General features: G+C 60.4%; 180 protein-coding genes and 9 tRNA genes (1 of these 189 only partly in view). 147 read left to right on the top strand and 42 right to left on the bottom strand.

Annotation, left to right across the window (positions count from 1 at the left end; all coding sequences use genetic code 11):
* A protein-coding gene (locus AAAX34_RS01910) for a hydratase (RefSeq protein ID WP_349109798.1) crosses the window boundary here: on the top strand, nt 1-803 show its 3' portion. It extends 1,498 nt beyond the left edge of the window; 803 of the gene's 2,301 nt are visible here — the last part of the coding sequence; the start codon falls outside the window, past its left edge; the stop codon is at nt 801-803.
* A gap of 407 nt (nt 804-1,210) precedes the next feature.
* Here AAAX34_RS01910 and AAAX34_RS01905 read toward each other — a convergent pair whose 3' ends face one another.
* Together AAAX34_RS01905 and AAAX34_RS01900 are read right to left on the bottom strand one after the other, a co-directional pair.
* Entirely contained in the window at nt 1,211-1,858 is a 648-nt protein-coding gene (locus tag AAAX34_RS01905; protein WP_349109797.1) for a hypothetical protein, read from the bottom strand.
* A gap of 742 nt (nt 1,859-2,600) precedes the next feature.
* Entirely contained in the window at nt 2,601-3,269 is a 669-nt protein-coding gene (locus tag AAAX34_RS01900; RefSeq protein ID WP_195521132.1) for a hypothetical protein, read from the bottom strand.
* 467 nt (nt 3,270-3,736) lie between these two features.
* On the opposite strand from AAAX34_RS01900, the gene clpB reads away from it, so the two are divergent.
* Nucleotides 3,737-6,364, top strand: coding sequence for an ATP-dependent chaperone ClpB (gene clpB, locus AAAX34_RS01895; protein WP_138375308.1), 2,628 nt, complete (start codon nt 3,737-3,739; stop codon nt 6,362-6,364).
* Nucleotides 6,365-6,496: 132 nt separating this feature from the next.
* On the top strand, nt 6,497-6,700 hold the full coding sequence (locus AAAX34_RS01890) for a hypothetical protein (RefSeq protein ID WP_240125870.1): 204 nt from the start codon (nt 6,497-6,499) through the stop codon (nt 6,698-6,700).
* Nucleotides 6,701-6,832: 132 nt separating this feature from the next.
* On the opposite strand, the gene AAAX34_RS01885 is transcribed toward AAAX34_RS01890, so the two are convergent.
* From AAAX34_RS01885 to AAAX34_RS01875, 3 genes are all read right to left on the bottom strand, one after another.
* On the bottom strand, nt 6,833-8,329 hold the full coding sequence (locus AAAX34_RS01885) for a hypothetical protein (RefSeq protein ID WP_349109796.1): 1,497 nt from the start codon (nt 8,327-8,329) through the stop codon (nt 6,833-6,835).
* A gap of 240 nt (nt 8,330-8,569) precedes the next feature.
* A complete protein-coding gene (locus AAAX34_RS01880; protein WP_349109795.1) occupies nt 8,570-9,577 on the bottom strand; it encodes a DUF5692 family protein in 1,008 nt (335 codons plus the stop codon).
* 63 nt (nt 9,578-9,640) lie between these two features.
* Nucleotides 9,641-10,303 carry a TetR/AcrR family transcriptional regulator gene (locus AAAX34_RS01875; protein WP_349109794.1) on the bottom strand — a complete coding sequence of 221 codons (663 nt, stop codon included), beginning with the start codon at nt 10,301-10,303 and terminating at the stop codon, nt 9,641-9,643.
* A gap of 189 nt (nt 10,304-10,492) precedes the next feature.
* On the opposite strand from AAAX34_RS01875, the gene AAAX34_RS01870 reads away from it, so the two are divergent.
* The 7 genes from AAAX34_RS01870 to AAAX34_RS01840 all read left to right on the top strand — a co-directional run bounded on the left by AAAX34_RS01870 (nt 10,493) and on the right by AAAX34_RS01840 (nt 17,794).
* On the top strand, nt 10,493-13,270 hold the full coding sequence (locus tag AAAX34_RS01870) for an FAD-dependent oxidoreductase (RefSeq protein ID WP_349109793.1): 2,778 nt from the start codon (nt 10,493-10,495) through the stop codon (nt 13,268-13,270).
* Between the two features lie 6 nt (nt 13,271-13,276).
* Nucleotides 13,277-13,795, top strand: coding sequence for a hydrogenase maturation nickel metallochaperone HypA (locus AAAX34_RS01865; RefSeq protein ID WP_349109792.1), 519 nt, complete (start codon nt 13,277-13,279; stop codon nt 13,793-13,795).
* A gap of 337 nt (nt 13,796-14,132) precedes the next feature.
* Complete coding sequence (locus AAAX34_RS01860) at nt 14,133-15,122, top strand: PTS sugar transporter subunit IIB (RefSeq protein ID WP_006235196.1); 990 nt, start codon at nt 14,133-14,135, stop codon at nt 15,120-15,122.
* Nucleotides 15,123-15,140: 18 nt separating this feature from the next.
* A complete protein-coding gene (locus tag AAAX34_RS01855; protein WP_148332484.1) occupies nt 15,141-15,959 on the top strand; it encodes a PTS mannose/fructose/sorbose transporter subunit IIC in 819 nt (272 codons plus the stop codon).
* A 16-nt stretch (nt 15,960-15,975) separates the two neighbouring features.
* Nucleotides 15,976-16,896, top strand: a complete 921-nt coding sequence (locus AAAX34_RS01850) for a PTS system mannose/fructose/sorbose family transporter subunit IID (RefSeq protein ID WP_138340871.1) — start codon at nt 15,976-15,978, stop codon at nt 16,894-16,896.
* 120 nt (nt 16,897-17,016) lie between these two features.
* The gene (locus AAAX34_RS01845) at nt 17,017-17,415 is read left to right on the top strand and encodes a DUF956 family protein (RefSeq protein ID WP_006235193.1); all 399 of its coding nucleotides are present in this window, start codon (nt 17,017-17,019) and stop codon (nt 17,413-17,415) included.
* A gap of 303 nt (nt 17,416-17,718) precedes the next feature.
* Nucleotides 17,719-17,794: transfer RNA gene (locus AAAX34_RS01840), tRNA-Arg, on the top strand.
* Between the two features lie 281 nt (nt 17,795-18,075).
* Here the strand turns inward: AAAX34_RS01840 and pknB are convergent.
* The 7 genes from pknB to AAAX34_RS01805 form a co-directional block, all read right to left on the bottom strand.
* Complete coding sequence (pknB, locus tag AAAX34_RS01835; protein WP_349109791.1) at nt 18,076-20,037, bottom strand: Stk1 family PASTA domain-containing Ser/Thr kinase; 1,962 nt, start codon at nt 20,035-20,037, stop codon at nt 18,076-18,078.
* A 132-nt stretch (nt 20,038-20,169) separates the two neighbouring features.
* On the bottom strand, nt 20,170-23,040 hold the full coding sequence (locus AAAX34_RS01830) for an FtsW/RodA/SpoVE family cell cycle protein (protein ID WP_349109790.1): 2,871 nt from the start codon (nt 23,038-23,040) through the stop codon (nt 20,170-20,172).
* Nucleotides 23,041-23,056: 16 nt separating this feature from the next.
* On the bottom strand, nt 23,057-24,970 hold the full coding sequence (locus tag AAAX34_RS01825; protein WP_349109789.1) for a Stp1/IreP family PP2C-type Ser/Thr phosphatase: 1,914 nt from the start codon (nt 24,968-24,970) through the stop codon (nt 23,057-23,059).
* Nucleotides 24,967-25,383, bottom strand: coding sequence for an FHA domain-containing protein (locus AAAX34_RS01820; protein ID WP_006235180.1), 417 nt, complete (start codon nt 25,381-25,383; stop codon nt 24,967-24,969). Before AAAX34_RS01820 ends, AAAX34_RS01825 begins: the two co-directional genes overlap by 4 nt.
* A 6-nt stretch (nt 25,384-25,389) precedes the next feature.
* On the bottom strand, nt 25,390-26,403 hold the full coding sequence (locus tag AAAX34_RS01815; protein WP_035136732.1) for an FhaA domain-containing protein: 1,014 nt from the start codon (nt 26,401-26,403) through the stop codon (nt 25,390-25,392).
* The gene (locus tag AAAX34_RS01810; RefSeq protein ID WP_161115184.1) at nt 26,400-28,253 is read right to left on the bottom strand and encodes a serine/threonine-protein kinase; all 1,854 of its coding nucleotides are present in this window, start codon (nt 28,251-28,253) and stop codon (nt 26,400-26,402) included. Before AAAX34_RS01810 ends, AAAX34_RS01815 begins: the two co-directional genes overlap by 4 nt.
* 144 nt (nt 28,254-28,397) lie before the next feature.
* Nucleotides 28,398-29,114, bottom strand: coding sequence for a hypothetical protein (locus tag AAAX34_RS01805; RefSeq protein WP_035136733.1), 717 nt, complete (start codon nt 29,112-29,114; stop codon nt 28,398-28,400).
* Nucleotides 29,115-29,230: 116 nt separating this feature from the next.
* Here AAAX34_RS01805 and dnaX point away from each other — a divergent pair, with 116 nt between their 5' ends.
* Nucleotides 29,231-31,708, top strand: coding sequence for a DNA polymerase III subunit gamma/tau (gene dnaX / locus AAAX34_RS01800; RefSeq protein WP_349109788.1), 2,478 nt, complete (start codon nt 29,231-29,233; stop codon nt 31,706-31,708).
* 21 nt (nt 31,709-31,729) lie between these two features.
* Here dnaX and AAAX34_RS01795 read toward each other — a convergent pair whose 3' ends face one another.
* Entirely contained in the window at nt 31,730-32,203 is a 474-nt protein-coding gene (locus AAAX34_RS01795; protein WP_349109787.1) for a hypothetical protein, read from the bottom strand.
* A gap of 340 nt (nt 32,204-32,543) precedes the next feature.
* Here AAAX34_RS01795 and AAAX34_RS01790 point away from each other — a divergent pair, with 340 nt between their 5' ends.
* The 6 genes from AAAX34_RS01790 (at nt 32,544) to nifJ (ending at nt 41,398) form a co-directional block, all read left to right on the top strand.
* Nucleotides 32,544-32,864: a YbaB/EbfC family nucleoid-associated protein gene (locus AAAX34_RS01790; RefSeq protein ID WP_006235174.1), complete on the top strand. Its 321-nt coding sequence runs from the start codon at nt 32,544-32,546 to the stop codon at nt 32,862-32,864.
* Nucleotides 32,865-32,877: 13 nt separating this feature from the next.
* The gene (gene recR / locus AAAX34_RS01785; protein WP_349109786.1) at nt 32,878-33,474 is read left to right on the top strand and encodes a recombination mediator RecR; all 597 of its coding nucleotides are present in this window, start codon (nt 32,878-32,880) and stop codon (nt 33,472-33,474) included.
* Between the two features lie 245 nt (nt 33,475-33,719).
* Entirely contained in the window at nt 33,720-34,625 is a 906-nt protein-coding gene (locus AAAX34_RS01780) for a hypothetical protein (RefSeq protein ID WP_349109785.1), read from the top strand.
* Complete coding sequence (locus AAAX34_RS01775) at nt 34,625-36,466, top strand: hypothetical protein (protein ID WP_349109784.1); 1,842 nt, start codon at nt 34,625-34,627, stop codon at nt 36,464-36,466. Before AAAX34_RS01780 ends, AAAX34_RS01775 begins: the two co-directional genes overlap by 1 nt.
* Nucleotides 36,467-36,469: 3 nt before the next feature.
* Nucleotides 36,470-37,408, top strand: coding sequence for an FHA domain-containing protein (locus AAAX34_RS01770; protein WP_349109783.1), 939 nt, complete (start codon nt 36,470-36,472; stop codon nt 37,406-37,408).
* A gap of 450 nt (nt 37,409-37,858) precedes the next feature.
* Nucleotides 37,859-41,398: a pyruvate:ferredoxin (flavodoxin) oxidoreductase gene (gene nifJ, locus AAAX34_RS01765; RefSeq protein WP_138340895.1), complete on the top strand. Its 3,540-nt coding sequence runs from the start codon at nt 37,859-37,861 to the stop codon at nt 41,396-41,398.
* A gap of 277 nt (nt 41,399-41,675) precedes the next feature.
* Here nifJ and AAAX34_RS01760 read toward each other — a convergent pair whose 3' ends face one another.
* Both AAAX34_RS01760 and AAAX34_RS01755 read right to left on the bottom strand, forming a co-directional pair.
* Nucleotides 41,676-43,037, bottom strand: coding sequence for an ATP-binding protein (locus tag AAAX34_RS01760; RefSeq protein WP_161160074.1), 1,362 nt, complete (start codon nt 43,035-43,037; stop codon nt 41,676-41,678).
* A gap of 41 nt (nt 43,038-43,078) precedes the next feature.
* Nucleotides 43,079-43,294 (bottom strand): hypothetical protein, encoded by a 216-nt coding sequence (locus tag AAAX34_RS01755; RefSeq protein WP_161160075.1) that lies wholly within the window; start codon nt 43,292-43,294, stop codon nt 43,079-43,081.
* 435 nt (nt 43,295-43,729) lie between these two features.
* Here AAAX34_RS01755 and arcC point away from each other — a divergent pair, with 435 nt between their 5' ends.
* Entirely contained in the window at nt 43,730-44,692 is a 963-nt protein-coding gene (gene arcC / locus AAAX34_RS01750) for a carbamate kinase (protein WP_006235166.1), read from the top strand.
* A gap of 188 nt (nt 44,693-44,880) precedes the next feature.
* Here the strand turns inward: arcC and AAAX34_RS01745 are convergent, their stop codons facing one another.
* Nucleotides 44,881-45,882 (bottom strand): C39 family peptidase, encoded by a 1,002-nt coding sequence (locus tag AAAX34_RS01745; protein WP_349109782.1) that lies wholly within the window; start codon nt 45,880-45,882, stop codon nt 44,881-44,883.
* 354 nt (nt 45,883-46,236) lie between these two features.
* On the opposite strand from AAAX34_RS01745, the gene AAAX34_RS01740 reads away from it, so the two are divergent.
* The 27 genes from AAAX34_RS01740 to AAAX34_RS01610 all read left to right on the top strand — a co-directional run bounded on the left by AAAX34_RS01740 (nt 46,237) and on the right by AAAX34_RS01610 (nt 77,142).
* A complete protein-coding gene (locus tag AAAX34_RS01740; protein WP_196033960.1) occupies nt 46,237-47,688 on the top strand; it encodes an APC family permease in 1,452 nt (483 codons plus the stop codon).
* A gap of 131 nt (nt 47,689-47,819) precedes the next feature.
* On the top strand, nt 47,820-49,097 hold the full coding sequence (locus tag AAAX34_RS01735; protein WP_117633809.1) for an amidohydrolase family protein: 1,278 nt from the start codon (nt 47,820-47,822) through the stop codon (nt 49,095-49,097).
* A gap of 112 nt (nt 49,098-49,209) precedes the next feature.
* Nucleotides 49,210-50,601 carry a histidine kinase gene (locus AAAX34_RS01730; RefSeq protein ID WP_349109823.1) on the top strand — a complete coding sequence of 464 codons (1,392 nt, stop codon included), beginning with the start codon at nt 49,210-49,212 and terminating at the stop codon, nt 50,599-50,601.
* 38 nt (nt 50,602-50,639) lie between these two features.
* Complete coding sequence (locus tag AAAX34_RS01725; RefSeq protein WP_349109781.1) at nt 50,640-51,374, top strand: response regulator; 735 nt, start codon at nt 50,640-50,642, stop codon at nt 51,372-51,374.
* A gap of 92 nt (nt 51,375-51,466) precedes the next feature.
* Nucleotides 51,467-52,411, top strand: a complete 945-nt coding sequence (locus AAAX34_RS01720) for a zinc dependent phospholipase C family protein (protein WP_349109780.1) — start codon at nt 51,467-51,469, stop codon at nt 52,409-52,411.
* Nucleotides 52,412-52,512: 101 nt separating this feature from the next.
* Nucleotides 52,513-53,772 carry an MFS transporter gene (locus tag AAAX34_RS01715; protein WP_349109779.1) on the top strand — a complete coding sequence of 420 codons (1,260 nt, stop codon included), beginning with the start codon at nt 52,513-52,515 and terminating at the stop codon, nt 53,770-53,772.
* Between the two features lie 171 nt (nt 53,773-53,943).
* Complete coding sequence (locus AAAX34_RS01710) at nt 53,944-55,131, top strand: glycosyltransferase (protein WP_055285281.1); 1,188 nt, start codon at nt 53,944-53,946, stop codon at nt 55,129-55,131.
* Complete coding sequence (locus AAAX34_RS01705) at nt 55,128-56,471, top strand: histidine kinase (RefSeq protein ID WP_055310084.1); 1,344 nt, start codon at nt 55,128-55,130, stop codon at nt 56,469-56,471. The genes AAAX34_RS01710 and AAAX34_RS01705 overlap by 4 nt, the downstream gene beginning before the upstream one ends.
* Nucleotides 56,472-56,543: 72 nt before the next feature.
* The gene (locus AAAX34_RS01700) at nt 56,544-57,260 is read left to right on the top strand and encodes a response regulator (RefSeq protein ID WP_006235156.1); all 717 of its coding nucleotides are present in this window, start codon (nt 56,544-56,546) and stop codon (nt 57,258-57,260) included.
* A 96-nt stretch (nt 57,261-57,356) separates the two neighbouring features.
* Nucleotides 57,357-57,824, top strand: a complete 468-nt coding sequence (locus AAAX34_RS01695; RefSeq protein WP_022094114.1) for a YfcE family phosphodiesterase — start codon at nt 57,357-57,359, stop codon at nt 57,822-57,824.
* Nucleotides 57,825-58,232: 408 nt separating this feature from the next.
* Nucleotides 58,233-58,310, top strand: a tRNA-Asp gene (locus AAAX34_RS01690).
* 360 nt (nt 58,311-58,670) lie between these two features.
* Complete coding sequence (locus tag AAAX34_RS01685; RefSeq protein WP_022094514.1) at nt 58,671-59,156, top strand: Rrf2 family transcriptional regulator; 486 nt, start codon at nt 58,671-58,673, stop codon at nt 59,154-59,156.
* A 21-nt stretch (nt 59,157-59,177) separates the two neighbouring features.
* Nucleotides 59,178-60,083, top strand: a complete 906-nt coding sequence (locus AAAX34_RS01680) for an adenine glycosylase (protein WP_349109778.1) — start codon at nt 59,178-59,180, stop codon at nt 60,081-60,083.
* 112 nt (nt 60,084-60,195) lie between these two features.
* On the top strand, nt 60,196-60,735 hold the full coding sequence (rbr, locus tag AAAX34_RS01675) for a rubrerythrin (RefSeq protein ID WP_349109777.1): 540 nt from the start codon (nt 60,196-60,198) through the stop codon (nt 60,733-60,735).
* Nucleotides 60,736-61,016: 281 nt separating this feature from the next.
* Nucleotides 61,017-61,649, top strand: a complete 633-nt coding sequence (locus AAAX34_RS01670; protein ID WP_349109776.1) for a hypothetical protein — start codon at nt 61,017-61,019, stop codon at nt 61,647-61,649.
* A 438-nt stretch (nt 61,650-62,087) separates the two neighbouring features.
* Nucleotides 62,088-62,510, top strand: coding sequence for a hypothetical protein (locus tag AAAX34_RS01665; protein WP_349109775.1), 423 nt, complete (start codon nt 62,088-62,090; stop codon nt 62,508-62,510).
* Nucleotides 62,511-62,633: 123 nt separating this feature from the next.
* Nucleotides 62,634-63,164 (top strand): DUF6036 family nucleotidyltransferase, encoded by a 531-nt coding sequence (locus AAAX34_RS01660; protein WP_349109774.1) that lies wholly within the window; start codon nt 62,634-62,636, stop codon nt 63,162-63,164.
* Nucleotides 63,161-63,724 (top strand): hypothetical protein, encoded by a 564-nt coding sequence (locus AAAX34_RS01655; protein ID WP_349109773.1) that lies wholly within the window; start codon nt 63,161-63,163, stop codon nt 63,722-63,724. Before AAAX34_RS01660 ends, AAAX34_RS01655 begins: the two co-directional genes overlap by 4 nt.
* A 51-nt stretch (nt 63,725-63,775) precedes the next feature.
* Nucleotides 63,776-65,131, top strand: coding sequence for a DNA recombination protein RmuC (gene rmuC / locus AAAX34_RS01650; protein ID WP_349109772.1), 1,356 nt, complete (start codon nt 63,776-63,778; stop codon nt 65,129-65,131).
* 125 nt (nt 65,132-65,256) lie between these two features.
* Nucleotides 65,257-67,059, top strand: coding sequence for an ABC transporter ATP-binding protein (locus AAAX34_RS01645; RefSeq protein WP_349109771.1), 1,803 nt, complete (start codon nt 65,257-65,259; stop codon nt 67,057-67,059).
* A 63-nt stretch (nt 67,060-67,122) separates the two neighbouring features.
* Entirely contained in the window at nt 67,123-67,788 is a 666-nt protein-coding gene (gene nth, locus AAAX34_RS01640; protein WP_225094159.1) for an endonuclease III, read from the top strand.
* 118 nt (nt 67,789-67,906) lie between these two features.
* Nucleotides 67,907-68,953, top strand: coding sequence for a zinc ribbon domain-containing protein (locus tag AAAX34_RS01635; protein ID WP_349109770.1), 1,047 nt, complete (start codon nt 67,907-67,909; stop codon nt 68,951-68,953).
* A 208-nt stretch (nt 68,954-69,161) separates the two neighbouring features.
* The gene (locus tag AAAX34_RS01630) at nt 69,162-70,628 is read left to right on the top strand and encodes a hypothetical protein (RefSeq protein WP_349109769.1); all 1,467 of its coding nucleotides are present in this window, start codon (nt 69,162-69,164) and stop codon (nt 70,626-70,628) included.
* A 222-nt stretch (nt 70,629-70,850) separates the two neighbouring features.
* Entirely contained in the window at nt 70,851-74,483 is a 3,633-nt protein-coding gene (gene mfd / locus AAAX34_RS01625) for a transcription-repair coupling factor (RefSeq protein ID WP_349109768.1), read from the top strand.
* A 56-nt stretch (nt 74,484-74,539) separates the two neighbouring features.
* Entirely contained in the window at nt 74,540-75,403 is an 864-nt protein-coding gene (locus AAAX34_RS01620; RefSeq protein WP_349109767.1) for a phosphatase PAP2 family protein, read from the top strand.
* A gap of 45 nt (nt 75,404-75,448) precedes the next feature.
* A complete protein-coding gene (locus AAAX34_RS01615; protein WP_349109766.1) occupies nt 75,449-76,474 on the top strand; it encodes an aminotransferase class V-fold PLP-dependent enzyme in 1,026 nt (341 codons plus the stop codon).
* 77 nt (nt 76,475-76,551) lie between these two features.
* Nucleotides 76,552-77,142, top strand: a complete 591-nt coding sequence (locus AAAX34_RS01610) for a GNAT family N-acetyltransferase (RefSeq protein WP_196026338.1) — start codon at nt 76,552-76,554, stop codon at nt 77,140-77,142.
* Between the two features lie 21 nt (nt 77,143-77,163).
* Here the strand turns inward: AAAX34_RS01610 and AAAX34_RS01605 are convergent, their stop codons facing one another.
* Nucleotides 77,164-77,886 carry a GntR family transcriptional regulator gene (locus tag AAAX34_RS01605; RefSeq protein WP_349109765.1) on the bottom strand — a complete coding sequence of 241 codons (723 nt, stop codon included), beginning with the start codon at nt 77,884-77,886 and terminating at the stop codon, nt 77,164-77,166.
* A gap of 205 nt (nt 77,887-78,091) precedes the next feature.
* Between AAAX34_RS01605 and AAAX34_RS01600 the strand changes: the two genes are divergently transcribed.
* The 13 genes from AAAX34_RS01600 (at nt 78,092) to AAAX34_RS01540 (ending at nt 92,578) form a co-directional block, all read left to right on the top strand.
* Nucleotides 78,092-79,084, top strand: a complete 993-nt coding sequence (locus AAAX34_RS01600; RefSeq protein WP_006235139.1) for an SIS domain-containing protein — start codon at nt 78,092-78,094, stop codon at nt 79,082-79,084.
* A gap of 397 nt (nt 79,085-79,481) precedes the next feature.
* Nucleotides 79,482-80,564, top strand: coding sequence for a DMT family transporter (locus AAAX34_RS01595; protein WP_196026340.1), 1,083 nt, complete (start codon nt 79,482-79,484; stop codon nt 80,562-80,564).
* Between the two features lie 182 nt (nt 80,565-80,746).
* Nucleotides 80,747-81,670, top strand: coding sequence for a PTS mannose/fructose/sorbose transporter subunit IIAB (locus AAAX34_RS01590; RefSeq protein WP_052043996.1), 924 nt, complete (start codon nt 80,747-80,749; stop codon nt 81,668-81,670).
* Between the two features lie 36 nt (nt 81,671-81,706).
* The gene (locus AAAX34_RS01585) at nt 81,707-82,501 is read left to right on the top strand and encodes a PTS sugar transporter subunit IIC (protein ID WP_022095161.1); all 795 of its coding nucleotides are present in this window, start codon (nt 81,707-81,709) and stop codon (nt 82,499-82,501) included.
* Between the two features lie 13 nt (nt 82,502-82,514).
* On the top strand, nt 82,515-83,348 hold the full coding sequence (locus AAAX34_RS01580; RefSeq protein ID WP_035136780.1) for a PTS system mannose/fructose/sorbose family transporter subunit IID: 834 nt from the start codon (nt 82,515-82,517) through the stop codon (nt 83,346-83,348).
* Between the two features lie 199 nt (nt 83,349-83,547).
* Nucleotides 83,548-84,531, top strand: a complete 984-nt coding sequence (locus tag AAAX34_RS01575; protein WP_230317570.1) for an SIS domain-containing protein — start codon at nt 83,548-83,550, stop codon at nt 84,529-84,531.
* A gap of 159 nt (nt 84,532-84,690) precedes the next feature.
* The gene (locus AAAX34_RS01570) at nt 84,691-85,320 is read left to right on the top strand and encodes an HAD family phosphatase (RefSeq protein ID WP_349109764.1); all 630 of its coding nucleotides are present in this window, start codon (nt 84,691-84,693) and stop codon (nt 85,318-85,320) included.
* Between the two features lie 355 nt (nt 85,321-85,675).
* Nucleotides 85,676-86,683 carry a YitT family protein gene (locus AAAX34_RS01565; protein WP_349109763.1) on the top strand — a complete coding sequence of 336 codons (1,008 nt, stop codon included), beginning with the start codon at nt 85,676-85,678 and terminating at the stop codon, nt 86,681-86,683.
* Between the two features lie 220 nt (nt 86,684-86,903).
* The gene (locus AAAX34_RS01560; RefSeq protein ID WP_349109762.1) at nt 86,904-87,623 is read left to right on the top strand and encodes a GntR family transcriptional regulator; all 720 of its coding nucleotides are present in this window, start codon (nt 86,904-86,906) and stop codon (nt 87,621-87,623) included.
* Nucleotides 87,624-87,995: 372 nt separating this feature from the next.
* Nucleotides 87,996-89,975 carry an ATP-dependent DNA helicase RecQ gene (locus AAAX34_RS01555; RefSeq protein WP_349109761.1) on the top strand — a complete coding sequence of 660 codons (1,980 nt, stop codon included), beginning with the start codon at nt 87,996-87,998 and terminating at the stop codon, nt 89,973-89,975.
* Between the two features lie 2 nt (nt 89,976-89,977).
* Complete coding sequence (locus tag AAAX34_RS01550) at nt 89,978-90,733, top strand: GntR family transcriptional regulator (RefSeq protein WP_349109760.1); 756 nt, start codon at nt 89,978-89,980, stop codon at nt 90,731-90,733.
* Between the two features lie 144 nt (nt 90,734-90,877).
* Nucleotides 90,878-91,846: an SIS domain-containing protein gene (locus tag AAAX34_RS01545; RefSeq protein WP_349109759.1), complete on the top strand. Its 969-nt coding sequence runs from the start codon at nt 90,878-90,880 to the stop codon at nt 91,844-91,846.
* An 84-nt stretch (nt 91,847-91,930) separates the two neighbouring features.
* Nucleotides 91,931-92,578 (top strand): cyclase family protein, encoded by a 648-nt coding sequence (locus AAAX34_RS01540; RefSeq protein WP_035137154.1) that lies wholly within the window; start codon nt 91,931-91,933, stop codon nt 92,576-92,578.
* Nucleotides 92,579-92,724: 146 nt separating this feature from the next.
* On the opposite strand, the gene AAAX34_RS01535 is transcribed toward AAAX34_RS01540, so the two are convergent.
* The gene (locus tag AAAX34_RS01535; protein WP_349109758.1) at nt 92,725-93,702 is read right to left on the bottom strand and encodes an L-lactate dehydrogenase; all 978 of its coding nucleotides are present in this window, start codon (nt 93,700-93,702) and stop codon (nt 92,725-92,727) included.
* A 210-nt stretch (nt 93,703-93,912) separates the two neighbouring features.
* Between AAAX34_RS01535 and metA the strand changes: the two genes are divergently transcribed.
* Nucleotides 93,913-94,839 carry a homoserine O-succinyltransferase gene (gene metA / locus AAAX34_RS01530; protein ID WP_117746724.1) on the top strand — a complete coding sequence of 309 codons (927 nt, stop codon included), beginning with the start codon at nt 93,913-93,915 and terminating at the stop codon, nt 94,837-94,839.
* Nucleotides 94,840-94,881: 42 nt separating this feature from the next.
* Here the strand turns inward: metA and AAAX34_RS01525 are convergent, their stop codons facing one another.
* From AAAX34_RS01525 to AAAX34_RS01515, 3 genes are all read right to left on the bottom strand, one after another.
* On the bottom strand, nt 94,882-95,478 hold the full coding sequence (locus AAAX34_RS01525; protein WP_349109757.1) for a 5-formyltetrahydrofolate cyclo-ligase: 597 nt from the start codon (nt 95,476-95,478) through the stop codon (nt 94,882-94,884).
* Nucleotides 95,479-95,599: 121 nt separating this feature from the next.
* Entirely contained in the window at nt 95,600-95,929 is a 330-nt protein-coding gene (locus AAAX34_RS01520) for a type II toxin-antitoxin system HicB family antitoxin (RefSeq protein WP_022094981.1), read from the bottom strand.
* A 411-nt stretch (nt 95,930-96,340) separates the two neighbouring features.
* Entirely contained in the window at nt 96,341-99,376 is a 3,036-nt protein-coding gene (locus AAAX34_RS01515; RefSeq protein ID WP_349109756.1) for an insulinase family protein, read from the bottom strand.
* A 654-nt stretch (nt 99,377-100,030) separates the two neighbouring features.
* On the opposite strand from AAAX34_RS01515, the gene AAAX34_RS01510 reads away from it, so the two are divergent.
* On the top strand, nt 100,031-101,497 hold the full coding sequence (locus AAAX34_RS01510) for an ATP-binding protein (RefSeq protein WP_349109755.1): 1,467 nt from the start codon (nt 100,031-100,033) through the stop codon (nt 101,495-101,497).
* Nucleotides 101,498-101,597: 100 nt separating this feature from the next.
* Here the strand turns inward: AAAX34_RS01510 and AAAX34_RS01505 are convergent, their stop codons facing one another.
* Nucleotides 101,598-102,089 (bottom strand): hypothetical protein, encoded by a 492-nt coding sequence (locus AAAX34_RS01505; protein WP_161115736.1) that lies wholly within the window; start codon nt 102,087-102,089, stop codon nt 101,598-101,600.
* Between the two features lie 125 nt (nt 102,090-102,214).
* Nucleotides 102,215-103,477, bottom strand: a complete 1,263-nt coding sequence (dcm, locus tag AAAX34_RS01500) for a DNA (cytosine-5-)-methyltransferase (RefSeq protein WP_161115735.1) — start codon at nt 103,475-103,477, stop codon at nt 102,215-102,217.
* A 165-nt stretch (nt 103,478-103,642) separates the two neighbouring features.
* Between dcm and AAAX34_RS01495 the strand changes: the two genes are divergently transcribed.
* Nucleotides 103,643-105,148 (top strand): Sau3AI family type II restriction endonuclease, encoded by a 1,506-nt coding sequence (locus AAAX34_RS01495; RefSeq protein WP_349109754.1) that lies wholly within the window; start codon nt 103,643-103,645, stop codon nt 105,146-105,148.
* Nucleotides 105,149-105,204: 56 nt separating this feature from the next.
* Here the strand turns inward: AAAX34_RS01495 and AAAX34_RS01490 are convergent, their stop codons facing one another.
* Together AAAX34_RS01490 and AAAX34_RS01485 are read right to left on the bottom strand one after the other, a co-directional pair.
* Nucleotides 105,205-105,891 (bottom strand): DUF5710 domain-containing protein, encoded by a 687-nt coding sequence (locus tag AAAX34_RS01490; protein ID WP_161115733.1) that lies wholly within the window; start codon nt 105,889-105,891, stop codon nt 105,205-105,207.
* Nucleotides 105,892-106,184: 293 nt separating this feature from the next.
* Nucleotides 106,185-106,259 (bottom strand) — tRNA-Val (locus tag AAAX34_RS01485).
* 289 nt (nt 106,260-106,548) lie between these two features.
* Here AAAX34_RS01485 and AAAX34_RS01480 point away from each other — a divergent pair.
* The 3 genes from AAAX34_RS01480 (at nt 106,549) to glmM (ending at nt 111,448) form a co-directional block, all read left to right on the top strand.
* Nucleotides 106,549-107,571, top strand: a complete 1,023-nt coding sequence (locus tag AAAX34_RS01480; RefSeq protein WP_349109753.1) for an EamA family transporter — start codon at nt 106,549-106,551, stop codon at nt 107,569-107,571.
* A 149-nt stretch (nt 107,572-107,720) separates the two neighbouring features.
* Nucleotides 107,721-110,033 (top strand): DUF4012 domain-containing protein, encoded by a 2,313-nt coding sequence (locus AAAX34_RS01475; RefSeq protein WP_161115732.1) that lies wholly within the window; start codon nt 107,721-107,723, stop codon nt 110,031-110,033.
* 83 nt (nt 110,034-110,116) lie between these two features.
* On the top strand, nt 110,117-111,448 hold the full coding sequence (gene glmM, locus AAAX34_RS01470) for a phosphoglucosamine mutase (RefSeq protein ID WP_161115731.1): 1,332 nt from the start codon (nt 110,117-110,119) through the stop codon (nt 111,446-111,448).
* Between the two features lie 97 nt (nt 111,449-111,545).
* On the opposite strand, the gene AAAX34_RS01465 is transcribed toward glmM, so the two are convergent.
* Nucleotides 111,546-113,129 carry a carboxypeptidase M32 gene (locus tag AAAX34_RS01465; RefSeq protein ID WP_161115730.1) on the bottom strand — a complete coding sequence of 528 codons (1,584 nt, stop codon included), beginning with the start codon at nt 113,127-113,129 and terminating at the stop codon, nt 111,546-111,548.
* Nucleotides 113,130-113,632: 503 nt separating this feature from the next.
* Here AAAX34_RS01465 and pheS point away from each other — a divergent pair.
* The 6 genes from pheS (at nt 113,633) to AAAX34_RS01435 (ending at nt 121,237) form a co-directional block, all read left to right on the top strand.
* A complete protein-coding gene (gene pheS, locus AAAX34_RS01460; protein WP_118226143.1) occupies nt 113,633-114,709 on the top strand; it encodes a phenylalanine--tRNA ligase subunit alpha in 1,077 nt (358 codons plus the stop codon).
* Between the two features lie 183 nt (nt 114,710-114,892).
* On the top strand, nt 114,893-117,346 hold the full coding sequence (gene pheT, locus AAAX34_RS01455) for a phenylalanine--tRNA ligase subunit beta (protein ID WP_161115729.1): 2,454 nt from the start codon (nt 114,893-114,895) through the stop codon (nt 117,344-117,346).
* 246 nt (nt 117,347-117,592) lie between these two features.
* The gene (gene cbiM, locus AAAX34_RS01450) at nt 117,593-118,678 is read left to right on the top strand and encodes a cobalt transporter CbiM (protein ID WP_161115728.1); all 1,086 of its coding nucleotides are present in this window, start codon (nt 117,593-117,595) and stop codon (nt 118,676-118,678) included.
* Entirely contained in the window at nt 118,656-119,492 is an 837-nt protein-coding gene (locus tag AAAX34_RS01445) for an energy-coupling factor transporter transmembrane component T (RefSeq protein WP_349109752.1), read from the top strand. Before cbiM ends, AAAX34_RS01445 begins: the two co-directional genes overlap by 23 nt.
* A 46-nt stretch (nt 119,493-119,538) precedes the next feature.
* Nucleotides 119,539-120,309: an ABC transporter ATP-binding protein gene (locus AAAX34_RS01440; RefSeq protein ID WP_349109751.1), complete on the top strand. Its 771-nt coding sequence runs from the start codon at nt 119,539-119,541 to the stop codon at nt 120,307-120,309.
* A gap of 79 nt (nt 120,310-120,388) precedes the next feature.
* Nucleotides 120,389-121,237 carry a hypothetical protein gene (locus AAAX34_RS01435; RefSeq protein ID WP_349109750.1) on the top strand — a complete coding sequence of 283 codons (849 nt, stop codon included), beginning with the start codon at nt 120,389-120,391 and terminating at the stop codon, nt 121,235-121,237.
* Here AAAX34_RS01435 and AAAX34_RS01430 read toward each other — a convergent pair.
* Complete coding sequence (locus tag AAAX34_RS01430) at nt 121,234-121,971, bottom strand: hypothetical protein (protein ID WP_349109749.1); 738 nt, start codon at nt 121,969-121,971, stop codon at nt 121,234-121,236. The two genes, AAAX34_RS01435 and AAAX34_RS01430, sit on opposite strands and share 4 nt — an antisense overlap.
* 759 nt (nt 121,972-122,730) lie before the next feature.
* Nucleotides 122,731-124,191: a pyruvate kinase gene (pyk, locus tag AAAX34_RS01425; protein WP_035136807.1), complete on the bottom strand. Its 1,461-nt coding sequence runs from the start codon at nt 124,189-124,191 to the stop codon at nt 122,731-122,733.
* Between the two features lie 441 nt (nt 124,192-124,632).
* On the opposite strand from pyk, the gene AAAX34_RS01420 reads away from it, so the two are divergent.
* From AAAX34_RS01420 to proC, 26 genes are all read left to right on the top strand, one after another.
* The gene (locus tag AAAX34_RS01420) at nt 124,633-127,314 is read left to right on the top strand and encodes a cation-translocating P-type ATPase (RefSeq protein WP_161115723.1); all 2,682 of its coding nucleotides are present in this window, start codon (nt 124,633-124,635) and stop codon (nt 127,312-127,314) included.
* Nucleotides 127,315-127,554: 240 nt separating this feature from the next.
* On the top strand, nt 127,555-128,739 hold the full coding sequence (gene rsgA / locus AAAX34_RS01415; protein WP_349109748.1) for a ribosome small subunit-dependent GTPase A: 1,185 nt from the start codon (nt 127,555-127,557) through the stop codon (nt 128,737-128,739).
* Nucleotides 128,740-128,991: 252 nt separating this feature from the next.
* Nucleotides 128,992-129,651: a Flp pilus assembly protein CpaB gene (cpaB, locus tag AAAX34_RS01410; RefSeq protein ID WP_227790272.1), complete on the top strand. Its 660-nt coding sequence runs from the start codon at nt 128,992-128,994 to the stop codon at nt 129,649-129,651.
* Nucleotides 129,651-131,300, top strand: coding sequence for a P-loop NTPase (locus tag AAAX34_RS01405; RefSeq protein WP_349109747.1), 1,650 nt, complete (start codon nt 129,651-129,653; stop codon nt 131,298-131,300). The genes cpaB and AAAX34_RS01405 overlap by 1 nt, the downstream gene beginning before the upstream one ends.
* Nucleotides 131,297-132,625, top strand: a complete 1,329-nt coding sequence (locus AAAX34_RS01400) for a CpaF family protein (RefSeq protein ID WP_022094028.1) — start codon at nt 131,297-131,299, stop codon at nt 132,623-132,625. The genes AAAX34_RS01405 and AAAX34_RS01400 overlap by 4 nt, the downstream gene beginning before the upstream one ends.
* Nucleotides 132,598-133,524 carry a type II secretion system F family protein gene (locus AAAX34_RS01395; RefSeq protein ID WP_022094027.1) on the top strand — a complete coding sequence of 309 codons (927 nt, stop codon included), beginning with the start codon at nt 132,598-132,600 and terminating at the stop codon, nt 133,522-133,524. Before AAAX34_RS01400 ends, AAAX34_RS01395 begins: the two co-directional genes overlap by 28 nt.
* The gene (locus AAAX34_RS01390; protein ID WP_271737916.1) at nt 133,521-134,162 is read left to right on the top strand and encodes a type II secretion system F family protein; all 642 of its coding nucleotides are present in this window, start codon (nt 133,521-133,523) and stop codon (nt 134,160-134,162) included. Before AAAX34_RS01395 ends, AAAX34_RS01390 begins: the two co-directional genes overlap by 4 nt.
* A gap of 10 nt (nt 134,163-134,172) precedes the next feature.
* Entirely contained in the window at nt 134,173-134,406 is a 234-nt protein-coding gene (locus AAAX34_RS01385; RefSeq protein WP_118288839.1) for a hypothetical protein, read from the top strand.
* Nucleotides 134,370-134,933: a hypothetical protein gene (locus AAAX34_RS01380; protein WP_346973633.1), complete on the top strand. Its 564-nt coding sequence runs from the start codon at nt 134,370-134,372 to the stop codon at nt 134,931-134,933. The genes AAAX34_RS01385 and AAAX34_RS01380 overlap by 37 nt, the downstream gene beginning before the upstream one ends.
* 1 nt (nt 134,934) lies before the next feature.
* Complete coding sequence (locus AAAX34_RS01375) at nt 134,935-135,153, top strand: hypothetical protein (RefSeq protein ID WP_055285909.1); 219 nt, start codon at nt 134,935-134,937, stop codon at nt 135,151-135,153.
* Nucleotides 135,089-135,625, top strand: a complete 537-nt coding sequence (locus tag AAAX34_RS01370) for a TadE family protein (RefSeq protein WP_195521636.1) — start codon at nt 135,089-135,091, stop codon at nt 135,623-135,625. Before AAAX34_RS01375 ends, AAAX34_RS01370 begins: the two co-directional genes overlap by 65 nt.
* Nucleotides 135,626-135,689: 64 nt before the next feature.
* Entirely contained in the window at nt 135,690-137,750 is a 2,061-nt protein-coding gene (locus tag AAAX34_RS01365; RefSeq protein ID WP_349109746.1) for a hypothetical protein, read from the top strand.
* Nucleotides 137,750-138,226: a hypothetical protein gene (locus tag AAAX34_RS01360; protein WP_138374418.1), complete on the top strand. Its 477-nt coding sequence runs from the start codon at nt 137,750-137,752 to the stop codon at nt 138,224-138,226. The genes AAAX34_RS01365 and AAAX34_RS01360 overlap by 1 nt, the downstream gene beginning before the upstream one ends.
* Nucleotides 138,202-138,582 carry a DUF192 domain-containing protein gene (locus AAAX34_RS01355; RefSeq protein ID WP_138374419.1) on the top strand — a complete coding sequence of 127 codons (381 nt, stop codon included), beginning with the start codon at nt 138,202-138,204 and terminating at the stop codon, nt 138,580-138,582. The genes AAAX34_RS01360 and AAAX34_RS01355 overlap by 25 nt, the downstream gene beginning before the upstream one ends.
* Nucleotides 138,583-138,640: 58 nt before the next feature.
* Nucleotides 138,641-138,907, top strand: coding sequence for a hypothetical protein (locus tag AAAX34_RS01350; protein ID WP_195362141.1), 267 nt, complete (start codon nt 138,641-138,643; stop codon nt 138,905-138,907).
* Nucleotides 138,907-139,191: a ribbon-helix-helix domain-containing protein gene (locus AAAX34_RS01345; protein ID WP_035137167.1), complete on the top strand. Its 285-nt coding sequence runs from the start codon at nt 138,907-138,909 to the stop codon at nt 139,189-139,191. Before AAAX34_RS01350 ends, AAAX34_RS01345 begins: the two co-directional genes overlap by 1 nt.
* Nucleotides 139,192-139,314: 123 nt before the next feature.
* A tRNA-Phe gene (locus tag AAAX34_RS01340) sits at nt 139,315-139,387 on the top strand.
* 422 nt (nt 139,388-139,809) lie between these two features.
* A complete protein-coding gene (locus tag AAAX34_RS01335) occupies nt 139,810-140,871 on the top strand; it encodes a cellulase family glycosylhydrolase (protein WP_349109745.1) in 1,062 nt (353 codons plus the stop codon).
* A 6-nt stretch (nt 140,872-140,877) separates the two neighbouring features.
* Nucleotides 140,878-141,756: a 16S rRNA (cytidine(1402)-2'-O)-methyltransferase gene (gene rsmI / locus AAAX34_RS01330; protein ID WP_271759020.1), complete on the top strand. Its 879-nt coding sequence runs from the start codon at nt 140,878-140,880 to the stop codon at nt 141,754-141,756.
* A gap of 69 nt (nt 141,757-141,825) precedes the next feature.
* Nucleotides 141,826-143,427 (top strand): methionine--tRNA ligase, encoded by a 1,602-nt coding sequence (metG, locus tag AAAX34_RS01325; RefSeq protein WP_055285920.1) that lies wholly within the window; start codon nt 141,826-141,828, stop codon nt 143,425-143,427.
* Nucleotides 143,428-143,534: 107 nt separating this feature from the next.
* Nucleotides 143,535-144,395, top strand: a complete 861-nt coding sequence (gene rsmA / locus AAAX34_RS01320) for a 16S rRNA (adenine(1518)-N(6)/adenine(1519)-N(6))-dimethyltransferase RsmA (RefSeq protein WP_196031706.1) — start codon at nt 143,535-143,537, stop codon at nt 144,393-144,395.
* Complete coding sequence (locus AAAX34_RS01315; protein WP_349109744.1) at nt 144,385-145,302, top strand: TatD family hydrolase; 918 nt, start codon at nt 144,385-144,387, stop codon at nt 145,300-145,302. The genes rsmA and AAAX34_RS01315 overlap by 11 nt, the downstream gene beginning before the upstream one ends.
* A 43-nt stretch (nt 145,303-145,345) precedes the next feature.
* Nucleotides 145,346-145,432, top strand: a tRNA-Leu gene (locus AAAX34_RS01310).
* Between the two features lie 288 nt (nt 145,433-145,720).
* Nucleotides 145,721-146,659, top strand: a complete 939-nt coding sequence (locus AAAX34_RS01305; protein ID WP_022094529.1) for an SPFH domain-containing protein — start codon at nt 145,721-145,723, stop codon at nt 146,657-146,659.
* Between the two features lie 6 nt (nt 146,660-146,665).
* A complete protein-coding gene (rlmH, locus tag AAAX34_RS01300) occupies nt 146,666-147,136 on the top strand; it encodes a 23S rRNA (pseudouridine(1915)-N(3))-methyltransferase RlmH (RefSeq protein WP_035136824.1) in 471 nt (156 codons plus the stop codon).
* Between the two features lie 73 nt (nt 147,137-147,209).
* Complete coding sequence (gene proC, locus AAAX34_RS01295) at nt 147,210-147,980, top strand: pyrroline-5-carboxylate reductase (RefSeq protein ID WP_260699093.1); 771 nt, start codon at nt 147,210-147,212, stop codon at nt 147,978-147,980.
* A 159-nt stretch (nt 147,981-148,139) separates the two neighbouring features.
* Here the strand turns inward: proC and AAAX34_RS01290 are convergent, their stop codons facing one another.
* Nucleotides 148,140-148,313, bottom strand: coding sequence for a DUF6724 family protein (locus AAAX34_RS01290; RefSeq protein ID WP_006235069.1), 174 nt, complete (start codon nt 148,311-148,313; stop codon nt 148,140-148,142).
* A gap of 111 nt (nt 148,314-148,424) precedes the next feature.
* Between AAAX34_RS01290 and serS the strand changes: the two genes are divergently transcribed.
* The 7 genes from serS to AAAX34_RS01255 all read left to right on the top strand — a co-directional run bounded on the left by serS (nt 148,425) and on the right by AAAX34_RS01255 (nt 154,246).
* The gene (serS, locus tag AAAX34_RS01285; protein ID WP_022094532.1) at nt 148,425-149,708 is read left to right on the top strand and encodes a serine--tRNA ligase; all 1,284 of its coding nucleotides are present in this window, start codon (nt 148,425-148,427) and stop codon (nt 149,706-149,708) included.
* A 173-nt stretch (nt 149,709-149,881) separates the two neighbouring features.
* Nucleotides 149,882-150,259 carry a hypothetical protein gene (locus AAAX34_RS01280; RefSeq protein WP_022094533.1) on the top strand — a complete coding sequence of 126 codons (378 nt, stop codon included), beginning with the start codon at nt 149,882-149,884 and terminating at the stop codon, nt 150,257-150,259.
* A 77-nt stretch (nt 150,260-150,336) separates the two neighbouring features.
* Nucleotides 150,337-150,413: transfer RNA gene (locus AAAX34_RS01275), tRNA-Arg, on the top strand.
* 353 nt (nt 150,414-150,766) lie between these two features.
* Nucleotides 150,767-150,843 (top strand) — tRNA-Arg (locus AAAX34_RS01270).
* A gap of 347 nt (nt 150,844-151,190) precedes the next feature.
* A tRNA-Arg gene (locus AAAX34_RS01265) sits at nt 151,191-151,267 on the top strand.
* A 354-nt stretch (nt 151,268-151,621) separates the two neighbouring features.
* On the top strand, nt 151,622-154,063 hold the full coding sequence (locus AAAX34_RS01260; protein WP_147579408.1) for a hypothetical protein: 2,442 nt from the start codon (nt 151,622-151,624) through the stop codon (nt 154,061-154,063).
* Nucleotides 154,064-154,155: 92 nt separating this feature from the next.
* Nucleotides 154,156-154,246, top strand: a tRNA-Ser gene (locus AAAX34_RS01255).
* 132 nt (nt 154,247-154,378) lie between these two features.
* On the opposite strand, the gene AAAX34_RS01250 is transcribed toward AAAX34_RS01255, so the two are convergent.
* A complete protein-coding gene (locus tag AAAX34_RS01250) occupies nt 154,379-155,719 on the bottom strand; it encodes a D-alanyl-D-alanine carboxypeptidase family protein (RefSeq protein WP_349109743.1) in 1,341 nt (446 codons plus the stop codon).
* A gap of 197 nt (nt 155,720-155,916) precedes the next feature.
* Between AAAX34_RS01250 and AAAX34_RS01245 the strand changes: the two genes are divergently transcribed.
* The 19 genes from AAAX34_RS01245 to larD all read left to right on the top strand — a co-directional run bounded on the left by AAAX34_RS01245 (nt 155,917) and on the right by larD (nt 182,858).
* Entirely contained in the window at nt 155,917-156,612 is a 696-nt protein-coding gene (locus AAAX34_RS01245) for a response regulator transcription factor (RefSeq protein ID WP_099432635.1), read from the top strand.
* A 25-nt stretch (nt 156,613-156,637) separates the two neighbouring features.
* The gene (locus AAAX34_RS01240) at nt 156,638-157,876 is read left to right on the top strand and encodes an ATP-binding protein (protein ID WP_349109742.1); all 1,239 of its coding nucleotides are present in this window, start codon (nt 156,638-156,640) and stop codon (nt 157,874-157,876) included.
* Between the two features lie 103 nt (nt 157,877-157,979).
* On the top strand, nt 157,980-158,855 hold the full coding sequence (pstB, locus tag AAAX34_RS01235; RefSeq protein ID WP_230317495.1) for a phosphate ABC transporter ATP-binding protein PstB: 876 nt from the start codon (nt 157,980-157,982) through the stop codon (nt 158,853-158,855).
* 87 nt (nt 158,856-158,942) lie between these two features.
* The gene (locus tag AAAX34_RS01230; protein WP_349109741.1) at nt 158,943-159,671 is read left to right on the top strand and encodes a response regulator transcription factor; all 729 of its coding nucleotides are present in this window, start codon (nt 158,943-158,945) and stop codon (nt 159,669-159,671) included.
* A 3-nt stretch (nt 159,672-159,674) separates the two neighbouring features.
* Nucleotides 159,675-161,099, top strand: coding sequence for an ATP-binding protein (locus tag AAAX34_RS01225; protein ID WP_349109740.1), 1,425 nt, complete (start codon nt 159,675-159,677; stop codon nt 161,097-161,099).
* Nucleotides 161,100-161,294: 195 nt separating this feature from the next.
* Nucleotides 161,295-161,951 carry a Wzz/FepE/Etk N-terminal domain-containing protein gene (locus AAAX34_RS01220; protein ID WP_117745655.1) on the top strand — a complete coding sequence of 219 codons (657 nt, stop codon included), beginning with the start codon at nt 161,295-161,297 and terminating at the stop codon, nt 161,949-161,951.
* Between the two features lie 2 nt (nt 161,952-161,953).
* Nucleotides 161,954-162,691 (top strand): CpsD/CapB family tyrosine-protein kinase, encoded by a 738-nt coding sequence (locus AAAX34_RS01215; protein ID WP_055309657.1) that lies wholly within the window; start codon nt 161,954-161,956, stop codon nt 162,689-162,691.
* 17 nt (nt 162,692-162,708) lie between these two features.
* On the top strand, nt 162,709-163,359 hold the full coding sequence (locus AAAX34_RS01210) for a CpsB/CapC family capsule biosynthesis tyrosine phosphatase (protein WP_022094060.1): 651 nt from the start codon (nt 162,709-162,711) through the stop codon (nt 163,357-163,359).
* Between the two features lie 39 nt (nt 163,360-163,398).
* The gene (locus tag AAAX34_RS01205; protein WP_349109739.1) at nt 163,399-163,899 is read left to right on the top strand and encodes a GNAT family N-acetyltransferase; all 501 of its coding nucleotides are present in this window, start codon (nt 163,399-163,401) and stop codon (nt 163,897-163,899) included.
* A gap of 202 nt (nt 163,900-164,101) precedes the next feature.
* Complete coding sequence (htpG, locus tag AAAX34_RS01200) at nt 164,102-166,126, top strand: molecular chaperone HtpG (protein ID WP_349109738.1); 2,025 nt, start codon at nt 164,102-164,104, stop codon at nt 166,124-166,126.
* A gap of 441 nt (nt 166,127-166,567) precedes the next feature.
* Complete coding sequence (locus tag AAAX34_RS01195) at nt 166,568-169,384, top strand: YhgE/Pip domain-containing protein (RefSeq protein WP_349109737.1); 2,817 nt, start codon at nt 166,568-166,570, stop codon at nt 169,382-169,384.
* A complete protein-coding gene (locus AAAX34_RS01190) occupies nt 169,385-171,574 on the top strand; it encodes a YhgE/Pip domain-containing protein (protein WP_349109736.1) in 2,190 nt (729 codons plus the stop codon).
* Nucleotides 171,575-171,913: 339 nt separating this feature from the next.
* The gene (locus AAAX34_RS01185) at nt 171,914-172,897 is read left to right on the top strand and encodes a DMT family transporter (protein WP_349109735.1); all 984 of its coding nucleotides are present in this window, start codon (nt 171,914-171,916) and stop codon (nt 172,895-172,897) included.
* A gap of 115 nt (nt 172,898-173,012) precedes the next feature.
* The gene (locus tag AAAX34_RS01180; protein ID WP_349109734.1) at nt 173,013-174,308 is read left to right on the top strand and encodes a M20 family metallopeptidase; all 1,296 of its coding nucleotides are present in this window, start codon (nt 173,013-173,015) and stop codon (nt 174,306-174,308) included.
* A 123-nt stretch (nt 174,309-174,431) separates the two neighbouring features.
* A complete protein-coding gene (locus tag AAAX34_RS01175; protein WP_349099927.1) occupies nt 174,432-175,736 on the top strand; it encodes an MFS transporter in 1,305 nt (434 codons plus the stop codon).
* Between the two features lie 304 nt (nt 175,737-176,040).
* Nucleotides 176,041-177,354, top strand: coding sequence for a histidine--tRNA ligase (gene hisS / locus AAAX34_RS01170; RefSeq protein ID WP_117640032.1), 1,314 nt, complete (start codon nt 176,041-176,043; stop codon nt 177,352-177,354).
* A gap of 338 nt (nt 177,355-177,692) precedes the next feature.
* Nucleotides 177,693-180,425: a phosphoenolpyruvate carboxylase gene (locus AAAX34_RS01165; protein ID WP_349109822.1), complete on the top strand. Its 2,733-nt coding sequence runs from the start codon at nt 177,693-177,695 to the stop codon at nt 180,423-180,425.
* A 374-nt stretch (nt 180,426-180,799) separates the two neighbouring features.
* Nucleotides 180,800-182,077, top strand: a complete 1,278-nt coding sequence (larA, locus tag AAAX34_RS01160) for a nickel-dependent lactate racemase (protein ID WP_195234153.1) — start codon at nt 180,800-180,802, stop codon at nt 182,075-182,077.
* 49 nt (nt 182,078-182,126) lie between these two features.
* The gene (gene larD, locus AAAX34_RS01155; RefSeq protein ID WP_152067525.1) at nt 182,127-182,858 is read left to right on the top strand and encodes a D/L-lactic acid transporter LarD; all 732 of its coding nucleotides are present in this window, start codon (nt 182,127-182,129) and stop codon (nt 182,856-182,858) included.
* A gap of 319 nt (nt 182,859-183,177) precedes the next feature.
* Here the strand turns inward: larD and AAAX34_RS01150 are convergent, their stop codons facing one another.
* From AAAX34_RS01150 to serB, 4 genes are all read right to left on the bottom strand, one after another.
* Nucleotides 183,178-183,717: a TetR/AcrR family transcriptional regulator gene (locus AAAX34_RS01150; RefSeq protein WP_349109733.1), complete on the bottom strand. Its 540-nt coding sequence runs from the start codon at nt 183,715-183,717 to the stop codon at nt 183,178-183,180.
* Between the two features lie 2 nt (nt 183,718-183,719).
* A complete protein-coding gene (locus tag AAAX34_RS01145; RefSeq protein WP_349109732.1) occupies nt 183,720-184,631 on the bottom strand; it encodes a LarC family nickel insertion protein in 912 nt (303 codons plus the stop codon).
* 10 nt (nt 184,632-184,641) lie between these two features.
* A complete protein-coding gene (gene larB, locus AAAX34_RS01140) occupies nt 184,642-185,424 on the bottom strand; it encodes a nickel pincer cofactor biosynthesis protein LarB (protein ID WP_349109731.1) in 783 nt (260 codons plus the stop codon).
* A gap of 116 nt (nt 185,425-185,540) precedes the next feature.
* The gene (serB, locus tag AAAX34_RS01135) at nt 185,541-186,176 is read right to left on the bottom strand and encodes a phosphoserine phosphatase SerB (protein WP_260699187.1); all 636 of its coding nucleotides are present in this window, start codon (nt 186,174-186,176) and stop codon (nt 185,541-185,543) included.
* A gap of 256 nt (nt 186,177-186,432) precedes the next feature.
* Between serB and aspS the strand changes: the two genes are divergently transcribed.
* The 18 genes from aspS to AAAX34_RS01045 all read left to right on the top strand — a co-directional run bounded on the left by aspS (nt 186,433) and on the right by AAAX34_RS01045 (nt 209,648).
* Complete coding sequence (aspS, locus tag AAAX34_RS01130; RefSeq protein ID WP_006234779.1) at nt 186,433-188,220, top strand: aspartate--tRNA ligase; 1,788 nt, start codon at nt 186,433-186,435, stop codon at nt 188,218-188,220.
* A gap of 356 nt (nt 188,221-188,576) precedes the next feature.
* Nucleotides 188,577-188,825, top strand: coding sequence for an HPr family phosphocarrier protein (locus AAAX34_RS01125; RefSeq protein ID WP_349109730.1), 249 nt, complete (start codon nt 188,577-188,579; stop codon nt 188,823-188,825).
* Between the two features lie 188 nt (nt 188,826-189,013).
* A complete protein-coding gene (locus AAAX34_RS01120; protein ID WP_040358815.1) occupies nt 189,014-189,256 on the top strand; it encodes a FeoA family protein in 243 nt (80 codons plus the stop codon).
* 40 nt (nt 189,257-189,296) lie between these two features.
* On the top strand, nt 189,297-189,518 hold the full coding sequence (locus tag AAAX34_RS01115; RefSeq protein ID WP_349073847.1) for a FeoA family protein: 222 nt from the start codon (nt 189,297-189,299) through the stop codon (nt 189,516-189,518).
* A 123-nt stretch (nt 189,519-189,641) separates the two neighbouring features.
* On the top strand, nt 189,642-191,969 hold the full coding sequence (locus AAAX34_RS01110; RefSeq protein WP_349109729.1) for a ferrous iron transporter B: 2,328 nt from the start codon (nt 189,642-189,644) through the stop codon (nt 191,967-191,969).
* Between the two features lie 175 nt (nt 191,970-192,144).
* On the top strand, nt 192,145-192,345 hold the full coding sequence (locus tag AAAX34_RS01105; RefSeq protein ID WP_006234772.1) for a hypothetical protein: 201 nt from the start codon (nt 192,145-192,147) through the stop codon (nt 192,343-192,345).
* A 144-nt stretch (nt 192,346-192,489) separates the two neighbouring features.
* On the top strand, nt 192,490-193,569 hold the full coding sequence (locus AAAX34_RS01100; protein ID WP_055309672.1) for a substrate-binding domain-containing protein: 1,080 nt from the start codon (nt 192,490-192,492) through the stop codon (nt 193,567-193,569).
* A 472-nt stretch (nt 193,570-194,041) separates the two neighbouring features.
* A complete protein-coding gene (gene uxaC, locus AAAX34_RS01095; protein ID WP_349109728.1) occupies nt 194,042-195,457 on the top strand; it encodes a glucuronate isomerase in 1,416 nt (471 codons plus the stop codon).
* Nucleotides 195,458-195,552: 95 nt separating this feature from the next.
* Nucleotides 195,553-197,067, top strand: a complete 1,515-nt coding sequence (locus tag AAAX34_RS01090; RefSeq protein ID WP_055309674.1) for a tagaturonate reductase — start codon at nt 195,553-195,555, stop codon at nt 197,065-197,067.
* 81 nt (nt 197,068-197,148) lie between these two features.
* Nucleotides 197,149-198,633, top strand: a complete 1,485-nt coding sequence (locus AAAX34_RS01085; RefSeq protein ID WP_349109727.1) for an altronate dehydratase family protein — start codon at nt 197,149-197,151, stop codon at nt 198,631-198,633.
* A 355-nt stretch (nt 198,634-198,988) separates the two neighbouring features.
* Nucleotides 198,989-200,548 (top strand): MFS transporter, encoded by a 1,560-nt coding sequence (locus AAAX34_RS01080; protein ID WP_215693149.1) that lies wholly within the window; start codon nt 198,989-198,991, stop codon nt 200,546-200,548.
* Nucleotides 200,549-200,663: 115 nt separating this feature from the next.
* On the top strand, nt 200,664-202,259 hold the full coding sequence (locus tag AAAX34_RS01075) for a glycoside hydrolase family 28 protein (RefSeq protein ID WP_349109726.1): 1,596 nt from the start codon (nt 200,664-200,666) through the stop codon (nt 202,257-202,259).
* A 104-nt stretch (nt 202,260-202,363) separates the two neighbouring features.
* Nucleotides 202,364-203,173 carry an alpha/beta hydrolase gene (locus AAAX34_RS01070; RefSeq protein ID WP_196022533.1) on the top strand — a complete coding sequence of 270 codons (810 nt, stop codon included), beginning with the start codon at nt 202,364-202,366 and terminating at the stop codon, nt 203,171-203,173.
* Nucleotides 203,170-205,359: a pectinesterase family protein gene (locus tag AAAX34_RS01065; RefSeq protein ID WP_349109725.1), complete on the top strand. Its 2,190-nt coding sequence runs from the start codon at nt 203,170-203,172 to the stop codon at nt 205,357-205,359. Before AAAX34_RS01070 ends, AAAX34_RS01065 begins: the two co-directional genes overlap by 4 nt.
* Nucleotides 205,360-205,406: 47 nt before the next feature.
* On the top strand, nt 205,407-206,075 hold the full coding sequence (locus tag AAAX34_RS01060) for an SGNH/GDSL hydrolase family protein (protein ID WP_349109724.1): 669 nt from the start codon (nt 205,407-205,409) through the stop codon (nt 206,073-206,075).
* A 107-nt stretch (nt 206,076-206,182) separates the two neighbouring features.
* Nucleotides 206,183-207,421: a glycoside hydrolase family 88 protein gene (locus tag AAAX34_RS01055; RefSeq protein WP_229026351.1), complete on the top strand. Its 1,239-nt coding sequence runs from the start codon at nt 206,183-206,185 to the stop codon at nt 207,419-207,421.
* 1 nt (nt 207,422) lies between these two features.
* Complete coding sequence (locus tag AAAX34_RS01050; RefSeq protein WP_195239593.1) at nt 207,423-208,328, top strand: sugar phosphate isomerase/epimerase family protein; 906 nt, start codon at nt 207,423-207,425, stop codon at nt 208,326-208,328.
* A gap of 102 nt (nt 208,329-208,430) precedes the next feature.
* Nucleotides 208,431-209,648 carry an FAD-dependent oxidoreductase gene (locus AAAX34_RS01045; RefSeq protein WP_349109723.1) on the top strand — a complete coding sequence of 406 codons (1,218 nt, stop codon included), beginning with the start codon at nt 208,431-208,433 and terminating at the stop codon, nt 209,646-209,648.
* A gap of 97 nt (nt 209,649-209,745) precedes the next feature.
* On the opposite strand, the gene AAAX34_RS01040 is transcribed toward AAAX34_RS01045, so the two are convergent.
* The gene (locus AAAX34_RS01040; protein ID WP_349109722.1) at nt 209,746-210,450 is read right to left on the bottom strand and encodes a response regulator transcription factor; all 705 of its coding nucleotides are present in this window, start codon (nt 210,448-210,450) and stop codon (nt 209,746-209,748) included.
* The gene (locus AAAX34_RS01035) at nt 210,443-213,178 is read right to left on the bottom strand and encodes a sensor histidine kinase KdpD (protein ID WP_349109721.1); all 2,736 of its coding nucleotides are present in this window, start codon (nt 213,176-213,178) and stop codon (nt 210,443-210,445) included. Before AAAX34_RS01035 ends, AAAX34_RS01040 begins: the two co-directional genes overlap by 8 nt.
* 334 nt (nt 213,179-213,512) lie before the next feature.
* On the opposite strand from AAAX34_RS01035, the gene kdpA reads away from it, so the two are divergent.
* From kdpA to AAAX34_RS01015, 4 genes are all read left to right on the top strand, one after another.
* Nucleotides 213,513-215,336, top strand: a complete 1,824-nt coding sequence (gene kdpA / locus AAAX34_RS01030; RefSeq protein ID WP_349109720.1) for a potassium-transporting ATPase subunit KdpA — start codon at nt 213,513-213,515, stop codon at nt 215,334-215,336.
* A gap of 16 nt (nt 215,337-215,352) precedes the next feature.
* On the top strand, nt 215,353-217,407 hold the full coding sequence (kdpB, locus tag AAAX34_RS01025; protein WP_349109719.1) for a potassium-transporting ATPase subunit KdpB: 2,055 nt from the start codon (nt 215,353-215,355) through the stop codon (nt 217,405-217,407).
* Between the two features lie 12 nt (nt 217,408-217,419).
* The gene (gene kdpC, locus AAAX34_RS01020) at nt 217,420-218,010 is read left to right on the top strand and encodes a potassium-transporting ATPase subunit KdpC (RefSeq protein ID WP_349109718.1); all 591 of its coding nucleotides are present in this window, start codon (nt 217,420-217,422) and stop codon (nt 218,008-218,010) included.
* A 245-nt stretch (nt 218,011-218,255) separates the two neighbouring features.
* Nucleotides 218,256-220,205: an NAD(P)/FAD-dependent oxidoreductase gene (locus AAAX34_RS01015; RefSeq protein WP_349109717.1), complete on the top strand. Its 1,950-nt coding sequence runs from the start codon at nt 218,256-218,258 to the stop codon at nt 220,203-220,205.
* Nucleotides 220,206-220,325: 120 nt separating this feature from the next.
* Here the strand turns inward: AAAX34_RS01015 and AAAX34_RS01010 are convergent, their stop codons facing one another.
* The 3 genes from AAAX34_RS01010 to AAAX34_RS01000 all read right to left on the bottom strand — a co-directional run bounded on the left by AAAX34_RS01010 (nt 220,326) and on the right by AAAX34_RS01000 (nt 222,770).
* Nucleotides 220,326-220,967 carry an RpiB/LacA/LacB family sugar-phosphate isomerase gene (locus tag AAAX34_RS01010; RefSeq protein ID WP_195240527.1) on the bottom strand — a complete coding sequence of 214 codons (642 nt, stop codon included), beginning with the start codon at nt 220,965-220,967 and terminating at the stop codon, nt 220,326-220,328.
* 140 nt (nt 220,968-221,107) lie between these two features.
* Nucleotides 221,108-221,917: a gluconate 5-dehydrogenase gene (locus AAAX34_RS01005; RefSeq protein WP_195240525.1), complete on the bottom strand. Its 810-nt coding sequence runs from the start codon at nt 221,915-221,917 to the stop codon at nt 221,108-221,110.
* A gap of 160 nt (nt 221,918-222,077) precedes the next feature.
* Nucleotides 222,078-222,770 (bottom strand): FadR/GntR family transcriptional regulator, encoded by a 693-nt coding sequence (locus AAAX34_RS01000; protein WP_349109716.1) that lies wholly within the window; start codon nt 222,768-222,770, stop codon nt 222,078-222,080.
* 234 nt (nt 222,771-223,004) lie between these two features.
* Here AAAX34_RS01000 and AAAX34_RS00995 point away from each other — a divergent pair, with 234 nt between their 5' ends.
* Nucleotides 223,005-224,366 (top strand): gluconate:H+ symporter, encoded by a 1,362-nt coding sequence (locus AAAX34_RS00995; RefSeq protein WP_349109715.1) that lies wholly within the window; start codon nt 223,005-223,007, stop codon nt 224,364-224,366.
* A 108-nt stretch (nt 224,367-224,474) separates the two neighbouring features.
* Nucleotides 224,475-226,253, top strand: coding sequence for a dihydroxy-acid dehydratase (gene ilvD / locus AAAX34_RS00990; protein WP_229026424.1), 1,779 nt, complete (start codon nt 224,475-224,477; stop codon nt 226,251-226,253).
* Between the two features lie 248 nt (nt 226,254-226,501).
* Here ilvD and AAAX34_RS00985 read toward each other — a convergent pair whose 3' ends face one another.
* Together AAAX34_RS00985 and AAAX34_RS00980 are read right to left on the bottom strand one after the other, a co-directional pair.
* Nucleotides 226,502-227,593 (bottom strand): ATP-binding protein, encoded by a 1,092-nt coding sequence (locus tag AAAX34_RS00985; protein ID WP_195240519.1) that lies wholly within the window; start codon nt 227,591-227,593, stop codon nt 226,502-226,504.
* 113 nt (nt 227,594-227,706) lie between these two features.
* The gene (locus tag AAAX34_RS00980; protein WP_349109714.1) at nt 227,707-228,387 is read right to left on the bottom strand and encodes a DUF6198 family protein; all 681 of its coding nucleotides are present in this window, start codon (nt 228,385-228,387) and stop codon (nt 227,707-227,709) included.
* A 487-nt stretch (nt 228,388-228,874) separates the two neighbouring features.
* Between AAAX34_RS00980 and AAAX34_RS00975 the strand changes: the two genes are divergently transcribed.
* On the top strand, nt 228,875-229,567 hold the full coding sequence (locus AAAX34_RS00975) for a GntR family transcriptional regulator (RefSeq protein ID WP_195240517.1): 693 nt from the start codon (nt 228,875-228,877) through the stop codon (nt 229,565-229,567).
* A 391-nt stretch (nt 229,568-229,958) separates the two neighbouring features.
* On the opposite strand, the gene eda is transcribed toward AAAX34_RS00975, so the two are convergent.
* On the bottom strand, nt 229,959-230,600 hold the full coding sequence (gene eda / locus AAAX34_RS00970; protein WP_006234738.1) for a bifunctional 4-hydroxy-2-oxoglutarate aldolase/2-dehydro-3-deoxy-phosphogluconate aldolase: 642 nt from the start codon (nt 230,598-230,600) through the stop codon (nt 229,959-229,961).
* Nucleotides 230,601-230,686: the final 86 nt, after the last annotated feature.

The following is a 230,686-nucleotide window of genomic DNA, read 5'->3' as shown; positions in this document are numbered from 1 at the left end:
CCTTTGACGACGCGCCGTACAAAAAGCGCGTGTACTGGGGCTTTGGCAAGGCGGAGCCTGCCGACGAGCTGGTCGAGGGCCCCAACATCAAGCCGTGGCCCGCGATGGAGCCTCTCGGCGACGATATCCTGCTCAAGGTGTGCTCCAAGATCATGGACCCGGTCACCACGACCGACGAGCTCATTCCCTCGGGCGAGACGAGCTCCTTCCGTTCCAACCCGCTGGGCCTGGCCGAGTTTACGCTGAGCCGTCGCGACCCGGCCTACGTGGGTCGCTCCAAGGAGGTCGACGCCGTGGAGAAACGCCGCGTGGCCGGCGAGGCTGCAGGCGACCTGGCGGTACTCGATGCCGAGCTTGCCGGCGTGTTTGAGGCACTGGCCGGCGCCGGTGTCGCGGCCGATGCCAAGGCGACCGAGTACGGCTCCATGCTCTACGCCAAGAAGCCCGGCGACGGTTCTGCCCGCGAGCAGGCCGCGAGCTGCCAGCGCGTAATTGGCGGTCTGGCAAACATCGTCCACGAGTACGCCACCAAGCGCTATCGCTCCAACGTGATGAACTGGGGCATGGTGCCCTTCCAGATGGAGGCAGAGCCCAACTTTGAGGTGGGCGATTACGTCTTTGTGCCGGGTATCCGCGCCGCGCTCGATGGCGACCTAAAGGACATCGCCGCCTACGTGGTGCGTGCCGACGGTGCGGTCGAGCAGATTGAGCTCTACATTGCCGATATGACGGCAGAGGAGCGTGCCATCGTCAAGGCCGGCTGCCTGATCAACTACAACAAGTTCAAGGCCGCTGCCGAGTAACGTTGCTGTACGCCCCGGACACACCTTTCCCTCGTGCTCACGCGCTTCGCGAGGGTCGCCCGAGGGAAAGGTGTGTCCGGGGCTACCGCGACGTTCTCGTTGGGTCTTGGGGGACGCTAATAAATAGACTTGCTTGATGCCGCCTCTGTTATCGGGGCGGCTTCTTTTTGTCGAAAACCACCACAAAGGGGACAGGCACCTTTGTGGTGGTTCCGTTTGTCTCGATTTGTAACATCTTGGCCGCTAAAAGTGGGCCTGGTGTTACAGATTTAGATTTTCGATTCGGGTGTCTTCTGTTTGTCTCGATCTGTAACATCTAGGATTGAAAAGGGCCGCTAGATGTTACAGATCGAGACAGTGGAACATCGGAACCGAAACCACCACAAAGGTGCCTGCCTGGCGGGTCCTTATTTCGATGGGGCCCAGGTTATTTCATCGTCAAATAGCCAAGTGCGTGCTGAGCCACTGTCGCGCGCTGTCTGTGGATCGGGCTCGCAAGTTTGTTCGTAGGCATCCTCGGTACACCGATCCATAAAATCGACGACTGCCGTCTGGTCGCCTTCCATGACGTAGATCACGTTGCCATCCGAGATATAGACCCCCGGTCCTTCATTGTCCACGCAGCCGGGGTCGTATGAGACGTTGCACAATTTGCTCCCGTTTGCCGCATCGAGCTCAAGGGTCGAATGATACCCGCCAACCATTTGGCCATTCTTGGCTCGATATATTGCGGCGCCGTACCATCGCTTAAACGTCTTGCCTTTGAGTAAACTGGTTGCCTTGCCGATAAGCTGCTCATCTTGGGTATAGCGCGTGGCTCCAAGTTCGATTCGGGGATAGTTACTGACCCCAAGCGCTGCGGGCGTACCGTCGAAATCGACGGTGATCGAATCGGGTTTGACGATATCGGTGAGGATTTCGATGGGGTAGCTTACGGTTTCAACCGCCGCCTGCGTTGCCGAGGCAGGGAGAAATGCGAGATAGATAATGCCCACGCCGACTGCGGTAATTGCAAACGCTAAGACGAGCAGGCCGATATAGGTGGAGCGTTTCACGGCGGGTACCTCGCAAACAGTATGCATTCATTAAGATAAGTGATACCAGCTTACGACAATATTCAAAAGAAAGCGATCGGTCGAAATGACGGGGCGAAAAGGCCCTATTGGGCTTCGATTTGACCTCTAATAGGAATATTTGCCCCACTCATTCTGGGCGAGAGGTCAATAATTCAGTCCACGAGTCTTGAGCGATACTATTCTCACTAAACTCACTATTTTCACAGTAAGCACTATAAATACGATAGGGAGGACGACGAGAACATTGTGACGTGCGATAGCTAAGCCGTTTAAGCCGGACTCTGACCTTGAATCTCCGCCTCTATCTGTGCGAACGGGCTATTGTCGGTTCTCGATTCCATCGCTGCGTTTTCGTTGGGTCTTGAGGGGCGCTAATAAATAGACTCGCTTGATGCCGCCTCTGTTAATGGGGCGGTTTCTTTTTGTCGAAAACCACCACAAAGGGGACAGGCACCTTTGTGGTGGTCCGCGGTTTGTCTCGTTCTGTAACAGGTAGACCCTTATTTGCCGAGTAGTTGTTACAGATCTAGATAAACGGGCACCGCTGAACAATTCATCTCGATCCGTAACATCTGGACCCAAAAACGGCCGCTAGATGTTATGGATTGAGATGGTGAACGCCGGGGCCGAAGATCACCACAAAGGCTCCTGTCCCCTTTGTGGTGGTGGGGGGCGAGCTCGATGTTGCCGTGCTCGTTGAACGACATTCTAATGAGCGTCCCTACAGGATTTCATCCGGGCTGGCGGGTTTGGTTGTTTTGGGGATGCCGAGTTTGGATGACGCGAAATCGTCAACATTGTCCTTAATTCCGTCTTTGGTGTAGACAGTGACCATATAGGTGCTGTGTCCGAATTCGCCCTTGTCGCGTGTTGCCCAGGCATCCCAGTAGGCGGCCCCGTTTCGCCCTTTGATTTTTCCGACACGGCGGAGTTCTGTTCGCTTTAATTTCCGGTTGCTATAGATGGTTCGACCGGCTTCCGCGGTGAGCCCGCACTGTCCAAGCAGCTTGTCGAGGACTTGGTTCATGTGGCGCTCATCGGTGTTTGGCGCGTAGTCGTAGGCGAGGGTGATGGAGTCGAGTGGCTGGTCGTCGATCAGATAGTTTAGCGCCTGAGGTTCAAGGCAGAAATAGGGGGAGCATCCGTCGACCTTGCCGAGCAACGGTAACTTGGACTGCCAACTTCCGGTGGGAATTGCATATTCGTAGAACACGCCACGGCAGACAAAGGAGAGCGAGGTGGCACGCGAGCCGGCGTCGACCATTCCGCATAAATCGAAGGGCGAGGCGATGCCAAGGGAAAAAGGCGTGATGGCGATAAGGAAGAGCATCACGATGGGTACGGCGAGAATGGCGATGACGTTGCGACCGGTGGAATGAGGCGGCTTCATATGCGCTCCTCGAGACAAAGAGCCGGCAAGCTCGATGACAAATGAATAATCTCAGCTAACAATTCAATTTTAATCTCATAACGTGTGACAGCTGGCCGTCGAAACCGAGAATCACCGCAAAGGTGCCTGCCCCCTTTGCGGTGATTCTCGGTTTGTCTCGATCTGTAACAGTTAGACCCTAATTTGCCGATTAGATGTTACAGATTGAGACAAACGGGCGCTGTTGATCATTTCATCTTGATTTGTAACATCTGGAGCCATAAACAGTCGCTAGATGTTACAGATTGAGATAGTAAGGGGACGAGGCCGCAATGGGTGAGCGTGCCTACCCCTACCTCTCAATCACTCAGAAAATCTTATATATAGAGACTTAGATTTGTGTATAAGATCGTACAAACCTGGCAACAATACTTCTCGAACAACGTGAAGCCGCCCCGTAGGGCGGCCGCCCCAAGAGAGGTGATTCCATGAGAATCGATAAGCTAGCAATGACGTCGCGCGAGGCACTGCAGACCGCCATGAGCACGGCTGCTGACGCGCAGGCCGGCGCGGTGGAGCCGATTCACCTGCTGTCTGCCCTGCTCGGTGCCGGCGAGCGCAATATCTCCGTGATCATCGAGCGCATCGGTGCCGACCCGGCCCAGCTCGCACGCTCCACGCAGGATGCCATCGACCATGCGCCTAAGGTTTCGGGCGAGGGCCAGCAGATGGGTCTTTCCAATGAGCTCGTCCGCGTCATCGAGAAGGCCGAGAAGAAGGCCACCAAGATGGGCGACAGCTTTGTGGTGACCGAGCATCTGCTGATGGCACTTGCCGAGGACAAGGGTGAGGCCGGCCGCGTTCTGCGCGACGCCGGCGTGACCAAGGAGCGCATCGAGCAAGTCTACGAGGAACTGCGTGGCGATGACCGCGTGACGTCTGCCGAGGACAAGACTCAGTTTGAGGCGCTGGAGCAGTACGGCCGCAATATCTGCGACCTTGCCCGTGCCGGCAAGCTCGACCCGGTCATCGGCCGTACCGACGAGATCCGTCGTACCATCCAGGTCCTGTCCCGTCGCACCAAGAACAACCCCGTGCTCATCGGCGAGCCGGGCGTCGGCAAGACGGCCATCGTCGAGGGTATCGCCCAGCGTATCGTGGCCGGCGACGTTCCGAGCACCCTGCGTGACCGCGACCTCATCGAGCTTGACATGAGCGCGCTGGTCGCCGGTGCCAAGTACCGCGGCGAGTTCGAGGACCGCTTGAAGGCCGTGCTCAAGGAGGTACAGAAATCCGAGGGCAAGGTCATCCTGTTCATCGATGAGCTTCATACCATCGTGGGCGCGGGTGCCACCGAGGGCTCCATGGACGCCGGTAACATCCTCAAGCCTGCGCTCGCCCGTGGCGACCTGCATGCGATCGGCGCGACCACGCTCGACGAGTACCGCAAGTACATCGAGAAGGACGCGGCGCTCGCCCGTCGTTTCCAGACCGTGATGGTCAGCGAGCCTACCGTCGAGGACACCATCTCGATCCTGCGTGGTCTCAAGGAGAAGTACGAGATCTTCCACGGCGTGCACATCACCGATAGCGCGCTCGTGGCCGCCGCCGACCTCTCCGATCGCTATATCGCCGACCGTTTCCTTCCCGACAAGGCCATCGACCTGGTCGATGAGGCGGCAAGCCGCCTGCGCATGGAGCTCGACAGCATGCCGGTCGAGATCGACGCCACCACGCGCCAGCTCACCCAGCTGCAGATCGAGGAGCAGGCGCTCATGAAGGAGACCGACGACGCCTCCAAGGAGCGTCTGGAGGCCCTGCGCCAGGAGATCGCCGAGGTCCAGGAAAAGCTCAACGTGCAAAAGGCCGGCTGGCTCAACCAGAAGAACGCCATCGACCACGTGCAGGAGCTTAAGGGCCAGCTCGACGAGGCCAAGAGCGAAGAGGAGCGCGCAACGCGCAATGGCGATCTGGGCCGTGCGTCCGAGCTGCGCTATTCCGTGATCCCGGGTCTGCAGCAGCAGATTCAGGATTCCGAGGCTGCACTCGAGGCGCAAAAGCAGCAGGACGGCGAGGGCCTCAACGAACAGGTGACCTCCGATGAGATCGCAGAGGTCGTGAGCGCCTGGACCGGTGTGCCCGTCTCCAAGATGATGCAGGGCGAGCTCGACAAGCTGAAGGGCTTGGAGGGTGAGCTGCATAAGCGCGTCATCGGCCAGGACGAGGCCGTCTCCGCCGTCGCCGCAGCTGTGCGCCGCAGCCGTGCGGGCCTCTCCGATCCGGACAAGCCCATTGGCAGCTTCTTCTTCCTGGGCCCCACCGGCGTGGGCAAGACCGAGCTCGCCAAGGCTCTAGCCGAGTGCCTGTTCGATGACGAGCGCGCACTCGTGCGTATCGACATGTCCGAGTACATGGAGAAGTTCAGCGTCCAGCGTCTGATCGGTGCGCCCCCGGGATACGTGGGATACGACGAGGGCGGCCAGCTCACCGAGGCCGTGCGCCGTCGTCCGTATTCCGTGATCTTGCTCGACGAGATGGAGAAGGCTCACCCGGATGTCTTCAACGTGCTGCTGCAGGTGCTTGACGACGGCCGTCTGACCGACGGTCAGGGTCGCCAGGTATCCTTCAAGAACACGATCATCATCATGACGTCTAACGTGGGCTCCAAGGCTATCGCTGAGCTTTCCGGCAAGGACGAGGAGGAGATGCGCCATCAGGTCGACGCGGCCATGGCTCAGACCTTCCGCCCCGAGTTTCTCAACCGTATCGACGATATCGTGGTGTTCCATCCGCTCGGCATGGCGCAGATCGAGAAGATCGTCGACATCCAGCTCGCCGACGTCCGCGCGCGTCTGGCCAAGGAGCGCATGACGCTTGCCATCACCCCGGCGGCCAAGCAGATGCTCGCCGTGGGCGGCTTGGACCCGGTCTTTGGCGCCCGTCCGCTCAAGCGTCTGGTTCAGCGCGAGGTCGTGGATGCCATCGCCGCCGCTATCATCGATGGCACGGTGCGTGAGGGCGATCAGGTGACGGTCGATGTCGACAAGGACGGCGGCTTTACCGTCGTGTGCGACAACACGCCGGCGGCCACCTACGAGGTCCCCGACGCCGAGTAGGTTTTGGGCCATGCCTTAAAATCTGCCTTTTGAGCCGAACGCCAAGGGCGGCGGATCCGATTGGGTCCGCCGCCCTTTTTCGTGCGACAATCGATGGTGTTGAACATGAGCACATGGCAAGGAGCTATGCAGATGAAAGACGAGAACAAGACGAACGCACCGGCGGCTGAGGCGGCGCCCGTCGCGCCGGTCGCACCGAAGGCTTCTCCCAAACCCGCGCCCAAGCCGCGCGACCCCTATATCCGCGCCGAGAACGAGGACGATGACGGTTACGATCCCTACAGCGATCGCCGCCCCGAGCGCGAGCCGCTGTTCGAAGCCGACCCCTGGCGCTAAGTACCACCCAAAAGGCCACGAATAAGTTGCGGTGAAATAGGGACTGTTTTGCGGTTTGACCAGCAAAAACAGTCCCTATTTCACCGCAACTGCGTTGGGGATGTGGGTGTTGGGCGGCTGTCTTCGGGCTGGCTAGTCCTGGGCTTTGATGCTCGGCAGCAGGATCTGCGCGAGGTAGTCGGTCTCGAGTTTGGTCGCGGTGTCTGCCTTGCCGTCTTTGCCGACCAACACGTTCTTGATCTGGCTATAGGTGTAGCGGTTGCCGGTCGTAAGCTCGACAAGCTCAATGGCCGTGTCCATGGGGTAGGTCGACACGGGGTCTTGCGTGCGCCCGTTGATGGTCTGGGGCACCACATACGGATAGACGGGGCCGCTGGCGTAGACGGTGTAGCCGTTGCCAAGGTTTGCCGCACCCAAAACCGTATCGCCCTCATCGGGCGTAAAGCTCTCGCCGTCGCGCACCGTGACGAGCGTCACGAGCGGTGTGTTGGTGTCGCCGTCCAGATAAATGCACAGCGTGTCGCCGTTTTGCCAGGTTGCGACCTTGCCATACCACTCAACCGGAATATCGAGCTGGTAGAGGTCGGTTGCCTTGTGGCGAGCGTCAGCATCACGGGATGCCTGTGCCTTTTGCGCGCTCACGGCATTGACGGCGGCGTCGCGCCGCGCGGTTGCCGCCTGCTGAAGTATCTTGGCGGCCGCGGCGGAGCTCGCACCTCCTTCCTCGGCATACTTGGCGGCGGCATCGATCTGGTCGTCAGTCACCGTGTCGGCCGAAGGCACCTTGAGCTTAAAGGCGGCCTGGGCACTTAAATCCTGTCCATCGCTCTTAACGGTGACCTGCGTCTTGGTGGTCGGGACGGTATAGACGGTGCCGTCGGCCGCGATGGGGGAGGCGGCGATGGAGAGCGTGTAATCGCCGGGCAGCAGTTTGATGCCGCGGCCGTGCTCGTCAACATAGAGTGTTTCGCTCACGGAGGAGCCATCAGCGTCCTGACCGCTCACCTGTACGGGAATCTTGGAGCCGGTGGAACAGTCGAGGCCCGCGGCATGCACGCCAATCTGCACTGACATCATCGTGTGGGCATTGGCGGCGGCAGCGGCAGCCTGCTCTTGCTGATATCCGTTCCAGGCAGCATAGCCTGCACCGCCGGCGACGAGCGCGACGGCCACGACACCGGCGACCATCAGATTGCGGCGCTTGGGCGACATCTTGCGATGGCGAACCTCGGCTTCGTGTGCCGAGGGGACGGACGGCAGGGGAATATCGCCCATGGCGATGGTCTCGTCCACGGCTGGTGCGGAACCCAGGCCAGGAAGCTCGCGAGTCAGCGAATCCTCGGCCGGCAAGCTGTCGAGCAAGACGGTTTCCTCGCCCGTGTCGGATTCGGGCTGATTGCCGGCCTCGCTTTCGGTGTCTTCGTGACCTGCCTCATCTTCGGAAGGCTCAACGTCGTCTGCATCCTGATCATCGGACTGCGCCTCGGCTTCCGGCTCATCCTGCACATCAACGCCCGAATCGTCAAACGCAATCTCATCGAGTGAAATCCGGTCTAAGCTCTCCAAGGCCTCAGCGCAAGCTTCTGCATCTTGGGCCGCATCCTCTTGGCCCATCGTCTCATCATTCATACATCCCCCAAGCTCAATATCGGGACAACAATGTACCCAAAAACAGAGTCATATAGAGCTGTCAGGCGATCGGAAATCTGATTTTATCTGTGCGAGAGGTTTTGAATATGTGCGTGGATGCGCGCAACAACAAAAAGCCCCCGGAAAGCGGACAATCGCTTTCCGGGGGCATGCAATACGTTGCATTGCGCGGAGTCGGCCAGGCGGCTTCACATTCAAGCGGAGTTTGCGTCGGGCGCGTTACTCGGCGTGTGCGTAATCAACCTTGGCGCGGCGAGCAGTAGCCTTCTCCCAATCGCTGGTGCCCTCAAAGACATCCTGCTTGTAGGGATTGCGGCCGAGCTTCTTGGCGCGGTAGGCGATGTAGATGATCGCGGCGACGTTGGCGACCAGTGCGGCGATCGAGACCGCGGTAGCGGCGCCGGGGTCGAGCGTGGAGTGGGTCACAAAGATGGACTCCTCCTGGAAGTACGGGAACACCTGGGCAAACATGCACCAAATAGCCAGCGTAAAGGCGCGGTTCTTGATCCAGCCGCCCTTGTTCCAGATAAAGGCGGCGACGGTGGGCGCCAGCAGCAGCGCAAAGCCGCAGAACCAGGAGTGGGTGGGCAGGCAGTTGTAGGTGTAGCAGAAGTTCCAGATATCGTAGGCGATGATGTAGACCCAGGTCATATCGGGCCACAGCATGTCGGTCTTGTCCTCGGAGGCGTAGACGCTCCACCAACCGGTCATGCAGAAGATGTTGATGATACCGGCGATGCCGTTAAACACGTTGTTCCAGCCGGCCAGCTGCGTAGCACCTTCGGAGGTGACCCAGGTGGACTCGCCCAGGACAAAGAAGTGATAGGCGCTCTCAAAGTCGGACACGACGGCAATCATGATGTTGATGGCGACGATCACAAACGGCCATGCGCGGAACCAATGCGCCTTGCCGATCTTTCCCCACTGGTACTTAATGGCAATGAAGCCCCAGCAACCGGCGAGCGCCGCGTATACCTTGGCGTAGTGGAACCAGCTGTTCTGGTACACATGGGTGGGGTTGGCGAGCGCCCACTCGGCACCCTGCGAAACGCCCACGGCGATGGCGACGCAGTAGATGGTCATGGCCAGCGGAGCCACGCCAAAGATGATTGCCGCGCCCAGCTTGGTGCGGCGGCCGACCTCGTTGAGCACGATCAGGCCGATAAAGACCATGGCCCAGCCGGCCCAGTGGATAAGGGTATCGCTACCCCAAACATCGAACAGCATGCTGCTCTCCTTTCACACGCCCGCGGCCCCTCTTCTGATCGCGGGCAGTTTGGCCAAATGTCGTCAGTTCTGGGGCTTGCGCTCCGGATACTTGGCGGTATAGCCCTCGATGTGGAGTGTCGAGGCGATGATTTCCTTGACCGTCTCGTCGGGCACATCCGGGTGCGTGCGGATATACATCAACAACCCCATGATGAGGGTGTAGAACGTTTCGTAGACATGGTCGATGCGCAGCTCGTGGTGGGCGACAAAATCCACCACGGTGGTGTCGCAGATATACTGCGCCACACGCTGGACCACGTTGTGCAAAAAGCCGCCGTAGAGCGCGCCGCTGTTGGAGGTCAGAGTGTGCGGCAGTTCGTGGCCGCTGGCGACCAGGCGCTTAAAGAGCGGGGCGACGGTGTCGAGCGCGCCCTCGATATCACCGACGGTGCGGTTGGCATTCCACTGCTCGAGCTCGGAGATAAAACCGTCGATTGCCTCGTCCATGACGGCGGTGACGGCGGCGTCCATGTCGGCGAAGTAGTGGTAGAACAATGAACGCGTGCAGCCGGCTCGCTTGGTCACGGCCGATACCGATAGGTGGGACACGCCCAGCTCGGAGCTTACGGTGCGCACGGCATCGAGGATCTCACGACGGCGTTCGTCGCCCGTCAGGCGCTTTGCCGCGCTATCGGATGCGGAGACGGCATCGACCACAGAGGTACCTGCTGTGTTGTTGCCCATGTTTTGCCGCCTTTCATCCTCTTTTGCCTGACCGTTCGCCTAACAGTCTTGAATATTGTTGACGGTTCGTCAATACTATTTTTGACACAATGTCAACAATGGCGGGTGAACGGCATGGGGGCATGCCCGGCCTGCAAAAAAAGAGGGGTGCCGCGGTCCCGCCGGGCTGTGGCAAGAGAAGGGACAACCATGATTCTCAACGGACCGGGGATTAGCTACACCGAGCCCGACATCGGTTCGGAGTTCGTGCCGCCGCTGCCGGAGCATCCGCGCGAGGCCATCGTCAAGCTGTGCGAGCACTGCACCAACCGTCTGCTGCATCGCGATGAGCTGCTGGGCTACGAGTACTGGTCGTTTGCCGAGGCTGCAACCGACGAGCAGGCCGAAGTGCTCTGCAAGATGAAGATGCGCCGTCCCTATACGCTGCCTGAGATGGTCAAGCTCACCGGCATGCCCGAAGCCGATATCGAGAAGATGCTCGACGACATGAGCTACACGGGTCTGCTCGAGTACAACTGGGAAAACCCCGAGCGCGCCAAGCAGTGGGTGCTGCCCATGCTGGTGCCGGGTTCCGCCGAGTTCCTCAACATGCGCGTGAGCCAGCTCGAGGAGCACCCGGTCTATGCCAAGTTCTTTGAGCAGGCGTCCAAGGGACCGCTGTCCAAGGCCACGCCGATGGTGCCGCCCGGTGGTGCCGGCATCGGCATGCATGTCATTCCGGTCGAGAAGGCTATCGATGCCGCGAGCACGTCGGTGCCGATCGAGCATATCGAGCATTGGCTCGACAAATATGATGGCAAATATGCCGCTAGCACCTGCAGCTGCCGCGCGAGCCGTCGCGTGATGGGTGAGGGCTGCGCCGACGACCCGGCCGATTGGTGCATCGCCGTGGGCGATATGGCCGACTACGTGGTCGAGACCGACCGTGGCCACTATGTGACGCGCGAAGAGGTCTACGACATCTTGCGCCAGGCCGAGGACAACGGCTTTGTGCACCAGATTACCAACATTGACGGCGAGAACAAGATCTTCGCTATCTGCAACTGCAACGTCAACGTGTGCTACGCCCTGCGCACCTCTCAGCTGTTCAACACGCCCAACCTGTCGCGCTCGGCCTATGTCGCCAAGGTCGAGAAGGACAAGTGCGTTGCCTGCGGTCGCTGCGTTGAGGTGTGCCCGGCCGGCGCCGCCAAGCTCGGCCAGAAGCTCTGCAGCAAAAAGGCCGGCGGACAGGTGCCCGAGTATCCGCGCCAGGAGCTGCCCGACGCCACCAAATGGGATCACACCAAGTGGTCGCCCAACTACCGCAACGACAACCGTATCGAGACGCATGAGTCCGGCACCGCTCCCTGCAAGACGGCCTGCCCCGCGCACGTTGCCGTTCAGGGCTATTTGAAGCTCGCGGCTCAGGGTCGCTATGACGAGGCTCTGGCGCTCATCAAGCGCGAGAACCCGCTGCCCGCTATCTGCGGCCGTGTGTGCAACCGCCGCTGCGAGAATGCCTGCACCCGCGGCCGTGTGGACGCCGCCGTGGCTATCGACGAGGTCAAGAAGTTTATCGCCCAGCGCGATCTGGACGCCGCGACCCGCTATGTCCCACCTGTGGTGACCCCGACGCGTGCCGGCGGCTTCGATCAGAAGATTGCCATTATCGGTGCCGGTCCGGCCGGCCTGTCCTGTGCCTTCTATCTGGTCGAGAAGGGCTACAAGCCCGTCGTATTCGAGAAGAACGAGCACCCGGGCGGCATGCTCACCTACGGCATTCCCAGCTTTAAGCTGCAGAAGGATGTTATCGAGGCCGAGGTCGAGATCATTCGCCTGATGGGTGCCGAGTTCCGCTATGGCGTTGAGGTCGGTCGCGATGTGACGCTCGACGAGCTGCGCGCGCAGGGCTTTAAGGCCTTCTACGTTGCCATTGGCTGCCAGGGCGGCCGCCTTGCCGGTATTCCGGGTGAGGATGCCGAGGACGTGACCGTGGCCGTCGACTTTTTGCGCGAGGTCAACAGTGGCAAGATCGACGCGCTGCCCGGCCGCACCATTGTGGTGGGCGGCGGCAACGTGGCTATCGATGTCGCGCGCAACGCCTGCCGTCTGGGTTCCGAGCACGTTGAGATGTTCTGCCTGGAGAGCGAGGCCCAGATGCCCGCCAGCGAGGAAGAACGTCGCGAGGCCGTTGAGGACGGCGCTCGCATCAGCTGCGGCTGGGGCCCCAAGGAGATTCACCTGGACGAGGCCGGTCGTGTGTGCGGTATCACCTTCAAGCGCTGCACGTGTGTCTTTGACGACGAGGGCCGTTTTGCGCCCGAGTACGACGAGAACGATCTGCGCCGTGTCGATGCCGACCGTGTCGTCATGTCGATTGGCCAGTCCATTGTGTGGGGCGACCTGCTGGCTGGCTCCAAGGTGGAGCTCGGCCGCGGCCAGGGTGCCCTTGCCGATCCCCAGACCTACCAGACCGCCGAGCCAGACATCTTTGTGGGCGGCGACGTCTACACCGGCCCCAGCTTTGCCATCGACGCTATCGCCGCCGGCCACGAGGCCGCGGTGTCTATCCATCGCTTTGTGCAGCCGGGCTCCACGCTCACCATCGGCCGCAATCAGCGCCGCTACACCGCGCTCGACCGCGACGACGTTGTGCTCGAGAGCTACGACAACGCGAGCCGCGAGGTTGCGCATGTGGACCGCGAACGCGAGAAGGCTGCGCCGTTTAGCGAGTATGTTGAGACCTTTACCGAGGAGCAGGTGCGCGCCGAGACCGCCCGCTGCCTGGGCTGCGGCGCCTCGATCGTCGACCCCAACAAGTGCATCGGCTGTGGCCTGTGCACCACCAAGTGCGCGTTCGATGCCATCCACCTGGATCGAGATCGCCCCGAGTGCTCCACGATGGTCAAATACGAGCAAAAGCTCCCGAGCCTCGGCAAGTATGCGCTCAAGCGTGCGATTAAAATTAAGCTCGGTCGTAAATAGGTAACCATGGCGGGTAAGGGGACGGCGCAGACTAGATTTCGCCGTCCCCTTGCTTTGAGTGTGCATCGAATCAACCTCTGCAGAAAGGGTTTCGACTTGCATGAATTAGGGATTGTGTATCACATTATTCGCGATGTTGAGAACGTGGCGCGTGCCAATGGCGTGCGTCGCGTTTCGAGCGTCACGCTGCTGCTGGGCGAGGTCTCGGGCGTCGTCCCCGATCTACTACTCGACGCTTGGCGCTGGGCGGCGGATAAAAAGCCTATCACGCAGGGCGCGGAGCTTATCGTGGAGCCTGTCGAGGCCGTGACGCATTGCGAGGCGTGCGGCCGCGACTACGCGACGGTCGAGCACGGCAAGACTTGCCCCCATTGCGGCAGCGGTGAAACATACCTGCTGCAGGGCCAGGAGGTCATGATCAAACAGATCGAGACCCCCGACGAGGACCCGGCAGACGCTGCTCCTGACGGCCTCTCCGACGCCCCCGACGCCGTCGACGCCGCCAACCCTCTCCACATCGCCTAACATCTAATGACTACATGGACTAGAGTTCTAAACATATTTGCTTCGGTTAGTCAAGTCATGTCTGTTTAAACAAAATGGTGGCACGCAGACGCACTGGGATCCACCTAAAAGCGGTCTTAACGAACAGTGCACCTTTATATGTCTTTGAAAGCAATCAGCAAATCACGTTTTAGCAGGCAATAAGCTGTAAACCGGCAACGTAATCAATTTGTAACAAACTTAGACGTTTAAACAAATAATCCAACCTTTTGCGGATTTAGCTATAATTCCACAAACCAAACAGCTATACTCCTTTCATGTCGTGTAGGAAATACGTAGACAAAAAGGAGGTTATGTGATGGTAAGTATTGTTCTTGCTAGCCACGGGGACTTGGCAGCTGGAATCAAGCAGACGGGCTCGATGGTCTTTGGCGATCAGCCGTCTGTTGCCGTGGTCTCGCTCGAGCCGAGCATGGGCCCCGACGACTTCCGTGCCAAGGTCGAGGAAGCAATCGCTTCCTTCGAAGACCAGGAGCAGGTGCTCTTCCTCGTTGATCTGTGGGGCGGCACGCCGTTCAACCAGATCAGCGGGCTCATCGAGGGCCACGATTCCTGGGCTATCGTCACCGGTGTCAACCTGCCTATGCTCATCGAGGCATATTCGCAGCGCTTTGACGCAAAGAACACTGCACATGCGATCGCAAAACATCTCGTGACTGAGGCTAAGGCTGGCGTGCGCGTCAAGCCCGAGTCTCTGGAGCCCGAGGAGAAGAAGCCGGCTGCGGCCGCCGCTGCTCCTGCAGGCGCCATCCCTCCGGGAACGGTCATCGGCGATGGGCACATCAAGATCGCCCACGTCCGTATCGACACCCGTCTGCTTCATGGCCAGGTGGCCACCACGTGGACCAAGCAGATCAACCCCAACCGCATCATCGTGGTTTCCGACGGCGTTGCTCACGACGAGCTCCGCAAGACCATGATCGAGCAGGCTGCCCCTCCGGGAGTCCATGCCAACGTCGTGCCCATCAAGAAGATGGCCGAGGTCGTCAAGGACACGCGCTTTGGTGACACCAAGGCCATGCTGCTCTTTGAGAACCCGCAGGATCTGCTCAAGGCCATCGAGGCCGGCGTCGACATCAAGGAAGTCAACATCGGTTCCATGGCTCACTCCAAGGGCAAGGTCGTCGTCACCAACGCCGTCGCTATGGGCGATGACGACGTTAAGACTCTCGAGGCCCTCAAGGCCAAGGGCGTCAAGTTCGAGGTCCGCAAGGTTCCTTCGGATTCCTCTGAGGATCTCGACGCCATGTTGAAGAAAGCTAAGGCCGAACTGGCCGCTCAAGCATAGTAAAGGAGGGTCCGATACATGTCTGCAATCACTATTCTGCTTGTTGCGATTGTCGCGTTGCTTGCCGGTATGGAAGGCATTCTGGATGAGTTCCAGTTCCATCAGCCGCTCGTGGCATGCACGCTTATCGGTCTCGTAACCGGTCACCTTCAGGAGGGCATCCTCCTGGGCGGTTCGCTCCAGATGATGGCCCTTGGCTGGGCTAACGTCGGCGCCGCTGTCGCGCCTGACGCCGCTCTGGCCTCGGTCGCTTCTTCGATCATCATGGTGCTCGCCCTCAACGGTGGCGCCACCGATTCGGCCAAGGCCGTTACCGCCGCCATCGCCGTCGCCGTCCCGCTGTCGGTCGCTGGTCTGTTCCTGACCATGATCTGCCGTACCATTGCTACCGCTATCGCTCACGCCATGGACGGTTGCGCCGAGAAGGGCGACTTCTCCGGCATCGAGCGCTGGCAGTATGCTGCCATCCTCATGCAGGGCCTTCGTATCGCCATCCCGGCAGTGCTTCTGTGCGTCATCCCGGCCGAGGCCGTTACCAACGCGCTTAACGCTATGCCCGACTGGCTGTCCGGCGGCATGGCTGTCGGCGGCGGCATGGTCGCTTCCGTCGGTTACGCCATGGTCATCAACATGATGGCCACCAAGGAGACCTGGCCGTTCTTCGTCCTCGGCTTTGTCCTTGCTGCCATCCCTCAGCTCACGCTGATCGCCCTTGGTCTCATCGGCATCTCCCTTGCCCTCATCTACCTTGGCCTTAAGGATCTGGCCAAGCAGGGTGGCGGCATGGGCGGCGGCTCCGGTGACCCGCTCGGCGACATTCTGAACGATTACGAGTAGGAGGGGAGTGATACATATGGCAGAGAACAAGATTCAGCTCACCAAGGCTGACCGCAAGAAGGTTTGCTTCCGTCATCAGTTCCTTCAGGGCTCGTGGAACTACGAGCGTATGCAGAACGGCGGCTGGTGCTTCGCAATGATCCCTGCGATCAAGAAGCTCTACACCAGCAAGGATGACCAGATTGCCGCTCTTAAGCGCCACCTGGAGTTCTATAACACCCACCCCTATGTTTCCGCCCCCGTCATTGGCGTTACCCTCGCCCTCGAGGAGGAGCGCGCCAACGGTGCTCCGATCGATGACGTCGCCATCCAGGGCGTCAAGGTCGGTATGATGGGCCCGCTCGCCGGCGTCGGTGATCCCGTCTTCTGGTTCACCCTTCGCCCGATTCTGGGCGCTCTGGGCGCTTCCCTGGCCCTGTCCGGCAGCATCGCCGGTCCGTTGCTGTTCTTCTTCGCGTGGAACATCATCCGTTACGCCTTCCTGTGGTACACGCAGGAGTTTGGCTACAAGGTCGGCTCCTCCATCGCCAAGGACCTCTCCGGTGGTCTGATGGGCAAGGTCACCGAGGGCGCTTCCATCCTGGGTATGTTCATCATCGGCGCCCTGGTCGAGCGCTGGGTGTCCATTTCCTTCACCCCGATCGTCTCCACGGTCAAGCAGTCTGCTGGCGCCTTTATCGACTGGGCTAGCCTGCCCTCCGGTTCCGAGGGTATCAAGGAAGCGCTGACGATGTACAACTCCGTCGGTGCTACCGCCCTTGATCAGATGAAGGTCACCACGCTTCAGGCCAACCTCGATCAGCTCATCCCCGGCCTTGCCGCCGTGTGCCTGACCCTGCTGGTCTGCAAGCTCCTCAAGAAGAAGGTCAGCCCGATCGTCATCATCCTGGCTCTCTTCGCCGTCGGCATCATCGGTCGCTTCTGCGGCTTCATGTAAGCACGCTTCGGCTTAAGACCGAGAATTGCTAGGCAAGGGCTTTTGAGCCATTGAAACGGACCGCACCCGGTGGGTACACTGGATGCGGTCCGATTGTTTTATTTGGAGGGCGAGGCGCGCATGGCGCAATCTCAGAACAGCACGGTCGATCTGGCAACGCCGGCAACCTGCCTGATGGGGCTTACCAGCCACGGTAACGTGATGGTGGGCAATAAGGCGTTCGAGTATTACAACGAGCGCAATCCCGAGGATTATATTCAAATCCCGTGGGACGAGGTCGACTATATTGCCGCCGAGGTTTTACGCGGCACCAAGAAGATCACGCGTTTTGCCATCTTCACCAAGGACAACGGTCACTTTACGTTCTCGACGCGCGATGACAAAGAGACGTTGCGCGCGGTTCGCAAGTACGTCGACGAGGATAAGCTCGTGCGTTCGCCCGACTTTATCGATGTGACGGCCAAGGGCGCCAAGAGCATCCCCTCCGTTATCAAAAACCTCTTCCACAAAGGCAACTAGTCATTAAAGAGCGCCCCCCAAAGTGGGACGCAGTTTCCCATGGGGCTCGATTGGGAAAGTGCATCCCAGTTCGAGCGCCGATTCCGGGATGTAGTTTCCGGAACGGGGTCGTTTGGGAAACCGTGTCCCGTTTCGAGCCGAAATTCTGGGACACAGTTTCCAGCGAGGTCCCATTGGGAAAGTTTGACCCAGAATTTGCCTGGATAGTGGGACACACTTTCCGGAGGGCTGTTCCACCGCAACTTCGAAGAGTGGCTATACGCTGTATTACAACGGCGTAAATCTGCTACACTAGTACAACATGCCTCCGTAGCTCAGGGGATAGAGCACCGCTCTCCTAAAGCGGGTGTCGACGGTTCGAATCCGCCCGGGGGCACCAGAAGATTATGACGGCGTCGCGAGAGCGGCGCCGTTTCTGGTTTGTGGGAGCTGTCGGCGGATTCGGACCGTCGACACCCGCGTCACCAATTTCCCCGCGGGGGAGTTTTCGAATCCGCCCGGGGGCACCAGAGGAATATCGAGCCCGGTACCGCTACGGTGCCGGGCTCTTCTGGTTCAATGCCATGTCAAAAACGAAGCGCCCGCTTGCTGGGGGAGCAAGCGGGCGCCTGTGAGCGAATATGTTTGCGGCGAGAGCCGTGATGAGCGGTGGGGTGGCGACTAGTTGGTCGTACCGGAATCGTCACCCGTGCCCGAGCCAGAGCCCGAACCCGAGCCAGAAAGTGCGACCGTCAGCGTGATCGTGCTGTCGGTGGACTGCTTGCCGGTGGGGGAGACGCCCGTAACGGTGGCATCCTCGTTACCGCTCACGGGATTGCCGTTCTGGTCGCAGAAGCCGATGTTATAGAAACCGGCGTTGTTGAGCGCGGTAACAGCGGCGGAAATGCTCTTACCGTACAGGTTGCCCGGGACGGCGGCCTTGCCGGACTTCTTGGCAATGACGACGGTAATCGTGGCGCCGGGCTTCTGCTTGCCGCTGGGGTTCCAGCTGATCACGGTGCCCTCGGTAACCGAGTCGTTCTCCTGGTAGCTCACGTCGACGCCAAAGCCTGCCATATCGAGGGCGTTGCGCGCCTGGGCCTCGGTCATGTCGGTCAGATCGGGGACGGACGTGGTATCCGGGCCGCCCGAGACTTTGTACGAGATGGTCGTGCCCTTCGCGACTTCCTTACCGGCTTCGGTGCTCTGCTCAAAGACCTGGCCCTCATCGGCCTCGTTGGCCTCCTCGGAGACGTTGCCCTTCAGGCCAACGCTTGCCAGCGCGGCTTCTGCCTGGTCCTTAGTCAGGCCGACAAGCCGGGGAACCTCAACCTTCTCGGAGGGCTTGGGGCCCTTGGAGATTACCAGGTTCACCTTGGTGCCCTTGGCCTTCTTGGTGTTGCCGTTGGGCGTCTGCTCGGCGACCTTGCCCTCGTCGACATCGTCGTTGTAGCTTTGGTCGATGGTGCCGACCTCGAGGCCGGCTTCCTTGATCAGCTCGACGGCAGTCTGCTGGTCCTTGCCCAGTACATCGGGAACGGTGACCTGCTCGCCGCCAAAGAGTCCTGTGGCAAAGGCCACCACGATGCCGATGACGGCAACCGCTGCCACCACGGCGGCGATGATCTTGTTCTTGTTGGATTTGGGCTCTTCGACCTCGTAGGAGCCGGTGGAGCCCGAAACCGAGCTACGGACGGTATTCTGGCCGCTCACGCCCGAGACGGGACGCACCATGGCGCGCGTCTGATCGGAAAGCTCGCGAGTCTTGGTGGCGCCCAACTCACCGGGGGCACCGATGATGCGCGTGGGCTCCGAGACGTTGACGGCACGGCCCGACAGGTAGCTGTTGAGCACCTGACGCAGCTCGTCGGCGGTCTGGAAGCGGTTTGCGGGGTCCTTCTCCATGCACTTGAGGATGATGCGCTCAAGGTCGGCGTCGACACCGGAGTTGATCTGGCTCGGCGGAATAGGCAGCTCGTTGACCTGCTTGAGTGCGACCGAGATAGCGTCGTCACCGTCAAAGGGCACGCGGCCGGTGGCGCACTCGTACATCACGACGCCCAGCGAGTAGATATCCGAGGTGGGGCCGAGGTCCTGACCACGGGTCTGCTCGGGGCTGACGTAGTGGGCGGTTCCCAGCACGTTGTTGTCTTGCGTGAGGTGGCTGTTCTTGGCGCGCGCGATGCCAAAGTCCATCACCTTGATGTTGCCGTCGGGCAGCACCATGATGTTCTGCGGCTTAATGTCGCGGTGGATGATCTCGTGCTTGTGGGCGACCGAAAGCGCGGAGCTGATCTGCGAGCCGATCTGGGCGACCTTCTTGGGGTCGAGGGCGCCGTGGCTCTTGATGCCGCTCTTAAGGTCGGTGCCGCGCAGGTACTCCATGACGATGTAATAGGTGTCGCCGTCCTTGCCCCAATCGTAGACGCCCACGATATAGGGGGAGGAGAGACCGGCTGCTGCCTGGGCCTCCTGCTTAAAGCGTGCGGCGAAGGTTGCGTCGCCAGCATACTGCGGCAGCATGATCTTGACGGCTACCGTGCGGTCGAGGACCTGGTCCTGTGCACGGTAGACGGTCGCCATGCCGCCTGTTCCCACCTTATCCTTGAGGAGGTATCTTCCCCCGAGGACCCTCTGTTCCATTCCTGCTCCTAACATAACTATTCGCTCAACGATGTGTGTAGTACCTACGATGTGGCCGCTGGGGCCGTGTGGCGCGTTGCCGCTAACTCTTCGGCCGCGGCGCGCCTCTGGTGTCCGATTCGATCATGGGCATCACGCTCCCTGTGCGGCAAGCGCCGCGGTCAGGACGATACCGGCAATCTTGGCGGCCTTGACGTCATGCTTGTCGAAATCCTCCAAGGCCACCGAGATGGCGACCGTGGGTGAATCGTAAGGTGCAAAGCCAACGAACATCGAGTTGACGTTGGTGCCGCCGGTCTCGGCCGAGCCGGTCTTGCCGGCGACCTTGACGCCGGGGATCTGGGCATCGGTGCCGGTGCCGGATTGGACGACGGCAAGCATGGCCTGCTTGACCTGGTCGGCCGTGGCGGAGCTGACGGCCTGACCCAGCGAGCGGGACTGCGTGGTCTTGACCACGGTTCCGTCCGGGGCGAGTACCTGGGCTACAAAGTACGGGTCCATGACCACACCACTGTTAGCGATGGCGGCGGCAATCACGGCGTTTTGCATGACGGTGGTCTGCGGGCCGGGCGTGTGGTCCATGCCGACAGGCTGGCCGGCGCCGGCCCAGGCGGTCTCCCACTCGGTCATGAGCGACGGGTCGGCCATGATGGAGGCCGCGGAGGTCAGGTCCTGGCCGAGCTTTTGGCCGTAGCCAAAGGCGTTGGCAAACTGCACGAGCGTGTTTGCGCCAACTTCGTTTGCCACCTGGCCAAAGACGACGTTGGAGGACACGGCAAAGGCCTGCTGCAGGCTGATGGTACCGTAGCTCTCGTTGGCATAGTTGGTGACCGGTGCGTTGCCGATGTCCATGGAGCCGGGCGCCTGGTAGGTGCTGGTAAGGCTGGCGGTACCGGTCTCGAGTGCCGCGGAAAGCGTAACGACCTTAAACGTTGAGCCCGGCGTGTACAGCGCGTCCATGGCGCGATTGTACATGGAGCCGTCCTCGCCGCCGCCCGTCTGCAGCAGGGCATCGATGTTGGTGTTGTCGTAGGTGGGCGAGCTGGCACATGCGAGCACCGCGCCGGTACGCGGGTCGATGACCACTACAGCGCCCTTAAAGCCCTTGAGTGCCTGCTCGGCCGCCGTCTGGATACGCGAGTCGATGGTGAGCTTGGCGGTGTTGCCCGGCTGGGTCTGGCCCGCGAGCGACGCGATGGCGTTGTTCCAGCTGGAGTAGTCCTTAGAACCGGTGAGCGTGTCGTTCATGACGCTCTCGATGGCGGTGGTGCCATACTGCTGGCTCACGTAGCCAACCACGTGCGCTGCCAGGTTACCGTTGGGGTAGGAGCGTACGTAGGTGCCGTCCTCCTGCTGCAGCGACTCGGCCAGCGTCACGCCGTCGGACGTGATGATGGAACCGCGCTGGATGTACTTGGAGCGGGCGATGGTGTGGTTGTTGGTCGGCATGTCCTGATAGTCCTTGGCCTTGATGACCTGGACATAGGTGAGGTTGCCGATAAGGATGGCGAACAGCGCCGTAAAGGCGAGCACCGCACGGGTTAGACGGTTGGCGAGCGCAACGCGGCCGAGCACACCGGATTCAGGCGTGTCGAGCAGGCGACGGCGCATACGCGAGCCGATGGAATGGCTGCCGCTGCCGTAGGAAGACGAGGTGGCAAAGCGCGTGCCCGTCGGGGCGGCGGCAGATGCGACCTGATCATCGGTGATGGCGGTCATGGTGCCGGTGCCGGTAAGCTCGGCCTCGCGTCCGGTCGCCTCGTCACCGGCGCGCAGCAGGAGCGCGACGATGATAAAGCTCGCCAGCAGCGAGGAGCCGCCCTGGCTCATAAAGGGCAGGGTGACGCCGGTCAGCGGGATCAGGCGGGTTACGCCGCCAACGATCAAGAAGGCCTGGAAGCTGATGGCGGCCGTAAGGCCTGTGGCACTAAAGGCGGCGAGGTCGGATTTAGCGCGGGCAGCCGTGGTGAGGCCACGCACGGCAAAGAGCATAAACAGGATGAGCACGGCGCCGCCGCCCAAAAGGCCCATCTCCTCGCCGATAGCCGAGAAGATAAAGTCGGACTCGACGACAGGGATGTTGTTGGCCATGCCGTTGCCGATGCCAACACCGACCAGACCGCCATCGGCAAGCGAGAAGAGCGACTGGACGATCTGGTAGCCCTGGCCCTGGGCGTCCTTAAACGGATCGAGCCAAACCTGGAAACGCACCTGAACGTGAGACAGGAACTTGTAGGCGCCCACGGCTCCAACGGCTAAGAGCGCAAGGCCGATAACGACATACGAAAAGCGCCCCGTGGCAACGTAGAGCATCAGCAAGAAGATGGTGTAGAACAGCACGGCCGAACCCAGGTCGCGTTCGAAGACGACGACGAGCAGGCACACACCCCACACGGCAAACAGCGGCAGCAGCAGTCGCAGGCGAGGGATCTTAAAGCCCAGAATCTTGCGGTTGGAGATGGAGAGCAGCTCGCGGTTCTCGGCCAGGTAGCCGGCCAGGAACAGGACGATAAAGACCTTGGCGAACTCGCCGGGCTGGATGGTAAAGCCCGCGATGCGAATCCACAGCTTGGAGCCCGAGATCGTGGTGCCGATAAAGATAGGCAGCATCAGCAGAATGATGCCGATGATGCCAAAGGTGTACTTGTAGCGCATGACCACGTCGAGGTTTTTGACTAGTGCAAGCGTTCCCACCATGAGCGCCACCGAGACAAACAGGATGATGAGCTGTGAGATGGCGAGAGCGGGGGCGAGACGCGTCACGAACGTGATGCCGATGCCCGAAAGTATAAATACGATGGGCAGGATGGCGGGGTCGGCACCGGGCGCCAAGATGCGCACGGCAATGTGGGCCGCGGCAAAGGCGGCAAAGAGGCCGATCGGTACGGCGAGCGTCTCAAAGGAGATGGCAGCGCCCGCGGTGAGGACGTACATCGCATACAGCAGGATGACGGGGAACGCCGAGGCGATGAGCAAGAGCAGCTCGGTGTTGCGGCGACTCATAAGCGGCACTCCCTTTCTAATTCTTATCGGAGGCTTCGGCCTCGGCGGACTGTTCGGCGGTTTTCTCGGAATCTGATTCGGAGGTTGATCCCTGATTGGTGTTGTCGCGAATCGTTTGCGCGTCGATCACCTGGCGGGTCTGCTCCTCGTCGATCTGGTGGCGGTACTTGGATATCGTGTCCTGCGCATCGTCGACACTTGTTTGCGGAATGCCCGCCTTGAGGCGGTTTTGCGTGTCTTCGGGCAGGTCGGATAGCTTGATGCTGGTTTCGCTTTCGAGCCAGTGGAGCTTGAGTCCGAGCGGCTTGCCGGGCAGGCCGCGCCAGACGGCGACATTGCCCTGGTAGGTACCCAGGTAGTACGAGCCGGTGACACCCGTGTAGGCCCAGATGCCAGCTGCCAGCACAAAGACGAGGGCCAGAATGGCGGCGATAGTAATGTTGCGGCGACGCACGCGCTGCGCCTCGCGCATAACGCCATCGTCAACCAGGTCAACGACTACTACGGTCACGTTGTCGTGGCCGCCGGCAGCAAGCGCCGCGTCCACTAGGTTGTCGACGCAGATTTGCGCGGTTGAGGACTGCGTGGCGATGTTCTCGATATCGCTATCGGGAATCATGCTCGAAAGGCCGTCGGAGCACAGGATCAGGCGGTCGCCTTCCTCGATATGCAGGGTGAAGTGGTCGGCATACATGGCGGGGTCCGAGCCCAGTGCGCGGGTGATGACCGAACGGTTGGGGTGGACGCGAGCCTCGTCTGCCGTGATCTCGCCGGCGTCCACGAGCTCCTCCACGTAGGAGTGGTCGCGGGTCACGCGGATGAGCGTGCCCTCGTGGAGCAGATAGGCGCGAGAGTCGCCCACGTGGGCGATGGCGAGCGTGTCGTTTTCGATATAGGCGCAAGTGGCTGTGCAGCCCATGCCGGGCTTGCCCAGGCCGTTCAAGGCGGCCTCGATTACGGCGGCGTTAGCGGCCTCGACGGCTGCGGCCAAGCGTGCTGCGTCGGCGGACTGTGGGGCCGTTTTGGCAATAGTCTCGACGGCGATAGAAGAGGCTACCTCGCCGGCGGCGTGACCGCCCATGCCGTCGCATACGCAAAAGAGCGGCGACTGCACCAGGTAGGAGTCCTCATTGTGCGGGCGCACGCAGCCAACGTCGGAGCGGGCGCCCCACATGAGTTGCGTGGTGGTGCCGGCATCATAGGTCGAGTCGGTCTCGATGCGCTCCTCGGTCAGGGGCTCAAAGCTCATGGTCGAGCCGGGGTCTTTGAGCTTGGCCTCAACGGCGGCAACGTCGATCTCGGCTGTGTCACCGGGAGAGACGGTGTCGGTCTCGGCGTTTGATTCGGAATTGTCGGTGTCCGGGGAGTCGGGCTCCTCGGACACGTGGGCGGTCGACTCGTCGTCTTGCGGGCTGACGTCTATAGGCTCGGGCGTCGAAAAGTGCGACGGCGCGGGTGTGCTTTGCGACTGGGCGGCGGGCTCGGCCACGGCATCGGACTCGCTTGCGGGCGCAGGGCCGTCCTCGGGGGATGGCCCTGCCTCGGGCGCCGGCGTAGACGCGGGCGCAACCTCGGATGCCGGGGCTATGGGAAACGCCGGCGCGGCGGGCTCGGGTGCCGCAAACACCGCAGCGCTCTCGTTGATTGCCGCGGCGACGGGCTCTGCAAAGTGAGCCGGCGCCGGGGTTGCTTCGGGCGCTGTGGGCTGTTCCGCAGCATGTGCGCCGATGGGCGCCGCTACGGCATCCTCTTCGTCCTCGTTATCGGCGAGATCCGAAATATCATGCGTGACATGCGAAAGAGGCAGGGAGAACACGGTGTCCTCGGGCTCCACGGGTGCGGAGCCCGCCGGAGCGGCGTGGGCCGGCGCAGCTGTAGTGGCGGCCGGTGCCTCGGTCATAGTTGCGGACTTGTTCTCCTCGTCGATCATCGACGGTTCACCTTCATGACCACGTCGCCAATCTGGACTTCGTCGCCCTCGCGCAGCGTTGCGGGCTCCACGAGCTGGCGGCCGTTGACGAGCGTGCCGTTAAGCGAGTTGAGGTCCTCGATGATGAGCGCCGGGCCCTGCAGCGAAAAGCGCGCATGCGAGGCCGAGACAAACGGCTCGTTGATGCAGATGTCCGAAGACGGCGAGCGGCCGACGATGACGGGGCCGAGCATGTCTACGTGGATGCCGCGGATGCCGCGCGGACCTTTGTCCACATCAATCGTCCAGATAGCCGAGTCGCGGCGCTGCCCGCGCACAAGTCCCACGCCGGTCTTCATGACGGCGAACAGGAAGATATAGAGCAGGGCGACCAAGACGATGCGGCCTGCAAAAAGGACGATATCGATGTTCATAAGCGACTATCCCCTAAATTCAAAGGTACTCAGGCCAAACGTCAGCAGATCGCCGTTGCGCAGCGGGCAGCGCGTAATGCGGCGGTTGTTGACGAGCGTGCCGTTGGTGGAATTGAGGTCCTCGATCGACCAATCCGAGCCCGTAAAGGTGAGCTGGGCGTGGCGGCGCGACACGTTGGGGTCGCGCAGGGCAATGTCGGAAACTGAGCGCTCGCGACCGATGGTCACCTGTGCGGAGGTGATGCTATGGCTCTCGCCGCTCACGACGTCGACGAGCTGGGCGAGCGGGCGCTGCGGGGCGCGAGTGCTCGCCATGTTGGAGGCGATGCCGGCTGCGGCGCCTAGGCCCACGGCGGCACCGGTCGCGGCGGCTCCGCCCATGCCGGCAAGCGCGTCGCGCGAGACGGTCTGCGGCACTGGGATGGGTGCGGCGGCGGGGTCGGGGACGCTAGGCGCGAAGGGGTCTGCCACGGCAAGCGGGTCGGGAGCGGCGGCGCGAGGCGTCGGCTGCTGCTGGGGCATGGCGGCGGGGCGCTGCTGCTGCGGGGCGGCAAACTGCTGCTGGCCGGCGCGCGGGGCGCTGGCGGCACGGCTTGCCGCGGAGTTGTTCTGGCCCAGGCCGTTCTGATAGGCGCGCTCTTCTTCGTACAGGCGGCCGAGCGTGGGGGCATCGACGTTCTCGGCAAAGACCGAGAACTTGCCGGCGCGCAGCTGCGGATCGATCATAAAGCGCACGAGGGGCTCGCCGACAAAGACATAGCGGCGCTTTTCGGCCTGCGCCTTCACAAACTCGCGGACCTCGCGCGAAAGCTCGGGGTAGAACGGGGCGAGCATGGGATCGTCGTCGGCGGCGATAAGGATGGTATAGAGTGCCGGCGCCGTGTTGACGCCGTTGATCACCAGAGTCTGATCCTCCATGTCGCGAGCGGCCTGCTTGGCAAGCTTCTTAAAGGAGAACGGGGCACGGGTGGCACCGAAGATGCCGGCCACGTGGTCCTCGAAGATGTTCAGGAAGTTCACGAAAGATCACTCTCCGTATAGGTTCTTTGGTATCCGAGCAAATATAGGCATATCCCAACGATTATAGAGGATAGGGTTCCCGCAACCGCCGCCTTGGCGACGACCGCGGCTGCAAGGCTGGCAATTTCCATATGGTGTGCAAGACAGGACGCCGCTGCGCAGCCGATGCCGGTGACAGCGATTGCGGCGATTGCGGCAAGGTTTGAGCCCTGATTGGCACGCTTGGCATGGGCATTGAGCAGCGCAGATGACGCCGCGGCAGTTGCCGCGACCAGCACAAAGGCAGCCCAAAGGAGCGGGTCTCCCAGCGCTGCGGCAACGTTACCGAGCCCCAGCACGCCTCCGGCTGAAAGCGCGACCGTGGCCAGACGGGCAAAAAGCGCGCCCATGCCCGTTGCCGCGGCGGCGCTTGCCGGGCCGAGCCAAAATGACGCGACGCCGGCGGCGACCCCAGCTGCCAGGAAGGTATTGCCGGTCAGACAGCCAAGCGCGAGTGCACAGGTGAGCGTGGCGCTCGCGGCAGCCTCGGTGCGACCCCAGGCGATCCACCAACCGGACATGGCGGCGGCAAAGATCACCGCGACGGGCAGCATCGACAGGATGCCCTGTGCCTGCATGGTGGCGTTGGCCATGAGCACCAAAAAGCCCACAGCCGAGATGGCCGAGCCAATCTGGGGGGCCAGGCCAGCCGCCACTCCGATCGCGATGGCCGCAATGACCAGGCCGGGAAGCGCCGCGACCCCGGCCGTTTGCATCAGCAAAAAGCTAAAGGTGCCGCACGTTAGCGCCGAGATAGTGCGCATGGTGTAGTCGCGCGCATGGCTCCAGCGCGTGCCCGCCCAGCCGAGTGCGGGGTCGACCTCGATGGCGTCGTCCTCGTAGTGCGACGGCTCGATATCGTCGAGCTCCTGCTCGTCATCCGAAAGTTCGCCAACCATTTGCTCCAGGCTGCGACGGCCTTCGCGCACGCTGCCCAGACCGGCAAGGAGCTGGTCGCAAAATGTCTCGACGCTGCTGGGGCGGTCCTGCGGCATGGGGGAGAGCGCGCTCATGAGCGCGGCCTCGGCTCCCGGGGGAAAGTGTGGTATCAGCTCGCTGGGATAGGTGGCGCCGCCGATGATGCGGTCGAGCGAGTCGGCGGGCGTTGCCGCCATAAAGGGAGCGCTGCCGCACAGGCCCTCATAGATTACACAGGCGAGGGCAAAGACATCGGCGCGCTCATCGACCGTGCCGGTCTCGATATCGAGCTGCTCGGGCGGCATGTAGCCGATGGTGCCGCCGCGCGAGCCGCCAAAGCCACCGGCGGACGACAGTCGCGCCATGCCAAAGTCGGTGAGCTTTACATTGCCCGAGTGGTCGATGAGCACGTTGGCGGGCTTAATGTCCAGGTGGAGTACGCCATTACTATGGGCGAAGGTGAGCGCCTGGCCTAGGGCATCGGCAATGGCCGCGGCCTCGTCAAAGGTAAGTGAGTGACCGTCCACGCGGTGCAAAAACTCGGCCAGCGACATGCCATCGACATATTCCATAACTAGGTAGGCATAGGCTGTGTCGTGCGTAAAGTCGATGACCTGCACGATGTTGGGATGTTGAAGCATGGCGGCAGTGTGCGCCTCGCGCAGGACATCCATGATGTCGCTGGCGGGCATGCCGACACCGTTAATAAGGGGGATGCGCTTAATGGCGACGCGGCGGCGCAGGTGCGTGTCGCGGCAGATCTCGATGGAGCCAAAACCGCCGGTCGCAAGTGTCTCGAGCGGCTGGTACCGCTTGAGCAGCTCGCGAGAGCTGGTGCCCTCCAAAGGAACGTCCGGCGAGAACCGGGCGGTATGTTGCGAGAAAAGCGGCATGGCCAACCCTCGTGCGTTTAAAGTTCGTTTGCGAGCGGCGGGCGCGGGGCCGAGCCGTTCGCGGTGGCATAGATGCTGCTAGTGTAGCACGCTCGGGTGCATGGGGAGGATAGCGGGATGCGAGGCTGCCCGTCTGGCTTGGCCTTAGCGCTTCTTCTTGTTCTTCTTCTGCTTGCGCTGCTTGCCCTTGTTGTCCTGGGGCTTGTCGCCCTGCTTGGCCTCGGCGGCGGCCTTCTCGGCCTTCATTTTCTTCTTCTTGGTCTCGATGCGGAGTTTTTTGTTGATGCGGGCCTTGAGGAAGGGACCGAACTGCTCGGCATCGCCACGGACGAAGGTGTCCTTGGGGATCGTCACGCCCTGGTCGGCGAACATGGCCACAAAGATGCGCTCGCCGTCGAGTACGTGGTCGAGCTTGTCAAACGGGAAGAACTGCGACTTGCCGCTCTTGCCCCAAACCATCAGGCCGTCCTCGTTGGCGGCGACGCGGCGATAGCGGCCACCCATGGACTCGTCGGCCTCGACGGCGTCGATAAAGTCGCGGGCGAGCGTGTGGTGCAGGTTCTTGCTCCACCAGGCCAAAAAGGCGCCGAACACGATCAACACGACGCCGAACTTGATCCAGCTGCCGCCGGCCACCAGCATGCCGATGCCGATGAGCGCGGCAACTGCCGCGGCGACATACAGCGAGCCGCGACGCCTGGGCGAGGCGACCAGGCGGGCGAAGTCGGTGACCAGGTCGTTTTCGTACTGGTACTCGTTGAGGTACAGGATGCCGTCATCGGCTGCGGCCTGCTCCTCGAGCGCGACCTCGACCTGGTCGGCTGCTTCGGAGGGAACGAGGTTGCTCTCTGCGTCTGCCATGCTCTTTGGACTCCTATCGCGGCGGGCTCGCCGTACGGGTTATTATGGAATGCAGTATGCCGTGCGACCGCATGGCCGCCGCGGCAACAAGACTCAGTATACCCGGGGGAGCACCCATGGAATCGTTGTACCGAAAGTATCGCCCGCTCACCTTTGACTCCGTGGTGGGCCAGCAGCATATCGTCTCGACGCTCGAGCACGCCATCACCGAGGGGCGCCTGTCCCACGCCTACCTGTTCTGCGGACCGCGCGGCACGGGCAAGACCACCATGGCGCGCATTCTGGCCAAGGCGCTGCTGTGCCGCAATGCCGAGGCGGCGCGCGCCGAGGGTGCAAGCGGCTGCATGCCCGACGGTACTTGCGAGGAGTGCGAGCTCATTGCCGAGGGTAACCACCCCGATGTCTACGAGCTCGATGCCGCAAGCCGTACCGGCGTGGACAACGTGCGCGAGGAGATCATCAACTCCGTCAACTTTGCCCCAGTGCGCGGCAAGTACAAGATTTATATCATCGACGAGGTCCACATGCTCACGACGGCGGCGTTCAACGCGCTGCTCAAGACGCTTGAGGAGCCGCCGGCACACGTGATCTTTGTGCTGTGCACCACCGACCCGCAAAAGATTCTGGAGACCATTCTCTCACGCTGCCAGCGCTTCGATTTCCACCGCATCGGCAACGAGGATATCGAGCATCGCCTGTCTTACGTGTGCGAGCAGGAGGGCTTCGATTACGACGACGAGGCACTCGCCATTGTGGCGCGCCATGCCAAGGGCGGTATGCGCGACGCGCTTTCCACGCTGGAGCAGCTGAGCGTCTTTGGCAACGGTTCTGTGCATGCGGACGACGCCCGCTCGCTTTTGGGCGAGGTTTCGGACCAGATTCTGGGCGAGTTTTCCCGCGCCATTGCCGATCGCGATGTTGCCGAGCTCTATGGACTGATCCGTGCGCAGGTCGAGGAGGGCAATGACCTGCTGGAGCTGACGCGCGACCTGGTGGCGCATGTGCGCGACGTGTACGTTGCCTGCGTTGCCGGTGCCCGTGCCGAGCTGTTTGAGGGCGGCTCCGAGCAGGCCGAGGCGCTTGCTGCCGAGGCCGCTGCCTTTGGCGAGCATCCTGCCGACCGCCTGGCCCGCGTGCTGACGGTGCTCGACGATGCCGCACTGGAGATGAGGGGCGCGAGCGACGTGCGCCTGGTGCTCGAGATTGCCTGCACGCGTCTGGCGCGTCCCGAGGCCGATTTAACGATTGAGGCATTGGCCGAGCGCGTGGCACGCCTGGAGGCCATGATTGCCAACGGCGCCGTGCCGGCGAGCGTGGCTGCTGCTCAGGCCGCCGCGCCTGCAGCATCCGTACCCGCTGCTGCCCAACAGCCGACGCTCATTTCGGGCGCTCGTGCTGCCGCTCCGGCGGCATCCGCTGCCCCCGCTGCTACGTCCGCGCGCCAGGGCGGTATGCCTTGGGACCGCGGCGCTGCTGTTCCGGCTGCCCAGCCTGCGACCAAGTCCGCGGCTCCTGCGCCGGCGCCCAGACCTGTAACGTCTGCACCTCAGCCCGTTGCGGCTCCGGCTTCCGCGCCTGCTGCATCGACCGTGTCGGTGTCCAAGCCCAACAACGCCGCCCAGGTTGCCGCCGCCGGTGCTGCCGAGACCCCCGCGGTTGAGGACGCCGGCGAGCTCCAGCGCAAATGGGCCGAGGTCGTCGAGCGCGTCAAGGCTCGTCAGGCCTCCTACGCAGGGCTTTTGCTCAACGCCCGCGCCACGGCCGACGACGGCTCCAAGCTCACGGTCTCGTTCCCCGCGGGTTCGACTTTTGCCATCAAGATGCTCGGTCGCGCCGATACGCAGTCGGTGGTCCTGCCGACGGTCTGCGCGGTCTTCGGTCGTCGTACCGTCGACTATGTCCTGGATGGGGGTGGCACGCCGGCTCCTCAACATGAGGAGCATTCTCCATCTGCACGGGCTGCGGTATCTGCGGACCCGCAACCCGTGTCCTCGGTGCCCCCTGCATCCTCGAGCGCCAGCGCGACGCAGCCAAAAGCGGCGCCGGTAGCGGCACCGACCCCGTCGGCGCCTGAACCCGCTGCGCCCAAACCGGCTGCTCCGATCCCCGCGCCCAAGTCCGCTGCCGCGCCTGCGCCCAAGTCATCCGACCTGGCCAAGGCCCCTTGGCTGCGCTCCGACAACCCTGCCGGTGCTCCTGCCACGGGCAAGCTCCCGACCGAGCCCGCGCCCCGAGCGCCCGAGCGCGCGTCCGTCCCCATGGCTCAGCCGCCTGCGCAGGCTGCGCCATGGGAATCCGAGCAGGTGCCCTACGACGATGCTATGGTCGGTGGTTTTGCTGCCGATGCCGGCGGGGACAATCTGCCCCCGTTCGACGTGCCGGGTGCGGCGTCCGCGACCAAGGCCGCTGCTGTGGCACCCGCAGCCTCTGCAAACGACGACGTCCCCGCCGCTCCCTGGGAATCCAATCCCGGTGCGGGCAGCCCCTTCGGCCATCAGGGTGCAGCCCCGAGCATCCCGCAGACCGAGGACGAGGCCAAAGCCCTCATCCGCAGCGTCTTCGGCCAGTCCACCATCTTCAAACCGGTGGAGTAACCGTGCGGGCGGGTATGCTGCTCAAGAAGAGATCTCTTTGCCCGGGCGCATCTGTATTTCGGACATGTGCAACGCGGTGCCGCGTATCTCGCATTCGAGCAGACAGGTACGTGACGGTCGGCCTAGGATGCTGAGGTCGATACGATACGTCGCATGGCTGTCCGTGTGCTCGACTTGCTCGGCGTTGACGGTTGCTCCGATTGTCAAGAAAGCGCCTAGTTCGGCATCGACAATCTTGGAGTCCTTTATCTTGACCTTGAACTCTTGGTAGAGGGACGGGCTGTTGTAGTAAATGGTTCGAGTTCCGTCGGTGCACTCATCGGTCGCTTCCCATTTGACGACGGGCTGGTCCGAGCTGGCTATCAGTAGTTCTGCTCCAAAGGCTATAGCATGGGTGATGATAACCAGCAATGCCCAGCCGACAAAGAGATAGAGAACCACATATGCAACGGGGTGTTTTGAGCGGATGTTTTGGAGCGCGTCGGGGGCATTCATGGGGCACCTCCAAATTGCTATCTATTGCAATCAAATTATACCCCGCCGTCATGAGCGCCGCCTCGAGCAGTGGCTCGGCATTTAGCCATTTAGTGGTACGCATTAAATGCCGGATTCCGGCTCTACAAGATTTAGCTTTCAATATTATGCAGATGCGAATTATTCAACTTTGCATAATCTATGGGTGCGGCTTGCACTCCAGGACATGTATATCGACTGAGGTAACACGTCCGCCCCGCTCTCTCGCAGCGCGCCGTGGTACGATTTTTGAGTTTGAAAGTCCCGCCGTGCTCCGGCTGCCCTTGCAGCTTGTCGCGCGGCCGCACGTAAAGGAGCCATCATGGCCGGTATGAACATGCAGCAGATGATGAAGCAGGCTCGCAAGATGCAGGAGCAGCTTGCCGCCGCGCAGGAGAACCTCAAGTCCCAGACCGTCGACGCCTCTGCCGGCGGCGGCATGGTCAAGGTGACCGTTAACGGCGAGATGGAGCTCGTCAACCTCACCATCGATCCCGATGCCCTCGATCCCGAGGACGTCGATATGCTGCAGGATATGATCATGGCTGCCGTCAACGAGGCCGTCCGCGGCGTCAACGAGCTCGCCAACAAGCAGATGGGCGCCATCACCGGCGGCCTCAACATCCCGGGCATGCCGTTCTAAGACACGCATATATATGAGTGCGAATCACAGTCTGCAAAAACTGCTCGATGAGCTGGGCCGTCTGCCGGGCATTGGTCCCAAGTCGGCCCAGCGCATCGCCTATTACCTGCTCGAGGCCGATGCCGAGGAGGCCCGCCGCCTGGCCGAGGCCATCCTGGAGGTCAAGCAGGAGGTCCACTTTTGCAGCCGTTGCTTTAACTACGCCACGGCCGACGAGTGCTCCATCTGCCAGGACCCGATGCGCGATACCACTCGCATTTGCGTGGTGGGCGAGCCGCGCGACGTCCAGGCAATCGAGCGCACGGGCAGCTACCATGGCCTGTACCATGTGCTGGGCGGCGTGATCAGCCCCATGGACAAGATTGGTCCCGAGCAGTTGCACATTCGCGAGCTGCTGGCGCGCCTGGGCCACGAGGATATCCATGAGGTCATCATCGCCACCAACCCCAACATCGAGGGCGAGACCACGGCGAGCTACCTGGCCCGCACTATCAAGCCGCTGGGCGTCGAGGTGTCGCGTCTGGCGAGCGGCCTGCCCGTGGGCGGCGACCTGGAGTATGCCGACGAGCTTACACTTGGCCGCGCTATCGAGGACCGCCGCGCGATCTAGGCGGCGAGCCTGCTCCTGCCGTATGTTTTCCTCGCGACGCACGGGGTAGTCATAATTTCCCCGTGCGACTGTGAGTTTGTTGTGCAACAAAGATGCTTCGTATCCGCTTATCGCATGGATGCTTCCGCTCGTATCCTTAATTTGCCCATTCGTTGCGCAACCTTTTGGGTTCGCTGATACACTCAAATATGGATTCGAATGAATGCGCCGCGTCTGAGCGGCGTGTTTTTGTTGGAGGAGAACGCATGCGGCCCGGTGGCACTCAGATAAAGCGCGGCGCCGCGGTGCGCATGCGACGCCGACTGGGCTTGGCACCGCGGGCGTACGCACTGCTGTCGTGCTCGCTGGTGCTGGTCATAGCTGGCGTTTCTGCCTATGGCATGACCGTGCCGTCCATGATGCAGGCGCATGCCGCACGCGAGCCGCGCGTTGGGCATGAGGTCAAAAGTGATCTGGGCACCACGACTGGATATGCTTGGGCAAGTGTGGTCGCGCATATTGTTTTTGGCACCGACGATGCGGGCGGCGCCGAGGCCCCGGACAACGAAGTCACGCTTGCCAATGGCAAAACCATCGTGCTCACCAACACCAAGATCATCGATCGGTTGTCCAACAATAGCGTGGCGGCAACGGTGAATAAGGTCGAGCAGCAGAAGGAGCAGGACGCCCAGCAGTCCGGAAAGCCCGGTAGCTCGGATACTTCTGGCTCTGGCTCGGATTCATCGAGTTCGGGCGGCGGCTCTGGGGCGGGTTCCTCTACCGGAGGGTCTGGAAACGGCGGCTCGACGGGCGGCAACACTGACAACGATGCAAACTCCGGTGGCCTTTCCGCTGCTGAGGAAGAGAGCATTCACAGTTGGCTTGTGACCAAGTACAACATGCTCGACGGCTATGTTTCTCGTGCCAATGACGTGGTCTCGACCTATAACTCTACGGGAGATCCCAGGCCGTGCGACAGCCTGGTCGGGGAGATGTTTGTCATTCGAGCCGAGTTCGGTCGTCAGACATTCTCGCCCCGGTCAAAGTGGTATCAGCAGTATGCCAATCTGTGGGGCTGTTATACCAACCTATGTCAATGGGTCGGCCATTACGGCGATGATGACGTCGCACTCGGTAACTTCAACAATAACGTGGCGGCGCTTGCCCTATGATGACCGATCTTGCATCCACCACACCACAATCGCTCGGTCGCGATCCCATGGTCGGCCTGCGCCTGGCGCGTGTCGACGGGTTTGAGCCGGCCATTGCGCTCGGTCAGGACGAACTGCCTGCCTATCTGCGTCGTTTTACGATGCTGTTTGCCGACGATGCCACCATGCGCCGTGGCGGTATCGGCCGCGTGACGCGTGCCGTCAACGCCCAAGGCGAGGCCGTGGCACTCAAGCAGCTCATCTTGCCGACGCGCGATGAGTTTGACGACGATGCCGCTCACGAGGCGCTGGTCGCCAAGTTCAAGGCGGCGTTTCGCGAGGAATACGAATGCCATCGCGCCCTTTCGGGCCTTAAGGGCTTTCCCCGCCTCTATGGCTGGGGCGAGGTCGACGGTGTGCCTGCAATTGTCATGGAATGGGTCGAGGGCGAGACGCTTGCCCGCTTGCGTTCGCGACTTGCCGTGGACGATGCCGGACGCCTGTCGCCGCTTGTGGCGGCGCGTCTGGGTCGCGACCTGTTCGATCTGCTCTGCCGTATGAGCCTGGTGGGCGAGGGCTTTGTCCATCGCGATATCTCGCCCGCTAATATTATGGTGCGCACGGCGCGCCTGCCGCTTGACCGGCAGCTTGCCGAGGGCACCTTTGACCTGTGCCTGATCGACTTTGGCTCGTCGCTGGCGCTCGAGCCTGCGTCGGCCGTGGCCGGTACCGGCGGCAAGGCGTCGTTTACGGAGCGTTATGCCACGCTGCGTCGCGCGACGGTTGCCTATGCCCCGCCCGAGATGCTCACCGACGATATTCCCGACCTGCGCGCTTTGCGTATGTCGCCGGCGATTGACGTCTATGCCGCGGCAAGCACGGTTTACGAGCTCATTGCCGGCGTCGCGCCATACGAAGCCGCGCCGGGCACTTCGGGCACCTCGGGTTCGCGCAAAAAGACGCGCGACATCGCGAGCCCCTATCGTCTCAAGATGGACACGCGACCCGACTATCCCATCGGTGTCCATGCGCCCGGTTGTGATTTGACTCAGCTGCTTCGCCGTGAGCCCGATGTGGCGCTCGCCGCGGCCGAGCAGGCCCAGCAGCTAGGGCTTGAGCCGGATTCCGAAGAGCTACGCGATGCGCTGGCGTTTGTCGATGCCCAGCTGTTCGACGTGGTGATGGCCTGTCTGTCCAGCCATCAAAAAGATCGTCCCGAGCCGGCGGCGGTCGAGGCGGCGCTCTCGGCGTTTTGTGACCACTATGCGCAAAATGTCGGTCGTTCGCTCCGCGGCGAGCCGCTCACGCCGTGCCCCATGGATGCGTCCGGCCGCGCGGTTCGTCGCACGCTGATGGTCGGCGCGACGGTCGTCTGTGGCGTGGTTTGGGCTGTGGTCGTGGTTTCGGCCGCGCTGCTGGCGTCGGGCACTCGCGTGACGGCGACTTTGGGATCGCTCGTGTGGTCTTGGTCGCTACCAGGTATTATTGCCGCACTGGCGTTGGCGCTGCCAGGCATAGCCGGCGTTACCGCGGGGGCGCTTGCGCGCGATCGGCGCTCGGGGTTCCTGCAGGGTGTGCTTGCGCTTTCTGCTTGCGAGGTTCCGGTGCTGGTTGTGGCTGCATGTAGCGTATTTTCCCAACGCGCCGTGATGGGCGGCCTTGTTGCCGCTCTGGTTGCAACCTATACGCTTACGTGGTTTTTGCTTGCGATGGGCTTTGCCTTTGAACTTCCCGCTTCGGCACCGCGACGCGCAAAAGCCCAGATGGCGACTCCGCTTGCCGGTGGAGCCGCAGCTGCCCGTACTTTTGGCGTACCTGTCGAAGTATCGTCCGATTCTATTTCTACGACCAAGGAGGCCTAGGTCATGGCATCTCAAGTTGAGCTCACCCCATGCGGGGCCATGTTTGACATCTTTAAGCGCGCGGCGCATCTGAGCCATATCGAGCTGTGCGGCCTGGTGCTTTCGTCCCGTCCGCTCGCCGACGGCCGCAGCCCGCAGAGCCGAGCCGCCGATCGCTCTTGGGTTTCCCGCTTTATCGTTCGCGCGCCGGTCGGCACGCTTCAGCAGCGCTACTTTGCCGAATACGGTACCTCGGCTGCGCGTATTATGTCACAACTGGCCCTGCGCCAGCGCAATCCCATGGACTTCACGGCTGTGATCAATATGGCGTGCGGTTCTGCAGGTGAACCGATGGTACGCGCGCTCGAAGAGTGCCACCAGGACACGAATCTCTATCGCAACGCGCTCGATCGCCTGTCCCAGGCGGCGGAACTCATGCCCGCCGAGCGCGCCGAGGCCGTGCTGGTGCTGTTTGTCGCTGTCGGTTGTTCGGCGGATGTGCGGTCCTCGGTGAACTATGCCATCGACTACGCGCACGCGACCTGTGGCGGAGGAACATCCACGCCGCGTTCGCTTGGCATGTCGATGACCGCGGGCGAACGCGAACCCGCCCCGGCGCACCCCTTGGGCTTGCTGCGCGTACAAAACAGTTTTGTCGTGAGCGCCCCGCGCTGGATTCAGCCGAGTGAGCAGGGTGTTGAGATTGGCGCGCTGGCCACTGGTGAGGGCGATATTACCGACGTCGGCGACGATGTCTCGGCCCGCCATGCCCATATCTGGTGCGATGCTCAAAATATCTGGCACGTCGAGGACTTGTCGTCCACCAACGGAACCGTGGTGGTAAACGGGGCCACGCGCGTCTGCATTCAGGTCGAGCCCGGCCGTTCCGCCCAACTCAATCCCGGCGACGAGCTCAAGCTCGGCGAATCCACTACCTACGCCATCCTCTTCGGTGCTCTCTAGCCGGCGGATAGGGACGTTCCTTTTCTCTGCCGGCTGGGGACACTCCTTGGCGCGCCAGAGCCGGTCGCCCGGGGATGGAGGGGCCATTTTGGCCCTTGGCGGTCACCCGAGGTAAACCTTTACCGCCCGCCTATATTTGCCGAAATTACACTTGACGGCGGGGTACAATAAACCCGCATGCGGATTTCCGTTGCGGGCGCTTCCCATCGCCGGGGCGTGCCCGGGAGCATCCGGCATGCGGCCTTTGCGGCGCTCGGTCATGTGCAAGACGGGCGGTCGGGTCTGTGGGGCGCATCAGCTGTCCCTCGCCTCGGCATGTCTTCTCTCCACGCCACGTACCTGCTGCTGAGCCTGCCTGCCAGATGATTGGAAGCAACAGCGTAAATCCCATCACGCCAACATCCCGGCGATCGCCGGGGCCTGTATACCTATATGAGAGGAGAGGGGTATATGGCGCGTAAGTTTAAGTCTATGGACGGCAACGAGGCGGCCGCATATGTTTCGTATGCGTACACCGAGGTAGCGGGAATCTATCCCATTACGCCGTCCAGCCCGATGGCCGACCATGTCGACCAGTGGGCGGCCCAGGGTCGCAAGAACATCTTCGGCACCCCGGTCAAGGTCGTCGAGATGGAGTCCGAGGCAGGTGCAGCCGGTACCGTTCACGGTTCGCTGGGCGCCGGTGCTCTGACCACCACCTACACGGCTTCTCAGGGTCTGCTCCTGATGATTCCGAACATGTACAAGATCGCGGGCGAGCAGCTCCCGGGCGTCTTCCACGTCTCCGCGCGTTGCGTCGCTTCCCACGCCCTGAACATTTTTGGCGATCACTCCGACGTCATGGCTTGTCGTCAGACCGGCTTCGCCATGCTCGCCGAGGGCAACGTCCAGGAGGTCATGGACCTCTCGCCGGTGGCTCACCTTGCCGCCATCGAGGGTAAGACCCCGTTCCTTAACTTCTTCGACGGCTTCCGCACCAGCCACGAGATCCAGAAGGTCGCCATGTGGGACTACAAGGATCTGGCCGAGATGTGCGACATGGACGCCGTCCAGGCTTTCCGCGACCACGCGCTCAACCCTGAGCACCCGCACACCCGCGGTAGCCACGAGAACGGCGATATCTTCTTCCAGAACCGTGAGGCCTGCAACAAGGTCTACGACGAGCTTCCCGCCGTCGTCGAGGGCTACATGAAGAAGATCAACGAGAAGCTCGGCACCGATTACGGCCTGTTCAACTACTACGGCGCTCCCGATGCCGATCGCGTCGTCGTGTGCATGGGCTCCTTCTGCGACGTGCTCGAGGAAGTCATCGACTACCTCAACGCTCACGGCGAGAAGGTCGGCCTGGTCAAGGTTCGTCTGTTCCGTCCGTTCTCCATCAAGCACTTCGTCGACGTTCTCCCCGAGACCGTCCAGAAGATCGCCGTCATGGACCGTACCAAGGAGCCGGGTTCCATCGGCGAGCCGCTCTACCAGGACGTCGTCTCCGCTCTCTACGAGGCCGGCAAGACGGGCATCAAGGTCGTCGGCGGCCGTTATGGCCTGGGCAGCAAGGACACGCCTCCCGCGTCCGCGTTCGCTGTCTTCGAGGAGCTCAAGAAGGACGAGCCCAAGCGCGAGTTCACCATCGGCATTGTCGACGACGTGACCAACCTGAGCCTGCCCGAGGCCGAGGATGCGCCCAACACCGCAGCCCCCGGCACCATCGAGTGCAAGTTCTGGGGTCTGGGTGGCGACGGTACCGTCGGCGCCAACAAGAACTCGATCAAGATCATCGGCGATCACACCGACAAGTACGTTCAGGCCTACTTCCAGTACGACTCCAAGAAGACCGGCGGCGTCACCGTTTCGCACCTGCGCTTTGGTGATTCCCCGATCCGTTCGCCGTACTACGTGACCAAGGCCGACTTTGTCGCCTGCCACAACCCCAGCTACATCGTCAAGGGCTTCAAGATGGTCCGCGACGTCAAGCCGGGTGGCACCTTCCTGGTCAACTGCCAGTGGAGCGACGAGGAGTTCGCCGAGCACATGCCCGCCGTGGCCAAGCGCTACATCGCGAACAACAACGTCAACGTCTACCTGATCGACGCTATCGACCTGGCCGCCAAGGTCGGCATGGGCAAGCGCACCAACACGGTGCTCCAGTCCGCCTTCTTCGCGCTGGCCAAGGTCCTGCCCGCCGAGGACGCCCTGCAGTACATGAAGGACGCGGCTACCAAGTCCTACATGAAGAAGGGCCAGGCCATCGTCGACGCCAACCACAAGGCCATCGATGCCGGCGCTACCGCTTTCCGTAAGTTCGAGGTTCCGGCCGACTGGGCTACCGCCGAGGATGCCGCTCCCGTCGAGCTCTCCGAGGAGACCAAGTCCGCTATCGCCCAGCAGGTCAAGAACCTGCTCGAGCCCATCGATCGCATGGACGGCGACAGCCTGCCTGTTTCCGCCTTCGTCGATTGCGCTGACGGCCAGTTTGAGCTGGGCGCCTCCGCATACGAGAAGCGCGGCGTCGCCGTGGTCGTTCCCCACTGGGACGAGACCAAGTGCATCCAGTGCAACCAGTGCGCCTATGTGTGCCCGCATGCCACCATCCGTCCGTTCGCGATGACCGAGGACGAGGCTGCCGCCGCGCCCGAGGCTACCCGCACGCTCGACGCCATGGGCCCCAAGGCCAAGGGCATGAAGTTCACCATGGCCGTGTCCCCGCTCGACTGCATGGGTTGCACCAACTGCGTCAAGGTCTGCCCCAAGGGCGCCCTCGAGATGGTTCCCACCGAGCAGGAGATGGACCAGCAGCCCGTTTGGGACTATATGGTCGAGAACGTCTCCGAGAAGAAGGAGCTCATCGCGGCCAACGTCAAGGGCAGCCAGTTTAAGCAGCCCTACCTGGAGTTCTCCGGCTCCTGCGCCGGCTGCGCCGAGACCGCCTATGCACGTCTGGTGACCCAGGTTGCCGGCGACCGCATGTTCATCTCCAACGCCACCGGCTGCTCCTCCATTTGGGGCAACCCCGCTGCCACCGCTCCTTACTGCAAGGACAAGGACGGTCACGGCCCGGCGTGGAACAACTCCCTGTTCGAGGACAATGCCGAGCACGGTCTGGGCATGGCCGTCGGTTACGAGGCCGTCCAGAAGAAGCTGATCGCCGCTACCCAGGACATCATCGCTGCCGATGGTCCGTCCGATGAGCTCAAGGCTGCCGGCCAGGCTTGGATCGACTCCGTCAACGACGCCGAGGCCTCCAAGACCGCTGCTGCTGCCTACGTTGCCGAGCTCGAGAAGTGCGGCTGCGACGCTTCCAAGGCGATTCTCGCCGACAAGGCTTACCTCACCAAGAAGTCCTTCTGGATCTTCGGCGGCGACGGCTGGGCCTACGACATCGGCTTCGGTGGCCTGGACCACGTCCTGGCTTCCGGCCACAACGTCAACGTCTTCGTCTTCGACACTGAGGTCTACTCCAACACCGGCGGTCAGGCCTCCAAGGCCTCGAACCTGGGCCAGGTCGCTCAGTTCGCCGCTGCCGGTAAGGTGACCAAGAAGAAGTCCCTGGCCGAGATCGCCATGAGCTACGGCTACGTCTACGTGGCGCAGGTCGCCATGGGCGCCAACCCGGCTCAGACCCTCAAGGCCATTCACGAGGCCGAGGCCTACGACGGCCCGTCCCTCATCATCGGCTACAGCCCCTGCGAGATGCACTCCATCAAGAAGGGTGGCATGCAGAACTGCCAGGCCGAGATGAAGAAGGCTGTCGAGTGCGGTTACTGGAACCTCTTCCGCTTCAACCCTGAGGCTGCTGCCGGCAAGAAGTTCTCGCTCGATTCTAAGGAGCCCGCGGGCGGTTATCAGGAGTTCCTGATGAACGAGGCCCGTTACGCTTCGCTGACGCGTTCCTTCCCCGAGCGCGCCGAGGAGCTCTTCAAGGAGAACGAGCAGGCCGCCATGGACCGCTATCAGCATCTGCTGAAGCTCAAGACGGTGTACAACGAGGCCTAGGTCTCCCACCGCAGGATCTGAGGGCTGACCTTCGCGGACGTCCTCGGACATGAAAGAACCCCCGCTGCGCACTACGTGCGGCGGGGGTTCTTTCGTCCTGCGGAGTGTCCGCGAAGGTCAGCCCTCAGATCCTGCTACGACTACGTCCTCGGATTGTGGGGCTGCATGAGGGACGTGGTTGTGGGGGGCTTTTGTCCCCGTCGCTGTTTCGCGGCGCGGCCGCGAAACCACGCGTTACTTTGGTTATGGAGGGGGCTTGGTTGTTGGTTCAGATGATCTAGAGAGATATGGGTGCAAATGAGAAATCGTTGTTGGGGTCGTCCTTTTCCATAAACTCATCGAGGCAGAATGTCATATAGATTGGAACGTACAGGATCTTGCCCTCTTCGCTAAGGTTTTCGTGGCTCAGCACAACGGCCTCGGGAATCTTGTACTCGCCCACACTCATCAGGCGATCGAGGGCCGCATGTGCTCGAACTTTCTTGCCCGATTTGACTTCGATTGGGACAACATGTCCTCGGGCGCCTTCGATTACAAAGTCGACTTCACCGACCTCACGTGTTTGGTAGTACCACGTATCTGCTCCGAGGGCAACAAGCTCCTGCGCGACCACGTTTTCATAGAGACCGCCGAGGTTGGGGGTTTTCATATCTAGATATACAGCGCGTGCCGTGCTACCGGGATATCGCGATGCGAGCATTCCTGTATCGGACTCGTATAGTTTGAAGGCGGCTGCCTTCTCTGTCCTCTTAAGAGGACTTCGGGCCTCCGTCACCTGGGGGACCATCAATCCAACGCCTGCGTTCACCAGCCATAGGAAATCCTGCTCGTATTTTTGAAGACGAGCTCCCTCGCCTAGAGACGAGACGATAAAGCGATGGGACTCCGCCTCAAGCTGAACGGGAATTTGCTCGAAAATGGAGCGAACGTTAAACGCTCGAGTCGATGCATATTTAGAGATATCGCTTTTGTACTGATCGACTAGCTGAATTTGAAGCTCACGCGTTCTCACGAGCGAATAGCCCGAATCGATATAGTTCTGAACGACCTCTGGCATGCCGCCGCAAACGATATAGGCTCTAAAGTTTTTGAGCATCGCCTCATGAATATAGTTTTCGACGGGACGTCTCTCGACAAGGCAGCTGCGAATGTCTGCAAGCACATTCTCGCTGATGCTGTTTGCCCAACAGAACTCTTCAAAATCCATCGGTCGCATAACAATGTGCTCGACATACCCCACCGGAAAAGAAGAGATCCCCTTAAACTCAGTCCCAAGCATAGACCCCGAGAAGACATAGCTAAAGCGTCCGTCCTCGACCAGCGCCTTCATAAGTGTAACGATCTGCGGATACTCCTGAATCTCATCGACGAAGATAAGCGTGTCTCCTTCAACAAGCGGTGCATCCGCAAGAAGGGCCACACGGTTGATGAAGTCAATGGAGTTCTTAGCGCCAACAAGTACGTCTCTTGCCTCGGCATCGAGTAGCAGATTGACCTCATAATACGAAGCGTAGTTGCTCTTTCCAAACGCGCGAATTGCATAGCTCTTGCCAATCTGACGCGCGCCAGTAACAAGCAACGCTTTATTGGATTTGTTCTTCCAGCTCAAAAGCCTGTCAGTGACCTTACGGCGTAGCATTAAAACCCCTCAATGACAAAAATTGGCAAATAGATTTGACCCTAATCATACAAAAATTGGCAGATAGATTTGACCCAAATCATACAAAAATTGGCAAATAGCAAAGCTCGCTTAGGCCTCAAAGCCAGCGAGCCAGCACGGTACTTTGCGAAAAGGCTGGCGGCGCCGTTGTTGAGGGTGGCCAGGTTGGCAGTGGCGCCGTTAGCGTTCTCGGCTGCTTGGGCGCGCAGGAGCGAAAGGGCGTCGGCAGCGTTCATGCAGAAGCCGACGGTAAAGTTCCATACTGCGAACTCGCAGTCGCTTGCCGCGGGGTGAAGCGCGATCGGCTATCCCTTATGTTGGATGAAAGGCCCCATGTTTTTGCAGGGATGCATACTCGTCAAATTAATGTATAGAATCGCGTATAGTGCGAGTAAGATATTGCGCTGTCCGTTTTGTGTTTAGCAAAGATATAGTTTGCATAATCTGGTCTAATCCCTGCTCTATTTAAATAAAGTTGCACGTAAATGGCGTAGATATGCTTGAGCTGGGGTTCTGTACGCTGAGCGGATAAAAACGACCGTTCACCGTTCCGCTATTTTCAAAATGAATAAAATGAGCGATAAAGAGAATATAAACCTTAATAAACTCGCGTATCGCACGGACGCGGGTTATTAATGGGTTGTAGGCCTTTTACAGAAAGGATTCCAGCAATGTCTAAGCCTCTTGGCAAGCCCGATCGTATTGTCGTCGCCCTTGGCGGCAACGCCCTCGGCAACAACCCCGTCGAGCAGATCGAGGCCGTGAGCAACACCGCCCACGCTCTCCTCGGTCTCATCGAGCAGGGCAACGAGATCATCATCACCCACGGCAACGGCCCGCAGGTCGGCATGATCCAGAACGCCTTCGCCGCTGCCCACGACGCCATCGGCACCCCCGAGATGCCGCTGCCCGAGTGCGGCGCCATGTCCCAGGGCTACATTGGTTATCACCTGCAGCAGGGCATCGGCCGCGAGATGCACAAGCGCTATAAGCGTTGGCACGCCGCCACCGTCGTCACCCAGATCGAGTGCGACCCCGACGACCCCGCGTTCAAGAACCCGACCAAGCCGATCGGCCCCTTCTACACCGAGGAGCAGGCCAAGGAGTTCATGGCCGAGGATCCCTCAAAGGTCTTCGTCGAGGATTCCGGCCGCGGCTGGCGTCGCGTCGTCGCTTCCCCCGATCCCAAGAAGATCGTCGAGGCCGACTCCATCCTCAACCTGCTCGACAACGAGTTCATCGTCATCGCCTGCGGCGGCGGCGGCATTCCCGTCGTCCGCGACTACGAGAACAAGGGCTGCTACAAGGGCGTTCCCGCCGTCATCGACAAGGACCTGGGCGGCGAGCTGCTGGCCGAGGACTGCGACGCCGACGTTCTGTTCCTGCTGACCGCCGTTGAGCATGTCGCCATCAACTTCGGCAAGCCCAACCAGGAGGAGCTCGAGGACCTCACCGCCGACGAGGCCGAGCGCCTGGCCGACGAGGGCCAGTTCGGCAAGGGTTCCATGGAGCCCAAGGTTCGCGCTGCCATCAAGTTCGCCCGTTCCCGCAAGGGCCGCACCTGCATCATCGGCGCTCTGGACAAGGCCGCCGAGACCATGGCCGGCCTCTCCGGTACCCGCATCCACGAGTAGTCTCTACTCTGTTGCCTCTCTCGTGGGCGCCAGGCAAAGCGCCCACAAACTAGCCTCTCTTCATGAGCCCCGCAGTCCGCTCCGGCTGCGGGGCTTTTGCTATTCACCTAGTCATTGGGGACGTTCTTAAACGACTAGTCAAACAAGAGCGTCCCCAATGACCACTCATTTAAGTCTGTCCCCAATGACTAGTAGTAGGCCCACATGGCTTCGACTTCGTTGAGGACCTCTACGACGCCCCAGCGGCGGGCGCTGCGGCTGGCCGAGTTGGGGTCGTAGACGCCAATCTGGTTGGCATCGTCGATGCCGTAGAGCACGATGTAGTGGCCTACGTTGGTAAACGTACCGGGGCGCACTGCGGCGATGACGGGCGCACCCGAGCGAAGTGCTTGGGTAATCGATTCGCGATCGTTATAGAGCTGTGTTCCGTTGAGCCCCAGCTGCCACGCACCGCCTGTCATAAACGACCACTCGGTGGCACCAGTGGGGGCGTAGTTGCCGGCTTCGGCCAGTGCGCATATATCGACCGGCGTCTTATCGGTGTGGCCGGTCTTAAAGATATAGACCATGGTGAGGCAAGTGGGACCGCAGGCGTTTTCGCGAATAGTGCCACCGGCATAGGGCAGCTCCGACCATGCGGGGTCAATTTGGTAGATGTGGGGCATGGCGCCGGCCTGCCATTGCGAGCGTGGGGTCGAGAACGCAAAGGAGTAACCGGGCGCGACGGGAGCTTTAAGCAGCTTGTCCTCGGCAGTGGGCTCAAGACCGGCTGATCCGTGGGAGATGCAGGATCCCAAAAACACAAAGACGAGGCAGGCGGCGATGGAGCAAAGCGCAAGGCGTAGGCGGCGGGCCGGAAGCGCGTGGCTTGTGATGTGCGACGCGGGGTGAGGGGCGGAATTGCCGCGATCGCGTTGAGGTCGCGAAAAGGAGCGCTTAACGTAGTAGTCGGTCTTACGGCGATCGTAGCGGCGTGGCTGCGATGTGTCGGTCTGACGTTGGCGTGTGCTCGTACTCACGCGGTCTGACTGCTGCACGGTACGGCTTTGCTGCCGCGAAGAAGCCCCGGGCTGCTCTTGGGGGCGCTGCGGGTTGTCGTTGTCGGAGGTGCTTCTGGGCGTTGGCGTGGTGCGGCCGGCAAGGCGCACGCTTTGTGGCCGTTGGTCGCCGTCATTGTATCCGTATGCCATTCGAATCACCTTGTCTCATATGTAACTTGTCTATCCTACATAAAAAGATGCACGACACATGGGTATGTGCGCCAAAAGCCTGACAAATGGTATGAACGTTGCCGCGCCGCGCGCCAAGCGTCACGGCAACAGGTCTTCAAAAGCAGACAAGATGAAAACGTCCAAGACGAATGACGTCTCCCGCCGTTCGTCCCAAAAACGGTGCCGCTCGTTTTGCAGTTCTGCCTTCGGTCGAGCTGCGAGCGGCGCTGCTGCGCCAAGGCCGTATCTTAAAGCCATGGAATAAAAGCGCGCGGCAAAACGGACCGCGCAAGGGGTGACGCCAAGGGCGTCAAATAGGAAAGGAGGGGAACAATGGCGGACAAGAACGCAGAAGTTGCAGTCGAGGATAACGGCGGCATGAAGAAAACGCTCTCGCTCTGGAACTTCTTCACCATCGGCTTTGGTGCCATCATCGGTACCGGTTGGGTTCTGCAGGTCGGCGACTGGATGGTCGTGGGCGGCGGTCCCGTTCCCGCTATGATCGCATTCCTCTTGGGTGCAATCTTCCTCGTGCCCGTCGGAGCTGTTTTCGGTGAGCTCACGGCTGCTATCCCCATCTCGGGCGGCATCGTCGAGTATGTCGATCGTAGCTTTGGCCGTACGCTGAGCTACATCACCGGATGGCTTTTGGCCCTGGGCAACGGTATCCTGTGTCCGTGGGAGGCCATCGCCATCTCGACCCTCGTGTCCGAGATGTTCGGCAGCCTGCCCGGTCTTGAGTGGCTGCGTGCCGTCAAGCTCTACACCATCCTGGGGGCCGACGTTTACCTGTTCCCGACGCTGATCGCGCTCGGCTTTGCAGTCTACGTCATCTTCCTCAACTTCCGCGGCGCCAGCTCGGCCGCCAAGCTCCAGGCCTTCCTGACCAAGGCTCTGCTCTGCGGCATGCTGCTCGCCATGGGCGTCTCGCTGTTCACCGGCTCGCCGGACAACGCCATGCCCGTGTTCTCCCAGGTCACCGGCGCTGGCGGCGGCAAGGCCGCTACCGAGAGCTCCAGCCTGTTCGCCGGCATCGTGTCGGTCCTGGTTCTGACCCCGTTCTTCTACGCTGGCTTCGACACCATTCCTCAGCAGGCTGAGGAAGCAGCCGAGGGCCTCAACTGGAACAAGTTCGGCAAGATCATCTCCCTGGCTCTGCTGGCCGCCGGCGGCTTCTACATGGTCTGCATCTACTCGTTCGGCACCATCCTCGACTGGCATGAGTTCGTTAAGAGCCCGGTTCCCGCGCTTGCCTGCCTCAAGGGCATCAACATGCTTCTGTACCTGGCCATGCTCGTCATCGCTACGCTTGGACCCATGGGCCCGATGAACTCCTTCTACGGCGCCACGAGCCGCATCATGCTCGCCATGGGCCGCAAGGGCCAGCTGCCCGAGCAGTTCGCCGAGGTCGACCCCAAGTCCGGCGCTCCCAAGCTTGCCTGCGTCGTTCTGGGCGTCATCACCGTCGTCGGTCCGTTCCTGGGCAAGAACATGCTCATCCCTCTGACCAACGTGTCGGCTCTCGCCTTCATCTTCTCCTGCGGTATGGTCGCCCTCGCTTGCCTGCGCATGCGCTTCACCGAGCCCGACCTGCCTCGTCCCTACGAGGTGCCCGGCGGCAAGTTTGGCATCGGCCTCGCTATCGCTGCCTGCGCCATCATCATCGGCCTGCTCGTGATTCCGTTCTCTCCCGCCTCCCTCAACATGGTGGAGTGGAGCATCGTGATCGGCTGGCTGGCCGTCGGCCTGGCTCTCATGGCCTTCACCAATTCCCGCAAAAAGTAACGCCGAGCCGGGGCGGATCAGGTGCGCGGGACCCTCTCTTCCGCGCACCGAACCCGGCGCCACTTGGGTAGCTTTGTGAGGCCTTAACCCAACTCGGCCTCGCCCACTATATGGATCCATAAGGAGGAACCATGTCCACTAAGTATGCAATCGTTGGCGGCAAGCTCATCGACGGTACCGGTGCCGAGCCGGTCGAGAACTCCCTCGTTCTCGTCGACGACAACGGCAAGATCGAGTACGCCGGCGCCATGCAGGACCTTCCCGAGGGCGTTGAGGTCATCGACGCCGCCGGCAAGACCGTCCTTCCCGGCCTGATCGACACCCACCTGCACTTCTCGGGCAACTTGACCGACGATGACACCGACTGGGTCATGCAGCCGCTCCTCGAGAAGCAGGCCGTCGCCGTCAAGCAGGCCTACGACTGCCTCACCCACGGCCTCACCACCGTCTGCGAGATCGGCCGCTTTGGTATCCAGATCCGTGACTGCATCGACAAGGGCGTCTTCAAGGGCCCGCGCGTTCTGGCCACCGGCCTTGGCTTCTGCCGCGTTGCCGGCCACGGCGACTCCCACCACTGCAGCCAGGAGCTCAACAAGGAATCGCACCCCTGGGGCGATCAGGTCGACGGTCCTTGGGATCTGCGCAAGGCCGTCCGTCGTCGCCTGCGCGAGAACCCCGATGCCATCAAGATCTGGGCTACCGGTGGCGGCATCTGGCGCTGGGACTCCGGCCGCGACCAGCACTACTGCTCCGAGGAGATTCAGGCCGTGGTCGAAGAGGCCAAGATGGTCGGCATCCCCGTGTGGAGCCACTGCTACAACAACCACGCCGCTGCCTACGATTCCGTTCGCTTTGGCTGCGAGCAGCTGATTCACGGCTTTGATATCGATGAGCGCACCATGGACCTCATGGCCGAGCAGGGCACCTTCTTCACCCCGACGATCGCCTTCCTGCCCACCTGGTACGCCACCTATCCGCCCGTCTACGTCCCCGAGCTGCACGACAAGTACGAGGGCACCCTGGTCGAGAAGGAGCTGCAGCGCAACTACGACTGCCTGCGCGAGGCCAAGAAGCGCGGCGTCGTCATGACGATCGGCTCCGACTCCTTCTCCTTCGTCACCCCGTACGGCACCTGCTCCATCGAGGAGATGTACGAGTTCGTCGACAAGATCGGCTTCACCCCGGTCGAGACCATCACCTGTGCCACCCTCAACGGTGCCAAGATGTGCCACATCGAGGACGAGACCGGTTCCATCGAGGCCGGCAAGTGCGCCGACCTGCTGGTCGTCAACGGTGACGTCGCCGCCGACATCCACGTGCTCAACACCGACAACATGGACGTCATCATGAAGGACGGCTGGATTGTCGAGGCTGGCACCTTCGGCGAGGCAAACAAGTACAGCGCCTAAGCTACCGTTCATCGATGGCTTGATGTAAAACACAGTATTTGATTGCATAATGCAATGGAGAGGGTCGCTTGCGGCCCTCTTTATTGCTATGGGGCGCGTCAGTAAGAAGGAGATGACGGTGGATCTCAATAGGCTGATTCTGGGCAAGAGCTACAACTCTACCAAGGTCTTTCGTACCGCTCAGCATGTGGTTCAAGCCATCTTGCTCGGTATTGTTGTTCCGCTGCTTATCCTGCTGCTCATCTGGGATCTAACCGATAATCCCAATCCCGTTCCGGCCGTTGTCGTCATTGCCGGCTTGGTCATGCTGTGCTTCTTCTTCTCGTACGTCTTTGTCGTTCCCGACGACCTCACATCGAGCGCAACCGACCGCACGCTCGCCATCGCTTCAAAAATATTCGCCTACACGTCGCGCGGCCTTACGCCCGAAGCTGCCCTGGGCGCCTCTAAGATCATCCTGTCCGAAACTATCGCCTCTGCCATCTGCTTTACCGACGGCAAGCAGGTGTTGGCAAGCTGGGGCGAGGACTCGGCAAAATGCCCCGCGGGCACCCCGGTGGTACTGCGGACTACGCTCAACGTGATCAACAGCGGTGAGCAAATCGTGTTCTCGCGCGATGCCTCGACCGAGACGGGTGGCTACTTTCCGCGCCTGCGCGCCGGTATTGTCGCACCGCTTACCGTGCGCGGGCATTGCGTGGGCACGCTCGAGCTGTATTATCCCCGTCTGAGCAGCATCGATATGCGCCAGACGGCGCTTGCCTCGGGCTTTGCCGACCTCATTTCCACGCAGCTTGCGAGCTTTGAGCTTGAGCGCCAGGACGAGCTTACGGCCCGCGTGGAGCTGCGTGCCTTGCAATCGCAGGTCGATCCTCATTTTCTGTTTAACACCATCAGCACCATCGTGTCGCTCGTACGTACCGAGCCGGACAAGGCAAGGTCGCTGCTGATCGACTTTTCCAATTACTACCGTCAGACGCTTTCTGATTCCGATACCCTCACAACGCTCGAGCACGAGGTGGAACAGGGCACTCGCTATATCAATCTTATGCAGGCTCGTTATGGCGACGGCCGTCTGCGCGTCTCGGTCGATATCGACTTTGAGGTGCGCGATTGCATGGTGCCGCCGTTTATCTTGCAGCCGTTGCTCGAAAACTGCATCAAGCACGCGCAGCGCGAGACCGAGCCGCTTTCTATTCATGTTAGGGCTTTCGAGACCGATGACGGTTTGGAGATCATCGTCGAGGACGATGGCATCGGTATGAGCGAAGAAGTCTGCGCGCATCTGTTTGAGCAACATCGCCTGGAGGAGCCCGAGAGCATTACCGCCGACGGTTCCATCAAACGAGGCTGCGGCTTGGCGCTCTTTAACGTACTTCAGCGCATCCATTTCTTTTACGGAGAAGATTCCGGCATGCGCGTGAAGTCCCAGGAGGGCGTGGGAACGCAGGTCATCGTCGAGCTGAACGGCGAGCCGCATGAGCCGGCGCCGTTGACGGCGTAGCACGCGGTTGGATTGAGAGAAAAAGAGGGGAAGCACATATGTCCGAAGGCTGGAACATCTTGGTGGTTGATGACGAGCCTCCCATTAGGGCTGAGCTACGCTATCTGTTGGAAAAGGATGCGCGTGTGGGTCAGATTGCCGAGGCGGGCAATGTCACCGAAGCCGTGGAGTCGATTCTGTCGAACAAGCCCGACGTGCTGTTTTTAGACATTACCATGCCCGGTCGCTCGGGAATTGAGCTTGCCGAGACGCTGCAGAACCTAAAGACGCCGCCGGTGGTTGTGTTTGTGACGGCGTTTGCCGAGTATGCGGCCGATGCCTATAACCTCGATGCGGTCGACTATGTCGTCAAGCCGGTCGAGGACGCACGCCTGTCAAAGGCACTCGACAAGATCGAGACAGCCTTGGGTGCCCGTCGTGTTATCCATGCTCCGCGCCAGCCTTTGCGTCTGACGGTGGACCGCGGGGGAAAAAAGGTTTTCATTCCCGCCGCAGACGTCTGCTACTTTGAGGCGCGCGCCGATTTTTGCAACGCCATCTGCGCCGAGGGAACATACCTGATCAATGAGTCGATCTCTTCGCTCGAGCGTCGGCTGGACTCCGAGGGCTTTATTCGCGTTCATCGCAGCTACCTGGTCAATTTGGAAGACGTGCACAATGTTGAGATTGGCTCCACGGGGTTGATGGAGCTCAGGCTCGACCGCGTGAACTCGACGGTGCCGGTGTCCCGTCGTCGTGCCGCCGAGATTAAAGCACACTTGGGGCTTGCGTAGACGGTCTGCATGCCGTCGTTTACCATCGCAGGTTTGGCATGGGCGCGCGGTGGGCATAATGGGTGGCATCGAATGAAATCGAAAGGATCATTATGCCCGCGCTTATCACCCATCATCTGTTTGGCGAGGAAAGCATCGACCGTCTTCCACAGGGCGTCATCACGTCCGATGAAGAGCGCATTGCCTTTATCTTGGGCAACCAAGGCCCCGACCCGTTCTTCTTTCACATTCTGACACCGCGTGTTCCCGACTGCACGCTGCTGGCGCAGGTCATGCATCGGTCGCGCATGTCTCGCCAGTTCGCGTGCCTACGCGACGGCGTGTCGCATCTGCTGCCGCGCGACGCCAGCTTGGGTCGCGCCTTTGCGCTGGGCCTGCTGTCTCATTACGTGCTCGACCGCAACGCTCATCCCTTTGTCTATGAGCAGCAGTTTGGCATTGTCGAGTCCGATTCAGAGCTTGAGGATTCGAGCAGTCAGGTCCATGCCGTGATCGAGAGCGACCTGGATGTGCTGATGCTGCAGCTTAAACGCGATGGCGCTACGGTTGACGATTACCCGCCGGCGGGCGAGATCGTCACCACTGATCGCATCAATCGCGTGGCCGGCGTGCTGATGAGCTATGTTGCCGGACGCGTGTACGGCATTGACATTCCGGCGGGGGAGTACGGTGCTGCCGTTGCCAATATGCAGCGACTTTACCGCGCGATTGAGCCGGCCGGCTCCGCAAAGACGCGCGCGATCTCGCTGGTTGAGGGCTTGGTGCACGATTACTCGCTGCTCGACGGCCTTGCTCATCGCGTGACGACGGAGTTGCCCGAGCGCACCGGTAACCTGGGCCATCTGACATGGAAGAATCCCTTTACCGACGAGGTCTCGAACGAGAGTTTCCCCGAGGTCTTTGATCGCGCGCTGGGCGATTACGAGTGCACGGTCGCACGTTTTATCGAGACCGGTGACATGGATGCCGTGACCAGTCACGTCAACTACAGCGGTCGCGTGCTCAATGCCGATGAGGAGTTCGACCGCGAGGAATAGGGCCCGTGCGTGCCCCTTTGCCGAATCCTTACCGGCGGTTCTGGACAATTGGGGTACGATGAACTAACTGCATATCGGGCGAATACGAAGGGTCCCTGTCCATGAAATACACCAAGCTCGAGCGTAACTGGGTTATGTATGATGTGGGCAATTCGGCCCTCGTGCTGCTCAATACCTCGGTGGTGCCCATTTACTTTAACGCCATCAATACCGGCGCTTCCTCGGCCGACCTGGTGGTCGCCTGGGGCAATGCACAGACGATCGCCTCGCTGGTCATCGCCATGCTCATGCCCATTCTGGGCGCACTTGCCGACTACGCTGGCAACAAAATCAAGTTCTTCTTGGGCTTTTTCCTCACGGGCCTGGTTCTTTGCCTGGCGCAGGCTATCCCAATGTCCGCCATGGCATTTTTGACCGTGTACGTGCTGTGCACCATCGGCCTTAACTCTTCTATGACGTTCTACGACGCCATGCTGCCCGACGTTACCACCGACGAGCGCATGGACGCCGTGTCCAGCTCGGGTTATGCCTGGGGCTACATCGGTTCCACCGTGCCGTTCGTCATCTGCCTGGCGCTCATCATGGGTGGCCCCGCTCTTGGCGTCCCCACCATGCTGGCAACGCGTCTGTCTTTTATCATCACTGGTGCCTGGTGGCTCATCTTTACCCTGCCGCTCATTCACACCTATAAGCAAAAGTATGGTCGCGAGCGCGGTCCCGAGGACACCATCGGCCACATCGTTGGCGGTGTGTTCTCCGAGGTCGGACACACCATGCGCGAGATCGCCCACAACAAGACCGTGCTGGTCTACATGATTGCGTTCTTCTTCTATATCGATGGCGTCCACACGGTCATTTCCATGGCTACCAGCTACGGCTCGGCTTTGGGCATCGATTCGACCCAGCTGGTACTGGCGCTGCTCGTTACGCAGTTCGTGGCCTTTCCGTCCGCCATCATCTACGGCAAGCTCGCCGGACGCGTGGGCACGCTCAACATGATCCTGGTGGCGGTCGCCGCCTACATGGGCATTGTGCTGTTCGCCGCGTTCTTCCTAAAGACCGCCTTTGAGTTCTGGGTGCTTGCCATTATGGTCGGCCTGTTCCAGGGCGGCGTGCAGGCGCTCAGCCGTAGCTACTTTGGTCGCATTATCCCCAAGGAAAAGTCCAACGAGTACTACGGCTTCTTTGACATCTTTGGTCGTTATGCAAGCGTCATGGGTACCTTCCTAGTGTCGGTCGTTACCTCGCTGACCGGCAACCCGCCGCTGGGCGTCCTTTCTATTGGCGTGCTGCTGATCGTTGGCTTTATGCTGCTGGTTCGCCTGTCCCGCATGACTCGGGCAGCAGAGCATGCCGCATAGGAGCGAGCGGCTATTGTGCCTGTCCACGGTACTCTTTTGGGGTTATCCGCAATAAACATTGCGACTTGCGAGCAATGATTTGCCCAAGTGGGTATGATGGAATCAGCTAGGTCGCGGGGCGTCGCCTGTGTTTGGCGGCGTCCCGTTTTTGTGTTGCAGGGAGGGTAAGGCATGAACGCCACAGTCGTGATTCCAACGTATTGGGCGGGCGATGACGCTTGCGCAAACGCCCCTGGCACCTATGACCATTCGACGCGACTCAACGCCGACAATCCCGAACTCGACCGCTGCCTGGCCTCGCTTGAGCAGGTACGTGACATCCCGCGCATCATCCTTTTGGTGGTCTGTCCCGTTTCTGCCACAGCCGATGTGTCGCTGCGCGTGCACGAGATTGTCGACGCGCATCCCACGCTCAAGGTCACCGTTGTCACCAACACCCAGGCCTCGCGCATCGCAGACCGGGTTGCTCAGATCGCGCCCAAGGGTTCGGGCGAGTGCGTGAGCCTGCGAGGCTACGGTGCCATCCGCAATATGGGGCTAGCCTGCGCCGCTGTGCTGGGGCATGACGCGGTTATCTTCTTGGATGACGATGAGACTGTCATCGACGCCGACTTTATGAAGCGCGCGACCTATGCGTTGGGGCAGCAGACGCGTCAGGGCTTGCCGATCTTGGTCAAGAGCGGCTATTTCTACGATCGCGACGGCTCGCCGCTGGCTCCCACGGACAAGGCGGGCATCTGCCATCGTTGGTGGACCAAGCGCATCGAGTTCAACCGTTGGATGAAAAAGGCGCTTTCGGGCACCCGCATCTCGCGCTCCAACTACGTGTGCGGCGGCCTGATGGCCCTGCACGCCCGCGCCTTTACGCGTGTGGCCTTTGACCCGTTTATCACCCGCGGCGAGGACTTGGATTACCTCTTTAACATGCGCATGTTTGGCTACGACGTGTGGTTCGATAACGAGTGGACCGTGCGCCATCTGCCTCCGGAGTCCGAAAAGCGCTCACCGCGCTTTATGCAGGATGTATACCGTTGGTACTACGAGCGGGCCAAGTTGACATTCGCCGCGCATCAAAAGGAGCTCATTCCCGTTACGGCGGCATCGCTCATGCCCTACCCGGGCCCGTGGATTTCGCGCGAGCTCGACGACCGCGTGCGCAAGACCGCTATGGTCCGCAGCGTGTTTACCCGCGAGCATGAGGGCTACCTGCGCATCTGGCGCCATGGTATCGACGAGGCAAAGGCCTATGCGCGCCAAAACGCTGCAAGCTACCTGCGTTTCCAGAGCTTTTGGCCCAAGATCATGGACGGGCTTTGGCGTGACGCACAACTGATCAGTATCCTGGAGGGGGCCGAATGATCGACCGCCGCGCCCAGCGCGATAGTTCAATATCAATCTTTCGCATCATTGCCGTTGCCTGCGCCATTTGTGTGCTGGTGTACTTTATTTTTGCCTTGGTGACCGGTATCGAGCCGATCGCCACGGTGATTGCCTGCGCGCTGCTGTGCATCTTTCTGTGCATCTTTATCTTTTTGACGCTCAATCCCGATTCGGTGCGCTCCCAGTACACCGAGGAGACGCTCTCGGTGGCCTCGGCCATGCTCGAGGACATTAAGGGCGGTCTGACGCAGGAGTCGGCGCGTTTGGTGTGCCGGCGCATTTTGCCCGAGACGCGCGCCATGACGGTGGCCATCACCGACGAGGGCAACGTGTTGGCCTGCGCAGGCGAGTTTGAGGAAAAACTACTGCCAGATTCTCCCATCCACACGCTTGCCACACGCTACGTTATCGAACATGGCATCGTGCAGTCGTTCAACCGTATGGTGGATGTCGTGGGCTCGGATGGCTCGCACAACCAAGTCCCCGCCGGCATTATCGCCCCCATCAAGGTGGGCGATCGTACCGTCGGCACGCTCAAGTTCTACTACAAGACCCCGCGCGCCGTCGACCGTACCCAGTACGCGCTTGCCTCGGGCTTTGCCGAGATCTTGTCCACGCAGCTCGCCATCCACGAGCTCGAGGTGCAAAAGGAACTCACGGCGCGCGCCGAGGTGCGTGCGCTGCAGGCGCAGATTAACCCGCACTTCCTGTTCAACACGCTGAACACCATTGCATCGTTTACGCGCACCGACCCGCTGCGGGCCCGCGAACTGCTTCGTGAGTTCTCATCGTTCTATCGTGCCACGCTCGACAACTCGGGATCGCTTATTCCGGTCTCGCGCGAGGTCGCACAGACCAAGCGCTACCTTACCTTTGAGAAGGCCCGCTTTGGCGAGGACCGCGTGCTTGCGACGTTCGATGTGTCCGAGGACGTGGAAGATACGCTGGTGCCGGCGTTCGTGATCCAGCCGATTGTCGAGAACGCCGTGCGTCATGGTATGGGCGATGACGACGCCCTGAGGATCGACGTGACCGTTCACCAAGACGGCGAGGATGCAATCTTGATTGCCGTGGCCGATAATGGCGTGGGCATGGATGAGGGTACCGCCGCCAGACTGTTTGACGAGCGCTCTGCCCGTCCCGACGCCAGCTCTCCCCAGGGTGGCGGCGCCGGTGTGGCCATGCACAATATTTCGGAGCGCATCCATCGCTTTTATGGGCCGCACTCCTATACGCGTGTCGAATCGGCGCCGGGCAAGGGCACCAAAGTGCTCCTTCATCTTGATTTGTCAGAGAGCATCTTCGACATTCAAGAGTAAAATAAAAGGCTACGGGCTCAACGTCATGCGACGGATGCCCGGCGTAGTTAGTTGACGAAAGGTTTTATCCCTATGCTGCGTGCGATGATTGTGGATGATGAGGCGCCGGCTCGCTCGGAGCTTCGCTTCCTGCTCGAGCAAACGGGCAAGATCGGCACGATCACGGAGGCGTCGAGCGTCCGCTCCGCCATCGAGATGCTTATGGAAAGTCGCGTGGATGTCGTGTTTCTCGATATCTCGATGCCCGGTGCCTCGGGCCTGCAACTTGCCGAGGCGCTGCATAAGCTCAAAAATCCGCCGGCGATCGTGTTTGTGACTGCGTATAGCGACCATGCGGTCGAGGCATTCGACGTGGATGCCGTCGATTATCTGATGAAGCCGGTCGAGGAAGCTCGCTTGGATCGCGCGATCGAGAAGGTCATGCAGCGCGCCAAGCCGGTCACGGACAGCAAGGTGACCATCGAGCGTATCCCGGTGGAAAAGGGCGGCCGCAAGGTGCTCATTCCCGTGGACGACATTCGCTTTATCATGGCCAAGGACGATTACTCCTGCATCTATACCGTCGATGATCGCTTTTTGTCGACGACCTCGCTGGCGCAGTTTGAGGCCAAGCTCTGCGACTTTGGCTTCTTCCGTGTTCACCGTCGCTATATCGTCAACTTGGCGTGCGTCACGGACGTCGAGACGGTGCCCTCGGGCGCCATCCAGCTGGGCATTACGGGCGTCGACGAACGCGTGCCGGTTTCGCGCCGCCGCGTCGTGCCGCTCAAGAAGGCCCTGAGTCTCTAGCACACTGGCCCCGCAGCCCTGTAGACCCATCGTCTGCGGAGCCGTGGGGCCTTTTTTGTATGTATCTGCCGAATCGTTTTTTGCGGAAGGGATCCCATGAACAGTGCAAGCGCCAAGCGCATCGACATCATCTCGGACACCCACGGCTATCTTTCGCCTGCGCTCCTGGATGAGCTTGAAGGCGCAGACCTGATTATCCACGCCGGCGACCTCACGTCAGAGATGGACTACGAGCACCTATGCACCATCGCCCCCGTGCGGGCCGTACTGGGCAACAACGATTACTACCGCGACTACGGTCCCGATGTAGACCGTCTTGCGCTCTTTACCTACGAAGGCCTCAAATTCGCCGTAGCCCACTACCGCGAAGACCTTCCGGTGGGATCCGTAGACGTAGCCATCAACGGCCACACCCACGTAACCAAAGAAGCCCAAGTGGGCCGCTGCTTGGTCCTCAACCCAGGCAGCGCCAGCTACCCCAGAGGCACCCGAGGCCCCACCATGGCCAGAATGCTAGTAAAAGACGGCAAGATCATAAGCACCAAATTTATTGATCTAGAGTAACCACAACAAAAACGGGGGATGCAAATGCGTCCCCCGTTTCCATTTGAGCCAAAGGCAGAGCTTCAACAAAAACAATCAGACCAACCCCGCCGAGGAGCACGCGGGCTAGCCGCGCAGCGGCGCACGCCCGCAAAACTGGTTGAATAATGTGACGGCAGGGAGGGCTTCCGGGGCTGAGGGCGGGGGTTAAGTTTGTCGCGAGTTCCGCACGCAAAGGAAAGCACTTAATGTGCTTTCCGTCTTGCGCAGGACTGTAGAGCAGCAAACTTAACCCCCGCCCTCAGCCCCGGAAGCCCTCCCGGATGGCCCCAAAAAATTTTTCAAAAAAGTTGTTGCGCGCCGGACAGACTTCTGTGTATACTAATCCCCGCAGCGCACGCGAGCGGAAACAAACGCGAACGACTGCCTGGGGAGTTAGCTCAGTTTGGTTAGAGCGCCGGCCTGTCACGTCGGAGGTCGCGGGTTCGAGCCCCGTACTTCCCGCCAACGCAATTAAAGCCACGTCTTCGGACGTGGCTTTTTGCGTTTGATGCACTTTGTTTCGATAGAACGATCGCCCTAGTGCATCTTCGCCCAGAATCCCCGCGCCTTCGGGAACGCGAGTAAAATCTAATAAGTATATCTGTCTGAACAACAGCTTTGTTGCGCAACACCTGTTCTACGAGACAGGGGGGTTAGGTTATACTAAATTGCACTGTGCGCCGCATCTGATGCATTTCGCTCCAAGCGCGGCACTCAGTGGATATCCGATTTACCATTTGGATGTCCTGGCGGTCATTTAGCGTCTCGACACAAGCTCGGCCCCGGAGGTCGTTCGAGCTGTTCGTATTCCTTGAAAGGGGAAAAATGGACATATCGAGGAAGACTGATTACGCCCTTCGTATGCTGGCGATGCTTGCCGAGGATCCGGAGTGTTTGCTTTCTGTTCGCACCGCTGCCGAAGAGGTCAATGTCCCGTATTCGTTTGCCCGCTCGATTCAGCACGGTTTGGTCCAGGCCGGTATTGTGGAGAGCCTGCGTGGCGTCCACGGTGGCATGCGTCTCAAGGTTAGTCCGGACGACGTCACTATCCGCCAGGTCGTCGAGGCCGTTCAGGGTCCTATGGTTATGAACGATTGCACCGCGCCCGATGGTGACTGTGCGCGCATGGGCGCGTGCTGCTATCATCCCCTGTGGGCCGGAGCTCAGGCGTTGATGCGCGACTACCTCGATTCCGTTTCGCTCGGCGACATCGTCGCTCATCGCCAGTTCCCGGCCGTCGATCCCAAGTTCGCCGACCGCGAAGCGTTTCCCGAGTACGCCACCTGCGCGTGTGCTTACCGGGAGGAATAGCGCCGCATAAGGAGCATAGCCATGATTCAGGACCCCTTTCGTTCGATGATTCGTTCGGAAGGGGTCCTGCGTTATCGCGACCTTCCGTGGCGCCGCACACGCGATCCGTACATCATTTGGCTTTCTGAGGTCATGCTGCAGCAAACGCAGGTGCCGCGTGTGGAGGCGCGCATGCCGGTGTGGCTCGATCGTTTTCCGACTGTGCAGGCGCTTGCCCAGGCCGCGCCTTCCGATGTTTTGGACGCTTGGCAGGGCATGGGCTACAACCGACGCGCTCTGGCGCTTCATGGGGCCGCTCAACGGGTCGTAGAGGATTGGGGCGGGGAGTTTCCGCGCGAGACGCGTGACCTGGTCGCCCTGCCTGGTATTGGCCCGGCAACGGCGCAGGGTATCCGGTCGTTTGCGTTTGATCTTCCAGGTGTGTATCTGGAGACCAACGTGCGCACGGTCTTTCTACATCATTTCTTTCCCGATGTACCGGCTGTTCCCGATCGCGAGCTGGTGCCGCTGATTCAGGCCGCCTGTCCGGCGGCTCCCGGCGCGACGGCGGATGAGATTGCGCCCTTTGCCGTGCCTCAAGACGATGTCGACACACCGCGCGCGTGGTATTACGCGTTGCTAGATTACGGTGCATATCTAAAAAAGACGTTGCCCAATCCGTCCAGGCGCTCGGCGGGCTATAGTCGTCAGTCCAAGTTTGAGGGCTCGCGTCGCCAAAAGCGCGCGCATATCGTGCGTATGTTGCTGGCAGCGCGCGATGGCCAGCCGGCGGGGATTACGGTTGATGAAGCTGTTGCAGGCGTTAACGAGACGGAGACGGCAGCCGGCCGAGAGTCGGTCGATCACGATCTTGTCGCAGACATTTTGGCCGACTTGGAGCGCGAGGGCTTTTGCCGCTCCGAGGGTGACCGATGGCTAAGCGTGTAGCCAACCCGAATCTGAAGAAGAGGATTGTAAGGTTTAAATTCTCGGCTTGAGGGCATCCTAAAGACAAGGCCGCTCGAAGCCTACGGGCGGCATGTTGAAGGGAAGTACACCTATGGATTTTGAGAACTCTCAAACCAAGAAGAACCTCGAGACCGCTTTTGCCGGTGAGTCCCAGGCGCATACCAAGTATCGCTACTACGCATCTAAGGCCAAGAAGGATGGCTACGTTCAGATCTCGAATATCTTTGCCGAGACGGCGGGCAACGAGTCCGAGCACGCCAAGCTGTGGTTTAAGTATCTGCACGACGGCGCCGTTCCCGACACTCTGGACAACTTGCGTGATGCCGCTGCGGGCGAGAACTACGAGTGGACCACGATGTACGACGAGTTCGCCAAGACCGCCGAGGAGGAGGGCTTTACCGAGATCGCCGAGAAGTTCCGTGGCGTCGGTGCCGTGGAGAAGGCTCACGAGGAGCGCTACAACAAGCTTGTCGAGCGCATTGAGTCGGGTGAGGTGTTTGAGCGCGAGGGCGTGAAGGTATGGAAGTGCCTGAACTGCGGGCACCTGCATGTGGGCACCGAGGCGCCCGAGGTGTGCCCGGTTTGTAACCACCCGAAGGCGTACTTTGAGGAGCAGGTGGTGAACTACTAGCGCCGATACGAACGTGGACTGCGGGGCGCAGGGCGGGGAAATACCTTTCCCTCTCGCTCACGGCTCCGCAGGGTCGCGCGAGGCAAAGGTATTTCCCCGCCCTGCGCCCCGGCGTTGGGTCGTCGCTTGCTCGTTACTGAAAAGCTGATATTAAAGTTTGTGTGCCGCCCCTTATGGGGCGGCACGTTTTTATGTGGGGACTGGTTGGGACGGCACCGTTCATGGGTGGGGTACACTGGATAGCGACTTTTAGTTTATCTACTACCTGATGGTGTGTTTTTATGGGTAAGAAGTCTCGGGCTCGGGTTGCTGCGGCGGGGACTCGCAAGGATCCTGGTCGTCGGGTCCCTGAGGGCAAAAAGGCCGATCGTGCCGAGAAGGACAAGAAGGTCGGCGCACATGCTCATCCTGAGTGGGCGCCTCATTTGAATACGGCGAGCGAAGACCTGACTGCCAAACTGTTTACGATGGTCGAGGTCATCTTGGGCGTGGTGCCTGTTGTAGTCATTGGTCTGTTCCTGGCCTCTAAGGATGCCACGAGTGTGGATAAGCTCACCGATGTCTTTTCTCAAGACCCCTCGATGGTGGTTGCGTTTATCTCTGCGTGCCTACAGCCGTTTGTGGCGTACATGCTGTACATGATTTATCGCAAGTACTGCGAGGGCGATGCGGGCTTTGCCGCCGGCAACCTGATCGGCCTCTTGTGCTCTGAGATTTTGCTGCTCAATGTTCCCGGCGTCATCGGCATGGGCATCTTGTTGTGGCGTGTCTGGCGCAACGTCGCCCCGCACTTTGAGAGCTGGTTGTTTGAGCGTCGCTTTGCGGGCGTGGTGGCCGATATTGCGGGCTCGCTCGTGATTCTAGCCTTGGCGTTTCTGTGCGCCACCGCTGCCCGCGGTCTCGCGGGCATGTAGTCGGTCCTCACCGACCACGGGGCGCAGGGCGGGGAGACACCTTTCCCTCTCGCTCACGGCTCCGCAGGTCGCGCGAGGCAAAGGTGTCTCCCCGCCCTGTGCTCCGGCTTCGGGCCGTCGCGTGCTCGCTACTGAAAAACTGATAAGAAGTTAGCATGCCGCCCCTTTTGGGGCGGCACGTTTTTGTATGGGGTCCCGGTCTCCACAATTTCCGTCAAGCTTTTGGTTAGATTTTGGTCAGTTGGCGTAAGGGTGGAAGGCCAAAAGATTGCTGGCGAAAAAAGCTCAGAGAAAGTGCTGGTAGGGGAGTTGTTGAGCTTTTCGACAGCTTTTGAGCAAAAGAAACTTTGTGGCTATTGCCGGCGATTGCGTTGTCGCGGTCATGGCGGTGCGGGATGCTGGTCGTAAGCGTCGAATGCTCCGATTTTGGAGGCCAGCATGGACCTGTTTCTTGAGACCCCGCAGCAACAAGCCGAGCGCATGTTGCGCCAACAGCAACGACTCATGGAGATGCAAATGCAAGGGGCGGCCGTTCAACCTCCTGCACAAAACGCCGCACCTGCGGTATCGTCTGTGGGCGAGGTAGACCCAGGAGCATATTCCGTACAACAAGATTCATATGCGCAGGAGCTTGCGTTCGACAAGCGCCGCACGCGTCACCGCCGCGTGGGCCAGCGCCTGCGCACGTTAGCGATGATTGTGCTGATCCCGTTGGGACTCGCGGCAATCTTCTTGGCCTCATATGCCTTCACGTGCATTCTCAACGGTGCCTCGCCCAGCGAAGTGCTCCAACATCTGTCGGCCCTCGGCCAGCGCCTAGGCGATGTCATAACAACTATCCGCGCCGGCTGGGAGAGTTAGCGTTTGTCACATTAGGACTTCTAGGGTGTAGGGATTATCGCCACGAGTAGAATTCTTGCATCCTGTGGGTCCTGTCGTGCAACTGAATAGTATTATTAAAGATAAATAATAATAGGATTTGCTATGTATAAGCAGGATTTAGAGCAGACTCTTTTGGGCATTGACGAAGAGGCGGAGCTGGAAATAGGTCCAAGAGACGACAGGCCGAGCGTTGTATTGGTGGGAGGAAGCGCCTTCATGCTAAACGATGTGACGAATCGGTCGGTTACACATGACATTGATGTGTTTGAGGCAGACAGGTGCCTCCGCGAGATCATAGCTCGATACCCCGAGGTAAATGGTATGGCGGTGGCGTATTGTAATCAGATGTCATTCAATTACGAAGATCGTTTGATTCCCTTGGATATTGGCGCGCGTTTTATCAGGTACTTTACGCCATCCTTGGAGGACCTGGCGGTAATGAAGCTCTATGCCTACCGTCCGAACGACATCGTCGATCTTCATAGTCAGGCATTCGTCGACCGACTTGATTGGGGGCTGCTCGAACGGCTTATATTCGACGAGGGAGAAGCGCTGGCGTCGTCGCCTTCGGAGCGAAGCTATCAAGAGATGGTCTGTGCATACAGGCAATACAAAAAGGAGGTGCTCGGTTGAATCTGACCTTTGAGGGATTCTTAAAAGGCTATTGCCGAGAGCTATCCGGGCAGCAGTCGCTGAGTTTTAGAAAACTGGTTGAGCGGGCGACGACGGTTGCACCGCGCGTGGCGGAGCCTCTGTTTTTGCTCGCTTTGGCGCAGGGAAAAGCTGAATACGTTCTGGGTTTATCTGAGGGCTCGTGGATGGAAGAGAGCTATCGAGGTGTTTTGTTTCTGTATGGCCAAGCGGGTAGCCTGGCATCTCTATGCACCGAGGATAAGCTCCCCAATCGTTATGCCAACGTTTGGCACGCGTATAGAGGGGTGAAAGAAAAGCCAGCGGCCGACAGAAGGGTGAACGCCCTGATGAGAAAGAGAACACTGGAAGCATTGGAGGAATCGGGTGTAACGCGCTATGGCATCTGCCGTGCTCTGCACCTGAATAAAGGAAACGTATACGCATACTTGGCCGGCGATGACTCAAAGGTGAGCAGGGAGACGGCGCGCCGCATTATGGAATATGCGGAGGAGAGGGGCACCCAAGAAGGGGCCGGGCGCGCGGTGCGTGTGGCGGGGTAAGATTAATCGCGGTTTTGATTGATAATCGATTGGGTTTGTTGGGCGGAGTCTATGTCTGCTATTGATATTGCGCTTGTTGTGATTGCCTTGGTAGCGGTGGGAGTTGCTGTGGTTTGCGCCCTGCAGCTTAAAGGCCTTCGTGCCGAGTTGCGAGAGCGTGGCGGCAACGACGCGGAGGCGCTCGCGGCGCTCGAGCAGGCCAACAGCGCGCTCGATGCCCTCAACGTCGCGCTGGCAGAAACCCGCCGCACGGCAAATGCCATCGCGCAGCAGCAGACAACCGATGCGGCCGTGGGGCAGCAGCGCTACCTGACCATTGCGCGCGAGTTCTCGCAGGCCGGCGACCGTATGGATGACCTGCGCCGTGAGACGGCTCAACAGCTTGGCGCCAACCGCGAGGGCATCGAGCACCGCCTGGACAAGGTGCGCGAGACGGTCGATGCCCAGCTGGGCGCCATCCGCAAGGATAACAACGTTCAGCTCGACCAGATGCGCGCGACGGTGGACGAGAAGCTTTCCCGTACGCTCAACGATCGTCTGTCCGCATCGTTTAAGCAAGTGAGCGACCAGCTCGAGGCCGTGTACAAGGGGCTGGGCGACATGCAATCCATCGCCACCGGCGTGGGTGACCTTAAGCGCGTGCTGGGCAATGTGAAGGCGCGTGGCATTTTGGGCGAGGTGCAGCTGGGCGCAATCCTGGCGGACATCCTTACGCCCGACCAGTATCTGGAAAACGTCGCCACCAAGCCTGGTGCCTCGGAGCGCGTTGAGTTTGCCGTCAAGCTGCCGGTAGACGAGGGCGATCCCGTGCTGCTGCCGATCGACTCCAAATTCCCGGGCGATGCATATGAGCATCTGCTCGACGCCCAGGAGTCGGGCGACGCGGAGACCGTCGCCGCTGCGCGCAAGACGCTCGATGCGATGGTGAAGCGCGAGGCCAAGGACATTTGCGAGAAGTACCTGAGCGTGCCCGCGACGACCAACTTTGGCATTCTGTTCGTGCCGTTTGAGGGCCTGTACGCCGAGGTCGTCAGCCGCCCCGGGCTTATCGAGACCCTGGGCCGCGACTATCACGTCAACGTTGCCGGCCCCAGCACCATGGCGGCCATCCTCAACAGTCTGCAGATGAGCTACCAGACGTTTAAGTTGCAAAAACGCACCGATGACGTGCTGCGCGTACTTTCTGCCGTCAAGGCCGAACTGCCACGCTATCAGGCGGCGCTGCGCCGCGCCCAGCAGCAGATCGAGACCGCGGGTAAAACGGTCGAGGGCATTATCACCACACGCACCAACGTTATGGAGCGCAAGCTCAAGGACATCGACGCGCTGGAAGACGCGCGGGAGGCCGACGAGATTTTGGGCTTGGAGTCCGCGGGCTTACTCGCGGGCCAGGAAGACGAGAACTAGTCGCAACGGACGGCGGGGCGCCGGCGTAAAAGCGGGGCGCGGGCGCTTTTCGCGTCGTGCGTGCCTGAAGTGCGCTTTAGTGTGCAACAATGGCGTTTCGTCCTATCAGATGCGAAAGGAAGCCCATGTCTCAGAGAAGCACCAGTCCGCTCAAACGCTCCACCGTGCGCCGCACGCTGCAGCGTTTTTGGGACGTCACGCGCACACAGCCGTTGATCGTCTTTCTCTCGGTGTTCTCGTCGGCGGGCTACATCTTTTTGCTTACGTTTGCCAACACCTACGTGATGGCCCTTATCGTCGACCGCGTCCAGGCCGGCCCCGTGGCGGGCGACCAGGTGCTTGAGGTCTTTGGTCCCTACATTCTGGCGCTCGTGCTCGTTAACCTGGTAGGCCAGATCCTCTCCAAGCTGCAGGACTACACCGTCTACAAGCTCGAGATTGCGGGCAACTATCACCTGGCGCGCCTGTGCTTTGACACGCTCTCCAATCAATCCATGACATTCCACACCAGTCGCTTTGGCGGATCGCTTGTGAGCCAGACGAGTCGTTTTATGAGCGGCTACACGGGTCTGGTGGACGTGACGGTGTATTCGCTCATTCCCACTATCACCTCGGTTGTCTGCACGGTGGCGGCGCTCGCCCCGGTGGTGCCGACGTTTACCGTGATCCTGGTGGGCATCATGGTCGTCTACATTGCGTTTGTCTGGCTTATGTACAAGCGCATCATGCCGCTTTCGGCCGCGACGTCCGCCGCGCAGAACAAGCTGTCGGGTGTGCTGTCCGACGCGGTCACGAACATCCTGGCCGTCAAGACCTGCGGGCGCGAGGACTTTGAGCACGACCTATTCGATACCGCCGACCGCGCCGCGCGCGATGCCGAAACGGTTTCGATGCACGCCATGATGCAGCGCAACTTTACGACCTCGGGCCTTATCGTCATCACCATGGCTGTGGTGAGCGTGTTCGTGGCGGGCGGCAACGCATGGTTTGGCATCTCGGCCGGCGCGCTCGTCATGATCTTTACCTATACGTACAACCTCACCATGCGTCTGAACTACGTGAGCTCCATGATGCAGCGCATCAACCGCGCGCTGGGCGACGCCGCCGAGATGACGCGCGTGCTGGACGAGCCGCGTCTGGTGGCAGACGACGAGAATGCCCCCGAGCTCAAGGTGCGCGAGGGCGCGATTGATTTTGAGCACTTGAGCTTTGCATACCGTGACGCCGCGGCGGGCGAGAGCGTGTTCAACGACCTGACGCTCCATGTGGCGGCGGGCCAGCGCGTGGGCCTGGTGGGCAAATCGGGCTCGGGCAAGACGACGCTCACCAAGCTGTTGCTGCGCCTGGACGACGTGCAGGGCGGGCGCGTGCTCGTGGACGGCCAGGACGTCTCGCGCTGCACGCAGCAGAGCCTGCGCCGCCAGGTTGCCTACGTGCCGCAGGAGGCGCTGCTGTTCCACCGCTCTATTCGCGAAAATATCGCCTACGGTCGTCCCGACGCTACCGACGAGCAGATTCGCGATGCCGCGCGCCTGGCAAATGCCCTGGAGTTTATCGATCGTCTGCCCCATGGCTTTGACACCATGGTGGGCGAGCGCGGCGTTAAGCTTTCGGGCGGCCAACGCCAGCGCGTGGCCATCGCCCGTGCCATTCTCACTGACGCGCCGATTCTGGTGCTCGACGAGGCGACGTCTGCCCTGGACAGCGAGTCCGAGGCGCTGGTGCAGGAGGCGTTCGAGAACCTGATGCGCGGCCGCACCTCCATTGTGGTGGCGCATCGCCTGTCCACCGTGGCGGCGCTCGACCGCATCGTGGTGCTGGCGGACGGCGAGATTGTCGAGGACGGTACGCATGCGCAGCTCGTTGAGGCAGGCGGCGAGTACGCAAGCCTGTGGGGCCGCCAGACCGGCGCATTTTTGGAGGCTTAAAGCCCCCGTACGTGGGACAATCGTTTCCGTGAAGTTTTGTTTCTGCCGAGCCGAGGAGTCGTTATGCCACGCGAGACCAATGCCGCCAAACGCGAGCGCGCCATCGAGGTGTGCGAGCGCCTTAACCGTCGCTATGGCCCGGTCGAGTGCTTCTTGGACCACGAGAATCCCTTTAGGCTGCTCATCGCGGTACTGCTCTCGGCGCAGACGACCGACGCGCAGGTCAACAAGGTGACGCCCCAACTGTTTGCCCAGTGGCCAACGCCCGAGGCCATGGCCGGGGCAAGTGTGACCGACGTGGCGGACACCATTAAGTCACTCGGCTTTTATAAGAGTAAGGCCAAGCATGCCGTGGAGGCCGCGCAGATGATCGTTGCCGACTACGGCGGCGAGGTACCGGCCGACATGAAGGAGCTTGTAAAGCTGCCGGGCGTGGGGCGCAAGACAGCGAACATCGTGCTCAACGTGGGGTACGGCATCGTGGAAGGCATCGCGGTGGATACGCACGTCAACCGCATCGCGCACCGCCTGATGCTGAGTCCCAAGACGCACGCCAAAGAGCCGCTCAAGACCGAGCAAGATCTGCTCAAGATTTTGCCGCACGAGTATTGGGAGTCGGTCAACCACCAGTGGATTACCTTTGGCCGCGAGATCTGCGACGCCCGCAAACCTAAGTGCGACGAGTGCCCACTGGCAGACCTTTGCCCCAGCGTGCGCGTGACGGGGTAGGGCCCGGCACGTTTTGCCGGCGTCCGAAGGCTTTGGCCAATGTTGCGCAACACATTTGGGTCGCGAGGGCTCAATATGATGACGGCAAATGCCGTTTGTTGTAAGGGGATGCCCGAATATGTTTTGCACCAAGTGTGGCTCCGAGATGCCCGACGGAACCGATTTTTGCACGAACTGCGGGGCGCGCATGGGCGCTGCCTCTCCGGCGGCCGCGCCTGCTGAGCCCGCATCGATGCCGGCGGCAGGGATGCCTCCCGTGCAGAAGAAGTCACATAAGCGCGCGGTGATTGTCAGCATGTGCGTGGTGGGCGTGCTCGTTGCCGGCGGTGCCGCTCTGGCGCTGACCGGCGTGCTGGGGCCGCTTGGGCAGGGCAATTCATCGCAGATTACGGTACTTGGGTCCGACGAGGGTTCTGCCGAGCACAAGGACAAGGGAAGCGCCAAGGAGAAGCCTGCCGCCGACGAGGATGAGGCGGAAGAGCCCGCGCAGACGGGCAGCAGCGTAAAGGTCGACCTCAATGACCAGGCAACCTATGCCGCCGCGAACCTGTTCCTGTCGAACTTTACGGAGGAGCACTTCGATCGGGACTGGTATCAGACGGGCGGCTTCGATTCGACTGACGGACTTTCTGATGACGGGAAATACAAGCTGGTTAAGTTCATCTGGTGCCATTTTATTGACAACGCGCCGTATCGAATCGAGAAAGGCGACTATGACAACGGTAATAGCCAGCGTGTGGCGACTGAAGTGATCAATAGGGAACTCAATCGCTTGACGGGTCTGACGCTTTCCGATGCCGATATGACTTATGACAGAACGCCGGAGGGGCAGGCGATTCCTGATTCGGCCGAAGCGCATGGTGGGTATTTGTATCTGAAACAGGAATATGGCCAGGGAAATTACAACCCACCGTGTGCCATCGTTACGGGCGCGACTGACCTTGGCGACAACATCTACGAGCTCACCTATGAGGTCTACAGTGCTGGCGGCATGTTACTTCCTTCCGACATCCCCGAGGGCACCTACGGCCTGCCAAAGGACCAGTTCATCGCCGCAATTCAAGCGGACGCATCCAGGGGCCGTACCGAGACTTGCACGGTCCGCGTCGCGCAGGGTGACGGCGCTCCGATCTTCACACTGCTTAAAATGGGCGTCTACGACTAGACTCGGCGTATAGCTCACTCTGATAGCGCCAGACGGCTTGCCCGTCTGGCGTTTTTTGCGGGGCTGGGCATGCGCTTGAGCTGGAGTATTTGTCGCCTCCTGCCGCCTCATGCAAAAATGTGTTGCTAATTTAGAAGCCTATTCAAGCGCGCCGAAGTCGTGCGTGCTGGCGTAGCATGAGCAAAAAAATCAAGCAATGGAGGACAACGTGGCAACATTGAAGACGCGAGAGCTCGAAGATTATTTTGAACGCATCGTACGCACGCGCGAAGGTGACCTACCTGGTCGTCGCAAAGGCGACGAATACTTGTCTCAAACCCATGCGCTCTACCACGGAGATCCTGCGCCCTGGGCTTTAACGTCAAAGATATTCGATAAGGATATGACGGCGCTTCTTAAGGAGGCGGCCGAGCGCATGTACGTCATTATGGACAAGGTGACGCGGGCGTTTTGTTCCGATGCCTCCGTGCGTGCATGGTTCCGCATGGATTCGGCTTTTGCGGAGTTGTGCGCTATGGACGCCGGCTATGACTGTCAGATTCCCCTTGCGCGTGTCGATATCTTTCTTGACGAGGACTCCGGTTCGTATACGTTTTGCGAGCTCAATACCGACGGCAGCGCCGGAATGGTGGTGACCGATGCGGTCTGTCAGGCGGTGCGAATGACGCCTTCCTTTGAGGAGTTTGCATCCGACCACCCAGGCTTTCGGCAGTACGATTTGTGCGGTAGCTGGATAGACGCATTGTTTGAGACCTATGCAGAGTGGAAGCTGGCCCATCCTCGCCGCACCGAGGATAGTGCACGATCGGACGACGGGGCCCGCGTTGACGAGGGGCTCTATGCACCGCAATCAAAGATATATCCCGCTTCGGTGGCAATCGTCGACTATTCGGAAAGCATCGACTTGGAAGATGCGGCTCATTTTGTCGACCTTATGAGGCGACGGGGTGTAGCCGCACGCTTTGCGGATGTGCGCGACCTGCGGATTGGCGAAGGCGAAAGCGGTGCTAGGTGCCTGTGCGATGCCGCTGGTCCTATTGATTGCGTCTGGCGGCGCGCGGTGACCGGCGAGCTGTGGGATAAGCCGTGCGACGGACGCTCGGCCTTAATCGAGGCTGCCCAAGAAGGGCTTGCATGCATCGTCGGTGGTTTTAGAACGTGGCCGTGTGCGACTAAGACCGTATTTGCGTTTTTGTGGTCTCGGGCCGGGCAGTCCTTGTTGAGCCCGGAGGAGCAGTCGTTTGTCCGGGAGCATGTGCCCTATACCGAGATTTTGGACGAAAGCACCCAGTTGTCGAGATTTGCCGAAAAGGACCGATGGATTGTCAAGCCGTGCGGCGGCTACAACGCGGTTGGCGTTGTTGCCGGCTTGGATGCCACGGAACGGGAATGGTCCCAGGTGCTTGCTCGCGCTGCTGCCGCTGGGGCGATTGTACAGGAGTATGCTCAGCAGTATCAGACTCCCTGCTTGCGCGGAACGCTTGTCGATGGGCCGCATCGAGGAGAGGCGCCCAAAGGACTCGTGGATGATCTTGGTTTTGCACCCGCATCTAATATGGAAGGCCTGTACCTGTATCGCGGCCGTTTTGCGGGCGTGTACACACGCGTCGGCTTTGCCAACACCATAGGCGAGTGGACGAGCCGCTTGAACGTTGCGAGCTTTTTTGAGGAATAGCCGTTTCTTGGGGAGCCTTCCGTGGTTGCGGCGTTCGACGTGACGGGGAGATTTTGGCGAAGCCGGCGAGTCCAGTTCTATCTGGCGTTTTTGTTGCGGGGCTGGGCGTACGCTTGAGTTGGAGTCCTCTCCATGCGCTACCATGACAGGCAACGAATTTGACGAACGACCCGCCGAGCTTGCCTCGGCGGGCTTTTGGCGTTGCGATGCCGGAGGAACAGCATGCTCATTCACCGTATAGCCGCGCAGCTCTACACTGCCGAGGCCTTGCAGACCGTCGAGGCCGGGCTCGATTCTGGCGAGGACGTGACGCTGGCCGTGTCTCAGTCGGGCCGAACGCTTATGGCCGCCGCCCAGTTTGCGCGTCGTCCGCGCCCCACGGTCTACATCGTGAGTGGTGAGGATGCGGCCGATCGCGCCGCACGCAGTCTGGCCGCCTATGTGGGCCTGGCGCACGTGTGCCGCTTTCCCGAGCGCAAGGACTACCCCTGGCGCGAGCAGGCGCCCGACGACGCTGTGGTGGCCCAGCGCTGCGAGGCGCTCGGGCGCATCGTGCGCGGGGACAACTGCATCATGGTCGCCTCGGCCCGCGCACTGCTGCGCTGCGTGCCGCCGGTCGAGAGCCGCTACTGGGAGTCCACTACTTTTGCGGTGGGCGAGGAGATTCCTTTTGACGAGGTGCCGCAGCGTCTGGTGGGCATGGGCTACACCAATGCCGGCGCCGCCGACGCGCCCGGCCTGTTCCGTGTGCACGGCGACACCGTCGAGGTGTTTCCCGCACAGGAAAAGGCGCCCGTGCGCATTGAGTTCTTTGGCGACGAGATCGACCGCATCCGCCGCATGGTGAGTTCAACGGGCCAGACCATCGGCAACGAGGACAGCATCGAGATCTTCCCCTGTCGCGAGCTGGCGCTTACCGACGAGGCCGTCCACAACATGCATGTGGCGCTCTATCGCGCCAGCCAGGACGACAGCAAGTTGGCGGCGCTGCTCGAGATGGTGGATGCGCGCATCGTCACGCCCGAGCTCGACCGCTTTTTGCCGGTGATGTACGGCCAGACCGTGAGTCCGCTGTCGCACGTGAGCGGCAAGGCGCTCGTGGTGCTGTCCGAGCCGCGCTCGCTGTTCGACGATTGCCTGCGCGCCTACGAGGATATCGAGGCACGTGCCGGCGAGGCGGGGGTCGACCGTCTGGACGGCCTGTACGTGCGTGCCCAGCAACTCGACTTTGGTTCCCAGCAACGCCTGAACTATGTGAGCCTCATCCGTGCCGGCGGTGCGGTGACGGCAGAGCTCAAGATTGAGCAGCCGGCCATTGCGGGCTCGGACAATCGCTTTATGACGCGCATCCAGGAAGTCGTGGGCAAGCGCTATGCCTGCGTGTTTGCCATCCCCGACCGCGGTGCGCGCGAGTCGATGGAGCTCACCTTTGGCGACGAGGGCATTACCTTTGAGGAATCGCTGACGGCCGCGCCCGAAAACGCAGGCGTCATTGGCGAGCGCGTGCGCGTGGCGGCGGCGGATTCCGCCGACCGTGCCGCACGCCAGGAGGCCCATGCTTCCATTCGCGAGCGCCGCGCCGACGCACTCAACGCCCGCTCGCTCGAGGCGGGTGCCGCCCAAGCTGCCGCCGGTGCTGCCGTGCCCACCATCTCGCGCGGGCGCGTGACTTTTGTCGATGCCGCCCTACCGCAGGGCGTAGTGGTGCCCGATGCCAACCTGGCCGTGTTCTCGATCGCCGACCTCAACGCCCGCATGGACGCCAACCGCGCGCGCAACCGCCGCAAGGTTGACATTACGCAGATCACGTTCCCGTTTAAGCCGGGCGACTACGTGGTGCACGCCACTCACGGCATCGCGCTCTTTAGCGAGATTGCGCGCCAGGAAGTGGGCGGCAAGGAGCGCGACTACTTTTTGCTGGAATATGCCGACGGCGACAAGCTCTACGTGCCGCTCGAGCAGGTCGACCGTATCACGCGATACGTCGGTCCCGACGGTGATAAACCGCGCTTGACCAGGCTCAACACCGCCGACTGGACGCGGGCCACCAACAAGGCGCGCAAGAATGCCAAAAAGCTGGCGTTTGACCTGGTCGACCTGTATACGCGCCGCTCGTCGATTACCGGTATCGCCTGTCCGCCCGACACGCCCGAGCAGATCGAGATGGAGGAGAGCTTCCCCTACGACGAGACGCGCGACCAGCTGGAGGCTATCGCCGACATCAAGGCCGACATGGAGGCGCCCAAGCCCATGGACCGCCTGCTGTGCGGCGACGTGGGTTTCGGCAAGACCGAGGTCGCCCTGCGCGCGGCCTTTAAGTGCGTGGACTCCGGCCGCCAGGTCATGGTGCTCTGTCCCACGACCATTCTGGCCCAACAGCACTACGAGACATTCTTTGAGCGCTTTGCCCCGTTTGGCCTGGAGGTCGAGGTGCTCAGCCGCTTTCGCACCCCGGCGCAGCAAAAGCGCGCGCTCAAGGCGTTTGCCGAGGGCACGATTGATGTGCTCATCGGCACGCACCGCTTGCTTTCTGCCGATGTAAACCCCAAGAACCTGGGCATGGTGATCATCGACGAAGAGCAGCGCTTTGGTGTGCAGCACAAGGAGCAGCTCAAAAACCTGCGCGAGCAAATCGACGTGCTCACGCTCTCGGCAACGCCCATCCCGCGTACCATGCAGATGGCCACGAGCGGCGTGCGCGACATGAGCCTGATCACCACGCCGCCGACCGGGCGTCGTCCCGTGATCGTGCACGTGGGGGAGTACGACCCCGACGTGGTGAGTGCGGCGATTCGCCTGGAGGTGGGCCGCGGCGGTCAGGTGTATTACGTGTCCAACCGCGTCAAGACCATCGATGATGCCGTGGCGCGCGTGCACGAGGCCGCGCCCGAGGCGCGCGTGGGTGTGGCACACGGCAAGATGAGCCCGCGCGAGGTCGAGGACGTGATGATCGAGTTTGCGACCAAAAAGATCGACGTGCTTATCGCCACGACCATCGTGGAGAGCGGTATCGACAACGCAACGGCCAACACGCTCATCATCGAGGACTCGCAGCGCCTGGGCCTGGCGCAGCTCTACCAGCTCAAGGGCCGCGTGGGCCGCTCGGCCACGCAGGCATACGCGTACTTTATGTTCCCCGGCGAGCTGCCGCTTACCGAGGAGGCAACGGCGCGCCTGACCGCGCTTTCCGAGTTCCAGGACCTGGGCAGCGGCATGCGCATTGCCATGCGCGACTTGGAGATTCGCGGCGCCGGCTCGCTTATGGGCGCCGAGCAGCACGGCAACCTGTCGAGTGTGGGCTTTGACCTGTTTACGCAGATGCTGGGACAGGCCGTGGCCGAGGCGCGCGGCGACGACGATGCCGGCGTGGAGGCGGCGAGCGTGGGCATCAACCTGCCGGCCGACTACTTCTTGTCCGAGGAGTACATGCCGGCGGTGGACCAGCGCGTGCTCGTGTACCGCAAGCTCGCGGCGGCTGAGGACCTGGAGAGTATCGACGAGGTGCAGGAGGAGACCGAGGCTGCGCATGGCGAGCTGCCGTTGGCGGGACTCAACCTGTTCAACCGCGCTCGCATTCGTATTCGCGGCGAGCGCCTGGGGCTCGAGAGTGTCACGCTCAGCGGTGGACGCATTACCTTCCTGGGGGTTGACGTGCCCAAGAAGGTGGCCTTTGAGCTTAAGACCCGCTATGGCGCGGTGAACTTTCCCAAGAGCCGCAAACTGTCGGTGCCCTACAAGGCGGGCGCCGGCGCGGGCAGCGGCCTGGGTCGCGGTCTCGACGCCAACGACGGCACCGGCCCCGTGGCCGCGGCACTCATGCTGCTGCAGCAGTTGGGTGCTAGCGACGACGACTAACGGGTCGACGCTGCAAACGCCTCATTTGGGCAATCTGGTTCCATCGAAAGGAAAGCATGTTCGGATACATCTATAAGAAAGATGTCGCCATTATCGCGGCCGTCCTGTGCCTTTGTCTGCTCACGGGCTCGTTTTTCGATTATCAGATCTCGAGCGCGCTGTTCAACATCGGCAGCATGTACGGTCGCTTTGTCGAGGCGGCCGGTGAGCTGCCGTTCGAGCTGACGGCGAGCATCGCGGGCGTTATGCTCGTGCGCTCGGCACGCCCCGATTCCAAGGCGAGCAAGTGGCTCGCTGCGCTGGGCGTTTTGATCAACGTGGGTCTGGTCGGCTACGAGATTATCGGATCGCTGCGCGTCGGCGGCAAGCTTATTGCGTTTCAGCTGGTTCTGACGTTTGCGCTGGTCATCGCAGCCAACTTCATCGCCTATCGCCTTACGCGCACGACCGAGCCCGACGAGCTTACGCGCTGGGCGTTGATGGTGCTTGCCGTGTGGGTCGCTCAGGCCATCATCCTCAACGTCATTGTTAAGCCGTTGTGGTCGCGCCCACGCATGCGCGTGATCGAGGTCACGCCGGGGCTCAATTTTCAGCCGTGGTGGGTGATCGGCAACCCCGACAAGTGGGCCTATATCGCCGCCGGCGTGATCAGGGACGGGTTCAAGTCGTTTGCGAGCGGACACACGGCGCATGCGGCGATCGGCCTTATGCTCGCTGGGCTTCCCGCGGCAGCCTTTAAGGAAAAACCTTCGCGTCGCCGCGTGATCTTTTGGGCGGCGGTTGTTGTTGCGGCGTTCGTCGCCTTTGGGCGCATCGTGATCGGCGCGCACTTTTTGAGTGACGTGAGCTGCGGTTTTGCCCTGGTACTGGCACTTGAGTGCCTTGCCGCACGCATTGCCTATCCCAACGGCGTACAATAGCTCCGTTTGAGTCATCTGGCCGATACCCGGTAAGAGAGGATTGCCATGCTCGCGTTCAACAACGATTATTCCCACGGCGCACATCCGGCAGTGCTGCAGGCGCTCGTCGACACCAATATGGAGCCGCAGCCCGGCTACGGTACCGATGCGCACACCGAGCGTGCCAAGCAGCTTATCCGCGAGGCCTGTCAGGCCCCCGATGCCGACGTGTTTTTTCTGGTGGGCGGCACGCAGGCCAACGCGACGGTGATCGACATGTTGCTCGCGCCGTACGAAGGCGTCGTTGCTGCTGAGACTGGCCACGTCGCCTGCCACGAGGCGGGGGCCATCGAGTTTGGCGGCCACAAGGTGCTCACCATCCCCGGCTACGAGGGCAAGATGCACGCCGAGGACCTCGAGAGCTATATCCAGGTGTTCTACGAAAACGAGAGCTACGAGCACACGGTGTTCCCGGGTGCCGTGTACGTGAGCCTATCGACCGAGTATGGCACGCTGTACTCCAAGGCCGAGCTCGCGGCGATTCACGCAGTGTGCCAGAAGCGCGAGATTCCGCTGTTTGTGGATGGCGCCCGCCTGGCCTATGCGCTGGCGGCCGATGAGTGCGACATTACCCTGCCCGAGCTGGCGCAGCTATGCGACGTGTTCTACATCGGCGGCACCAAGTGCGGCGCGCTTTGCGGCGAGGCCGTGGTGTTTTGCGGCATGCACGCTCCGGCGCATCCCATTCCGCGCATTAAGCAGCACGGTGCGTTGCTGGCCAAGGGCCGCCTGACGGGCGTGCAGTTTGAGGCGCTCTTTACCGACGGCCTGTATTTTGAGATTGGTCGCCAGGCGATCGAAACCGCGCAGGCGCTTCGTCGCGTGCTGCACGAGCGCGGCTACCAGTTCTTCTTGGAGACGCCGACCAACCAGCAGTTCGTGATTCTGCCCAACGAGGACATGGCCCGCATTCGCGAGCACGCGGCGATCGAGTACTGGGAAAAGTACGACGATACCCACACGGTGGTGCGCTTTTGCACCAGCTGGGCCACGACGCAGGAGGATATCGACGCGTTGGCGGCTGTCCTGTAGCCTGATGTAATGACGAGGGGCCGCCTTGCGCTAGGTTTGGCGCAAGGCGGCCTTTGTTTTTGAGGGAGAAGGGTTGTATGACCGAGATGTCCGAGCCGACGATTCGCCTGGCGACGCCCGAAGACGCGCCGGTGTTGCTTGCCATCTATGAGCCGTATGTGCGCCAGACGGCGATTACCTGCGAATACGAGGTGCCGAGCGTTGAGGAGTTCGCCGGGCGTATTGAGCGTACGCTCAAGCGCTATCCGTATTTGGTGATGGAGTTGGACGGGCGTCCGGTAGGCTATGCCTACGTGAGTTCGCTTAACAGCCGCGAGGCATACGACTGGTCGGTCGAGACGTCGATCTACCTGGCACGCGATGTGCGCCATGGCGGGCTGGGTCGCAAGCTGCACGATGCGCTCAAGCAGTGCCTGATCGCGATGGGCATCACCAACATGTGCGCGCTCATCGCCGTGCCGCACGACAAGGACGACGAGTATCTAACGCACAATAGCCAGGACTTCCATGCCCATATGGGATATCGCTTGGTGGGCGCCTTCGATCGCTGTGCCCAAAAGTTCGGCCGCTGGTACGACATGTGCTGGATGGAGTTGGTCCTAGCCGAGCGCACACCCAACCAACCCAAACCAACCTGGTTCCCCGACCTCCCCAAACCTACCATTTAGGGACAGGTTTATTTTGGCAGGTTAGCCGATTGGCTCGGTGTATTTGGCGCGGTCGGTGCGTTGGATGCGCTTAGAGACATGGAGCGGTCGGCCGTCGGTGTCGTAGACGTAGTCGGTGATCAGGATCAGCGCCTGCCCGCGCTCGACGTTGAGCAAAAACGCCTCGTTTTGCGAGGCATAGCACACCTCAAAGGTCTTATGTCCCTGTGCCGGCGCGCGATGGAATTCTTGACGCAGCGTGGCGTAGAGCGAACCGTTGATATCGCGATCGATGAGCGACCCAAAGCTTGGCGGCAGATAGGTGGTCTCCAGGCACAGTGGCGCATCGTCCAGATAACGCAGACGGACAAGTTTGACGAGCTTACTGCCCACGGCGGCATCAAAGAACTTAGCTATGCTGCCGCCCGCCTTGGTAAAGCCCGAGTCCACCGTGCGTGTGGTGGGCTTCATGCCCTGGCCCTCGACCTGCTTGGTATAGCTCGAAAACACCAGATTGTTCTCGTGGAGCGCGGGCGTGTCGGCCACAAAGGCGCCACGCCCGCGCTCGGTGCGCACCAGGCCCTCATCAATGAGCACCTTAAGGGCGTGGCGCACGGTGCTGCGCGACAGCCCCGATTCGTCCATGAGTTCCATCTCGGACGGCAGCTTGTCTTCGCGCGCGTAGACGCCGGCGGCGATGCGGTCACGCAGCATGCCCGCCAAGCGCTCGTATTGGGCCAGTTTCTTTTTAGACGAAGCTTTCATGCGATCAACCTGTATCTAACTTGTATGCGAGTCTAATCAAGCATGTATTCAATACAACAACAAAACTGCTGGTAACGAGAAGTCGAAAACCTTACCAGCAGAATTTCTAAGTCAAATATAGCATACAACTAGTCGACATAACCAAAACATGTATGTAACTTGTATGCCATCGAGAGCATCAAACGAGAAGAAAGGCTGATGCACGATGACTACTCAGGAACAGGTTAAGGATGTCGTCTCCCAGGTTTTGGCTGACAAGGCAGACAAGGGCGGCATCAAGCGCGTCGTGTGGATTGGCGCCGGCGGATCCAACGGCGGCAACTATCCTGCCCAGTACTTTATGGAGCACGAGGCCACGCAGGTCGTGAGCTCCAGCTACACCAGCAACGAGTTCGTGCACGCAACCCCCGCCTACGTTAACGAGAACACCCTGGCCGTCGTCGTGTCCATGCGCGGCACCAAGGAGACCATCGTCGCCGCCCAGGTCGCCAAGGACCACGGCGCCAGCACCATCGCCATCTATGTTGACGAGTCCGGCCTCACCGAGGTCTGCGACTACAAGATCCAGTACGACAGCTTGGCCGTCGACGAGTCCTGCATGGGCCGCACCAACTCCGCCGTCGTGACCATGATCGCCATGGAGCTTACGCAGCAGACCGAGGGCTATGCCGAGTACGAGACCGCTATGGCCGCGTTCGACTTGGTCGACCCCATCTATCGCAAGGCCGTCGAGTACACCCGTCCGCTTGCTGCCAAGTGGGCCGAGCAGAACGCCGACAAGCCCTGCATCAACGTCATGGCTCAGGGTCCGCTCTTTGGTGCCGCCTACGTCTTTAGCATCTGCAACGTGCAGGAGATGCTGCAGATTGACTCCTGCACCATCAACACCTGCGACTTCTTCCACGGTCCCTTCGAGATCCTGGACAAGCGTACCTCGCTGTTCCAGCTCATCAGCGTCGGCCGCAGCCGCTGCAACGACGAGCGCGGCATCCGCTTCGTCAACCAGTACGGTGGCGAGCGCGTCTATCAGCTTGACGCCAAGGAGCTCGGCCTCAACGACATCAAGGACAGCGTGAGCGAGTACTTCAACCACCTGATCTTTGCCCCGATCCTCAACAACGTGTATATGCGTGCACTCTCTGCCGTTACTCACAAGGACTACATGACGCGCCGCTACATGTGGAAGCTTGATTATTAGTTACGGCGTTTTACCAAACGCCGTAACGGCTCGACGCTGCAAACCCACCTGAGCGGCAATCTGCCTTTCAGCTTCAGCGGCATGACCAGAAGGTCAATGCCGCTTCGCTTCAAGGCACCTTGCTCGCTCAGGTGGGTTTTCGCTGGCGTTGCCAAAGCATCGGCGTCGCCTTGGCCCAGATGCGGCACTTGGAGACGTTCGGCACTTGGGGACAGTCCTAGTCATTGGGGACAGGTTACTTTGCACCAAGTTGGCGCATATGAACCTGACCCCTTTGCACCAATGGGTTGTAGCGGTAGAGCAGATTTTTCCGCTCGCCGATTTGTGTCTTGAAAAATGTATATAACGACTATAACGTAGTGTGAAACATATTGGAAACAATACCGAGGAGGCTGCGTTGAAGAAAAGCAATCTGGGCTATGTGCTGGTGCTGATCGCCGCGCTTATGTGGGGCAGCATCGGAATCTTTGTAAACGGCATTGCGGCCATGGGCGTTTCGTCCCAGAGCATGGCGGCCTTTCGCTTGTTGGTCGGAGCGCTTATCTTGGCGCCGGTTCTGATGTTTATGGGCTGCCGTCCGGGTGAGGGGTCTACCGTGGCTCAGGGTCCGCTGGCCCTGTTCAAGGCAAGCCCTAAAGAGCTTGTTCCCTGCGCACTTGTCGGTATCGTCGGTTTGGCCGCCGCTAACACCTGCTATTACGAGTGCATGGGCGAGGTGGGCATGTCCACGGCCTCGGTGCTGCTCTACACCTCGCCGGTGTTTGGCGTCGCGCTCGGCCGCGTGCTTTATCGCGAGGACGTGACCCCTAACAAGCTCGTTGCCATTGTCTTTAACATCGTTGGCTGCGTGCTTGCGGTGACCAATGGCGACCTTTCCGGTTTTCATTTTTCGGTTTGGGGCGTCACGTCGGGCGTGATTGCAGGCCTTTGTGGTGCGTCGCTCGCGGTGTTTAGCCGAATAGCAACCAAGACGGTCCACCCGCTGGCTGTCACGTTTTGGGGCTTTGTTTTTGGCGGTGCGGTTATGGCAGCTATCGCGGCTCCGTGGCCGGATGTCACCGCGGCAATGTCGCCACAGCTGCTGCTGTTGTTCCTTGGCTTTGGACTCATCCCCACAGCCGTGGCCTACATCTTATATATGCAGGGTCTGTCCATGGGGCTCGAGACGTCGAAAGTTCCCGTCGTAATGTCATTCGAGACGGTCGTCACCGTACTGGTGGGCATTGGTGTCTATGCCGAGCCCGCCGGCGCGATCAAGGTCCTGGGCATTGTGCTGGTGCTCGCGTCCATCCTGATTATGAACACCGACTTCTCCAGGCTGCGCAACAGTGTGTTTGTCGGTCATGTCGTTGAGAGCATGACCTTTAAGCCCAATGCGTGGTGGACGGAGAAATCGCAGGACATGGATCTGTTTAAGGAACGCACCGGCATCGCGCTGGAGCCCACCGTGCAGGAAAGCCCCTGGTACTTCGTGCGATAGGGGATTGCGCGCAGGGTCTGACCTGGGGTTATCCAGCTAGCGCCGGCCTACCCAGCCCAACGTTTCAAGTACGTTAAACCCGTCAACGGTCGATTTTCACCCGCGAACGGTCTTTATACTAATTAGCAATATCCGCAACGTATAAGACGTTATAATGACCGTAACGAAAAGGAGGAGGCAAGATGAATCAGATCATTCTCGCATCTCATGGCGGCCTGGCCGCAGGCGCCAAAGACACGCTCGAGATGGTTCTCGGCGACGTGTCGAACGTCCACGTCGTGTCGCTTGCTCGTGACGACAAGGAGCCCATCACCAATAAGGTGGACGCCATGATCGCCACGTTCAACGCGGACGACACCGTCTATGTGCTGACCGATATGCTCGGCAGCTCGGTCAACAACAGCATGGTCGAGCTTTCCAAGAATGGCACGAAGTTCACGGTTGTCAGCGGTTTCAACATCCCGCTGGCGCTCACGCTCGCTATGAGCCCCGTCCCCGTCGAGGGCGCCGAGCTCGCGGCCCTCATCAACGAGGCCCGCAACGGTCTGACCAACCCCAATGCACCGGCCCAGCCCGCCGCGGCTCCCGCCAAGAAGGCCAAGGCGTCCCGTCACAGCTCCGGTCCCGCCAAGATCGTCCTCGCGCGTCTTGACTACCGTCTGCTGCACGGCCAGGTCGTCTTTACCTGGACCACCAAGGTTCAGGCCGAGCGCATCATCGTCGTCGACAACGCTGCCGCCAACGATGACATCAAGAAGGGCGCTCTTAAGCTGGCCAAGCCCCAGGGCGTGCGTCTGAACGTCTTCACCGTCGAGCGTGCCCTCGCCAAGATGGACAAGCTCAACACCCTCGGCGAGCGCGTCATGTTCGTCTTTGGCAACACGGCCGAGATGCTGCAGTTCTGCCAGGGCTACAAGCTCGACGCCATCAACCTGGGCGCCACCGCCAACCACGATGGTGCCGATCAGGTCGGCGGCAAGGACAGCTCCGTCTTCCTCGACGCCACCCAGAAGGCCGACGTCAACCAGCTGCTCGACATGGGCATCAAGCTCTATGTTCAGCAGACCCCTACGTATCAGAGCGTCGACATCGACGCCAAGCTGTAATCAACCAGGCTTTTGCCTGACTGAAAGGAGAAGGGTATGAATACGTTCATCAGTGCGGTGCTCGTCGGCCTCGTCGGCGTGTTCTGCATGTGGGACTCCCGCCTGCTCGGTCGTCTTAACTTCGAGCAGCCCCTCGTTGGCGCTACGCTCGTCGGTCTGCTGCTGGGCGATGTGCCCACCGGCCTTGCCGTCGGTGCCGCCGTCGAGCTCGTGTCCATGGGCCTGGTGCAGGTCGGCGCCGCCGTTCCGCCCGATATGGTCCTGGGCGGCATCGTGGCCGCTGCCTTTGCGTGCCTGACCGATGCTTCCGCCGAGACCGCCATGACGATCGCCATCCCGGTCGCCGTCCTGGGTCAGCTCCTCGGCATCGTGTTCCGTTCCATCATCGCCGCCCTCACCCATGTGGCAGATAGCGCGATCGATAACGGAAAGTTCAAGACCGCCTACCGTATGCACATCTGCGCCGGCTCCGGTCTGTACGCCATCATGTACTTCCTGCCGATCTTCCTCGCCGTCTTTGTTGGCACCGACCTGGTTCAGGCCATCGTCAACATGGTTCCCGAGTGGCTGTCCACTGGTCTTAACGTTTCGACCAAGATCATGACTGCCTACGGCTTGGCCCTGCTGCTCACCATGATGATCAAGAAGGGTATGACTCCGTTCCTGTTCATCGGTTTCCTGCTCGCCGCTTACCTCAACCTGTCCGTCATCGCGGTCGCTCTGATCGGTGTGTGCCTGGCTGTCGTCTTCATGGGCTTCAAGTTCAACGGTTCCCATGCAGCCGCCGGTGTCGATTCCGACTACGATCCGCTCGAAGACGACGAAGACTAAGGAGGAACACACTATGGCAACCGCAACCAAGGACGTGTCCCTGAACAAGAAGGTCAGCCAGTTCTTCTGGCGCTCCTGGGCCATCCAGGCCTCTTGGAACTACGAGCGTCAGATGAACATGGGCTTCCTCTACGGCATGGTTCCCACGCTCGATCGCCTCTATCCGGATGAGTCCGACCCCAAGCAGCTCGCTGCTAAGAAAGAGGCTTACCACCGTCACATGGCGTTCTACAACTGCACCCCGCAGACGAGCGCTTTCATCCTGGGCCTCTCCGCCTCCATGGAGGAGGAGTACGCCAAGGATCCCGAGAACTTCGATCCCGATTCGATCAACGCGGTCAAGACCTCCCTCATGGGTCCGCTTTCCGGCATCGGTGACTCCTTCTTCCAGGGCACCATCCGCGTTATCGCCTTTGGCCTGGGCGTTCAGCTGGCTCAGCAGGGCTCCATCATGGGCCCGATCCTGGCCATGCTCATCTCCATCGTCCCCTCTGTGCTGATCACTTGGTTCGCAGCCAAGATGGGCTATCAGGGCGGCCACGAGTACCTGAGCAAGCTTCAGGGCGGCGACCTCATGGAGAAGCTCATGTATGTCTGCGGCATCGTGGGTCTTATGTCCGTGGGTGGCATGATCGCTACGCTGATCGGCGCCACCACCCCGCTGCAGTTCGCTGAGGGCACCGTCGTTATCCAGGACATCCTGGACGGCATGATGCCCCAGATGATCTCCCTTGGCCTCACCGGCCTTATGTACTGGCTCATCAAGAAGAACGTCAACACCGGTTGGCTTCTCGTGATCGCCATCGTGGGCGGCATCGCCCTCTCCGCGGCCGGCATCCTGGCCTAGTCGCGACCAAGCGTCTAACCGCTTTCCCCCGGGGGCCTGCCTGGCATCCCATACCCCAGGCAGGCTTCCATTCCCAAAATGCGACAATGGGACAGTCCCCTTGTCGCATCCTCAACGGGCCGGCGACTCGGTCCAAACCACGGTAACCCTGCGAGCGCCCGGCAATGTGGCGCCGCAAAAATCGAAAGGAATGTGTCAGATGTACGAGATCGACCTTAACCTCCCTAAGCAGATCGTCGCTGACGTCCTGTCCAACCACGAGATCCACAGCGTCGCCTTCGTCGGCTGCGGTGCTTCCATGTCCGACCTTTACCCCGCCAAGTACTTCCTGGCCAACAACACGGACAAGCTGAACGTTCAGATCTTCACCGCTAACGAGTTCAACTACGACACGCCTTCCTGGGTCAACGAGCACACCTTCGTGATCACCTGCTCCCTCGGTGGCTCCACGCCCGAGACCGTCGAGGCCAACAAGACCGCCAAGAAGCACAACTGCCCGGTCGTCTCCCTCACCAACAAGGCTGGCTCCGCTCTGACCGTCGACGCTGACTACGTCATCGTTCACGGCTTCCACGCCAACTTCGCTGCCAAGTGCGAGAAGCCCGGCTACGCCATCGCTCTTGCTGTCGAGATCCTTCAGCAGACCGAGGGCTATGACCACTACGAGGACATGATCACCGGCCTCACCAACGTCTTCGAGCTCTGTGAGAACGCCGCTCAGCACTGCAAGAAGCTCGCCAAGAAGTTCGCCGAGGACTTCAAGGACGACAAGATGATTTACTTCATGGCTTCCGGTGCCTCCGAGAAGATGGCTTATTCTCACGCTGCCTTCCTGTTCACCGAGATGCAGTGGATCGACGCCGCTGCCTACAACACCGGCGAGTACTTCCACGGCCCGTTCGAGGTTTCCACCGAGGGTAAGCCCTACGTCTTCTTCATGTCCGATGGCGCTACCCGTCCGATGGATGCCCGCGCCCTCACCTTCCTTGAGCGCATGGGCGCCAAGGTCGCTCTGATCGACTCCAAGGACTACGGCCTGGCTGACGCCGTGCCCGCGAGCGTCGTCACCTACTTCAACCCGCTGCTGCACCTCGCCGTTATGCGCGAGTATGGCAACCAGATCGCCGAGGCCCGTCAGCACCCGCTGACCATGCGTCGCTACATGTGGAAGCTTTCCTACTAATCACAAGTAAGTAGACCTTACGGGTTGATTGAGAGGGGATGGGGTTTGCGCCCCGTCCCCTTTTTTGCTCTGGGAAGGGCGTGTCTGTCGCGTCGCAAATCCCAGATAAAACCTACCAAAATAAACCTGTCCCTTTTTGGCAGGTGGGAGGAGATGCGTATGATCAAGGCAGTGCTGTTTGACATGGACGGCGTGCTGGTCGATACCGAGTGGTTCTACAACCGTCGTCGCGTGGCGTTTATGGAGGAGAAGGGGTTCCACTTTGACGAGATCCCCGATCTTTCGGGGTCTAACGAGCCGGCCATTTGGAAGGCGCTGGTGCCCGACGATGTTGAGCTGCGCGAGCGCCTGCGCGTGGAGTATAAGCAGGTCTACAGCCCGGACCACCCCGTTCCGTATGCCGAGCTGCTCAACGAGCAGACGGAGCCGGTGATGCGCGAGCTGCACGAGCGTGGCGTGAAGTGTGCCATCGCGAGCTCGTCCTATCGCGAACTGATCGACGAGCTGGTGGAGATTGCCGGCATCGCCGACGTGCTGGACTACACCATCAGCGGCCACGAGTGCAGTGCGTTTAAGCCAGACCCCGAGATCTACCTGCGTGCCATGGAGACGCTGGGGGTGGAGCCTGCCGAGTGCCTGGTTATCGAGGATTCGCCTTTAGGCATCGAGGCCGGCAAACGCTCCGGCGCCCGCGTCCTGGCGCTGCGTCCGCACGAGGGCGTCAACCTCGATCAATCGCGAGCCGATGCCGTTATTGATAATCTGACCGACATTTTGGCCGCTTTGTAGTGTCAATCCGCCGCGAGAAGCACGGGTTCAAACGTTTTTTGCGGTGGATTGGCTTAATTAGTCATCTATTTTGATCCGTTTGGCTTCGATTCGGACTAAGTGAGTAGACTTTTTGGTGTAGGACGAGCACAAAGTGCATCTGCTCTAGTAAAACCGCAGGTCACAGGGGTGGCGGTTTTGGGTGTGCTCGGCAGATCGTAAAAAGTCTACTCACTTATAATTTGGGCCTTTGGTCGTGGGGGTTGTTGGTCCCGCTTTGGTTGTCGAGGGAGGGTGAATTGAAGCGCCCCCGCACGCTCCATGCTACAATCGCGGGCATGCCCCACAACCACATCTGCCTTCGAAAGGAGCCTACGTGGCGAACGCCATCGATCAGCTCACGGACCGCGTGCTCATGCTCGGCCGTCTCACCATCGTTCGCCGCGCTATTACCGCCGTGGCGGTCACAATTTCCGCCGTTCTCCAGACATTCCTGATCCAGGCGTTCATTCAGCCCGCCGACCTGCTTCCGAGCGGTCTTACCGGCGTCGCGGTCCTGCTCGATCGCGTTACCTCGCTTGGCGGCGTTCACATCGACATCTCTCTCGGCATGCTTGCGCTCAACATCCCCGTGGCGCTCCTATGCTGGAGTGGCATTAGCAAGCGCTTCGTCATCTTCTCGATGATGCAGGTCGTGCTCTCGTCGCTGTTCCTCAACGTCTTTCACTTCGCTCCGTTTTTGGGCGACAAGATCATGCTCATCATTTTTGGCGGCGTGGTCTCGGGTCTGGGCGCTGCCATCGCGCTTAAATCCGGCGCATCCACCGGCGGCACCGACTTTATCGCGCTGTGGGTTTCCAACCACACGGGCAAGACCATCTGGGGCGTCATCTTTGGTTTCAACTGCTTTATCCTGGCGATCTTTGGTTTTATGTTTGGCTGGGACAAGGCGGCGTATTCCATCGTGTTCCAGTTTATTTCGACCAAGACCATCGACAGTTTCTATCGTCGTTACGACCGCGTGACGCTGCAGATCACGACGCGCAAGGCAGACGAGGTCATGACCGCCTATGTTGACCATTTTCAGCACGGCATTAGCTGCGCCGAGGTCATTGGCGGATACAGCCGCGAAAAGATGTATCTGCTGCACGCCGTTGTCTCGACCTACGAGAGCCAGGACATTATCAAGTTGGTGTGCGACATTGATCCCGGCGCCGTGATCAATGTGTTCCACACGCTCAACTTTGTGGGCGGCTGGTGGGGCGGTCATGTCGACGAGCCCATGCCCACGGCCGTACCCGATCCCGACAAGCCCGCACGCATGGCCAGCAGGCAGGCGCGCCTCAGCGAGCAGGACAGCCTGCAGCAGGACGACGGCAGGTAGGGTTTTGGCATTTTGCCGGCCTGGCGCAATCCTGTCCGCTTGAGCCTCCCGAAAGCCTCGCTGCTTTCGGGAGGCTCTCGTTTGCCCAGATAAAACCTGCCAAAATGAAGCTGTCGCTTTTTGGTAGGGAGGGTGTATCGTTTTATCAATATGAGGTAACATGAAACTAGACGTTATATACGTATTAGTTATTTCAATATTTCGATAAGAGTGATTAGATATGCCTGCGCCCAAAAATGCACCGCTTTACCAGCAGATTTACGACGAAATCAAGGATGCGATCGAGAAAGGTGTTTATGCACCCAAGGAGCGTATTCCGTCCGAGCTTGAGCTAGCCGAGCAGTACGACGTGAGCCGCATTACGGTGCGCCGCGCCGTCGAGGAGCTGTGCTCCGATGGCTACCTGGTTAAGCAGCAGGGCCGTGGCACCTTTGTCTCCACGCCGCACATCAACCGCCAGTTCCACGCTTCGACGCTGCAGACGTTTACCGCGCTGTGTGCCGATAATGGCATGAAGGCGGGCGCGCATGTGGTCGATCGCCAGATTGTGCCGGCACGTCAAAACGAGATGGAGTTCTTTGGCCTGCAGAAGGACGCGCTGCTGTTGCACATCAAGCGCGTGCGTACGGCCGACGGCGAGCCCATCTTTGAGGAGAACATCTTTGTGCCGTTTGACGCCTACCGTGAGCTGTTGACGGCCGATCTTGAGGACAAGTCGATTTTCGCCGAGGTCGAGCGTGTTGGCGGAACGCCGATTGCATCGGTTGGCTACCGCACGGTCGAGGCTGTTCGCGCCAATGCCGAGCAGGCGGCCGAGTTGGGCATTGCTCCGCACGATCCGCTGCTCAACCTGCGTGCCAGCTTTACCGGCCCCAATGGCGAGCCGGTCCTGATGGGTAAGCAGTACTACGTGGGTAGCCGCTACGTTATGGTCATGTAGGGTTGGTTCCGCCGTTCTGACGAACGGCGGACCGGCCGACGCTGCAAGCCCGCCAGAGCGGCAATCTGCCTTTCAGCTTCGGCGGCATGACCAGAAGGTCAATGCCGCCTCGTTTCAAGGCACCTTGCTCGCTCTGGCGGGCTTTCGCTGACATTGCCAAAACATCGGCGTTGCCGGGCCGGCACTTGGGGACGTTCCTTTTCTGCCGGCACCTTGGGACACTCCTTAGTCATTGGGGACGTTCTTAAACGACTAGTCATTCGAGAACGTCCCCAATGACTACCTGCAGAATGAGCGTGGCTGACAGCGGTGCGGCACCGGTCCGCGTGGCGGCGTATAATCGGCGGCAGATGATTCTGACGTTAGGAAACCATGACCGATAGCATGCAGCAGATGGCGCTCGACACGCTCGGCGCCTATTTTGGCTACACCTCGTTTCGCCCGGGACAGGATCGCATGGTGGATGCGATCCTTGCCGGCCGCGATGCGCTCGGCGTTATGCCCACAGGCGCCGGCAAGTCCATTTGCTACCAGGTGCCTGCGCTCATGCTGCCCGGCATCACCTTTGTGGTGAGTCCGCTGCTGTCGCTTATGGAGGACCAGACCCGCGCGCTGCTCGCGGCGGGCGCGAGGCCCAGTTATCTCAACTCCAGTCTTACCCCGGCTCAGCAAAATACCGTGCTCAAGCGCGCTCGTGAGGGCCGCTACCAGCTTATGTACGTGGCGCCCGAACGCCTGCTCGAGCCGCGCTTTTTGGCTTTTGCGCAGGAAGCCGCGACCGAAGGCGGCATCGGCGTTCCGCTCGTGGCCATTGACGAGGCCCACTGTGTAAGCCAATGGGGCCAGGATTTCCGTCCCGCCTACTTGCAGATTCGCGAGTTTATCGATTCGCTGCCGCGGCGCCCGATCGTGGCGGCGTTTACCGCCACGGCGACCGAGCGCGTGCGCGCGGACATTCAGCAGATGCTCGGCCTGCAAAATCCCGCGACGGTAGTGACGGGCTTCGATCGCAAGAACCTCTACTTTGGTTGCGAGGAGATGGGCGACAAGGCCAAGACTGCCTGGGTGCGCGACTACGTGATCGCGCATTCGAGCGAGAGCGGCATCGTGTATTGCTCGACCCGCAAGACGGTTGACGCGCTGGCCGCGGAGCTTGCCGAGGCACTGGGCCCCAGCGGCATTCGCGTTGGCCGCTACCATGCCGGCATGGGCAACGACGCCCGTCGCCAGAGCCAGCGTGCCTTTATCGACGACGACATTCAGGTGATGGTTGCCACCAACGCCTTTGGAATGGGCATCGATAAGCCCAACGTGCGCTACGTCATCCACAACAACGTGCCCGAGAGCATCGAGGCATACTACCAAGAGGCGGGCCGCGCTGGCCGCGATGGCGATCCGGCCAGCTGTTACTTGCTGTGGAACGGCAACGATTTTCGCATGCGCCGCTTTTTGATCGACCGCGGCGATGCTGCCGATGAGGCACTCGACGAAGAGCAGCGCGCGTGGGCGCTCCAGAACCGTTATCGCCTGCTCAGCCAGATGGAGGGCTACTGCAATACCACCGGCTGCCTGCGCGAATACATGCTGCGCTACTTTGGCGACGAAGCCGCGGCCGAGCATGCGGTTGTGGCTGCTGCGGGCGGCACCGCAGACGACGCCGAGGGCTGCGGCAGCTGCAGCAATTGCCTCACGCAGTTCGAGGTCGAGGACGTCACCGATATGGCCCGCGCCGCCGTGCGCTATGTGGCTACGCGTCCCATGCGCTTTGGCAAGTCGCTGATCGCCGATGTGCTCCACGGCGGCAACACCGAGCGCATTCGCCAGATGCATCTGGACGAGGACCGCGGCTACGGTGAGCTGTCGAGCGAATCGGTCGGGCGCATCAAGGACATCATCGGCCAGCTGTGCGGCCGCGGCTATCTGGCCACCTCGCAGGGGCAATACCCGGTCGTGGGGCTGGGCCCGCGTGCCACCGAGGTCGAGGATGAGGCGTTTGCCTTTACCGTTAAGCGTCGCGCGTCCAAGCGCAAGGCCTCGGCCCGCGCTCGCCGTGCGGTGGATCTGCTGCGCGAGGAGGCCGAGCTGGATCAACGCCCGCGCGTGGGCGATGATGCCGAGCTGTTCGAGCGCCTGCGTGCCCTCCGCAAGGAGATCTCTGCGGAGCTGGAGATGGCGCCGTATATGGTCTTTTCCGACAAGGCCCTGCGCGGCCTGTGCCGCCAACGCCCGCAGACGCGCGACGAGCTGATCCAGGTCAACGGCATTGGCGAGAAAAAGGCCGACGCCTTTGGCGAGCAGTTTATGGCGGCAATTGAAGAGTTTGAGTCCGAGCATGCGCGGGATGGAGCGTAACGATGGTAGCCGATAGCAAGACCGACCGTACTGACGTGTCCGCCGTACCGCTGTACCAGCAGGTCATGGACGACCTAAAGGGCGAGATCGCGCGCGGTGTGTACCCTGCCGGCTCGCGCATCCCCGCCGAGATGGAGCTCGCGAAGTCCTATGGCGTGGGGCGCATCACCGTGCGCCGTGCCATCGAGGAGCTGTCGCGTGCGGGGTATCTCAACCGCCAGCAGGGGAGGGGTACCTTTGTGTGCGCTCCCAAGCTCAAGCGCAAGATTGTCCAGAAGGGTGACGTCCAGAGCTTTACTGAGGGTTGTGCTGCCAACGACATGGTGCCGGGTGCGCGTCTGGTGTCGCGCACGGTGGTCGCGGCGACGCACGAGGATGCGGCGTTCTTTGGTGTGGAGCCCGGCTGCGAGCTTATCGTGGTCGAGCGCGTGCGCACGGCCGACGGCATCCCCGTCATGCTTGAGAACAACGCCTTTGTGCTCGCAGACCATCCCTACCTGCGGACGCTTGCCGACAAGGACCTCACCGATAACTCAATCTTTGCGCTCGTTGCCGAGCATTCGGGCCGTGCGCCGCTCAAGTCCGACCCCTGCACCGTGGAGATTGCGCTTGCCGATGCTCAGACGGCCCCGCTGCTGGAGGTGCCGGTCGGTGAGCCGCTCTTCTATATGGAGGCGTACTTTACCGACGCTGGCGGGCGCCCTCTACTGCTCGGCCGCCAAAAGATCGTGGGCTCGCGCTACGTCTTCGACATCTAACGTCCACAGATAGAACAACATAGAACAACTTTGGTGAAATGACTTCACGGGCGTTGCCGTGCGTGTTATAAATAGGACAACATAGAACGACAGCAGGTACGAGCCGTCGTCGCTCAAAGCCGCCCCACAAGGAGGAACATCACCATGAACGCACATGATCTGGTTCAGGAAATCATCGAGCGCAAGGGCAAGATCGAGAACGTCTTTTGGATCGCCTGCGGCGGTTCGATGATCGACCTGATGCCGGCCAACGAGCTGCTCAAGCGCGAGGCAACCACGTTTACCTCGACGGTCTACACGGCGCGCGAGTTTTGCCTGATGGCTCCCAAGAGTCTTGGCGAGAAGTCGCTCGTCATCGCCTGCAGCCACAGCGGCAACACGCAGGAGGTCGTCGACGGCTGCGAGATGGCGCTGGCAGCCGGCGCCGAGGTCGTGGCCATGACCGACTGCGAAGGCTCCAAGATCGATAACGGAAAGTGGACTACCTGGGTCTATCCGTGGGGCGAGGACGTGCCGCAGGCCGAGGTGCCGCAGGGCATCGGCGCTCTGATCGCTGCCGAACTGCTCGACCAGCAGGAGGGTTACGAGGCACTCGCCGACATGTACGCCGGCCTTAAGCAGATGGATGCCCTGCTGCCCGCTGCCCGCGAGAAGGTCAACGCCGAGCTGGGCGATCGCTTTGCCGAGCTCTGCCAGCAGCACAAGTTCTTCTATATCCTGGGATCCGGCCCCAACTTTAGCCAGACCTACGCTATGGCCATCTGCTCGCTCATGGAGATGCAGTGGCAGCACTGCTGCTACATCCACTCCGGCGAGTACTTTCACGGCCCCTTCGAGGCCACCGAGCCCGGCGTGTTCTACTTTGTGCAGCTCGGATCGGGCGAGTGCCGCCCCATGGAGGAGCGCGCGCTGGCGTTCCTCAACACGCATACCGATACGGTAATGGTGCTCGATGCACTCGAGTACGGCGTGGGCGAGGTGCCCGCCAGCGTGCGTTCGTACCTGGAGCCGATCTTCTTCTACAACATGAGCTGCGAGCTGCGCGCCGCCCGCGGCAAGGTGTTCGACCACAGCCCCGAGATTCGTCGCTACATGGGCATCGAGCAGTACTAGGTACCGGGAATAACCTCTCACGACGGGGCTTCCGCCAAGTGCGGGCCCCGTTTTGCTTTGCCAAGAAAGAAATGGGGATTGAACATGCGCGTGCTTGATTTGACTCACACTATTAGGGAAGACATGCCGGTATTTCCCGGAGCCGATACACCCAAGCTGCTGCCGTCGAGCACCTACGAGCACGACGGATTTAAAGAGACGCTCATGCAGATGTACGCCCATACGGGGACGCATATGGATTCACCGGCGCATCTGTTTGCCGACCGCACGACACTCGATGCGTTTCCGGCAAGCCAGTTTATAGGCAGGGCATTGGTTGTCGATTGCCGCATGCTCGCCGAGGGTGAGGCCATTACTGTGGAGCAGCTCCATCCCTATGGCGATAAGGTGACCCAAGCCGAGTTTTTGCTGTTCAACTTGGGTTGGGATAAGCGCTGGGGAACCGAGGCGTACTTTGGCGACTATCCTTGCGTGGACGACGAGGTGTTGGACCTGATCATCGATGGCGGCTACAAGGGCGTCGGCTTTGATGTAATTGGACTCGACCCCATCGCGGACGAAAACCTGACGCGCCACAAGAAGTTGTTCCGCGCATGCGATATCGTTAACATCGAGAATCTTAAGGACTTGGACTGTTGCGGCGACGATCTGTTCTGGTTTAGCTGCGCACCGCTCAAAATTGAGGATTGCGACGGCTCGCCCATTCGCGCAATCGCGTGGTTTGAGGATTAAAGCGCCCTGTTCCATCTGTCGAAAAAACATTCACCTTCGATTCGCAAGCGTGTCGTTTGAGTCAAAAAGCGGGCCGCGCCGGGGATTTCCGACGCAGCCCGCTTGGTATTGCGCTTAGATTCACGAGGTGTCGCGGCAACCGACGCTTACTTGGCGTCGTATGCCTCGGCATCCCACCAGTCGAGTTGGGCGATGTTGTCGCGAATGTGCTGGCAGCTCTTGTGGAAGCCCTCGAGTTCGTGCTCGGAAAGGTCGAGTGTGTAGACCTCCTCGACGCCCTCGGCACCGATCACGCACGGCAGGGAGGTAAAGATACCCTCCTCGCCATACTGGCCGGTCATAAGCGTAGAGGCCGAAAGCACGGCGTGCTCGTTGTGCAGCACGGCGGCGCAGACGCGCGCGGCGGAGTTGGCGACGGCGTACTCGGTGCACTGCTTGCCGGCGTAGGTCACATAGCCGCCCTTGCGCGCGAGTTCCTCGATCTCCATGTGGTCGAAGGCATACTTGTCGGGGTTCTCGGCCTGAAGCTCGTTGAGGTTTTTGCCGGCGATGGTTGCGGCCTTAAAGGCGGCCAGCTGGCTAAAGCCGTGCTCGCCGATCATGTAGGCGTCGATGGACTTGGGGCTCACGCCGACCTTCTTGGAGATCTCGGTGCGCAGGCGGGCGGAGTCCAGGCCGCAGCCCGAGCCGATGATCTTCTTGGGATCGTAGCCGGTCAGGTGCCACAGCTCGGTGCACACGACGTCGCAGGGGTTGGAGATGCTCACGAAGATGCCGTCAAAGCCGGCGTCGACGATGCGCTTGGCAAAGGTGCGGGCGGCGTCGGTGGTAAAGAACAGCTCGCCGTCGCGGTTGCCGGCGGCCAGCGCGACCTTGCCGGCGGCGTTGACGATGACGTCGCAGCAGGCAAGCTCCTCGTAGTGGTCGTAGCAGTTGACGATCTTGGTGTTGTACGGGACAAACGAAAGGGAGTCGCGCAGGTCCTGGACCTCGGACGTCACCTTGGCCTCGTTGATATCGCACAGGTACAGCTCATCGGCAATGCCCTGCATGAGCAGACTGTTGGCAACATGTGCTCCTACGTGGCCCTGGCCGACCACACCGATCTTACGCGTTTGGTACATATATGTATCCTTTCGGCCGAGTTTTTCGCGTCGAACCATTGTAGCGTCCTGCTGCCACTTTGCTAGGCTAAAGCGCCATAGATTTTTGGGCATGCCTTAATCTCTACTTTTGGAGTGATTTGGGCCGCTGACGGCATCGCCGGGCGATGTACTCGCGCGGATGGGGCCGGTCGTTGTACCATAACTGCAACTGACTCGTAAGGAGCATTCATGCCCATTCGCATCCCCGACGCCCTCCCTGCCGCCGCGCAGCTCGAGAGCGAGAACATCTTTGTCATGACCGAGTACCGCGCGTTGCACCAGGACATCCGTCCGCTGCGCGTGCTCATCCTCAACCTCATGCCCACCAAAATCGCTACCGAGACGCAGATCATGCGCAAGCTCTCCAACACGCCGCTGCAGGTGGAGGTGGACCTGCTGCGCACGAAAACGCACGAGGCCACGCACGTGAGCGCCGGCCACCTGGAGACGTTCTACCGCACGTTCGACGACATCCGCGACATCCACTACGACGGCCTGATCATCACGGGCGCGCCGGTGGAGCAGATGCCGTTCGAGGAGGTCGACTACTGGCCCGAGCTCTGCCAGATCATGGATTGGTCCACCACGCACGTGCACTCTACGCTGCACATTTGTTGGGGCGCGCAGGCCGGCCTGTACCATCATTACGGCATCCAGAAGTACGACCTGCCGGCAAAGGCGAGCGGCGTGTTCGAGCATTATCTGGTGAAGCCGCAAAGCCCGCTGGTCCGCGGCTTTGACGACCGCTTCTATGCCGTACATTCGCGCAACACCGACGTGCGCCGCGAGGACGTGGAGGCCGAGCCGCAGCTTGAGGTCGTGGCCGTGTCCGACGAGGTGGGCCTGTACATCGTCAAGTCGACCGACAGCCGTCGCTTCTTTGTCTTTGGTCACCCCGAGTACGATACCGACACGCTGCGCCTGGAGTACGAGCGCGACGTGAAGCGCGGCCTCAACCCTCAGGTGCCGGCGCATTACTTCCCGGGCGACGACCCCTCCGCCGATCCGCGCAACGTCTGGCGCAGCCAAGCTCAGCTGTTCTACACCAACTGGCTCAACTACTACGTCTACCAGACCACGCCCTACGACCTGGCCCGCGCCGGCGAGGAGCACTAGGCTGCGATGGTACTGCTGTAGCCGTGGCTGATATGGCGGCGATTAGGCGCTGATGATGTGGGGTAGCGGCAGGTCGTGAGCGTCGGTGGGAACGCGGTCGACACGCTGCTCGTCAAAGGCGATGCCGATGATTTGGCATGCGGGCGAGAGCATGGGCAGGTAGCGGTCGTAGCAACCGCCGCCGTAGCCCAGGCGCGCGCCGGTTTGGTCGAAGGCCACGAGCGGCACGACGATCATGTTGAGAGCTTCGGCAGGCACGATAGGGAAGTGGTTGCTGTCGATGTCCGTGGCCGCAAAGGCCCGCGTAGGGTGGGCGATAAACGGGGCCGCGGACGCATCGTCGACAGCAACTGCCCGCATGCACATGCGCTGGCCACAAGCTGTGGCTTCGGCTGCCGAGAGCATGCACGGATAGGCCACGCGCCAGTCGCGTTTGGCGGCCGCCGCGGCAAACGCGGCAGGATTGACTTCGGAACCCATCGCGGCATAGACGGCAACGATGCGCGGCGCCGCGGCATCCAAGCGGCCCAGCAGCTCAACCAGCCGCGCACAGATATCAGCAGACTTCGCCGCCCGCAAGTCCAAATCAAGAGCATCGCGCTGGGCAATCATTGCCCGCCGCAACTCAGCCTTGTCCATCCCAACCTCCTCTAGCAAACCTGCCAAAAAGTGACAGGCTTATTTTGGCTGGTTTTATCTGGGCAAACGTCGAAGCCGCCACAAAGGCGCCCTGTGTGGCGGCTTCGACTCGACGTTGGCTTCACAGCGCCGCAGCGATCGCTTCAGTCACAAACTTATTGAGTGACTCACCCTTCTTTGCCGCTGCCAGCGCTGCTTGCTTGTGGAGCTCAGAGCCCGTTCTTACGTTGAACGAGCCCTTAAAAGCCCGCTCGGGTTCCTTGCCCTTCTCGGCGCAAAACTCAAGGTAATCGTCGACGGCGTCGTGGAAGCATTGCTCCACTTCTTCAGCCGTGGAGCCTTCAAATACGATTGCGTCCCTAATGCCGGCGACCATACCTGTTAGCACATGCTGTTCGGCATCGAACTCGACCGGGGCGAAATAACCCTTGTATGCCAAAACGTTACTCATGACTACCTCCGACATCTTGCAGAAAGCGAACGATGTTTCGAATGGTCCCCGCTGTCAATTCGTCAGATGGATGAGGCGCGTGCATTACGAACATCCTGCCATCTGATGGCCTGTAGAAGCGAACGCGCGATCCGGACGTCTTGCCTTTGCTGTCCATTTCAAAGCCATATGAAGCCATAACTTTAAGAAAGTCAGCAAATCTATACGTTGAAGGACAGCTAAGCAGCTGGGCGATGAGTTTATCGGATCGAGTCATCCCGCCTCACATTCTGCAACTATATTCTAGTTGCAATTTCAGTTCGATGCAAGCACCTCTACTATAGAACATGTGTGCGTATAGAACAAGTGTTCGAACTACCACGAAGGGCGCCTGTGAACTGCGCCCTTCGTGGTAGTTTTGCTTGCCGTGCCTTAGCCCAGCAGGTCGATGACGTTGAAGCCGGCGTTGCTCTTGGCGATGACGTCGCGGCCGCCAAAGACGCAGGTGGGTGACTCGGCTGCGATGCGCGTTACGTCGGCGCCGAGCGAGCGAAGCTCACCGGGCGTGGCGGCGAGCATCTGGGCGCGGCGCTCCTCGCGCGCATGCGGATCGAGCCCGGCCAGGTAGGTCGTGTTGCGGCGCTTGGTGAGCGCGTACGGCTTCACCGGCGCGTCCATGCCGCTCACGCAGCTCACGATAAAGCCCTCAAAGGCGGCCTCGTCGGGATCAAAGCTGCCGAGCCATTCGCCCGCGCGCGCCACGCGCTCAATCGAGGGGTCGATTGCCGGGTCGCGGTAGGTGTAGAACGCCGCCTGACGCTCGCCGGCCGCGCGGAATCCGCAGCCGTACGCGCCGCCCTTAACGCGGATCTCGTTCCACAGATAGCCGTAGGAGAGCGCGTTGGCGGCAACCGCCCAGGCGCCCGTCACGTCGATGCCCAAGCGACGCGGGTCGCACGCGCTTGCCGCAAAACAGATGTCGCTGGGGATGACAAAGGCCTCGTGGCGGTCGCACGGCGTCGGCACCACGAGCGCGTTGCGGCCGGCATCGGCGCCGTCGCCAGCGCCCAGCTCCAGGTCGCCCGCGGCGGCCCAGTATGCGTTAAAGTCCTCGTCGCTGCCGGTAAAGCTCGCCAGGCAGCCATCGGCCACAAAGATGCGGCCTGCCAGCTCGGCAAGCTTGGTACGCAACCCGTTCACGCGCTCGTCAAAGTGGTCGAGCAGGTCGCGCAGGAACAGATAGAAGTCCACGCCCGAAAGCTGCTCGCGCACCACGGCCGAAGGCGAGCTGTAGCTCATCGCGCGACCGAGCGCCGCCGAGTGGCCGTTGTTGATAAAGCCCTGCTCAAGCCCAATGCGAATCTGTGTGAGCACGTCGCGCACGCGGTCGGCGTCGGCATCTGCCAAAAGCGTGCTCGACCATACCTCGCGCGGCAGACTCGCCAGCGCATCGATCTTCTCGGACAGGGCGCCGGCGCTCACCAGCAGGTAGGGGCGCACGCCGTCCACTTCTGGCTGCGTCATGACCTCGGTCGTAAAGCTCAAAAAGCCGAGCTTGCCAGCGAGCAAGTTGTCGAGTTCCTCGGCCGAGTGCTCGCGCGTGGGCAGCTGCTTAAGCAGGCGGCAGAGCAGTGTCACATAGGGCAGGTCCTCAAACGCGACGCAGTTCAGGTCGAAATACTGCATGGCGTAGGCCAGACGGTTGGTGGGGATGCCGTGGCGCAGGCAGGGGATGGGCACGGTCGTGTCCACGATCAGTGGCGGCTCGGGGCGCGCCTCGCCAATGTCGGACACGCGCAGGCGCGGCAGCGTGGCCTTGGCCTCGGGTGTGTCTTCCGCCTCCTGCGCGGCACGCAGCGCGGCCGTGCGCTCGACCACGTCGGTCAGCTCGGCATCGGTCATGGCATCGCGCTTGGCTGCCAGCTCGGCGGCCTCGGCACCCTCCGAACCCTCGGCGGCGTCCACCGGCACCAGCTCGACCAGTGCCATGTGGTCGTTTTCCAGCACCAGCTCGCGCAGCAGGTCCTCAAAATAGCTGCCGTCCAGCTCGCTACGCAGCTCCTCGTACACCGGGCCGTACTTGAGCGCCAGCGTCGCGGCGTCGTCATCGTAGAGCCAGGTGCTCAGCGCGTCGCACGCAATGGCCACGCCGTCGGCGATGCCATAGTCGCGCTGGCGCAGGTCGTACTCGTTGCTGCTGATGATGGCTTCCAGACGCTCGCGCGGAACTCCGTGCTCGCACAGGTCGCGGCAGGCGTCCTGGAACACGCGACGCAGCTCGCGCGCCACACCGGGCTGTGCGTTTTGCAGCATGATGAGCTCGTAGGGCTGCAGGCTCTCGGCCGCGGTGTAGCTCACCACGTTGCCGCCCAGGCCGGCGGCCAGAATGGCCTTCTTAACCGGCGCTTCGTTGGAGCCCAGCAGCGCCTCGAACAGGATATCCGCCGCGATCGTGCGCTTGCGGTCGAGCGCGCTGCCCAGCACAAGGCCCAGGCCCACCAGGGCGTTCTCGGGTGTGGTGGCCATCTCGATGCGCTTGTACTCGCAGGTCACGGGCGCCTGCGCGTCCAACGGATTGGGCGCCAGCGTGGACGGGTCCTCGCCGGCGGCAACGGCAGCGTCCATGCGGCGGCTCGCGGCACTCGGCTGCGACAGATAGCGCTCGTCCAAAAAGGCCAGTGCGCGGTCCACGTCCAGGTCGCCGTAGAGCGTGATGTAGGAGTTGGAGGGATTGTAGTGTCGCGCGTGCGTGTCCAGGAACTGCTCGTAGGTGAGCGCGGGAATCGCGCGCGGGTCGCCGCCGCTCTCGTGCGCATAGGCGGTGTCGGGATAGAGCGCGGCGTTGACGGCATCGTCCAGCACGCTCATGGGATCGGACAGCGCGCCCTTCATCTCGTTGAACACCACGCCGTTATAACGCAGCGTGCCCTCGTGCAGGCTCGCGGCGCTGCTGTCGCCGTCGCCCTCCGGCAGGTCCAGTTCGTAGTGCCAGCCCTCCTGCTCAAAAATGGTGGGCTTGGTATAGATGGCCGGGTTGAACACCGCGTCCAGGTACACGTCCATCAGGTTGTACAGATCCTGCTCGTTGGTGGTGGCAACGGGGTAGATGGTCTTGTCGGGGTAGGTCATGGCGTTGAGGAACGTCTGCATGGAGCTCTTGATCAGGTCGACAAACGGCTCCTTGACGGGAAACTTGGCCGATCCGCACAGCACCGAGTGCTCAAGAATATGGAACACGCCGGTGGAATCGGCCGGCGGCGTCTTAAAGCCAATGGCAAAGGCCTTGTTTTCGTCGTCGCACGCCAGGTACAGCAGACGAGCGCCCGAGGCAGTGTGTCGCAGCACGTAAGCGTCCGAGTCGAGCTCGGGCACGGTCTCGCGGCGCTCGACGGCAAAGCCGTGGCAGGTAGTGCCGGGCACCAGCAGTGCAGCGGCTGCGGCGCGCGGGTCGGTTGAGGTGGTGGGCATATGCAGTCTCCTTTGACGCCCCAGCGGGGGCGAATCGAGTCGAATCCTCGAGAGTATACCCATATGGGGCCGCGACCCTGCGGCGAACTGGAGACGATGCCAGCGGATTGGGCGAAGGGCTCGCGTGCCCGCCGCACGAGCGTGGAAAATTGGACACTCGCCAAACGAGAGTGGATATTCGGACGGACGAGCGAGGATTTCCGGATACCTATCGAACGAGAGTGGATATTTGGACGGAATTTGCCGCAAAAGCCCCAAAAACCGTCCAAATATCCACTCTCGATATCCGACCGTCCGAAAATCCTCGCTCGTCCATCACTCGCGTATCTCTCGTCCCTCATTCGTCTCTAATATGAGAGATGACAGGAAGATGAGAGAAAAATATGAGAGATGACAGGAAGATGAGAGAAAAATATGAGAGATAACTGAGCAGCAAAGAGACAGGCAATCATGGTATTGTCTCAATACCAATTGTTCTACCAGCAAAAATATGTATAAATGAAGCAAATGGTAGACATTCCATCTCTCATCTATCTCTCTATCTCTAAGCCGAGAGATAGAGAGATAGATGAGAGATAATTTCGAGAGATAACTGAGAGACGAGGGAAATCTATCCGCGGCATTCTCCGCAGGACCGAGCGAAAGGACGTGCAGATGAACGAAAACGAGCTGACCGGTCTGCTTGAGTCTTTAAGGCGTATGGGCTCGGATGATCTTAACGTCGAAGTGAAGGAGAGCGCCACGACGCTTTCCCGCGACGTATGGGAAACGGTGAGCGCATTCGCGAACACTGCCGGCGGAATCATCGTGCTCGGAGTGAGTGAGCGCGCAGGTTTTGTCCCGGTTGAGAACTTCGAGACCGAGAAAGTGCTCAACCAATTTGTGTCAGGCATGGGTGATGCGGGCGGTCGAGGAAAGCTGGCCAATCCGCCTAAATACACGATCGAGCGAGTGGAGCTTCAGGGCACCGTGGTTCTGGTCATCACGATTGAGGAGCTCGACCCGTCGAGCAAGCCTTGCTATGTCATAGAGCGGGGCGCTCAAGGTGGCAGCTACAAACGCATCGATGACAAAGATGTCCCGCTTTCGTCGACCGAGGTTTTGGCACTGTCGTCATATGAACGGACGAGTCCTAGCGATCGCGATGCGGTGCCCGGCACGAGTGTGGGCGATCTCGACGAGTCGCTGGTCGACCGCACGATAGAGCGTGCCTATTCGTTGACGCCTCGAGCGATGCGCGGTGCGGCGGACAAGAAGACAAAGATGGAGCGTCTGAATTTCCTCGACTTCCAGGGCAATGTTACCAAGGCCGGCCTCCTTGCCGCGGGCGTTTACCCTCAGCAGTTCTATCCCAAGCTCTTCATTGATGTGGCTGTCCACGTGGGAGCTCAAAAGGGAGCTGCGGGGTCGCTGAGGTTCATGGACCGCACAATCTGTGAGGGAACGTTGGGCGAGATGATCTCGTATGCCGTCGCAGCTGTCGCCAAAAACCTGCGCCGCATCTCGACCGTCCAAGGCATCTCGCGTATCGACTCGCTGGAGATTCCCGAGGAGGTTCTGCGCGAGGCAATCGCCAACGCCGTAATCCATCGAGAATACGGGGATCGGTTCTGTGGACAATCGATTGCCGTCGACGTCTTTGACGATCGTGTCGAGGTGACGAATCCTGGCGGCCTTTACGGGGGAAAGACTCGCGAGAACTTGTTTGACGGCAGCTCCCGATGCCGTAACGCGACGCTTGTGAAGCTCATGTCGATTGTCCCGCTGCCGGATGGCGCAGGTTCGCCGGCTGAGGGCAATGGCTCGGGCATCCCGATGATGATCGATGCTATGCGCGCGCATGGTCTGGCCGAGCCCCTGTTCTGCCCCGGATTCGATCGGTTCAAGGTCGTACTTTACCGTTCAAAGATCGAGCCGGTCGATCATGGCGGGGGCTTAATTGTGACGGCACTCAAACACTACGGCGAGCTGGGGACGCGCGAGCTGGCAGAGCGCACAGGGCTCACAATTTCCCAGGTTAGGTCGCGCGTCAACGCGCTCATTGCTCAAGGCGAGCTTGAGCCCACGGCGCCGGCGACGAGCCGCAACCGCAAGTATCGACTGTCGGAGCGCGTGGGATAGATGCGTTAGTGGACGAGGCGACCCAATAATCGACCCTCGATTGGCGTCCATTAAGGTAAAGCGGTTTTTGCCCAGTCGACGGTGATGCTAAAGACTCGGCTTACGCCGGCATGGCCCCGAACCCGTCTATCAAGAACAGCCTAAGAACCAGCTTGATGACATTTCCCGGTTTGACTTCTGCCGCGTCAAAGACGTGGCACTCGGCGAGCTCGCTGCAGTATGCATAGATGTCGCGGATAAGGTCCGCGCCCGAGAGCGTAAACATGTAGCCTGCGTCCGAAAGCGCATTGGGCGCGGCAGGCAACTTGGCCATGTGGCAGAACGTTTGCAGGTCGGGCGCCATAACGTTCTGGTAGTCGAGGTGGCCGTTGGCATCCTGCGCGGCAAGCTCCAATTGGCGCGCAAAATCCAGCGCCGCCGCTAACACAAAGCTCGGCGTAGGCGCATTGACGTCCTGAGTGGTCGCCACAAGCCTGCCCGCCGCCTGCGTGACAAGCCAAGCGACCTCGCGCTGGCAACGCACGGCCTTGCGCGTAACCGGCTTGATGGACGAAGAAGAAACGCTCCCCTTAGGCGGATTCGAAGCAGCCACAAGACCCTCCCATGAACAATCCGGCCCAACAAGCCCGGATGAAACACGTGCTGCATCAGTATACAGGGGAGTGGAGTGGAAAAACGGAGCCGACAGCGTGAACTGCCGGCTCCGGATTGCTTGCCTTAGAGGCCGTACACTTCGACCATAGCTTCGCCAATGCGATGGGGCACGCCGGTGACGAGTGCGTTGCCCATGCAGAAGGCTCGATGGCCGTCAGTCATGCCCGTATCGGTCCAGCCTTTCGGGAATCCCTGAAGCTGATCGAGCTCGTCGGGAACGAGACGGCGGAAACGGCCATCGGGACATTCGATGACGTGCTTGAAGCGGCTCGCTCCTGTGCCGCCTTCTCCTGTGAGGATGGTGCGGCTCGGCTTGTCGGTGGCATCCGGGAAGCTCATGGCTCCCTCGGAATACGTGTACGTAAAGCCTGTCTTTTTGTTAGTGCGCTCTTCGCGCTTGCTGCCCTTAAGGTAGCGCCAGTCGGGAAGCTTTTCGTCGGAGATGTAAAACTGCTCCGGGACATCAGCCTCGTCGACAAGCACGTCGCCAAGCACGTGACGCTCACTGTGATAGTCCTCGGCAAAGTCGCAGGTCAGAACATGACAGCCCTGCATGACGCCAGCATTCTTGAATTGAGAGGTCTTTTGGCCGACGCCAAAACGAGTTGAGTTCTCGTAGGGGTCGGGTAAAACGTCAAGCTCGGACATCTCGTCGGGATAGATGGCGGGGAAGGCTTTAGCCATGACGCCGTTGTGCATGCGATCAACGAGATCAACCTTGCCAGCGCCCTTTTCGCAGAAGATATAAACACGTTTGCGACGCTGGGGGAAACCGTATTCGGCAGAGTTGACCACGCGCCATTCGACCGTGTAGTCGAGGTCGGCAAGACAGCTTAGGATGATGGCGAAGTCGCGACCGCGTTGAGACGCGGGCGACTTGAGCAAGCGGTCAACGTTCTCAAAGAGACCGAACTTGGGCTTTTTCATTTCGAGGAAATGATAGATGTCCCACCAGAGGACACCCTTCTTGCCCTCGATGCCGTGTGCCTGATTGAGGGGACGCGCGACAGAGTAGTCCTGGCAAGGGAAGCCACCAACGACCATTTGCACGTCGGGGATTTTAATTTCGCCGGCTTCAGCCTGCTCCAGGACCTTATTGATATCTTCGTTGACAACGGAATCTTCGCCAAAGCGGTCCATGTAACAACGTGCCGCAAACTGACGCGCCTTGGTTCCGGGCGGTTCCCACTGGTTGGCCCAAATGGTGCGGAAGGGGCCGGCTGGTTTCATATAGAAATTGGGATAACGAGGGTCGGCATAGCCTTCGAGGCCCAGACGAAATCCGCCGACGCCAGCAAAAAGCTCGGCAATTTTGACCTCTGACATGTTATTCCAATCGATATAACGAACGTTTATAAACTCAACAACGATAACCGATCTGGGAAAAAAGATCAACCCTTGATTTTATCACTCTGAGAATGCTCATCATTGGTGTGCAAGTTTGTGTAATGGACTACCATGGAAAACTGATTGCGAGTTTCGGAGGTACCCATGTCCAAGAAGCACCTCGATTTCAAGCGTATGCTTGACGATACTGATTTTTCTGACCCCTCAAGCATCGAGCGGTATGCTGCCAATCTCGACGGGATGACGTTTCGCGATATTCTTGAGCTTGGCATTGCGCCGGAGGGGGAGAGCGCGCCCAAGGACTTTGGCTCCAAACAGTACAAGGGCGGTATGGGGACCCTGATCGAGGAGCGTTACTTTGGCTACAAGGCCAACAGCGACGACCGGCCGGACTTTCCCGAGGCGGGTGTCGAGCTCAAGGCAACGTGTTTTGACGTACTTAAAGACGGTCGTAAATCTGCCGGTGAACGTCTTGTCCTGACCATGATTCCTTACGACCGTCCCGTTTCGCTCGACTATGACAATTCGCACCTCAAGACCAAGCTCAGCAATATCCTGTTGATTTACTACGGCCGCGATCGTTCCATCGATAAATACGATCAACGCATTGAGCGTGCGGTCATGGTTCGTCTGCCCGAAGAGGATATGAAGATCATCCGCGCTGACTACGAGAAAATCATTTCGTACATTCAGGATGGTCGCGCAGACGAGCTGTCGGAGGGCATGACCACCTACTTGGGCGCCTGCACAAAGGGCGCAACCGAAGCGACAATGTGGGTCGACCAGTACTACGAGTACTTCAATACCGATACGGGCGAGATCGAACGCCGTCGCGCGAAGCGTCGCGCCTTTTCTCTCAAACGCTCGTACATGGACTATGTGCTTCACGCCTATGTTCTCGGCGCCCCGCGTATCGGCGAGAGCATCGTTCGAGGCGACGACGAGTCCATTGATTTCGAAAGTTACGTAACTGGACTTATCGAGCAACACTATGGCGAAACTGATCACCAGATTGCGGAGCAATACGGGTTGGAGTACACGGGCAATAAAGCGCAGTGGACAACGCTCGTCTATCGTATGCTCGGAATCAAAAACAATGCTGCCGAGGAATTCGTCAAGGCAGGCATTTCCGTCCGAACCGTTCGAGTTAACAACAGGGGGCACATCGAACAGGCTATGTCGTTCCCACCGTTTGAGTTCAAGCGTTTGATTGAAGAAGACTGGGAGACGTCGCCTCTTCATGCGTGCCTTGAGACCAATCGCTTTTTCTTCGTTGTGTTCCGTGAGGACCACGATGGCGTGCTGCGTCTCGACCGTTGTTTGTTCTGGGCGATGGGAGAAAACGAAATCGAAGGTCCTGCGAAAGCTTGTTGGGATGAGACGCGAAAGGTGATACGTGAGGGCGTTGAGCTCAATCCGTATCGGGATGCGAGCGGAAAGCTCAAAGTGACTAACAATCTGCCCGGTATGGCGGACAACCCAATTGTTCACGTTCGCCCGCATACGTCAAAAGCGGCTTACAGGTTTGCCGATGGAACAGAGATCGGTGACATCGCAAGGAATGCTTACGAACTGCCCGACGGGCGCTGGATGACGAAGCAATCGTTCTGGTTCAACAAGGGCTACCTGGAGCACATTCTGGGGCTGTAGCGTTTTAGGATTGTTTAACGATCGAGCTCCTGCTCCTCAATGCCTCGATGTCATCTCTACAAATAAATCCCCTCACCGAGTTGCTTGTGGAACTCGGCGTGATGGTCGCGTGCCCAGGTAAAGAGCGCCTGGTCAAAGTCGGTACGCGTGGCCGGGACGCCAAAGACGCCGGCAACTTCGACGCGTATAAACTCCAGTGCCGGCAGCTTGTTGATGGCAGTGAGGGCAAACGGGGACGAGGGCTCCTCGAACAGATAGCGGCTGCCTTGCAGCGCGTCGCAACTGGTGCACGTGTTGCCGAGCGACGGGGCTTTGGAGGCTCGCGCGCCTACGGGCTTGTAGCCGCAGCGCTTATGAAGGTAGTCGCGGATCTCGCCCGGTACGCAGCCAAGAGCGGGCACGATGGCGAGTGCGTTGGCGTTGGCCGTGTCGATGGCAATGTACCCGGCTTCGTTGGGCGCGTGCGCGATGGCGATGCTCTCGTCGTTATCGGTTCGATAGGGAATGCCGAAGGCCGCGACCGAGGTCTCTTTGTGACACTTCCAGCACTCGCGCTTGCCCAGTACTAGATATATATACGGCGCTGAGGGGTCGGATCGGTCAACACCGGGCAGCCACTCGGCAAAGGGCTCGGGGTTGACGCCGCTGGGTACATACCAGATCTTCTTGGTCCGGTCCCATTTGGCGCCCAGCGCCTTGGCTTCTTCTTTGTGCGAAAAGGGGACATCGAGCTCGGTGCGCATGGCGGCTCCTTGGTGCTGCAGGTGCAAGTGGCTCAAGGATACCGCAGGGCGCAGACATCGCGGCGTTTTGCTGAGAAGTTGCGGCTCGGATGGGTTCGAGACGTGTTGGTCTCGGCCTCGGTGACTATTGGGGCGGTTTTGATTGACTGCGGAGTCAGCCGGGAGAGGCACTTGGGTCGCTGACGCGGTTTTGTGTATGGGCAGGGTGGTTGCTTGGGCGGTTGGAGCAGCCAGCGGATTTGGCGGCATAAAACAAAACAGCCCAGAGACATAGTCTCTGAGCTGCGAACATTTGGTGGGCGTTAGAAGATTTGAACTTCTGACCTCTTCCGTGTCAGGGAAGCGCTCTCCCCCTGAGCTAAACGCCCGATCAAGGGTGCGCAAGCGCGCAAGGGATAATATAACGGAGCCTGAACTCGGTGGCAAGAACATTTTTAAAAATCGCTTACATTGTGGAATTCGGGGGCTTTGTCGCATCCATTTCAAAAGAGCCTGCTGCCGCGATTTGGCTGTCGCATAATGCAAGGCCATTGCGGTATCGAGCTATGGAAAGACGCCTGCGGAATTGTCCTACCGATAAACGGACAAGCCTCCAGCTGGTGACTTCGCCGTGGTAAGGTAAGCCGAATTGTTTCCAGGCTGTTTCGGGGGAGTGGAATGAGCAAAGAGTGTGTCGAGCAGGTCGAAGGCGCAGGGGCTTCGGTGCCGATGACCGATATATCGAACATTGATGTGCCCGAGGGCACCGACGAGCTCAGCCGCAACACCCGTCGCGCATGGCGCGACCGCCTGAACAGCGCTTCGACGCGCAAGATGATCACGGGCGTCTTGGCTACGCTGGTGGGCGGTTCGTTTTGGGGCTTCTCGGGCACCAGCGCGAGTTTTTTGTTCGATACCTACCATGTCGATACGCTGTGGCTTATGAGCGTGCGTCAGATTCTCGCCGGCCTGCTCTTTATGGCTGTGGTTGTCACGCGCGATCGCGCACGCCTGGTCAAGCTTTGGACGACGCCCGCTGATCGCAAGCAGCTGCTGCTCTTTACCGCTTTTGGCCTGCTGTTCAACCAGTTTTGCTATCTTTCGGCCGTGCGCCTGACGAACGCCGGAACCGCGACGGTGCTCCAGTGCCTGCAGCTCGTTATCATCATGGGCTACGCCTGCGTGACCGATCGCCGCATGCCGCGTACTCGCGAAGTCATCGGCATTGGCCTGGCTCTGGGTGGAACCTTTTTAATCGCCACCGGCGGCGACCCCACCAGCCTGAATATCTCGCCGCTTGGCCTGGCAGCAGGTCTTATGTGTGCGGTCAGCGCCGCGTGTATGGCGGTGATTCCCGCCAAGATCATGCCCGAATACGGCAGCCCCATCGTCACGGGCTCGGCAATGCTCACGGCGGGCGTGGTCTCGTGCGTCTTCGTGCAGCCCTGGGCGCATATGCCGGCGCTCGACGCTGCCGGCATCGAGGCGCTCGCGGTGTTCGTGGTTATCGGCTCGTTTTTTGCTTACATGCTTTATATGCAGGGCGTTAAGGACATCGGCTCGGTGCGCGCGAGCCTCATCGGAACTGTGGAGCCGGTTTCGGCGACCATCACCAGCGCCGTTATGCTGGGGACGGTGTTTTTGCCGACCGACCTTATCGGCTTTGTCATGATCATCGTGATGATGTTCCTCACGGTGTAGCTAGCGCCGCCGCCAAGACAGAAAAGGTGTTGTGCCGCATTTTCGCCAATTGATGTCCGTGTCTGGAGTTTAGCTGTCGATGCTCAAAATGCCATAAACTAGTAACGTTATGGACTTTTTCATTGCGACTCAATTGCGAGGATTTCTTTATGGCTGGTAATCACTTTAAGGGCAGCGATAGCGGCCGCCCTGCAGTTCCGCCGCGTCCGAACGGGGCTGGTAAGGCCGGCACGCCGGGCGGCGCTGGACAGGGCGGTTCCGGTAAGCGCGTGTCCCCGGGCGAGACGGCGATGTTTACCGCTCTGTACGAGCAGTCTCAAAAGGCAAAAAAGACCGGCCGTGCAAGAGGAAATGTCTTTGCGGACGGTGCAACCTCCACGTCGCAGCCGAGCGGGGCTCCTTCAGTACCCGCGAACAACGCGGGTGCTGCCAACGCCGCGAATGGCGCCGGCAACGTTAATGCCGGCAAGGCCGCCAACAATACTCCCTCTGCCGGTGGCGCGGGGCTTACGGGTAACCTTGGCACGATTTACACCGGCGCCTCCGAGACTGGCACGTTCGCCCGCCTGGATGATAGCGGTGCCGAGTTTGCGGGCTCGGGTTCCAAGGAAGATTATTACGATTTTGGTTTGAACTACGGTAGCGACGCTTCGTCGAGTTCGACCTCTGACGGTCTGGTCCGTCATCGCCATCGCAAGGGCGAGCGCAAAAAGTGTCACACCGGCGCCATTATTGCCGCTGTAGTCGCGGTGCTTCTCGTTGTGCTTGGCGCAAGCGGCTTTATGCTGCTTAACTCGGCAAAGACCGTAAAGAGCGAAGCGAAGGAGGCTGTCGAGATCGTCGGTGGCCTTAAGGACAAGGTCACGTCGGGCGATTTTTCGACGCTGCCTGACGACGCGAAGAAGATCGATGAGCTCTGTAACAGCATGAAGGCGGAGACCTCGAGCCCGCTGTGGGCGGCGGCTTCGTTTATCCCGGTGTATGGCAGCGATATCAATGCGGCCCGCACCATGATTGACGCCCTGTCCGATGTCTCGAGCAATGCGCTGGTTCCCATGGCCGACAACCTCTCGCAGGCTACGCCCGGCAAGCTGTTCCAGGACGGCATGATTAACGTGTCCGCGCTGCAGGCGGTCGCCGATTCGCTTTCCAGCAGCTCGAAGGTGTTCAAGAGCGCCAACGAGAAGGTCCAGGGCATTGGCGATACTCATATTTCCCAGGTGACCGAGCTGGTCGATAAGGCCAAGGACGGCTTTGCCACCCTCAACGGTGCGGTTGACGCGGCGGAGAAGGTCGCCCCCGTCCTTCCCCAGATGCTCGGCGCCAACGGCCAGACGCGCAACTACCTTATGTACGCCATGAACAACGTCGAGATTCGTGCCTGCGGCGGCTTTGGCGGTTCGCAGGGCCTGATTTCGGTCACCGACGGTCAGATGTCGATTGGCGAGTTTGTTCCCCGCATTGGACTCAGCGAGGATGAGGCGGTCGAGAGCGTCGACGAAGAGGATGAGGCGCTGTTCGGCAACCACAGCAACCTGTACAACTCGGGCAATACCTATTCGCCTGATTGGCCCCGCAACTCGCAGCGTGTCGCCGCGCTGTGGAAGTCCCAGTATGGACAGGACGTTGATGGCGTCATCGGTATCGACCCGGTGTTCCTGCAGTATCTGCTGGGCCTGGTCGGTAACGTGTCACTGCCCGACGGAACGGTTGTCGACGGCACCAACGCCGCAAAGGTCCTCATGCATGATGTGTACTGGAACTATCCGGTCGAGGAGTCGGACGGCATCTTTGCATCCGTCGCCAGCGCTGCCTTCGACAAGGTCCTTGGCGGTATCGGCGATGTCGATGTTACGAAGCTTGTCAGCGCCGTTGAGCGCGGTGCCGAAGAGGGCCGCCTGATCGCGTGGATGAGAAACGATGATGAGCAGAATGCCATCAAAGAGACAGGCATTGACGCTTCGCTGCCCGATCCGGATGATCCGAGTGCCGATCCCGTTGCCGGCGTTTACTTTAACAACCTGAGCTTCTCCAAGCTCGACTGGTATCTGAACGCCGACACTCAGATTGGTCAGGGCATCAAGAACGGTGACGGCACGTGCTCCTATCGCATCACCGTTACCCTGACGAACATCATGACGCAGGAGGAGGCTGGCAAGCTGCCCGACTACGTTGCGGCGAGCGCACCCGATGCCGCGCGTGACGACGAGCGTCTGAATGTCTCGTTGTTTGCCCCGACGGGTGGCAACATCAGTGACCTTACGGTTGAGGGTACCCAGTTTGGTCTTGGTGCCGCTACGTGGCATGGAATCCCCTTCTATTCGGGCACCGTTGACCTGCATGCTGGCGAGACGACGACGATCACGTATACGCTGACCACGTCGGCCGAGGCGGGGGACAAGCCGCTTACGCTGCGTCAGACCCCTACATGCCAGGCGGCTCGCGACAGCGCGTCGGCGTAGGGTTTTTCTGGTAGCGCAGATAATCGAGTACCATTTTGGGGCGGACAGGCAATCTGTCCGCCCCTATTTTGTAAGGAGAGCGCATGAAGTACTTTGGCACCGACGGCTTTCGCGGTGAGGCCAACGTTGGGCTGACGGTAGAGCACGCTTATAAGATTGGCCGTTTTGTGGGCTGGTATTACGGCGCCAACCGCAGTGCTAAGGCGCGCGTCATCGTGGGCAAGGACACACGTCGCTCGAGTTATATGTTCGAGGCGGCGCTGGTGAGCGGTCTGGTCGCGAGCGGTGCGGACGCCTATATGCTGCACGTGATCCCGACGCCGGGCGTGGCGCATCAGACCGTGGAGGGCTGCTTCGATTGCGGCATCATGATCAGCGCGAGCCACAACCCGTTTTGCGATAACGGCATTAAGCTCGTCAATAGCGACGGTTTTAAGATGGACGAGGACGTACTGGAGCTCATCGAGGATTACATCGATGGCAAGAGCGAAGTTCCGTTGGCCACGGGCAACCACATCGGTGCCACGGTGGACTACATGCAGGGCCGCAACCGCTACATTGCTTCGCTCATTGCAAGTGCGAACTTTTCGCTGCAGGGCGTCAAAATCGGTATCGACTGCGCCAACGGCTCGGCTTCCTCGGTGGCCAAGCCGGTGTTTGACGCGCTCGGTGCCGACGTGCGCGTGATCAATGCCGCGCCCGATGGCTTTAACATCAACGTCGACTGCGGCTCCACGCATATGGAGCGTCTGCAGCGCCATGTGGTGGAGCAGGGCCTGGACGTGGGCTTTGCCTACGACGGCGATGCCGACCGCTGCCTGGCCGTGGACGAGCGCGGGCGCGTGGTCGACGGCGACCAGATCCTGTACGTGTGCGGCGTGTATCTGAACAAGCACGGGCGCCTCTCGGGCGGTACCGTGGTACCGACGATCGCCAGCAACTTTGGTCTGGTCAAGTCGCTGGAGCTTGCCGGACTGAGCGCCGTGACCAGCGGTGTGGGCGACCGTCACGTGTATGCCAAGATGCGCGAGGGCGGCTACAGCCTGGGCGGCGAGCAGACGGGCCATACGATCTTTGGCGATATCGAGCGCACGGGCGACGGCATTATGACTTCGCTGCGCGTGATGGAAGTGATTCGTGCCGAGCGCGAGACGCTCTCGCAGCTCACGGCTCCGTGCAAGTTGCTGCCGCAGGCGCAGGTGGCCGTGCGCGTGGCGGACAAGGACGCCGCGCTCGAGAACATGGGCGTGCAGAACGCCATCGCCGAGGCCGAGGCTGCGCTGGCAGGCGAGGGCCGCGTGCTCGTGCGCAAGAGCGGAACCGAGTCGGTTATCCGCGTGCTGGCCGAGGCGCCCGACCAAGCATCCGCCGATGCCGCCATGAAGCGCATTGCCGCCGCGCTGGAAGCTCTGTAAGGTAGTCATTGGGGACGTTCTTAAACGACTAGGTGGAAAGGGGACGCTGCGGATTGGTTCCGCGGCGTCCCCTTTGCGTTGGCGTGTCGGTTATGCCTTACAGCTCGTAGAGCGTGGTGAACTTGTCCTGCAGGTAGCTGCAGTAGTAGCGGGCATCGAACGCCATGCCGCAGGCGCCCTTGATGAGTTCCGGCGCGTCTTTGGCGCGGCCCCACTGCCAAATGTGCTCGCCCAGCCAGGCACGGACGGGCGCCAGATCGCCGCTCATGCAGGCGCCGGTAAGGTCGACACCGTCGCGGCACATGGCCGGCACAAACATGGCGTCGTAGGCGCTGCCCAGCGCATACGTGGGGAAGTAGCCAAACGAGCCGCCGCTCCAGTGCGTATCCTGCAGGCAGCCGCGCGTGTCGTCGGGAACGGGAATGCCCAGGTACTCGTTCATGAAGCGATTCCAAAGCGCGGGGATATCCTTGGCTGTGGCCTCGCCGGCAAACAGCATGCGCTCGATCTCGTAGCGCACCATAACGTGCAGCGGATAGGTGAGCTCGTCGGCCTCGGTGCGGATCAACGACGGCTGCGCGATGTTCACGGCGCGGTAGAGCGTGTCCTCGTCGACGTCGCCGTAGACCTCGGGTGCGTGGCGGCGCAGCACCTCGAGCAGCGGTCCCATAAAGGCGCGGCTGCGACCCACGGTGTTCTCGAAGAAGCGGCTCTGGCTCTCGTGGATGCCCATGGAGGTGCCACCCTCAAGACAGGTGCGCGCATAGGCGGGATTGACGCCCAGCTCGTACATGGCGTGTCCCGCCTCGTGGATGATGCTGTAGACGTTGGAGATGCAATCGTCCTCGTAGATGTGTGTCGCGATGCGCGCGTCACCCACGGCAAAGCCCTCGCTAAACGGGTGCTCGGTAAAGGCAAGCGTGGTGTCGTCCAGATCCAGACCGACGAGCTTCATAAGGTCGAAGCTCATGGCGCGCTGGGCGGCCTCGGGCACGCGGGCGTGCAAAAAGTCGGCATCGGGCTGCTGGCCGCGCTCGCCGATGGCGTGCACGAGCGGCACGACCGTCGCCTTGACCTCATCGCAAAACGCATCGAAGCTTTTGGCGGAAAGGCCGCGCTCGTACTGGTCGAGCCAAACATCGTAGGGGTCGCGCTTGGGGTCCATGAGCTCGGCCTGATGCTTAAGTTGGGCGACGATTCTATCCACATAGGGCTCAAAGCTCGCCCAGTCATTGGCCGTCTTGGCCTTGTGCCACACGGCATCGGCCTCGCAGGTGAGCCTGGTCCAGGCCTCGGCCTCCTCGGTGGGGATGACGCTTGCCTCGCGCTGGTCGCGACCGAGCACACGGATCTCGTCGAGCAGCTGCGGGTCGTCAATTTTGCCGCCGGCGACGGTCTCGCGCGCTAACGAGCGTACGAGCTCAACGGACTTCTCGCTGGTCAGCAGCTTGTGATGCTCGCCGGCAAGCGTGCCCATGGCGTCGGCACGGGCGGCAGCACCATTGGCAGGAGCAATCGTCGCTCCATCGAACTCGGCAATCTTGAGCAGGTACTCACGAGTCCACAGCTTGCCCTCGAGTTTGCGGAACTTTTTGACGGCCTTGTCGACTTTAGCGGCCTTGACGCCCTTGGCGGCCTTTGCCACGGCGGCCTTGGCCTTCTTATCGAGTTTCTTTCCCATACCGTATCCTTAATCTCGCAGGCCGAGCGCCGCAGGCGGATGCACGGCCAGTTTGCACAACTACCTGCCTTGTACCCAGCACGAACAAAACGGAACGCGGCGATGCGCTCGCGAAATGTGTTATCCTATAGCCTAATGCGTTGACGGAGAGGGTTTTGCCCGCCGTGTCGCCGGCAAGAGAGGGAAGGTCATGGGCTGCAAGCCTTCCTGCGGTGGCAAGGGCCAAGCGTTCACTCCCGAGCAGCGACCTCAACGGGCGCGCGGCCAGTGGCAGCAAAGCCTCAGTAGGGAAGCCGTGAGCCTCGCGACAAGAGGCGCAGAGTGGGCGCGGCGGGCCAGACATCCGCCGGGTCAAACAAGGTGGTACCGCGGAATTTAACCGTCCTTGGGCAATGCACATGCCCGAGGGCGGTTTTTTGTTACCGAACCGGGCCGCGCATCCGCAGCATCGGGCGGCGTCAGCCGTCCCGGAGCGCGGATGCGCGAGAGACGAAAGGGAAGACATGAGTCTGATTGATGATCTGGTCAAACTCGAGGAAGAGGCCAAGGAGCTCGTCACTAGCGCCGACGACGCTGCCAAGCTCGAGGCTGCGCGCGTTGAGCTGCTCGGTCGCAAGGGCCGTATCACCGGCCTGATGCGCATGATGGGCAAGCTCGCCCCCGAGGATCGTCCCGTGATGGGCAAGCGCGCCAACGAGATGCGCCAGCTGATTGAGGGTATGCTCGACGAGCGCACCACCGAGATGAAGGCCGCCGCCCTCAAGCACGCACTCGAGCACGAGGCCGTCGACATCACGCTGCCGGGCATCCGTCCGCAGATCGGTCACCAGCACCTGATCAAGCAGATCATCGAGGAGGCCGAGGACATCTTCTGCGGCATCGGTTACACCGTCGAGTCCGGCCCCATGGTCGATACCTCCTACTACAACTTCACCGCGCTCAACGCGCCCATGGATCACCCGAGCCGCTCGGCTCGCGACACGTTCTATGTGGTCGACAACAACCCCGGTAGCGTCGCGCATCCCGAGGCTCACGCCCATGGCGAGTCCGACGTGCTGCTGCGCACCCAGACCTCGGGCGTACAGATCCACACCATGGAGTCGCAGAAGCCGCCCATCTACATGATCTGCCCGGGCACCGTCTACCGTCCCGACACGGCCGACGCCTGCCACCTGCCGCAGTTCAACCAGATCGAGGGCCTGGTCGTCGACGAGGGTATCACCTTTGGCGATCTTAAGGGCACGCTCGACTACTTTGTTAAGTGCATGTTTGGCGAGGACCGCAAGACGCGCTATCGTCCGCACTTCTTCCCCTTCACCGAGCCTTCCTGCGAGGTGGACGTGAGCTGCCACGTGTGCGGCGGCAAGGGCTGCAACTTCTGCAAGCACAGCGGCTGGATCGAGATCCTGGGCTGCGGCATGGTCGACCCCAACGTCCTGATCAACTGCGGCATCGACCCCGAGAAGTACACCGGCTTCGCCTTTGGTATTGGCGCCGAGCGCGTCGCTGCCCTGCGCTACGACCTGCCCGACCTCAGAACTCTCATGACGGGCGATATGCGTTTCTTGAATCAGTTCTAGGCTGCGGCTTGCCCAAGCACGGCACCTCGGCGCTCATTCGTCGCTTGCGTACCAAATACGCGGCGCTCCTCTTTCGGGCCGATCTGCCGCACTTGGACAACCCTCGCTTTGTAAGGAATGTTCACAAAGTTGAAGTTTCCACCTGCATCTCTTCGCAGGCTTTCAGTATGAAAGGAGAGCTAGATGCGTGTTTCTTACGACTGGCTCAAGACCATGATCGATATTCCGGAGGATCCCAAGACCCTTTCGGACGAATATATCCGTACCGGCACCGAGGTCGAGGCGATCGACACCGTGGGCGAGTCCTTCGACCACGTGGTGACCGCCAAGGTGCTCACCAAGACCCCGCACCCCGATAGCGATCATATGTATGTGTGCTCGGTCGACGTGGGCGACAAGAACCTCGACGCCGACGGCAACCCCGCTCCGCTGCAGATCGTCTGCGGCGCGCAGAACTTCGAGGCCGGCGACCACATCGTCACGGCCATGATCGGCGCCGTGCTTCCTGGCGACGTCAAGATCAAGAAGAGCAAGCTTCGCGGCGTCGTGTCCATGGGCATGAACTGCTCCGCGCGCGAGCTCGGTCTGGGCGGCGACCACTCCGGCATTATGATCCTGCCCGAGGATACGCCCTGCGGCATGCCGTTTGCCGAGTATGTGGGCTCGAGCGACACCGTGCTCGACTGCGAGATTACGCCCAACCGCCCCGACTGCCTGTCCATGATCGGCATGGCCCGCGAGACCGGCGCCATCTTCGACCGCGATTTCCACGTTGAGCTGCCCGCCATCAAGGCCGAGACCGGCCGCGCGACCGACGACGAGCTTTCCGTCGAGATTGCCGACGAGGGCCTGTGCGACCGCTACGTTGCCCGCATCGTGCGCAACGTGAAGGTCGGCCCGTCGCCCGACTGGATGGTCAAGCGCCTTAACGCCCTGGGCGTGCGCCCGCACAACAACATCGTCGACATCACCAACTATGTGATGATGCTCACTGGTCAGCCGCTGCACGCCTTTGACCTCGACACCTTTGCCGAGCGCGATGGCAGGCGCCGCGTGGTCGTTCGCGCCGCCCAGCAGGACGAGAAGTTCACGACGCTCGACGGCGAGGAGCGTACGCTCGACGCCGGCATGGGTCTCATCACCGACGGCGAGCGTCCTGTGGCGCTGGCCGGCGTTATGGGTGGCATGGATTCCGAGATTGAGGACGACACCGTCGACGTGATGGTCGAGAGCGCCTGCTTCAACGCCGGCCGCACCTCGCACACCAGCCGTGACCTGTCGCTGATCTCCGACGCCTCCATCCGCTTTGAGCGCCAGGTCGACGAGACCGGCTGCGTGGATGTTGCCAACGTTACCTGCGCGCTCATCGAGGAGATCGCCGGCGGCGAGGTCGCCCCCGGCTATGTGGACGTGTTCCCCGCGCCCAAGACCATCGACGGCATCAAGCTGCGCCTGGCCCGCGTACGCGCCATCTGCGGTGCTGACATCGAGCCCGACTTTATCGAGCGCTCACTCACCCGCCTGGGCTGCACCGTCGAGCGCGACGGCGAGGACTTTATGGTCACGCCGCCGAGCTTCCGTCCCGACCTGCCGCGCGAGATCGACCTGATCGAGGAGGTCCTGCGCCTGTGGGGCATGGGCCGCGTGACGGCGACCATCCCGGCTGCCAGGAACCATATCGGCGGCCTGACCCGCGAGCAGAAGCTCACCCGCAAGGTTGGCGAGATCCTGCGCGCCTGCGGCCTCAACGAGACCACGACCTTTGGCTTCGCCGCCCCGGGCGACCTGGAGAAGATCGGCATGTCCACCGAAGGCCGCGGCTGCCCCGTGGTGCTCATGAACCCGCTGGTGGCCGAGCAGACCGAGATGCGCCGCTCGTTGCTGCCGGGTCTGCTGCAGTCTGTGGCCTACAACGAGGCCCACGGCACGCCCAACGTGCATCTGTACGAGGTCGGCAGCTTGTTCCACGGTCGCGAGAACGCCAGCCTGCCCAAGGAGACCAAGTCCGTAGCGGGCGTGCTGTCGGGCCAGTGGAGCGAGCAGTCCTGGAACATGAAGTACCGTAAGCTGCGTTTCTTCTTTGGCAAGGGCATTGTCGAGGAGCTGCTTGCCCAGCTGCGCGTCGAGAAGGTTCGCTTCCGTCCCGTCGAGGGCGAGGGCTATGCCTTCCTGCAGCCGGGTCGTGCTGCCGAGGTGCTCTCGGGCGGTACCGTGCTGGGCTGGGTTGGCGAGATTCACCCCGAGGCGCGCGAGGCTATGGGCATTGACGAGGTCGTCGTTGCCTTTGAGCTCGACTTGGACAAGCTGATCAAGGGCGCCCGCAACCAGGAGAACTACCGTGAGTTCTCGCAGTACCCGGCCGTTGAGCACGACCTTGCTATCGTGGTCGACAACACTGTGACCTGCGAGGATCTTGAGCGTCGTATTACGAGTGCCGGCGGCAAGCTGCTCGAGGGCGTGCGCCTGTTCGATGTCTACCGCGATCCCATCCGCATCGGAGCGGGCAAGAAGTCCATGGCCTTTGCGCTTACGTATCGCTCCGACGACCACACGCTCACCAGCGAAGAGGTCGAAAAGGCGCACCAGAAGATCGTCACCAAGGTGTGCAAGGGCGTAAACGGCGAGGTCCGCGGCTAGGTCCTGCGCTGGGGTATGGGTTAGCGGTGGCTGCTGCCGAATCCTACATGACCGCTATGCCCGGTATAAGGCACCGTTGAGCCTGCATATATGACACGCGCATTACATAACGGCGTGCTGCTTTGTCGGCAGTGCGCCGTTTTGCTATGATAGCCCGCGTCGTGTTACGAATCTGACATTACGTAACACTGGAAAGGTGATTCAAACGGCGTTGCAATTCCGTGCGCCGATAACCGGGAGGCGTGCATGCATATTCCAGATAATTATCTGTCCCCGCAGACCGATGCCGTCATGGCAGTGGCGATGGTGCCCGTTTGGGTTCACTGCATCAAGAAAGTGCGCGCCACGCTCGATCGCGAGCACATGGCTTTCCTGGGCATCTGCGCCGCGTTCTCCTTCCTGCTTATGATGTTCAATGTGCCGCTGCCCGGCGGCACCACAGGTCACGCCGTCGGCGGCGCGCTCATTGCGCTGCTGCTAGGCCCCGAGGCCGCGGCTATCGCTGTCTCGGTTGCGCTGGCACTGCAGGCGCTGCTGTTTGGCGACGGCGGCGTTCTGTCGTTTGGCGCCAACTGCTTTAACATGGCCTTTGTGCTGCCGTTTGTCGCTGCTATCGTGTTCCGTGCGCTCAACAGCCGCCTGCACGACAAGAGCTGGGGCACCTCGGTTTCTGCCGTCGTGAGCGGTTGGGTCGGCCTGTGCCTGGCAGCCCTGTGCGCGGCAATCGAGTTTGGTATTCAGCCGATGCTCTTCACCAACGCTTCGGGCGCTCCGCTGTACTGCCCCTTCCCGCTGTCCGTGGCTATTCCGGCCATGTTGATCCCGCATATGCTGGTTGCCGGCGTGGTCGAGGGCGTGGCGACTGCCGCGATCTACGGCTTTATCAAGAAGACGGCGCCGAGCGTTATCGTCGGGCCCGAGGCCGTCGATGGCCAGCTTACTGCCGAGGGCGCTGCTGCCAAGAAGACCTCGCTGGTCCCCACGCTCATCTTGGTTGCCGTGCTTGTCGTGGCTACGCCGCTCGGCTTGCTTGCCACAGGTGACGCATGGGGCGAGTGGGACGCCGAGGGCGCCGCGACCGCCGTTCAGGAGGTTGGTGACGACAGCCTGCAAGCTTCGGTCGGCCTTGATACCCCGACCTTTGCCGACGCTCTGCCTACGGGTGATTACCTGCAGGCCTATTCCGAGGAGCAGGGTCTTGGCTTTGCCGGTCAGGCTGCCATGTATATCCTGTCCGGCGTGATTGGCGTGGCGGTGCTCACCATCGCATTCCGTCTGATCTCGCTGACGGTTAAGGAAAGCGGTGCTCATGGCAATAGCCGAGCTGCCTAGCTGGCTTGCGGTCGAGCAGCGTTACGAGCCCGTGGGGGCTCGGCATCGTGTGATGCAAAAGAACGTCCTGCACCTGGCGAGCCTGCTTGAGCGGGTTCGCCTGGGTGGGGGCGCGCACGAGGGCGGGTCGATGGTCGACCGCGCCCTTTCTTGCGTTTCGGCTCCGGTGCGCCTGGTGGGGATGTTCGTCTGCGTTCTATGCGTGTGTCTGACGCAGAGCCCGCTGTACCTCATGTTGATGGCGGCTATCGCGCTGGTGCTGGTCGCGGTGCGCCCCGCACGCGGGCTGCGTGCGACCATTGTACCGGCGCTCGGCGCCACGGGGCTCGCAGTGGTTCTGGCGCTGCCTGCCCTGCTGCTGGGCGCTTCCGCTACGGGCGCCATGCTCAAAATTGCGCTTAAGACGTTCATTAACGTGTCGCTCGTGCTGGGCGTTTCGTGGACGCTTACCTGGAGCCGCATGTCGGCGGCGCTCAAGACGCTACATCTGCCCGACGAGGTCATCTTTACGTTTGATATGGCGCTCAAGCACATCGAGGTGCTGGGTCGCACGGCGCACAATCTGTGCGAATCGGTCATGCTGCGCAGCGTTGGCCGTGCGCCTGAGGGATTTTCGCGTACCGATTCGATCGCGGGTATCATGGGCATGACCTTTATCAAGGCGATGGAATGCAGCCGCGCGATGGACGAGGCTATGCTTTGCCGCGGCTTTGCCGGTGCGTATCCGGCTCCCGCGCGCGCCGGGTTTGGCTGGCGCGATGCGGCCTATGCGGCCGGCGTGGCGCTGCTGACAGTGTTGTGCGCCGTGCTGTAGGCGCTGCTGGTTCCGACTGGGGATGTAAATGGGGAAGGGCGACGTTTTGACGATCGATATGAATAGTGCGGCGGGCACGAACGGTGTGGGCGGCGCCGAGGTCGTTCCGCTCATCGAGCTGCGCGACGTGGTGTTCTCCTATGCGGGGCATACGGTTGTCGATGGCGTGTCGCTGCAGGTCGATCGTGGTGAACTCGTTGCCCTGCTCGGTCCCAACGGCTGCGGCAAGACGACGATTATGCGTCTTATTAACGGCCTTGAACTCGCGGACGCAGGGGCATACCTGTTTGACGGGCACGTGGTCGATGCGGCGTATCTGAAGGATTCTGCTGCTGCTCAGAAGTTCCACCAGCGTGTGGGCTTCGTATTCCAAAACGCCGATGCCCAGCTGTTCTGCGCCACGGTGGGCGAGGAAGTTGCTTTTGGTCCCGCGCAGATGGGGCTGCCGGCAGACGAGCTCGAGCGCCGCGTGAGCGATGCCATGGGGTTGTTCCAGGTTGCCGACCTTGCCGACGCCTCTCCCTATCAGCTCTCGGGCGGGCAAAAGAAACGCGTTGCGCTGGCTGCGGTGGTGTCGATGAACCCGGATATCTTGGTCCTCGACGAGCCTACCAATGGACTCGACGAGGATTCATGCGACATCGTGGTCAACTTCTTGCTGGCCTACGTCGCGGCGGGTAAGACGGTCTTGATGAGCACGCATCACCAGGATTTGGTGCGACGCCTGGGTGCCCGTGCAATCTATATCGATCGATATCACCATGTGGTCGAGGCACCTTCGCCGTCGTATGGAACCGAAAGCGGTGCTACGGACTAGTTGCTGCGTAGAGCGTGCGTAGCCGCCCGCGCGGCTTTGCCGTGATGGTATAGTTATCCAGGTTTTTATGGGGGTGGCTATGCCAAGCTGGAACATTCATATCGCTCAGACGGAGCGTTTGCTGGAGCGCACCGGTGCGCTTGCCAATAGCGTGCGCGACCGCAATGCCTTTTTGTTTGGCTGCGTGGTTCCGGATATCTTCGTGGGCTATATGGTCCCTGGCATCGCCGATCCCATTCCGTACCGCATTACGCATTTTGCCAAGCCTGAGCCCATCCCTAAGCCTCGTGAGCATGAGTTCTGGGATACCTATGTGGCACCGTTGCTTAAAAGTTCGCCCATCGGTGCGCCGGCCGCGGCGACCTCGATTATCGAGGAACGCGAGCGGCTGAACCGCGTGCACTATCCCCAGCGCTACAAGGATGCCGAGCCGGTTGCCGGTCCCGGCGCCTGTGAGTTCTCGCTTGCGTCCGAAGATGTGGCACAGTCGTTGCTCGATTTGACACTTGGTGTCTGGTCGCATCTGGTGGCCGATACCGTATGGAATATGCGCGTGAATCAGTACCTGGAGGCGCACGGCGGCAAGCCGTGCGAGGAGTTCCGCATTAAAAAGCAAGGCGACTTTGACTGGTTTGGCAAGACGCTGGGCATTGTTTCCATCCCGCGTGCGACCGATCGCCTGTATACCGCTGCGACGCGTTTTGGGCAGTATCCCATCCATAAAGAATATGTGCTCAAGACCATCGGCGTCATGCACGAGATTGTACGCGAAAACCCCGGTGAGCCCGACCATCCGCCATACCGCCTGCTAACCGAGGAGTTTTTCGACGCAACGTTTACCGAGGTCATCGAGCTGACCGAGGCGGGATTTGCGACTCGCGTTGCTGCTTCTGGCGTTCCCGCAGTCCCCCTGATTGCTAGCTGCTAGCCGGCCGGCCCGGCAGTGAATAGCTCAACCCAATCGACAAGTAGCTCTTGCCGTAAGGTATCTTCGGCAATGCGCTCCTGTTTGGTCTTTGGGATGTGGGGAAGCCCGGCCTTTTTATGGATGAGCTCGGCTATGTGGTCGAAGCTCTTCTTCTCCTTGATCTGGTCATAGGTAATTTGGATGACGTCGTAGCCCATGCTTGTGAGTGCGGTGGCGCGCTCGGCATCGGAGAGGCTCGCGGCTTCGCTGTCGTGGGCAGAGCGGCCTTGGCATTCCAGAATGACGCCCATGCTGTCGGTGGCGCTTTCGATGAGGATATCGGCGTAGCAGCAGGTTTTGTCATACAGCGAACGTGCGGCTTCACTGAGCGGGATGCGCGCGTTGTTGGCGATCTCGATGCCCTGGCCGCCCTCGTCGCGGGGGAGCGAGATAAGCATGGAGGTCTGTACTTCGAAGGGCGAGGCGGCCTGCCCCGTCATGTGCTCGGCCGCCCAGCGCAGTTGTTTGACGCCGCGCAGGCCTGCGGCTTGCTTGGCGAACGCGGCGATATCCGTTGCGGTAAGAAGCGGCGTGCGCTTCCACAAGTTGGTGTCATTGCCCTTGGTGTCGTTAACTCGCTCCCAGCCGCAGTTGGGTGGAATGAACTTAAGCGAAATAGCTTCATCGAGTTGTTGTTGCGTTCGCTCGCAGGGCTTAAACACTGCAAAGGAGCCGCACGTCTCGTAGCAAGCCATGAGTAACTGGTTGCGTGAAACCTGCGTAGCAAGGTTGAGCAGCGTGAACTCCGGTGACGTGACATCAAACCCATGTTCAGTCTGCCTAAACGACCCCGGAGGTGGTTCTTGGGTCAGGAGGTGCGATTTAAACAGGCTTCGCGACCCGGATTGTGCCCGAGTGAATACAAGCCTGTGAAGTGGTGCGTGAAGCAGGTCTTTTACAACTGCATGACTTCCGAGACCACAACATCTGCGATCCATATTGCCAAGGCTAATGGCGGGGTAAAGGCCTAATACCTGCGGCGGGATGCGGTAGTAGTTAAAGGCGGATTGCCCACAAAGCGTCAGGTCCATAATGCCCTCCTGGCCGAAATCATCTCTTTGAAGCGAGTGATGCCAGCGTCAATCCGGAAGTATGCGGCAAAATCTGAACCCTATGAGCGGACCTGGCTTTTGAGGCTAGTTTATCAGGCATTTTGTTGCGAAAAAACAGGGTGTGCTCGGAGGTTCCAGAATTTGCCGCATACTTCCGAAAACCAGGTCGATTTGGTTCTTGCTAAAACGATTTATCAGCCCTGTGTGAGGTGTGGGTTTGCCACCGGGCGAACACTTTTAGCGCTTGGGGCTTTATTTTTTGGGCCTCGAAGGGTGGATTTCGCGCTTTTGGTAAAGAAATGAGTGCGTGTTTTGCCGTGCGGCGGCATTGGCACAGAAAAAGGGCCCGGAAGGCAATGCCTTCCGGGCCCTTTGCAATGCAAATCTGCTTGCAAGTACGATTTAGCGCACCTGAGCGACGTATGCGACGTTGGTCGAGGAGACCTTGTCCTCGAGCTGGACGCTCATGCGGGGATCGCCGGCGGTAGCGACGGTCAGATCGCCGGCCTCGACGTAGCCGAGCTCCTTAGCGGTCTCGATCGCCTTGACGATCGTGCCGTTGACGGTGCCCTGGGTAATCTCGGCCTGATGCGGGATAACGCCCCAGTACATGATCATCTGCTGGACGGCCCACTCGTGGCGGGAGAACGCGCAGATCGGCATGTTGGGACGGAAGTGCGAAATCAGGCGAGCGGTACGACCGGTGGTCGTCGGCACGGTGATGCACTTGGCGCCAACGGTGGTGGCCATGTTCACAGCGGACATACCCACAACGTTGTTGACGACGCGGGTGCCGTGAGCGTCAGCCGGAACCTCGAGCGGGGCGTGAGCCGGGAGGTACTTCTCGGTCTCGAGAGCAATGCTGGCCTGCATCTTAACGGCCTCGACCGGGTACTTACCGGCAGCGGACTCGCCAGAGAGCATAACGGCGTCGGTGCCGTCGTAAATGGCGTTAGCAACGTCGGCAACCTCGGCGCGCGTCGGGCGCGGGTTCTGCTGCATGGAGTCGAGCATCTGCGTAGCGGTGATAACGGGCTTGTAGGCTGCGTTGCACTTAGCGATGATTTCCTTCTGGATGTGCGGAACGAGCTCGGGCTTGATCTCGATGCCCAGGTCGCCACGGGCGACCATGATGCCGTCGGAAGCCTCGAGGATCTCGTCGAAGTTCTCGACGCCCAGGGCGCACTCGATCTTCGGGAAGATCGTCACGTGCTCGCCGCCGTTCTCGCGGCAAAGCTCGCGGATGCCGCGGACGGACTCGCCGTCACGGATGAAGGAAGCGGCGATGTAGTCGATGTTCTCGGTCAGGCCAAAGAGGATGTCCTGACGATCGCGCTCGGTGATAGCGGGCAGCGAGATGTTGACGTTGGGCATGTTAACACCCTTGCGCTCGCCGATCAGGCCGTCGTTCTTGACGACGCAGGTCATGTCCTGGCCGTCGACGGACTCGACCTCGAGGGCAACCAGGCCGTCATCGATCAGGATGAGGGAGCCCTTCTCGACCTCGGAGGGCAGAGCCAGGTAGTCGAGGGAGATGTGCTCAGAGGTGCCGTGGAAATCCTCGGACGTGGGCTGAGCGGTGACGACGATCTTGTCGCCGGTCTTGACGGCAACCTTCTTGCCGTCGACCAGAAGGCCGGTGCGGACCTCGGGGCCCTTGGTGTCGAGCAGGATGCCGACGGGCAGACCGAGCTCCTTGGAAATACGACGGACGCGCTCGATGCGACCGTGGTGCTCGTCGTATGATCCGTGCGAGAAGTTAAAACGGGCGACGTTCATGCCCGCCTTGATCATCTCACGGATGGTCTCGTCGCTATCGCAGGCGGGACCCATGGTGCATACAATCTTGGTGCGCTTGTACATTCAGACCTCCATCTGACATCGTCTTGCGCTGATAGATAAACCATAAGAAATAAAACTGAGATGATTATAACGAAATGCCGACCGAATACCCCAAAAAATCGACCGTATGCCGAATTAGAAGTTCATTTTTTGCGAATAAACGGTATATGCAAAAACTTTACCAACCGTTCTAACCGCTGCTATCTGGGCGATATTTCAGTTTGATGATGCACCGAAGAAAAAACGTTTTATCAATGTCGAACATCATACGGTCTGCATCGTTGCACTCGAGCCGTGTTTCCAATTGGAATGTTTTGGCTAGACGCGCCGCTTTGGGGTACCATAGCTCCACTATCAACTGCCGCTCAGCACGGCAGCCTTGATGAGCCCTTGCCCTTCTCCTGGGAATTATGATCGGGCATCAATCTGCTGAGTGGCCCGAATCCCAGGAGGGGACTCTATATGCAAAAGGAATACCTGTCCGCCGCGGCGGAGGTACTCAGCGACCAAGGTGTCGATGAGGACCTCGGCCTGAGCAACGACGAGGCGTCGTCGCGCCTCGCCAAGACAGGCCCTAACAAGCTCGAGGAAGCCGAGAAGACGCCGTTGTGGAAGCGCTTCTTTGAGCAGATGGCCGACCCCATGGTCATCATGCTGATCGTTGCCGCCGTCATCAGCGCGCTCACGGGCATGGTCAAGGGCGAGGCGGACTTTGCCGATGTCGCCATCATCATGTTCGTCGTTATCGTCAACTCGGTGCTGGGCGTGGTCCAGGAGGCTAAAAGCGAGGAGGCTCTCGAGGCCCTGCAGGAGATGAGCGCGGCGCAGTCCAAGGTGCTGCGCGACGGCAAGCTCGTGCACCTGCCGAGCGCCGAGCTCGTGCCCGGTGACGTGATCATGCTCGAGGCGGGCGACTCCGTCCCGGCCGACTGCCGCGTGCTCGAGAGCGCCACGATGAAGATCGAGGAGGCCGCCCTTACCGGCGAGTCCGTGCCTGTCGAGAAGCATGCCAACGTGATCGAGCTCGCCGCCGGCACCGACGACGTGCCGCTCGGCGACCGCAAGAACATGTGCTACATGGGCTCCACCGTGGTGTACGGCCGTGGCCGCGCCGTCGTAGTCGGTACCGGCATGAACACCGAGATGGGTAAGATCGCCGGCGCCCTGGCCGAGGCCAAGGAAGAGCTCACGCCGCTGCAGGTGAAGCTTGCCGAGCTCAGCCGCATCCTCACTATCATGGTTATCGTCATCTGCGTCGTCATCTTTGGCGTCGACATCATCCGCCACGGCGTGGGCAACGTTCTCACCGACCCGACCGCGCTGCTCGATACCTTTATGGTCGCTGTCTCGCTTGCCGTCGCCGCCATCCCTGAGGGCCTGGTTGCCGTCGTGACTATCGTGCTTTCGCTCGGCGTGACCAAAATGGCCAAGCGCCAGGCGATTATCCGCAAGCTCTCTGCCGTCGAGACCCTTGGCTGCACGCAGACCATCTGCTCGGACAAGACCGGTACCCTTACCCAAAACAAGATGACTGTCGTCAAGCACGAGCTCGCTGCGCCTAAGGAGAAGTTCCTGGCCGGCATGGCGCTGTGCTCCGACGCCCAGTGGGACGAGGAGCTGGGCGAGGCCGTGGGTGAGCCGACTGAGTGCGCGCTCGTCAACGACGCCGGCAAGGCGGGGCTCACCGGCCTGACCGCCGAGCACCCGCGTGTGGGTGAGGCCCCGTTTGACTCGGGCCGCAAGATGATGTCCGTGGTCGTCGAGACCCTGGACGGCGAGTATGAGCAGTACACCAAGGGCGCGCCCGACGTGGTGATCGGCCTGTGCACCCATATCTACGACGGCGATAAGGTCGTCCCCCTGACCGAGGAGCGTCGCGCCGAGCTCGTGGCCGCCAACAAGGCCATGGCCGACGAGGCCCTGCGCGTACTGGCGCTGGCAAGCTGCACCTACACCGAGGTCCCGGCCGACTGCAGCCCCGCCGCGCTCGAGCACGACCTGGTATTCTGCGGCCTGTCCGGCATGATCGACCCGGTCCGTCCCGAGGTGGCCGACGCTATCCGCGAGGCGCACGACGCTGGCATCCGCACCGTCATGATCACGGGCGATCACATCGACACCGCCGTGGCCATCGCCAAGCAGCTTGGCATCGTCGCCGATCGCAGCCAGGCCATTACCGGTGCCGACCTCGACCGCATGAGCGACGAGGAGCTCGACGCGCACATCGAGGACTACGGCGTGTACGCCCGCGTCCAGCCCGAGCACAAGACGCGCATCGTCGAGGCCTGGAAGTCGCGCGACCAGATCGTCGCCATGACCGGCGACGGCGTCAACGACGCCCCGTCCATCAAGCGCGCCGACATCGGCGTCGGTATGGGCATCACCGGCACCGACGTCACCAAGAACGTTGCCGACATGGTGCTTGCCGACGACAACTTCGCCACCATCATCGGTGCCTGCGAAGAGGGCCGTCGCATCTACGACAACATCCGCAAGGTCATCCAGTTCCTGCTTTCGGCCAACCTTGCTGAGGTGTTCTCGGTGTTTATCGCCACGCTCATCGGCTTTACCATCTTCCAGCCGGTGCAGCTGCTGTGGGTGAACCTGGTCACCGACTGCTTCCCCGCGCTCGCGCTGGGCATGGAGGATGCCGAGGGTGACATCATGAAGCGCAAGCCGCGCAACGCCAAGGACGGTGTCTTTGCCGGTCATATGGGCCTGGACTGCGTGGTCCAGGGTCTGATCATCACCGTGCTGGTGCTGGCGAGCTTCTTTGTGGGCGTGTACTTTGACATGGGCTACATCCACATCGCCGATATGATCGCCGGCAATGCCGACGAGGAAGGCGTGATGATGGCGTTCATCACGCTCAACATGGTCGAGATTTTCCACTGCTTCAATATGCGCAGCCGTCGTGCGTCGCTGTTCACCATGAAGAAGCAGAACAAGTGGCTGTGGGCTTCGGCCGCGCTGGCGCTGGTACTGACGGTTATCGTGACCGTTCAGCCGACGCTTGCCGAGATGTTCTTTGGCCCCGTGACGCTTGAGCTCAAGGGCGTTCTTGCCGCGCTGGGTCTGGCCTTCCTGATCATCCCGCTGATGGAGATCTACAAGGCGATCATGCGCGCGGTCGAGAAAGAGTAGCGTACTCGTCCGGGCCCGCCCCACGCCCTTTCTCCCTCACTGGTCCTCGCGCTTCGCGCTGCGGGATCGTTCGGGAGAAAGGGCTTCCGGGGCGGGCCCTGCGGTATCCTTGTTGGCTTTTCTCCCGTGCGGATGAAAAGGGCTGAGGGAAAGTTTGTGAGCTGGTCGGGCTTTGCCCGGCCAGCTCTTTTTGATTTAAAATACCTGCTCAGTTGTGATTTTGGCTGCTGGGAGGCGTTTGTGGCTAAGGCTAAGGCTAAAGCGAAGAAAAAGACGACGGGGGCGCGGGCTAAGCGCGATCGTCGTCGGAAGCTTGCGACCGAGGCCCCCGCGTCTGCCGAGGAGTTGTTGGCGAGCGTACCGGGGCTCGATGCGCTGCAGGATGTCCCGGCGTTTGATGATCTGCCGGTCGATGAAGCCCAGCAGACTGCCTTTGATGATTTCTGCGCACATGCCGAGGAGCCCGAGCAGATGCGGCTGGGTGCCGTTATTCGCCTGGATCGCGGGTTTCCGCTGGTGGCGACTGCCGACGATACCTTCCGCGCCGAGCATGCCGTGGGGTTTGCCAAGTCGCGCGGCGAGGACGAGGTCCTGCTGCCTGCCGTGGGCGACCGTGTGGCGGTGCGCCGCGCTCCCGGGCACGATATGGGCGTGATTGAGTGCGTGCTGCCGCGCCGTACGAGCTTTGAGCGTTGGCGCGGCCGTGCCCGTGGAGAGCGCCAGGTGCTCTGCTCCAACGTGGATAGCGTGCTAATCGTGCAGGCGCTCGGTGCCGGTGAGGTGCTGCTCGACCGCGTGGCGCGCTCGCTGGTGTTGGCGCTTGACTGCGATGCCGAGCCGGTGGTGGTGCTTACCAAAGCTGACCGCTGCGATGCCGAGGAGCTCGAGCGCGATCTGGACCGCGTGCGCCGCCTGGTGGGTCCGGACGTGCGCGTGATCGTGACGTCCTCTGCCGAGGGCCGCGGCCTGGACGAGGTCCGTGCCTGCGTGCCTGCCGGGAGCTGCGTCATGATTCTGGGCGAGTCGGGTGCCGGCAAGTCGACGCTGCTCAATGCACTGCTGGGCCACGATACGTTGGCGACCGGCGGTGTGCGCGAACGCGACGACCAGGGCCGTCACACTACCGTCGCGCGCGTGATGGTGGCGCTGCCGGGCGACGCCGGCGTGATCGCCGATGCCCCGGGCCTGCGCAGTCTACCGCTCGTGGGTCACGAGCGGGGTCTGGCGCGCGCCTTCCCCGAGATTGTCGAGGCATCGCGCGCGTGCCGGTTTGGCGATTGCACACATACCCATGAGCCGGGCTGCGCCGTTCGCGAGGCCGAGGACGCCGGGCAGATCGACAGCCTGCGGCTGGAAACGTTCCAAAACCTGGCGTCATCCATGCGCGTGAGCGCTCAAATACTCGATCCCGATGTTCATCTGTAATTGATTTTTCCTATGACAGCCGTCTCCCAACTGTTCGGGAGACGGCTTTTTTGCTGCGGAAAAGCCTCGAAACATGCAGTTTGCTGACGTGCTGACCAAAACCTTGCCATGAGCTTGACGGGCTGGTCAGCTTTTGGTCGGCGATTGGTTTGACATCGAAAACCAAGATCGCGATTGCGCCGCTTTGCACTCTGACCGCCCAGACAATGGTGGTACGGGCATTCGCCCGGCACTGCCATGAGAGGAGCGGCCGTGAACAAGAGCAAGCGCATCGCCATCAGTCTGGTCGCGGGCGTGCTCGCTGCTCTGCTCTGCATGGTTTACGGCTCGTCGATCCGCTCGCAAGCCGAACAGGTCCAGGCTGAGACCTTGGCCAAGTACGGTGGCGATCGCGTCGAGGTATGCGTCGCGGCGCGCGATATCGATGTGGGCGAGACCCTCGATGAGACCAATGTCATAACCCAGGAATGGCTGACGAGCCTGCTGCCGCGTGACGCGGCGACCGAGCTGCGCCAGGTGCGCGGCGACGTGACGACTTCGCGTATTCCCAAAAACGCCGTGATCTGCAATGTCTACACCAAGGCCGAGAGCCACAAGCTCGAGGTGCCTAAGGGCAAGGTCGCCGTTTCGGTGGCGGTCGATGCCGAGCACTCGGTCGGCGGTGCCACGGGCGTGGGCAGCTATGTGGACGTGTACGTGCAAAAAGATGGCGTAACCGATCGACTGTGCGGCGCGCACGTGATCGATACCAGTGAGAATTCCGGTGCCACGCGCGAGGGCAAGATCGAATGGGTGACGCTGGCGGCTGACCCCGAAGACGTCAAGGAACTGCTGGGAGCCTCGGGCAAGGGAACGGTCAGCTTGACGATTCCCGCCACGGCGCGCGGCAAAAAGAGCGGAGGCGACGAGTGATGAAGGCGATCTGGCTTGCGTGCTGCGCGTGCGGCGATTACGGGCTGTTGCAGCAGGAAGTCGAGGGCCGTGATGCGGGTGCACAGGTGCTTCGCGTGGGTGACCTGGACGGGCTGGTTTCCATGGCGCGGGCGTTTCCGTCGCGCCGCGGGGCTGCCATCATCGCGGCGTCTCTGTTTGATATCGAAGATGTGCGCAAGACTGTTGCGCGCCTGACGGCCGAAGGCCGCGTGAGTCGCGTGGTCGTGTTGATAGAAGCGCTCGATCCGTCGGATATCGAGGGACTGTTTCGCGCGGGGGCGACCGAGGTCATCGCTGCGCACAGTATATGCGGCAACGGGCGCGCGGGCGAGGGAGCGGTTGATTCCGATCGGCGCATGACGATTGAGCCCGATGCTTTTGTTGATAGGGAACCCGGGGCGCCTCGCGCTACAAGAGGCCCGCGTGTTGATGATTATGGAAAAGCGGAAGCCGAGCATGGTCGGCGCCCCCGGAACCCCCTTGTATACGATGACGCTGGAGGGCCGGCACAGCATGCTGGCGACTCCCCGGCTGTAGATATGGGATACGTGCACGGCGTGAATCTGGCGGATGAACTCGACGAAGTTGAGGGCTTTGCCGGGTGCGGCGAGTTGTCGCTGATGCAGCATGAGCAGATTGCACAGAACGAGCCTGCCTTGCAGACCGAACAAGCTGCCATGCCGGCTTGGACGCAGCGTGTGGTTGCGGCGGGGGAGACGGGGACGCTGTCGCCGACGCCCGCCCCGCCGCCTCCGATGCCGCCGGCAGACGCTGCCGCTCCGCAGCATCGAGCTCCGGTCATCTGCGCCATTTCGGGTTCGGGCGGTTGCGGCAAGTCGACGATCGTTGCCACCATGGCACACATATCGTCGCTGTTGGGCTTGCGTGCCGCCGTGCTCGACCTGGACCTGATGTTTGGAAACCTTTACGACTTGTTAGGCGTCGATGCTCCGCGCGATATGGCGGCACTTATCGAGCCGTCGGCGGCGGGCGCGCTCACCGAGCCGGATATCGTAGCCACATCGATGCGCGTGGCGCCGGGCGTTACGCTCTGGGGTCCCGTCGCGGCGCCCGAGCAAGCCGAGCTCATGGCACGTCCGGTGGAGCTATTGCTTGATGTCCTGCGTCGCGAATCCGACGTGGTCTTTATCGATACCTCGGTCTTTTGGGGCGACGCCGTGGCGGCTGCGGTGGCGGCGAGCGACCGTTGCCTGGTCGTTGGCGATGCGGCGGTGTCGTCCGCGACATCGGCATCGCGCGTCATTGAACTGGCAAGTCGAGTAGGTGTGCCGCGCACGCGCATGAGCGCCGTGTTCAACCGGTTCGGTGCGCGCGGGGCAGACGAGGACGTCGCCATGCGCTTTGAGATTGCCTGTGCGTTGAGCTCAAAGATTCGTATCGCCGATGGCGGGCAGGATCTCGCCGCGCTCATGGCGTTTGGGCGCGCTGACGAGGCAGTGGGTCAGACGAGCGCTTTCGCGACCAGCGTGCGCGAGGCCACGCGCGAGATGCTCGTGGAACTGGGGTGCGCCGTCGGCCCTTGGAGCGATATGGTCGCCGACCGTGCAACGCGCACCGAACGCCCGCGTATCCGCCTTCCCTGGTCGCGCGAGGGTGATCGGCGATGAGCCTGCAAACGAGGATTAAGGCTGCCGGCGCTGCAGCGGCTGCAGCGCCTGTAGATGCGGGGCGTCGTCGCGCGGTGAAACGACGCACCAAGCGCGCTGTGATGGACCGCATGGGTTACGACGAAGTGGCGCGTATCAGCGCCTATATCGACCCGGCGCTTGCCCGCTCGGAATTGCGTCCCGCGGTGGAGGCGGCGCTCAATGTTGAGGAACCGACCGATCTCGCGACGTCCGAACGCGAGACCATCATCGACGAGATTTTGGATGACGTGGTGGGCCTGGGGCCGTTGCAGCCGCTCATCGAGGACGACACCGTTACCGAGATCATGATCAACGGCTGCCGCTCGGCCTTCTTTGAACGCGGCGGCGTCTTGTACCCTATCGAGCATGCGTTTGAGGATGATGAGCAGATCCGTGTGCTTATCGACCGCATCATCTCGCCACTTGGCCGCCGTATCGACGAGCGCAGCCCCATCGTCAACGCTCGCCTTAAAACGGGCTATCGCGTCAACGCGGTGATTCCGCCTGTGGCGATTGACGGACCGATTCTCACCATCCGAAAGTTCTCGGACCGCATCTGCTCGCTGGACGAGCTTGTGGGGCTGGGGTCACTGCCGCTTTGGTATGCGCAGCTGCTGTCGTGCGCGGTGTCGCTGCGACAGGACCTGGCGGTTGCGGGAGGCACGGGATCTGGTAAGACCACCCTGCTCAACGCGCTGTCATGCGAGATTTCCACCGGCGAGCGCATCGTGACGATCGAGGACTCTGCCGAGCTCAAGTTTGCGCATCATCCGCACGTGGTGCGCCTAGAGGCGCGCGAGGCTTCAATTGAGGGCGAGGGCGCGGTGACGATCCGCGACCTGGTGACCAATGCCCTGCGCATGCGCCCCGACCGCATCGTGGTGGGCGAGGTGCGCGGTGCCGAGTGCTGCGACATGTTGCAGGCCATGAATACGGGCCACGACGGGTCGCTCACCACACTTCATGCGGGTTCAGAACAGGAGACCGTGGTGCGTCTGACGTTGCTTGCACGTTATGGCATCGATCTGCCGAGCGAGCTCATCGAGGAGCAGATTGCCATGGCGCTCGACGGCATCGTGATGTCCGAGCGCCACGCCGATGGCAGGCGCTTCGTCTCCTCGTATTCGGGGGTGCGTCGCGCCGCGTCGGGCGGCGTAGAGCTCGAGCGCTATGTGACTTTCGATGCCGCCGAGCGCACCTGGGCGCTTGACCGCGAGCCGCCGTTTATCGCAGAAGGCCTGCGGTCGGGGACGCTCACACAAGAGGAGGTGGACGAATGGAGGTCGCTGTGCCCCTCGTCGTAGGGGGTTTGGCAGGGTTTTCTGTTGCGACGGCGTGCGGGGCGGAACCTCGTGTGCCGCAGGTGCCGCCGGCGGAGCTGGCGCGTCAGGCGCTCGAGACGGTGGCAGAGAAGCTGCCGCGTGAGCTGGTGGAAAACGATCTGCTGAAAAAGATCGCCCGTTCGTGGGCATCGCTGGCTCCGGCGCATCGCCTTGGCCTCGTGATTGAAGATGCTTCGGGGCGTTTGGCGTTTCTACTGCTATCGAGCGGTGTCTGCAGCGTTTTACTAACGATGGTGTCGTTATCGCCCCTCGGGTTTGCCTTGGGACTTGTTGCTCCGATTGCCGCTGGCGCCGCTCGGGATGGCTTTGAGAGCCGGCGCGAGCAACACGATGCAGAAGAGGCCATGCCCGAGGCGTTTACCGCACTTTCCATGTCGCTTGCCTCGGGACATTCGCTGGCCCAGGGCATGCGCTTTGTGGGCGCTCATGCGCAAGAACCGGTGCATACCGAGTTTTTGCGGGTGGCGGCGGCGATCGATTGCGGTATCTCGGCGACCGACGCGCTCGATGACTTGCTCGTGCGCATCGACGCCCCCGGTCTTTCGCTTGTGACCTTGGCGCTTAAGGTGTCACAGCGCACCGGCGCTCCGCTTGCCGACTTGCTGTCCGAGGCGTCGAGCATGGTAGGGGAGCGCATTGAGCTCAAGCGCCGCCTGGATGTCAAGACGTCGCAGGCTCGCATGTCGGCGCATATGGTCGCGGCGATGCCGGCGGGCATGTGCGCGGTGTTGGCTCTGCTTTCGGCAGATTTTCGTCGCGGTCTTGCGACGCCTGCCGGTGCGGGCGCTGTGGTGCTGGGTCTCGCCCTCAACGCCGTTGCCCTGGTGGTTATCCGGCGCATTATGAGGGTGGAGCTATGAGCGCCCCAGTTGCAGTTGCGGCTTGCCTGTGCGCCCTGAGTGTATTTATCGCGACGGGTTTGGATCGGGCGGATGCACGCAAGATCGCAGGGGCCTGCAAGCGCGAGGCGGTGCTGGTCGCTGCCGCGGGTCGCTCAGTGGTCGATGCCCTGACCGCGCGAGTGAAGGGCGCGGTTGGAGCGGGCGGCCCGGCGCGAGTTTCGCTCGGCGAAGTGTCCGAGATGATCGATGTTGTGCGCTTGGGTCTTTCGGCCGGTCTTTCGTTTGATGCGGCGCTTGAGATTTTCTGCGCCAACCGCCGGTCAGTGCTGGCTCTTCGACTTGAGCGGGCCTGCATGGCGTGGCAGGTGGGCGTGGGCACGCGTGAGGACGAGTTGTTGGCCGCCGCGCGCGATCTGGACGTACGAGCGCTCGAGACCTTTGCCATCACGGTGGGGCAGGCGCTCGCCCTGGGTGCCCCACTTGCCGAGACGCTGGCCGCTCAAAGTCGCGAGATCCGTGCGGCTCATCGCGCCGCGGTCGAGCGTGAGATCGAGCGTGCGCCCGTCAAGCTGCTGATCCCCACCGGCACGCTCATCTTGCCGGCGTTGCTTCTGTCCATATTGGGCCCGCTGCTGGGAGCAGGCGGGATGATGTAGGGAGGAATACATGAACACGATGGTCGAAGTTGCTGACAAGGCTTGGAACTGGGCTTTTTGCCGGGCGATCCGCGCTCGCCAGCATGCCAAGGAGCTGTTGCGGGAGGAGAGCGCGCAGGGTACCACCGAGTACGCCATTTTGGTGGGCGTGCTTGTGGTGATCGCCATCATTGCCATTGTCGCATTTAAGGGCAAGGTCCAAGATCTATGGAACGCTATCAGCGAGGGCATCAACAGCCTGTAGAGGGTAGGCGGCCTGTCGGCGCACTGCTGGTGTTTGCCTGTGTGGTTGTGGCGGTGGCAGTGGCGGTTTGGGGGCTAAACGCCGCGCGGCAGCAGCGTCCTGGGGCCGCCTTCGATTCGGGCTCAGATTCGGCGGTGGCGTCTCAAAAAGATGAGATGCGAGATGCGGACGATTCGGATGTCGCTGTCACGGCGCAAACCTTTCTGCGGATGCTCGACAAGCGGTCTGGCACTGCGACGGATTCGCCTGAGGACAACGCGATTGCGGTCCGGCTTGCATGGTCCGAGGACCGACCGATGACCGAGGCAGCGGCGGATATGTTACGCGCCTACCGCGAGGTGCCAACGGCCCAGCTCGCCCTGAGCGGCTATCTCGATATTAAGGGTAACGTATGGGGCGCCATTGTGCGCGATGGGCGCGGCTGGGTCGATATGGTGACGGTTGCCGCGGATACTGGCGATGCTTCGTGTCGTCTGCGCGCGGTGCGCCTGGCCCCGCAAACAATAAGCTCAAAGGAGGGGTCGTGAAATGCATGACGTCCTGCGCGAGGAATCTGCCCAGGCGACGGTCGAATACGCCATCGTCACGGTGGCGCTGTTATCGATCGTGCTGGCGATTGCGGGGCTTTGGCGTGCTGGCACCGATGGGCACTTGGCGGCGCTGGTTGAGCGGGCGGCATCCCATGGCGTTGCCTCGACGTCGGTTATCGACGCCGCTGCGGGCGCTAAGGACATCGCGTTGTATTGATATCGCGCGCGAGGACCGGGCGCAGTCTACGGTCGAGGCCGCTTTTTTGCTGCCGACGTTTCTGACGCTCATCCTTCTCGCACTGCAACCGGTGTGCCTGCTTTATACGCGCGCGGTCATGGAGTCTGCCGCCGCCGAGACCGCGCGGCTCATGACCACGACGACGGCGGAGGACGACGATCTTAAGGAGTTCACCCTCCGCCGGCTTGCCGCAGTGCCCAACGTTTCGATCTTTCATGCCGGCGGGCCGTTGTCGTGGGATGTCGAGCTTAGCCGGGCCGATGCGGGCGGCGTCTCGTCCGTGTCCGTTTCCGGCGAGGTCAAGCCGTTGCCTGTGATCGGTGCGTTTGCGCAGGTTATGGGTGGTACCGCCGAGGGCGGCTACGTTGAGCTCAAGGTCGATGTCTCGTATCAATCACGTCCCGAATGGCTGGAGGGAGATTATGATTCGTGGATTGCTGCATGGGATTAAGCGTTTCTGGTCTAGACGCGTTTTGACGCGCCGTCCGAGCTGCCATCGCAAGCGAGGCGGCTTTATGGGTCGAGCCGGTATCGACCTGTTTATCGAAGACGGTGCCTACACCACGCTTTCCTCTGCGGTGGTCATCTTGGTGGTGCTCACGCTGCTGTTTTCGTCGACGGCGGCGATATGGAGCATGTCGCGCGCGGGGGACACCCAGGTGGCTGCCGATAGCGGCGCGCTGGCAGGCGCCAATGTGGTGTCGTCCTATCACACGGCTGCCACGGTGGTGGATGCGAGCATTTTGAGTTTGGGCCTGGCGGGGTTTGCCACGATCGGGACGGGCCTGGTCGCCATCCTCATCCCGGGCGCCGAACCAGTTGCCGGCAATATGGTCGACACCGGGATTGAGATTATTAAAACGCGCAACAAGTTTGCCAAAAGCGCATCGGAAGGCTTACAGAAAATCGAGACGGCTCTGCCGTATCTGATCGCCGCGCGTGCCACGCAGGCGGTCTCGGCGCAGGATACCGATAATGTGACCTATACCGGTACGGCGCTTGCCGTGCCCAGGACATCCGAGTCGGACTTCGCTGCGCTCGAGGGGTCCGAGATCTCGACCGATGCCATTAAAGACACATCGGATGATTTAGAGCGTGCGGCCGAGGAGCTGCGGAAGGCTTCTGAGGACACGGCGAAGGCTAAAGAGCGCGCTTGGCTGGCGGATTGTGGCGGGTCGGACGAGAGTTCGATTGGCAAGTACTCGTGTATGTGGGAGCGTGCGAAAAAACTAGCAGAACTATCTGACAGCCAGAACCGTCATGAAAAGTCGAGCATCACATGGGAGCCGCAAATAGCGCTCGATCGCGCGAAAACCTATTACCGACAGCGCTTGGCGAATGAAAAACCTCAGGGATCGAGCGTCGAGATGAAAGCGCAGTCAGCCGCTCGAAAAGCGTTCTATGCCTATGCGATTGAAGAGGTCGATCGAGCATACATAAAAGATGATGGCGAACGGTTTTCTGCCTATATCCCACTATTGCCGCGTGTCCCAAACGAGGTGCGGCCGACCGAACTTTACACCGATGCCGCATGGCCTGTAAGCAACAACGACGGCAGAACATACCTGCATTATGGAGTCGAATGCCCCGTCTATCAGAAAGGGACTCCGAGTGGGCTGGCATCTGTTGCTGATTATGATGGTCGTGATACATGCGAAGCGTGCGGCTTCGGCGTGGTTACGCTTGGAAGCGCCCTCATGCCGCCATCGTTCATCGAAAACGGCTTCGAGTACCACTTTGACAAGTTCAAAGAGGCTCTGGAAGACTACGTCGAATGCCGCAACAAAGAGCTCGAGCTCGAGCGTCAGACCGAAGACGAGGCCGATCGTGCGGGCAATACGTTTGACCAGGCCATCAAGGAGCTTTCGGGCGAGCGTCCGCGTATCGCTCCGCCCGGTCGCAACGGCGTGGTCGCCTTTGCGGTTACGGGTGCCATCTCGAGCCCCGACGAGCTCAACTCTTCGTTTAACACGGCAGTCAGGCTTGGCAATCGCGGTGCTATCTCTGGCGCGGTGCTGGCACCCGATGACGCGACGGCGCAAAACAACGTGCTTTCGCGATTTATCTCGACATTGAAGGAACGCTCGGGCGGCGTTGCCGGCGTGCTCGACGGCGTCATGGATGTTTGGGGACGGCTGCTCGTAGGATACGGTGATATTCAAGGTTCGGCCGACGAACTTATGGACGAGATGATTAAAGGCCTAGGAGGGGGCAGCGGCGCGTTGGGCTCCATCGCATCGTGGCTCGGCGATACCGTTTCGGCGTCCGTGGCGGCGCTGGGTTTGGAACCGTGCGACTTGCGCCTGCGAAAGCCGGTGCTGACCGATTCTGCCAACGTCATTAAGAGTCCGGGGTCTGACATTGCGGGTCTCTCTCAAGCGCAAGACAAACTGCGAAGTATTCCGTTGGGCGTGACCGATCCCAAGACGCTTTGCGAGGCGTTGGAATATCAAGTCGAACGCACCATTAGCGGTACGGTGTTCACACTTGCGGAGATTCCTCTGCCCGGCGGCGGCTCCATCCCGCTCACCGTCGATGTCGCCACGCTGGTTGGCGCTCTGGGCGGTGGGTCGTAATGAGTATCCGCATGCGTCTGCGCGAGGAGCGCGCCCAAGCGACGGTGGAGATGGCAGTGGTTACGCCCGTTTTGCTGGTGCTGGCACTCATCGTGTACAACGTCATGATCTTTGCCGGCGCTGTCGCGCGCTTCGACCGCGTGGTGCCCGACATCGTGCTAGCGCATGCCGTGGCGTCGGAGGGGGAGGGCGACGAAAGCTCTGCCGATGCCTCGGCGACGGTCCAGACTCAAATTCTGAATGCCATGGAAGGCTATGACTTGCAGATCGAAGTGTCGAGCGAGCAAGGCGCGAAGGCATCAGATGGTGGCCTGCTCTCCCTATCCGGTACGTTTAGGACCTACACCTGCACCATGCACTATGAGCCGTGGCCGACTTCTCTCAGCATCGCTGGCGTTCCGCTGGGGGCGCCGACAACGTTGTCGCACGAGCGCGCGGTGACGGTCGATCCATGGCATCCGGGGGTGGTCATGTGACCGCGGTCTCGTCCTACATCGCCTACGCGCGGGCACTCAATAGGCTGGGTTGGACGCCGGCCGAGTTTGTGGTGGCGGAGTCGTTTGTCGTGCGCCTGCGCGGCATGCTGGGACGGCGTCCGGTTGCCGCCAACGGCCTGTCGCTCGTCATGGCGTTTCCACGCTGCTCTTCGGTCCATACGTGTTTTATGGCCTATCCCATCGACATCGCCTTCATCGATCGCGACGGCAATATCCTCGCGCGCTACGAAAACGTTCGTCCTTGGCGCATGTGCTCCTGCCTCGGCGCCTGGGCCGTACTAGAGCGTCCTTCAATCATTGTTTCGACTCCTGCTCTCCAACGCGTGCCGGCTTAAGAATTGGCGACAGTGGACTTTCGTCATACGAAATTGGGTAAGATGGAGGAGAAGATGCATGGATGTTGAGATCCATCCCAACGCTAAAAAGCACCTGACGGAAAAGCAGGTGCTTAGCGCTTGGCTTGCGGTTACTGAGTGCATTCGTCGCGAGCCGAAGGACGAGCCGCCGAGATGGCTTGCAATTGGATGGCTCTCAGACGGACGAAGCGTGGAGCTTGTCGCGGTCGAGCTTGTCCGTGGGTGGCTTATCATTCATGCCTTGTCTCCAGTCCAGAAGAAATTTTGGCAGGAGATTGAACAGGCTCGGCAAAGGGGTCGATGATGGGCAAGACGTATACGGCCGCTAATGGTCAGGTTGTAACGGATGAAATGATTGACGCGTGGTGCGAGTCGTACGAGCGCGGAGAGTTTCCGGATGGCGAACACACCGTTGGTGGGATCGTGCATGGACGGCCCCCGCTCTCAGGTGAGGGGACGGCAACGCTGTCGGTCAAGATTCCTCTGGGAATGAAGGAGGCCATTCGTCGACGGGCGGCTGCCGAGGGGATGACGCCAAGTGAGTTTGCCCGTGCGGCTCTGAGTGAAAAACTTCTTGCTGCCGGCTGATGCCTCTGACGTGCCGATTTATAGAACCGAGGCTGTGCCCAAAAACTTTTTTAAAATTCTCGGTTGACCGGAACGCGTCCTTGGTTATACTAATCAAGCCTTGAAACACGGCACACCTCAAATGGCTGGGTAGCTCAGTTGGTAGAGCAGAGGACTGAAAATCCTCGTGTCAGGGGTTCGATTCCCTTCCCCGCCACCTTGAATTGACTAGGACCTCTGCAAAGGGGTCCTTTTCTTTTATTGAGGGCTCTGCGGAAATTGCGTCCCGGAATTTGGCTTCAGAGTGGGATGCGTTTTCCGCTTTGAGGCCGCTTGGGAAAGCGCGACCCGGAATCCGGCGTCAGAATGGGATGTGCTTTCCTTTTGCGGTCTTTGGCGGAAACTGCGTCCCAGATCCCGCGCTCAGAACGGGATGCGCTTTCCGGCGCTTACTTCCGACGTGCGCGCACATCTCGGCGCACCAGCTCGTGCCCACCTGTCCCAGACATTCCTCCCACTTTTGCGCCACTTTGTAGACCGTTCGGTCGCCTGTCTGCATGCGCGGGTATACTCAAATCGATAGATATGTCATGCAAGAGCGATGCGGGCTTAGCCCGTATGATTCAAAAGGGGGCAGTGATGGAGAGGATACTCGGCGTTAATCTCTCTGGCTGGTTTATTCCCGAGCCTTGGGTGACCCCGTCGCTATACGCGGCGACCGGTGCATCCAACGCGGCCGAGCTGCAGGAGGCCATGGGCACCGCCGCCTATAACGAGCGCATGCGCCGTCATTACGAGACGTTTGTGAGTGAGGACGATTTCCGTCGCATGGCGCAGATCGGTCTCAATGCCGTGCGTCTGCCGGTGCCCTGGTATGCCTTTGGCTCGCAGGAGTCCGATGCGTCCTACATCTCGGTTGTCGACTACATCGACCGTGCAATTGAGTGGGCTGCCAAGTACGACATCCGCGTGCTGCTTGATCTAGCAACTGTGCCCGGTGGCCAGGGCGATTCCAACGATTCGCCCGCCACGCCAGAGGCTGTTGCCGAGTGGCATTCGTCCACTAACGGCCGTCATGTCGCACTCGACGTGCTCGAGCGCTTGGCTGATCGCTACGGCGAGGCCGAGAGCCTGCTGGGCATTGAGCTGCTGGATACGCCGCAGATGAGTGTCCGCAAGAGTCTCTTTTCCATGACGGATGGCATTCCGGCGCACTACCTGCGCAACTTCTATCGCGATGCCTACGAGCTCGTCCGTTCGTATATGCCCGAGGATAAGATCGTCGTCTTTTCGTCTTCGGGACATCCCAGCGAGTGGAAGCATTTTATGCGCGGCGCTAAGTACAAGAACGTCTACATGGACCTTCACCTGTACCATTACCGCGACGAGTATGCGCTCGATATCACGAGCCCCCGCGGGCTGACGACGGCGATTTCCCGTAACAAGCGCGAGCTTAAAGAAGCGATTTCGACTGGGTTCCCCGTGCTGGTGGGCGAATGGTCGGGCGCGGCGATCTTTGCCAACTCGTCGGTTACGCCCGAGGGCCGCAATGCCTACGAGCGCGTGTTTATCGCCAACCAGCTGGCTTCGTTTGCGCCGGCTGCCGGTTGGTTCTTCCAAACGTGGAAGACCGAGAAGCGCATTGCAGCATGGGACGCCCGCGCGGCGCTCGGTACGCTCGAGCGCGGCATGATTGAATAGGTTGATATGACGCAAAACAGCACCCATACGGGCAAACTCTATGTGGTCGGCACGCCCATCGGCAACCTGGGCGACCTGTCCCCGCGCGTTGGCGAGGCGTTTGCCGCCGCCGATGCCATCTGCTGCGAAGACACGCGTGTGACGTCAAAGCTGCTGATGCATCTGGGCATTTCCAAGCCGCTTGTCCGTTGCGACGAGAATGTGATCGCCAGCCGCGCCGTCGGCCTGGTCGACCGTCTGCTGGCGGGGGAGACCCTCGCTTTTGCCTCGGACGCCGGCATGCCGAGTGTGTCCGATCCCGGCCAGGCGCTGGTCGAGGCGGCGCGTGAGGCCGATGTGCCCGTTGAAGTTATTCCCGGGCCCTCTGCTTGCGTCACGGCGCTCGTTTCGTCCGGCATTCCCTGCGAGCATTTTTTCTTCGAGGGCTTTTTGGGCCGAAAGCACGGCGACCGCGTGCGGCGTTTACAGCGCCTTGCCGTGGTGCCCGGCGCACTCATCTTCTACGAGTCTCCACATCGCATCGTGGCGACGCTCGAGGCCGTGGCGGAGGTCTTTCCCCAGCGTGAGGTTGCCGTCTGCCGCGAACTCACCAAGCTGCACGAGGAGGTCTTGCGCGGGCCCGCTGCTCAGCTTGCCGAGGAGCTGCGTGCTCGCGGCGAGGTAAAGGGCGAGATTGCGCTGGTCATCGCGCCGCCGAGCGAGGATGAGGAGGCCGGTATCGTGCCGGTTGGCGCCGCGGCAGCGGATCCCGACGAGGCCCTGCGCGAGGATATCCGCGCCGCGCTCGAGGAGGGGGAGCCCGCCTCTGCGGTGGCCAAGCGCCTGTCTCAGAAGTATTCGCGCCGCAAGCGCGATGTCTATGCCATGGTGCTCGATATGCAATAGATGGAGGATATCCAGCCCTTGCGCTAGAATCATCCCCTGTATGCAACGTTTTTCTGGAGGACAAACCCCATGGATCAAAGCAAGCCTTCGTTCTTTATCACGACGCCCATCTACTACGTCAACGCCGATCCGCACCTGGGCACGGCTTATTCCACCATCATCGCCGACGTTCAGGCTCGCTATCGCCGCTCCGCCGGCTATAACGTCAAGTTCCTGACCGGCATGGACGAGCACGGCGAGAAGGTCGCCGAGGCCGCAGCCAAGCACAACATGACGCCGCAGGAGTGGACCGACAGCCAGGCTCCGCACTTCAAGGAGCTTTGGAGCAAGCTCGAGATTTCCAACGACGATTTCATCCGCACCACCGAGCCGCGCCAGCATCATGCCGTGCAGTACCTGTGGGAGCGCATGAAGGAGTCCGGCTACCTGTATAAGGGCAGCTACGACGGTTGGTATTGCGTGCCTGACGAGACCTACTTCACTGATACGCAGGTCCAGAAGGGCGACGAGGAGTACGGCAGCGTCGGCCAGCACCTGTGCCCCGACTGCCACCGTCCGCTTGAGCGCGTGCAGGAGGAGTCCTACTTCTTTAAGCTTTCCGCCTTCCAGGACAAGCTGCTCAAGCTCTATGACGAGCACCCCGACTTTGTCGAGCCTGCGTTCCGCATGAACGAGGTACGTAGCTTTGTCGAGGGCGGCCTTAATGACCTTTCCGTGAGCCGTACGAGCTTTGACTGGGGCATTCAGGTCCCGTTTGACGAGGGTCACGTGACCTACGTGTGGTTCGATGCGCTGCTCAACTATATGACGGCCGTCGGCTACGGTGTCGACACCGACGAGGCGCGTGCCGAGCTGGCCTATCGCTGGCCCGCGCAGTTCCACATCGTGGGCAAGGACATCATCCGCTTCCACTGCGTCATTTGGCCCGCCATGCTCATGGCCATCGGCGAGGCCCTGCCCGAGCACGTCTTTGCCCACGGCTTCCTGACCGTGCGCAATGCCGAGACCGGCAAGGCCGAGAAGATGTCCAAGAGCCGCGGCAACGCCATCGCTCCGCAGGACGTTATCGACATGTTGGGCGTCGAGGGCTATCGCTACTACTTCATGACCGACGTCGTCCCCGGCACCGACGGTGCCATCAGCTTCGATCGCATGGAGCAGGTCTACAACGCCGACCTGGCCAACAGCTGGGGCAACCTTATCTCGCGTTCGCTCAACATGAGCGGCAAGTACTTTGATGGTTGCGCGCCCGCCAAGCCCGCATCGTTCGATGCGTTCGACAACCCGCTGGCAAAGATCGCCGATGGTCTGGTCGAGCGCTACATGGCCAAGATGGACGTGCTCGATTACGGCGGAGCCAAGGACGAGGTCATGGAGCTCATCCATGCCGCCAACCACTACATCGAGGACTCTGAGCCTTGGGCACTTGCCAAGGACGAGGCCAAGGCTGACGAGCTGGCGTTTGTGATCTACAACCTGCTCGAGGCCATCCGCATTGCCGCCCACCTGCTGATGCCGCTCATGCCTCAGACCTCTGCCGAGGCCCTGCGCCGCCTGTCCTGCGAGGACGAGGCCGCGACCGACGACCTCAAGGGCATTTGCGCTTGGGGCCTGCTTGCCGGCGGTCAGCCTGTCGAGAAGGGCGAGCCGCTGTTCCCGCGTCTGGGCTAAGACGCGGCGCGCCATATCGGCAATTTGCTGTTTAGATGTAAGGGCATGGCCGCCACGGTCCATGCCCTTTCGTTTCAAGACGCCGCCATCATGCTAAGGAGGCAACTATGACAACTTCGCCTTTGGCAAACCCCACGGCAACAAGGGAGCTGCTGGAGGAGTTTGGCCTTGCGACCAAGCATCGCCTGGGCCAGAACTTCCTGATCGACAACCATGTGATCGAGCGCATTTGCGAGCTTGCCGAGCTTGCGGGCGATGAGCGCGTGCTCGAGGTTGGTCCGGGCGTTGGCACGCTCACGCTTGCGCTGTTGCAGGAGGCGGCGTGCGTCACGTCGATCGAAGCAGATCCCGAGCTCGAACCGGTGCTCGACGCCCATGCCGCCGACTATGCCAACTTCCGCTTTATCATGGGCGACGCGCTTAAGGTGGGCCCGGAGCAGATTGAGCAGGCCGCCGGCGGCGAGCCCACGGTATTTGTCGCGAACTTGCCCTATAACGTGGCGGCGACGATCATTTTGCAATTTTTCCAGACGATGCCGGCGCTCAAGCGTGCCGTCGTCATGGTGCAAAAGGAGGTTGCCGATCGCATTGCCGCAGTGCCGGGCAACAAGACCTATGGCGGCTATACGGCAAAGCTCGGCCTGTATGCGCAGGTGACGGGTCGCTTTGAGGTGCCGCCGCGTTGCTTTATGCCAGCGCCGCACGTGGACTCGGCCGTCGTGCGTATCGACCGTGTTGACGGCGTGGTGCCCGAGGGGCTCGATCGCGAGTTCGTGGCTCGTGTGATCGACGCTGCATTTGCTCAGCGGCGCAAGACCATCCGAAATTCCATGAGCGCCAACGGTTTTGCCAAGGACGTGCTCGATGCCGCTTTTGAGGTTTGCGGTATCGCACCCACCACGCGCGCCGAGACGCTCGATGTTGCCGACTTTGTCCGTCTGGCCCGGGAGCTAATCCATGACGCCTAATGCCGAACGCGTGACGTTTACCAAGAAAAAGAAGACGGTTGCTTGTCCCGTGCCCTTGGCGCCGCTTGCCGACACGCATGCACATCTGCTTTCGTTTTGGGGCAAGGATGTGCCCGAGACGCTCGTGCACGCCAAAGCCGCGGGCGTCGACCTGTTGGTGACGATGTTCGACCCCATTGCCGACAAGCGCAGCGTGGCGGACTATAGCGACTGGCTGGTGCGCGAGATTCTTCCGATGCAGGATATCCCGCAGATCAAGTATCTTGCCGGCGTGCATCCGTATGGCGCGCCGGACTATACCGACGACGTTCATGCACAGGTCGTTGCGGCACTTGATGACCCCTTATGCGCCGGTATTGGCGAAATCGGCCTGGACTACCACATGGACTATGACGACGATATCGCGCCGGCACCCCATAACGTGCAGATTGATTGCATGGCGCGCCAGCTCGAGCTTGCCGTGCGCCGCAATGTGCCGGTGGAGCTGCACCTGCGTCACGAGGACTCGGATGGGGAGCGCACCTCGCACGTTGATGCGTACAACGTGCTTCGTGAGGTGGGCGTGCCCCAGGCCGGTTGTGTGCTGCACTGTTTTGGCGAGGACCGCGCCACGATGGAGCGCTTTGTGGAGCTGGGCTGCTATATCGCCTATGGTGGTGCGGCCACCTTTAAGCGCAACGACGACGTGCGCGAGGCATTTGCGGCAACCCCACTCGATCGAATTCTGTTCGAGACGGATTGCCCGTATATGGCTCCAGAGCCCATCCGCGGTCTTGAATGCGAGCCCGCAATGATCTCCATTACGGCAAACACGCTGGTCAACGACCGTGTCGATCGTACCGGCGAGGATGCTGAGGCAATCGCGCGAGCAGCTTGGGAAAATGCCTGTAAACTTTTTCAAAAATAGTTCTTGCGTTCGCGATGGCGCTCCGTTATTCTAATTCCTGCACGCGGGCGTGGCGGAATTGGCAGACGCGTACGGTTCAGGTCCGTATGGGGGCAACCCCATGAAGGTTCAAGTCCTTTCGCCCGCACCATTAAATTAAAGAGCTCCCAGCAATGGGAGCTTTTTTGTTATGGGCCCTTCACAGGGACTTGAACCTGTGAAGGAGCGAGCGTAAAGAAAACGCGGAGCGTTTTTAGCGAGCTGGCGAGGACGCCGGCAGGCGGCCGAAGCCGGTGCGGATCCGCGAAGCGGATACGCGGACGTCCTTTCGCCCGCACCATTGAATGAAAGAACTCCCAGCAATGGGAGCTTTTTTGTTATGTACGATCTCCTTGTACGGGTATCCTAATGCCAACGTGTGCCTATCAGAGGAGAGACCATGCTGTTGTCCGGTATCATCGCCGCCCTTACCAGCCTTTTGATTCCCATCATCATTCTGTTGCTACTGCTTCCCAACGCCTGCTATGTCGTTGAACAACAGCATGCCGTGATCATCGAGCGCCTGGGCAAGTTTAACCGCATCGTCAACGCGGGCTTCCACATGAAGGTGCCCGTGATCGACCGCAAGGCCGCCACGGTGAGCCTGCGCACCATGAAAAACGGTTTTGGCATCGACGTTAAGACCCAGGACAACGTGACCATCGGCCTTGAGGTCTCTGCTCAGTACCACGTGAGCTATGACATGGGCGCCGGCCCGGCAGATTCGGGTATCTACAAGAGCTACTACATGCTGCAGGAGCCCGTCGACCAGATGCGTGACTTCATCACCGACGCCCTACGCTCTTCGATTCCCGTCTACACACTCGATGAGGTCTTTGCCAAGAAGGATGACATCGCCAAGGATGTCAACGCTACCGTTTCCGAGCAGATGGCCGCCTACGGCTTCACCCTCGTGTCGACGCTCATCACCAAAATCGCACTGCCGACCGAGGTCGAGAACTCCATGAACGACATCAACGCCGCCCAGCGCAAGCGCGCTGCGGCACAGGAGCTCGCCGAGGCCGACCGCATCAAGCGCGTCACCGAGGCGACCGCCGAGGCCGAGGCTATGGAAAAGGCGGGCGAGGGCATCGCCAACCAGCGCAAGGCCATTGCACTGGGTATCAAAGATTCGCTCGAGATCATCCAGGAGACGGGTGTCGGCAATGACGAGGCCAACCAACTGTTCATGTTTACGCAGTGGTCCGAGATGATGACGGAGTTCGCTCGCACGGGTAAAACCTCGACGGTCGTGCTGCCGAGCGACTTTTCGCAGTCGGCCTCTATGTTCGAGCAGATGCTGGCTGCCGGTAAGGTTCAGAACGAGTCAAAGGAGTAGGCACGCGTGAAATACACCGTCGTTTGTGTTGGCAAGCTCAAAGAGCGCTTTTGGAAGGACGCGTGCGCTGAGTACACCAAGCGCCTAGGCGCCTATGCCAAGGTGGATATCCGCGAGGTGGCCGATATCGACCCGGCTAAGGCGGGCGGCGTGGATGCCGCGCGCGACAAGGAGGGGGCGGCAATTCTTGCTGCATTGCCGTCTCGAGCGCATGTGATCCTGCTGGCTATCGAGGGCAAGGAGCGTTCGAGTGAGGAGCTCTCGGCGAGGCTCGACGATCTTATGCTGCGAGGCAGCAGCGACATTGCCTTTGTAATCGGCGGTTCGGACGGCGTGAGTGATGAGGTGCGCGCCCGCGCCGACGAGATGCTCAGCTTTGGACGCATTACCTTGCCGCATAACCTGGCGCGTGTGGTGCTGCTAGAGCAGATTTACCGTGCCTGCAAGATCAGCCGTGGCGAGCCGTATCACAAATAGGTCGGCAATACGAAACAATGGCGTGGGACAATACCTTTCGTTTTGAGGAATGTGTCTGAAAGGACTATGAGATATGAAGATTGGATTTGTCGGTTTTGGCAATATGGCGAGCGCTATGGCCGATGGCTGGATCGCTGCCGGTGTAGCTGCGAGCGACATGTGCGCCTGCGCGGGTCGCTACGACGCACTGGTTGAGCGCTGCGAGGCGCGCGGCATGGTCGCCTGCCACGATGCCGCCGAGGTTGTCTCCGCATCCGATATCGTGGTCGCTGCGGTCAAACCGTACATGATCGAGAAGGTATTCGCCCCGCTCAAGGATGCTCTTGCCAAAAAGGTCGTTCTGTCGGTTGCCTGGACCTGGGACAGTGCCAAGTGGGAGCAGGTCCTGCCGGGCGTCGCGCATATCTCGACGGTGCCCAACACACCGGTTTCGGTGGGCGAGGGCGTCATCGCTTGCGAGAAGGCTTCCACGCTTAGTGATGAGCAGAGCGCCGTGGTGCTTGATCTGCTTGGCAAACTCGGTGCGGTGGTCGAGCTCGATACGAGCCTGCTGTTTGTGGGCGGCACGGTGGGTGGTTGCGCTCCGGCATTTGTCGCCATGGCAATCGAGGCCCTGGGCGATGCGGCGGTCAAGCACGGTATCCCGCGTGCCGATGCCTATCGCATTGTGAGCCAGATGGTGCTAGGTACGGCAAAGTTGCAGCTTTCAACTGGTCAGCATCCTGCGGCGATGAAGGATGCCGTATGCTCGCCCGGTGGTGCCACCATCAAGGGCGTCGTTGCGCTCGAGGACGCCGGCATGCGCAGCGCCCTGGTCAAGGCAATCGACGCAACTCTCCAGTAAAACCGACCAAAAAAAAGACGGGTTTATTTTTGGCAGGTATTTTCTGCGGTTTTGTCCTTTTAGCGAAAAGCGCCCCGCAACTGGCTCAATTCCAGTTGCGGGGCGCTTGCGTTTGCCCAGATAAAACAGACCATAATAAACCTGTCCCTTTTTGGCAGGTTAGTCCCAGAAGCTGTCTTCCTCATCCTCGGACTTGGGTCCGCGGTCGACGTACATCTTATGGGTACGCTTCTCCATTACAAAGGCAAGAATCGCAAATAACAGGATGCCGCCGGCGAAAAGGATGGCAAAACCGGTGCGGGTGCCAAACAAAAAGGAAAAAACTGCGTCCATTGGGTGCCTTCTTGCGTAGTTGAGTTGGGTCGTAAACGCTCATAAGTATATACTTGCCCATACATGTACAAGGTTGCAACCTAAATGGAATGTATATCGCCGGAGGATCTAATGCTTGATATCAAGTTTGTTCGCGAGAACCCCGATGCCATCGATGTCGCCATGGCTAACCGCCAGACGTCTTGGGATCGCGAGAAGTTCTTTGAGCTCGACGACGAGCGCCGTGCCGTCATCACCGAGGTCGAGGAGCTCCAGGCTACGCGCAATGCCGAGTCCAAGAAGATCGGCGCCCTGATGAAGGAGGGCAAGAAGGACGAGGCCGAGGCCGCCAAGGAGGCCGTGCGCGCCGTCAACGAGAAGATTGACGGCCTGGCCGAGCGCCGTACTGCTCTCGAGCAGGAGCAGTACGACTTCATGGCTCACCTGCCCAACATTCCTTGCGAGGCCACGCCGTACGGCAAGGACGAGGACGAGAACATTGAGCGCCGTCGTTGGGGCACCCCGCGCGAGTTCGACTTCGACTTTAAGCCGCACTGGGATCTGGGCACCGATCTGGACATCCTCGACTTCGAGCGTGGCAACAAGCTCTCCGGCAGCCGCTTTACCGTTCTCGGTGGCGCCGGCGCCCGCCTGGAGCGCGCCCTCATCAACTTCTTCCTCGATACGCACACCAGCCGTGGTTTTAAGGAGTGGTGGCCGCCCATCGTCGTCAAGCGTCAGACCATGTTTGGCACGGGTCAGCTGCCCAAGTTCGAGGACGACGCCTATCACGTCTCGGGCGACAACTTCCTGATCCCCACCGCCGAGGTTGTGCTTACCAACCTGCACGCCGGCGAGGTCCTCGATGCCGACACTCTGCCGCGTCGCTACACCGCCTTCACCCCCTGCTTCCGCGAGGAGGCCGGTTCCGCCGGTCGCGACACCCGCGGCATCATCCGTCAGCACGAGTTCGACAAGGTCGAGATGGTCAAGTTCGCTAAGCCGGAGGAGTCCGACGATGAGCTCGAGAGCATGACCGCCGAGGCCGAGTACCTGCTGCAGCAGCTGGGCCTTCCGTATCGCGTGATTAGCCTGTGCACCGGCGACTTGGGCTTCTCTGCCCGTCAGACCTACGACGTTGAGGTCTGGCTGCCGAGCTACAACGCCTACAAGGAGATTAGCTCCTGCTCCAACTGCGGTGACTTCCAGGCTCGCCGCGCCAACATCAAGTATCGCGACCCCGAGAACTTCAAGGGTTCGCGCTACCTGCACACGCTCAACGGTTCCGGCCTGCCGGCCGGCCGCACCATGGCTGCCATTCTGGAGAACTACCAGAACGCCGACGGCACCATCACGATCCCCGAGGTTCTGCGTCCTTACATGGGCGGTCTCGAGAAGATCGAGCCGGTCGCGTAACTTGGCTGCATAGGGGATATGCAAGGGCGCTCCTTCGGGGGCGCCCTATTTCGTGCGCAGGTCCATATCATGCCGTGCGGACAGCTCAATAGAAAACACACGAACAACTGTTCTGTATACAGCTATCTACCTGTTATGCTTTTGCTAAATAAGAGCGAGAGAAAGGGGACGCGATGGAGCTGTTTGATGATCGGGTGGTTTTGTTTGAGAGCGACGAGGGTGGGGAGTACCTGCTTGTAACGTGTGAGCCGTCTGGCATGGGTGGCCTGGTGGTTCGACAGACGAGTGAGGGTCCGTTGACACAATGGTGTTTTGAGGAGTCGCCGCATGTGGTCGAGACCTTTGTGACGCACGTGGGGCTTGTGGCGCTGGAGCACTTCTATGGAGTTGGGACTTCCAACCAGGTCGCGCGCATGCTGAGCATCTCGTTTGCCGATTATGATTGTGCCCAGCGGGTGAGATCGCTCCTGAGGGAACTTGATGCCAAGTTTGACGTGATCGAAAAGCCAATCGATCGTACGGGGAACGGCGGTATATGCGGAGCAGCATGACAAAACTGCGTTTCACAAAAAAGTTTGAGATTGAGCTTGACTCCAATAAGCTAAAGTGGTTTTATATGTCTTGCGCTGCGGCGTTACCTCAGCTGGATAGAGGGTCTGACTACGAATCAGAACGTCATAGGTTCGAATCCTATACGCCGCACCAATCGAACTTGAAGCCTCCGGCAACGGGGGCTTTTCTTTTACGCCGGCACCGCATGGATTCGAACCTCGGTCGAGGCGCGGGCGTCAAAAAACGCGGAGCGTTTTCAGCCCGCGGGCGAGTCCGCCGGCAGGCGGGCGAAGCCGGTGCGGATCCGCGAAGCGGATGCGCGGAATCCTATACGCCGCACCAATTGAAATCGAAAGCCTCCGGCAACGGGGGCTTTTCTTTCACGCCGGCACCGCACGGATTCGAACCTCGGTCGAGGTGCGAGCATCTTAATCATCACTTCGTAAAATTTTTCCAAATTGTCGCTTGACCCATCGAGGGGTCACGTGCATAATAATCCGTGCGTTGCGGCGTTACCTCAGCTGGATAGAGGGTCTGACTACGAATCAGAACGTCATAGGTTCGAATCCTATACGCCGCACCAATTGAGTTTTAAGCCTCCGGAAACGGGGGTTTTCCTTTACGGGGGCATTGCGGAGATTCGAACCTCGTTCGAGGCGCGAGCGTCAAGAAAACGCGGAGCGTTTTTAGCGAGCGGGCGAGTCCGCCGGCAGGCGGGCGAAGCCGGTGCGGATCCGCGCAGCGGATGCGCGGAATCCTATACGCCGCACCAACTGAACTTTAAAGCCTCCGGTAACGGAGGCTTTTCTTATATCGCGATGCGTCGAAGATAGCATCAAGTGGTCAAAATGAGTAAAAATCAAATTTGATAACTTTTTTCGAAAATTGCTTGACCTTTATTCAGTCGATGTGCATAATAATCAACAAGTCGCGGCGTTACCTCAGCTGGATAGAGGGTCTGACTACGAATCAGAACGTCATAGGTTCGAATCCTATACGCCGCACCAATTGAAATTGAAAGCCTCCGGCGACGGGGGCTTTTCTTTTATGCCGCCACCGCATGGATTCGAACCTCGGTCGAGGCGCGGGCGTAAAGAAAACGCGGAGCGTTTTCAGCCCGCGGGCGAGCGCGCCGGCAGGCGGGCGAAGCCGGTGCGGATCCGCGCAGCGGATGCGCGGAATCCTATACGCCGCACCATTTGAGATTAAAGCTCCCGGCAACGGGGGCTTTTCTTTTACGCCAGCTTGAGTGCTTTCGTCCAAAGGGACGATTTCCTGTCGACTCGTGTAAGATTCCGAGTAGGTGTCGCGGCCCGTCCGCGACCACTCCTTCTCTCAACGACCGATCAGGGTGATATTTCGTGGCAGAGCGTCCGACATACAGGCTCAGGTTTCTCGATCCCAAAAAGCGCTTTCCGGCGATGCCCGAGCAGCCTGCGGGGCGCTCATATGGCGTGGTCTGGAAACTCTTTGGCGAGGACCAGCATGAATCTTGTTATGTCGTCGAATTCGTTGGCAAAAGTCATGTGTCGCTTTTGGGCTACGTAAGCGTTTCGGGTGAGGTGTACAAGGTGGACCGCCCCGTCTGCGAGGCTCCGCTGCCCAACGATCCCGACATGGAACTGGTCCTTGACGAGTCGGATTCCAGTATTGGTGAGATTATGGTAAGGGAAGCCAACGGTGCAATGCGCGCGTGTGCGCAAACTGCCGGCTCTCCCGAAGGCCCCATGCGCGAGCAGTCCGACCACGAGACATGGAATTCGACCCGCGCCCTTCCTTACGGCGAGTTCATGGCCTCGATGTTCTTGCGCTACGTGATATTTGCCAACTCCGAAAGCGCTATTGTGAACACGGCGGACGCCGGCGGACTCGACGAGGGTATGCAAAACGTAGTCGACAAGATCAAGCTCGTAAAGTTGCCCGAGCCGGTCGAGGTGTTTTTGGGCTTTAACACGGCACCGCTCCCCGATGCTATCGAGACGCTGCTTTACCGCGTTGACCATGCCGAGAATCCGAGCGGTATCGAGCGCTATGCCGCCGCCCTTATGAGCGAAATTGACTTGCCCCGCCTGCGCACCATCGCTGCCAAGTCCGAGATGAGCCTGGCTCGCATTGATCGCTCAAAGATTTTCTATCTCAATTTTGATCGTAGCCTGCTGGACCAGGACGAGATTGACATGCTGCTTGCCGTCGAGTGCCGTCTCAACCGCCTCTCCGGCATCCTTGAGCGCATCGGGGCCGGATTGGTCCCTACGGCATCCTCGCCGAGCCTTGAGGGCTGCGCGCTCTTTGATGCGTGGCATATCGCCAAGACGACCAACGATGTTCCCCGACTGCTCGATACGGCTTCGAGCGATAACCCGTGGGGCAAGCCGGGTACGGTGGCTTGCCAGCCGGGCGGCGAGTGGGACGTGCGCACCCGTTTTGCGCGAATCGTTGAGGCGCTCAACGTGGTCACGCGGCTCGACTATACCTATCGGGCAAACGTTGCCGAGGGGATTATGCTCGTTCGGTTTGGGCAGTCTGTCGTTGATGCCATGCCGCAACGTGAATACGACGCTCAGGATGACGCCTGGCGCGAGCTGGACGAGGACACGCGGGCGATCTGGGCCGCGGAGCACGATGCGCGCGTGGCACTCACGCTTGCGGCAGCGTGTTTTGCCGCGGGCACCTGCATCACGCGCTGCTATGTGCAGATTGCTGCTACCGACAGTGAGCAGGGCGAGCGCGTTGTCGCAACGTATTTCTTTGGGCGTGCGGCCTATCTGGCCGATTGCGTGCCTGTCGCCAAGGATCTTGAGAGCATGGACATGGACGATATGCCGTGCAAGCGTGTGCTTGAGGCGTATGAGTCAACCGCTCCGGAGACGATTGAGCCTGCGGAGGTTCATGCTCGTCCGCGTGATGACCATCGCACGCTGCCGCCGGCGCTGCGCAATCTGCTGCTTGCCGATACGGCTGACGAGTTGGAGGTCATGGAAGAGGACGACGACCCATACGTGGCCCGTGTTGTTGAATTGCGCGAGCAGGCAAAAGTCGACCGTACAGGTGCTTTTGAAGGCTTTTCCCGTCTTGTCGAGGAGTTGGAGGCTAAGTGCGCCGTCGCCGAGCTTTTGGCGACAGGTCCGGTTCAAACGCAGTTTTGCGATAACCAGCTGGTGCGCATGGTGCTACCGGTGTTGGAAGAAGACCGCTCGGTGCGGATCCTTCGTGCGCCCGATGCGCTGTACTTTGCCCAGCACGAGATTTGCAGCTTTTACGCCGAGCAAGAGGACTTTGAACGAGCACTGCCCGAGGTGCGCCATCTTTACGATCTGGCGCGCTCGTCCATGCAATCGCACTTTGCGCTCATCAACGTGCTTGCGCGTCTGGAGCGCTTTGACGAGATTATCGAGGTGGCGCGCCACGGCCTACGTATTGCCAGCGATCGTTCTGCAATTGGCTACCTGTTCTACCGCTTGGCGTTTGCCTATTGGAATTGCGATCAGCTCGACCTGGCGCTGGCTTGTTACCGTCTGGTGCCGCGCGGTGAGGAATCGGGCAGCAGCGCGCTGGAAGAAATGCAGGGCCTTATGAACGAGATGGGCGTCAGCGAGCCTCCGACGTTCGAGGAAGCGGTCGAGACCATCCGCAAGGCTGGACTCGAGCTGCCGCCAGTGTCCGCCGTGACGAATCAGCTTGCAGATGCCGCTGTTCAACTGGTCGACAACGGCTTCTTTTTCCTGGCACGCGGTTGCATCTTCCAAATGTGGCGCACCATGGGCAACGACGAGCTCGGCTCCTTCAACCGCTCGCTGGGGTAGGCGAAGCCTCCAAGGAGGAAAGGATGCTAGGCAATTAGAAAATTTCCTCTTGCCCATCCTTGGCTGTTTGGTTACTATAGAACGGCTGTTACGGAGAGCTGACCGAGAGGCCGAAGGTGCTCGCCTGCTAAGCGAGTATGCCCCAAAAGGGCATCTGGGGTTCGAATCCCCAGCTCTCCGCCAGTTTAACTTTAAAGAAGGGTCCCATCGGGGGCCCTTTTTTATTATCGAGAAAGGGCGCTGGGGATTCGAACCCTCAAAAAATGAGGCGCCCCGTTGGACGCCTCCTTTCAGCGAGTGTATTGTTCTTCGATCTTACATCTCGGACGCCTTGGCGACGGTCTCGCTTTCTGCCGTGAGTGGGCGGTTGTCGATGCGGCGGCCCAAGCGATCGAGCTTCACGAGCAGCCATTCAATGGGATTCGGCCCCGAGCCTTCCTCGTCGGCAACCAAATCCACGACGGCAATCTTGGTGCCATCCTGCTTGAGTGTAACGCTGCCTACCTTGTCGCCCACATGCACCGTGCCCGAAAGATCGTCGTAGCTAACCTTTTCGGTCACCTCGCCGGCAAGAGAAAACACGGTCGCTTGCGCCGTGGGATCGGCGAGCGTGGCGTCGATTGTCTTGTCCGTCCAATCTGTCTGGCTAATGCGTGCCATAAGCGGGTTGCCGTTGGCGGTCTTTTCCTGCGTGTTGGCGATCGCGACCGTGACCTTGTGGCCGTAGTACCAATTGGCAAGGGTTGCGGTATCGGTAAAGCGCTGGTCGGTGGTGGTGGAGTTCAAAACGACGGTGTAGATCTCGTCGCCGTCGCGGTTGTAGGCGCTCGTAAAGCAATAGCCCGCGTCGTCGGTGGTGCCGGTCTTGCCGCCGATGTTGCCATCTTGGCCCAGCAAATAGTTATGCGTGTCCATGGAATGCGAATGGTCGGTGCCGTCGGCGCCCGTGACCTCGATCCAGGAATCCTCGCTCGCTACGACCTCGCGGATCGTGTCGTTTTTCATGGCCTCCTGCATCATCAGCGCCACGTCATGTGCGGTTGAGTGCATATCGCCAGCCCACTCATCAAAGTCCAGACCATGCGGGTTTTCAAAAAGCGTACCGGTGCAGCCGAGCTTCTTAGCGCGCTCGTTCATGGCCTTCACAAATGTGGCCTCGGCGTCTTTGGTCTTAGGGTCGATCTTCTTGCCCACATATTCGGCGAGCACGATGGCGGCGTCGTTGCCCGAGGGAATCATCAGGCCGCGCAGTGCCTGCTCCACGGTAAGCTCGTCGCCTTCGAGCAAGCCGGCGGTCGAATTACCCACGGTGGCTGCGGCGTTGCTTACCGTGACCTTCTCGTCCATCTTGCAATTCTCGACGGTTAGGATCGCGGTCATGACCTTGGTGATCGAGGCGATCTTGACCTGCTCATCGGCGCCACGGGCATAGTAGACGGTGCCGTCTTTGCCCATGACGAGGGCATTGGTCGCATCGATATCGGGCAGGTTTTCGGCCGTGATGCCGCGCGCATCGGCGGTTTTGCCGCAAACATTGTCGGTCGTGAGCACTTGGGCGCCGGCGACGGTGGGCACGCCAGCGGCAAGGGCGATAGCGCAGACAAAGCCGGCGGCAAGCTGGGCTGAGCGCTTTGCAAAAGAGGTGAGGGACTTCACGGATTTCGCTTTCGACGGGATGGTCTCTTCTGGAACTAGAGTATATCGTTTGCCGGCGTCGGCGATCATCGCGTGCGTGCGTGGCCCACATCCGCGCCCGAACGGGCACAAGGGTGCTTAAGGCCGACTTAATCACCCACGCTTGTTGTGTGTGGCATGCGTCGCCTCGGGCATAATGGAGCGCGAGAGGAGCACGCATGAACGAGCGCATTTTGGTAGTTGATGACGAAAAGGCCATCGCCGACTTGGTTGGTATCTACCTTACAAAAGAGGGCTTTGATGTCCAGATTGCCTATAGCGGGGCCGATGCCGCCAAGGCAATCTTGGAGCAGGAGTTCGATCTGGCGCTGCTGGATGTCATGCTGCCCGATATCGATGGGTTTGAGCTGCTGCGTACAATCCGTTCCAGCCATACCTATCCCGTGATCATGCTGACGGCGCGCGATGCCCAGCAAGACAAGATCGAGGGCCTTTCGCTTGGCGCGGACGATTACGTGGTTAAGCCGTTCCGTCCGCTGGAGCTCATCGCGCGCGTGCACGCTCAACTTCGCCGCTACACCAGCTACGGTAGCCGTGCACAGGCGGCCGAGTCGCCGACCATTCAGCTCGACGGCCTGGAGATCAACCGCGATGCTCGTTCCGTGACAGTGGACGGTTCACCGGTTCGCCTCACGCCCATCGAGTATTCCATCTTGCTGTATCTGGTCGAGCATCGCGGCAGCGTGGCGGCCGTGGAGGACCTGTTCCGCGCGGTGTGGAACGAGGACTTTATGCCCGGCTCCAACAATACGGTGATGGTGCACATTCGCCACCTGCGCGAAAAGATCGGCGACGACGCACAAAAGCCGCGCTTTATCAAAAACGTCTGGGGCGTCGGCTACATAATCGAATAGCGCCTTTGATGGTGGGGAAGTGGATATGACAAAAGACGATAGGCAGGCATTCGAGGTGCCCGATCGACTCTTTGAATACGTGAGGTCGGTCGTCGACAACCGCGCGCTTGCAACGGTGCTGCTCTTTTTGCTGAGCCTGCTGCTGATTGGCATCGATAACATCGCCGGAATCTTGGCGGTGCTGCTTATCGGCTTTTTGCTGATCGATCGATTTGAGATCGTTCGCCGCTGCGTGGTGATTGGCGGCGCCGCGTGGGCCATGACGTTGGCGATTGGCGCCATGGCGCTCGGCGGCATTGAAGGGCCGGTGCTGTTCGATGCCGGCTTTGTATTCAACATGCTTGGCTTTGTGCTGGCGCTTGCCGTGTGCGTGCTGTTCTTGTGCGGCCGCGCCCTGTACTACCAGGGCTACGAGCAGGGCGAGCAGCATGCCGATTGTGTGCTGGCCGCTCGTATTCAAGATCGCCTGATCGATCACCCCGACACCTGGGACAACATTGACGGCGACTTCTTGGAGGTCGAGGGCGCCCTTAACCGCGTGCGTGACCGTGAGCACAAGGTGCAGCAAGCTCTGCGTGACGAGTCTCATCGCAAGGACGATTTGGTCACGTACTTGGCACATGACCTACGCACCCCGCTTGCCAGTGTGGTGGGCTATCTTTCGCTGCTGCAAGAGGCTCCCGAGCTGCCGGTTGAGCAACGTGCGCACTTTACGGGCGTGGCGCTCGACAAGGCGCACCGGCTCGATGCACTCATCGAAGAGTTCTTCGATATCACGCGCTTTGACTTCCACGATATCGTGCTCACGCGCGGCTATGTTGATCTGGGGTTGCTGCTGGCTCAGGTGGCTGACGAGTTCTATCCCATCCTCAACGAGCAGCATAAGGAAGCCCAAGTTGATATTCGCGAGGACCTGACGGTGCTCGTGGATGGCGACAAGATGGCTCGCGTGTTCAACAACATCATGGAAAACGCCGTTGCCTATAGCTATGAGGGCTCGACCATCACGATCGAGGCCAGACGCCGGGACGGCGGTGGCGTGCGCGTGCGCTTTATCAATCAGGGCGATCCCATCCCTGAGGCAAAGCTCAAGGTGATCTTTGAGAAGTTCTATCGCCTGGATGCGGCGCGTGCGACCAATCGCGGCGGCGCTGGACTGGGGCTTGCCATCGCCAAGGAGATTGTATGCGCGCACGGCGGTACCGTTGCATGTGAATCGACGCCCGAACACACGATATTCACCATCGAGCTGCCCGCCGCATAGCCAGTGTGCCCTTACAAACACTTGACAATGCGCTCACGTGCATATGAGCCGCGATTCCTACTATCGATACTGCTGAATTGATATCGATGTGGAGGTATGCGGTATGACGGCTGCTGCGGCTGTGGAGCCCACGGAGCTTGAAGAACTCATGAAAGCGCAGGCCGAGGCCGCGCGCGAGCGCGAGGTTGGGGATGCGACTCGCCCCACGGCAGAGGATCTTGCCGCCTCGCCGACGCGCATCGACGTCGAGGGCCTCGACCTGTTCTATGGCGACCATCATGCGCTCAAGGACGTGAATATCAAGATCCGCGACAAGCAGATCACCTCGTTTATCGGGCCTTCGGGCTGCGGAAAGTCCACGTTGCTGCGCTGCTTTAACCGCATGAACGACGGCATCAAGGATTGCCGCATCGAGGGCAAGATTGCGCTCGATGGTCAAGATATCCTGGGCGATTACGACATCTGCCGTTTGCGCCAGCGCGTGGGCATGGTGTTTCAGCGCCCCAACCCGTTTCCCATGAGCATCTACGACAACGTCGCCTATGGGCCGCGCGGTATGGGTGTGCGCGACCGCGTCGTGCTCGACGAGCTGGTCGAGGACTCCCTTCGTCGCGCTGCGCTATGGGATGAGGTCAAGGACAAGCTCAAAGAGTCGGGTCTGGGTCTTTCGGGCGGCCAGCAGCAGCGTCTGTGCATCGCCCGCGCGCTGGCCGTGCAGCCCGACATTCTGCTGATGGACGAGCCGACCTCGGCACTCGACCCTGTGTCGACGCTGGTGGTGGAGCAGCTGGCCTGTGAGCTCAAAGAGACCTGCACGCTCGTGGTCGTTACGCACAATATGCAGCAGGCGGCGCGTATCTCCGATTCGGTCGCATTCTTTTTGCTGGGTGAGCTGGTGGAGCACGCGCCCACCGCGCAACTCTTCAAGAATCCGACCGATCCGCGCACGGCGGATTATTTGACGGGGCGTTTTGGCTGATACCATCTAGTAAAGGTACCTTTAGGGTTAAGATGCGGTCATGCCGGCCGCAAAGGGGTTCAACATGATCTATCAAAGGGGTTCAACATGATCTATTACGTCGAGGACGATGACAACATCAGGGATTTGACGGTCTATGCGCTGCGCAAGCAGGGGATTGAGGCCGAAGGCTTTTCGTGCGACGGTGAGTTTAAGGCTGCCGTGGCGCGACGGGTACCCGATGCCGTCCTGCTCGACATCATGCTGCCCGATACCGATGGCTTGGCGATTATGCGTCGACTGCGTGCCGATCGCCTGACGGCGACGTTGCCCATCATGATGCTTACCGCCAAGGATGCCGAGCTCGACAAGGTGATGGCGCTCGATGGCGGTGCCGACGATTACCTGACTAAGCCGTTTTCGCTCATGGAGCTTGCGAGCCGCTGCCGCGCACTGCTGCGTCGCGGCGGCATGGTCAAGCAGGCGAGCGATGTACTCAGCGTGGGCGATATCGTGCTCTCGCCCAGCCATCGCGAGGTGACCGTTGCCGGCGAGCCGCTTAAGCTCACCCTGCGCGAGTTCGACCTGCTCGAGTACCTCATGCGCAAGCCCGGCGTGGTTTTTACCCGCGAGTCGTTGCTGCAGAGCGTGTGGGGCTGGGACTTCGACGGCGGTTCGCGCACCGTTGACGTGCACGTGCAGACGCTTCGCCAAAAACTGGGCGAGCATGCCAGCGCCATCGAGACCGTGCGCGGCGTGGGCTACCGCTTGGCCGAGCCTTCTGCCGGCGATGGTGCCGAAGGTGACGACACCGCGGCCACCGCATCGGAGGAGTAACCCGTGGTCTTCGCCCCCCAGGGAAAACATACGCTGTCCCACCGCGTTTTTGTGACGATGTTTGTCTGTGCCATGGCGGTTATCGTGGCGTTTACGGTGCTGGGTGCGTTCTTTGTGCAAAACACCTTGGCGGATGCCACGAGTGCCAATCTGGCGCAGGAAACCGAGCTCATTGCTGCCGCCCTCGACGAGCAGCAGGAGCCCATCCCGTTCTTGCGTAGTCTCGATCGCGAGGACTTGCGCATCACGCTGATTAACAAGGATGGATCGGTTGCCTACGACAACGAGGCGTCGCCTTCCACACTGCCCAACCACGGCGATCGCCCCGAGGTCATCGAGGCCTTTGAGAATGGTTCGGGTTCCGCGGAGCGCGCAAGCTCTACGCTCGACGAGATTATGCTGTATCGCGCCGTCGCCCTTGATAACGGCCAGGTTGTCCGCTTGGCGCAGGCCCAGCCTGGCGTTGCGGCGATTTTGCTGTCGATGGTGGCGCCGATGCTGCTTATCGCGGCAGCGGGTGCGGTACTCTCGTTTTTTATGGCGCGCCGTGAGTCCCGTGCCATCATCGCGCCTTTGCAAGAGGTTGATTTGGACCACCCACGCCGTAGCTATGAGCACGCCTATGCCGAGATGGTCCCCATGCTTGAGCGTATCGAGTCGCAGCGCCAGGAACTCAAGCGCCAAATGGCGGTGTTAGCGGACAACGACCGTATGCGCCGCGAGTTCACGGCGAATATCACCCACGAGCTCAAGACGCCGCTTACGGCGATTTCGGGCTATGCCGAGCTCATCGCAAACGGCATGGTCGAGGGCGAGGACGACCTGCGCAACTTTGGCGGCCGCATCTATCGTGAGGCGGGCCGTTTGGCGGCGCTTGTCAACGACATCCTTACGCTGTCTAACTTGGACGAGGCCGAGCGTGCAACTGAGGGCGAGGCGGTGCCCATTGGGTCCACGGAGCCTATTGAGCTCTCGCGTGCCATCTACGCGGTTGAGCAGCGTCTTGAACAGGTCGCCCGTCAGGCGAATGTGACGATAAGTCATGAGACCAAGCCTGTGGTCATCGAAGGCGTGTCGCGCTTGATCGACGAGCTCATCTATAATCTGGCAAGCAACGCCATCCGCTACAATCGACCCGACGGTACGGTTACGCTGCAGTGCGGCACCAACGACGAAGGCCATCCGTTCCTTGCGGTCGCCGACACGGGAATCGGTATCGCGCCTGAAGAACAGGGCAAGGTATTTGAGCGGTTCTATCGCGTGGACAAGAGTAGGTCCAAGGCACGCGGCGGAACCGGTCTGGGGCTTGCCATTGTCAAGCATGCGGCCCTGTATCATCACGCCACGCTCGATTTGTCGAGCGAGTTGGGCGTGGGAACCACCATTACGGTGACGTTTCCCATACAGCAGGACGAGCCATTCGCATAGCGATACAACATAGATATTGATGTAGACGCCGCATTTGACTTTCGGGTGCGGCGTTGTTGTGCAATTTTACGATTGCTTCCGACATTTTTACAGGAGAGCCTGTTTCTTATGTATAGAGTTTGGTCTCGGTAAAAAGATGCGATAACATACGGACAGTTTTGTCAATCCGAACTGGGGAAATGAAAGGCAAGCTGCATGACCCTTCTCGAACTGTTCCAGCTGCTGAAGAAGCACCTCAAGCTGGTCATCACCCTTCCGGTGGTCTGCGCGATCGCCATGGGCATCGTGTCCTTCGCCGCGATGGACAACACCTATACCGCGACGACGAGCATGTACATTCTCGCCAAGACCGACGATAGCGGCCAGATGAGCTACAACGATCTCTCGGCGAGCCAGATGCTTTCCAACGATATCGCCACGCTGCTGGATAGCGATAGCGTTAAGAGCGGCGCCGCCAAGGAACTGGGCCTCACCGATCTGGATGACTACAAGGTGTCTGTTTCCTCCGAGACCACCACGCGTGTCATTACGCTTTCGGTTACCGGCACCGATGCCAAGGAGACGGCTGAGGTCGCAAAGGCCATAGCTAGCTCGGTGAGTACGGTCGCTCAGAACGTCGGCGCTGCCCAGAGCATCAACGTTATCGACGAGGCTAAGACCCCCGAAGCCCCCAGCGGCCCCAAGCGCACGCTGTATATTGCCGTCGCGTTCCTCGCCGGTATCTTTATCGCAGTCGCCTATGTCGTTTTGGCAGACATGCTCAATACCCGCATCCGCGGTGCCGAAGAGGCGGAAGAGCTCCTGGGCATTCCCGTTGTTGGCCGAATTCCGGCTATGAAAGGTGGTAAATAGGCATGGCTAAGGCAAAGAACACCGATAAGCTCGTTGTACAGAATGCCGCCAAGACCCTTCTGGCCAACATCCGCTTTGCGAGCGTGGACGACCCCATTCGCACCATTACCGTCACGTCCTCGATTCCCAACGAGGGCAAGTCTACGGTTTCCATCAACCTTGCCCAGGCTATCGCCACGAGCGGCAAGTCCGTGCTCCTGGTCGAGGCCGATATGCGCCGCAGGTCCCTTTCCGATATGCTCGGCGTTCGTTCGCGCGGCGGACTCTATGCGGTCCTTTCCGAGCAGATCTCCATTGACCAGGCAATTGTCGAGACGGGTCAGAAGAACTTCTACTTCCTTGATGCCGAGCCGCATATTCCCAATCCTGCCGACATCATCGTCTCTCACCGCTTTGCCAAGCTGGTAAAGGCACTGTCTGCCAAGTTCCAGTACGTCATCTTCGACGCTCCTCCGGTAGGCACCTTCATCGATGCTGCCGAGATCGCAAGTCTGACCGACGGCACGCTGTTCGTGGTGCGCGAGGACTTCACCAAGCGCGAGGAGGCACTCAACGCTATCGGCCAGCTTAAGAAGTCCGAAAAGGTCAAGCTCATCGGTACCGTTATGAACTACTGCGAGACCGAGACCAGCGAGTACTACTACTCCTACTACACCAAGGACGGTAAGAAGGTGAAGAAGGGCTCCGACGATCAGGGGACTTCCAAAAAGGGCATCTTCACCAACCGAGCAAACGTTTAGTTGATTAAGGCTGACCTATGCGTGACATTCATTGCCATATCTTGCCGGGTGTAGACGACGGCGCCGCCGATCTCGATGAGAGCTTGGCGATGCTCGAGGCTGCCAAGCGGGCCGGTGTAACCAGAATCGTTTGCACTCCTCACTGCCGTGATCCCTATTTTGATTACGACAAGATGTGGGATGCCTTTGAACTGCTGCGTGATAACGCTGACGGTTTTCCGCTCCAGATGGGCTTCGAGGTCAACCATCGAAAGCTCGTTGAGCTTGGTATCGATGCCGCGGAGCACTTGCATTTCGATGGGACCAACGAGTTTCTGCTCGAGCTTTCGACGCATGCCGATGCGTATGCGTTTAGAGAGTACGAGAACACGATTTACGATTTGCAGTGCCGTGGCTACCAGGTGATCATCGCTCATCCTGAGCGCTATCGTGCGGTTCAAAAGGATGTAAGCGTGGCGGAGCGCCTGGTCGATATGGGCTGTAAGCTGCAGGCTTCGGCGGACTTTATTGCCGGCGGTCGCTTTGGTCGCGAAAAAAAGCCGGCACAGCGCCTGTTCGATCAGAACCTGTACAGCTTCATCGCGAGCGATGCCCATAACGTGGGTCATTACGACTGCCTGGCGAAGGCTCGCGCGAAGTTTAGCGTGCGCGGAGCTCATTTTCGCTAAAATCTGTCCCTAACGTTCGCGTTGAATGAAAGGGCAGCTATGGATATCCAACTTAAGACGGGATGCTTTGATGACGCGGCGTTGGTGCGCCGCGTCGTTTTTATGGACGAGCAGGGCTACGAGAATGAGTTCGACGCTATCGACGAGGATCCAAACTGCATTCATGTGACGCTCTATGTAGGCGGCGAGCTTGCCGGTTGCTCGCGCGTGTTTCCCGAAGAGCTTGAGCGCGTGGCTGACGCAGAGGCCCCGGTGTTGCCGGCATGCGACATGGACGAAGGCGTTGCGGCGGGGGAGACCTACATTATGGGGCGCGTTGCCGTGCTGCCGGCTATGCGTCGTCGCGGACTGGCGAGTGCGATCGTCGAGGCCAGTGCTTCGTGTGCACGCGATGCCGGCGCTAAGCTTATTAAGCTGCATGCGCAGGAATACGTGCTGCCGCTCTATGCAAAGGCGGGCTACACGCAAATTGCCCCGGTAGATTACGAAGACGAGGGCCAACCCCATGTCTGGATGGCCAAGCGCGTAGATGGCAGATAGGGACGTTCCTTTTCTGCCGGCAGTTTGGGACACTCCTTGGCAATTGGCGCATCAGAGCGCTCGGACATACAGTTTTTCGATTCCGTATGTATATATGCGCGTTAATGGGTTATAAAATCTAAGTCTGAACATAGCAGGTCTGCGATGCGGCTCGGGCGACCGAGCCGTTTTTGCGGACAGGGGTAGCGCGAAAGGACTGCACATGCGTCAATTTAAGACCTCGAGCAAAAAACTGCTCGACCTCATGATCAACTCCATCTACACCAATAAAGAAATCTTCCTGCGCGAGCTTATCTCTAACGCGAGTGACGCCGTCGACAAGCTCAACTTTAAGAGCCTGCAGGACCCGAGCGTCAAGATCGACCAGGGCGACCTGGCCATTCGCGTCTCCTTTGATAAAGACGCCCGCACCATTACCATCTCGGATAACGGCATTGGCATGACCGCCGAGGAGCTCGAGCGCAATCTGGGCACCATCGCCCATTCCGGCTCCGAGGAGTTTAAGACCGAGAACGCCGAGCAGCAGGGTTCGGATGTCGACATCATCGGCCAGTTTGGCGTGGGCTTCTACTCGGCTTTTATGGTCGCCAGCCATGTGAAGGTCGTCAGCCGCGCCTACGGCGCGGATGTCGCCCATGTGTGGGAATCCGACGGTCTTGAGGGCTACACCATCGAGGACGGCGAGCGTGCCGAGCACGGTACCGATGTCATCCTGACGCTGCGCGAGAACGAGAAGCTCGATGCCGACGGCGAGGCCGAGACCTACGATCGCTTCCTGACCGAGTGGGGCCTCAAGAGCCTAATTCAGCAGTACAGTAACTATGTGCGTTACCCGATCCAGATGATGGTGTCCAAGAGCCGCCAGAAGCCCAAGCCCGAGGATGCTGGCGATGACTACACGCCCGAGTACGAGGACTACCAGGAGCTCGAGACCGTCAACTCCATGACGCCGATCTGGAAAAAGCGCAGCTCCGATGTCGAGCAGAAGGACTACGACGAGTTCTACAAGTCCACGTTCCACGACTTTGACGATCCTGCGCGCACCATCAGCTTCCATGCCGAGGGCACGCTCGAGTATGACGCCCTGCTGTTTGTGCCGGGCCGCGCGCCGTTCGATCTGTACAGCAAGGATTACGAGAAGGGTCTGGCGCTCTACAGCTCCAATGTCCTGATCATGGAGAAGTGCGACGACCTGCTGCCCGACTACTACAACTTTGTCCGCGGCGTCGTGGATTCCGCCGACGTGTCGCTCAACATCTCGCGTGAGACGCTGCAGCAGAACCGTCAGCTCAAGGCCATCGCCAAGCGTGTGGAAAAGAAGATCACCGCTGACCTTGAGGATATGCGTGACAACGACCGCGAGGCCTACGAGAAGTTCTTTGAGAACTTTGGCCGCGGCCTTAAGTACGGCATCTACTCGAGCTATGGCATGAAGGCCGATGAGCTCGCCGACCTGTTGCTGTTCTGGTCTGCCAAGGAACAGAAGATGATTACACTGGCCGAGTATGCCAAGGGCATGCCCGAGGATCAGAAGGCCATCTACTACGCCGCCGGCGACTCGCGCGAGCGCTTGGCCAAGATGCCCGTGGTAAAGGGCGTGCTCGACCGCGGCTATGACGTGCTGCTTCTGACGCAGGACGTGGATGAGTTTACCTTCCAGGCCATGCGTGAGTACGTTGCCGCCGATATGCCCAAGATCTACGAGGACGATGCTGCCCGCGAGGCTGCCGAGAAGGCTGTGGCCGACGGTGCCGAGCCCGAGGTCGAGGATCGTCATCTGGAGCTCAAGAACGTCGCGACCGGTGATCTTGACCTGGCGACCGAGGATGAGAAGAAGGAGGCCGAGGACGCCACCAAGGAGAACGAGGACCTCTTTAGCGCTATGAAAGAGGCACTCGGTGACAAGGTCGAGAAAGTTGCCGTCTCCGCGCGCCTGACCGATGCCCCCGCTTGCATCACCACCGAGGGTCCGCTTTCGCTTGAGATGGAGAAGGTACTCCAGAAGGGACCCGAGGGCGCGCCCGACGGCATGCCCAAGAGCCAGCGCGTGCTCGAGCTCAACGCCAAGCACCCGGTCTTTGACAAGCTTGTCGCTGCCCAGAAGGCAGGCGACGCCGACAAGATCAAGCAGTACTCTGGTCTGCTCTACGATCAGGCCCTGCTGGTCGAGGGTATCCTCCCCGAGGACCCCGTTGCCTTCGCGGCGGCTGTTTGCAACTTGATGTAGTTAGGTAGTTACGCGGTTTTACCAAACCGCGTAACGGCTCGACGCTGCCCTCAGTTCCGCCGTTCTAACGAACGGCGGACCAGTCGACGCTGCGCGGGCGCCAGAGCGACAACTTGTCATTCAAAGAGGACGGCATGACCAGAAGGTCTATGCCGTCCTCTTTTCATGCCAATTTGTTCGCTCTGGCGCCCGCTCGCTGGCATTGCTAAAACATCGATGTTACCGTGGTCCAAACTAGTCGTTGGGGGCGTTCTTGTTTGACCAGTCGTTTAAGAACGTCCCCGATGACTATTTGAATTGCTAATTTGTGCGGGTTGTGGTTTTGTGACCTGCTGAAATTAAAGATACTGTACAACTGTACGTTAATTCGTCTTCGTAGTATATTGCTACCCGCAAAACTCAATACCATTGTGCTCTGAGACGCTAAAGCGCTTACGTACAATGGTTATCGATAGTACGATTCGATTCAACGACAGGATGGATGGTCCAAGCGTGAGTCTCGGCAGCAAACTATCCAATGCAAAGGTCTCCTTTGCGATATTTAAGCGCGACATTAAGCGACTGCTTGTGAACCCCGTCGCCTTGGTGGTTACCCTTGGCGTGTGCGTTATTCCCTCGCTGTATGCCTGGTACAACATCGTGGCCAACTGGGATCCGTACGGAAACACCCAGGGCATCAAGATTGCCATCGCCAACAACGATCGGGGCACCCAAAACGACCTGGTGGGCGAGCTCAACGCGGGCGATCAGGTCGTCGATCAGCTCAAGGAGAACGATCAGCTGGGCTGGACCTTCGTCGATTCTGCGGCCGATGCCAAAGAGGGCGTCGAGAGCGGTGAGTACTATGCGGCCATCGTAGTCCCCAAGAACTTCTCGGATAACCTGGTTTCGATGCTCGACGGCAACTACCATCAGCCCAAGCTTACGTACTACGTCAATGAGAAGAAGAGCGCTATTGCGCCCAAGGTTACCGACACCGGTGCAAACACCATCGAGGAGCAGATCAACTCGGAATTTGTCTCCACGGTGGGCGAGACCGTTGCCAGTATTGCCAAGGATGCCGGAGTCGATTTAAAGGACAAGGCAACCCAGACTCAGGATTCGTTGGCCGGTTCGGTATCAGAGGCTTCCGATACGTTGGGCGAAGTGCGTGATTCGATTGGCGACATGAATGCCGCCATCGATAAGACGAGTGGTTCCATTGCCTCGGCAGATGCGGCACTTGCCGGTCTGCAGGGTCAGGCGCCGTCGCTGACGCAGGCGATCTCCCAGGGCAATGACCTGCTGGGCGAGGCTCGCGCCACGGCGGGCAACTCTGTCGCCTCGCTCTCCAAGGCGCTCTCGGAAGGCAGCCTTGCGCTCACCAAGACGTCAGCCTCCGCAAACGCTGCGATTGGCAAGCTGACGGGCACGGTCGCATCTACGACTACCCGTATCGACAACTCGCTTGAGTCTCTCCAAGCGACGATCGACCACAATAAGGCCGTTATCGGGCACTTGGAAATTCTCGTCAATGACACGTCGACAGGTTCCAAGGAAATTGACGCGCGCATTGTATCGATCATCGATTTGCTCCGCGAGCAGAATGAAAAGCTTCAGAGCATCAAGGACGGTCTGTCTGCGCAGTCGAGCGCCATGGCGAATGACGCTGCGGCTGTCTCGGGTGCCAGCGACGCTATCAATAATGCAATTCAGACCGGTGCGACCAACCTTGGCCAGGCTCAGACGGACCTGGGTCAAAACGCGCTGCCGAAGGTCTCGAGCGCACTTGATTCGTTTGCCGCCGTCTCGGGTGATCTGACGGGAATCGTGTCTGGCCTCACGCCTACTATTGCAAGTGCGCGCGGTACACTTTCGCAACTCAACGCCACGCTCGGTCAGGCCAAGACCACGCTGTCCCAGACCGATGCCTCGCTTGCCAAGGTCCAGGACAAGCTCGCAACCGCCGCCAACGACATCGCGGCGCTACAGACCTCCGAGTCCATGGGCGAGCTGGCCGGCCTGATGGGCGTCGACGTCGATGATGTTGCAGACTTCATGGCATCTCCGGTCGAGCTGACCTCAAAGTCAATTTACCCGGTCAAGAGCTTTGGTTCGGGCATTGCCCCGTTCTATACCAATCTGGCGCTGTGGGTGGGCGGCTACGTGCTTATCGCCATCTACAAGCTCGAGGTCGACCGCGAAGGCATCGGCAGCTTTACCGCGCGTCAGGGCTACTTTGGCCGCTGGTTGCTCCTGGTGATCCTGGGCGCGTTGCAGGCCATCATCGTTACGGTAGGCGATCTGGTGATCGGCGTGCAGTGCGTCAGCCCGCTGCTGTTCGTGCTGGGCGGCATCGCCATCTCGTTCACCTACGTCAATATCATCTATGCGCTGTCCACCACGTTTAAGCATATCGGCAAGGCTATCGGCGTCATTCTGGTTATCGTGCAGATCCCGGGTTCGTCGGGTATGTACCCCATCGAGATGATGCCAGGCTTCTTCCAGTGGCTGCACCCGCTGCTGCCCTTTACCTACGGCATCAATCTGCTGCGCGAGACGGTCGGCGGCATGTATTCGTTCAACTACCTGTTTAACCTGTGCATTCTGGGCGTGTTCTTGATCGTGGCGCTCTTTATCGGCCTGCAGCTGCGTCCGCTGCTGCTCAACCTTAACCTGCTCTTTGATAAACAGCTCTCCACGACCGGTATGATGATTTGCGAGTCCAACGACCTGCCGCGCCAGCGCTACTCGCTGCGCACGGCCATGCGCGTCATGCTCGATTCCGATTCGTACCGTCGCGAACTGCTCGATCATGCGGTCGCCTTTGAACATCGCTACCCGTACTACATCAAGGGCGGTTTTGCCGCCGTGGTGGGCGTTCAGGTCCTGCTCTTTGTCCTGTCGACGGTTCTCGATATCGACAATAACGGCAAGATCATCCTGCTTGTCATTTGGATCATCTCGGTTATTGCCATCTGCGGCTGGCTGATCAATATCGAATATATCCGAGCGAGCCTCAATACCCAGATGCGCATCTCGGCGCTTTCGGATGAGGACCTGCGTCGCGAGATGCGCGAACACACGGCCGCCATTCCTGCCGCCCGCCACATGTTTGGCCTCAACGCCAGCGAGCGTGGTGCCAAGGGCGGCGATCAGTCCACGGGCCGCTTGCCGCATATCGGCTCGCACCATAAATCTCAGGGCAGCGACAGCACAGCCACAAATGATGGAGATACCACCGCGCTTGGCAAGCACTCCAAAGGAGGTGAGGCATAAATGAAGAACATCCTGCATCTGTTTAAGCGCGATGTCCAAAACGTGTCTCGCTCCGTGATCGGCTTGGTTGTCGTGATGGGCCTCATTATCGTACCGTGTCTGTACGCGTGGTTTAACATCGCCGGCAGCTGGGATCCGTACGGCAACACCGGCAATCTTAAGATCGCCGTGGTCAACACCGATGAGGGTTACGAGAGCGATTTGATCCCCGTCGAGGTTAACGTGGGCGAAAACGTGACCGCCACCCTACGCGGCAACGAGAGCTTCGATTGGGTTGTGCTCAACAATCGCGAAAAGGCTATCGAGGGCGTTAAGTCGGGCGCGTACTATGCTGCCGTCGTTATCCCCAAAACGTTTAGCGCTGACATGATGACGCTTTTCTCGACCGACGTGAAACACGCCGATATCGAGTTTTACGAGAACCAGAAGGCCAACGCCATTGCGCAGATCGTGACCGAGAAGGGTTCGAGTGCCGTTCAGAGCCAGGTTAACGAAACTTTTACCGAGACCATTACGAGCATCGGTCTTAAGACGGTGTCCAGCCTGCTCGATTACATGAGCACCGACCAGGTCAGCAACTTTATCGCCAACCTGTCCTCGACGCTTGGCGATTCGATTGAGGACCTGCGAGACGTTCAGGCAAATGCTTCGTCGCTGGCGGGCATTTTGAGCTCTACGTCCGATTCGTTGACGTCGGCGAGCGGTATGCTCCAGCAGACGGGTACGGTCGATGAGTCGACCAAGCGGTTGATGGAGCATGCCAAGAGCGGCATGAGCGATTCCAAAGAAGCGCTGAAGGCCGCCAACGACGCCATCAACGCCGCGATTGACGGAAGCGCTGGCTCGTTCGACAACGTGTCCGCCGAGCTTGCGAAGGCATTCGATGCCGCGAATCAGCATGTTGACCTTACGGTGTCTCAGCTCAACGATGCCGCGGCGGCGCTCAATACACGTGCCGACGATATCGACGCCACGGCCGACCAGCTCCGCGGCTTTGCCGAGCAGGTCAGTGACGAAAAGCTCCAGGAGAGCCTCAAGTCTGTGGCAACATCGCTGAACAGGATCGCGGTGGAGTATCGCAACAGCGCCAAGGACCTGACGGCAACTGCTAAGTCCCTTTCTGACAGCATGGCAGAGGTCAACAGCACGCGTGGCGAAGTCGACCAGGCCATCGCCGATGCCAAGGCGGGCATTTCGGGCGCCAAGTCCGACTACGACTCCACGTTCTCGGTCAAGGCAAAGGAGCTCAAGAAGACGGTTTCAGGCATCCTGGACTCGCTGGATGGCATCTCGGGCGATCTGGATAGCGCCGTAGACGGCCTGACCAACGCATCCGGTTCGCTGGCAAAGGGCCTCTCCAAGGCCGCCAAGCTGGTCAACAAGGCTTCCGATCAGCTAGGTGAAGCGTCCGATAAGATCAGTGCGTTTAAGGATGAGCTCGATGGCGCCCTGATGTCGGACGACCTTGCCACGATTAAGACGATGATTGGCAACGATCCCGAGGGTTTGGCCGTGTCGCTTTCCGGTCCCGTCGCGCTCGATCGCAAACCGGTCTATCCGATCCGCAACTACGGCTCGGCCATGGCGCCGTTCTACACGATTCTGTCGCTCTGGGTCGGCTCGATCGTGCTGGCGGCCATGATGAAGGTGTCGGTTGACGATGAGCTTATCAACGAGCTCATCCCCGTACGCCTACACGAGATCTACCTGGGTCGTTACTTGTTCTTTGGCGGTTTGGCTCTGCTGCAGGCAACGCTCGTGTGCGCGGGTGACATCCTGTTCTTTGGCATCCAGTGCGACAACCCGCTGCAGTTTGTGCTGGCGGGCTGGGTCGCGAGTCTCGTGTTCTCCAATATCGTCTACACGCTTACGGTTTCGTTTGGCGATATCGGCAAGGCTTTGGCCGTTGTGCTGCTGGTCATGCAGGTCGGCGGTTCGGGCGGCACGTTCCCCATCGAGATGACCGGTCCTGTGTTCCAGGCGATCTATCCGTTCCTGCCGTTCACTCACGGCATCAACGCCATGCATGCTGCCATGGCAGGCGCCTACCATATGGAGTACTGGGTTGAGCTGGGTATTCTGGCGAGCTATCTGATTCCGTCGCTGGCCCTGGGCGTCGTCTTCCGCCGTCCGGTCATCAAAGCCAACGACTGGATCATCGAAAAGCTGGAGTCGACAAAGCTAATTTAGTGCGGCAACGTTAACGCTGATGTAGCACTAATGCCAGCGAGCGAGCCGCATTTGCGCCAAGGTGACGTGAAATGAAAGGGCGCTGACCTTCTGGTCGCGCCCTTGAAATTGAACGTCAGATTGGCGTGAATGCGGCTCGCGCAGCGTCGGCCGGTCCGCCGTTCGGTAGAACGGCGGAACAAAACGCTTTAGTGGGCTGGATTGCGATGCAACGCCGGTTGTTGCTACAGTAGCGGGGCGTGCCGGGGGTCCGGTGCGCCCCGTTTTTATTTGACCATGAGGCGGCACGCAGCCATACGCGTGCGGACACCACGCCCAGATTGAGTGTGAGGATGTTCCATGGCCCAATACGCTGCCAACGAAATCGAAAACATGCCCGATAGCCCTGTCGCACGGGAGGACCTGGGCGCCGGCGGCACCTCCCGCGGCGCCGGCGCGCGTTCCCCGTTCTTCTGGAAGGTCTTGCTGCTATCGGTGGCGGTCATCTGGGGCTATTCCTTTACCACCATGAAAGATGCGCTCGACACCATTCCGGTGTTCGAACTGCTCTATATTCGTTTTCTTCCGGCTTCGCTGGTTATGTTCGCCATCTTCCACAAACGCATCATCGCGCACTTTAATGCCCGCAACCTTATCGTCGGACTTGGTATGGGCGCACTTATGTGGGGCGCGTACGGTTTGCAGACGATTGGCCTGGCACAGACCACGGCGGGCAAGAGTGCATTTTTGACGGGTACCTATTGCATCTTCGTGCCGTTTGCGAGCTACGTCCTAAGCGGCGAAAAGCTTACCCGTTACAACTTGGGCGCCGCGTTGCTGTGCCTGGCGGGCATTGGTCTGGTGGCGCTCGATAGCGTCGAGTTCAATGTCGGCGATGTCATCACACTGGGCGGTGCGGTCTTCTTTGCCATCCAGATGGCGGTGACCGCCAAGTATGGCCGCAAGATGGACATCAACGTCATCACGTTTTGGATGTTTGTGGGCAACGGCGTGCTGAGCCTGATCTCGTCGCTGTTATTCGAGACCCAAGCGCCGCTGTCCGTGTGGACGCCGAGCTTTATCGGTGTGATGGCGTTTCTATCGGTGGGCTGTACGTGTGTGGCTCTGCTCATCCAAAACGTCGGCCTGGCGCATGTCCCGGCCTCAACGGGCTCGCTGCTCCTTTCGATGGAGTCGCCATCGGGCGTGTTGTTTTCGGTGCTGCTGATGGGGGAGGCGCTCACCTCGCGCCTGCTTGCCGGCTTTGCGCTCATCTTCCTGTCGATCATTTTGAGTGAGACGCATTTCGATTTCTTGCGCCGAAAATCTCGCCCGCAATTGTAAACAATTTGTTGCGCCGCCTCCCGGGGCGGCATTTTTTATGCGTCGCCCTTAAAGTAGTACCTTGCACTTTACGCTATCAAAGTGCTTGCTGCAAAAACGTTACTGGAGGGCATCTATGGCACCAGCACTGTCCGATCTTCAACCGCAATCAGCGCCCAAGGCCACCGCGGCGGCGCAGACCGCTATCGGTGACGGTCTTGTTGCAGAAGCTCAGGCTTTTGCAGACGAGCTCGCTGCGTGGCGACACGATTTACATCAGATGCCCGAGCTGGGTAATAGCCTCCCGCAGACCTCTACGTATATCCAAGCGCGCCTGACCGAGATGGACATCCCATTTGCTACGCTCGTCGATGGTTCCTGCGTTGTGGGCCTTGTCGGCGCCGGTGCCGCCGCGGCCCAAGGCAATGGCATCTGCACGAATGAGCAGGCCGGTACGGTCATCATGCTGCGTGGCGACATGGACGCCCTGCCCGTTGCCGAGGAATCCGGCGAGCCCTTTGCATCCACCAACGGCTGCATGCACGCTTGCGGTCACGATATGCACGCGACGGCGCTGCTTGGTGCGGCTCGTATGCTCAAAGCGCGCGAGGCAGAGCTTGTTGATGCCAACGCTACGGTCAAGTTGCTGTTCCAGCCGGGCGAGGAAACCTTTGAGGGTGCCCGCGCCGCCATCGCCGACGGTCTGCTGCAGAACCCGCGTCCTCAGGTCGCCTTTGCCATGCATGTCAATAGCCAGTCGCCGCTCGGCCTGGTGCTCTACGGCAGCCCGGCGCTCTCGGGCGTGTACGGTTTTCGTATCACGCTTCAGGGCAAGGGCGGCCATGGCTCGAGCCCCGAGATTTGCATCGACCCCATCACGGCCGGCGTGCATGTGCATCTGGCGCTCCAGGAGCTTATCGCTCGCGAAGTGCCGGCGGCCAAGGAGGTCGCACTGACCGTGGGTAAGTTTGCCGGTGGCCAAGCGGCCAACGTCATCCCAGATACCTGCGTGCTCGAAGGCACGCTGCGCGGCTTTGACGTCGAGCTCATGGAGCACCTCAAGACCCGCATCGCGGAGGTCGTAAACGGCGTTGCCACAACATATCGTACGTCGGCGACCATCGAGACGCTTTCGGATGTTCCGCCGCTTGTACTCGACAGCGATATGACTCAGGTGTCGCTTGGCTACGTGGGCGCAGTGCTGCCCAAGGCGGCTTTCTTGCCGCTTTTCCATGCCATGGCGAGTGAGGACTTCGCGCTTATCTCGAGCGAGATTCCGAGTGCGTACTTTACCGTGGGCGCGGCCGTAACCGACACGGACGAACACTTTGCCCAGCACCATCCCAAGGCACGTTTTAACGATGCCGAGCTGCCGCTCGGTGCTGCGGCTTATACCGCCGTCGCTTTGGGCTATATCGCCGACCACCGGTAGCACCCAACCTTGCCTTTCAAGCCTGCGGGCATGGCCGTAAGGCCTATGCCCTTGTCTTTCAAGGCAATCTTGGGCACTACCGGCGCCCGGCGCCGGCTATTCGTTTGTTAAATAAGGAGCAGTATGCCCCAGCAGCGTAAGTTCTTCCCCGGCTGGCTCGTGGTGGCCTCCGGCTTCGTGATCATGGCCACGTGCTACACGATTTTCGTCAACTGCATGAGCCTGTTCCAGCCGCTCATCGTCAGCGACTTGGGAATATCTCTTGCGCAGTACAACATCTCCAATGCGATCTCTACCGTGGTGAGCGTTATCGGATCGCTTGTCATTGGCCATGTTGCCGATAAGGTGAGTGGCCGCGTATTGGGCTCGCTCACCGTTATCGCTACCTCTGCCGTTCTTGCCAGCATGAGCTTTGTCGGTGAGCTGTGGCAGGTCTACGTGCTCTTTGCCGTTTCGGGCTGCTTCGCTGTGGCCTCGACCCGCCTGCTCATCAGCCTAGTGACCGCCAACTGGTTTACCGCCAAGCGAGGCCTTGCCATCTCCATCGCACTTTCGGGCTCGGGCTTTGGCGGCGCTATTCTCTCGCCGATCGTGAGCTCGCTTATCGTGAGTGTGGGCTGGCGCTCTGCGTTCCTGGTACTCGCTGCCGTCTGCATGGTGGCGGCACTGCCCATCACGGCCTACTCCTTCCGCACTAAGCCTTCCGAGATCGGCCTTAAGCCGCTCGGCGAGAACCCGGACGATCCGTCCGTCTCGACGGCTGGCGACAAGGACGAGCACACGGCGCCCGAGGTTAGCGTCGGCTGGTCTCGCATCAAGAAGAGCCCGGCGTTTTGGCTGCTTGTCGTCGCCTTCCTCTTTATGGGTCTCGTTAACGGCGCCATCTTGCCCAACCAAGTCACCAACATGACGAGCGTTACCGTCAACGGCGCCAAGATCGTCACGGGCGGCCACGATCCCATGTGGGCCGGTACGGTGCTTTCGGCCTATATGGTCACCGTCGTTATCGCCAAGATTTCGCTCGGCGCCATCTACGATCGCTTTGGCCTGCGCTTTGGCAACGTGCTGGGATCCGTTGCGTGTATTGTCGCCTGTGTGGCGCTGTGCTTCCCCGCGACCGATCTTGGTCCCATCGTGGCTGCCGTGAGCTTTGGCGTCGGAACGTGCATGGGCACCATCACGCCTACTATTGCCGCGTCCAAGCAGTTTGGCATGGCCGACCTCGGCAAGGTCACGGGTACCATCACCTCGCTCGAGATGGTCGGCGGCACCGTGGGCGCCATTGTCTCGGGCGTGCTGTTCGACGCCACGGGCTCCTTTGCGAGCACCTGGATCGTGTGCTTGGCGTGCTCCGTGGTCATGCTCGTGTTCCTGCTGGTATCCGAGCCCATCGCCGCCAAGCTGCGCGCGAGCGTGGCGGGGGAGTAAGCACGCTGCCGCGTTTGCCGGCTCACCCAACTCTGCCCGCGGCGGTCTTGGGAGCCGAATGGATGCTCGTACCATCATTCGGTTTCCAAGGTCGCCGCAGGCCAAAGGACGATCCCTTTTCCTCCGTCCCCAAGGAATCACGTGATCCGAAGGGGACGGAGGAAAAGGGATCACAAACAGCGGCGGCGCGTCTGGCCGAACGAGTCCCCATACCCTCGTTCGGTCAGACGCGCCACCGCTGTTTGTGTTTGTGCCGTATAATGACCGTTACCTATGACGCGATACAAAAGAAAGGTGTTTGCCCATGCAGGCACAGAAGGCGGAGGGAACCCGCGACCTTATCGGCGCCGAGATGCGCGCCTGGCAAAAGATGCAGCAGATTGCGGCCGGCGTGTTCGAGCCGTTTGGTTTTAAACCCATCGAGACGCCCGCGATCGAGCAGGTGGACGTGTTTGTCCACGGTATCGGCCAGTCGACCGACGTCGTGCGCAAGGAAATGTTCCGCGTGTTCAGCGGTGCCAACCTGGAGCGCGTCTTTACCGAGGGCACCGACACCAAACTCAAGCCCAAGCAGCGCCTGGCGCTTCGCCCCGAGGGCACGGCCGGCGTGGTGCGCGCTGTCGTCGAGAACAATCTGGTGCCCCAGGGCTCCACGCCGTTTAAGGCGTACTACGCCGAGGCCATGTTCCGCGGCGAGCGTCCCCAGAAGGGCCGCCTGCGCCAGTTCCACCAGGTGGGCATCGAGTGGCTCGGCGCTCCCGATCCGGCGGCAGACGCCGAGTGCATCATCATGCTCATGGAGTTTTACAAGCGCCTGGGCTTCGATCTTTCCAAGCTTCGTCTGCTCATTAACTCGATGGGCGACGCTCAGTGCCGTCCGGCTTACCGCGAGCAAGTCAAGCAGTTTATCCTCGATCACGCAGACGAGATGTGCGATGAGTGCCGCGAGCGCGCCGAGCTCAACCCGCTGCGTGCCTTTGACTGCAAGAACGACCACTGCCGCGAGATCATGGCCGAGGCTCCGCTGATGGGTGACAACCTGTGCGATGAGTGCCGCGAGCACTACGAGCAGGTCAAGCGCTATCTGGATGCCGCCGGTATCGAGTATGTCGAGGATCCCACCTTGGTGCGCGGCCTGGACTACTACACCCGTACTGTCTTTGAGGTCGAGGCCCCTGGCGCCGGCGTCGGCTCCATCGGCGGCGGCGGCCGCTACGATGGCCTGGTCGAGCTCGAGGGTGGCAAGCCCACGGCGGGCGTCGGCTTTGCTGTCGGTTTTGAGCGCGCCCTGCTGGCCCTGCAGGCCTTTGGCAGCGATTTGGGTGCCGATGAGGCCCCGTGCGTCTATGTCGCCAACGCCGGCAAGGAGCTGCGTCAGAACGTCTTTGCCATTACGCAGGAGCTTCGCGCCGCAGGTATCGTGACCGAGGCCGACTATCAGGGTCGTTCGCTCAAGGCCCAGTTTAAGCAAGCCGATAAGGTAGGCGCCAAGCTCATCTTGGTCCTGGGTGGCGACGAGCTTGCCGCCGGCAAGGTCAAAGTGCGCGACATGCAGAGCCATGACGAGGTGCTCGCCGATCTGGACAACGTCGTCGAGGCGGTTCGCGAGCGCCTGTAGCGCATCTTTTTGAGCTTCGGGCCTGCTAACGTGCCCTGCTCATGGAGAGCGATTGTTACGGGGGTGTTTCGCTTTTATGCGGAATGCCCCCGTTTACGTATGCCGCCCACCGAGAAATACGACCATTTAGGGCAAAAACCTTTGCAATGCAGAAAATACTTTTGTGTGGTAAAGCGCAATCAGTGTCGAAAGTATTTCTCAAGCGCCTATAATGAATACCGCATGTTACGTGCATAGAAGGAGGAATGGGAGGAAACGTGGCTGAGAACCTAAGCAACCAGTCTGTACCCGAAGCCGCGGCGCGCGTCGCTGCCGTGGTCAACCGCCTCGTTAACCGAATCGGCTCGAATGCCGAGTCCAGGGAGCGTCTCGCCGAGATCGAGATCCCCGAGGAGCTGCGCGACAATCTGGCGCTGTTCTTGCGCCTGGAGCGCCGTGTGCTTAGCGAGTATGATCCCGAGATCGCGGACCTGTTCGACAAGATTTTGACAGCCGAGATTGTGGTCAATGCCGGCAACCCCGGTACCTGCGCTGCCGACGAAGCCGTCGACGAGCAGGGCGTGCCCACCGCCGACGAGCCCACTGCCGTGGCATTTCGTGAGGTCGTCGATTTGATCGACAGCCTGCCGCTCGATAAGCAGCAGGTCATCGTTCGCGCCTTTACGAGCTTTTTCCATCTGGCAAACCTGTCGGAGGAGAACTACCGTGTGGCGCAGCTGCGCGAGCGCGAGGCCGGTGCGTCGACCGATACCGAGGTCGATCCTGCCAACGAGCTTACCGTTGCCTATCACCAGCTGGTGAATGAGCTGGGTGTCGAGGGTGCCAACGAGCTGCTCGACAAGCTCGAGTTCCACCCTGTCTTTACCGCACATCCCACCGAGGCCCGTCGTAAGGCCGTCGAGGGCAAGATCCGCCGTATCTCCAACCTGCTGGAGGAGCGTCCGCGTCTGGGCGGCTCCGACCTGGTGGAGAACGAGCTCCATATGCTGCAGGAGATCGACGCCCTGGTGCGTACGAGTCCCATCGCGCTCAAGAAGCCCACGCCGGTCGAGGAAGCCGATACCATCATCGACATCTTCGATAACACGCTGTTCGACGTTATCCCCGTTATCTATCGTCGTTTTGACGATTGGGTGCTGGGCGACAAGGCCGGTACTGTGCCGCCGCTGTGCCCGGCGTTCTTCCATCCCGGCAGCTGGATCGGTTCCGACCGCGACGGTAACCCCAACGTCACCGCCAAGGTGAGCCGTGAGGTCGCCGCCAAGTACTTTACGCACATGGTGCTCAAGCTCGAGGACAAGTGCCGCCACATCGGCCGCAACCTCACGCTCGAGGCTACCTACAGCAAGCCGTCGGCCGAGCTCATTAACCTGTGGAACCATCAGGTCGAGATGAGCCCTCGTTACACGGCCCGCGCCGAGCTGATCTCCGAGCACGAGCCGCATCGCGCCGTCATGCTCGTCATGGCCGACCGCCTGAACGCCACCGTCCGTCGTATCACCGACACCATGTACCACAGCGCCGACGAGTTCCTGGATGACCTGCGCGTCGTCCAGCGTTCGCTGGCCGCCTGCGGTGCCGTCCGTGCTGCCTACGGCCCGGTCCAAACCATCATCTGGCAGGTCGAGTCCTTCGGCTTCCATATGGTCGAGATGGAGTTCCGTCAGCACTCCGTGGTGCATGCCCGCGCCCTTAAGGATATCCACGAGAACGGTATCCATGGCGACCTGCAGCCCATGACGCGCGAGGTCATCGATACCTTCCGCGCTATCGGCTCCATCCAAAAGCGCTACGGCAAGAAGATGGCGCACCGCTACATCATCTCGTTTACCAAGAGCGCTCAGCATGTGGCCGACGTCTTTGAGCTGGCGCACCTGTCCTTTGCACACGAGGAGGATGTCCCCGAGCTCGACGTGATCCCGTTGTTCGAGCAGCTCGAGGACCTCGAGGGCTGCGTCGACGTGCTCGATCAGATGCTTACGCTGCCCGTGGTGCAAAAGCGCCTTGCCCAGACCAACCGCCGCATGGAGGTCATGCTGGGCTATTCCGACTCTTCCAAGGATGCCGGTCCTACCACGGCCATGCTCGCGCTGCACTCCGCGCAGGAGCGCATCGCCAAGTGGGCAGAGAAGAACGATATCGACCTGGTGCTCATGCACGGTCGCGGCGGTGCCGTGGGCCGTGGCGGCGGCCCGGCCAACAAGGCCGTGCTGGCGCAGCCCAAGGGTTCGGTCAACTGCTTCTTTAAGCTTACCGAGCAGGGCGAAGTCATCTTTGCCCGTTACGGCAACCGCACGCTGGCTCAGCGCCATGTTGAGTCCGTTGCCGCCGCAACGCTTTTGCAGTCGGCCCCGAGTGTCGAGAAGACCAACACCGAGACCACGCAGAAGTTCTGGGATATGGCCGAGAAGCTCAACACTGCAAGCCACGAACGCTATCTGGACCTGCTGAACACCGAGGACTTTACACCGTGGTTCTCGACCGTGACGCCGCTGACCGAGGTCGGTCTGCTGCCGATCGGCTCGCGTCCCGCCAAGCGCGGTCTGGGCGCCAAGTCGCTCGATGACCTGCGTACCATCCCGTGGATCTTCAGCTGGAGCCAGGCGCGCATTAACCTGGCCGCTTGGTACGGTCTGGGCACCGCCTGCGAGCAGCTTGGCGATCTTGACCAGCTCAAGGCTGCCTACCAGGAGTGGCCGTTCTTCCGCACCTTTATCGACAACATCGAGATGTCGATTGCTAAGACCGATCAGCGCATCGCCAAGATGTATCTGCATCTGGGCGACCGCGATGATCTGTCCAAGAAGGTCTTTACCGAGATGCAGCTCACCCGTAAGTGGGTCCTTGCCATCGTCGGTGATGAATGGCCGCTGCAGCGTCGTCGCGTGCTCGGCTGGGCCGTTCGCGTGCGTAACCCCTACGTCGACGCCCTGTCCATCGCCCAGGTCCGCGCCCTTCGCGAGGTGCGTATGAACCAGGACGAGATGGCCGAGGAGAAGAAGGCCGAGTACATGAGCCTGATTCTTTCGACTGTGACCGGCGTCTCGGCAGGACTGCAGAACACGGGGTAATCGATAGCCCTGTGGCTCTCACCGGGACCCGATGGGTTTCCCTCTGAATGCGTCCTCGCACTTGAAGCCCCCTTATCCTGCTCCTTCGGAGCTGCGGATAAGGGGGCTTCGTGCTGCGGAATGCATTCAGAGGGAAACCCGTCGGGTCCCTTCGTCCTCGGTCTTCAGGGATTAAAGCTGAGGAGAAGAGTGGCGCGCTTCTCGCCTTACGACTGTAGCGGCCGCGGTCCCGTTTGGGATCGCGGCCGTTTTGTTGTGGGTCAAATATGAACGTTGTGTTAATGAGTCGGTGGACGGTGGAGTTTTTCGGTGAGCGGCGTATCCTTCCAACGGTTTATCTAGTGTGTCAGTTGAAAGGAAGAGGGCGCTCGTCATTGTTTGAATGTGAACTGCCGTTTGACCACAAGACGTTGCATCTGGAGCTCGAGGATAAGAACTTCGCGGGTGTGATGGAAGGTCATCAAAACGAGTTTAAGACCACGAAATCGCAGGAAGAGCTGGTAGAGGAGTCGCTTGCTAACCCTTATGGCTCGCCTTCACTCGAGGAGCTTTGCGCCGGCAAGAAGGATATCGTCATCATTAGCTCCGACCATACGCGCCCCGTTCCCTCGCGTGTGACGATGCCTATTCTGCTGCATCACATCCATTCTGCTGCGCCTGAAGCGCGCGTTCGCATTCTGGTTGCTACGGGTATGCATCGTCCGTCGACGCACGAGGAGCTCGTCAACAAGTACGGCGAGGAGATCGTTGCCAACGAGGAAATCGTTATGCACGTCGCGACTGACGACAGCATGATGAAAAAGATCGGCACCCTGCCTTCTGGTGGCGAGTGCATCATCAATAAGATTGCCGTCGATTGCGATCTGCTGCTTGCCGAGGGCTTTATTGAGCCGCACTTCTTTGCTGGTTTCTCCGGCAGCCGCAAGTCCGTCCTGCCCGGCATCGCCAGCTACAAGACCATCATGTACAACCACAACGGCCAGTTTGTGAACGATTCCCATTCGCGCGCCGGCAACCTGTGCCACAACCACGTGAGCGAGGACATGTTTGCCGCTGCCGAGATGGCTCACCTTGCCTTTGTGCTGAACGTGGTGCTCAACGGCAAGCACGAGGTAATTGGCTCCTTTGCCGGCGACATCCACAAGGCGCACGAGGCTGGCTGCGAGTTCGTGAAGAGCCTTGCCGGCGTTGAGCCCGTTGAGTGCGAGATCGCCATCACCACCAACGGCGGCTACCCGCTCGACCAGAACATCTACCAGGCCGTGAAGGGCATGTGCTCTGCCGAGGCTACGCTTCCCGAGGGCGGTGTGATTATCGACGTCGCCGGTTGTGCCGACGGTCACGGTGGCGAGGGCTTCTATCACAACATCGCCGACAACGACCCGGCAGAGTTTGAGCGCGCCTGCATCGACCGTCCTAAGGACGAGACCCTGCCCGATCAGTGGACGAGCCAGATCTTTGCCCGCATCCTGGCGCATCATCCTGTGATCATGGTCACCGACCTGTGCGATCACCAGATGATCAAGGATATGCACATGACGCCGGTCAACACCCTCGAGGAGGCGCTCAAGCTCGCCTTTGAGATGAAGGGTGCCGATGCCAAGGTGGCCGTCATTCCCGATGGCCTGGGCGTTGTCGTCGCTCAGCACTAGCGCGCGGCCTAAACGAATCGTTTATAACCGACAAGAAAGATAAGGTTTTATGCTTACCAAACTCCTCTGCGAATTCGGCGCAACGGCCCTCATGATCATCTTTGGCGTGGGCGTGCACTGCGATACCGTGCTCAAGGGCACCAAGTATCAGGGCTCCGGTCATATGTTTGCCATCACCACCTGGTCTTTTGGCATCTCGGTCTGCCTGTTTGTCTTTGGCGGCGCCGTGTGCATGAACCCGGCTATGGTGCTTGCCCAGTGCATCGTAGGCCTGGTGCCGTGGAGCAGCTGCATCCCCTTCATGATTGCTGATATGCTCGGCGGCTTTGTGGGCGCCGTGATCGCGTGGTTGATGTATGCCGATGAGTTCAAGGCTTCCGAGGGCGTCGTCGACCCCATTGCTCAGCGCAACATCTTCTCGACCAACCCCACCACCGAGGGCACGAACTATGCCCGCAACTTCTTCTGCGAGGCCATCTGCACCTTTGTGTTCATCAGCGCCATCCTTGCTGCCGCTAGCCGTGCCGGCGAGAATGTTCTGATGCTCGCTATCTGCGTCGGCCTGATCGTTTGGGCCGTTGGCATGGGCATGGGCGGTATCACCGGCTTCGCCATGAACCAGGCTCGTGACCTTGGTCCTCGCATGGCCTATCAGGTGCTGCCGATCAAGAACAAGGCCGACAACAACTGGAAGTATGGCCTGCTTGTTCCTGGCATCGCTCCGTTTGTCGGTGCCGCTCTGGCCGCGCTGTTTGTGCATGGTTTCTTGGGCATGTTCTAGTCTGAGGCTACATAGTTGTCCGCTGGCCGCATGGGGTAACTTCCCAGCGCGTCCTCGGACATGCAAAAAGGCTCGCTGCGCACTTCGTGCGGCGAGCCTTTTTGCGTCCTGCGGAATGCGCTGGGAAGTTACCCCATGCGGACAGCTGCGGGATCTTTGTTGCGTTCGTACAAGCAACCCAATATATATCTGAATTTGGATGGGAGGGGCTTGTTGCTGGTAGGGGCGTTGGGCTTCTGTCGACACTTTGGGATGGATTGTGCTTTGGGTTGGGGCGGCGCTTTGAGATGAGGTCGGAACTTTGGGATGAGGGGTTTACTCAGTTGAAGAGAGGCTTAATGGCTGAGAGGTAGTCTTTGGCTACGTCGGCTTTGTTTGCTTGGAAGTTGTGCCAGGCCCACCATTGGACCATTCCTACGAAGCTTGAGGCTATGTGGTGTAGTAGGAAGCTGCGATCCATGGCGGCGGCGGGGCCGTTTGGGTCGTTGGGGACGGTTTCGGCTGCTCGGGACATGATGGTCTTGCGGAGACAGTCGGCGAAGACGCGTGAGCCGGCGCCGGCTACGAGGGCTCGTACGCCTTGACGGCGTTCCCAGAGGTTGTTGAGGATATGCTCGACTTGTACGAGCGGATCGTCGAGCGGCGTACCATCGTCGTCGAGGGCGTGGGTGCAGATGTCGCTCACGAGCTCGGACAGTAGGTCGTCTTTGCTCTTAAAGAGGCCGTAGAATGTCGCGCGGCCTACGTGAGCGCGCGCGATGATGTCGCCGACGGTAATCTTGCCGTAGTCCTCTTCGCGTAGCAGCTCGGAGAACGCTGCAACGATGGCAGCGCGGCTTTTTTCTTTGCGGGCATCCATGGCTATGCGCCCGCGTGAACGAGCAGGCAGCGAAGCGTACCGGAGCAGCCCTCGTAGGGGCGCTTACCGGCGCCGTAGCCGACGGCCTCGATGCGGTAGCGGGCCGGTAGGTGCTCGGACGTGCGCAGTGCGGCGACGATGGCGGCGCCCGTGGGCGTCACGAGCTCGCCGGCGACCGGTGCGGGCGTGAGGGCGATATTGCCCGCCTGGCACAGGTTGACGACAGCGGGGACGGGAATAGGCATGAGGCCGTGGGCACAGTGGATGGTGCCGTGGCCCTCGGAAAGCGACTCGACCACGATATCCTCAATACCTAGGTCATCGAGGCAGATGGCGACAGAGCAGACGTCGACGATGGAATCGACGGTGCCTACCTCGTGGAACATGACGGTCTCGGGCGTTTTGCCGTGGGCCTTTGCCTCGGCGGCGGCGAGCGCGGTAAAGATGGCGACCGCACGACGCTTGGCGCCATCGCTTAGCTGCGAGCCGTCGATGATAGCGGTGACGTCCGCCAAAGAACGGTGGTGATGGTGGTGGGCGTGATGATGACCCTCGTGGTCATGGCCGTGGGCCTCATGATCATGTTCGTGGCAGTGACTGTGCTCGTCGTGCTCATGATGGTGGTGCTCGTGCTCATGTGTGTGCTCGGCAGCTGCTTCGTTGCCGTAGAGCCAGGCCATGTCGTGATCGTGGTTCTCGAGCTCCTCTGCAAGCTGGACGTCAAAATCACAGGCGTCGATGCCATGCTTGTTTACGCGGGTGATGGCAATCTCAAAGCCGTCGACCGGAAGCGTGGCGAGCTGCTCGCGCAGGTGCTCCTCGCTGGCGCCCAGATCGAGTAGCGCCGCGACGGTCATGTCGCCGCTGATGCCCGAGGTTCCGTCGATGATAAGCGTATGCTGATGGTTGGACACGGAATGCTCCTTAGCGGGCGCGGGTCGTGCCGGCGCTCAGATGGTTGATAAGACTTGCCTGGTAGGCGGCACCAAAGCCGTTGTCGATATTGACGACCGAAACGCCGCTGGCGCAGGAGTTGAGCATGGCGAGTAGCGCTGCTACGCCGCCAAAACTTGCTCCGTAGCCCACGCTTGTGGGAACTGCAATCACGGGGCAGCTTACAAGGCCGCCGATGACGCTCGCCAGAGCGCCTTCCATGCCGGCAATGGCAATCACAACCTGCGCCCGCGCAAGTTCCTCGGCATGCGCGAGCAGGCGGTGCAGGCCGGCGACGCCGACGTCGTAGAGGCGGTCGACCTCGTTGCCATAGAATTCGGCCGTCAACGCGGCTTCCTCGGCGACGGGCAGGTCGCTCGTGCCGGCGCAGGCGACGACGATGCGTCCGTTGCCGGTGGGGGAGGGCATGCCGCCCACAAGGGCGAGTTGTGCGTTCGGGACATAACCCAGGTCGATAGCGTCATCAAGAAGCTCCGCGGTGTGCGCGGCCTTATCGGCATCGAGGCGCGTGACCAAAACGCGCTCTTGGCCTGCATCGCGCAGCGCTTCGATAATGGTGGCAATCTGCTCGGCGGTTTTACCGGCGCCGTAAACAACCTCGCCGGCTCCCTGTCGCACGCCGCGCGAAAGATCGAGCTGTGCAAAGCCCAGGTCGGCGGTTGGCGCCGTCTGGATGCGCGTGAGGGCATCGGCCGGTGCAACGCATCCGTCTGCCACGTCACTTAGCAATTGCTCAAGATCGCGTTTGTCCATATAAGTTCCCTTCGACGCTTAAAAGTTTAGCACGCGAAGGGTTGTTTCCGAACATTAGAGCAGAATTGTTCGGAAATCTGACATGTCAGATTAGATGAAGTTGTGAGGCAAACTGACTAGTCGCGCAGGATGATGTCCATGGCGAGCATCAGGTTGCGCTCGTCGATGGCAAACGGGGCGGCTTCGCGCGTTTTGGGCTTGGCGCAAAACGCGATGCCAGTGCCCGCGGCCTGAATCATGGGGATATCGTTGGCGCCGTCGCCGATTGCCACGGTGTGTGCCATATCGACGCCGCACTCAACCGCCCAATCCAGCAGCCGGATGAGCTTGGATTCCTTGGTCACGATGTCTGCCGCCAGCTTGCCGGTGAGCTTGCCGTCCACGACTTCCAGGCGGTTAGCGAGGCAAAAGTCGATGCCCGCGGCGGCCACGATCTTATCGGCGACCTCGTGAAAGCCGCCGCTTACCACGCCGACCTTCCAGCCCTTGCTGTGCGCCGAGCGCACAAGCTCCAGCGCGCCGGGGGTAAACGTCACGCGCTCAAAGGTGCGCTCGAACACGCTCTCGTCCAAGCCGGCAAGCAGCCCCACGCGTTCCTCGAGCGCCTGCTTAAAGTCGAGCTCGCCGCGCATGGCGCGCTCGGTGATCTTCGCCACTTGCTCGCCTACGCCGGCCTCCTCGCCCAACAGGTCGATGACCTCCTGGTTGATGAGCGTGGAGTCGATATCCATAACGATGAGGCGTGCAGTCATGGCGGGCCTTTCCGAGTGCTGTTTTATTGGGGCATATTGTCGCACGTGACGAGCGCGAGCGGGTGCCGCGGTGCGTCAATTGTTTCGTCTCCGTCAAGTCTTTGGGCAGGAGCTACTTTTCCGCGGCACATCGACACAGGTGCGATAAGATAGAACGCCGTGTCTGGCTGCGCGGTTTACGCAGGCTGGGCAAATCTGTACGACGCCGCCCGGAACGACACGGGGCGGCACAGATCCATAAAGGAGGATCACTGGTATGAGCCAGACCCGTCCCATCGACGAGCATTCCATGCACACCCGTACCTGCGGCGAGCTTCGCCGCGAGAACGTGGGCGAAGAGGTCACCCTCACCGGTTGGGTGAGCCGTCGCCGCGACCACGGCGGCCTTATCTTCTGCGATCTTCGCGACCGCGAGGGCATCACGCAGCTCACCTTCGACCCCGAGCACTCCGACGGCGACGCCTTTAAGATCGCCGAGACCATGCGTCCCGAGTGGCCCATCAAGATCCACGGCGTCGTGCGCTCCCGTGGCGAGGAGACCACCAACGCCAAGCTCGCGACCGGCGAGATCGAGGTCCTGACCGACCACGCCGAGGTGCTCAACACATCCGTCACCCCGCCGTTCCAGATCGAGGACGGCATCGAGACCAGCGAGGACACCCGTCTGCGCTATCGCTATCTGGACCTCCGTCGTCCCGAGATGATGGCCAACCTCAAGCTGCGCTCCGACTTTACCTTTGCCATTCGCGAGGCGCTGCACAACCGTGAGTTCATGGAGGTCGAGACGCCCTCCCTGTTTAAGTCCACGCCCGAGGGCGCCCGCGACTTCATCGTTCCCAGCCGTATTCAGCCGGGTAACTTCTACGCCCTGCCGCAGTCCCCGCAGCTCCTGAAGCAGCTGCTCATGGTCGGTGGCGTTGAGCGCTACTACCAGGTTGCCAAGTGCTTCCGCGACGAGGACCTGCGTGCCGACCGTCAGCCCGAGTTCACCCAGGTCGATATCGAGATGTCCTTCGTGGACCAGAACGACGTCATGAGCGCGCTCGAGGAGGTCCTGGCCGACGCCTTCGGCCGCATGGGCGTCGAGATGCCCACGCCGCTGCGTCGTATGGACTACTGGGAGGCCATGGACACCTATGGCTCCGACAAGCCCGATACCCGCTATGGCATGCACCTGGTCGACCTGACCGACATCTTCGCCAACTCCAAGTTCAAGGTCTTTGCGACTGCCGCAAACGAGGAGGGCTCTGTCGTCAAGGCCATCAACGCCAAGGGCGCCGGTGCCTGGGCACGTGCCAAGATCGACAAGCTTGCCGGCGTGGCCTCCACGTTTGGCGCCAAGGGCCTGGCCTGGATTGCTTTCCGCGAGGACGGCTCTATCAACAGCCCCATCGTCAAGTTCTTCTCGGACGAGGAGATGGCGGCTCTGCGCGAGCGCATGGATGTCGAGCCCGGCGACCTTGTGATGTTCGCCGCCGGCCCGCGCTTGCTCTCCGACGAGATCCTGGGCGGCATGCGTTCGCACATGGCCAATGCGCTCGAGATCAAGCGCGAGGGCCACGACTTCCTGTGGGTCGTCAACTTCCCGCTGTTCCACTGGGACGAGGATCGCAAGGCCTATGCTGCCGAGCACCAGCCCTTTACCCTGCCGACCGAGACCGACATCGCCAAGATCGAGGCCGACCCGTTGGCAGCCGGTTCTTGCACCTACGACTTTGTCATGGACGGCTTTGAGGCCGGCGGCGGCGGTATGCGTATCCACAACGCCGAGATGCAGATGTCCATGCTCAAGCTCCTGGGCTTTACCGAGGAGCGTGCCGAGTCTCAGTTCGGCTTCCTCATGGAGGCCCTCAAGTTTGGTGCGCCCCCGATGGGCGGTTTCGCTCTGGGCCTGGACCGCGTGTGCATGCTGCTCACCGGTTCCGACTCCATCCGCGACGTCATGGCGTTCCCCAAGACGGCCAGCGGCTCCGACCTTATGTCGGGCGCCCCGAGTGCCGTTTCCGGCGCCCAGCTCAAGGACGTCAGCCTGCGCCTGATGTAGGCGAGCGGCTACATAATGCCCACAACGAGGGAAGGACGCGTGCCTTCCCTCGTTTTTTATGCGCGGGCGTTGCGAGGGCATAGGTTGACTGGGCGTCGCGGAAACTGCGACCCGGAATTTGCGTCCAAAACGGGTCGCAGTTTCCCAAACAGGGTCCTTTTGGAAACTGCGACCCAGAATCCAGCCAAATAACGGGACGCGCTTTCCGGTTGAGCCTTCTGGCGGAAACTGTGTCCCATCATTGACGCTCGAAATGGGATGCGATTTCCATCCCGCCCTCAACAAGCATCTAACGCTACAATAACTACCACGTGGCTGGGTTTTGCCGGCCGATGTGCGATGTCGCGGGAGGGGACATGGTCGAGTTTACGAAGACGATTAAAGATCCGTTGGGATTACATGCCCGCCCGGTTGCGCTGCTCTATGATATTATCGCCAAGCATCGTAGTGACGTGTCGGTCAGCATTGGCGACCGTCATGTCGATGGTCGCGACGTGACGGGCCTGATGGCCCTCTATGGCGAGTGCGGCGAGGATGTCGTGTTCCGCGTTTCGGGCGTGGATGAGGCTTCCTGCGTCACGTCGATCAGAAACCTCTCGCTTTAAGCATGACAGGGCGCGGCAAAGGACAGCTCTTTGCCGCGCCCTTTTGTTTCATATAGGAAACTTTTTCGAAATCTGAATGGGGACCCTTTCCAAAAAGTTAACCACGTGTTAGTTTACTAAAGCGAACATAGACGTGGTTAACTTTTGCCGCGTCGATGTTAAGGACGAACTGACGTTAGGAGCCACTCATGTCTTGCGGACCGCAGATGCCGGCAATGCCGCTTTCGATGGTAAAAGCGGGCGAAACCGTGCGCGTGTCTCGTGTAAAGGGCAATGAGGATATGAAGCACCACCTCAAGGACCTCGGCTTTGTCGAGGGCAGCGAAATCCACGTGGTGAGCTCGAGTGGCGCCAATATCATCGTCACTGTGCTGGGCGCACGCTTTGGCATCGATTCCAAGGTTGCCATGCACATCATGACCGTCGGTTAGTCGACGGTATTTCTGTACGCACTGAAAGGGGGACAAGTAAATGAAGACGTTGGGTGACGTTAAGGTGGGCGAGAGCTCCACCATCATCAAGCTTCACGGTGAGGGTGCGCTTCGCCGCCACCTTATGGACCTGGGGCTCATCAAGGGCACTTCGTTCAAGGTCGTGAAGGTTGCACCGCTCGGTGATCCGGTCGAGATCAACGTGCGCGGCTACGAGCTTTCCATCCGCAAGGAGGAGGCCGCCGTCGTCGAGGTCCAGTAAGGGCTCACGGCGTATATTTCTGCAGATAAAGTTAGGTATTTCTAACTTAATGCAGCATCTTTGAAGCACATTATCCAGCCTGCGCGGAGAAAGCAGCGCGGGCACACAAGGAAGAAGGATTGAATGGCGGATTCTCAGATCCATGTCGCGTTGGCGGGTAACCCCAACTGCGGCAAGACCACGCTTTTCAACCTGATCACCGGCGCCAACGGCTACGTTGGCAACTGGCCCGGCGTCACGGTTGAGAAAAAGGAGGCCAAGCTCCTAAGCGACAAGAACGTTACCATCACGGACCTCCCTGGCATCTACTCGCTTTCCCCCTACAGCCCCGAGGAGCAATGCTCGCGCGATTACCTCATGAGCGGCGAGCCCGATGTTGTCGTCCAGGTTGTCGATGCCACCAACCTCGAGCGTAACCTGTATCTGGCGCTTCAGGTTATCGAGACCGGCCTGCCCGTGGTCGTTGCCCTCAACATGGCCGACTTGGTCGAGAAGAACGGCGACAAGATCGACACGGACAAGCTCTCCAAAAAGCTCGGCTGCCCGGTTATGATGATCTCGGCCCTTAAGAACAAGGGTATCAAGGAGCTGTTCGAGCAGGTCAAGAAGTCCGCTGCTTCCAAGGGCCAGGTGCCGGAGCACAAGTTCGACTCCTCCATCGAGGACGTTCTGGGCCACATCGAGAATAACCTGTCTGCAAGCGTTCCCGCCAACAAGCGCCGCTACTATGCCGTCAAGCTGTTCGAGCGCGATGCGGACGCCTGCAAGCTCATCAACCTCACCAAGGAGAAGGCCGCTCGCGTCGAAGAGCTGGTCGCTCAGTGCGAGCAGGACTGCGACGATGACGCTGAGTCCATCATCACCGGCGAGCGCTACGGCGTCATCGCGCACATCATCGACGAGTGCCTCACCAAGGCCCCGGCCAAGATGAGCACCTCCGAGAAGATCGACCGCGTGGTTACCAACCGTATCCTGGGCTTGCCGATCTTTGTGGTCATCATGTTCTGCGTGTACTACATCGCCGTTTCCACCCTGGGCGGAACGGTGACCGACTTCACCAACGATCAGCTCTTTGGCACCGACGGTTGGTATGTGCTCGGTCAGGGCCGCGATGCTTACGATGAGGCTGTCGAGGCCGCGGGTGACGACGCCGACTCGGTCGACCCGGCACAGTACGGCCCCTATGTCCCGGGTATCACCACCATGGTGCACGACGCCCTCGTGGCGGGTGGCACCGAGGACGGTGGCCTGGTCGATTCGCTGGTCTGCGACGGTATCGTTGGCGGCCTGGGCGCCATCTTCGGCTTTGTGCCGCAGATGTTCCTGCTGTTCGTGATGCTGTCCTTCCTGGAGGACTGCGGCTACATGGCCCGCGTCGCCTTTATCATGGACCGCGTGTTCCGCCGCTTTGGCCTGTCCGGTAAGTCGTTCATCCCCATGCTCGTGTCCTCGGGCTGCGGCGTCCCCGGCGTCATGGCCACCAAGACCATCGAGAACGAGAAGGACCGCCGCATGACGGTCATGACCACCACGTTTATTCCCTGTGGTGCCAAACTGCCGATCATCGCCCTGCTCATGGGTTCCATCATCGGCGACTCTTCCACCACCGCTGCGTGGATCAGCCCGCTCTTCTACTTCCTGGGCGTCTTTGCCGTCATCGCCTCGGGCCTCATGCTCAAGAAGACCAAGCTCTTCGCCGGCCGTCCGACCCCGTTTGTCATGGAGCTTCCCGCCTACCACTTCCCGGCGATCCGTTCCTGGGCGCTGCACGTGTGGGAGCGCTGCTGGGCCTTTATCAAGAAGGCCGGCACGGTCATCTTCGCCTCTACCGTCGTGGTGTGGTTCCTCTCCAACTTTGGTAGCTACAACGGCGCCTTTGGCTTCCTGCCTGCCATGGAGGGCATCCCCGAGGAGTTCATGGACTACTCCGTGCTCGCCATGCTGGGCAACCTGGTCGCCTGGATCTTCGCCCCGCTCGGCTTTAGCACCTGGCAGGCAACCGCGCTGTCCGTCTCTGGCCTCGTTGCCAAGGAGAACGTCGTCGCAACCGCCGGTTCGCTGCTCTCCGTTGCCGACGCCGGCGAGACCGACCCGAGCCTGTGGACCGCATTTGCCGGTATGTTCCCGACCATGGGCGCTTGCGTGGCCTTCGGTGCCTTCAACCTGCTGTGCGCCCCCTGCTTCGCCGCCATTGGTACCATCCGCAACCAGATGGACTCGGGCAAGTGGACTGCGATCGCCATCGGTTACGAGTGCGCCTTCGCTTGGGTGATCGGTCTGTTCATCAACCAGTTCTACAACCTGTTCGCGCTCGGACAGTTTGGTTTCTGGACGATTGTGGCCGTCGTGCTGCTCGTTGCGATGCTCTTCCAGATTTTCCGTCCCATGCCTAAGCATGTATGGACCGACGAGGACGAGACCAACGCTGCTTCCGCCGCAGTTTCCGCTTAAGTCCGAATAAGGATCAGCCCCTTTCCACGAGCCCGGGTGTCCCAGCGACACTCGGGCTTTTTGGTGGGGGAGATGTGACGTTTCCGCAGATAAAACCGACCAAAATAAACCTGTCCCTTTTTGGTAGGTGGAGAATGGGGTAAAGTAAGTGCTGGTTAACTAGAGGAGGCTTGCTATGGCACCTATCGATATTGTTGTGCTGGCCGTTATCGGCGTTGCATTTGTCGCGGTATGCGTGCGCATCTACCGCAAGGGCACCTGTGCCGATTGCGCTCAGGGTGGCGTTTGCACGGGGCATTGCTCCAACAAAAAGACGTGCGCCGCACTTAAGGGCGTAGACAAAATCGCCGAAGACTTGGGCCGCGGTATCAAATAAGGTCCGGACATCCAAGCGCTCCGCGGGCATCCGTTCGCGGGGCGCTTTGTGCATTTGAGGGAGAGCACGGCGAGTCGAAGAGTATTTTTGGGGTATCGTTAACTGGACTATTAATTGGCAACTTATCTATAACGGAGTAACCGCATGAGCGCTCGCGTAACCATGAAGGACATAGCCGCCGAGCTTGGCGTTTCCATCAATACCGTGCACAAGGCTCTGACGGGAAAGGCCGGCGTGAGCGAATCCGTGCGCGCCAAGGTGAACGCTAAGGCCGAGGCCATGGGCTATCACCGCAACACAAGTGCCTCAAGCCTGCGCCGCAAGGATATCAATCTGGTGTTTTGCCTGCCCCGCGCATCGCGCGAGGGAGCGTACTTTTTCCGTTACCTGTGGGAAGGCTGCAATCGCTTTGAACAGGAGGTCATCGACCGGGGCATTACGGTTGAGCGCGTTGAATTTGGCGTGGGCGGCTACGCTGATGCACTCGAGCAAATCGACGAGCGTCTGCAGGTGGGCGAGAAGATTGATGGCTTGCTCGCCTATGCGCCGGGCGACGATCGTGCGACTGAGCTTTTGGGGCAGATCGCCGAGGCGGGCGTGACGATTGAGCTTGTCGACGGCGACCGTCCGCATTTGAATCGTTTGGGTGCGAGCTTGGCCGATTATTCGACGGCAGGCAGCCTTATGGCCGAGCAGGCGGCAAACCTGGTCCATGCTTCTGGGGCCGACGCCCGCGTGCTCCTTTTGACAGGCGACCCATATACCGATTCGCACTATCTAACCGCCCGCGCCTTCCACAATTACCTGCGCGAACGTGATATTCCATGGCAGGTTGAGGATCTTGCAGGTGCCCATGCGCAAGTCAAACAACTCGAGCATGAGCTCGAAAAGCGCTTGAGTGCGCCGGACGCCCCCGAACTTATCTGTAGCGTTTTTGCCGTTGGTTCCGAAGTGGTTGCCGACGCGCTCGTCTCGACCGGCAAGGCCGGTCAGGTCATGGTGATCGGCAACGACCTGTTTCCCGAAAGTGCTCTGGCCTTGCGCCGCGGTATCTTTACCAATATTGTCTATAAGGACCCGACGAGCCTGGCGTATCGCGGCGCTAAGACGCTGGGCGATTATCTGCTGTGGGGAAGGACCCCGACGGTGCCCGTCCAGAAGGGCGCCGTCGAGATGGTATTTGCCAGCAATGTCGACCGCTACTGCGAACTTGCGGGTATTTAGCCGATTGAGCAGGTACCCCCTCTTGCGACGTGCATTTTTGGGAGTATTCAGCATTGGCATGCCCTGAATGAGGTGCAGAACGACTGTTTTAAGTGCCCCCGATGGCGTAATTTGCCATCGGGGGCACTTTTTATGCCGATCGGGCGCTATCTGCGTTCCAAATAGGACGCTGAGGATGGCGCACGGTGCGCTCCAATGCTGAATACTCCCAAAAATGTACGTCGGGACATGACCCACCTGAGCAAAAGCGCTCAAGTTCGGTGTTCGGGGACGCCAACCAGTCCGCAATACATGCAAGTCACATCCCCAGCAACCGTTGAACGGGCAAAATCTACCGTTCACCCCGTGGTGGTTAGGTGAACGTTCACCTTTTGAGGTGCAATGGATTAGTATAGTGAACGTTCACCTAAAGGATAACGAGCGCGCCGTGCGCCCGCCTTGCCAGCAAAGGGGCTGTTTGATGAAAAACTTTATGGACGATCAGGATTTCCTGCTGAGCACCAAGACCGGCGAGGAGCTGTTCCACAACTTTGCCGAGGGCATGCCCATCGTCGACTATCACTGCCACATTTCTCCTAAGGAGATTTGGGAGGACAAGCGTTTCGAGAACATCACCGAGGTTTGGCTGGGCGGCGACCACTACAAGTGGCGCCTGATGCGTGCCAACGGCGTCGACGAGCGTTTTATCACTGGCGACGCCCCTGCTCGCGAGAAGTTCCAAAAGTGGGCCGAGACCCTGGGTCGCTGCGTCGGCAACCCCGTCTTTGAGTGGAGCCACCTGGAGCTTAAGCGCTACTTTGGCTACGAGGGCGTCCTCAACGGCAAGACCGCCCAGGAGGTCTGGGACCTTGCCAACGCCAAGCTCGCCGAGGCCAGCTTCACCTGCCGCAACCTGATCAAGCAGTCTAACGTCCGCATGATCTGCACTACCGACGACCCCGCCGACAGCTTTGAGTGGCACAAGAAGATTGCCGCCGACGACAGCTTTGACGTTCAGGTCGTTCCCGCCATGCGCCCCGATGCCGCTTTGCGCATCGAGCGCGGCCAGGAGTTTGCCGACTACTGCAAGCACCTCTCCGAGGTTGCCGGCGTTGAGGTCAGCGACTTCGAGGGCATGAAGGCTGCCATTTCCAAGCGCTACGACGTTGCTCACGAGCTGGGCTGCCGCGCCTCCGACCACGCACTCGACTACGTTATGTACGTCCCGGCTACCGTCGACGAGATCGAGGCTATCTTTGCCAAGGGTCTGGCTGCCGAGCCGCTCACCGAGGAAGAGGTCCTCAAGTACAAGACTGCCTTTATGCAGTTCGTTGCCGGCGAGTATGTCCGTCTGGGCTGGGCCATGCAGCTGCACTTTGGCTGCAAGCGCGACAACAACCGCGCCATGTTTGCCAAGCTCGGTCCCGATACCGGCTACGATTGCATCTCCAACTACACGCCGTCCGACCAGCTTGCCGATTTCCTCAACTCCATTCAGGAGACCTGCGGCCTGCCCAAGACCATTCTGTACAGCCTGAACCCCATCGATAACACCATGATCGATACCGTCATGGGCTGCTTCCAGGAGGCTCCGACCGCCGGTAAGATCCAGAACGGCTCCGCCTGGTGGTTCAACGACAACGAGGTCGGCATGCGCGAGCAACTCACGGCTCTGGCTAACGAGGGCGTCCTGGGCAACTTTGTGGGCATGCTTACCGACTCCCGCTCTTTCCTGTCCTATCCGCGCCACGAGTACTTCCGTCGCGTGCTGTGCAGCGTGATCGGCGAGTGGGTCGAGCAGGGCAAGTACCCGGCCGACATGGAGCTGCTGGGCAGTATCGTGCGCGACATCAGCTACAACAATGCGGTCCGCTACTTTGGCTTTGACCTGGACACCGTCGAGGCCTAAGCCCGCATCGAATCACATCGAACTCGGGAGCGCCGTTGCCACACACGGCGCCCCGTTTTGCTTGCACGCTAACAGTTATCTAAGGAGAGACATAGATGGAGAACATCAGCTACGATGCGCTCGAGAAGATCGGCTACAAGGGCTACCTGCTGCCCAAGGACGCTCCCGAGAAGGTTCTGCAGTTTGGCGAGGGTAATTTCCTGCGTGCCTTCGTCGATCGCTTCTTTGACATGGGCAACGAGGCCACCGGATGGAACGGCAAGGTTGTCATGGTGCAGCCCATCAGTGGCGCCTTTGGCTTCGCCGACGGTATCAATGCCCAGGACGACCTGTACACCGTGCTGGTGCGTGGCAAGGAGAACGGCAACACGGTTGACGAGTCTCGTGTAATCAGCGCCTGCAGCCGCTGCCTTAACCCGTATCGCGAGGACGACTATCGCGCCATGATGGAGGTCGCTGTCTCCGACGACCTGGAGATCATCGTCTCCAACACCACCGAGGCCGGTATCGCCTACGACCCGTCCTGCAAGGCCGACGACATGCCGCCCGCGAGCTTCCCTGCCAAGCTTGTCCAGGTCCTTCACGCCCGCTGGGCCGCCGGTAAGTCGGGCGTTATCGTGCTCGCCTGCGAGCTCATCGATCACAACGGCGAGGAGCTGCTGCGCATCATGAACCAGTACGTGAGCGACTGGGGTTGGGAGGACGAGTTTGCGCAGTGGATGGCCAACGACTGCACCGTCTGCACCACGCTCGTCGACACCATCGTCCCCGGCCGCATCCGCGATCCTAAGGAGGCCGCCGCGGTTGCCGAGCGTCTGGGCTACGAGGACCCCTTCCTGGCCGTGCGCGAGCCCTTCCAGATGTGGGGTATCCAGGGCGACGAGTCGCTCAAGGAGCGCCTGCCGTTTGTGAAGGCCGGTCTCCCCGGCGTCTTCGTGACTCCCGACGTCACCCCGTACAAAAAGCGCAAGGTCCGCATCCTCAACGGTGCCCACACCGCCTTCGTTCCGGGTTCCTGGGTTGCCGGCTTTGATATCGTGCGCGACTGCATGCATGACGAGACCATTCGCGGCTTCATGAACACCATGCTCTACGACGAGGTCATTCCGACGCTTGCCGCCGACTTGGATGTCGAGGACTGCAAGGCCTTTGCCGCCGCCGTCGAAAACCGCTTCGACAACCCGTTTATTGATCATGCGCTGCTCTCCATCTGCCTCAACTCCACGGCTAAGTGGCGCGCTCGCGACCTGCCCACGCTCAAGGACTACGTTGCCGAGACCGGCAACCTGCCCAAGTGCCTGGCGACGAGCCTCGCTACGCTCATCTCCTTCTACACGCAGGAGCTCGTGTCCCGCGAGGGCGACGGCCTGCACCTGCGTCGCTCCGACGGCACCGAGTACACCGCTCAGGATGACGCCTTCGTGCTCGACTTCTACGCCGCCCATGCCGGCGCCGACGATGCCCAGCTGGTGCACGACGTGCTCACCAACGAGCAGATGTGGGGCGAGGACCTTACGCAGATCGCCGGTCTTGAGGAGTTTGTCGTCAGTGCGCTCGCCGTCGTGCGCACCGAGGGTGCCAAGCAGGCCTTCGCCAACGCTCAGGCGTAAATTTCCGGCGCAGACGCGGGCGCGGGACGGCGTGCCCGCGTCTCGACTTCTGCTCAACCTGTAGGGTTAGGACCATTTGCAATGAACACTATCCAGATCAATCCGGCCGACAACGTGATCGTCGCGCTGTCGCCGCTTGCCAAGGGCACCGCCGTCGCGGTTCCCGGGGTGGGCGAGGTCGTGGCCGCGGAGGATATTCCGCAAGGCCACAAGATGGCTGTGCGCTCGATTGCCGCCGGCGAGGACGTCATTAAGTACGGCCTTCCTATCGGACACGTGACGGGCGATGTCCAGCCCGGTCAGTGGCTCCACACGCACAATGTGAAGACCAACCTTTCGGGCGAGGTCGAGTACACCTACAACCCCACGCATCCGGTCGTTGAGTCGGTTGAGCCCGAGACCTTTATGGGGTTCCGCCGCGCCGACGGTCGTGCCGCGACGCGCAACGAGCTGTGGATCATCCCCACGGTCGGCTGTGTCAACGAAGTCGCCCGTGCCATGTGCGAGCAGGCCCAGGATCTGGTCGATGGCTCGCTGGAGGGCGTCTACTACTTCCCGCATCCGTTCGGTTGCTCGCAGACCGGCGCCGACCATGTCCAGACGCGTCGTCTGCTGGTGGCGCTCTCGCGTCACCCTAATGCGGCCGGCGTGCTGTTCCTGTCGCTCGGTTGCGAGAACTGCACACACCAGCAGGTGCTCGACGAGCTCGGTGACTTCGATCACGAGCGCGTTCGCTTTCTCACCTGCCAGGATGTAGCCGACGAGCAAATCGAGGGCCACAAGATTCTGGCCGAGCTGGCAGGCCTGGCAAAGCAGTCCAAGCGCGAGCCCATTCCGGCCTCCGAGCTGGTCATTGGTCTTAAGTGTGGCGGCTCCGACGGTCTTTCAGGCATTACCGCCAACCCCACGATCGGTCGCGTGAGCGATATGGTCGTCGCCCGTGGCGGCACGTCGGTGCTTACCGAGGTGCCCGAGATGTTTGGCGCGGAGAGCATCCTGCTCGACCGTTGCGAGAACGAGCAGGTCTTTAACGCCGCTTCCGACATGCTCAATGGATTTAAGGACTACTTTATTAGCCACGGCGAGGTCGTTTATGAGAACCCGAGTCCCGGCAACAAGGACGGCGGTATTACCACGCTCGAGGACAAGAGCTGCGGCTGCGTGCAAAAGGGCGGATCTGCCCCCATCGTCGACGTGCTGCCGTATGCCGGCCAGGCAAATAAACACGGCCTGAACATGCTGTGCGGTCCGGGCAACGACATGGTATCCACCACGGCGTTGACGGCTGCCGGCTGCCACGTGATTCTGTTCTCGACCGGCCGCGGCACACCGTTTGGCGCGCCGGCGCCTACCCTCAAGGTGTTCACCAATCAGCGTCTGTGCGACCACAAGGCCAACTGGATGGACTTTAACGCTGGCGTGATTGCCACGGGTGAGCGCACGCTCGACGAGGCTGCCCACGATCTGTACCAGCTGGTGCTACAGACGGCGAGCGGTAAGCTCACGAGTGCCGAGCGCCGTGGCTGTCACGAGATCAGTATCTGGAAGGATGGCGTCTGCTTGTAGCGGCAAGTGCGCCCAAGCATAGCGCGATGTCATCGGCCCCGTCGGGAGTGTTCCCGGCGGGGCTTTTTCGTTTCGTGGTTAAGTGAATATGTTGGAAAATCTGATAAACGTTCACCTATCTCATGGCTGTCCAGCATGGCACCTTTACCAGCAGAAAATAGGTGTGAGGATCTCAATTGTGTCCGTTCAGCGGTAAAAATCGACCGTTCAAGGATATTATTCAAGTGAACGTTCACCTGTCGTAAGCAATCGCGCATAATCTAACTAAACGTTCACCCTGAACGCTGGGCAGACAGATGTCAGTGTGGACTCCAATGTCTTGCTGCAAGACAATCGAGAAAAGAGAGGGAGCTCGATGACTAATAAGATCGGAAAAAAGCGTAAGATCACATTCTGGACGCGCTTGGGCTTTGGTATGGGCGGTATGCTCAATTCCGGTGCCCTGACCTTTACGCACAGCTACATGGTGCTGTTCCTGTCCACGGAGTGTGGCCTGTCCGCAGGCGAGGCTGCACTGATCAGCTCGTTTGCCATCTATGTCAACGCTATTCTTTGCCCGCTGATGGGCTTTGTGGCCGATAACTTCTATGCCACCAAGATTGGCCGCATCTTTGGTCGTCGTCGTTTCTGGATCTTGCTGGCCATCCCGATGATGATCGCCGAGCCGCTCATCTTCGTGGCTACGCCGTTTGGCTTCCCGTACTACTTTGTGCTGTACCTGATCTACAACGTCGCGTATACGTTCTGCACCGCCAACCTGTCGCCGCTTACCATCGAGATGACCGACGACTTCAAGGAGCGTACGTACCTCACCGGCTACAAGCATCTCTTTGGTAACGCCGCCGGCTTCCTGATGGCTGCACTTGTGGGCTTCGGCTTTGGCACCTTCGGCGAGACCAACCCGTTCAGCTACTTCATCATCGCTACGATCAACGCTTCGGTCATGGCAATCTCGCTGCTTTGTGTGTACCTGTCCACGTGGGAGCACACCCCCGAGGAGGTCGCTCAGGAGAAGATCGAGAGCGTCGGCGAGGGTATCAAGAAGTTCTTCATCGACGTAATCTCCACCTTCCGCAACAAGTCCTTCCGCAAGGTCCTGTACGCACAGGTCTCCACGAAGCTCGCTGCTGCCTGCTGGTCTGCCTGCCTGTCCTTCTTCATCGTCTACTGCCTGCAGATTCCTAAGTCCTACGAGTCCGTGATGGAGATGCCTGGCAAGGTCGTCGCTATCGTCTGCACCGCCATCTGGGTCGCTCTCATGGCCAAGAAGGGCTTCCACAAGTCTTGGTACCTGGCCAACGTCGGTTGCGCTGCGTGCATCATCGCCTACAACTACTTCGCCTTTGGTCAGATCAATGGCACCTCCACGGTCGCCATCGCCATGATCGCCTACCCCATCATCTTCGCCATCTGGAAGTTCTTCTACGTCGGCTTCCAGTACCTGCCCGATGTTCTGCTCAACTACATCCCCGATGTCGATGAGCTCATCACCCTGCGTCGTCGCGAGGGCATCTACAGCTCCGCTCAGCAGCTCTGCCAGCAGATCGCCCAGGCTATCGCCGTTAACGCATGGGCCATCGTCCTTGCTGCCTCCGGCTTCATTCAGACCGCCGGCAACAGCGACGCCGTGACCCAGCCCGCCACCGTGCCTCTGTACATCTGCGGCTACATGCTCATCGGCTGCGCCGGCTTCTTCCTGCTCGCGGCTGTCCTTGCCCGCGGCATCAAGATTGACAAGGAGCAGTGCGACGTCCTTTGCGACGAGATCCGCCGCGTCAAGGAGGGCGGCAAGATGGCCGACGTCAAGCCCGAGGTCAAGGCGCTTTGCGAGGAGCTCTCCGGCTTTAAGTACGAGGACTGCTTTGCCCACAACAACGTTGGCTTCCAGGACGGTAGCGTAACCCCCGCCGAGTAAGGCCGACATATCGTCCAAATCACAGGGCCGTGCCACCGGAATTCCGCCGGCAGGCACGGCCCTTTTTCAACAGCGTACAATTTGCCTTTAGAGCATCTTTTTGAGGGAGAAATCCATGGAGACGAACGTTATCTGGCGCAACGCCCGCGCGGCCGTGATCGAGCTTGACGACGGCGGCTACTTTACCTGTGCCGATACGTGGGAGATCTTTGTCAACGACGAGCCTGCCGGTACCACGAATACGGTCGAGACCTATCTCGACGGCCTGACCCCCGGCAAGCGCAACCTGGTTCGTTTTGTTTGTGGCGAGCGTGAGCTGAGCGTAGGTGTCACCACGCCGGCTGAGCCTTTTACCATCAACGTTCGCGACTGTGGCGCCAAGGGCGATGCCGAGCATGATGACACCACCAACATCCAGGCTGCCATCATGGCCTGTCCCAAGGACGGGCGCGTGCTGATTCCCGCCGGCAGCTATCGTATCAAGTCCCTCTTCCTTAAGAGCAATATCAACATCGAGCTCGCCGAGGGAGCGGTGCTGCTGGCTCGCCACGATCGTGCGGCGCTTGCCTACATCCCCGGTACGGTCACGGGCGACGAGGGTGCTGGGTATGCTGGCACCGATATGCTGCCCCTGGGCCGCTGGGAGGGCGAGAGCTTCTCGACATACTGCTCTACCTTTACGGGTCTGAGCGTGCACGACGTGTGCATCTATGGTCGCGGCGCAATCGACGGTCAGACTGATTTTGCCGAGGACAACTGGTGGAACAAGGACTTTAAGAACATCTTCCGTCCTGAGGAGGGCCGCGAGGTCGCCCGCCCGCGCATGATTTTCCTGTCCGAGTGCCAAAACGTGAGCTTGGCCGGCTTCACCGTCCGCAACAGCCCGGCGTGGAACATCCACCCCATCCTGTGCGAGCACGTCGATGCGCTCTGCCTGTCCATCGAGGGCCCCAAGAACTCCCACAACACCGACGGTTTCGATCCCGAGAGCTGCGGCTTTGTCCGCATCCTTGGCTGTCAGTTCTCGGTGGGCGACGACTGCATCGCCATCAAGAGCGGCAAGCTGGGCATTGAGCCCGAGCTTCGTCCCGCCACGCACGACGTGCTGATCTCTCACTGCTACATGCACGATGGTCACGGCGCCGTGGTCCTGGGTTCAGAGGCTGCCGGCGGCATCAAGGACCTTACCGTGAGCAAGTGCCTCTTTGAGCGCACCGACCGCGGCCTGCGCGTCAAGACCCGCCGCGGGCGCGGCAAGGATGCCGTCAACGAGGGCATTACCTTTGAGCACATTCGCATGGATGAGGTGCTCACGCCCTTCGTGGTCAACTCCTTCTACTTCTGCGACAAGGACGGCAAGACCGATTACGTGCAGTCTCGCGAGACGCTGCCTGTCGACGACCGCACGCCCGGCTTTGGTGCCACGACGTTTTGCGATATCGAGGCCACTAACTGCCACGCGGCCGCTGCCTACATCACGGGCCTGCCCGAGAGTAAAGTAACGCGCCTGACGTTCCGGGATGTCCACGTGACCTTCGCGCCGGATGCCGAGCCCTTTGTCCCGGCCATGGCCTGCGGCGTTGAGCCCATGGTGTGTCAGGGCATCATTGCGCAAAACGTCAAGGTACTCGATCTGCAAAATGTGGTGATCGAGGGCCAGGACGGCGAGGAACTGCAGCTCCAGAACGTCGACAAGGTTGTCCGTTCCTAACTCGGGTTGATGACCAGGGCTGCATTGTCGGATAAATCGGCAATGCAGCCCTTGTGCGATACGGCCGTGTGCGCTGCGCTACGCATCATGGTGAAAGGGAATACATGCTCAACAAAACGATTCCTGTCGGGGTCGATGGCTCGTCTGCCACGATTACGTCTTATGTTTTTGCCCCGACCGAAGATGCTTATGCTTTAAAACCGCTGCCTGCAGTTGTGGTCGTGCCAGGAGGCGGCTACGATCACGTTTCGCCGCGCGAAGGCGAGCCGGTAGCGCTCCGTTTGTTGGCGATGGGCTACCAAGCGTTTGTACTGAACTATTCGGTTGCTCCGGCTGTCTATCCGCTGGCATTGCAAGAACTCGCGCGGGCGGTCGATACCGTCCGAGGCCATGCGGCAGAGTACTGTGTCGATCCTGATCGGATTACGGTCATGGGTTTTTCGGCCGGTGGGCATCTAGTTGGCTTGCTCGGGGCGCTTTGGGACCAACCCTGGCTTGCAGAGTCGATTGCGGCATCTCCTGAGTCGATTCGGCCTGACGCACTTTGCTTGGGCTATCCGGTCGTAAGCTCGGGGGCCTATGCTCATCGTGGTTCATTTGAACACCTAACGGGTGCCGATGGCGCTTTGGCTCAAAAGTTGTCGATCGAGAATATGGTGGGCGAGGGCTTCCCCCGTACGTTCTTGTGGCATACCGCCGAGGATGCATCGGTACCAGTTCAAAATAGCCTCCTTCTTGCGCAGGCTCTTGCCGACCACGGGATTGGCTTTAGCCTACATGTCTTTCCGCATGGAAAGCATGGGGCATCGCTCGCCACGGCCCTAACGGCATTTAAGGGCTGCGCCGAGCATATTCAGCCACAAGTTCAGGGCTGGCCTGAACAGTTCGCTTCCTGGGAGCGTGATGGACGATGAGCGAAAGTATCTATACGCTGCGCGTTTCGAGGGCTGCGGCAGGAGCGTATCCAACGATTTCCGATGCCTTGGCGGCAGCCGATCAGCTCTATCCGGATGCCGAGCAACCGGTGATGATTCGCGTCGATCCGGGCGAGTATCGCGAGCGGGTCGAGATTCATCGCTCGCATGTGACGATTGAGGGAGAGACGGCCGACAGCGTGCGTATCGTGGGCAGCCTGGGTGCCAAGATGCCTTCGGAGGACGGCTCGGGCGTGGACGGCACGCTCGGCACGTTTAGGACCTATACCGTTTTGGTCGATGCCGACGACGTACGGCTCGAGAACCTCACGATCGAAAACGATGCGGGCGATGGGCGCGAGGTCGGTCAGGCGATTGCCCTGTATGCCGATGGCGACCGTCTGGTTGTCGATGCCTGCTGCATTAAGGGGCACCAGGACACACTGTTTTTGGGTCCGCTGCCGCCGCATGAGGCCAAACCGGGCGGGTTTATAGGACCCAAACAGTATGCGCCGCGCCGGGTGGGGCGCCAGTATTTTCGACGTTGCCGGATCGAGGGCGATGTCGACTTTATCTTTGGCGGCGCGCGTGCCTACTTTGAGGGGTGCGAGATTCGCTCGCTCAATCGCGATATGGATGTCAACGGGTATGTAACGGCAGCCTCCACGCCTAAAGGCGAGCCGTACGGATTTGTGTTCCACGGCTGTTCGTTTACAGCTCCGGATGGCGTGGCGCCGGATTCGGTCTACCTGGGTCGTCCTTGGCGCGAATGGGCGCAAACTGTGCTGATCGATTGCTGGCTGGGGCGACATATCAAGCGCGAAGGCTGGTGGGATTGGAATAAGCCGGTGGCGCACAACTGCGTGCAGTATGCTGGCGCGATTCTGCATGGGCCGGCGGGTGATACTACCGGCTGGGTGCCGTGGGCGAATGAACTCGATGTGATGGCTGCCGCCGGGTACGCTCGCGAGCAGGTGCTTGCCGGTGGGGATGGCTGGGATCCCGAGGGAGGCACCGGTGATGCGGTTGAGACGGCTGGGCTATCTGCCAATGGTCGCACCGTGCACATCGAGACGTACTGCGAAGACGAGCCTGCGCTGCGTGCCCGGCTGAAGCGCGAGGGGCGCTCTGCCGCATTTGCGGGCCAGACTCCTGCAGATTTTGAGGCATGGAAGATTGCGACCAGGACTCGCCTGTGCGATGTTTTGGGCCTTTCGCTTATGGACCGCGCCCCGATTGAGATTCGTGAACTCAGCCGTGTGCGGGTTGCCGGCGGCATCGTGCGCACCCATGCGATGCTGCAGGTGGAGCGCGACGTTTGGATGCCGTTCTACCTTCTCGAGCCGCAGTCGCCTAAGCTCGATGCGTGCGGCCGCAAGTGCTGCTATATCTGCCCGCATGGCCATCAGGGAGCGGGCGCTGCTAGCGTAGCCGGTGTTGCGGGCGTGCCGGCGGTCGATGATGCCGTGCGTAAGTTCAATTACGACTACGGTCTGCGTTTAGCGCGCATGGGCTACGTGGCCGTCTGCCCCGACGCTCGCGGCTGGGGATACCGTCGTGACTGGAAGGGCCAGGGCGATGACGAGAACAACTACTTGCGAGGGACGTGCCTAAACCAGGCACGTATGGCCGAGCCACTGGGTCTTACGGTTGCGGGCCTCAACGTCTGGGACAACATGCGCTTGATCGATTACTTGGAGGCGCGCGGCGACATTGCCATGGATGACTTGGGTTGCTTTGGTTTTTCGGGTGGCGGCTACATGACGTTGTACCTGGCCGCACTCGACCCGCGTGTGCGCAAGGCGTTTGTCTCGGGCTATCTGTACGGTGTCGGTGATTCACTGCTGCACCTCAATGGCAATTGCAGCTGCAACTACACACCCGGACTTTGGCGCTTACTCGACATGGGCGATATTGCCTCGCTCATCGCGCCGCGCCCGCTGTTGGTGCAGAGCTGCGAAGAGGATCATCTGAACGGTGCGCGCGGGCTGAAAAATGTTGACGAGCAGCTCGAGATCGTGCGCGATGCCTACAAGTTGCTGGGTCGCAGAGATGGCCTGCGGCACGAGGTATGTCCGGGTGAACACCATCTGGGCGTGACATATCTTGCCGAGGATATCGAATGGCTCGATTCGCACGTTGCGGAATGCGCCCCCGTGCATAGCCCCTCGGCATGCTGCGAATAAACGGTACGTTCCTGTATGACCGCCGATGGGCGGATGAGGAGAAGATTATGGAAACGAAGAGCTTGAGTGAATCGACCATTTGCTGCTTTGGCGACTCAACGACCTGGGGCGACAACGGCTGCGGTGGGGGAGGCAACGACATCTCGTGGACCTCGCATTTGGGCGCGTTGCTGGGAGGTGCAGTCGTCGAGAACTTTGGCATCAAGGGTTCGCGTATTGCCATCAAGGCCGACCGTACCGATTCATTTGTCGAGCGCTTGGACGGCATCGACAATGCGGCCGATGTCTATGTTGTCTTTGGCGGCGTTAACGACTTTAGCCGCAACGTGCCGCTTGGCGAGTTGGGCAGCACCGATGCGCATGAGTTCTATGGTGCGGTCGACTATCTGATCCGAACCATCACGGCGCGCTCACCTCAGGCAAAGCTCGTGTTTATGACGCCATGCAAGACGAGTGGTAAGCACGAGAAGGATATCCCGGCAAGCGATGAGGCGAACCATTTGGGTCTGACGCAAGACGCCTACGTGCGAGCGATGCTGGAGGTCTGTGACCGTTACTCCGTTCCGGTGATTGACCTGTATGCGCAAAGCGGCATCAGCCCGTTTTTGCCGGAGCACCGCGAGCTCTATATGCCGGACGGTCTGCATTACAGTCCTGCCGGCTATGAGCGCCTGGCGCATCGCATCGCCGCGGGTCTCACCGCCGTTTGCCGCTAAAAGTCTGCCGTTTGCGGGGAATATAGGGTTAACGTTCACCCTATATTCCCCGTTCGCGTTACACTAGGGGTAACGTTCACCTATCGTTTATGTCAGAGGGGACAGCAATGGGTTGCAATCAAATCCTGGACCGTTATATCGAGCAGTTGATCGAAACCTCTACGCCGCAGGCGCCGGCTTGGAATATCGAAAAGATTCGCGCCGGCAAGGAGAACACCTGGAACTATATCGACGGCTGCATGATCAAGGCGCTCATCGAGCTGTACGAGATCACGGGTGAGCAGCGCTACCTGACCTTTGCCGATGACTACATCGATTTCTTTGTCCAGGACGACGGTACCATCAAGCATTACAACCCGCAGGAGTACAACCTCGATAACGTCAATGCGGGCAAGACCCTCTACAAGCTCTATGACCTGGTGGGCAAGCCCAAGTACCGTGCCGCCATGGACACCATCTACCGCCAGCTCGAGACCCAGCCGCGCACCAAAGAAGGCGTGTTTTGGCACAAGGCCGTCTATCCCAACCAGATCTGGCTCGATGGCATGTATATGGCCCAGCCGTTCTACATGCAGTACGAGCTGAGCTTCCACAACCGTCGTGCCTGCTCGGACAGCTTCCATATGTTCCAGGTCGTGCATGACCTGATGCGCAACCCCCTCAACGGTCTGTACTATCACGCTTACGACGCGAGCCGCAAACAGTTCTGGTGCGACCCGGTCACCGGCCTTTCGGCTAACTTCTGGCTGCGCGCCGAGGGCTGGTTTGCCATGGCACTCATCGATACCTGGGAGCTCATGCCGCCTTCGATGTCAGCCGAGAAGGACGAGATTCGCAAGATGTTCCACGACCTGATCGATGCCATGCTGCCGTATCAGGACGAGAAGACCGGCATGTGGCATCAGGTCATCAACCTGCCCAATATCGCCCCCAACTACCTGGAGGAGTCTGGTAGCGCGATTTTTGCCAATGCCATCATGAAGGGCGTGCGTCTAGGCGTGCTGGGCGAGCGTTACTACCAGTACGGCCGTCGCGCCTTCGACGGCATCTGCGAGACCTGTCTGTCCGAGTATGACGGGCAGCTGGCGCTCGACAACATCTGCCTGGTCGCGGGCTTGGGAAACACCGCGCACCGCGAGGGCACGTTTGATTACTACATGAGCGAGCCTATCGTCAAAAACGATGCGAAGGGCGTGGCGCCGCTGGTGCTTGCCTATATCGAGACCATGCATCACGACAAGCTGGCCGGTAAGCGCGATCCGCTCGCCCCCTCGGGCGTGTGCTCCATCGAGGACCCGTTTGGCGGATACACCCCGGGCATCAACGCTCATAAGGGATGTGAATAACGTGGGGGCTATTACTCCGGGCGTACGTTTGCACGACCTTCCGCGGGGGACCGTCGAGGAACGCATTCGCATGGCGGGAGAGCTGGGCTTTTCGTGCATTCAGCTGCCGAGCAAGGTGCTCTACGCATCGATGGGGATCGATCGAGGCGGCCTGACCCGCGAGCTTGCCGACCATTTGCGTGCGGTGCTCGACGAGGCGGGCGTTTCGGTCGCCGTGCTCGGCTGCTATAAGAATTTGGCGATGCCCGATCGCCAACAGCTCATGGATAACTTTGCCGAGTACGAGGCATGCTTGAACTTTGCCCAGATGCTCGGCGGATGCCCGGTTGGCACCGAGACCGGTCGCCCCAATGCGCAGAACCGCGTCGCGGACGACCGCATGACCGATGAGGCACTCGATACGTTTGCAGACGGGCTTGCACGCGTCTGCGATCGGGCCGAGGCCGTGGGTGGGCAAATACTGATCGAGCCCGGTTGGAACGAGACGGTTAATACGCCAGATCGCTGCCGTGAGGTGCTGGAGCGCGTCTCGAGCCCGTCGCTCGGCGTGATCTATGACCCAGTGTCGCTGCTGCACCCCAGTGTCGTTGACGAAGCGCAGGAAATCACAGCGCGCATGCTCTACTTATGCGGCAGCAAGATTCGCGTGCTGCACGCCAAGGATTTTGAGGTCGTCGACAACGAGGACAAAGCCGGTTGGTGCGACGGTACGGGTTCGCGCCTGGTGTGTCACGGCGTGGGCGAGACGGGGCGCTATGACTTTGAGCCCGTGGTGGCCTGGGCGGCTGCCGCCTGCCCTGGGATTCCCTGTGTGGTCGAGAACAGCGTGCCGTCGACGGCGGCTGACTGCCTAACGACACTCGAGCACATGTCCGCTCGCTGCGGGGCTCCGCATTGCGAGTTGTAGCATCGGCTTTTGCCGTGGCGGTCGATTAAATTTGCCTGACTGGGGCAGCGGTGAAGGATCTTTATCGTCGCCCCATTGGATTGAATCAAAAAGGGGAGTTGCGTGGCTATCCACATTGTCGAAGAGGCGAATCGTTGCCTAGGTTGCAAAAGGGCATTCTGTCAGCTTAAGGGCTGCCCGGTTCAGACGCCTATTCCTCAGGTCATCGACCTGTTCAAGCAGCGTCGTCTAGAAGAGGCGGGCGAGCTGCTGTTCCAGAACAATCCCATGAGCGCGGTCTGCTCCGTGGTGTGCAACCATTCGGGCCAGTGCGAGGGTGCTTGCATTCAGGGCCGCAAGGGCACACCCGTACATTTCTCGAGCATCGAGCACTACATCTCCACAGCGTATTTGGATCGTAAGGAGTGGACGCCCGCGCCGTCGTGCGGCAAACAGGTTGCTGTGGTCGGTTCCGGTCCTGCCGGTATTACCGTGGCCATTAAGATGGCCCAGATGGGCTGTGCCGTCACGGTATTTGAACAGCGCCCCGAGATCGGCGGTGTGCTGGAGTACGGTATCCCCGAGTTCCGTCTGCCCCGTGCGCTCGTGCAAAAGTACCGTCACGTGATGTGCTCGCTCGGCGTGCGCGTGCGCCCTTCGACCACCATCGGCGGCGCGTTGCACATCGATGACCTGCTGCGCGACGGCTACGATGCGGTCTTTGTTGGTACCGGTACCTGGCGAGCTCGAAAGTTGGGTATTCCCGGCGAGTCGCGCGGCAACGTGCTGTTTGGCATCGATTACCTGGTCGATCCTGCGAGCGTGGCAATCGGGCAGAACGTGGCGGTCATCGGTGCCGGCAATGTTGCCATGGATGTTGCCCGCACAGCCCTGCGCTCGGGCGCTCGCAAGGTCACCGTGTATGCCCGCTCGCGCCATATCTCGGCCATCGATGATGAGGTGGAGCTGACCGAGCTTGACGGTGCCGAGATTGTGTGCGGCAAGGCGATCTGTGCCATCGACGATAACGGTCCGGTCTTCGAGACGGCTATCTTCGACGAGGAGAATAACGTGGTGGGGTACGAGGAAGAGCTCGACCATGCGTCTGCCGACACAGTTGTTATTGCGGCTTCGCAGGTGCCCAAAGACAAGCTTGTGCTTACGACGGGTGGTCTGGAGACCGACCATCGCGGCCTGCTTTCGGTCGACGAGAACGGCATGACCACCGTGCCCGGCGTCTTTGCCGCCGGCGACGTGGTTAACGGCCCGCTGACGGTTGTTCACGCCGTAGCCGGCGCCAAGCTCGCCGTCGAAGGCATGACTACCTATCTGGGCCTCTAACTCCATCCCACCCATCAGTTGCGGTGAAATACGGACTGTTTTGGCTGTCAAAGGCCTTATCTACTCCGTATTCCACCGCAACTTTTTGTTGGGCGGGCTAGAGACGCTGCATGCGGTACCCGACACCCATGTGCGTCTGAATCATCTTGGGGTGAGAGGGGTCTGCCTCGATCTTCTTGCGCAGGGTGCGCATGAACACGCGCAGGCTCGCCAGATCGCTGTCCCAGCTCGTGCCCCATATCTCGCGGGTGATGAAGGTGTGGGTGAGCACCTTGTCGACGTTTTTCGCCAGAAGGACGAGCAATTTGTACTCGGTTGGGGTGAGCGAGAGCTCGCGTCCGTCTTTCGTAGCGTATCCCGCGGCGTAGTCGATATGCAGCGGACCGTTGTCGAACATGCTCGCTTCTGTCGACTCGCTCGACGCCATCGAGGAGCGCCTCAAATTCGCACGGACGCGCGCGAGCAACTCATCCACAGAAAAGGGCTTGGTGAGGTAGTCGTCTGCCCCTGCGTCAAGTGCTGCAATCTTGTCGGAATCTTCGGTGCGCGCCGAAATGACGATAATGGGGACTGCCGACCAACTTCGGATCTTCGTGATGACCTCGATACCGTCAATGTCGGGAAGGCCGAGGTCGAGCATGATGAGGCTGGGGCCGTGCGACACCGCATCCATGATGGCGGCCTGGCCGTTGCAAACCTTGCTCACGACATAGCCGTGAAGGTCAAGCGCGGTCGAAACGAGGTTTTGAACGGTCAGGTCATCTTCGACCAAGAGGACGCGTGGCTTAGCGGCATTATTCATGAATCTCGATCTCCTCGGCAGGCAGGGTAAAACGGAAGACGGCCCCATGGGGGTGGTTGTCGCGAACTTCGATGACGCCGCCATGCGCCTCCACGATGGAGCGGCAGAGCGACAGCCCAAGGCCGATGCTTCGACGCGAATCCACGGGCCGCGTATTGCTTGAGGTGAAGAAGCGCTCAAAGATATGAGGCTTGTCGCAGTCTGCTACACCCGGCCCATCGTCTGCGACGTCCACCACGATGAACTCACCCTCGCGACGTGCGCTGATGGTGACAGTCGAGTCCTCGGGCGTGTATTTGAAGGCGTTCATGATGAGATTCGTAAGCACCTGCATGATGAGATGGACGTCGATGCGTACCAGCAGGATGTCGTCAGTGTGCTCGATGGTGACGGCACGTCCATGCGATGCTTGGGCGACATGGCTGAGGGCGGCCTCGATGACCTCGTCGATGAGCTCGGATGTTAAGTTGAGGCGAATGGTGCCGTCCTCGACGCGTGTGATGGCGAGGAGGTTTTCCACGGTATCGATAAGCCAGAGGGAGTCGTCGTAGATGGCATCGGCAAGATCGCAGCGTTGTTCGAGGCTGAGCTTCTCGTCGCTCTTCCGAAGGATTGCCGCAGATCCGGATATAGCCGTGAGGGGTGTCCTCAAATCGTGGCCGATGGAGCGCAAAAGGTTGGCGCGCAGCTGCTCGTTTTTCGCCAAGACCGCAGCCTCTTCGCGCTCTTGCGCCGCCCGGTCGCTTTCGAGCGCCAAGGCGCATTCACCTACGATAGATAGGACGATCGAATGCTCGAAGGCTTCGATCTCGCGCCCCTCCAGGGCGATGCCGATGACACCGAATACCTTGTCGCCGGTGCGAACCGCGAGGTAGAGACAGCGCGCCTCAGGCAGGGTCCGCGTGCTTGCGCCCGCGCGCTTGTTGTTGGTGTAGGTCCAGGTTGCAACGGCGCGCTCGTAGTCGGTGAGCAGCGACGCGGGTCGGTTTTCGGTGCCAGCGGACTCATAGAGCGCCTTGCCGAGCGTGCCGTGTTCGGCGGGGTAGAAGACCACGTCGAGTTTTAGCAGTTTGACGAGTTGGTTCATGGCGACGCGGGCGCACTCCTCCGCGCTATGGGCTTGCTGCAAGAGCTGGTTCGTTTCGAGGAGTACGCGCGTTTTGAATGCGTTCTCGGCGGATGTACGGGCGTTGTCGGCGATGCGCGCAGTTAACTCGCCGGCGACCATAGCGGTGGCGAACATGATGCCGAACGTGACCAGATAGCTTCGGTCGTAGCTGGCGAGCGAAAACAGAGGCGTGACGAAGCAGAAGTTGTAAAGCACTACAGAGAGCACGCTCGATACGATCGTGCAGATACGCCCCGTCGTGGTGACGGCGGTCAGCAGGGCCGTGAAGATATAGAGGGATATGATGCTGGAATCGGCAAATCCCAGATGGCGGAAAGCCGTGCCGATCGCCGTGGCGGCAAGAGAGAGAGCCAGCGTGCGAAGCACGTTTCGGCTGCTGGGCGGCTGCAGGGCGAGCGCATGGCGGCGTCCTTTGGGTCGGGAGGGCGGAGTCGACTGTTCTGGAATGATGTAAATGTCGAGGTTCGGGGCGAATGTTATGAGCTGTTCTACGAGAGATTTGCGGCCGAAGAGGGCCTGACGGACGCTGCTGCGCTCGCCCGTGCGCCCCATGACGATCTTCGAAATACCCGACAGGCGCGCGAACTCGGAGATCTGAAACGCGATGTCGTCGCCATAGACGGTTTCCATATGTGCTCCGAGCTGCTCGGCTAGGGCGATATTGGCTGCAAGCTTGGCGCGCTCATCATCGCTCATGGCTTGCGTGCGCGGGCTCTCTACGAACAGGGCGACGAGCTCGCTGCGAAACGCTTTCGCCATGCGTGCGGCGGCACGGACGATGCGGGGATTGGTCGGCGCCGGGGAGACACAGACTAAGATACGCTCCCTGGTGTAGTAGTCACGGTTTCCCAGCACGCGTGCGGCGTCTGTGAGGTGACCGGTGCGATCGGCGCAGCGGCGCAGCGCGATTTCTCGGAGTGCGGTGAGGTTCTCGACGGTAAAAAAATGCTGTTGCGCTCGGTCGGCTTGTGCGGGACGGTAGACGAGGCCGGCGCGAAGGCGCTCAAGTAGGTCTTCGGGCTCTATGTCGACGAGCTCGACCTGGTCGGCATCATCGAAGATACGGTCGGGGATTCGTTCGCTCACGACAACGCCGGTGATGGATGCAACCATGTCGTTTAGGCTCTCGATATGCTGAACGTTCACGGTCGTATAGACGTCGATGCCCGCATGTAGAAGTTCCTCGACGTCTTGATAGCGTTTGTCGTGGCGAGACCCCGGCGCATTCGTATGGGCGAGCTCGTCGACAAGGATGAGCTGAGGGGCGCGTTCGATAGCCGCATCTAGATCGAACTCGCTGAGCGCAATGCCGTTGTGCTCGATGAGTTTACAGGGCACGTTCTCAAGCCCTTGTGCAAGATGGGCAGTTGCCGGACGTTCGTGCGGCTCGATGTATCCCGCGACGACGTCGACACCTCGCCGCTTGGCGGCGTGGGCGGCTTGAAGCATCGCATGGGTTTTGCCTGTGCCAGCAGCGTAGCCAAAGAAAATTTTGAGGTGTCCCCGGCTGGTTCGAGTGTCATCGGCGACCCCGTCTTTCTCAATTGCCTTGAGGATGAGGTCTGGATTGACGCGAGTGTCCGATGCGTCGCGCTGCATAGCGTAGCCTTTCTGAAGCGTTGTCCATGCGTGCATACGCGGTGAAGACACCACTGTATGCTCGCGAGGTCGAGTATAGGCGCACTGCAGCTGCAATAGTGCTTTCTACCTGCATCTTTACGGCATCTTAAGGACGTGAGCCCCGGCCCTCACGCCTCTTTAATCCCTAGAAGCGTTTACTGTCCCCAGACGCTTGCGAGGGCAGGCGTCCGAGACATCGGACCGCGTGTGAAAGGGGCGGTAAATGGACATCCTCATTCCCATCATCGGAGTCGTCTGCATTGGACTTCTTATCTATTACATCTACATTCTGATGAGGAGTGATTCGTAAACTATGGACGCTGCGATTCAGTGCATCTTGTACTTTGCCGTACTCGTCGTCCTGGCCGTTCCGCTCGGTCGGTTCATGGCCCATATCATGGATGGTGAGCATACGTTCCTGTCGCCTGTGATTGCTCCTGTGGAGCGTGGCGTCTATCGTCTGCTTCGCATCGACGCGGCAGAACAGATGGGGTGTAGGCGCTATCTGGCGAGCGTGCTGGTCTTTTCGGGGATCGGCCTCGTGACTCTTGTGGCACTCCAGGCGCTTCAGTCCTTCTTGCCAGGCAATCCCCAGCACCTGCCGGGTGTGTCATGGGACCTGTCGTTCAATACGGCTGCTTCCTTCATAACCAACACCAACTGGCAGTCCTACTCCGGTGAGACCACCCTGTCCTACCTTGTGCAGTTCATGGGTCTCACTGTGCAGAACTTCGTTTCCGCTGGCACCGGTATCGCGGTCATGTTCGCGCTGATCCGCGGCTTCCGTCAGGTCAAGGAGCAGGGTCTGGGTTCCTTCTGGGTCGACCTCACCCGCACCGTCCTGTATGTGCTCATCCCGCTGAACCTCGTGTTCGGCATCTGCCTGGCTGCCGGTGGCGTTATCTCCAATTTTCAGCCGGCTCAGAAGGCTGAGCTCGTAGAGCCCGTCGCTGTTCAGCCTAATGCAGACGGCGGCTGGAGCGTCATCGACGGCGCCCAGATTGAGGGCGACACGGTCAAGGTCGACGGCAAGGTTGTCGAGGGCGCGCGCGTGGTTACCGAGCAGTTCCTGCCCCAGGGTCCCGCGGCTCCTCAGGTCGCCATCAAGCAGTCCGGCACCAACGGCGGCGGCTTCTTCGGCGTGAACTCCGCCCATCCGTATGAGAACCCCAGTGCCTTCACCAACATCATCGAGATGACCAGCCTGCTGCTGATCCCGGCCGCCTGTTGCTTCGCCTTCGGTATCGGCGTCAAGAACACCAAGCAGGGCAAGGCCATCTTTGCCGCCATGTTCATCCTGCTGGTGATCTTCACCGGCATCATCGCCGTCAACGAGCATGCGGGCACCCCGCAGCTGGCCGATGGCGGAGCGGTCAATATCGAGATGACCGACGGCCAGGCCGGCGGCAACATGGAGGGCAAGGAGAGCCGTTTCGGTATCGCCTCCTCTTCTACCTGGTCCGCTTTCACGACGGCTGCTTCCAACGGCTCGGTTAACTCCATGCACGACTCCTACACCCCGCTGGGCGGTTTTGTCCAGATGCTCCAGATTGCTCTGGGCGAGGTCGTCTTCGGCGGCGTGGGCTGCGGCCTGTACGGCATGATCGGCTTTGCCATCCTCACAGTGTTCATCGCCGGCCTCATGGTCGGACGCACGCCTGAGTTCCTGGGCAAGAAGATCGAGCCGGGCGAGATGCGCTGGGCAGTTGTCCTGTGCTTGGCAACTCCGTTTGCCATTCTGGTGTGCTCGGCCATCGCCTGCATGGTGCCCGGTCTTGCCGACCAGCTCAACAATGGTGGCGCGCACGGCTTCTCCGAGGCGCTGTATGCCTTCACCTCATGCGGCGGCAACAACGGCTCGGCGTTTGCAGGCATGAACTGCAACATTCCCTGGATCAACGTCATGCTCGGCCTCGAGATGCTGTTCGCCCGCTTCATGCCTATCATCGGTACGCTGGCTATCGCCGGCTCGCTGGCCAAGAAGGGCAAGGTCGCCGAGAGCGCCGGTACCCTGTCTACCACTAACGGCATGTTCGTATTCCTGCTCGTGTTCATCGTTCTGCTGATCGGTGCCCTGAGCTTCTTCCCGGCCCTGGCGCTTGGCCCCGTTGCCGAGTTCTTCCAGATGATTGCGTAAAGGAGGGCGCAGATTTATGACTATGCAAAAAGACATGATGGGCCGCGCGGTCCGCGACTCGTTTGCCAAGCTGGATCCTCGCGTCCAGATTCAAAACCCGGTCATGTTTCTGGTGTGGCTTTCCGCCGTCATGACCTCCGTCCTGGCCGTCGCTTCCATTTTCGGTGTGCAGGACGCGGGTGTGCCCACCTACTATGTGGTCGCCATCGCGGTCATCCTGTGGCTTACCGACCTGTTCTCGAACTTCGCCGAGGCGCTTGCCGAGGGCCGCGGTAAAGCCCAGGCCGATTCCCTGCGTGCGGCCAAGAAGGATGTCGAGGCCCATCGCATCGAGTCCGTTGAGGACAAGGAGCACTTCACCGTCGTTCCCGGCACCGAGCTCACGCGCGGCGACCTGGTGATCGTACGCGCCGGCGAGCAGATTCCCGGCGACGGCGACGTCATCGAGGGCGCTGCTTCCGTTGACGAGTCCGCCATCACCGGCGAGTCCGCCCCCGTGGTCCGCGAGGCCGGCGGCGACCGCTCTGCCGTTACCGGCGGTACCACGGTGCTGTCCGACTGGATCATCGTCAAGATCTCCAGTGAGCCCGGCCAGAGCTTCCTGGACAAGATGATCGCGATGGTCGAGGGTGCCGCGCGCAAGAAGACCCCTAACGAGATCGCTCTGGAGATCTTTCTGGTGGCCCTCTCCATCGTCTTTATCCTGGTCACGCTGGCCCTGTATTGTTACTCTTGCTTCTCGGTCGGTCTTAACGACATGGACAACCCCACGGCCGTGACCACGCTCGTGGCGCTGCTCGTGTGCCTGGCTCCTACTACCATCGGCGCCCTTCTTTCCGCCATCGGCATCGCCGGCATGAGCCGTCTGAACGAGGCCAACGTGCTGGCCATGTCCGGCCGCGCCATCGAGGCCGCCGGCGACGTCGACATCCTCATGCTCGACAAGACCGGCACCATCACCCTGGGTAACCGCCAAGCCGCCGAGTTCATCCCGGTCGACGGCATCGATCCCGCGGAGCTGGCCGATGCCGCCCAGCTTTCCTCGCTGGCCGACGAGACCCCCGAAGGCCGTTCCATCGTCGTGCTCGCCAAGGAGCAGTTCGGTCTGCGCGGCCGCACACTCGAGGATAAGGGTATGGAGTTCATCCCCTTCACCGCGGCGACCCGCATGTCCGGTGTGAACTACGAGGGCAATGAGATCCGCAAGGGCGCTGCCGATTCCGTGCGCACCTATGTGGAGGCAGCCGGTGGCGTGTTCTCCCAGGAGTGCGACGAGGCCGTCGAGCGCATCGCCAAGGCCGGCGGCACCCCGCTGGTCGTGACCAAGAACTGCCGCGTGCTGGGCGTTGTGTACCTCAAGGACATCATCAAGTCCGGCGTTAAGGAGAAGTTCGCCGACCTGCGCAAGATGGGCATCAAGACCATCATGGTGACGGGCGACAACCCACTCACCGCCGCGGCAATCGCCGCCGAGGCCGGCGTTGATGACTTCCTGGCCGAGGCCACCCCTGAGGGCAAGCTCGAGAAGATCCGCGAGTTCCAGCGTGAGGGCCACCTGGTCGCCATGACCGGCGACGGCACCAACGACGCGCCTGCGCTGGCGCAGGCGGATGTCGCCGTGGCCATGAACACGGGCACCCAGGCTGCCAAGGAGGCCGGCAACATGGTCGACCTCGACTCCAGCCCCACCAAGCTCATCGAGGTCGTGCGTATCGGCAAGCAGCTGCTCATGACCCGCGGTTCGCTTACGACCTTCTCGGTCGCCAACGACATGGCGAAGTACTTCGCTATCATCCCGGCCCTGTTCTCGCCGATCTACCCGGGCCTTGGCGCACTCAACATCCTCGGTCTGGCAAGCCCGCTGTCCGCGGTTCTTTCGGCCATCATCTATAACGCGCTCGTTATCGTCGCGCTGATCCCGGCCGCGCTGAAGGGCGTTAAGTACCGCGAGGTACCGTCCGGACAGCTGCTGACCCACAACCTGCTCGTATGGGGTCTGGGCGGCATCGTTGCCCCGTTCGCATTTATCAAGCTCATCGACATGCTGCTCGCGTTCTGCGGCATTATGTAAGTGGAGGTTTGTATGTTCAAAGGTATCGCATCGCGCGCACTTGGCGTGTTCGCGCTGTTTACCATCGTCTGCGGCCTGGGGTACACGCTCGTGGTGACCGGCGTCGTGCAGCTTGCGTTTCCGTACCAGGCGAACGGATCGCTTATTACGGTCGACGGCAAGGTTGTGGGTTCCGAGCTCATCGGCCAGAACTTCGATGACGAAGCCCACATGTGGGGTCGTATCCAGAACGTGTCAATTGTCGAAGGCGAAGACGGCGAGCTCATGGCGTATGGTGCCCCGTCCAACCTGTCCCCGGCGAGTGAGGAGTATCGGCAGCTGATAGATGCGCGCGTGAAGAAGATCCGCGCCGCCAATCCCGATGCCGATATGGACGCTGTGCCCGTCGACCTGGTGACGTGTTCGGGGTCCGGCCTCGACCCGGAGATCTCTCCGGATGCCGCCGAGTACCAGGTCCCGCGCCTTGCCAAAGCCACGGGCAAAAGTGAGGACGAGGTGCACGACATCATCGCCGCGTGCACCAAGGGTCGTTTCCTCGGCGTGTTCGGCGAGCCCACGGTCAACGTGCTCAAGGTGAACCTTATGCTGGACGGCGTGCTGTAGGTGAAGGAGCGGCGGATGAGGGCATGACTGACTATCTGAGCCCTCAATTCCACCCCGCCCATCAGTTGCGGTGAAATACGGACTGTCTTGGCTGTCAAAGGCCTTATCTACTCCGTATTCCACCGCAACTTTTTGTGGGTCGATACGTAGGCAGGGGAGTGCGTGCGGTCGGGTACCGTGCGGTTTCTGGTACGATAGATAAGTCAGCAACTGCCGCCGAGCGGCTCAAATGAAAGGAACCCTGTATGGAGTCCTCCGCCTATCCGATGCTCTTTAGCCCAATCAAGGTCGGTACAACCGAGGTCAAGAACCGCGTCTTTATGCCGCCGGTATCTACCAACCTGGCCGATCATGGCTATGTGACCGATGACTTGGTCGATCATTACCGTGCCCGCGCCAAGGGCGGCGTGGGCCTCATCATCACCGAGGTCGTGACGGTCGAGCCCACCTATACCTATCTGCCGGGTGACATGTGCTGCTACGACGACACGTTTATCCCCGGCTGGGAAAAGCTCGCCGCGGCCGTCCACGAGTACGGCTGCAAGATTATGCCGCAGCTCTTCCACCCCGCCTACATGGCCTTTAACATTCCGGGCACGCCTCGCCTGATCGCTCCGTCCTTTGTGGGCCCGTCTTACGCCCGCGAGGCACCGCGCCCCATCACGGTCGACGAGATTCACGAGCTCACGCATCAGTTTGGCGACGCTGCCGTGCGTATGCAGAAGGCCGGTGTCGATGGCGTCGAGGTCCATGCGGCGCACGCCCACGGCATGCTCGGCGGTTTCTTGACCCCGCTCTATAACAAGCGTACCGATGAGTACGGCGGCTCGCTCGACGCCCGCATGCGCTTTTTGCTCGAGGTCATCGCCGAGATTCGCGAGCGCTGCGGCAAGGACTTTATCATCGACGTCCGCATCTCGGGCGATGAGTACACCGATGGCGGTCTGACCCTCAACGACATGATCTACGTCTCGCGTCGCCTGGAGAAGGCCGGCGTCGACATGATTCATGTGTCGGGCGGCACCACCATCAAGCGCGGTTCCGCGATTCCTGCCGCCGGCACGCAGCAGGCCTCGCACGCTGCCTGCTCGCGCGAGATCAAAAAGCACGTCAACATTCCTGTCGCCACCGTCGGCCGCATCAACGAGGCCTGGATCGCCGAGGAGCTGATCGAGGACGGCGCTGCTGACATCTGCATGATGGGCCGCGCCAATCTGTGCGATGCCGAGTTCTGCAATAAGGCCGCTGCCGGCAACGCCGACGATATTCGCCCCTGCATTGGCTGCCTGCGCTGCCTGAACGGCATTATGTTTGGCAAACGCATCTCCTGCACCGTTAATCCGGATGTGGAGCGCGACGAGGCTGGCTACGAGCCTGCCGCCGAGGCCAAGAACGTGCTCGTTGTGGGCGCTGGTCCTGCGGGCATGGAGGCGGCGTTCATTGCCGCCAAGCGCGGCCACAACGTGGTGCTCGTGGACAAGCAGGATGAGCCGGGCGGCGAGATGCGCATCGCAGCCGTTCCGCCGGCAAAGCAGGAGCTCACCCGCGTGATCAAGTATCAGTACCGTCGTCTGGCCGAGGCCGGCGTCACATGCGTCTTTGGCACCGAGCTTTCGGCCGAGGACATTCAGCGCGACTACGCAGGTTACGAGGTTGTCCTGGCTTATGGCGCCGAGCCCATCGCTCCGGCCTTCATGCAGGGCTTTAAGCAGGTTATGACAGCTGACGACCTGCTGGGTGGCAAGGCTTTCCCGGGTAAGAAGATTGTCATCGTCGGCGGCGGCACCGTCGGTTGCGAGACGGCTGACTATCTGGCCCCGCTGGTCAACGACCTGTCGCCGGCCAACCGCGATGTCACCGTCATCGAGATGACCAAGACGCTTGCCGCCAACGAGGGCGGTGCCGGTCGCGCGGTGCTCATCACGCGCATGCTCTCCAAGGGCGTCCACGTGCTGACCGAGGCCAAGGTGACCGAGATTACCGAGGACACCATCAGTTACGAAAAGGATGGCGAGGTCCACACTATCGCCGGTGCCGATACACTGGTGCTTGCCATGGGCTATCGTCCCAATACCAAGCTGGCCGACGACCTTGCCGCTGCCGGTGTTGCTGTCCACGTGCTGGGCGATGCCCAGAAGTGTGGCAACATCCGCGACGCCATCGGCGATGGCTACAAGGTTGCCTGCGAGCTCTAGTCAACCCCTTGGCGCATGTGGGGCCTATCCCCACGGCGTCAGTCGGTAGATAGCAAAAAGCGGCGGTCGTCCCGTACATGGGACGACCGCCGCTTGCGTTAGCAGCAATGAACCGTGCGGTTAGAGCCCCAGGATCTCCTTGACCTTGGCGATGATGGCCTCGTCGGTTGCGTTGGCAAAGAAGTACTCCTGGAAGTGCTCGCCGGCAAGTGCACCCTTCACCAGGTCCTGGTCGAGCTCGCCCAGGATGTCGACGAGCGGACGCATGGTCACAGCGCGCACGCCGTCGAGGATCTTCTTGTTACGCTGCTCGGGCTCAACGCGCTCGGCAGGATAGCCGTTGCCCGAACCAAAGCCAAAGAGCTTCTCGAAGGAGTACTCAAGGTTGAGCTCCTGGCCCCAGCCGTTCTTGAGGGCGAAGGGCATGGCGACGGCGTTGCCATCGTTGACCTGGGCAAAGGTGTAGGCATCGAGCGGGTCGGCAACATGGCCGCACAGCACGCCGGGGAAGGAGTTGCAGGCGAGCATGGCGCCCTCGCCGGTGCCACAGCCGGTCACGACGTAGTCGGCAGCGCCGGAGTTGAGCAGCACGGCGGCCAGGATGCCGTTCTGCACATAGGTGAGGGGCTTGGAGTCGGCATCGGCATACATGCCATAGTTAAAGACAGTGTGGCCCATGGGCTCGACAACTTTCTTAAGGGCAGCCTCAATCATAGGGTTCTTGGAGTTCTGAGAGTTCTCATTGATCAGAGCGATCTTCATTGCGAATTACCTTTCTATTTCTAACTTGCGGTGAAATACGGACTGTTTTGCCTGATAGAAGCAAAAACCAATCCTTATCTCACCGCAACTCAAATGAAAAACGAGTGGATGAAACCTGATATGGGCAGTTGCGGCTACGCTTATTGAGGCTGTTTTCCAATGTATGCGAGGATGCCGCCGTCGACGTAGAGGATGTGGCCGTTGACGAAGTTCGACGCGTCGGAAGCCAGGAACACGGCGGGGCCCTTCAGATCCTCGGGCGTGCCCCAACGGGCGGCCGGCGTCTTGGCAATGATGAACTGGTCAAACGGATGGCGGCTGCCGTCGGGCTGCGTCTCGCGCAGGGGTGCGGTTTGCGGCGTGGCGATGTAGCCGGGCCCAATGCCGTTGCACTGGATGTTGGCCTCGCCAAATTCGGAGCAGATGTTCTTGGTGAGCATCTTGAGTCCGCCCTTGGCGGCGGCATAGCCGGCGATGGTCTCGCGGCCCAGCTCGCTCATCATCGAGCAGATGTTGATGATCTTGCCGTGGCCCTTGGCGATCATGCCGGGCAGGCAGGCCTTGGACACGATAAACGGTGCGTTGAGGTCAATATCGACGACGCGGCGGAAGTCCTCGGCGCTCATGTCGAGCATCGGGGTACGCTGGATGACGCCAGCGTTGTTGACCAGGATATCGGGCGTGGCGCCAAAGTCGGCCTCAATCTTGGCGATGAGCTCGGCGACGACGGCCTCGTCGGTGACATCGGCAACATAGCCGTGAGCGTCAAAGCCCAGCTCGCGGTAGTGCTTCTCGGCCTCGGCGACCTTGTCGGCGTGACGGGCGTTAAAGGCGATTTTGGCGCCGGCCTCTCCGAGCGCCTCGGCAATGGCCATGCCAATGCCGTAGGTGGCGCCGGTCACGAGCGCGACCTTGCCATCCAGGCGGAAGCTGTCCATAAGATCAGACATAGCGATCCTTTCAAAAGAAACGTTCATCTATATAAGTCTTGCTTTTCATACAAGGTCAGTATAGGAGAAGAGGGGGAATTAAAAGACAGATTCTCCTAAAAACAGGTGAACGTTCACTTTTAAAAGGTAAACGGTGGTCTCGCCCTTGCCGTGCGGACGTCTATTTGCTCTGTTCCTGCGCTCCCTCTGCGATCATGTTGCGGTTGTACACCAGGTGCAGATACATCGCGTCGTGCGCGGCGGTGGGATTGCGCGAGGCGATGGCGTCGGCCACATCGCGGTGCGTGCGGATAGTTTCCTCGACGAGCTTTTTGCCGGTCACGTCGATAAAGAGGGGGACGGATGCCTTGAGCACGCCCGTCAGGCGGGGAACGACGAGGTTTCCGGAGCTCTCGGCAATGGCATTGTGGAACGCGGTGTCGGCGGCGGAGTAATCCTCACCGGCCTCGGCCAGGCGCTCGGATTCGTCGCAGAGCTTTTTGATACAGACGACCTGGTCGTTGGTTGCGTGCTCGGCTGCCATGCGTGCCATCTGCGGCTCGATCATAAAGCGCACCTCGAGTAGGTCGCGCGCCAGACGCTGCTTGTCGTCGATAAAGGTAAAGCCCAGCGGGTCGTCGGCAACGCCGGGGTTTGACGCCACATAGGTGCCCGAACCCTGCTTAATGCGCACGATATTGCGCGACTGCAGCAACTTCATGGCCTCGCGCACGGTGCTCCTGCCGGCGCCCAAGCGCTCGACCAGCACGGTTTCCTTAGGCAGGCGATCGCCTTGCTCAAGGTGTTCATCCAGAATCAATTGAATGATTTTCTCCGATATTTGCTCGGGGAGTCCCGATTCGGCGCGGGCCATAGCTATACCTCTCATTACAAAATTCATCTGAGCTATTTTAGCGCACCACGGATGCAATATTGGCCGCTGGATTTGAGTCGGGCGGCTTAGATATACCGTTCGCAGCGCAAATACGACCGTTTACCAAATACATCAGATGTATTTCGAACAAATTTCAAAATAAAACATCAGACCTTTCCAAAACACGCTATAGTCATCAGACGAATTCAAAAGGTCTGATGAATTGGAGGAAAGATGTCAGACCCAACGTTTATGGCCGACCCCACCAGGCTGGTCATCGCCGCTATCGTGGGCATCGCGCTGCTGCTTGCGCTCATCATTAAGTTCAAGCTGCATCCTGTGCTTTCGATGATGGTCTCGGCGCTCGCGATCGGCATCGGCGCCGGTATGCCGCTCGACCTGGTGGCGGACACTGTCACCAAGGGCGTGGGAACCACGCTGCAAAACATCGCCCTGCTCATTGGCCTCGGCTCGATGTTTGGCCAGATTCTTGAGGAGAGCGGCGGCGCCAAGAAGATCGCCCAGACCTTCATCGATACCTTTGGGCAGGGTCATTCCAGCTGGGCGCTGGGCATTACCGGTCTGGTTATCGGCACTACGGTGTTCTTTGAGGCCGGCGTGGTCGTTTTGATCCCACTTGCGTTTAGTGTGGCATCCCAGACCAAAAAGTCGACGCTCTACTACGGCATCGCGCTGCTCGCGGGACTGGCCGCTGGCTATGCGTTTGTGCCGCCTTCGGCCGGTTCGGTTTTGGTCGCCGGCACGCTCGGTGTCGACCTGGGCACCATGATTCTTGTCGGTATCCCTACCGCCTTCATCGCCATGGCGATCGCCGGCGTCATCTGGGGCCGCAACGTGGGCGGTCGCATCTTTACCGATGTTCCGGAGCACTTTACCTCTGCCGAGGGCGCGAGCGACGAAAAGGAGCTTCCCTCCTTTGGCATGGTGCTTGCCATCGTGCTCACGCCGCTTTGTCTGATTTTGCTGGGCACGCTGTCTTCTTATATCCCCATGCCCGCCGAGCTCGCCTCGATTCTCGCCTTCCTGGGCAAGCCGTTCGTCGCTTTGACGCTCGCCACGCTCGTCGCGATGTATCTGCTGGGCGCGCGCCGCGGCTACTCCGGCGCCGAGCTCAAGGCCTTGCTCGACCGCTCTCTTAAGCCCGTCGGTATGATCTTGCTGGTTATCGCCTGTGGCGGCGTCATTCGCTGGATGCTGCAGGACTGCGGCTTGGGGCAGGTTATCGGCCCTATGCTCGAGGCTTCACCGCTGCCTTTGGTGGTTGTTGCCTTTTTGATTGCCGTCATGGTGCGTGCCTCTGTCGGCAGCTCCATCGTCGCTATGACCATGGCATCGGGCATTATGGCCGCCATGCCCGCGGTTGCCGGAGCCTCAGTGCTCATGCGTGCCGCCATCTGTCTTGCTATCTGCGGCGGTGCCACGGCCCTCTCGCACGTCAACGATGCCGGTTTTTGGATGTGCTCCTCGTTCCTGGAGATTGACGAGAAGACCACCCTCAAGTCCTGGACCGTTATGGAGACGCTCATCGGCCTTTCGGGTCTTGCCTGCGCCCTGGTGATTTCGTTCTTCGCCTAGTTCGCGTAGCTAAGCATCTTTCGCCGAGTGCATCGCTCGGTACCCATTTTCACCTGATTCATTAACCAACGATTGGTACAACCGTTCAAACCAAAAGAGGAGAGCATTATGGACGAGAAGACCAAGGCACAGATTCAGCAGGAGGCAGCCGACTTGGTTGCCAAGCTGCAGCCGCGTTCCGGCAAGTTCCGCACCATCAGCCCCGAGATGGACCCGCTGCGTCTGGGGTCTGGCTGGACCATCGAGGATCTGGACAAGCCGCAGGTCATTATCGAGTCGACGTTTGGCGACTCGCACCCGGGTTCTGCCGGCCTGTTCGAGCTGGTCGAGGAGGTCCGTGCCGGCGTTGCCGAGGCTGGCGGTCACGGTGCCCGTTACTTCTGCACCGATATCTGCGACGGCGAGGCCCAGGGTCACGATGGCATCAACTACTCGCTGCCCAGCCGCGACATGATCGCCAACATGATCGAGATCCATGCCAAGGCCACCCCGTTCGACGCCGGCGTCTTTGTCGCCAGCTGCGATAAGGGCCTGCCTGCGAACCTCATGGCCATGGGCCGCATCAACATCCCCTCCATCGTCGTTACCGGCGGCGTCATGGATGCCGGTCCCGATCTGTTGACCCTGGAGCAGCTCGGCGCGATTTCTGCCCGCTACGAGCGCGGCGAGATCTCCCGCGAGGAGCTTGAGTTTGCCAAGCACAACGCATGCCCCAGCTGCGGCGCCTGCTCGTTTATGGGCACCGCGTCGACCATGCAGGTTACCGCCGAGGCCCTGGGCCTTATGCTCCCCGGCACTGCCCTGCTGCCCGCTACCAGCTCCGACCTGCGTGAGTTTGCGCGCGAGGCCGGCCGCCAGTCCGTGTGGCTCTCCGAGCACAACCTGTGCCCCCGCGACATCGTGACCAAGGAGTCCTTCGAGAACCTCATCATGGTCCACGGCGCCATCTCCGGTTCCACCAACTCGCTGCTGCACATCCCCGCGATCGCCCGCGAGTTTGGCATCGAGATGTCCGCCGACGACTTCGATCGCCTGCACCGTGGCGCCCACTACCTGCTCAACGTCCGTCCCGCAGGCGAGTGGCCGGCGCAGTTCTTCTACTATGCGGGTGGCGTGCCGCGCATCATGGAGGAGATCAAGTCGATGCTTCACCTCGATGTCATGACCGTCACCGGCAAGACCCTCGGCGAAAACCTCGAGGACCTTAAGAACAACGGCTACTACGAGAAGTGCGGCCGCTACTTGGAGAAGTGGAACCTCAAGCGCGAGGACATCATTCGCCCGTTTGACCAGGCCTTCGGCACCGACGGTTCCATCGCCATCCTCCACGGCAATCTTGCCCCCGAGGGCGCCGTCGTCAAGCACACCGTCGTTCCGCGTGAGATGTTCCAGGCTACGCTCAAGGCCCGTCCGTTCGACTGCGAGGAGGACGCCATTCACGCCGTCCTGACGCACGAGGTCAAGCCCGGCGACGCCGTCATCATTCGCTACGAGGGCCCCAAGGGCTCCGGCATGCCCGAGATGTTCTACACCACCGAGGCTATCGCCAGCGACCCCGAGCTGGGCGCGAGCATCGCCCTGATCACTGACGGCCGCTTCTCTGGCGCTTCCAAGGGCCCGGCTATCGGTCACGTTTCGCCCGAGGCTGCCGTGGGCGGCCCGATTGCCCTGATCGAGGAAGGCGACCTGATCCAGATCAATATTCCCGAGCGCTCGCTGTCCATCGTGGGCATCGCCGGCAAGGAGATGGAGCCGGCCGAGGTCGACGCCGTCCTGGCCGAGCGTCGCGCCGCCTGGAAGCCTAAGGCTAATCGTTACACCTCCGGCACGCTCAAGTTCTTTACCGAGCATGCAGTTTCCGCCATCCAGGGTGGCTACATGGAGTAGCGCCCGGGCGCATCAAATTTCTCCTCTCATAGATGCGCGGCACAAAGAGCTCCGAGTTCACACGAGCTCGGGGCCTTTTTCGTCTGGATTGGGGTCGCATGGCCGGACGAAAACAATTTGCGTCTGGTAATAAGCGTACGAAAGCGCAATTTACGTCTTAATTCCGTACGCAAATCAAGACGAAAATCGTTTACGTCTGCTTTAATCCGTACGAAAACGGTTTTCGTCTTGCAGGGCAGTTGCCGTTTCTACAGTTCAACTTCCAGTTCGGCTTTGTGCTCGTAGAGGTAGTCGCGCATGTAGGGGATGGCAAATGAGACCTTGCCGTACGAGGGAGCCTCGATAATCGATTCTCTTAACAGGCGGCTGCGGACGGAACTCACCTGTTGAGGCGTTTTGTTTAGGGCATCGGCAACCATGCTGGTCGAGCTCGTCTGCCCCAAAGACGCCATGCTCAGCAGATAAGCGATGCACGTGGGCGGAATGCGCTGCAGCGCGGGCTCAATCACCATGGCGCAGAAGCGTTCGCGTGCCGTTGCAATGCCGCGCTCGGCTTCTTCTTCTCCAATAATCGCTGTATGTGCGCGTCTCGCCAACTGCCATGCGTAGTATCCAACGAGTTGGATCATGAAAGGATAGCCTTGCGTTGCCTCGGCAAGTTGGCCGGCAATACCTGGCTGCAACTCCATGCCAGACGCTTCAATGGTTTCCTCGAGGGAATACAACACTTCGGTTACTGCTACAGCCTTCAGGTCAAAGGGGAGGGCGCGGCGCAAAAACGCAAGTGTCTTTCCGTTGATGATGCTTTCAATCATCGAAGGCAGACCCGCAAAAACAAAGGCGATATCAAGGTCTTCGCCGATAACCTGCTGAATCGCAATGGAGAGCGTTCGGACCTCATCGAGCTCTGCGTCCTGAACCTCGTCGAGAGTGATGAGCAGGCCGTTTCCATTCTTGGATATTGTCTGTCTCAAAGCGTCGCGTAGCGATGGGCCGATTCGCTCAATGTCTATGCTGCCGATGGATATGCCAGCTACGGTGGGCTCAAATCTGGCGTGTTTGGCCTGGAATTTGGGCTGCAGCTGTTCGAGAATGCGCTGGCAAAGTCCCTCGGTTGCGACCTCTTTTATGACCGTCCAGCCACGGCTTTGCGCCAAACGTGAGCACTCGTCAAGGAGGACCGTCTTGCCCGTTCCACGGACGCCGGCTATGCGCATTAGGCGCCCCGGGGCACCAGGCCCGTTGACGAGGCCTTCATTGAATTCTTCGAGCACATCTTCGCGGCCGATAATCGTGGGAGGTGTTTTACCTGCTGTGGGCTTAAAAGGGTTTGTTTGCATGTGAGCCACCTTTGCTCAAGATATAGCAAGATATAGCAAAGTATAGTGAGATATAGCAAAGTATAGTGAGATATAGCAACGTATAGCGCTGTTCGCGGGTTTTTACGGTGGTGCTATTTTCCGAATGCCGCGCGGATAAAGCGCTGGGCGAACAGCTTGTTGGCGACGTTGATGACATGGCCCAGGAACAGTGCCGAGATGGCGGCCGTGACGCCAAAGCCGCCCAGGTTGTACATAAAGATCAGCGACAACGCGAGCGAGGCGGCGACATGTGAGCAGTCAAACACGACTTTTACGTCACCAAAGCGGCGTTTAAGCTTTTCGGCAATGACTTGCACCAAGCCGTCGGGCGCGTTGGGGACAACGCCCATGTTGACGACGAGACTTACGCCAAATGCGGTGACAGCGAGGGAGAGCAGCATGGTCGCAATCTGTGTGGGGAGTGCCGTGGGATGCAGTGGGTTGACCGCCATGAAGAGGTCGGTCAAGCCGCCAATCAGCGTTGAGAAGAACAACTCGAGCAGGATGCGCGGCTGGAACTCGCTTCGCAAGATGGCTAATTGCGCCACGATGTAGGCGACGTAGGTTGCGGTGATCCAAAAGCCGAGCGTCTTGCCAGTGAGCATGGATAGGGTTGTGGCAAAGCACGTGAGCGCGGCGACGCCCAGGCCGGATGCCGTCTGGAGACTCATACCGAGTGCCAGTACTGCAACGCCCACAAGATACATCAGCATTCTGATGACGGTATGGCACCAGTCGATGTTCTCGCCATGCATGATGATGAGCGGTCGCATGTTGCTACCCGTCCTTTCGGTTGTGTGAAAAAGCTGACCCGGGCCGGCAAAAGAGGGTTATCGGAGGCACTGCTGCAAAAGCAGAAAAGCCGGCCCCACGGTCAGTCGTCTAGGAAGTGTCTCGCTGTGCCGGAATGGGACTAAAGGTCCAACGAGACGGGAAGAAAGCAAATGGCATTGCGTGGGCGATAAGATGCCAAGATGGTAGGGTGTGTCTTAGCATCCTATTGCCCACGCTCAACGAAATCGGTTTCGTTTGAGCCTAAGTATACGCACGGGATTTTATTTGCGAAGAGAAAAACAATAAAAAGGTGAACGTTCACCTAATCGCAACAACTCGTTGGCTGTAGTTGCGGTGGAATAGTTCCTGTTTTTGCTGCTGAAGGCCTTGAACAGGAACTATTCCACCGCAACTTATGAGGGGGCGGGGGATGCGATAGTATTGCATGGTGGTATTCGACTAACCGAGGACTTATCCGAGGGCTTTATGGAACAGCACCAGCATTATCAGAGCCTGCAAGACCAGGCGTACAACGCATTGCGCTCCAAGATCATCTATGCCGAGCTCAGGCCCGGCACGCGTCTTTCGGCGATTGGTCTGGAAAAGGAGACGGGAATCGGGCGCACGCCCATTCGCGAATCCTTTGTGCGCCTGCGTGAGCAGGAGCTGGTGGAAACGCGCCCCAAAAGCGGCACCTACGTCTCTAAGATCAGCATGGAACGCGCCGAAAACGCCTGCTTTTTGCGCGAGAAGCTCGAGAGAAGCGTGCTAATTAAATGCTGTTCGGCCGCCTCGCCCGAGCAAAAGCAGCGGCTTGAGCAGATTCTTACCGAGTCCGAGTCGCTCGACCATGGCGAAACGCGCCGTTTCTTTGACCTGGATAACCTGTTCCATGAGACATGTTTTGAGATTGCCGGTCGTCACATGTTGTGGGATTGGATGAAGAGCATCAACACGCATTTTGAGCGATATAACTGGTTGCGTATGGTGTCGCAGGATTTGGATTGGGAGCCGATTCGTCGGCAGCATCGCCGGATTCTCGAGGCCATTAAGAGGGGCGATACCGACGCGGCGAGCTATCTGGCAGAGACACACCTGCACCTGATGCCCGAAGAGCAAGGTCCGGTTATCGCCTTGCATCCCGACTATTTTGAGCTGTCCAAAGACTCGTTCATCTAATCAATCCCCATATAAGTTGCGGTGAAATAGGGACTGTTTTGTGACCTAGGTGGCGCAAACAGTCCCTATTTCACCGCAACTGCGTTGGGGTGTGACCGGGGCACAAAGATGCGGTGCCGCTTGGAGGAAAAGACCGGAAGCAAAGGTCCATTCCTCCAGACGGTGCCGCAGCTGTTTTGATGGCTCGGCTTTTACCGAAGTGGCTCAGTTGAGCGCGACTGCCAGCCGATTATACAAAGCGGCTCGGGGGCGTGTCGCTTCCGTCACGTTCTATCAGCATACAAGACGGTTTTGGTTCTTGTTCGTGACGGAAACGGCGCGCTTCCGAGCCGCTTTAAAAGAAAGGGGGCGAGGTCTAGGGCACGCCCCCTTTCACGATAGAGAGCTAAACCTAGCCGCGGACCTTCTTGACGACGTCCATGGCCTCGCGGGCGATCTGCTCGACCTTGGAGAAGTCGCCGTCGGCAAACAGGGCCGGCTTGACCATCCAGGTGCCACCGCAGGCGATGATGGCGGAGGAGCTCAGGTACTCCTCGACGTTGGCGGTGCTCACGCCGCCGGTAGGCATAAAGCGGTGACCGACAAACGGAGCGGCGAGGGCCTTGATGGTGTTCAGGCCGCCATACTGGGACGCGGGGAAGAACTTGGTGACCTTGAGGCCCAGGTTCTCGGCTGCGGTGACCTCGGAGGGGGTCACGGTGCCGGGAAGGACGGGCAGCTCGATGTCGATGCAATGCTTCACGACGTCCTCGTTGTAACCCGGGGAGACGATGAACTTGGCACCGGCTGCGCGGGCCTGCTCAACCTGCTCGACGGTCAGGACAGTGCCGGCGCCAACGCACATCTCGGGCTCGGCCTCGGCCATAGCGGCGATGCACTCGGCGGCGCAGGCGGTGCGGAAGGTGACCTCGGCGGACTTCATGCCAGCTGCCATAAGGGCGTGGGCGAGCGGAGCGGCGTCCTCGACCTTGTCGAGCACGACGACCGGCACGATGCCCAGGGACTCAAGCGTGGTGTAGAACTGATCGAACATAATGTTCCTTTCGATGTATGGCGCGCATGGGCGCGTGATTGCCAAATATGCTGGTCAGGAGCCGATTTTGGATTGGTTATCGGAGG

This window comes from Collinsella sp. CLA-ER-H4 (assembly GCF_040092395.1).
Lineage (GTDB): Bacteria > Actinomycetota > Coriobacteriia > Coriobacteriales > Coriobacteriaceae > Collinsella.
This window is presented reverse-complemented; position numbering and strand designations above follow the sequence as displayed.

Bases quoted from the DNA above. Each gene is read 5' to 3' on its own strand.
- AAAX34_RS01900 (WP_195521132.1), bottom strand. From the start codon at position 3,269: ATGAAGCCGCCTCATTCCACCGGTCGCAACGTCATCGCCATTCTCGCC.
- clpB (WP_138375308.1), top strand. From the start codon at position 3,737: ATGAGAATCGATAAGCTAGCAATGACGTCGCGCGAGGCACTGCAGACC.
- AAAX34_RS01890 (WP_240125870.1), top strand. From the start codon at position 6,497: ATGAAAGACGAGAACAAGACGAACGCACCGGCGGCTGAGGCGGCGCCC.
- AAAX34_RS01885 (WP_349109796.1), bottom strand. From the start codon at position 8,329: ATGAATGATGAGACGATGGGCCAAGAGGATGCGGCCCAAGATGCAGAA.
- AAAX34_RS01880 (WP_349109795.1), bottom strand. From the start codon at position 9,577: ATGCTGTTCGATGTTTGGGGTAGCGATACCCTTATCCACTGGGCCGGC.
- AAAX34_RS01875 (WP_349109794.1), bottom strand. From the start codon at position 10,303: ATGGGCAACAACACAGCAGGTACCTCTGTGGTCGATGCCGTCTCCGCA.
- AAAX34_RS01870 (WP_349109793.1), top strand. From the start codon at position 10,493: ATGATTCTCAACGGACCGGGGATTAGCTACACCGAGCCCGACATCGGT.
- AAAX34_RS01865 (WP_349109792.1), top strand. From the start codon at position 13,277: ATGGCGGGTAAGGGGACGGCGCAGACTAGATTTCGCCGTCCCCTTGCT.
- AAAX34_RS01860 (WP_006235196.1), top strand. From the start codon at position 14,133: ATGGTAAGTATTGTTCTTGCTAGCCACGGGGACTTGGCAGCTGGAATC.
- AAAX34_RS01855 (WP_148332484.1), top strand. From the start codon at position 15,141: ATGTCTGCAATCACTATTCTGCTTGTTGCGATTGTCGCGTTGCTTGCC.
- AAAX34_RS01850 (WP_138340871.1), top strand. From the start codon at position 15,976: ATGGCAGAGAACAAGATTCAGCTCACCAAGGCTGACCGCAAGAAGGTT.
- AAAX34_RS01845 (WP_006235193.1), top strand. From the start codon at position 17,017: ATGGCGCAATCTCAGAACAGCACGGTCGATCTGGCAACGCCGGCAACC.
- pknB (WP_349109791.1), bottom strand. From the start codon at position 20,037: ATGGAACAGAGGGTCCTCGGGGGAAGATACCTCCTCAAGGATAAGGTG.
- AAAX34_RS01830 (WP_349109790.1), bottom strand. From the start codon at position 23,040: ATGAGTCGCCGCAACACCGAGCTGCTCTTGCTCATCGCCTCGGCGTTC.
- AAAX34_RS01825 (WP_349109789.1), bottom strand. From the start codon at position 24,970: ATGATCGACGAGGAGAACAAGTCCGCAACTATGACCGAGGCACCGGCC.
- AAAX34_RS01820 (WP_006235180.1), bottom strand. From the start codon at position 25,383: ATGAACATCGATATCGTCCTTTTTGCAGGCCGCATCGTCTTGGTCGCC.
- AAAX34_RS01810 (WP_161115184.1), bottom strand. From the start codon at position 28,253: ATGCCGCTTTTCTCGCAACATACCGCCCGGTTCTCGCCGGACGTTCCT.
- AAAX34_RS01805 (WP_035136733.1), bottom strand. From the start codon at position 29,114: ATGGCAGACGCAGAGAGCAACCTCGTTCCCTCCGAAGCAGCCGACCAG.
- dnaX (WP_349109788.1), top strand. From the start codon at position 29,231: ATGGAATCGTTGTACCGAAAGTATCGCCCGCTCACCTTTGACTCCGTG.
- AAAX34_RS01795 (WP_349109787.1), bottom strand. From the start codon at position 32,203: ATGAATGCCCCCGACGCGCTCCAAAACATCCGCTCAAAACACCCCGTT.
- AAAX34_RS01790 (WP_006235174.1), top strand. From the start codon at position 32,544: ATGGCCGGTATGAACATGCAGCAGATGATGAAGCAGGCTCGCAAGATG.
- recR (WP_349109786.1), top strand. From the start codon at position 32,878: ATGAGTGCGAATCACAGTCTGCAAAAACTGCTCGATGAGCTGGGCCGT.
- AAAX34_RS01780 (WP_349109785.1), top strand. From the start codon at position 33,720: ATGCGGCCCGGTGGCACTCAGATAAAGCGCGGCGCCGCGGTGCGCATG.
- AAAX34_RS01775 (WP_349109784.1), top strand. From the start codon at position 34,625: ATGACCGATCTTGCATCCACCACACCACAATCGCTCGGTCGCGATCCC.
- AAAX34_RS01770 (WP_349109783.1), top strand. From the start codon at position 36,470: ATGGCATCTCAAGTTGAGCTCACCCCATGCGGGGCCATGTTTGACATC.
- nifJ (WP_138340895.1), top strand. From the start codon at position 37,859: ATGGCGCGTAAGTTTAAGTCTATGGACGGCAACGAGGCGGCCGCATAT.
- AAAX34_RS01760 (WP_161160074.1), bottom strand. From the start codon at position 43,037: ATGCTACGCCGTAAGGTCACTGACAGGCTTTTGAGCTGGAAGAACAAA.
- AAAX34_RS01755 (WP_161160075.1), bottom strand. From the start codon at position 43,294: ATGAACGCTGCCGACGCCCTTTCGCTCCTGCGCGCCCAAGCAGCCGAG.
- arcC (WP_006235166.1), top strand. From the start codon at position 43,730: ATGTCTAAGCCTCTTGGCAAGCCCGATCGTATTGTCGTCGCCCTTGGC.
- AAAX34_RS01745 (WP_349109782.1), bottom strand. From the start codon at position 45,882: ATGGCATACGGATACAATGACGGCGACCAACGGCCACAAAGCGTGCGC.
- AAAX34_RS01740 (WP_196033960.1), top strand. From the start codon at position 46,237: ATGGCGGACAAGAACGCAGAAGTTGCAGTCGAGGATAACGGCGGCATG.
- AAAX34_RS01735 (WP_117633809.1), top strand. From the start codon at position 47,820: ATGTCCACTAAGTATGCAATCGTTGGCGGCAAGCTCATCGACGGTACC.
- AAAX34_RS01730 (WP_349109823.1), top strand. From the start codon at position 49,210: ATGACGGTGGATCTCAATAGGCTGATTCTGGGCAAGAGCTACAACTCT.
- AAAX34_RS01725 (WP_349109781.1), top strand. From the start codon at position 50,640: ATGTCCGAAGGCTGGAACATCTTGGTGGTTGATGACGAGCCTCCCATT.
- AAAX34_RS01720 (WP_349109780.1), top strand. From the start codon at position 51,467: ATGCCCGCGCTTATCACCCATCATCTGTTTGGCGAGGAAAGCATCGAC.
- AAAX34_RS01715 (WP_349109779.1), top strand. From the start codon at position 52,513: ATGAAATACACCAAGCTCGAGCGTAACTGGGTTATGTATGATGTGGGC.
- AAAX34_RS01710 (WP_055285281.1), top strand. From the start codon at position 53,944: ATGAACGCCACAGTCGTGATTCCAACGTATTGGGCGGGCGATGACGCT.
- AAAX34_RS01705 (WP_055310084.1), top strand. From the start codon at position 55,128: ATGATCGACCGCCGCGCCCAGCGCGATAGTTCAATATCAATCTTTCGC.
- AAAX34_RS01700 (WP_006235156.1), top strand. From the start codon at position 56,544: ATGCTGCGTGCGATGATTGTGGATGATGAGGCGCCGGCTCGCTCGGAG.
- AAAX34_RS01695 (WP_022094114.1), top strand. From the start codon at position 57,357: ATGAACAGTGCAAGCGCCAAGCGCATCGACATCATCTCGGACACCCAC.
- AAAX34_RS01685 (WP_022094514.1), top strand. From the start codon at position 58,671: ATGGACATATCGAGGAAGACTGATTACGCCCTTCGTATGCTGGCGATG.
- AAAX34_RS01680 (WP_349109778.1), top strand. From the start codon at position 59,178: ATGATTCAGGACCCCTTTCGTTCGATGATTCGTTCGGAAGGGGTCCTG.
- rbr (WP_349109777.1), top strand. From the start codon at position 60,196: ATGGATTTTGAGAACTCTCAAACCAAGAAGAACCTCGAGACCGCTTTT.
- AAAX34_RS01670 (WP_349109776.1), top strand. From the start codon at position 61,017: ATGGGTAAGAAGTCTCGGGCTCGGGTTGCTGCGGCGGGGACTCGCAAG.
- AAAX34_RS01665 (WP_349109775.1), top strand. From the start codon at position 62,088: ATGGACCTGTTTCTTGAGACCCCGCAGCAACAAGCCGAGCGCATGTTG.
- AAAX34_RS01660 (WP_349109774.1), top strand. From the start codon at position 62,634: ATGTATAAGCAGGATTTAGAGCAGACTCTTTTGGGCATTGACGAAGAG.
- rmuC (WP_349109772.1), top strand. From the start codon at position 63,776: ATGTCTGCTATTGATATTGCGCTTGTTGTGATTGCCTTGGTAGCGGTG.
- AAAX34_RS01645 (WP_349109771.1), top strand. From the start codon at position 65,257: ATGTCTCAGAGAAGCACCAGTCCGCTCAAACGCTCCACCGTGCGCCGC.
- nth (WP_225094159.1), top strand. From the start codon at position 67,123: ATGCCACGCGAGACCAATGCCGCCAAACGCGAGCGCGCCATCGAGGTG.
- AAAX34_RS01635 (WP_349109770.1), top strand. From the start codon at position 67,907: ATGTTTTGCACCAAGTGTGGCTCCGAGATGCCCGACGGAACCGATTTT.
- mfd (WP_349109768.1), top strand. From the start codon at position 70,851: ATGCTCATTCACCGTATAGCCGCGCAGCTCTACACTGCCGAGGCCTTG.
- AAAX34_RS01620 (WP_349109767.1), top strand. From the start codon at position 74,540: ATGTTCGGATACATCTATAAGAAAGATGTCGCCATTATCGCGGCCGTC.
- AAAX34_RS01615 (WP_349109766.1), top strand. From the start codon at position 75,449: ATGCTCGCGTTCAACAACGATTATTCCCACGGCGCACATCCGGCAGTG.
- AAAX34_RS01610 (WP_196026338.1), top strand. From the start codon at position 76,552: ATGACCGAGATGTCCGAGCCGACGATTCGCCTGGCGACGCCCGAAGAC.
- AAAX34_RS01605 (WP_349109765.1), bottom strand. From the start codon at position 77,886: ATGAAAGCTTCGTCTAAAAAGAAACTGGCCCAATACGAGCGCTTGGCG.
- AAAX34_RS01600 (WP_006235139.1), top strand. From the start codon at position 78,092: ATGACTACTCAGGAACAGGTTAAGGATGTCGTCTCCCAGGTTTTGGCT.
- AAAX34_RS01590 (WP_052043996.1), top strand. From the start codon at position 80,747: ATGAATCAGATCATTCTCGCATCTCATGGCGGCCTGGCCGCAGGCGCC.
- AAAX34_RS01585 (WP_022095161.1), top strand. From the start codon at position 81,707: ATGAATACGTTCATCAGTGCGGTGCTCGTCGGCCTCGTCGGCGTGTTC.
- AAAX34_RS01580 (WP_035136780.1), top strand. From the start codon at position 82,515: ATGGCAACCGCAACCAAGGACGTGTCCCTGAACAAGAAGGTCAGCCAG.
- AAAX34_RS01575 (WP_230317570.1), top strand. From the start codon at position 83,548: ATGTACGAGATCGACCTTAACCTCCCTAAGCAGATCGTCGCTGACGTC.
- AAAX34_RS01570 (WP_349109764.1), top strand. From the start codon at position 84,691: ATGATCAAGGCAGTGCTGTTTGACATGGACGGCGTGCTGGTCGATACC.
- AAAX34_RS01560 (WP_349109762.1), top strand. From the start codon at position 86,904: ATGCCTGCGCCCAAAAATGCACCGCTTTACCAGCAGATTTACGACGAA.
- AAAX34_RS01555 (WP_349109761.1), top strand. From the start codon at position 87,996: ATGACCGATAGCATGCAGCAGATGGCGCTCGACACGCTCGGCGCCTAT.
- AAAX34_RS01550 (WP_349109760.1), top strand. From the start codon at position 89,978: ATGGTAGCCGATAGCAAGACCGACCGTACTGACGTGTCCGCCGTACCG.
- AAAX34_RS01545 (WP_349109759.1), top strand. From the start codon at position 90,878: ATGAACGCACATGATCTGGTTCAGGAAATCATCGAGCGCAAGGGCAAG.
- AAAX34_RS01540 (WP_035137154.1), top strand. From the start codon at position 91,931: ATGCGCGTGCTTGATTTGACTCACACTATTAGGGAAGACATGCCGGTA.
- AAAX34_RS01535 (WP_349109758.1), bottom strand. From the start codon at position 93,702: ATGTACCAAACGCGTAAGATCGGTGTGGTCGGCCAGGGCCACGTAGGA.
- metA (WP_117746724.1), top strand. From the start codon at position 93,913: ATGCCCATTCGCATCCCCGACGCCCTCCCTGCCGCCGCGCAGCTCGAG.
- AAAX34_RS01525 (WP_349109757.1), bottom strand. From the start codon at position 95,478: ATGGACAAGGCTGAGTTGCGGCGGGCAATGATTGCCCAGCGCGATGCT.
- AAAX34_RS01520 (WP_022094981.1), bottom strand. From the start codon at position 95,929: ATGAGTAACGTTTTGGCATACAAGGGTTATTTCGCCCCGGTCGAGTTC.
- AAAX34_RS01515 (WP_349109756.1), bottom strand. From the start codon at position 99,376: ATGCCCACCACCTCAACCGACCCGCGCGCCGCAGCCGCTGCACTGCTG.
- AAAX34_RS01510 (WP_349109755.1), top strand. From the start codon at position 100,031: ATGAACGAAAACGAGCTGACCGGTCTGCTTGAGTCTTTAAGGCGTATG.
- dcm (WP_161115735.1), bottom strand. From the start codon at position 103,477: ATGTCAGAGGTCAAAATTGCCGAGCTTTTTGCTGGCGTCGGCGGATTT.
- AAAX34_RS01495 (WP_349109754.1), top strand. From the start codon at position 103,643: ATGTCCAAGAAGCACCTCGATTTCAAGCGTATGCTTGACGATACTGAT.
- AAAX34_RS01490 (WP_161115733.1), bottom strand. From the start codon at position 105,891: ATGCGCACCGAGCTCGATGTCCCCTTTTCGCACAAAGAAGAAGCCAAG.
- AAAX34_RS01480 (WP_349109753.1), top strand. From the start codon at position 106,549: ATGAGCAAAGAGTGTGTCGAGCAGGTCGAAGGCGCAGGGGCTTCGGTG.
- AAAX34_RS01475 (WP_161115732.1), top strand. From the start codon at position 107,721: ATGGCTGGTAATCACTTTAAGGGCAGCGATAGCGGCCGCCCTGCAGTT.
- glmM (WP_161115731.1), top strand. From the start codon at position 110,117: ATGAAGTACTTTGGCACCGACGGCTTTCGCGGTGAGGCCAACGTTGGG.
- AAAX34_RS01465 (WP_161115730.1), bottom strand. From the start codon at position 113,129: ATGGGAAAGAAACTCGATAAGAAGGCCAAGGCCGCCGTGGCAAAGGCC.
- pheS (WP_118226143.1), top strand. From the start codon at position 113,633: ATGAGTCTGATTGATGATCTGGTCAAACTCGAGGAAGAGGCCAAGGAG.
- pheT (WP_161115729.1), top strand. From the start codon at position 114,893: ATGCGTGTTTCTTACGACTGGCTCAAGACCATGATCGATATTCCGGAG.
- cbiM (WP_161115728.1), top strand. From the start codon at position 117,593: ATGCATATTCCAGATAATTATCTGTCCCCGCAGACCGATGCCGTCATG.
- AAAX34_RS01445 (WP_349109752.1), top strand. From the start codon at position 118,656: ATGGCAATAGCCGAGCTGCCTAGCTGGCTTGCGGTCGAGCAGCGTTAC.
- AAAX34_RS01435 (WP_349109750.1), top strand. From the start codon at position 120,389: ATGCCAAGCTGGAACATTCATATCGCTCAGACGGAGCGTTTGCTGGAG.
- AAAX34_RS01430 (WP_349109749.1), bottom strand. From the start codon at position 121,971: ATGGCTTGCTACGAGACGTGCGGCTCCTTTGCAGTGTTTAAGCCCTGC.
- pyk (WP_035136807.1), bottom strand. From the start codon at position 124,191: ATGTACAAGCGCACCAAGATTGTATGCACCATGGGTCCCGCCTGCGAT.
- AAAX34_RS01420 (WP_161115723.1), top strand. From the start codon at position 124,633: ATGCAAAAGGAATACCTGTCCGCCGCGGCGGAGGTACTCAGCGACCAA.
- AAAX34_RS01405 (WP_349109747.1), top strand. From the start codon at position 129,651: ATGAAGGCGATCTGGCTTGCGTGCTGCGCGTGCGGCGATTACGGGCTG.
- AAAX34_RS01400 (WP_022094028.1), top strand. From the start codon at position 131,297: ATGAGCCTGCAAACGAGGATTAAGGCTGCCGGCGCTGCAGCGGCTGCA.
- AAAX34_RS01395 (WP_022094027.1), top strand. From the start codon at position 132,598: ATGGAGGTCGCTGTGCCCCTCGTCGTAGGGGGTTTGGCAGGGTTTTCT.
- AAAX34_RS01390 (WP_271737916.1), top strand. From the start codon at position 133,521: ATGAGCGCCCCAGTTGCAGTTGCGGCTTGCCTGTGCGCCCTGAGTGTA.
- AAAX34_RS01385 (WP_118288839.1), top strand. From the start codon at position 134,173: ATGAACACGATGGTCGAAGTTGCTGACAAGGCTTGGAACTGGGCTTTT.
- AAAX34_RS01380 (WP_346973633.1), top strand. From the start codon at position 134,370: ATGGAACGCTATCAGCGAGGGCATCAACAGCCTGTAGAGGGTAGGCGG.
- AAAX34_RS01375 (WP_055285909.1), top strand. From the start codon at position 134,935: ATGCATGACGTCCTGCGCGAGGAATCTGCCCAGGCGACGGTCGAATAC.
- AAAX34_RS01370 (WP_195521636.1), top strand. From the start codon at position 135,089: ATGGCGTTGCCTCGACGTCGGTTATCGACGCCGCTGCGGGCGCTAAGG.
- AAAX34_RS01365 (WP_349109746.1), top strand. From the start codon at position 135,690: ATGGGTCGAGCCGGTATCGACCTGTTTATCGAAGACGGTGCCTACACC.
- AAAX34_RS01360 (WP_138374418.1), top strand. From the start codon at position 137,750: ATGAGTATCCGCATGCGTCTGCGCGAGGAGCGCGCCCAAGCGACGGTG.
- AAAX34_RS01355 (WP_138374419.1), top strand. From the start codon at position 138,202: ATGGCATCCGGGGGTGGTCATGTGACCGCGGTCTCGTCCTACATCGCC.
- AAAX34_RS01350 (WP_195362141.1), top strand. From the start codon at position 138,641: ATGGATGTTGAGATCCATCCCAACGCTAAAAAGCACCTGACGGAAAAG.
- AAAX34_RS01345 (WP_035137167.1), top strand. From the start codon at position 138,907: ATGGGCAAGACGTATACGGCCGCTAATGGTCAGGTTGTAACGGATGAA.
- AAAX34_RS01335 (WP_349109745.1), top strand. From the start codon at position 139,810: ATGGAGAGGATACTCGGCGTTAATCTCTCTGGCTGGTTTATTCCCGAG.
- rsmI (WP_271759020.1), top strand. From the start codon at position 140,878: ATGACGCAAAACAGCACCCATACGGGCAAACTCTATGTGGTCGGCACG.
- metG (WP_055285920.1), top strand. From the start codon at position 141,826: ATGGATCAAAGCAAGCCTTCGTTCTTTATCACGACGCCCATCTACTAC.
- rsmA (WP_196031706.1), top strand. From the start codon at position 143,535: ATGACAACTTCGCCTTTGGCAAACCCCACGGCAACAAGGGAGCTGCTG.
- AAAX34_RS01315 (WP_349109744.1), top strand. From the start codon at position 144,385: ATGACGCCTAATGCCGAACGCGTGACGTTTACCAAGAAAAAGAAGACG.
- AAAX34_RS01305 (WP_022094529.1), top strand. From the start codon at position 145,721: ATGCTGTTGTCCGGTATCATCGCCGCCCTTACCAGCCTTTTGATTCCC.
- proC (WP_260699093.1), top strand. From the start codon at position 147,210: ATGAAGATTGGATTTGTCGGTTTTGGCAATATGGCGAGCGCTATGGCC.
- AAAX34_RS01290 (WP_006235069.1), bottom strand. From the start codon at position 148,313: ATGGACGCAGTTTTTTCCTTTTTGTTTGGCACCCGCACCGGTTTTGCC.
- serS (WP_022094532.1), top strand. From the start codon at position 148,425: ATGCTTGATATCAAGTTTGTTCGCGAGAACCCCGATGCCATCGATGTC.
- AAAX34_RS01280 (WP_022094533.1), top strand. From the start codon at position 149,882: ATGGAGCTGTTTGATGATCGGGTGGTTTTGTTTGAGAGCGACGAGGGT.
- AAAX34_RS01245 (WP_099432635.1), top strand. From the start codon at position 155,917: ATGAACGAGCGCATTTTGGTAGTTGATGACGAAAAGGCCATCGCCGAC.
- AAAX34_RS01240 (WP_349109742.1), top strand. From the start codon at position 156,638: ATGACAAAAGACGATAGGCAGGCATTCGAGGTGCCCGATCGACTCTTT.
- pstB (WP_230317495.1), top strand. From the start codon at position 157,980: ATGACGGCTGCTGCGGCTGTGGAGCCCACGGAGCTTGAAGAACTCATG.
- AAAX34_RS01230 (WP_349109741.1), top strand. From the start codon at position 158,943: ATGATCTATTACGTCGAGGACGATGACAACATCAGGGATTTGACGGTC.
- AAAX34_RS01220 (WP_117745655.1), top strand. From the start codon at position 161,295: ATGACCCTTCTCGAACTGTTCCAGCTGCTGAAGAAGCACCTCAAGCTG.
- AAAX34_RS01215 (WP_055309657.1), top strand. From the start codon at position 161,954: ATGGCTAAGGCAAAGAACACCGATAAGCTCGTTGTACAGAATGCCGCC.
- AAAX34_RS01210 (WP_022094060.1), top strand. From the start codon at position 162,709: ATGCGTGACATTCATTGCCATATCTTGCCGGGTGTAGACGACGGCGCC.
- AAAX34_RS01205 (WP_349109739.1), top strand. From the start codon at position 163,399: ATGGATATCCAACTTAAGACGGGATGCTTTGATGACGCGGCGTTGGTG.
- htpG (WP_349109738.1), top strand. From the start codon at position 164,102: ATGCGTCAATTTAAGACCTCGAGCAAAAAACTGCTCGACCTCATGATC.
- AAAX34_RS01195 (WP_349109737.1), top strand. From the start codon at position 166,568: ATGGTTATCGATAGTACGATTCGATTCAACGACAGGATGGATGGTCCA.
- AAAX34_RS01190 (WP_349109736.1), top strand. From the start codon at position 169,385: ATGAAGAACATCCTGCATCTGTTTAAGCGCGATGTCCAAAACGTGTCT.
- AAAX34_RS01185 (WP_349109735.1), top strand. From the start codon at position 171,914: ATGGCCCAATACGCTGCCAACGAAATCGAAAACATGCCCGATAGCCCT.
- AAAX34_RS01180 (WP_349109734.1), top strand. From the start codon at position 173,013: ATGGCACCAGCACTGTCCGATCTTCAACCGCAATCAGCGCCCAAGGCC.
- AAAX34_RS01175 (WP_349099927.1), top strand. From the start codon at position 174,432: ATGCCCCAGCAGCGTAAGTTCTTCCCCGGCTGGCTCGTGGTGGCCTCC.
- hisS (WP_117640032.1), top strand. From the start codon at position 176,041: ATGCAGGCACAGAAGGCGGAGGGAACCCGCGACCTTATCGGCGCCGAG.
- larD (WP_152067525.1), top strand. From the start codon at position 182,127: ATGCTTACCAAACTCCTCTGCGAATTCGGCGCAACGGCCCTCATGATC.
- AAAX34_RS01150 (WP_349109733.1), bottom strand. From the start codon at position 183,717: ATGGATGCCCGCAAAGAAAAAAGCCGCGCTGCCATCGTTGCAGCGTTC.
- larB (WP_349109731.1), bottom strand. From the start codon at position 185,424: ATGGACAAACGCGATCTTGAGCAATTGCTAAGTGACGTGGCAGACGGA.
- serB (WP_260699187.1), bottom strand. From the start codon at position 186,176: ATGACTGCACGCCTCATCGTTATGGATATCGACTCCACGCTCATCAAC.
- aspS (WP_006234779.1), top strand. From the start codon at position 186,433: ATGAGCCAGACCCGTCCCATCGACGAGCATTCCATGCACACCCGTACC.
- AAAX34_RS01125 (WP_349109730.1), top strand. From the start codon at position 188,577: ATGGTCGAGTTTACGAAGACGATTAAAGATCCGTTGGGATTACATGCC.
- AAAX34_RS01120 (WP_040358815.1), top strand. From the start codon at position 189,014: ATGTCTTGCGGACCGCAGATGCCGGCAATGCCGCTTTCGATGGTAAAA.
- AAAX34_RS01115 (WP_349073847.1), top strand. From the start codon at position 189,297: ATGAAGACGTTGGGTGACGTTAAGGTGGGCGAGAGCTCCACCATCATC.
- AAAX34_RS01110 (WP_349109729.1), top strand. From the start codon at position 189,642: ATGGCGGATTCTCAGATCCATGTCGCGTTGGCGGGTAACCCCAACTGC.
- AAAX34_RS01105 (WP_006234772.1), top strand. From the start codon at position 192,145: ATGGCACCTATCGATATTGTTGTGCTGGCCGTTATCGGCGTTGCATTT.
- AAAX34_RS01100 (WP_055309672.1), top strand. From the start codon at position 192,490: ATGAGCGCTCGCGTAACCATGAAGGACATAGCCGCCGAGCTTGGCGTT.
- uxaC (WP_349109728.1), top strand. From the start codon at position 194,042: ATGGACGATCAGGATTTCCTGCTGAGCACCAAGACCGGCGAGGAGCTG.
- AAAX34_RS01090 (WP_055309674.1), top strand. From the start codon at position 195,553: ATGGAGAACATCAGCTACGATGCGCTCGAGAAGATCGGCTACAAGGGC.
- AAAX34_RS01085 (WP_349109727.1), top strand. From the start codon at position 197,149: ATGAACACTATCCAGATCAATCCGGCCGACAACGTGATCGTCGCGCTG.
- AAAX34_RS01080 (WP_215693149.1), top strand. From the start codon at position 198,989: ATGACTAATAAGATCGGAAAAAAGCGTAAGATCACATTCTGGACGCGC.
- AAAX34_RS01075 (WP_349109726.1), top strand. From the start codon at position 200,664: ATGGAGACGAACGTTATCTGGCGCAACGCCCGCGCGGCCGTGATCGAG.
- AAAX34_RS01070 (WP_196022533.1), top strand. From the start codon at position 202,364: ATGCTCAACAAAACGATTCCTGTCGGGGTCGATGGCTCGTCTGCCACG.
- AAAX34_RS01065 (WP_349109725.1), top strand. From the start codon at position 203,170: ATGAGCGAAAGTATCTATACGCTGCGCGTTTCGAGGGCTGCGGCAGGA.
- AAAX34_RS01060 (WP_349109724.1), top strand. From the start codon at position 205,407: ATGGAAACGAAGAGCTTGAGTGAATCGACCATTTGCTGCTTTGGCGAC.
- AAAX34_RS01055 (WP_229026351.1), top strand. From the start codon at position 206,183: ATGGGTTGCAATCAAATCCTGGACCGTTATATCGAGCAGTTGATCGAA.
- AAAX34_RS01040 (WP_349109722.1), bottom strand. From the start codon at position 210,450: ATGAATAATGCCGCTAAGCCACGCGTCCTCTTGGTCGAAGATGACCTG.
- AAAX34_RS01035 (WP_349109721.1), bottom strand. From the start codon at position 213,178: ATGCAGCGCGACGCATCGGACACTCGCGTCAATCCAGACCTCATCCTC.
- kdpA (WP_349109720.1), top strand. From the start codon at position 213,513: ATGGACGCTGCGATTCAGTGCATCTTGTACTTTGCCGTACTCGTCGTC.
- kdpB (WP_349109719.1), top strand. From the start codon at position 215,353: ATGACTATGCAAAAAGACATGATGGGCCGCGCGGTCCGCGACTCGTTT.
- kdpC (WP_349109718.1), top strand. From the start codon at position 217,420: ATGTTCAAAGGTATCGCATCGCGCGCACTTGGCGTGTTCGCGCTGTTT.
- AAAX34_RS01015 (WP_349109717.1), top strand. From the start codon at position 218,256: ATGGAGTCCTCCGCCTATCCGATGCTCTTTAGCCCAATCAAGGTCGGT.
- AAAX34_RS01010 (WP_195240527.1), bottom strand. From the start codon at position 220,967: ATGAAGATCGCTCTGATCAATGAGAACTCTCAGAACTCCAAGAACCCT.
- AAAX34_RS01005 (WP_195240525.1), bottom strand. From the start codon at position 221,917: ATGTCTGATCTTATGGACAGCTTCCGCCTGGATGGCAAGGTCGCGCTC.
- AAAX34_RS01000 (WP_349109716.1), bottom strand. From the start codon at position 222,770: ATGGCCCGCGCCGAATCGGGACTCCCCGAGCAAATATCGGAGAAAATC.
- AAAX34_RS00995 (WP_349109715.1), top strand. From the start codon at position 223,005: ATGTCAGACCCAACGTTTATGGCCGACCCCACCAGGCTGGTCATCGCC.
- ilvD (WP_229026424.1), top strand. From the start codon at position 224,475: ATGGACGAGAAGACCAAGGCACAGATTCAGCAGGAGGCAGCCGACTTG.
- AAAX34_RS00985 (WP_195240519.1), bottom strand. From the start codon at position 227,593: ATGCAAACAAACCCTTTTAAGCCCACAGCAGGTAAAACACCTCCCACG.
- AAAX34_RS00980 (WP_349109714.1), bottom strand. From the start codon at position 228,387: ATGCGACCGCTCATCATCATGCATGGCGAGAACATCGACTGGTGCCAT.
- AAAX34_RS00975 (WP_195240517.1), top strand. From the start codon at position 228,875: ATGGAACAGCACCAGCATTATCAGAGCCTGCAAGACCAGGCGTACAAC.
- eda (WP_006234738.1), bottom strand. From the start codon at position 230,600: ATGTTCGATCAGTTCTACACCACGCTTGAGTCCCTGGGCATCGTGCCG.